The sequence below is a fragment of the Microcoleus sp. B4-D4 genome (genome assembly GCF_036705185.1).
Classification (GTDB): Bacteria; Cyanobacteriota; Cyanobacteriia; order Cyanobacteriales; family Microcoleaceae; genus Microcoleus.
Genome location: NZ_JAUBTX010000007.1, coordinates 60,739 through 243,241, shown reverse-complemented (window position 1 = coordinate 243,241; position 182,503 = coordinate 60,739). Strand labels below are relative to the sequence as shown.

At 44.3% G+C, this 182,503-nt stretch carries 170 protein-coding genes, 4 pseudogenes and 1 CRISPR repeat array; of the genes and pseudogenes, 98 read left to right on the top strand and 76 right to left on the bottom strand.

The window, feature by feature from the left end; genetic code table 11:
• The 10 genes from QUB13_RS09335 to QUB13_RS09290 form a co-directional block, all read left to right on the top strand.
• Positions 1 to 440 (top strand): HNH endonuclease (locus QUB13_RS09335; RefSeq protein ID WP_333380247.1); only part of this gene is annotated, 440 nt, incomplete at its 5' end.
• A 629-nt stretch (positions 441 to 1,069) separates the two neighbouring features.
• Complete coding sequence (gene ltrA, locus QUB13_RS09330; protein ID WP_333380246.1) at positions 1,070 to 2,644, top strand: group II intron reverse transcriptase/maturase; 1,575 nt, start codon at positions 1,070 to 1,072, stop codon at positions 2,642 to 2,644.
• A gap of 224 nt (positions 2,645 to 2,868) precedes the next feature.
• Positions 2,869 to 3,243, top strand: coding sequence for a transposase (locus QUB13_RS09325; RefSeq protein ID WP_333380245.1), 375 nt, complete (start codon positions 2,869 to 2,871; stop codon positions 3,241 to 3,243).
• Between the two features lie 135 nt (positions 3,244 to 3,378).
• Positions 3,379 to 3,669, top strand: a complete 291-nt coding sequence (locus QUB13_RS09320) for a hypothetical protein (RefSeq protein ID WP_333380244.1) — start codon at positions 3,379 to 3,381, stop codon at positions 3,667 to 3,669.
• A complete protein-coding gene (locus QUB13_RS09315) occupies positions 3,666 to 4,319 on the top strand; it encodes a Uma2 family endonuclease (RefSeq protein ID WP_333380243.1) in 654 nt (217 codons plus the stop codon). The genes QUB13_RS09320 and QUB13_RS09315 overlap by 4 nt, the downstream gene beginning before the upstream one ends.
• A 51-nt stretch (positions 4,320 to 4,370) precedes the next feature.
• Complete coding sequence (locus QUB13_RS09310; protein ID WP_333380242.1) at positions 4,371 to 4,742, top strand: hypothetical protein; 372 nt, start codon at positions 4,371 to 4,373, stop codon at positions 4,740 to 4,742.
• Between the two features lie 181 nt (positions 4,743 to 4,923).
• The gene (locus QUB13_RS09305; RefSeq protein WP_333380241.1) at positions 4,924 to 6,678 is read left to right on the top strand and encodes a hypothetical protein; all 1,755 of its coding nucleotides are present in this window, start codon (positions 4,924 to 4,926) and stop codon (positions 6,676 to 6,678) included.
• On the top strand, positions 6,671 to 7,183 hold the full coding sequence (locus QUB13_RS09300) for a hypothetical protein (RefSeq protein WP_333380240.1): 513 nt from the start codon (positions 6,671 to 6,673) through the stop codon (positions 7,181 to 7,183). Before QUB13_RS09305 ends, QUB13_RS09300 begins: the two co-directional genes overlap by 8 nt.
• A gap of 43 nt (positions 7,184 to 7,226) precedes the next feature.
• Positions 7,227 to 7,973: a mobilization protein MobD-like protein gene (locus QUB13_RS09295; RefSeq protein ID WP_333380238.1), complete on the top strand. Its 747-nt coding sequence runs from the start codon at positions 7,227 to 7,229 to the stop codon at positions 7,971 to 7,973.
• A gap of 426 nt (positions 7,974 to 8,399) precedes the next feature.
• Complete coding sequence (locus QUB13_RS09290) at positions 8,400 to 9,521, top strand: DUF6753 family protein (RefSeq protein ID WP_333380236.1); 1,122 nt, start codon at positions 8,400 to 8,402, stop codon at positions 9,519 to 9,521.
• 59 nt (positions 9,522 to 9,580) lie between these two features.
• Here the strand turns inward: QUB13_RS09290 and QUB13_RS09285 are convergent, their stop codons facing one another.
• Positions 9,581 to 11,014 (bottom strand): RNA-guided endonuclease InsQ/TnpB family protein, encoded by a 1,434-nt coding sequence (locus QUB13_RS09285; protein WP_333380235.1) that lies wholly within the window; start codon positions 11,012 to 11,014, stop codon positions 9,581 to 9,583.
• A gap of 279 nt (positions 11,015 to 11,293) precedes the next feature.
• Here QUB13_RS09285 and QUB13_RS09280 point away from each other — a divergent pair, with 279 nt between their 5' ends.
• Positions 11,294 to 11,719 carry a hypothetical protein gene (locus tag QUB13_RS09280; RefSeq protein ID WP_333380233.1) on the top strand — a complete coding sequence of 142 codons (426 nt, stop codon included), beginning with the start codon at positions 11,294 to 11,296 and terminating at the stop codon, positions 11,717 to 11,719.
• On the opposite strand, the gene QUB13_RS09275 is transcribed toward QUB13_RS09280, so the two are convergent.
• Complete coding sequence (locus QUB13_RS09275) at positions 11,661 to 12,890, bottom strand: hypothetical protein (RefSeq protein WP_333380231.1); 1,230 nt, start codon at positions 12,888 to 12,890, stop codon at positions 11,661 to 11,663. The genes QUB13_RS09280 and QUB13_RS09275 overlap by 59 nt on opposite strands.
• Positions 12,891 to 13,068: 178 nt before the next feature.
• Here QUB13_RS09275 and QUB13_RS09270 point away from each other — a divergent pair, with 178 nt between their 5' ends.
• Together QUB13_RS09270 and QUB13_RS09265 are read left to right on the top strand one after the other, a co-directional pair.
• Entirely contained in the window at positions 13,069 to 13,302 is a 234-nt protein-coding gene (locus QUB13_RS09270) for a hypothetical protein (protein WP_333281289.1), read from the top strand.
• 153 nt (positions 13,303 to 13,455) lie between these two features.
• Positions 13,456 to 14,079, top strand: coding sequence for a Uma2 family endonuclease (locus QUB13_RS09265; RefSeq protein WP_333380229.1), 624 nt, complete (start codon positions 13,456 to 13,458; stop codon positions 14,077 to 14,079).
• Between the two features lie 247 nt (positions 14,080 to 14,326).
• On the opposite strand, the gene QUB13_RS09260 is transcribed toward QUB13_RS09265, so the two are convergent.
• From QUB13_RS09260 to QUB13_RS09250, 3 genes are all read right to left on the bottom strand, one after another.
• A complete protein-coding gene (locus QUB13_RS09260) occupies positions 14,327 to 14,851 on the bottom strand; it encodes a hypothetical protein (RefSeq protein WP_333380228.1) in 525 nt (174 codons plus the stop codon).
• A 177-nt stretch (positions 14,852 to 15,028) separates the two neighbouring features.
• Complete coding sequence (locus QUB13_RS09255) at positions 15,029 to 15,388, bottom strand: hypothetical protein (protein WP_333380226.1); 360 nt, start codon at positions 15,386 to 15,388, stop codon at positions 15,029 to 15,031.
• 592 nt (positions 15,389 to 15,980) lie between these two features.
• On the bottom strand, positions 15,981 to 16,712 hold the full coding sequence (locus QUB13_RS09250; protein ID WP_333380224.1) for a hypothetical protein: 732 nt from the start codon (positions 16,710 to 16,712) through the stop codon (positions 15,981 to 15,983).
• A 163-nt stretch (positions 16,713 to 16,875) separates the two neighbouring features.
• Here QUB13_RS09250 and QUB13_RS09245 point away from each other — a divergent pair, with 163 nt between their 5' ends.
• A complete protein-coding gene (locus QUB13_RS09245; RefSeq protein WP_333380222.1) occupies positions 16,876 to 18,594 on the top strand; it encodes an ATP-binding protein in 1,719 nt (572 codons plus the stop codon).
• Positions 18,595 to 18,837: 243 nt separating this feature from the next.
• Here QUB13_RS09245 and QUB13_RS09240 read toward each other — a convergent pair whose 3' ends face one another.
• On the bottom strand, positions 18,838 to 19,140 hold the full coding sequence (locus tag QUB13_RS09240; RefSeq protein WP_333380221.1) for a hypothetical protein: 303 nt from the start codon (positions 19,138 to 19,140) through the stop codon (positions 18,838 to 18,840).
• Positions 19,141 to 19,308: 168 nt separating this feature from the next.
• Between QUB13_RS09240 and QUB13_RS09235 the strand changes: the two genes are divergently transcribed.
• From QUB13_RS09235 to QUB13_RS09225, 3 genes are read left to right on the top strand one after another with little or no spacing between them, the layout of a single operon-like run.
• Positions 19,309 to 20,205, top strand: a complete 897-nt coding sequence (locus QUB13_RS09235) for a Rieske 2Fe-2S domain-containing protein (RefSeq protein WP_333380219.1) — start codon at positions 19,309 to 19,311, stop codon at positions 20,203 to 20,205.
• Complete coding sequence (locus tag QUB13_RS09230; protein WP_333380218.1) at positions 20,183 to 20,404, top strand: hypothetical protein; 222 nt, start codon at positions 20,183 to 20,185, stop codon at positions 20,402 to 20,404. The genes QUB13_RS09235 and QUB13_RS09230 overlap by 23 nt, the downstream gene beginning before the upstream one ends.
• Positions 20,405 to 20,438: 34 nt before the next feature.
• Complete coding sequence (locus QUB13_RS09225; protein WP_333249255.1) at positions 20,439 to 21,875, top strand: NCS2 family permease; 1,437 nt, start codon at positions 20,439 to 20,441, stop codon at positions 21,873 to 21,875.
• 239 nt (positions 21,876 to 22,114) lie between these two features.
• Here the strand turns inward: QUB13_RS09225 and QUB13_RS09220 are convergent, their stop codons facing one another.
• Positions 22,115 to 23,929 (bottom strand): bifunctional 3'-5' exonuclease/DNA polymerase, encoded by a 1,815-nt coding sequence (locus QUB13_RS09220; RefSeq protein WP_333380217.1) that lies wholly within the window; start codon positions 23,927 to 23,929, stop codon positions 22,115 to 22,117.
• Positions 23,930 to 24,037: 108 nt separating this feature from the next.
• Between QUB13_RS09220 and QUB13_RS09215 the strand changes: the two genes are divergently transcribed.
• The 7 genes from QUB13_RS09215 (at position 24,038) to QUB13_RS09185 (ending at position 31,447) form a co-directional block, all read left to right on the top strand.
• Entirely contained in the window at positions 24,038 to 25,288 is a 1,251-nt protein-coding gene (locus QUB13_RS09215; RefSeq protein ID WP_333380215.1) for an RNA-guided endonuclease InsQ/TnpB family protein, read from the top strand.
• Positions 25,289 to 25,417: 129 nt separating this feature from the next.
• A complete protein-coding gene (locus tag QUB13_RS09210; RefSeq protein ID WP_333380214.1) occupies positions 25,418 to 26,089 on the top strand; it encodes a hypothetical protein in 672 nt (223 codons plus the stop codon).
• A gap of 447 nt (positions 26,090 to 26,536) precedes the next feature.
• Positions 26,537 to 26,791, top strand: coding sequence for a type II toxin-antitoxin system ParD family antitoxin (locus QUB13_RS09205; protein ID WP_333058483.1), 255 nt, complete (start codon positions 26,537 to 26,539; stop codon positions 26,789 to 26,791).
• On the top strand, positions 26,791 to 27,087 hold the full coding sequence (locus QUB13_RS09200) for a type II toxin-antitoxin system RelE/ParE family toxin (protein WP_333058482.1): 297 nt from the start codon (positions 26,791 to 26,793) through the stop codon (positions 27,085 to 27,087). Before QUB13_RS09205 ends, QUB13_RS09200 begins: the two co-directional genes overlap by 1 nt.
• Before the next feature lie 399 nt (positions 27,088 to 27,486).
• A complete protein-coding gene (locus QUB13_RS09195; RefSeq protein WP_333263986.1) occupies positions 27,487 to 27,708 on the top strand; it encodes a hypothetical protein in 222 nt (73 codons plus the stop codon).
• Positions 27,709 to 28,050: 342 nt separating this feature from the next.
• Complete coding sequence (locus tag QUB13_RS09190; protein WP_333380213.1) at positions 28,051 to 30,138, top strand: hypothetical protein; 2,088 nt, start codon at positions 28,051 to 28,053, stop codon at positions 30,136 to 30,138.
• A 670-nt stretch (positions 30,139 to 30,808) separates the two neighbouring features.
• Positions 30,809 to 31,447 carry a hypothetical protein gene (locus QUB13_RS09185; protein ID WP_333380211.1) on the top strand — a complete coding sequence of 213 codons (639 nt, stop codon included), beginning with the start codon at positions 30,809 to 30,811 and terminating at the stop codon, positions 31,445 to 31,447.
• A gap of 3 nt (positions 31,448 to 31,450) precedes the next feature.
• On the opposite strand, the gene QUB13_RS09180 is transcribed toward QUB13_RS09185, so the two are convergent.
• Positions 31,451 to 32,515 carry a DUF5895 domain-containing protein gene (locus QUB13_RS09180; RefSeq protein ID WP_333380210.1) on the bottom strand — a complete coding sequence of 355 codons (1,065 nt, stop codon included), beginning with the start codon at positions 32,513 to 32,515 and terminating at the stop codon, positions 31,451 to 31,453.
• Between the two features lie 102 nt (positions 32,516 to 32,617).
• Here QUB13_RS09180 and QUB13_RS09175 point away from each other — a divergent pair, with 102 nt between their 5' ends.
• Entirely contained in the window at positions 32,618 to 34,549 is a 1,932-nt protein-coding gene (locus QUB13_RS09175; RefSeq protein WP_333380208.1) for a type IV secretory system conjugative DNA transfer family protein, read from the top strand.
• Entirely contained in the window at positions 34,549 to 35,709 is a 1,161-nt protein-coding gene (locus QUB13_RS09170; RefSeq protein ID WP_333380207.1) for a hybrid sensor histidine kinase/response regulator, read from the top strand. Before QUB13_RS09175 ends, QUB13_RS09170 begins: the two co-directional genes overlap by 1 nt.
• A gap of 81 nt (positions 35,710 to 35,790) precedes the next feature.
• Here QUB13_RS09170 and QUB13_RS09165 read toward each other — a convergent pair whose 3' ends face one another.
• From QUB13_RS09165 to QUB13_RS09155, 3 genes are all read right to left on the bottom strand, one after another.
• Entirely contained in the window at positions 35,791 to 36,468 is a 678-nt protein-coding gene (locus QUB13_RS09165) for a response regulator transcription factor (protein WP_333380206.1), read from the bottom strand.
• Between the two features lie 158 nt (positions 36,469 to 36,626).
• Positions 36,627 to 37,322: a hypothetical protein gene (locus tag QUB13_RS09160; RefSeq protein ID WP_333380205.1), complete on the bottom strand. Its 696-nt coding sequence runs from the start codon at positions 37,320 to 37,322 to the stop codon at positions 36,627 to 36,629.
• 600 nt (positions 37,323 to 37,922) lie between these two features.
• Positions 37,923 to 38,225, bottom strand: a complete 303-nt coding sequence (locus QUB13_RS09155; RefSeq protein WP_106331799.1) for a hypothetical protein — start codon at positions 38,223 to 38,225, stop codon at positions 37,923 to 37,925.
• Positions 38,226 to 38,401: 176 nt separating this feature from the next.
• Here QUB13_RS09155 and QUB13_RS09150 point away from each other — a divergent pair, with 176 nt between their 5' ends.
• Entirely contained in the window at positions 38,402 to 38,728 is a 327-nt protein-coding gene (locus QUB13_RS09150) for a hypothetical protein (protein WP_333057834.1), read from the top strand.
• Positions 38,729 to 38,991: 263 nt separating this feature from the next.
• Positions 38,992 to 39,126, top strand: coding sequence for a hypothetical protein (locus tag QUB13_RS09145; RefSeq protein WP_333380202.1), 135 nt, complete (start codon positions 38,992 to 38,994; stop codon positions 39,124 to 39,126).
• Here the strand turns inward: QUB13_RS09145 and QUB13_RS09140 are convergent.
• The 5 genes from QUB13_RS09140 to QUB13_RS09120 all read right to left on the bottom strand — a co-directional run bounded on the left by QUB13_RS09140 (position 39,112) and on the right by QUB13_RS09120 (position 46,371).
• On the bottom strand, positions 39,112 to 40,293 hold the full coding sequence (locus QUB13_RS09140; RefSeq protein WP_333380201.1) for a hypothetical protein: 1,182 nt from the start codon (positions 40,291 to 40,293) through the stop codon (positions 39,112 to 39,114). The two genes, QUB13_RS09145 and QUB13_RS09140, sit on opposite strands and share 15 nt — an antisense overlap.
• A gap of 47 nt (positions 40,294 to 40,340) precedes the next feature.
• Positions 40,341 to 41,633 (bottom strand): RNA-guided endonuclease IscB, encoded by a 1,293-nt coding sequence (gene iscB / locus QUB13_RS09135; RefSeq protein WP_333380199.1) that lies wholly within the window; start codon positions 41,631 to 41,633, stop codon positions 40,341 to 40,343.
• 536 nt (positions 41,634 to 42,169) lie between these two features.
• Positions 42,170 to 44,794: a DEAD/DEAH box helicase gene (locus QUB13_RS09130; protein ID WP_333380198.1), complete on the bottom strand. Its 2,625-nt coding sequence runs from the start codon at positions 44,792 to 44,794 to the stop codon at positions 42,170 to 42,172.
• 600 nt (positions 44,795 to 45,394) lie between these two features.
• Entirely contained in the window at positions 45,395 to 45,928 is a 534-nt protein-coding gene (locus QUB13_RS09125) for a helix-turn-helix transcriptional regulator (RefSeq protein WP_333380197.1), read from the bottom strand.
• Complete coding sequence (locus QUB13_RS09120; RefSeq protein WP_333380196.1) at positions 45,925 to 46,371, bottom strand: DUF6932 family protein; 447 nt, start codon at positions 46,369 to 46,371, stop codon at positions 45,925 to 45,927. The genes QUB13_RS09125 and QUB13_RS09120 overlap by 4 nt, the downstream gene beginning before the upstream one ends.
• 269 nt (positions 46,372 to 46,640) lie before the next feature.
• Between QUB13_RS09120 and QUB13_RS09115 the strand changes: the two genes are divergently transcribed.
• Positions 46,641 to 46,838 carry an RHS repeat domain-containing protein gene (locus QUB13_RS09115; protein ID WP_333248940.1) on the top strand — a complete coding sequence of 66 codons (198 nt, stop codon included), beginning with the start codon at positions 46,641 to 46,643 and terminating at the stop codon, positions 46,836 to 46,838.
• Positions 46,839 to 47,088: 250 nt separating this feature from the next.
• On the opposite strand, the gene holA is transcribed toward QUB13_RS09115, so the two are convergent.
• From holA to QUB13_RS09080, 7 genes are all read right to left on the bottom strand, one after another.
• The gene (holA, locus tag QUB13_RS09110; RefSeq protein WP_333380195.1) at positions 47,089 to 48,045 is read right to left on the bottom strand and encodes a DNA polymerase III subunit delta; all 957 of its coding nucleotides are present in this window, start codon (positions 48,043 to 48,045) and stop codon (positions 47,089 to 47,091) included.
• Positions 48,042 to 49,457: a DNA polymerase III subunit gamma/tau gene (dnaX, locus tag QUB13_RS09105; protein WP_333380193.1), complete on the bottom strand. Its 1,416-nt coding sequence runs from the start codon at positions 49,455 to 49,457 to the stop codon at positions 48,042 to 48,044. The genes holA and dnaX overlap by 4 nt, the downstream gene beginning before the upstream one ends.
• 247 nt (positions 49,458 to 49,704) lie before the next feature.
• The gene (dnaN, locus tag QUB13_RS09100) at positions 49,705 to 51,102 is read right to left on the bottom strand and encodes a DNA polymerase III subunit beta (RefSeq protein ID WP_333380191.1); all 1,398 of its coding nucleotides are present in this window, start codon (positions 51,100 to 51,102) and stop codon (positions 49,705 to 49,707) included.
• 717 nt (positions 51,103 to 51,819) lie between these two features.
• Complete coding sequence (locus tag QUB13_RS09095; protein ID WP_333380189.1) at positions 51,820 to 53,247, bottom strand: ATP-dependent DNA helicase; 1,428 nt, start codon at positions 53,245 to 53,247, stop codon at positions 51,820 to 51,822.
• A gap of 268 nt (positions 53,248 to 53,515) precedes the next feature.
• Positions 53,516 to 53,896, bottom strand: coding sequence for a hypothetical protein (locus tag QUB13_RS09090; RefSeq protein ID WP_333380188.1), 381 nt, complete (start codon positions 53,894 to 53,896; stop codon positions 53,516 to 53,518).
• 86 nt (positions 53,897 to 53,982) lie between these two features.
• Positions 53,983 to 54,369: a hypothetical protein gene (locus tag QUB13_RS09085; protein ID WP_333380187.1), complete on the bottom strand. Its 387-nt coding sequence runs from the start codon at positions 54,367 to 54,369 to the stop codon at positions 53,983 to 53,985.
• A 214-nt stretch (positions 54,370 to 54,583) separates the two neighbouring features.
• Positions 54,584 to 55,819, bottom strand: coding sequence for a hypothetical protein (locus QUB13_RS09080; RefSeq protein ID WP_333380185.1), 1,236 nt, complete (start codon positions 55,817 to 55,819; stop codon positions 54,584 to 54,586).
• A 429-nt stretch (positions 55,820 to 56,248) separates the two neighbouring features.
• On the opposite strand from QUB13_RS09080, the pseudogene QUB13_RS09075 reads away from it, so the two are divergent.
• Both QUB13_RS09075 and QUB13_RS09070 read left to right on the top strand, forming a co-directional pair.
• Positions 56,249 to 57,518 (top strand): annotated as a pseudogene (locus tag QUB13_RS09075) (RNA-guided endonuclease InsQ/TnpB family protein).
• A 114-nt stretch (positions 57,519 to 57,632) separates the two neighbouring features.
• Positions 57,633 to 58,196, top strand: a complete 564-nt coding sequence (locus QUB13_RS09070) for a thermonuclease family protein (RefSeq protein ID WP_333380184.1) — start codon at positions 57,633 to 57,635, stop codon at positions 58,194 to 58,196.
• Between the two features lie 114 nt (positions 58,197 to 58,310).
• Here the strand turns inward: QUB13_RS09070 and QUB13_RS09065 are convergent, their stop codons facing one another.
• Positions 58,311 to 58,523 (bottom strand): hypothetical protein, encoded by a 213-nt coding sequence (locus QUB13_RS09065; RefSeq protein WP_333380182.1) that lies wholly within the window; start codon positions 58,521 to 58,523, stop codon positions 58,311 to 58,313.
• A 121-nt stretch (positions 58,524 to 58,644) separates the two neighbouring features.
• Here QUB13_RS09065 and QUB13_RS09060 point away from each other — a divergent pair, with 121 nt between their 5' ends.
• Positions 58,645 to 59,013 (top strand): DEAD/DEAH box helicase family protein, encoded by a 369-nt coding sequence (locus QUB13_RS09060; RefSeq protein ID WP_333380181.1) that lies wholly within the window; start codon positions 58,645 to 58,647, stop codon positions 59,011 to 59,013.
• Positions 59,014 to 59,111: 98 nt separating this feature from the next.
• Positions 59,112 to 59,558: a hypothetical protein gene (locus QUB13_RS09055; protein WP_333380179.1), complete on the top strand. Its 447-nt coding sequence runs from the start codon at positions 59,112 to 59,114 to the stop codon at positions 59,556 to 59,558.
• 265 nt (positions 59,559 to 59,823) lie between these two features.
• Here QUB13_RS09055 and QUB13_RS09050 read toward each other — a convergent pair whose 3' ends face one another.
• Positions 59,824 to 60,003 (bottom strand): hypothetical protein, encoded by a 180-nt coding sequence (locus tag QUB13_RS09050; RefSeq protein WP_333380178.1) that lies wholly within the window; start codon positions 60,001 to 60,003, stop codon positions 59,824 to 59,826.
• A 26-nt stretch (positions 60,004 to 60,029) separates the two neighbouring features.
• Entirely contained in the window at positions 60,030 to 60,665 is a 636-nt protein-coding gene (locus QUB13_RS09045; protein ID WP_333380176.1) for an adenylate/guanylate cyclase domain-containing protein, read from the bottom strand.
• Between the two features lie 135 nt (positions 60,666 to 60,800).
• Between QUB13_RS09045 and QUB13_RS09040 the strand changes: the two genes are divergently transcribed.
• Both QUB13_RS09040 and QUB13_RS09035 read left to right on the top strand, forming a co-directional pair.
• A complete protein-coding gene (locus tag QUB13_RS09040; protein WP_333380175.1) occupies positions 60,801 to 60,953 on the top strand; it encodes a helix-turn-helix domain-containing protein in 153 nt (50 codons plus the stop codon).
• A complete protein-coding gene (locus QUB13_RS09035) occupies positions 60,914 to 61,978 on the top strand; it encodes an RNA-guided endonuclease InsQ/TnpB family protein (RefSeq protein ID WP_333380173.1) in 1,065 nt (354 codons plus the stop codon). The genes QUB13_RS09040 and QUB13_RS09035 overlap by 40 nt, the downstream gene beginning before the upstream one ends.
• Before the next feature lie 344 nt (positions 61,979 to 62,322).
• Here QUB13_RS09035 and QUB13_RS09030 read toward each other — a convergent pair whose 3' ends face one another.
• The 10 genes and pseudogenes from QUB13_RS09030 to QUB13_RS08985 form a co-directional block, all read right to left on the bottom strand.
• Complete coding sequence (locus tag QUB13_RS09030) at positions 62,323 to 62,586, bottom strand: hypothetical protein (protein ID WP_333380172.1); 264 nt, start codon at positions 62,584 to 62,586, stop codon at positions 62,323 to 62,325.
• A gap of 496 nt (positions 62,587 to 63,082) precedes the next feature.
• A complete protein-coding gene (locus QUB13_RS09025) occupies positions 63,083 to 63,847 on the bottom strand; it encodes an FkbM family methyltransferase (protein WP_333380170.1) in 765 nt (254 codons plus the stop codon).
• An 805-nt stretch (positions 63,848 to 64,652) separates the two neighbouring features.
• Entirely contained in the window at positions 64,653 to 67,520 is a 2,868-nt protein-coding gene (locus QUB13_RS09020) for a CHAT domain-containing protein (protein WP_333380168.1), read from the bottom strand.
• A gap of 429 nt (positions 67,521 to 67,949) precedes the next feature.
• Positions 67,950 to 69,362, bottom strand: coding sequence for a leucine-rich repeat domain-containing protein (locus QUB13_RS09015; RefSeq protein ID WP_333380166.1), 1,413 nt, complete (start codon positions 69,360 to 69,362; stop codon positions 67,950 to 67,952).
• 589 nt (positions 69,363 to 69,951) lie between these two features.
• Positions 69,952 to 72,714, bottom strand: a complete 2,763-nt coding sequence (locus QUB13_RS09010; RefSeq protein WP_333380164.1) for a DUF3854 domain-containing protein — start codon at positions 72,712 to 72,714, stop codon at positions 69,952 to 69,954.
• A gap of 369 nt (positions 72,715 to 73,083) precedes the next feature.
• The gene (locus tag QUB13_RS09005; RefSeq protein ID WP_333380162.1) at positions 73,084 to 73,260 is read right to left on the bottom strand and encodes a hypothetical protein; all 177 of its coding nucleotides are present in this window, start codon (positions 73,258 to 73,260) and stop codon (positions 73,084 to 73,086) included.
• Positions 73,253 to 73,651 carry a hypothetical protein gene (locus QUB13_RS09000; protein WP_333380160.1) on the bottom strand — a complete coding sequence of 133 codons (399 nt, stop codon included), beginning with the start codon at positions 73,649 to 73,651 and terminating at the stop codon, positions 73,253 to 73,255. Before QUB13_RS09000 ends, QUB13_RS09005 begins: the two co-directional genes overlap by 8 nt.
• Before the next feature lie 5 nt (positions 73,652 to 73,656).
• Positions 73,657 to 74,311, bottom strand: a pseudogene (locus tag QUB13_RS08995) (Uma2 family endonuclease).
• Between the two features lie 31 nt (positions 74,312 to 74,342).
• A complete protein-coding gene (gene iscB, locus QUB13_RS08990; RefSeq protein ID WP_333380159.1) occupies positions 74,343 to 75,614 on the bottom strand; it encodes an RNA-guided endonuclease IscB in 1,272 nt (423 codons plus the stop codon).
• Between the two features lie 260 nt (positions 75,615 to 75,874).
• Positions 75,875 to 76,165 (bottom strand): hypothetical protein, encoded by a 291-nt coding sequence (locus QUB13_RS08985; protein ID WP_333380158.1) that lies wholly within the window; start codon positions 76,163 to 76,165, stop codon positions 75,875 to 75,877.
• A gap of 186 nt (positions 76,166 to 76,351) precedes the next feature.
• On the opposite strand from QUB13_RS08985, the gene QUB13_RS08980 reads away from it, so the two are divergent.
• The 8 genes from QUB13_RS08980 to QUB13_RS08945 all read left to right on the top strand — a co-directional run bounded on the left by QUB13_RS08980 (position 76,352) and on the right by QUB13_RS08945 (position 81,477).
• Complete coding sequence (locus QUB13_RS08980; RefSeq protein WP_333380156.1) at positions 76,352 to 76,681, top strand: hypothetical protein; 330 nt, start codon at positions 76,352 to 76,354, stop codon at positions 76,679 to 76,681.
• A gap of 160 nt (positions 76,682 to 76,841) precedes the next feature.
• Positions 76,842 to 77,405, top strand: a complete 564-nt coding sequence (locus QUB13_RS08975; protein ID WP_333380154.1) for a hypothetical protein — start codon at positions 76,842 to 76,844, stop codon at positions 77,403 to 77,405.
• Between the two features lie 168 nt (positions 77,406 to 77,573).
• A complete protein-coding gene (locus QUB13_RS08970) occupies positions 77,574 to 77,906 on the top strand; it encodes a hypothetical protein (RefSeq protein ID WP_333380153.1) in 333 nt (110 codons plus the stop codon).
• A 131-nt stretch (positions 77,907 to 78,037) separates the two neighbouring features.
• Positions 78,038 to 78,280 carry a hypothetical protein gene (locus tag QUB13_RS08965; protein WP_333380151.1) on the top strand — a complete coding sequence of 81 codons (243 nt, stop codon included), beginning with the start codon at positions 78,038 to 78,040 and terminating at the stop codon, positions 78,278 to 78,280.
• 34 nt (positions 78,281 to 78,314) lie between these two features.
• Positions 78,315 to 78,527, top strand: coding sequence for a hypothetical protein (locus tag QUB13_RS08960; RefSeq protein WP_333380149.1), 213 nt, complete (start codon positions 78,315 to 78,317; stop codon positions 78,525 to 78,527).
• 506 nt (positions 78,528 to 79,033) lie between these two features.
• A complete protein-coding gene (locus QUB13_RS08955) occupies positions 79,034 to 79,885 on the top strand; it encodes a 3'-5' exonuclease (protein WP_333380148.1) in 852 nt (283 codons plus the stop codon).
• A gap of 52 nt (positions 79,886 to 79,937) precedes the next feature.
• Positions 79,938 to 80,273, top strand: coding sequence for a hypothetical protein (locus QUB13_RS08950; RefSeq protein ID WP_333380147.1), 336 nt, complete (start codon positions 79,938 to 79,940; stop codon positions 80,271 to 80,273).
• Positions 80,242 to 81,477, top strand: coding sequence for a competence protein CoiA family protein (locus tag QUB13_RS08945; RefSeq protein WP_333380145.1), 1,236 nt, complete (start codon positions 80,242 to 80,244; stop codon positions 81,475 to 81,477). Before QUB13_RS08950 ends, QUB13_RS08945 begins: the two co-directional genes overlap by 32 nt.
• A gap of 177 nt (positions 81,478 to 81,654) precedes the next feature.
• Here QUB13_RS08945 and QUB13_RS08940 read toward each other — a convergent pair whose 3' ends face one another.
• Positions 81,655 to 81,981: an HNH endonuclease gene (locus tag QUB13_RS08940; protein ID WP_333380144.1), complete on the bottom strand. Its 327-nt coding sequence runs from the start codon at positions 81,979 to 81,981 to the stop codon at positions 81,655 to 81,657.
• Positions 81,982 to 82,105: 124 nt separating this feature from the next.
• Complete coding sequence (locus QUB13_RS08935) at positions 82,106 to 82,276, bottom strand: hypothetical protein (RefSeq protein WP_333380142.1); 171 nt, start codon at positions 82,274 to 82,276, stop codon at positions 82,106 to 82,108.
• A 265-nt stretch (positions 82,277 to 82,541) separates the two neighbouring features.
• Between QUB13_RS08935 and QUB13_RS08930 the strand changes: the two genes are divergently transcribed.
• On the top strand, positions 82,542 to 82,853 hold the full coding sequence (locus QUB13_RS08930) for a hypothetical protein (protein ID WP_333380141.1): 312 nt from the start codon (positions 82,542 to 82,544) through the stop codon (positions 82,851 to 82,853).
• A 226-nt stretch (positions 82,854 to 83,079) separates the two neighbouring features.
• Here QUB13_RS08930 and QUB13_RS08925 read toward each other — a convergent pair whose 3' ends face one another.
• The 3 genes from QUB13_RS08925 to QUB13_RS08915 all read right to left on the bottom strand — a co-directional run bounded on the left by QUB13_RS08925 (position 83,080) and on the right by QUB13_RS08915 (position 84,529).
• Entirely contained in the window at positions 83,080 to 83,673 is a 594-nt protein-coding gene (locus QUB13_RS08925) for a hypothetical protein (protein WP_333380140.1), read from the bottom strand.
• 225 nt (positions 83,674 to 83,898) lie between these two features.
• Positions 83,899 to 84,051 carry a hypothetical protein gene (locus QUB13_RS08920; protein WP_333380139.1) on the bottom strand — a complete coding sequence of 51 codons (153 nt, stop codon included), beginning with the start codon at positions 84,049 to 84,051 and terminating at the stop codon, positions 83,899 to 83,901.
• Complete coding sequence (locus tag QUB13_RS08915) at positions 84,038 to 84,529, bottom strand: hypothetical protein (RefSeq protein WP_333380138.1); 492 nt, start codon at positions 84,527 to 84,529, stop codon at positions 84,038 to 84,040. The genes QUB13_RS08920 and QUB13_RS08915 overlap by 14 nt, the downstream gene beginning before the upstream one ends.
• Positions 84,530 to 84,552: 23 nt before the next feature.
• Between QUB13_RS08915 and QUB13_RS08910 the strand changes: the two genes are divergently transcribed.
• Both QUB13_RS08910 and QUB13_RS08905 read left to right on the top strand, forming a co-directional pair.
• Positions 84,553 to 84,861, top strand: coding sequence for a nucleotidyltransferase family protein (locus QUB13_RS08910; protein ID WP_333092384.1), 309 nt, complete (start codon positions 84,553 to 84,555; stop codon positions 84,859 to 84,861).
• A complete protein-coding gene (locus tag QUB13_RS08905; protein ID WP_333380137.1) occupies positions 84,858 to 85,109 on the top strand; it encodes a HepT-like ribonuclease domain-containing protein in 252 nt (83 codons plus the stop codon). Before QUB13_RS08910 ends, QUB13_RS08905 begins: the two co-directional genes overlap by 4 nt.
• Positions 85,110 to 85,121: 12 nt before the next feature.
• On the opposite strand, the gene QUB13_RS08900 is transcribed toward QUB13_RS08905, so the two are convergent.
• Complete coding sequence (locus QUB13_RS08900) at positions 85,122 to 86,279, bottom strand: RNA-guided endonuclease InsQ/TnpB family protein (RefSeq protein WP_333092386.1); 1,158 nt, start codon at positions 86,277 to 86,279, stop codon at positions 85,122 to 85,124.
• A gap of 3 nt (positions 86,280 to 86,282) precedes the next feature.
• Between QUB13_RS08900 and QUB13_RS30425 the strand changes: the two genes are divergently transcribed.
• Positions 86,283 to 86,468, top strand: a complete 186-nt coding sequence (locus tag QUB13_RS30425) for a HepT-like ribonuclease domain-containing protein (RefSeq protein ID WP_442922150.1) — start codon at positions 86,283 to 86,285, stop codon at positions 86,466 to 86,468.
• A gap of 351 nt (positions 86,469 to 86,819) precedes the next feature.
• Positions 86,820 to 87,275, top strand: a complete 456-nt coding sequence (locus QUB13_RS08890) for a hypothetical protein (protein ID WP_333380135.1) — start codon at positions 86,820 to 86,822, stop codon at positions 87,273 to 87,275.
• 11 nt (positions 87,276 to 87,286) lie between these two features.
• Here the strand turns inward: QUB13_RS08890 and QUB13_RS08885 are convergent, their stop codons facing one another.
• The 5 genes from QUB13_RS08885 to QUB13_RS08865 form a co-directional block, all read right to left on the bottom strand.
• Positions 87,287 to 92,581 carry an AAA family ATPase gene (locus tag QUB13_RS08885; RefSeq protein ID WP_333380134.1) on the bottom strand — a complete coding sequence of 1,765 codons (5,295 nt, stop codon included), beginning with the start codon at positions 92,579 to 92,581 and terminating at the stop codon, positions 87,287 to 87,289.
• A 423-nt stretch (positions 92,582 to 93,004) separates the two neighbouring features.
• Positions 93,005 to 93,235 (bottom strand): hypothetical protein, encoded by a 231-nt coding sequence (locus QUB13_RS08880; RefSeq protein WP_333380133.1) that lies wholly within the window; start codon positions 93,233 to 93,235, stop codon positions 93,005 to 93,007.
• A 108-nt stretch (positions 93,236 to 93,343) separates the two neighbouring features.
• On the bottom strand, positions 93,344 to 93,529 hold the full coding sequence (locus QUB13_RS08875; RefSeq protein ID WP_333380132.1) for a hypothetical protein: 186 nt from the start codon (positions 93,527 to 93,529) through the stop codon (positions 93,344 to 93,346).
• A gap of 116 nt (positions 93,530 to 93,645) precedes the next feature.
• Positions 93,646 to 94,569 carry a GIY-YIG nuclease family protein gene (locus QUB13_RS08870; protein ID WP_333380131.1) on the bottom strand — a complete coding sequence of 308 codons (924 nt, stop codon included), beginning with the start codon at positions 94,567 to 94,569 and terminating at the stop codon, positions 93,646 to 93,648.
• 178 nt (positions 94,570 to 94,747) lie between these two features.
• Complete coding sequence (locus tag QUB13_RS08865) at positions 94,748 to 95,500, bottom strand: tyrosine-type recombinase/integrase (protein ID WP_333380129.1); 753 nt, start codon at positions 95,498 to 95,500, stop codon at positions 94,748 to 94,750.
• A gap of 363 nt (positions 95,501 to 95,863) precedes the next feature.
• On the opposite strand from QUB13_RS08865, the gene QUB13_RS08860 reads away from it, so the two are divergent.
• From QUB13_RS08860 to QUB13_RS08840, 5 genes are read left to right on the top strand one after another with little or no spacing between them, the layout of a single operon-like run.
• Entirely contained in the window at positions 95,864 to 97,402 is a 1,539-nt protein-coding gene (locus tag QUB13_RS08860) for a type I restriction-modification system subunit M (protein WP_333380127.1), read from the top strand.
• The gene (locus QUB13_RS08855) at positions 97,399 to 98,595 is read left to right on the top strand and encodes a restriction endonuclease subunit S (protein ID WP_333380125.1); all 1,197 of its coding nucleotides are present in this window, start codon (positions 97,399 to 97,401) and stop codon (positions 98,593 to 98,595) included. The genes QUB13_RS08860 and QUB13_RS08855 overlap by 4 nt, the downstream gene beginning before the upstream one ends.
• Position 98,596: 1 nt before the next feature.
• Complete coding sequence (locus tag QUB13_RS08850) at positions 98,597 to 99,910, top strand: AAA family ATPase (protein ID WP_333341976.1); 1,314 nt, start codon at positions 98,597 to 98,599, stop codon at positions 99,908 to 99,910.
• Positions 99,903 to 100,385 (top strand): type II toxin-antitoxin system VapC family toxin, encoded by a 483-nt coding sequence (locus QUB13_RS08845; RefSeq protein WP_333380124.1) that lies wholly within the window; start codon positions 99,903 to 99,905, stop codon positions 100,383 to 100,385. Before QUB13_RS08850 ends, QUB13_RS08845 begins: the two co-directional genes overlap by 8 nt.
• A gap of 4 nt (positions 100,386 to 100,389) precedes the next feature.
• The gene (locus QUB13_RS08840; RefSeq protein ID WP_333380123.1) at positions 100,390 to 103,818 is read left to right on the top strand and encodes a DEAD/DEAH box helicase family protein; all 3,429 of its coding nucleotides are present in this window, start codon (positions 100,390 to 100,392) and stop codon (positions 103,816 to 103,818) included.
• Between the two features lie 124 nt (positions 103,819 to 103,942).
• Here the strand turns inward: QUB13_RS08840 and QUB13_RS08835 are convergent, their stop codons facing one another.
• Together QUB13_RS08835 and QUB13_RS08830 are read right to left on the bottom strand one after the other, a co-directional pair.
• Complete coding sequence (locus tag QUB13_RS08835; protein WP_333380122.1) at positions 103,943 to 104,161, bottom strand: hypothetical protein; 219 nt, start codon at positions 104,159 to 104,161, stop codon at positions 103,943 to 103,945.
• Between the two features lie 296 nt (positions 104,162 to 104,457).
• Complete coding sequence (locus tag QUB13_RS08830) at positions 104,458 to 105,174, bottom strand: hypothetical protein (protein ID WP_333380121.1); 717 nt, start codon at positions 105,172 to 105,174, stop codon at positions 104,458 to 104,460.
• A gap of 431 nt (positions 105,175 to 105,605) precedes the next feature.
• Between QUB13_RS08830 and QUB13_RS08825 the strand changes: the two genes are divergently transcribed.
• Positions 105,606 to 106,241, top strand: a complete 636-nt coding sequence (locus tag QUB13_RS08825) for a hypothetical protein (RefSeq protein WP_333380120.1) — start codon at positions 105,606 to 105,608, stop codon at positions 106,239 to 106,241.
• A gap of 387 nt (positions 106,242 to 106,628) precedes the next feature.
• On the opposite strand, the gene QUB13_RS08820 is transcribed toward QUB13_RS08825, so the two are convergent.
• Entirely contained in the window at positions 106,629 to 107,189 is a 561-nt protein-coding gene (locus QUB13_RS08820) for a YHYH domain-containing protein (protein ID WP_333380118.1), read from the bottom strand.
• Positions 107,190 to 107,195: 6 nt separating this feature from the next.
• Positions 107,196 to 107,738: a WD40 repeat domain-containing protein gene (locus tag QUB13_RS08815; RefSeq protein WP_333380116.1), complete on the bottom strand. Its 543-nt coding sequence runs from the start codon at positions 107,736 to 107,738 to the stop codon at positions 107,196 to 107,198.
• A 398-nt stretch (positions 107,739 to 108,136) separates the two neighbouring features.
• Here QUB13_RS08815 and QUB13_RS08805 point away from each other — a divergent pair, with 398 nt between their 5' ends.
• The 8 genes from QUB13_RS08805 (at position 108,137) to cas2 (ending at position 113,708) form a co-directional block, all read left to right on the top strand.
• Complete coding sequence (locus QUB13_RS08805; RefSeq protein ID WP_333380113.1) at positions 108,137 to 108,709, top strand: LabA-like NYN domain-containing protein; 573 nt, start codon at positions 108,137 to 108,139, stop codon at positions 108,707 to 108,709.
• A 34-nt stretch (positions 108,710 to 108,743) separates the two neighbouring features.
• Positions 108,744 to 109,118, top strand: coding sequence for a hypothetical protein (locus QUB13_RS08800; protein ID WP_333380111.1), 375 nt, complete (start codon positions 108,744 to 108,746; stop codon positions 109,116 to 109,118).
• A gap of 44 nt (positions 109,119 to 109,162) precedes the next feature.
• The gene (locus tag QUB13_RS08795) at positions 109,163 to 109,369 is read left to right on the top strand and encodes a hypothetical protein (protein WP_333380110.1); all 207 of its coding nucleotides are present in this window, start codon (positions 109,163 to 109,165) and stop codon (positions 109,367 to 109,369) included.
• A gap of 2 nt (positions 109,370 to 109,371) precedes the next feature.
• On the top strand, positions 109,372 to 109,857 hold the full coding sequence (locus QUB13_RS08790; RefSeq protein ID WP_333380109.1) for an E2/UBC family protein: 486 nt from the start codon (positions 109,372 to 109,374) through the stop codon (positions 109,855 to 109,857).
• Between the two features lie 64 nt (positions 109,858 to 109,921).
• Positions 109,922 to 111,295, top strand: coding sequence for a HesA/MoeB/ThiF family protein (locus QUB13_RS08785; protein ID WP_333380107.1), 1,374 nt, complete (start codon positions 109,922 to 109,924; stop codon positions 111,293 to 111,295).
• A gap of 30 nt (positions 111,296 to 111,325) precedes the next feature.
• Positions 111,326 to 112,324, top strand: coding sequence for a group II intron reverse transcriptase/maturase (ltrA, locus tag QUB13_RS08780; RefSeq protein WP_333380105.1), 999 nt, complete (start codon positions 111,326 to 111,328; stop codon positions 112,322 to 112,324).
• Positions 112,324 to 113,421, top strand: coding sequence for a CRISPR-associated endonuclease Cas1 (gene cas1 / locus QUB13_RS08775; RefSeq protein ID WP_333380104.1), 1,098 nt, complete (start codon positions 112,324 to 112,326; stop codon positions 113,419 to 113,421). Before ltrA (QUB13_RS08780) ends, cas1 begins: the two co-directional genes overlap by 1 nt.
• Before the next feature lie 14 nt (positions 113,422 to 113,435).
• A complete protein-coding gene (gene cas2 / locus QUB13_RS08770) occupies positions 113,436 to 113,708 on the top strand; it encodes a CRISPR-associated endonuclease Cas2 (RefSeq protein ID WP_333380103.1) in 273 nt (90 codons plus the stop codon).
• Positions 113,709 to 113,977: 269 nt separating this feature from the next.
• Here the strand turns inward: cas2 and QUB13_RS08765 are convergent, their stop codons facing one another.
• Positions 113,978 to 114,775, bottom strand: coding sequence for a hypothetical protein (locus QUB13_RS08765; protein ID WP_333380102.1), 798 nt, complete (start codon positions 114,773 to 114,775; stop codon positions 113,978 to 113,980).
• A 45-nt stretch (positions 114,776 to 114,820) separates the two neighbouring features.
• On the bottom strand, positions 114,821 to 115,477 hold the full coding sequence (locus QUB13_RS08760) for a hypothetical protein (protein ID WP_333380100.1): 657 nt from the start codon (positions 115,475 to 115,477) through the stop codon (positions 114,821 to 114,823).
• Positions 115,478 to 115,702: 225 nt separating this feature from the next.
• Between QUB13_RS08760 and QUB13_RS08755 the strand changes: the two genes are divergently transcribed.
• On the top strand, positions 115,703 to 115,879 hold the full coding sequence (locus tag QUB13_RS08755; protein WP_333380098.1) for a hypothetical protein: 177 nt from the start codon (positions 115,703 to 115,705) through the stop codon (positions 115,877 to 115,879).
• A 23-nt stretch (positions 115,880 to 115,902) separates the two neighbouring features.
• Entirely contained in the window at positions 115,903 to 116,625 is a 723-nt protein-coding gene (locus QUB13_RS08750; protein ID WP_333380097.1) for a hypothetical protein, read from the top strand.
• A 124-nt stretch (positions 116,626 to 116,749) separates the two neighbouring features.
• Here the strand turns inward: QUB13_RS08750 and QUB13_RS08745 are convergent, their stop codons facing one another.
• A complete protein-coding gene (locus tag QUB13_RS08745) occupies positions 116,750 to 118,063 on the bottom strand; it encodes a hypothetical protein (protein WP_333380096.1) in 1,314 nt (437 codons plus the stop codon).
• A 114-nt stretch (positions 118,064 to 118,177) separates the two neighbouring features.
• On the opposite strand from QUB13_RS08745, the gene QUB13_RS08740 reads away from it, so the two are divergent.
• The 3 genes from QUB13_RS08740 (at position 118,178) to QUB13_RS08730 (ending at position 121,407) form a co-directional block, all read left to right on the top strand.
• Positions 118,178 to 119,641 carry a TIGR03985 family CRISPR-associated protein gene (locus QUB13_RS08740; RefSeq protein WP_333380095.1) on the top strand — a complete coding sequence of 488 codons (1,464 nt, stop codon included), beginning with the start codon at positions 118,178 to 118,180 and terminating at the stop codon, positions 119,639 to 119,641.
• A 31-nt stretch (positions 119,642 to 119,672) separates the two neighbouring features.
• The gene (locus QUB13_RS08735; RefSeq protein WP_333380094.1) at positions 119,673 to 120,248 is read left to right on the top strand and encodes an HD domain-containing protein; all 576 of its coding nucleotides are present in this window, start codon (positions 119,673 to 119,675) and stop codon (positions 120,246 to 120,248) included.
• A gap of 88 nt (positions 120,249 to 120,336) precedes the next feature.
• Entirely contained in the window at positions 120,337 to 121,407 is a 1,071-nt protein-coding gene (locus tag QUB13_RS08730) for an SAVED domain-containing protein (protein ID WP_333380093.1), read from the top strand.
• A 94-nt stretch (positions 121,408 to 121,501) separates the two neighbouring features.
• On the opposite strand, the gene cas6 is transcribed toward QUB13_RS08730, so the two are convergent.
• Positions 121,502 to 122,665: a CRISPR-associated endoribonuclease Cas6 gene (gene cas6, locus QUB13_RS08725; protein ID WP_333380092.1), complete on the bottom strand. Its 1,164-nt coding sequence runs from the start codon at positions 122,663 to 122,665 to the stop codon at positions 121,502 to 121,504.
• 546 nt (positions 122,666 to 123,211) lie between these two features.
• Positions 123,212 to 124,272: direct repeats of the CRISPR family, unit length 36 nt; unit sequence CTTTGGTTAATCACTTCCCCGCAAGGGGACGGAAAC.
• Between the two features lie 173 nt (positions 124,273 to 124,445).
• On the opposite strand from cas6, the gene QUB13_RS08720 reads away from it, so the two are divergent.
• The 5 genes from QUB13_RS08720 (at position 124,446) to QUB13_RS08700 (ending at position 133,328) form a co-directional block, all read left to right on the top strand.
• Entirely contained in the window at positions 124,446 to 126,224 is a 1,779-nt protein-coding gene (locus tag QUB13_RS08720) for a Cas10/Cmr2 second palm domain-containing protein (protein WP_333380091.1), read from the top strand.
• A 9-nt stretch (positions 126,225 to 126,233) separates the two neighbouring features.
• Positions 126,234 to 128,624: an RAMP superfamily CRISPR-associated protein gene (locus tag QUB13_RS08715; RefSeq protein ID WP_333380090.1), complete on the top strand. Its 2,391-nt coding sequence runs from the start codon at positions 126,234 to 126,236 to the stop codon at positions 128,622 to 128,624.
• 101 nt (positions 128,625 to 128,725) lie between these two features.
• Positions 128,726 to 130,366, top strand: coding sequence for an RAMP superfamily CRISPR-associated protein (locus QUB13_RS08710; protein WP_333380089.1), 1,641 nt, complete (start codon positions 128,726 to 128,728; stop codon positions 130,364 to 130,366).
• On the top strand, positions 130,363 to 131,022 hold the full coding sequence (gene csx19, locus QUB13_RS08705) for a type III-D CRISPR-associated protein Csx19 (protein WP_333380088.1): 660 nt from the start codon (positions 130,363 to 130,365) through the stop codon (positions 131,020 to 131,022). The genes QUB13_RS08710 and csx19 overlap by 4 nt, the downstream gene beginning before the upstream one ends.
• A gap of 5 nt (positions 131,023 to 131,027) precedes the next feature.
• On the top strand, positions 131,028 to 133,328 hold the full coding sequence (locus tag QUB13_RS08700; RefSeq protein WP_333380087.1) for a TIGR03986 family type III CRISPR-associated RAMP protein: 2,301 nt from the start codon (positions 131,028 to 131,030) through the stop codon (positions 133,326 to 133,328).
• Positions 133,329 to 133,547: 219 nt separating this feature from the next.
• Here the strand turns inward: QUB13_RS08700 and QUB13_RS08695 are convergent, their stop codons facing one another.
• On the bottom strand, positions 133,548 to 133,700 hold the full coding sequence (locus tag QUB13_RS08695) for a hypothetical protein (protein WP_333380086.1): 153 nt from the start codon (positions 133,698 to 133,700) through the stop codon (positions 133,548 to 133,550).
• A 22-nt stretch (positions 133,701 to 133,722) separates the two neighbouring features.
• Here QUB13_RS08695 and QUB13_RS08690 point away from each other — a divergent pair, with 22 nt between their 5' ends.
• The 6 genes from QUB13_RS08690 (at position 133,723) to QUB13_RS08665 (ending at position 139,320) form a co-directional block, all read left to right on the top strand.
• Positions 133,723 to 134,097: a hypothetical protein gene (locus tag QUB13_RS08690; protein WP_333380085.1), complete on the top strand. Its 375-nt coding sequence runs from the start codon at positions 133,723 to 133,725 to the stop codon at positions 134,095 to 134,097.
• Positions 134,098 to 134,099: 2 nt separating this feature from the next.
• Positions 134,100 to 135,989 (top strand): M48 family metallopeptidase, encoded by a 1,890-nt coding sequence (locus QUB13_RS08685; protein ID WP_333380084.1) that lies wholly within the window; start codon positions 134,100 to 134,102, stop codon positions 135,987 to 135,989.
• A 562-nt stretch (positions 135,990 to 136,551) separates the two neighbouring features.
• Positions 136,552 to 136,767, top strand: coding sequence for a hypothetical protein (locus QUB13_RS08680; RefSeq protein ID WP_333380251.1), 216 nt, complete (start codon positions 136,552 to 136,554; stop codon positions 136,765 to 136,767).
• A 153-nt stretch (positions 136,768 to 136,920) separates the two neighbouring features.
• Complete coding sequence (locus QUB13_RS08675) at positions 136,921 to 137,817, top strand: pirin family protein (protein ID WP_333380083.1); 897 nt, start codon at positions 136,921 to 136,923, stop codon at positions 137,815 to 137,817.
• 51 nt (positions 137,818 to 137,868) lie between these two features.
• Positions 137,869 to 138,738 carry an SDR family oxidoreductase gene (locus QUB13_RS08670; RefSeq protein ID WP_333380082.1) on the top strand — a complete coding sequence of 290 codons (870 nt, stop codon included), beginning with the start codon at positions 137,869 to 137,871 and terminating at the stop codon, positions 138,736 to 138,738.
• Positions 138,739 to 138,885: 147 nt separating this feature from the next.
• Positions 138,886 to 139,320 (top strand): nuclear transport factor 2 family protein, encoded by a 435-nt coding sequence (locus tag QUB13_RS08665; RefSeq protein WP_333380081.1) that lies wholly within the window; start codon positions 138,886 to 138,888, stop codon positions 139,318 to 139,320.
• 74 nt (positions 139,321 to 139,394) lie between these two features.
• On the opposite strand, the gene QUB13_RS08660 is transcribed toward QUB13_RS08665, so the two are convergent.
• Positions 139,395 to 142,352: a Tn3 family transposase gene (locus tag QUB13_RS08660; RefSeq protein WP_333380080.1), complete on the bottom strand. Its 2,958-nt coding sequence runs from the start codon at positions 142,350 to 142,352 to the stop codon at positions 139,395 to 139,397.
• 234 nt (positions 142,353 to 142,586) lie between these two features.
• Positions 142,587 to 143,057, bottom strand: a complete 471-nt coding sequence (locus QUB13_RS08655) for a helix-turn-helix transcriptional regulator (RefSeq protein WP_333380079.1) — start codon at positions 143,055 to 143,057, stop codon at positions 142,587 to 142,589.
• A 79-nt stretch (positions 143,058 to 143,136) separates the two neighbouring features.
• Here QUB13_RS08655 and QUB13_RS08650 point away from each other — a divergent pair, with 79 nt between their 5' ends.
• Positions 143,137 to 144,042, top strand: coding sequence for a tyrosine-type recombinase/integrase (locus QUB13_RS08650; protein ID WP_333380078.1), 906 nt, complete (start codon positions 143,137 to 143,139; stop codon positions 144,040 to 144,042).
• 268 nt (positions 144,043 to 144,310) lie between these two features.
• Here QUB13_RS08650 and QUB13_RS08645 read toward each other — a convergent pair whose 3' ends face one another.
• Positions 144,311 to 144,487, bottom strand: coding sequence for a hypothetical protein (locus QUB13_RS08645; protein WP_333380077.1), 177 nt, complete (start codon positions 144,485 to 144,487; stop codon positions 144,311 to 144,313).
• A gap of 65 nt (positions 144,488 to 144,552) precedes the next feature.
• Here QUB13_RS08645 and QUB13_RS08640 point away from each other — a divergent pair, with 65 nt between their 5' ends.
• The 5 genes from QUB13_RS08640 to QUB13_RS08620 all read left to right on the top strand — a co-directional run bounded on the left by QUB13_RS08640 (position 144,553) and on the right by QUB13_RS08620 (position 147,479).
• On the top strand, positions 144,553 to 144,744 hold the full coding sequence (locus QUB13_RS08640) for a ParA family protein (RefSeq protein WP_333380076.1): 192 nt from the start codon (positions 144,553 to 144,555) through the stop codon (positions 144,742 to 144,744).
• Between the two features lie 139 nt (positions 144,745 to 144,883).
• Positions 144,884 to 145,369: a hypothetical protein gene (locus tag QUB13_RS08635; RefSeq protein WP_333380075.1), complete on the top strand. Its 486-nt coding sequence runs from the start codon at positions 144,884 to 144,886 to the stop codon at positions 145,367 to 145,369.
• Positions 145,370 to 145,581: 212 nt separating this feature from the next.
• On the top strand, positions 145,582 to 146,172 hold the full coding sequence (locus tag QUB13_RS08630) for a ParA family protein (protein WP_333380074.1): 591 nt from the start codon (positions 145,582 to 145,584) through the stop codon (positions 146,170 to 146,172).
• A complete protein-coding gene (locus QUB13_RS08625; RefSeq protein WP_333042909.1) occupies positions 146,169 to 146,420 on the top strand; it encodes a CopG family transcriptional regulator in 252 nt (83 codons plus the stop codon). The genes QUB13_RS08630 and QUB13_RS08625 overlap by 4 nt, the downstream gene beginning before the upstream one ends.
• Positions 146,421 to 146,579: 159 nt before the next feature.
• Positions 146,580 to 147,479, top strand: coding sequence for a DNA/RNA non-specific endonuclease (locus tag QUB13_RS08620; RefSeq protein ID WP_333380073.1), 900 nt, complete (start codon positions 146,580 to 146,582; stop codon positions 147,477 to 147,479).
• Here QUB13_RS08620 and QUB13_RS08615 read toward each other — a convergent pair.
• Positions 147,476 to 147,871 carry a nuclease A inhibitor family protein gene (locus QUB13_RS08615; protein ID WP_333380072.1) on the bottom strand — a complete coding sequence of 132 codons (396 nt, stop codon included), beginning with the start codon at positions 147,869 to 147,871 and terminating at the stop codon, positions 147,476 to 147,478. The two genes, QUB13_RS08620 and QUB13_RS08615, sit on opposite strands and share 4 nt — an antisense overlap.
• A gap of 204 nt (positions 147,872 to 148,075) precedes the next feature.
• On the opposite strand from QUB13_RS08615, the gene QUB13_RS08610 reads away from it, so the two are divergent.
• From QUB13_RS08610 to QUB13_RS30420, 3 genes and pseudogenes are all read left to right on the top strand, one after another.
• Positions 148,076 to 148,219, top strand: a complete 144-nt coding sequence (locus tag QUB13_RS08610) for a hypothetical protein (protein WP_333380071.1) — start codon at positions 148,076 to 148,078, stop codon at positions 148,217 to 148,219.
• A 70-nt stretch (positions 148,220 to 148,289) separates the two neighbouring features.
• On the top strand, positions 148,290 to 148,655 hold the full coding sequence (locus tag QUB13_RS08605) for a hypothetical protein (RefSeq protein WP_333380070.1): 366 nt from the start codon (positions 148,290 to 148,292) through the stop codon (positions 148,653 to 148,655).
• Positions 148,656 to 148,684: 29 nt separating this feature from the next.
• Positions 148,685 to 148,789, top strand: a pseudogene (locus QUB13_RS30420) (hypothetical protein); the annotation flags it as partial.
• 137 nt (positions 148,790 to 148,926) lie between these two features.
• Here the strand turns inward: QUB13_RS30420 and QUB13_RS08600 are convergent.
• On the bottom strand, positions 148,927 to 149,316 hold the full coding sequence (locus QUB13_RS08600) for a hypothetical protein (RefSeq protein WP_333380069.1): 390 nt from the start codon (positions 149,314 to 149,316) through the stop codon (positions 148,927 to 148,929).
• Between the two features lie 46 nt (positions 149,317 to 149,362).
• Here QUB13_RS08600 and QUB13_RS08595 point away from each other — a divergent pair, with 46 nt between their 5' ends.
• Entirely contained in the window at positions 149,363 to 150,727 is a 1,365-nt protein-coding gene (locus QUB13_RS08595; RefSeq protein WP_333380068.1) for a pentapeptide repeat-containing protein, read from the top strand.
• A 200-nt stretch (positions 150,728 to 150,927) separates the two neighbouring features.
• Here QUB13_RS08595 and QUB13_RS08590 read toward each other — a convergent pair whose 3' ends face one another.
• The 10 genes from QUB13_RS08590 to QUB13_RS08545 all read right to left on the bottom strand — a co-directional run bounded on the left by QUB13_RS08590 (position 150,928) and on the right by QUB13_RS08545 (position 158,278).
• Positions 150,928 to 151,290 (bottom strand): hypothetical protein, encoded by a 363-nt coding sequence (locus QUB13_RS08590; protein ID WP_333380067.1) that lies wholly within the window; start codon positions 151,288 to 151,290, stop codon positions 150,928 to 150,930.
• A gap of 255 nt (positions 151,291 to 151,545) precedes the next feature.
• The gene (locus QUB13_RS08585; RefSeq protein WP_333380066.1) at positions 151,546 to 152,064 is read right to left on the bottom strand and encodes a hypothetical protein; all 519 of its coding nucleotides are present in this window, start codon (positions 152,062 to 152,064) and stop codon (positions 151,546 to 151,548) included.
• A 418-nt stretch (positions 152,065 to 152,482) separates the two neighbouring features.
• Entirely contained in the window at positions 152,483 to 153,160 is a 678-nt protein-coding gene (locus tag QUB13_RS08580) for a hypothetical protein (RefSeq protein WP_333380065.1), read from the bottom strand.
• A 516-nt stretch (positions 153,161 to 153,676) separates the two neighbouring features.
• A complete protein-coding gene (locus tag QUB13_RS08575; protein ID WP_333380250.1) occupies positions 153,677 to 154,582 on the bottom strand; it encodes a ThiF family adenylyltransferase in 906 nt (301 codons plus the stop codon).
• On the bottom strand, positions 154,548 to 155,186 hold the full coding sequence (locus QUB13_RS08570; protein WP_333380064.1) for a Mov34/MPN/PAD-1 family protein: 639 nt from the start codon (positions 155,184 to 155,186) through the stop codon (positions 154,548 to 154,550). The genes QUB13_RS08575 and QUB13_RS08570 overlap by 35 nt, the downstream gene beginning before the upstream one ends.
• Positions 155,187 to 155,230: 44 nt before the next feature.
• Entirely contained in the window at positions 155,231 to 155,938 is a 708-nt protein-coding gene (locus tag QUB13_RS08565; protein ID WP_333380063.1) for a hypothetical protein, read from the bottom strand.
• 66 nt (positions 155,939 to 156,004) lie between these two features.
• Positions 156,005 to 156,361 carry a DUF3768 domain-containing protein gene (locus QUB13_RS08560; RefSeq protein WP_194060237.1) on the bottom strand — a complete coding sequence of 119 codons (357 nt, stop codon included), beginning with the start codon at positions 156,359 to 156,361 and terminating at the stop codon, positions 156,005 to 156,007.
• 133 nt (positions 156,362 to 156,494) lie between these two features.
• Positions 156,495 to 157,292, bottom strand: a complete 798-nt coding sequence (locus QUB13_RS08555; RefSeq protein ID WP_333314185.1) for a hypothetical protein — start codon at positions 157,290 to 157,292, stop codon at positions 156,495 to 156,497.
• Positions 157,293 to 157,428: 136 nt separating this feature from the next.
• On the bottom strand, positions 157,429 to 157,797 hold the full coding sequence (locus tag QUB13_RS08550; RefSeq protein ID WP_333313959.1) for a hypothetical protein: 369 nt from the start codon (positions 157,795 to 157,797) through the stop codon (positions 157,429 to 157,431).
• A 10-nt stretch (positions 157,798 to 157,807) separates the two neighbouring features.
• Positions 157,808 to 158,278 (bottom strand): hypothetical protein, encoded by a 471-nt coding sequence (locus QUB13_RS08545; protein ID WP_333380062.1) that lies wholly within the window; start codon positions 158,276 to 158,278, stop codon positions 157,808 to 157,810.
• A 511-nt stretch (positions 158,279 to 158,789) separates the two neighbouring features.
• On the opposite strand from QUB13_RS08545, the gene QUB13_RS08540 reads away from it, so the two are divergent.
• Both QUB13_RS08540 and QUB13_RS08535 read left to right on the top strand, forming a co-directional pair.
• Entirely contained in the window at positions 158,790 to 159,407 is a 618-nt protein-coding gene (locus QUB13_RS08540; RefSeq protein ID WP_333380249.1) for an IS607 family transposase, read from the top strand.
• A gap of 9 nt (positions 159,408 to 159,416) precedes the next feature.
• Positions 159,417 to 160,496 carry an RNA-guided endonuclease InsQ/TnpB family protein gene (locus QUB13_RS08535; protein WP_333380061.1) on the top strand — a complete coding sequence of 360 codons (1,080 nt, stop codon included), beginning with the start codon at positions 159,417 to 159,419 and terminating at the stop codon, positions 160,494 to 160,496.
• Between the two features lie 843 nt (positions 160,497 to 161,339).
• On the opposite strand, the gene QUB13_RS08530 is transcribed toward QUB13_RS08535, so the two are convergent.
• Both QUB13_RS08530 and QUB13_RS08525 read right to left on the bottom strand, forming a co-directional pair.
• Positions 161,340 to 161,657, bottom strand: coding sequence for a helix-turn-helix domain-containing protein (locus tag QUB13_RS08530; RefSeq protein WP_333380060.1), 318 nt, complete (start codon positions 161,655 to 161,657; stop codon positions 161,340 to 161,342).
• Positions 161,626 to 161,976, bottom strand: coding sequence for a hypothetical protein (locus QUB13_RS08525; protein ID WP_333313952.1), 351 nt, complete (start codon positions 161,974 to 161,976; stop codon positions 161,626 to 161,628). Before QUB13_RS08525 ends, QUB13_RS08530 begins: the two co-directional genes overlap by 32 nt.
• 651 nt (positions 161,977 to 162,627) lie before the next feature.
• On the opposite strand from QUB13_RS08525, the gene QUB13_RS08520 reads away from it, so the two are divergent.
• The 4 genes from QUB13_RS08520 to QUB13_RS08505 all read left to right on the top strand — a co-directional run bounded on the left by QUB13_RS08520 (position 162,628) and on the right by QUB13_RS08505 (position 172,624).
• A complete protein-coding gene (locus tag QUB13_RS08520) occupies positions 162,628 to 163,203 on the top strand; it encodes a tyrosine-type recombinase/integrase (protein ID WP_333380059.1) in 576 nt (191 codons plus the stop codon).
• Between the two features lie 340 nt (positions 163,204 to 163,543).
• Entirely contained in the window at positions 163,544 to 166,834 is a 3,291-nt protein-coding gene (drmD, locus tag QUB13_RS08515) for a DISARM system SNF2-like helicase DrmD (protein ID WP_333380058.1), read from the top strand.
• A gap of 306 nt (positions 166,835 to 167,140) precedes the next feature.
• The gene (locus QUB13_RS08510; RefSeq protein ID WP_333380057.1) at positions 167,141 to 168,340 is read left to right on the top strand and encodes an RNA-guided endonuclease InsQ/TnpB family protein; all 1,200 of its coding nucleotides are present in this window, start codon (positions 167,141 to 167,143) and stop codon (positions 168,338 to 168,340) included.
• 78 nt (positions 168,341 to 168,418) lie between these two features.
• The gene (locus tag QUB13_RS08505) at positions 168,419 to 172,624 is read left to right on the top strand and encodes an Eco57I restriction-modification methylase domain-containing protein (RefSeq protein WP_333380056.1); all 4,206 of its coding nucleotides are present in this window, start codon (positions 168,419 to 168,421) and stop codon (positions 172,622 to 172,624) included.
• Between the two features lie 59 nt (positions 172,625 to 172,683).
• On the opposite strand, the gene QUB13_RS08500 is transcribed toward QUB13_RS08505, so the two are convergent.
• Complete coding sequence (locus QUB13_RS08500; protein ID WP_333380055.1) at positions 172,684 to 173,517, bottom strand: DUF3037 domain-containing protein; 834 nt, start codon at positions 173,515 to 173,517, stop codon at positions 172,684 to 172,686.
• Between the two features lie 209 nt (positions 173,518 to 173,726).
• On the opposite strand from QUB13_RS08500, the gene QUB13_RS08495 reads away from it, so the two are divergent.
• The 4 genes from QUB13_RS08495 (at position 173,727) to QUB13_RS08480 (ending at position 180,304) form a co-directional block, all read left to right on the top strand.
• On the top strand, positions 173,727 to 174,173 hold the full coding sequence (locus QUB13_RS08495; protein ID WP_333380054.1) for a XisH family protein: 447 nt from the start codon (positions 173,727 to 173,729) through the stop codon (positions 174,171 to 174,173).
• Entirely contained in the window at positions 174,161 to 174,496 is a 336-nt protein-coding gene (locus QUB13_RS08490; protein ID WP_333380053.1) for a XisI protein, read from the top strand. The genes QUB13_RS08495 and QUB13_RS08490 overlap by 13 nt, the downstream gene beginning before the upstream one ends.
• Before the next feature lie 311 nt (positions 174,497 to 174,807).
• Positions 174,808 to 178,218, top strand: a complete 3,411-nt coding sequence (drmA, locus tag QUB13_RS08485) for a DISARM system helicase DrmA (protein WP_333380052.1) — start codon at positions 174,808 to 174,810, stop codon at positions 178,216 to 178,218.
• 247 nt (positions 178,219 to 178,465) lie between these two features.
• Positions 178,466 to 180,304 carry a DUF1998 domain-containing protein gene (locus QUB13_RS08480; protein WP_333380051.1) on the top strand — a complete coding sequence of 613 codons (1,839 nt, stop codon included), beginning with the start codon at positions 178,466 to 178,468 and terminating at the stop codon, positions 180,302 to 180,304.
• Positions 180,305 to 180,358: 54 nt separating this feature from the next.
• Here the strand turns inward: QUB13_RS08480 and dnaB are convergent, their stop codons facing one another.
• Together dnaB and QUB13_RS08470 are read right to left on the bottom strand one after the other, a co-directional pair.
• Positions 180,359 to 181,714, bottom strand: coding sequence for a replicative DNA helicase (gene dnaB, locus QUB13_RS08475; protein WP_333380050.1), 1,356 nt, complete (start codon positions 181,712 to 181,714; stop codon positions 180,359 to 180,361).
• A 116-nt stretch (positions 181,715 to 181,830) separates the two neighbouring features.
• Positions 181,831 to 182,503 (bottom strand): annotated as a pseudogene (locus QUB13_RS08470) (hypothetical protein); the annotation flags it as partial.

Here is a 182,503-nt window from a genome sequence, read left to right as displayed (position 1 = left end):
TAAATCACAGAACATACACGGTATTTAACCAGGAAACCAAAAATACCAGAGAATCAAGCGTTAAGCTTGTTAAGAAGGCATTTCCAACAGTTCCTTACTCTGAAAACAAACACATCAACGTCAAAGGGGATAAATCGCCCTACGACGGAGATTTGACCTACTGGAGCGAACGCAATAGTAAGTTATACGATGATTTGACCTCTAAAGCCCTTAAAAAGCAAAGCCATTCATGCGGTCACTGTGGAATGAAGTTTATGAGCGACGAGCGAGTAAATCTACATCACATCGACGAGAATCATGATAACTGGAAACCTAAAAATCTTCTAGCAATGCACGAATCCTGTCATGACCACTTACACATGAGCAAAAGGGTCAATCCCCAAGAATATCGGGAGCTGGATGCACGGAAACGGGCACGTCCAGTTCGTGCGGTTCGTTGATTGAAACCAAAGTCTCATAAAACTTAGGAGGAAAATCGTCTCTACACCGCCTTGAGTGCAAACTCAGAAATATAGTAGAGATAACTTTAGTTTAGTGTGAGTGAGTCAAACTCAAATTTGACAAGTCTTACCCGCTAGGAATGGCGTGATGCCAAAACTGCCCACATGGATAGAGAACAAACTCTAAAAATGAAGCTGGGGACAGAACGAGAATAACAAACCTGAGATGGTAGCAACTCGTATAGGTAAGTAGTCAAGGTTAAACATTAGTTGAACTCTCGGAAAAAGCGTCTGAACGTGAACGACCGAAATCAAGGTCGAACAACGACACAACATAACACTTCAAGTGTGAAAATACCCGCATTATTTTGAACTGGATAAATGCAATTCTGGGAAATCGTGGGCGAAATGAGAGAACCTAAAACTACAAAACAACTAAACCGAGGAACGAATAAAACGGCTCTTTCAACCTTCAAGTTGAGAAAATTACTTCCTCAAATTGTGGACTCCTTAAATAAGGGTTAGCGGGTAGAGTTGGTAAGATGTACTCAAAAATTTAAGAAATCAGGACTCTTGGACAACTGGGTACGGTTTACATAGAAAATGTTCATTCAGGCGTAGAGAATGTTATGGCAACGGAGTTAAATCCAGTTGATAAATGGAAATCAATTCCTTGGCGCAAGCTGCGGAAAATTGTGTTTCGCCTACAAGTGAGAATATTCAAGGCTCAAAAGAACGGTAACGTGCTCCTAGTGCGTAAGCTTCAGAAACTTTTATTAAGCTCCCGAGCAGCGAAATTGCTTGCTATTCGGCAAGTGACACAGTTAAATACTGGACGGAAAACCGCAGGGGTGGACGGAAAGAAAGCCCTCGAACCTTCACAAAGACTGGCACTATTTGAAGTGTTAGTTAAGAACTGGAAGCAATGGAAACATCAGCCCCTAAAGCGAGTGTATATCCCCAAAGCAGACGGAACTAAAAGAGGACTAGGAATCCCGACCATTAGCGACAGAGCATATCAATGTCTCATCAAATATGCCTTGGAACCCGCAGCAGAAGCTACGTTCAACGCTCATTCTTATGGGTTTAGACCTAGCAGAAGCTGCCATGATATCCAGAGACAATTATTCAATAATCTAAACTCTAGCAGTAATGGGTTAGAAAAAAGAATTTTGGAATTGGATATTGAAAAATGTTTCGACAAGATTGACCACAAATTCTTAATGCAATCAGTCCAACTACCAAAGGCAGCAAAACAAGGGGTATTTCGGGCAATAAAAGCTGGAGTCAGAGGAGAATTTCCTTCATCAGAATCCGGTACGCCCCAAGGGGGAGTTTTCAGCCCATTACTAGCAAATATAGTCCTTCACGGATTAGAAAATGTTGGTCATGAGGTTAGATTAAAAATCAGAAATGGTGGCAGATACATAGACACTATTACTGGATTTCGTTATGCGGATGACGTTGTGTTTATTCTGAAACCAGAAGACGACCCTGAGCCCCTCCGAGGATACATTGATAAATTCTTGGAAACAAGAGGATTAAAAGTTAAAGAAGCCAAAACCAAAGTCGTACATAGTACAGATGGTTTCGACTTCCTTGGGTGGAACTTCTCAGTTAAGCCCAATGGTAAATTCATTTCAACACCCAGTCAAAAAGCTACAATTAGCATTAAGGCAAAAGTTAAAGAAGTGATAAAAGATAGTCGTTTCACTCTAGAGCATCGAATCAACAAGTGTGGTTCGGTGGTAAGAGGGTGGAGAAATTACCATAGATTCTGCGATATGAGTCAACACGACCTGTGGTCACTGCGCTATTGGTTATGGAAATTCATTCGGAAACAAGGAAGATACAACCGTTATCAAACCAATAAGGTTATAAAAAGAGCAATTCCTGCGGTTAGTTGGTCAGCCTGCAAGTTTGTCATTGTCAAGGGAGATATATCACCCTATGATGGCGATTTTGTTTACTGGTCAAAACGAGAGAATGCTCACTACGATGGGATAACGGCACGACTTCTCAAGAAACAGAATCACAAATGTACAGAATGTAATCTATCGTTCATGTCAGGTGATATTGCAGAACTACACCATATCGACGGCAACCATAACAATTGGAAACCTATAAATTTGGAAGTTCTACATCGTGAATGTCACCAGCATCAGACCGTTCATGGTCAGGTGAGAGTCCGAACAGCGGGTTAAACCCGACTTATTAGGTGTCAGACTAGGAGCCGGATGCAGTGAAAGCTGCACGTCCGCGTTCTGAAGGAGAGGTGTCCTGTGGTAACACAGGCATCGACTCTAATTAACTGAGAGGTGCTGGGGATAATACCCCACATCGACTCAAACTGATGCGTCGATGCAAGATTAAAAGTGACGAAAAAACCGGGAGGTTTCTGAAGAACGGGCAATCCAGAAAAAAGGGATTGAATCGCGCCATCTCTGATGCAGGTTGGGGTGATTTAGGATTAAAGATTGAGTATCTAGCTGCAAAGCAAGGAAAAATCGTAATCAAAGTTAATCCTAAGCACTCTAGCCAAGAATGCAGAAGTTGTGGGCACATCGACAAATCCAATAGAGATGGAGAAAAATTCATCTGTGTGGAATGTGGATATCACGAACACGCCGATATTGGTGCTGCAAAAACTATCAGAGACCGAGCTTTGAGAATGGTACGCGGGGACTCCGCGAAACCTGGTGTTGAACACCTAAACGCCCAAAAGATATCAGCACGCTCTACGAGCAAACGTGCTGAGTTTGGGAACCCTAGTAATAGGGATATTAAGAACGAAATTTCTTAAGAATCTCAATCGCTTCAGCGCTGAGAGTGTCAAGAGGAGTTCCTTGAGGCTTTGGCTGAAAATCGAGCTGAGCTAGAAGGGTTGAGGGTACCGGGTGATGATTTGTATTATTCGGAAGGTGAGGGGGAGTAAAACATGACCGAATCATTTAGAGCTATCCGTACCCCAGCTCAGATAGGCTCCCTCACAGTGGATGGCTTCATGTTGCCAGATGGCTCCTATCGGATGTCTCTGACTCAGACAGCGGGAAGTGTGGGAAAACCAGCTCGAAACACTTTCGATTTTTTACGCATTATATTTTTGCACTCGAATCGATCTAAAGCTTTGCTGGGAGAGACATATACGGATTACACCCCGGAGCGGAGGAGTCCGGTTTCGTGGCGATCGCAGTTCAAAACCAACAAGTCAGAGGAAACAGCAACATGAGCCAAACCCAAACAATCCCTCAAACCATCCCCCAAACAATCACGTTTGATGAGTTCGCAGCCTGGTATCCAGAGAACTCAGTCCGCCGCTACGAACTGCACAAAGGAGCAATTGTTGAAATGCCTTTAGGAACTGGCCCCCATTCCCGTGTTACAGGTTTTACCAGGGATGAAATCAGTGCAGAAATCAGGCGACTGAAATTGCCTTACTTTATCCCTGGTGACTGTCTGCTTAAACCCACTCGCGATGAGGCTGGTTATCAGCCCGATGTAATTGTCCTAGATCAAGCATCTCTGGCAAACGAACCGCGCTGGGAAAGGGAGTCCATCATCACGATGGGTTCTTCGGTGCGGCTTGCTGTAGAGGTAGTCAGTACGAATTGGCGGGATGATTATCATTTCAAATTTGCCGACTATGAAGAAATGGGCATCCCCGAATACTGGATTGTGGACTATCTCGGTTTGGGCGGTCGCAAGTTCATCGGCACTCCCAAACAACCCACGCTCACGGTTTGCCAGTTGGTTGACGGCGAGTATCAAATCAGCCTGTTTCGGGGAGATGACCGAGTTGAGTCGCTGGCTTTCCCGGAATTGAACTTGACTGCCGAGTTGATTTTTAGAGCCGGTCTGCCCTTAACCGAGCCGAGCTAGAAGGACTGGGGGGCGATCGGGCAAATAGGTTCCTTCATAGTTGATGGGTTCATGCTGCCAGATGGCGGCTATCGGATGTCTCTGACTCAGACAGCGGGAAGTGTGGGAAAACCAGCTCGAAGCACTTTCGATTTTTTGCGTTCAAAAGCTCTGAAACGGTTGTTCTCTGAGGCTGGAGGCACTTTCGATTTTTTGGCAGAAGACACCGTTGCAGCCATTTCAACAGATGCCTACGCAGTCGAACAGTTTTCGGTAGACTTTGGGGGTCAACTACTCAGCATCAAGCGGGATACCGCCGGAGATGTGGGCGATTATCTGAACTCCACCGCAATGGAGAAAACCTTTGCAGGATTTGGGCTTTGGTTTCACCGCTCGATACATCAGGGGATGCTGACAACCCACATTCCGCACTTCTTAACATAGTCAAAAATATGTTGACGAGAAAACGTCTAAATGCAGTCTGTCCCCGCCATTTAGAGAAAGCAGTCTGTCCCCGCCATTTAGAGGGGGCTATTTTAACTATCTTAAACCACCGAAATTGGTGAGGTCAAACTTAAATTGAAGCTAATACTATCATTTTATAACGTAATAAAAGCCAGCGATTATGAAGAAAAAACCCTCAATACCAGATGCGATTCTGGCTATAGATTTTGGCGGCTTATCTACTAGAGTTTTCTGCCAAAGCTCGCAAGCAGGCAGTAAAGCAAGCTCCTTTGTAATGGAATCGCAGGTGGGGCCAGTAAGCCAAGACATAGCCAATTGTTTCACCAAACCCAACCTTGCATCGGCATCTCCCGAAAATATTGCTTGGGTGGCAATTGGTAATGAATGCCGAGCCGTTGGCTACCTAGCAGCAGCGCAATTCAATGCTCACATCGGTTTAGCGGGACTAAAGTACAGTAGCGCTTTGTACAAAGCTCTAGCAGCTTTGTGGGTAGTGTCGCGGAAGTTAGATTTAGGCAATCAATTTAGCGCTGCGATCGCAGTTTTCTTGCCCCCAGGCGAATTTAATGACTCCAAGCAATTTTTTGAGCTATTAAATCAATACTCTGCTTCATTTGAAACACCCACCGGCAAGCTCTCCGTCACCCTGGACAAAACCCAAGCTTTGCAAGAAGGCGGTGGCATTGCTTTAATCCACAACAGCAATTTAGGTTCAGCCTTCAAGCAGCGGGTAACTGCCTTTGTGATGGTAGGATTTCGCAATGCCTCGGTAATAGTTTCGGCACGCGGTGCTGTCGGTAAGGGCAAAACTTCAGACTTAGGAATGGTAAAGTTGGTGGATCTAGTTCAAGAGCGAACCTCTAACTACGATGCTTCCCGTTTGGCTTTATCAATCGCTCAAGCGGGCGTAAGCTACAACCGACCTTATTTTTACCGAATTGCTCGAAATCGAGAGGACGCAGCAAAAGATCGAGAAGTTGACCAATTGATTGAAGCAGTCAAGCTGTCTCGCTTCGACTACGCTCGAATGTTATCTCATTGGATTAATGAAGTGCTGCCGCCAGATTTAGATGAAATTGTCTTTTGCGGGGGAACTTCTGAATATATGAAGCCCGAACTGCGAAATCAGTTTTCTCATTATTCGCTGTCTTGGCACGCAGGCATAACAGTACCAAAAACACTCGATCCTGATGGTTTAGGTTGCCGTATCGCTGATGTTTACGGACTATTTTCTTACTTCAAATCTCAGTTTGAGGCACTGGGAAAAAGGTCTGTTGCGGCAACTTCTCAGAGGAGAGAAGTTGCAGCTTCCACTTCAGGAGATGCTCCAGTCCCTCCGACTGATATACAGAGTGTTAAAGAATGTGCTGAACAATCTACCAAGCCAAAATCCGAGGAACCTACTAACCCAAAATCTGAACAATCTACCAAGCCAAAATCTGAGAAATTTACTAACCCAAAATCTGAACAATCTACCAAGCCAAAATCTGAGAAATTTACTAACCCAAAATCTGAACAGTCTACCAAGCCAAAATCCAAGGAATTTACTAACCTAAAATCTGAACAATCTACTCACCCAGAATCTGAACAGTCTACTCACCCAAAATCCGATCAACCTACTAAATCAAAAAATGAGCAACTTACCAACGCTAAATTCGAGCCATCAACTAGCCCCAAATTCAAGGAGTCTACTGAACAAAAGAGTGAAAATCTTGATGAAATCACAACGGAAAATCTTGCCCAAGAAAATGCTGACTCAAGTATCAAAGATAGCTGCCTAGATGATTCTAAGGAATTGAGTGATGACTCGAATAAAGAACCTTTATTAGAGGAATCTGAAGCAAACTTAGATGCAGCTCTCTTATTGGGTGGGCCCTACCGAGGTTCTGGAAAGAAGGTGAGGAATTATGCCTAAAAAACGCTACAAGCAATTTTGCTGGCGCTGTCAAGTTTTGCCAGATTCCGAAGACGCTATCTTGCTGTCTTACCTGCAAAATCATCCTTTTTTTAGTTTCAAGGAAACGATTTTACCTCTGATCAAAGCGCGGTGGCTGTTAGCAGCTTTACGCAACAGCGGTAGTCATTCTAGTACAGACTTAGAGTATTTGAGGCGAGAGAGCATTAATTTTTTGCTCAGGCAGATAGATGAGGTTTGCCGAGATGTGGGATTTAACTGTACCGAGTTAGGAGCAATTGCCCCTGGTATTTCTTCGGGTTTAATTCCTTTAGCTACTTTCTCTCACTTGTCGAATCCAGGTACATCTATTGCTACGGAATTAACTATCCCTGAGAGTTCAAATCCAGCAAGTTTGCCCGAAGAAAAAGAACCCGAGGATTTTTCGGGAGAACTAGAGTTTGAAAACAGCGCATTTAACTTAGCTGGTTTCGATCCAGCAATGGTTGGGCCTAGCTTTAGTTAAAAATTATTAAGTCTTGAATAGACATCCAGCAAGGAGGAATGAAATGACTAACATGATTCACTTGGTTGATGGCGAGAAAGGTGGCGTTGGCAAGTCGATGCTAACTCGGATTCTGGTTGAATTCAATCAAAAGTATGAACTGCTGTACACGTTAATTGATGGTGATTTTCAAAATCCTGACGTGCAGCAGCGCTATCCTGAGTACAATGCAAAAATCGTAGCTTTAGTTGAAGATGAAGAGAAGTTTTTCGATATCGATATTATTTTTGAAACAGCAGTAGAAACTCCTGTGATTGTCAATTTACCAGCTCGGGTTTACAGCATTATCAACAAATGGATTGACGAAGCTAATTTAACTTCTCCTGATTTTAAAGAGCAGTCAGGAGTTGATGTATGCAAGTGGTTTATTTGCGGGGGCACTACGGACAGTATTGAAATGTTTATTGACTCTTTCAACTACTTTGAAGGTCAGCTCAATCACATTTTTGTCCGCAATTTTGGAGTGTGCAAAGATTGGTCGCACGTACAAAGCCATAAGGAAATGAACAAGCTCATTAATAATTACCGAATTCCTGTCGTAGATTTGCCGGCTCTTAGTGCAAGAGAGCGCAAGTTTATTGATACGAAGCGGTTGTCATTTTCTCAAGCAATGAAACACTCTGAATTCTTCTTGATTAGTCAGCAGCGATTGCATACTTTTCTGGAAGACTGTTTCCGTCTCATAGAAGATGTAGGTTTGTTTAACAACGTACCCAATCGCAATAAAAAAGAAGTGATAGACACGAACTAAAAAATAATGAGGAAATAAATGCAGACAGAGAATGAGCAACGAAATTAGCAATAGTTTGTAAACTCTCAGTAGGCTGTAATTTCCAGAAAAGGATATCGTACTATAGAACCCATTTAATCTCTTTTTTTGAACAATAAAGCAGACAAATCATCCGTCTGGCATAACTTAATAGCCACAAGACGAGAAATCAGGTGGGGATGGCAACAAAAAAGCTGAAATTTATCTGTAATAAGGCTTGTGGCAACAGCAATAGATGTCAAATGGGTTCTATAGAATACGCGATGCTGAACAGCACAGGACTTACGCATGGCAACATAATTCTGTCTATTGACAAGTGTTACGAAGAATCTCAAACCCATAAAAAGCGTCGAGACTGCGTAAGTCTTACAGCATAAATATTAGGATTCTGATTAGGTAGGAGGTTAAATGTCCGATCGACTTTTAGAAAAACTTTCCGAAGTTGACTCTGAAGAGTTTGGCGAGATATTGGAAACGCCAAGGGAACAGGGCAGACTTAATAATGCCAAAAATAACTCCATACAATCCGCTGACAATTCGCAAAGTTTGCCCGATTCTCCAGATACAGCCCCAGAAGATGCAGTAGAAGAAAAGTTGAAATCAAATGGGAGTAAGCTAAATGAAGAGGAGTTTTGGGAACTCATAGACGATGATTCGAGGGAAAGAGAAGCTCTGAACCGAGATCCTTTATCGGCCCCTCCCATGTACGAGAGAGATACTGAGTCACTAATCAGCGAGGTACTCAAGGGAAAAGACTCCAAATTTCGCTCTCATGTCATTCAGACAGCTTACCGATATGGCCTCAATAAAAATGACCCGCTTTTTATCGTATTGCTGGCGACAGGTCAACTCGAACTGCTGTTAGAAAAAAAACCGCAAGAGATTGACCAGTTTTTCAAGAATTGGCAATCTCAATGGCAAGGTGATTTGAAAGATTCTCAAGCTGTCATCTCTCAAGAATTGGAACAAGTTCGCCAGCTTACTGAAAATTGGGAAAAAGAAAGCAGAGAGTTTTTAGAACGGCAGGGAAAAGCGGCTGTTAAGGTGCAACATCGCCACATTTCTAACTCAGTTTACACCCTAGTGCGACAAGCAGCTTTAGAGAAAGTTGCTCACGATATTTGGTCGGTAATTTTTGGGAGCGGGGTAGTGTTAGGGGCAATGGCGATCGGGGCTTTTATCGGGTTAGCTGTGCCCCGGTTCATTCCAGCGCCTGAACTCGACCCAAAAGGGCCACGCCAGCTCACTTTAGAACAAGCCGTAGCGCTCGAATGGGGGCTGAGCAAAGAGGGTCAGTTTGCTCGCAAGAACGCGGATACAATTCAGTGGGCAACAAGCAATGAAGGGAAATATGCTCGCCAACTTATGAGCTGGAATCAAGCTTTGTTGAGCGAGAAAGGTGACAAAAAATTGTGTGAAACTGAGATAAATCGATTGGGGGTGACGCTGACAGTAGAGGGTAAACCTGCACAAAAAGGATTTTGTACTTTGTGGATTCGCTCCCCTCAAGAACGAAAGTTTGTTCCTTGAGGGCAAATACTAAAGTCGCGAATGGGATGTAAATAAGTTAGCGTGAACTAACCTGACGGTCAACTGGGTACAGTTAGACCGCAGGCTTCTTTTTCCTTTTTTTCAAAGGCTTTTTTGAGTGACGGAGTTCCCCCGCCACTTTCGTAACTAAGACCAATCTTTCTAATAAGTTTGGCTGAGTTTTCATCTCGATCCAAAGACTCTCCACACTGACAAGAATGCCACCGTTCCGACAATTCTTTCGGAACTTTGTTGAGGCAGTTCCAGCAATGCTGGGAAGTTCCTATTGGAGAGACAAACAAAATGCTTTTACCCAATTTCCAGGCGACATATTTTAGGACGCTGGCGAATTGCCCATGAGCAGCATCAAGCATGGATTTATTCAAGCCACTTTTAGCTGACTGACCGTTCGGCAAATAAACCAAATTACCATTCTCAATATCAGTTTTAGGCTTGGCACGTCTAGTCAGATTTTTAACACTCAAATCTTCAACAACTAAAACATTACACTTGTCGAATAACTCATGTGCCGTTTTAAATTGAAAATTTAATCGGGATCTAGCCACGAACTGATGGAGTTTAGAAACCTTGTCCTTGATAATCTTCCAAGGCTTAGAACCCTTTATTCTACCAGCTAATTTCGCTTGAAGCCTTGCTAATTTTTCAGCCGACTTCCTCAAGAATCTAGGGTTTTCCACTCTTTCACCATTAGAAAGATAGACGTAATTAGTGATTCCCAAATCTATACCAACAGTATTTTCGACCGTCGGTTGAATTTCTGCAACCGTTACGGGAACCGTCTTATCTTCTAGCGTCAAGGAAATGTACCACCCATCCGCTTCTCTGATAACACTGCCCGTCTTAACTTTGAACCCTGTTGGTATTGAGCGATGGAACACCATCGGCACTTGACCTATCTTTGCTAGGTCAATACAAATTCTGTTTTGTTCATCCTTAACAATGTGTAAATTATCTAGTTGAGGGTATGTGAAAGACTTGTAGTAGTGAAGACCCTTGAACTTGGGCTTACCTCTACGATTGCCATTCTTGTCGGGCGTAGTAAAGTTTGAAAAAGAAGTTTCAACTCTGTTGACGACATCTTGCAAAACCTGAGAATCCAACACTTTGTAATCAGGAAACAGTTTTTTTGTGTTTTTTAGGTCAGCCAGTTGTATCGTCTGCCACTGTACAAATCCGCCTTCAATGTTCGAGAAAACATCACCTTTCCTAGTCAAAGGATTGCCTGATTTATCCTTTTTCCTGCCGTCTCTAGTTTGGACTCTCGTCAAAGGAATATTTTTATAAATCTCCTCAATTGGGACTATCGAAACAATCAAGGGGCAGGCATTGATGGGCGTTCTCGTGGCTTCCCACCATCTAAATCTTTCACCGAGTCGGTAGTTGTACTGTCGGCGACAAAGTTCTAAGTGAGTCACTATCGTCGTTAGTTGGGCTTTTGTGGGTTTGAGGCGGTATTTGTAAGTTAGTTGCATTTCTAAACTTCCTATTTTCGACCTTTGCATAGTATAATTTATGTACGTTTAAAATGCAACATCAAATTACTATTTTAGCACTGGAAAGAACATCGAAAATTAAGATACTCCCGAAGATTGATTCATAGTAGGCAAGTCTAATTGTCGGCTTCCGTTCCTCCATCCGACGAGCCTTTCATCACGCTCGGTAATTCCCAACGGGGTACTTCGCAGCGCTCAGATATGTCCCCTGTGAATATACCGAGGGACTTCCCGGCTGGTAGTTAACAGGAGAAATCTATGATTGCCAATTTGAACAATCAGCCGTTACCTGACCAAAATCAGAAGCAAGTGCAGTCGCAAATATCGGGTGTTTTAGTTGCACTAAACGACCCATTCGATGAGATGGTTTGGGATTACTGTTTGATGAGTCAAACATACCCAATATCGGAACAGATTAAGATTGTACTGAGTGCTTTCTGGGGACCGTTTGCTGCCAAAAATGCTAGCAAGTCTCCTGAGCGAGTGCGAGCAATAGCTTGTTATTCACTGCAACAATTAGCAGCTCAACAAAAATTGATTGAATCTGTGTTTGAATTGTCAACTGAATCAACTAAAATTTCCGAAGTTCTTGCTGTTGGCAAAAGCAACAATAGTTGTGAGGCACTCAATCAAGCTTGTCTCTGTTCTCAATCTGTTTTAAATACTGCAATTCGGTGGGAGTAAGAACCGTTGCTCTTTCTAACAAGTTCAGAATTTCGACTTCAAACGGATCTAGATTTCCTAATTGGTGAAGTCGGCCAGTGCGATCGCAAATTTCTTGAAGTCCCGGTTGATTTTCGAGCGGCCGGGCGGTGAGAGCTGAGTGTTTGAAGGTATGCAAGTGCATGGTAACGGTAGGGATGTGTCGCATCCACACGGTAGCTGTTTTCTCGCCCACTGACTGAATGCGCCCCAATCGGCCGTTAACGTCTTGGCGATCGGGCGCGTACACTTCCACCAAGGAACCAATTTTAAGCGTCAGGTGGTGGGCGATCTTAGGTTCGCCTTCAGGTTTTACTTTTTTGTCGCGCCCCTGTAAAGTTTTGGCAACCTGAGCCGGATTGCTGCGAGTGTCGTTTGCCAAAGCGATGACCTGCTTCTTGGTCAGCCCAGCAGAGCGATTCAGTATTTTCCACTTCACTTCGTCTCCTCCAATAAAACTGAGAGCATCCACAGCTCGAGTAAATTGGGCATCCCGGTAAATCGTTCTGGGGGAAGCTTTGAACCGTTCTCCTAACTCTCGTGCTGTTTTGTCTGTCAAGCTGCCATTTTGACAGCTTGCTCTATCTGGCGATATTTTGTCTGTCAAGTGGTTATTTTGACAGCTTGCCTCATCTGGCATTGTTTTGTCTGTCAAGCTGCCATTTTGACAGCTTGCTCTATCTGGCGATATTTTGTCTGTCAAACTGTCATTTTGACAGTTTGCCGAACGCTTGCCCCCGTGAGATTCCTTGGTCAGCTCGTACCAGGTGCCGCGCAGGTAGCTAACGGATTCTGGCGTCAAGCTGCGCCGTCCCAGTTGGTTGGCGATCGTCCAGACCTTGACTGCATTCCGACTGTCAAAAGACATCTCTACAATTTTGTATGGTATGCCGTGCGCGGTACAGATGGCGAACCTGTTGTGCCCGTCGATGAGAAGCTTTTCCTCGGCCCAGACTACTAACGGATCGCGGCATCCTTCCTCCAGAATGCTCGCTTGCAGGGCGGCTTTTTCGTCTTTACTCAGGGGAGGATTGAGAGATTGAAATTCGGGGTCGATTCGCAGTTGTTTCGCAGCACAGGAGGTACACCCTCCAATACCCCCCGGCAAAACAATTAACGCTTGCGGCTCCCGATCGTCTGCTTCTGATTGCATTTGACGCATTCCTGGCGAGTTTGTTGAATGCAAGGCTCGCCCGCGCTGACTCCTGTGCTCCGCAAGCGGCGAAGCGCGGGCAGAAATTTCCTTGAACTATTCAACACTAACATAGTTATCGTCGAGAATCCTCCAGAAAATGCGAAGATAGTTAAAAAAAGGAAATGCTATCGACGCTATGCCACCTAGGAAAGGAATCCATCCCCATCCCAACTCATTAGCCAACCTCAACCGCTCTGGGGGACAACCTCGCTATGAAGAACCCAAGAAGCAAAGAAATATCCAGGTTACGTCGGTAGGATGGGAAGGAATTCGCGCGATCGCCATTGAACGCGGATTGAGTCTCAACGAATTGATAGAACAGATTGGCAGGGGTCTGATTCCCCTTGACACTGGTGAAAAAAGTAACTAATCGCCAGATATGGAAAGGGAGGTTAGATAAAAAAACTTTCTATCAACTCGTTACTAAAAGTTTTATTAATAGTAATAACGGGGTTTTTATCGGTAACAATGTTAAAATTTGCGGAATCTTTCCGTGTAAATTTATCAGGAATAAATAAATATAATGGTTCAATCACCTCCAAAACTTATAACTGTTGATGAATTTATTACCAACTACGGCGACAGCGATTGTTACGAACTAATTGATGGTGAATTAACCCAAATGGAACCAACAGGGCCCCACGAACAAGTCTCCGGGTTTTTGGGACGAAAACTAAATGTAGAAATTGACCCCCTGGATTTACCCTACCTTATCCCTCCTCGCTGTCTCATCAAACTATTAGGAACAGCAACAGCCTTTCGCCCCGATGTGCTTGTATTAGACCAAACTCGACTAATTAATGAACCTTTGTGGCAACAAGAACCTGTAATTACATCAGGTTCCTCAATTAAACTGATTGCTGAAGTCGTTAGCACCAACTGGCAGAACGATTACGCTCGCAAAGTTGAAGATTATGCCCTGCTTGGAGTGCCTGAGTATTGGATTGTTGACTATTTGGGCATTGGTGGCAGAGAATATATTGGCAAACCCAAACAGCCGACAGTTACAATTTGTACGCTGCGAGAAGACGAGTATCAAAAACAGTTGTTTCAACAAAATGACGATCGGCTTATTTCATCAATCTTTCCCGACTTGCAATTAACCGCACAAAAAATCTTCGCTGCCGGCAGATATTCTGCTATGTAGCTTATATCCAGGTAACGTCGGTAGGATGGAGGAAATTCGTGCGGTGTGATCGCCATTGAACGAGGATTGAGCCTCAACGAATTGATCGAACAGATTGGCAGGGGTCTGATTCCCCTTGGCGGTGAAAAAAGTAACTAATCGCCCGATCTGGAAAGGGAGAGTTAGATCGAGAAAACTTTCTATCAACTCGTTACCAGAAGTTTTTTTGAAAAAGAACACTAATTTAGTCGTTGATTCTCCGAGCATTCTAACTAGCTCTCAAAATTTGCTTAATTAGGGAGACAACTTGCTGCGGTCGATGCTCAAAGTGCTTCTTGATTTGAAATTTTAACGAATCAGCAGGTACATCTTTTTTGTTAATTTTAAGGCGAATATGCTCACTTCGTGGGACAGTGGAATTGAGCGCTCGAATAACAGTGCGGCATTGTCGGAGAGTGAGGCTATCGACTTGAATGAAAGACCGATTCAATGTGCCGGTATCGAGTTGAATATTAGAAGCAAATTCGGCTTGAACTTGTAGCGAAGATGTGAGGCGCTGTTCTTCTGTGGGTTCTGGAGTTGCTGCACATTCTTCTGCAACAGCAGGAAAGGAAGCAATTTCATGGAGAAGAGGCACAAAATCTGGGGCAAGTTCTGCTGAGAGTTTTTCAGAAGGATTCATCCGCTTCGATGCTAACAGCGTAGCGATATAGTGAACAATTAAACCACCGTAACCAAAAATTACCACAGTTTCAATTGCGAGGGTGAGAAAATGCTGAATAGGTTGATACATGATTATAAATTGCAAGTGGAACATCTCTCAAACGCGCTCGCGTTTAATATCAAAACCTTACTAAAGTCTTCTGATAATGCGATCGCAAATATCGCAAAGGTAACTGGTGCGGTGGGTGGGCAAATAAAATCCTGCTTGGAGCAGGATTTTATCCCCTTTATCGGGGGTCGTCATTGATTACTTGACAAAATCATCAATCTCTTCATTATCGTCAGTTGCCTTTTTCTTATGAGAAGCTTTGACTGCCGATTCGATATAACGGAAGTGCAAGTCAATCACTGCTTGCTCAGATGAAAGCCAGTAAACGTTGCTCAAGATTTCTTCAAGCATCTCGTCAGCCGAGTAGCTTTCATATTGCTTGTTAAACCAAGTATTGAACGCTTCCCAGTCAAGAGCTTTACCTTTCTGCAACTGTCGTTGTTTGGCACGTCCCGTTAACTCGCGGGCAACGTGCAAAAACATCTCGAAGCGCTGTTCTTCAAGAGTTTCTGCAAATTGCTTCTGCATCGGAGTTGGAGCGGATTTGCGATTAGCCATGATTAACCCTCAAGCGTGTTTTTTCTTCACAACTAAAGCGACGACAGTCTGCTAATTACAATTAATTCAAAAAAATTAGTGGGTGGGTGGGTGGGTAAAATCCAATTCACAACCAAGGTCAAAATTTCCTTGATTGTGAATTTGTTGGGTCTGCTTCTCAGAGCGTCCTGATTCGGACGGTGACGACAATCATTACCCTGAAATGAAGGGGAAGGGGAAGGGGAAGGATAATTTTGGCTCTTCATTACTTAGTATGCTGATTTGCGCTCATATCGTTAGCTGGCAAGGGATTGAGCCTAAAATCTATTATTGTTAGATTTTTTAGCCATTTTTGGCTTTCCGGGCAATGGTTTGACGGTAAATAAGCCGAGATTAGCATACCAGGTAATGAAGACCCATAATTTTTTTAGTAATGACGCGATTTTACTAAAGTTTTTCTACCCTTGTCCCAAGTTTTTCTACCCTTTCCGTTCCTTCCCCTTCCCCCTCCCCCTCCCCTTGTTAAATGAATCGCAATTCGTGGAAAAAGCCTCGATAGAGGCAAAAAAATGCTCTGCTTTTTCAGCAGAGCTTTCTAATCAAACTTTAGCGATTATTCGTCGTCTTCCTCAAATTCCTCGTCTTCGTCTAGACTAAAATCATCCTCATCATCGTCATCATCGTCGTCATCCTCATCGTCATCGCCTTCGGAGTCTTCGTCCTCCTCATCAATTTCATCGAGTATGTCATCAATTTCATCATCATCATCAAGTTCGTCATCCTCATCGAGTTCTTCAGTATCTTCTTCAGAGGATTTAGCTAACTCATTGCGACGCTTTAAGCTTTGAGCATTGAACTCCATTAAATCGGCAATGGCAGCTTGCGGGTTGTCAGCAATTGTATCGTAAAGTTGGCTCATTGCTAAGGCAACAACTTCGACATCATACTTGAGTTCATCGGGCCGGCCAACTAGCTTGGGAAACACAGTATTGTTCCAATCTTGCCAGTCGAACTTTTTACCATTGCCATTGCCGTTGCGCTTGTTCAACTGAGCTTGAATATCCAATCCCAGTTTTTCGCGAATTGCGTGGCCAACCTTTGTCGAAATACGGCTATCGCGACGCTGAATTGTCACACCGTACTTCTTATGAATTGTATTGCGAATTTGTTTGACTAGCTCGACAGCAAGTTGCTCGGAGCTAAGGTTAGGTTGAGGTTTTGATTTGGCTCCATTGTTACTGCCGACTGTTTTACTGTTCTGCTTTTCGGGCGATTTAGATTTAGCAGGCACTGGTGACTGAGAGCGATTTGGAGTGGCTGCGGTTTGTTTTTTAGTTGTAGCCATGATTGACAATTTAACTTGCATAACATCAATTAATGAGTGCCGTTAGGCACAATTACCCCCTCCAGTTGAGGGGGCGTATTTCGCTCATTAGCAGGAAGTTAAATTTTAATTACGTTAGTTAAATTATTATGTTAAATCTCCTGTATTTAGTTGTATATAACGCATGAAAGTTTTCAATAATTTGTCTAATTTAAGAGTTATTCAAACTCCAATTGTGGCTATCGAATATTACAGTGCCGATCGCCAAACAATCTTGTCATCATTTCATCAGTACGCTAATGAGTGTTCTTTACCTGTTTATTATTGGAATCCCGGTTATGCAACTATTCAACAGGTGCAGTCAACTCTTCAACAAGTGCAGTCAACTCTTCAACAGGTGCAGTGTTTCGATAAACATCTCCCAATTTTAGGTTGTTATTCAGGCAGGACAAGCGTTTCAGATACTTTTCCTCAGATGTATAATAGTGAATGCGTCCTCTGCAAAACTGAGCTATCTGTCGAGAGTGATGTCCTGCAATTTCTGCTGGAAAATGACTGCCCCGGTATCTTTTTGTTAGAGGATATTTTGGAGTCAGGCAGTAGCGAACAGCCTCTTGTCCGCCGTTATTCTCAATTGGCTAACGCATTCTTTGAGCTGAAAGGGCGTTGGGCCAACCAATATTGGGTACTGCTGGGCGAGTACATCCAACTGCCATCAAAGCTAAGTCCATTAATTCCTCTGCTAAAATGTCCGTTACCCGATCGCTTTGAAGTCGAAGTTCTTGTAGATAAGTTTTGCGATCGCAATTGTTCCCTTGATTTTGGTTCAGATGCGGTAGCTGCTAAAAAACGGCTGGCTGTTTCTAGTCTAGGGCTGCCACAGGCTGAAATAGAATTAGTGTTAGATCGATCGCTCTCTGTGACCGCTTCAGTTGTCCAAATCGCACAGTTGGTATTGGAGCATAAAATATCGCAACTTCGAGACCAGGGGTTGGAGTTCATTGCTTCTCCAGACGTGCCTCATGCTGGCGGTTTAGATTTATTAGACGCTTATTTGAGCGAAGTCGTAAAGCTGTCAGAAGCTGATGCCAAGAAATATCACCTCAGACCTCCCAAAGGAATGCTGCTGTGGGGGCCGCCGGGGACGGGCAAAAGTTTGAGTGCAAAGCTAGCTGCTAAGAAGCTAGGTTATGCGCTTTTAGCAGCAAGTTGGGGCAATATTCTAGGTTCCTCTAATCCCGATCGCGCTCTCAGCAAAATGCTGGATACAGCCGATAATTTGGGCGGCTGCGTGTTGTTTTTTGACGATTTTGACAAGGGTTTTTCTGGCTGGGAATCAAATGCTGATGGCGGTGTAGCTAGACGGCTGTCGCAGAAATTGCTCACATGGATGCAGGAGCATGAAAGCCCCGTGTTAATGTTAGCTACTGTAAACCGCTTAGAAATGCTGCCGGCTGAACTTATCCGCAGATTTGACGACGGCGGAATCTGGTTTGTGGATTTGCCACACAGCGGCGCTCGCTATGAGATTTTCAATTTGCACTTAGCTAAGTATTTCCCAGAGCAGTTTGGGGAAGGAAAAGAGAATCTTTGGAGCGACAGAGAGTGGTATTCGCTACTATCTGATTATGCCGGAGCAACGAGTGCTGAAATTGCGATCGCAGTTAAACGCTGTGCCGAACGAGCTTATTGTGAAGCGCGACCTGGTAAAATTGAATTGACCGATCTGCGTTATCAGAGAACTCAATTTGTGCTATCGTCTGAGCGTTCTTCTGAAGATATCCAGGGGATTCGCAACAAAGCGTCCTTTGCTCGGCCTGCTTCTGGGGGCGATCAGTCTAAATTTGCGGCGGCAGAGCAAGAATTATTCGAGTATCAGCCACCTGCTTACGATAAAACTTGAGTGTATTATTCACAGCAATAGCATGGGTTTGTTGGTGAGCCAAAAAGTTTTGACTGTTGATAGAATTAGCGCAAAAGTTTTATGGCACTTTCTATAGCAGGACTTACGCCCAGCCTCTGAATAAGCCTGAAATAGCGGGCAATCCCCCCGTTTGTGGTGGTGGCGTTGCGTCCAGGACTGTCTGGGAAATAATAAGCCGTGCATTTGTTATTAACCAGATGCACGGCTTATTGTATAAGTAATCTAAGACTTAACTTGGACGCGGTAGCCGCAATTTTCAAGGCATAGTTTTACTCCCTGCCAAGTTAAACCTGTTTCTGGTTCAAGCGGTACAGTTAAAGCATTGGTTGTGTAGCCGCGCTCTCCCTCTTGCCTGATAACGCTATATTCAGCTTGGTGCAGCATGGCAATAGCGCATTTTGATAACTTGCCAACGATATTTGCCGCTTGGTTACTAACAGTGATAATTATCCCTCTTTTGTCACTCTGGGAAATTAAAAATGACCACCAAATTTTCAACTGTAGATATATTAAGGATTTGAGCATTTATTTTCTAACAGAATGGCTGAAATCAAGGTTTTTGGTAAAAGTCTTATGATATAACCATCCCAGATTATTTTCTGCCGAAACTGACAAAAGAGGGGTATGTAGTAAATCGTACAGAAGTAAGCTTTCTAATATCTTAAGCTTCAGCGGTATTTCGTATACAGGATTATGCACACTACACAAGAACGATCGTGCAATTCTGCGTTTGTATTGCCTCGAAACTGCACCTTTAGTGAAACTGATGGGAAAGCCCTTGCGCCGTTTTGGTATCCGATCGCGTTCTCGCATGAAGTCACGGATCGACCATTTGCTGCAAAGCTACTCGATGAACGTCTCGTGCTGTTTCGACATTCCGATAGCTCGATCGTTGCAGCACGGGATTTGTGTTTGCATCGCGGTGTTCCTCTGAGTTTGGGATGGGTTGAGAACGATGAACTCCAATGCAAATATCACAGCGTCGGCTACGACAAAAGCGGTCAATGCACCCGTATTCCCGCTCAACCGGATGTCGCAATTTCCGATCGGCTGAAATTGACGACTTACGCTGTCACCGAACGCTATGGTTTAGTGTGGGTAAGGCTCGTGGGTAAAGGTTCAGTGCATTTTCCATACTTTCAGGAATGGAACGATCCAGACTATATTCAGGTTCCATACTTTCATGAATGTAACGATCCAGACTATATTCAGGTTCTGCCAGCCAGCGTGGCTCACGAAGCTGCCGCAAGTCGTCAAGTCGAAGGCTTTCGGGATGCGAGTCATTTTACGTTTGTTCACACCGAATCCTTTGGCGAGGGCGAAAATCCAGAAGTGCCAGATTATCCCGCCCGGCGACTACCGCACGGGTTTCGCGCTGATGATGTCAGCACTGTGAGCAACTATCGGCACAATCTAAAACATCTGAGTCCGCCTGGGTTTAAGTGGCGTCGATTGTTTGAAGTGTGGCTGCCGTTCACAGCGAAGTTAAGCGTTACCTTTGGGAACGGGCAGTTACACATCCTGAATGCTGCCTGTCCGGTTTGGGCCCGCAAAACGCACTTGGGTAGTGCCCAGAGGCCGCAATTTTGACAAAGATGCACCGCGGAAAGACACGCTGGACTTTAACCATCAAGTGTTTGGCGAAGATAAGGACATTGTTGAAGAACAGTATCCCGAAGATTTACCTCGCGCGCTGCAAGATGAAGTCCACATTGCCGGGGATAAAAGCTCGATCGCCTATCGCAAAGGATTGGCGGCATTGCATCTAGGACGATCGTTTACCGCCTAACTCCTATCTCAATTAAATTTCGGAGATCCAAACCATGAGCGCTGATTTAGAATTTCAAAAACCAATTCCACCAAAGCAATCCTACACAGGTTGGCAAGCAGCACTGGCAGAGTTCTTTCAGTTTGATTTCTACAGAACCAATTTCAAAACAGAGACGATCGCGGGAATCACCACGTTCATGACGATGGGATATATCTTAGTCGTCAATCCGATTATTCTGTCAAACGCGATTTTTCTACAACAGCCCGGAGATTTGTTTTCGCAATTAGCTGTAGCAACCGCTGTGTCGTCGGCAATTGGAACCTTCTGCATGGCAATTTTAGCAAACTATCCGTTCGGGCTCGCGCCTGGAATGGGAACGAATGCCTTTTTCGCTTTCTCAGTTGTCATCGGACTGAAAATCGATTGGCGGTTAGCGCTGTCGTGCGTGTTTGTTCAGGGGTTAATTTTTATGCTTCTGACGCTGACGGATGTACGTAAGTTATTGATCGCGGCAATTCCAAAGTCGCTCAAGCACGCAACCGCAGGCGGGATTGGCTTGTTTATTGCCTACATCGGGATGTCAGGAGATGTTGCTAATGGAGGAGCCGGATTGATTGTAGCAAATCCAGCCACAAAAACGGCGTTTGGCAGTTTAGCAGAACCGAACACGCTACTGGCTGTGGCGGGTTTAGCGATGACAGCCGGATTGGTGGTGCGGGGCGTCAGAGGTGCGTTAGTATTTGGAATTTTTGGAACTGCAATTTGGGCTTGGCTGTTCAAAGTTTCACCCCCACCTCAAGGATTTTTTGCGCTACCAGAACTGCCAAAAGACATTTTTGGTCAAGCATTTCTGGGAATTGCTAATCTGAACTCCGAGAATTTTATTGACTGGATTGCAGTGCTGTTTGTGTTTCTGTTTGTGGATATTTTTGACACCATCGGGACGTTAACTGGTGTGGGAATGCGGGCAGGTTATATCGGCCCGGATGGCGAGTTGCCGCGTGCCAATAAAGCACTGATGGCAGATGCTATTGGCAACACAATCAGTCCGATATTTGGTACGTCGAGCGTGACGACTTATGTTGAATCAGTTGCAGGTGTTGCCGAAGGCGGTAGAACTGGATTTACTGCTTTAGTTATAGCTGGATTATTTGCGCTGTCGCTGTTTTTTATTCCGGTGTTTAAAGCGATTCCGGCTTTTGCAACAACGCCGACGTTGGTGATTGTGGGCGCGATGATGTTAGCCGAGCTCAAAGAAATTCCCTGGGATGATATGTCGGAAGTGATTCCAGCGTTTCTGACGATATTTCTGATTCCATTGACTTATTCGATCGCGGAAGGGTTGTCGATCGGATTTATTGCCTATCCGATTGTGAAAACCTGCCAAGGTAGAGCCAAGGAAGTGTCTGGGGGAACTTGGATCGTGGCGGGCATCTTCGTGATTCGGTTCATCTTTATGTCGCTGCGGTTTCATCATTCAGCAGCCTGAGCCGGCTCAGGCGAGAGCCAACTGCTAGGTTTGAATCACTTATAGCCTTTCTCACTAACATGAGGTACGCATAGGGCATGGGGCATAGGGCATAGGGCATAGGGCATAGGGCATAGGGCATAGGGCATAGGCATCGCACGCATACCTCACTTTTTTGAGAACCGCTATATATCAAGTTCGATCTCCCTGATATCTTGCAGCAATGTCAATCAGGGGATTTTTCGTGGGGTCGGGCGGGTTTATCCTCCCCAACTTTCCATCACCTTAATTTCTACCTCGCAAGGAATCGGAGAGAGAAACTTATTCCCGGCTCTCACCATACATTTTTTAAGCAAGGCTTTAACTGGCCTCACTTCTTCAAGAGGACACTCTATTAAAATTTCATCGTGAACGACACAAATCAGTTTACCACCAGTGCTGCTCAGAGGCAGAAAAAGTAGAGCAAGAGCGAGTTTAGTAATGTCAGCGCTCATCCCTTGAATAGGGTTATTTAGCATTTCGTTAAGCAGCGGTTTAGTATCTTTTGACCATAATCTCCTTCTGCCTAAGACAGTGCGACTTTCTCGAAGACCTCGGCTCCAGGCGCTCCGAACTTTGGCGTGAAATTGTTTGATACCTGTATAGGATTCAAAGAACTTCTTACGAAAGTGTGAAGCTTGTTGCAGCGTTAAAGTGACTCCATGCTCTGCTTGAGCCATATTCTTAAATTTCTGTGCTCCCATGCCATAAATTAAACCGAAGTTAATAATTTTACCGAGCTGTCTGTCTTCGAGAGTAATTTCCGATAAGGGTTTTGCCAGCACCAAAGAAGCGGTCAGAGAGTGCAAATCTTCACCTTGAGAGTAGGCTTTCACCATCGTGCGATCGCCCGAAACCTTCGCCATAATCCGCAGTTCAATCTGGCTGTAATCGGCTTTCAGCAGGACACAACCGGGTGCTACTTTAAAACACTGTCGGGTTTCCTTATCTCTGGGGATATTCGTTAAATTTGGCTCTCGACAACTAAACCGTCCTGACCTAGCACCAATCTGAAACCAATTGGGATGAATGCGCCCTGTAATCGGGTGAATGCGTTCAGGTAAAACCAAAGCAAAAGTATCGATACGAGCCGACAAACTGCGGTATTCTAACAGTGCTTGAATAACGGGATACTCGCCTTGCAAAGGAATTAAATGTTGAGAGTTGGTGGAAGTAACAGGAATGCCTTTTTCTTGCAAAGCGGCTAAGACTTGCTTGGGAGAGCGAGGATTAATTATATCCGTAAATTCGGGCAGCAGAGAGATTTGTTGGTGAGGGTTAGGTCGATGGAGTTGCGAATTAATTAGTTTTAAAAGAGAGTCGCGTTGATGACAGAGCTTCACTCCCAAAACTCTCCACTGTTCTCTATCTAAAAGCATTCCGTTGAGTTCCATAGAAGCCACCGCAGGCAGACAAGCAAACTCTAATAAAGCAGTTTTCCAAAGCTTAGAAGCTTTCAATTTTTGTTGCAAAGCAGCAGCCAGCGGGAGTAAAATTGCAGCATCGGTAGCAGCATATTGCAGTTGAGCGAGTGTTAAATTTCCCGACCAATCGCTAACTTGCTGCGTTTTGTCTAGCTTTAGTTTCAACAAATTCTCAGTGACAGCCTCTAGAGACAAATGGCATTTTAGTCCAGCCGTCAGCACTCGGTAAGCTAAATAGGTATCGAAAAAAGGTTTGGATGGTTCCAGTCCGGCAAAAGCGAGCATTTGCCATTCAAATTTGAGGTTGTGACCTACCTTCAGTGCAGGACTGGCTAGGAGCAAGCGTAATGGTTCGAGGGAACTCGGTTCAATTGCCCATAAATCTACAATGATTACTGGATGGTCAGGAATGGCAAGTTGTAACAATCTAATTTTGGCTTTGTAGGGGTCAAGCCCTGTTGTTTCGCAGTCTATACCGATGATTTTTGCTTGTTGGAATGGTTGAAGGGCTGTTTCAAGATTGAAAGCAGTATCGATCAATTGGTAAGGAGTTTTAAGTGTAACATTCAACTGAGCTATCTTAAGTTTATCGGAGGTCAAAAAAGTTGGCATAGCGGTTGATATTTTCTGTTTGTTTAGCGGATTAGGTTTCATAATTAGTTCCGTTCATAAAAATAGTGAAAGAATATCGATATATGTTAAAATAGTGGAATGTTAACCATGAATTACAGCTATCGAATCTATCCGAATATCAATCAAAAGCAAGCGCTGAAAGAGTGGATGGATATTTGTCGTGTTGCCTATAACTATGGGCTGCGGGAAATTAAGGACTGGTGCAATAGCCGGAAATGCCAGGTTGACAGATGCTCCATCAGTCATGAATACATCATGCCTGCTGAGTTAACCTTCCCTAACGAAGTAAAACAGCTTAATGCTTTGCCAAGTGCCAAAAAAGTATTTCCCCGATTGGGTGAAGTACCAAGCCAAGTGTTGCAGCAAGCGCTCAAGCAATTACACCGAGCATGGGAGGGATTTCAAAAAATTGGGCATGGCTTCCCTCGATTCAAGAAGTTTAGGCAATTCAAATCTTTGTTGTTTCCCCAGTTCAAGCAGAATCCTGTGACGGTCGTACATATTGCCTTACCAAAATTGGGGTTGATTCCAATTAACCTGCATCGCCCAATCCCACAGGGGTTTGTAGTAAAGCAAGTCCGAATAATTAATAAAGCGGATATTTGGTACGCTTCTATCAACATCCAATGTGATGTCAGTGTTCCCAATCCAATGCCACAAGGTCATCCGATTGGAGTAGATGTTGGGCTTGAAAAGTTTTTAGCAACCAGTGACGGGGTGATCGTAAAACCGCCCAAGTTCTTGAAAGTTATGCTCCGCAAGCTGAAATTGCTGCAACGCAGACTTACTCGGAAAAAGAAGCAGTCTAAAAATTACGAGAAACAGCGCATTAAAGTTGCTAGAATTCACCACGCAATTGATAATACCCGTAAAGATTTTCACTTCAAACAAGCTCATGCCCTTTGCGGGGCAGGTGATATGGTCTTCATGGAAGACTTGGATTACCGAATTATTGCCAAAGGGATGTTCGGGAAACAGATGCTTGATGCTGGATTTGGACAGTTCCGAACTATCACCAAATACGTGTGTTGGAAGCGTGGCAAATTCTTTGGTGAAGTGAGCGCCAGGGGGACTTCTCAGGAGTGTCCTGAGTGTGGTGCGGAGGTGAGAAAGGATTTGAGTGTTAGAGTTCATTGTTGTCCTAGTTGTGGATACACAACAGATCGAGATGTGGCTAGCAGTCAAGTCATCAGAAATAGAGGAATAACTCTGATTAGTACCGATGGACAGTCGGGAATCCAAAGCGCCTATGCAGACGGTTTGCCAGGGGTTGAGATGTCTCAATCTAGGTCAAAGTCGAAACCCCGTAAGGGAATAACTAGGAAATCTAAGAAGTGATTCTTAGAAGCTCCGTCCTTGGCTGTCGGAGAGATGTCACAGAAAGTTGAAAGTGGGGTTGCTAGACTGCGGTCCAGATCCTGAAGAACCCGACAATCTTAATTACTTTGAAACATTAAGGACAGACAGATGAGTAACTCAATTCCCTCCCAGCCCCAATCCACAATAGATGATACAACCAGTTATCCGCACTTGATGGAACTGATAGAAGCAGAAGATGCAGCTAATGGAGAAGTTGGCTGCGGTCGGAATTTGGGTAATAAACCTTCAGTTTATCTGAAAACCTGCGGTATCAATATCTCTGATGAAAAGCTAAGAAATTTGTTAAGGGAGTATTTAGGTCATTTATTGATGGAGCTAGATTTTGACTCAATCATTAACCAGGTGAGTCGTTTCGTAGAGTCATTAGTCGTGCAGGAACACACTCAATTAGAGCAGACAAGACCGACATTAATGCTCTTAGAATCAGTTTTTGAGCAAATTCCTGCGAAAGAACTCAAACAATGTATTGAGTCAGAATTGGGGGAGTTTTGTTCGGAAACTGCGATCGAGCAAATTGTTCAGTACACTGGTCAAGTGATTCACTATTCAATTCTCCAACCTCGACATAAGTGGCCCAAACCTATTTGGGTACTAAGTGCTCTTGAGAAGGTGTATATTGCTCAGGCATCTAGTTTAGATGCAGCAATTGCTCAAGTTAAAGGACAATATCCCGACGAAACCGGAGAGCTGCAAGTAATCAAAGTCGGAGGTGTTCTCGCACCAAACCAAGTGATTTGCTTGGACTTAATGAACAATTAATAAAAAATGCAGAATATGTCCGGTATTCTGAGTAACGCTGGAGTATGTCTTGTGCAGTTAGCAGTTTCATTGCACGATCACAAAAAGTTTTCAGCGATGCGAGCGCGATCGCGGTTGGAAAAATGAACTTGCTCAAAATATTGGGTACGATTGATCTCTCCAGGTCAACTGTAGGTAATCATTGTAAATTCGGATTAGTTGGAAACCCACTTGGGGCATGATTATACATCTCCATAAATTACAGATAAGTCTAAGCAGGATAAGGGTTTCAGATTCATTTTTGGAGATGTCTATTGGTTCATTTCGATCGATCGCGAGAGTTACTTGAGAAATTGCTCAACTCGCTTGTATACAAGAGCGAGTTTTTTAGTACAATAATAACAACGATTGCTATTCCCTGTTATTAAGGCGAAAATGGAATAGCCCAAATTACAGGAGGACTCAGGCATGAACGTGTCTTTGACACCAGAGTTAGAGCAGTATGTCCAGGAGAAAGTCTCAAGCGGACTGTATTATTCTGCTAGCGAGGTAATCCGTGAAGGGTTGCGCCTGTTGAAAGAACGGGAACAATTCCAGCAAACTCGCTTGCAGGAATTGCGGCAGGAAATTCAGCTAGGGCTAGACAGCGGTGAAGCAACTCCCTTGGATATGCCAGCAATCAAGGCAAAAGCGCGGCAGCGTCGGCGGAGGAAACCGCAGTAATGGCCACGATCGTTAAACGCCCGCGTGCTGAACTGGATTTGCTAGATATTTGGGACTACATCGCTGATGATAGTTTAGATCGGGCTGACGAGTTTTTAGATCGCGTTGAAGGAAAACTGCAAACCTTGGCACGTAATCCAGGATTGGGCAGAAGGCGTGAGGAACTGTTAGCTGGGTTGCACAGCTTTCCGATTGGGAACTATGTGGTGTTCTACCGGGAAATTGAAAATGGAATAGATGTAATTCGTGTTCTGCATGGTTCACGGGACATAGAAGACATTTTCAGTCGCGGCTAACTCCTTGTAATGCAAGTGCGTATTCAAGGCGTACTGCCTGCCAATAGAGAGAGTTTAATTGTGGAAGTGTTGCATAAATTTGAGTCAGAGATTGAATCAGGGGCATTAATTTTATTAGATGAAACGCGCTCTCGGGTTAGAATTCGGTTTCTTACACCGCGATTACTGACAAATCAGAGAATTTAGTGCGCGATCGCACTTTGTCACTTTCTTAAAAGACATTTTTCTCGACTTCGTAGAATAGCCCAGTGCTGAGAGCCGTTAGGTAACTTTCATAGAGCTGCCCCCTCCATGTGGAGGGGGTAATTTTTACTGAACAAAATCGCTCATAGGAATGAAGTTGCAGGAACTAGATGCGATTTAAATTGGAATTGTTCACCACATAAACTCATAAAAACCATGCATAATTCATCGATTGAACCTAATTCCGGCTATAACAACTCTGGTTACGAATCGACACCGGATTTGACTGTCGGTTACTCGTCATCTAAAGAAGTTCGTCAAGGTAATTTTGACAACGCTTACCAAGAAAATGTGTATGACTTGTCCAACCTAGCAGATACTCCTTGGACAGATTCAGCAGTCCGCCCGAATCCACAGCTTGAGCTGGAGCTTGATTAAAGAAAAAAGCGAAGATGGAGAAATGCAGTCCAGGACGCATCAACCTAAAAAACCCAGTTTCTCGTTCTCATCCTCAACCTAAAATGACGGAATTACATAGAAAAACCGGGTTTTTGGGTAATTCCTAAAATGGAGAGGAAAAGAGGGAGAAAGGTAGAGAGGGCGAGAGGGAGAGAGGGGGAGAGAGGGGGAGAGAGGGGGAGAGGGATTTAGCTGATGGGTAATTTCTGCAATACTGCTCTATTTTTCGTAATGTTTTAAAAACAGTTGAAAGTTTTTCCAAATTAGAAAGAATAGAGCAGTTTTTTTTGCCTAATTTTAGTTAACATCAATAGGATTCCCATGAACAGTCCAAAGCAGTTAAAAAAAATAAGCCAGGTAGGCTCGGCTTTAATAGCTGCCAGTACACTCTGCCTAATTTGTGCTTTCATCTGCATTACTTTCTTAAGCTTTCCATCAATTGCTAGCGCTAGTTCCTTACCTACTAAAATTTGGGAAAAAGAACAATCTAGAGTTTTGCTGCCAGATTGGAGCCAGATTACCTTTAGTTCCCTGCCCGCCGTTGCTAGTTCTGGAAGTTCTGGCGGTCGAAGCTGGCAAGCCGACACTACTGTTGACAACATCTTGAAGCTGGGTGACATTAACGATGTAAAACCTGAAATTCTGTCTTTGCAAGCAATTGAACAATTGGCATTAGGGGATATCAATTTAGAGAATATCAGCTTGTCAGCATTTCCCTTAGCGGGTAAGCAAACAGTCGGTCACTTGGCTGAAATTGTTCCGAATCTGGGCCAATTTCAATTGAGCGATGTTCCTCCAATTGCTTCTTTATCTTCTCAAATAGCCGGAGTGAACCCTAACATCAGCCAATTGCCAATTGGTCAAGCTGTAAAACAAGTACCGCAACTAGCGCAGGCAAAACTTAACCAAATTGACCTATCTGAGTTTGCGATCGCCCAAATCCCCAACCTTAATAGCGTAAATTTAGAACAGTTCTCTGGCTGGTCAGAGGAACTCATCAGCAATATTCCGCTGCTCAGTCAAGTCCCGCTTTCTAGTTTTCCGGTTCCTATTGCGTCCATTGGCAGCGCAGTTATGCGAATTGACATGATTTACAGTCGGTACGAGAGCAAGCGCAATAACACAATTTCCGGTTCTGATGTAGAAGGATTTGCGGTAGCGTGCGAGAAAGATTGCGCTTATATCGAACTCGACGATATGGAAAACGCCGGTCGCCGCGCCACAGGGCCACTAGAAGGCAAGCAGTGGATTAGTGGCAAATACCAGGAAGTGCGAGGCGGTTCTGGCTGTTTGAGCGGTTGGGAACCGACGGGCCGGCATCCTTTTGGGGAAGTCTTTAAAGTAGTGGTAATGGAACCGTCAGAAACCAGCGATACTGTTGACACGGCTCTGTACTTCAGGTTTAGTTTGCCATGCGGCAAATCGCCTTACATTATTGGCCCGGTTCCGTTTCTCAGTTACAGCGTTAATTCGCCTATGTTTGTCGGTCGATTGGAGGGCGGTTCTTCTAACAGTATTTCGCGTTCAAAAGGCGTGGTATCTGAAACAAAACCTTCAAAACCGCTGAGTTCAAATCAAGCTAAAAAAAACGCTTTGCCAGCTCAGCCTCTACCTGAATTCAAGCGAGAGTGCGCGCGCCCCGCAACTTACGTTAGCGGTGTGGATGTGGCTTCATTAGGGGAGGCGTTAGCAAAGCTTTCCGAAGGAATCGCCAATTTGGAAAGTGCAGGTAGTGGTGACTACGAAGCGATCGGTGAGATGGTTTGTACTGAAGGATCTCGCAACTGCGGGCGGGCGATCGGTCGCTATCAGTTGATGAGCTACCGGGAAGACGTGCAGCGTGCTGTCAGTTCAATTCCAGGGGGGGCTAACTTTCTCCTGAACGTCAACAAAGGCCAAAAACCTACAAGAGAGGAACTCTTCCAATATTTTCCTCCTGCTGTTCAGGATAAACTCTTGCAAAATTCTCTAGCTGAGAACTTAGTCAGCAGCCAACAGGAAATTGACCCTAAAACTGGGCAGGTGTTCAAGGGCGATCGCTTAATTGAGCGAGTAGCACAGAAACACTTTGGGGGTTCTGGCAGTAAAATTGATGCCAGCTATTCCAACATTTTAGGTGGCTACTCTCTCAAACAGTACGGGGAAAAAGTTCGAGAGGTTTATAACCACAATACCAGCGACAATTGCCAAGCTAATTCTGGTGACAGCAATGGCATCAGCAACTCGGTCGGCTCCGGCATTACTTTAAATGCTAGTTGGAGTATTAAGGTGGCGCTGTTCATTAGCTCTTTTTTGGTGGGAACGTGGTTTTTAATTCGACTGTTTCACAAGCGAAAGCAGCAAATTTTTCTGATGTTAATCGCTTTGGGGCTAGCTGTTACTCTTGGCACGGCTGTGCTCTCCCATTGAACAAAGGGAAAGGGGAAGTGGAAATGCAAGGTATTAACAAATATAGGACTTACGCAAGACAGCAAATTTTACAGTATTTGTGGCCAACTGCACCGAAGAGCACCTACAAACACCTTACAAATAGTGTCTCTGTGTTCACGAGTGAACTATAACACAATACGGTTCAAGTAAGAACAATCTGACTTCCTTTCACAAGTCTGTATATCCTAAAAATTCGTGAAATGGAATTCGTCTGAAAGGGCTAACCCAAGCGTATTGGACTATAACAACTTTTTCGCTAACAGGACGTTTTTAAGTGCTTAAAACATGAATTTTCTTACATTTCTGTTCTGATATCTATTCCGAAACATGAATTTTATTGCATTTCTGTTCTGACATCTATTCCGGTGGCATCGGAATGATTAAACCACAGAGGACGCAGAGGACGCAGAGAAAGAAAAGAGAGAGATTAATAATTCCGATATCAACGGATTTGATATGACTTGTTCCTAAGTTGTTCTCGCTCTAAATTGCATAGTCGTTTTATATTCCGATAAGGAAGTCATTAAAATTGACTGTAAATTTAAGACATACAACAGCTTACTTAAGCAAAAAAATCTCTCTTCTCGTGTCTTTTTCTTCCGCTTTATTGTCCTTTTTTCTCTGTTATTTTGTATAATTGGAGTAACAAATGGTTGAACAAAATCGAGTTAAGCAAAAAATAGCAGGCAGCCAAAAGATTGTCAATCCCCCGGTTTGGTTAAATCAACTTGGTTACTGGTTTCGCATTGGTTTGACAGTTTTTACCGCCCTGTCGCTATTATTGGGGACAGTTGCTTGCACGAATTCTAGTTCAGCAACAACCGCACCAGCTTCTTGGCAACAAGCTTTGCGAGTCACTCCAAAAGAAACTTTAACCCTAATCGTAAAGGAACACAGCAGCCTTCCAGAACTCAAAGTAGCGGCTGGGCAAAGTGCAGCGGCGGAAGCAATTAAGAGAATGCGAGTGTGGCAAGTTAAGGGCTCGGTGGGAGGGCTGAACCTTTATGATTTCAATAATTCCGCTCTGTGCGGCACAAAAGGCTGCCTTTATGTTGGCTACTTAATTCCTAATGATTCAAGTCAAATGCCAACAGAAGTATTTGCAGCTTATCTCGACCCCCATAAACCGCCGAAAACTCCTTTGTTTAAGGCTAACAGTTCCTCGCACGAGGGTTTGCCTTGTCTAGGAGTGAATCAGCTTTCCAAAGAAGGCCGCCGCCACCTTCTATTTTGCTACGACGGCCTTACCTATCAACTTGCTGACAGCCAGCTTTTCAAAGATGGTTAGTGTTTAGTAGGGGGCGGGTTCATCGAAGTCAAAATCTTCTTCTGAATCAACCTCAACTTCAACCTCAGCCGCCTCGGAAAATTCATCTAACTCCTCTAATTCTGAGTCTGTTCCTCCTTCAACTTGTGCAATTTTGCGAGGGGGCGACAATTTACCTCGATTTTTGCGGTTAGTTACGCTTTCTGGCAACGCCTGGACTTCAGGTTCGGCACCAGCGGCTATAGCTGGCAACCCGGCATCGCTAGCGTCAATGAACCCAGCAATGTTATTGTGCAGTCCCCAAATCAATTTCTTTTGTTGTTTTTGACCGAGAAATAGCTTGTGAAAATTAGCATCAGTTGGCTGAGTAATGCTGTGAGTTTTGCAGCAAAACGATTTATTTTTGCCTTCTCCTTCTTTGATAGCTCTAAATTCGACATTCAACACTCCCAAAGAGCGCCACTTGTCATTTTTACCGCTGTAATCTCTCCCAAAGCAATCAGCAAATGCCCGTTCTAAATTGCGGTAAAATTCTTCTCTAGCGCTCTTAAAGCTCCAGAGGGCTACATTCTTGAAGCGGACGACAATCGGTACCTGATGCAGGGGTTGGTTTTTGGGATTTAGAAAGATGAGAGCGTGTTCGGAACACACTTCCTGCGTCTTTTTATCGAGGGAATCGCGATATTCGTCGTAAAGCCCAATAAAACTACCTGCTAATTCTCCATTTTCTTCAATATCTTTGTAGCGGATGTACTCAGGCACAAAAGCTAATACCAACATTCTCGCTTTTGGGAGCAGTAAGCCTGTCACTTCTTCGCTGAGTTCGACCGTTGTCAATTCCTCAACATTAGGCATTACGTGCCATTCCGCTTTGACAAGCTGGTCGTTCGGGAGCAAAATACCTGCTGGGTTATCGTTAATCACGATTCCGTAGGGCAAAGAGGGCTTGCGAATTTGGTTGTATTCACCGTTTAATAGCTCCGGATCTATTTCGTAATAATCAGCACTCTTGTTCTTTTGCCTGTTGGAGTTTCCAGTAGAATTCTGTACTGTCTTACTTGGAGTTTTTGCGTTATTACTTCTTACCATTGTTTCCCTATTTTGTCATTGTCTCTCCCTAGAGGCGATAGCCGCTATCTAAAAGATTGAGTTTTTTTAGGTAACAAACAAAACTATTGACAAGCAACAAACATGAACAATTTGCAATATTTGCCTAAAATTAACAAAGTTACCTTGATACCAATGGCAGTTCAACCTCCTAAACGTTCGTTAACTAGCATAGATTTGGGCGGCTTGTTGGGTCAGTTTATGAAGCCAGAGGGACTGGCAATGTTAGGACTAATGGCTGGCTTACTTATTGCTTCCAAATTAGTTGGAAACGGGAAGGGTAAAATTACCTCCGGGCGGCTGTGCGGGACGGCTGAGAAATTGGCAGCCACAGGTTCTGCCCTCAAGCAAATGACAGAAAAAAAACGGCAGCCCGTTACTTTGTGGAGCGGTACGCCGACTTATTGGTTTAAAGGTTGTCAGGGATTGAGTGCTCGATTGCAAACGCTATTAGGTGCAAATCCGACGGTTTGGTTTCCCCACGCAGAACGCGGAACTTTAGTCATTGGTGCTCCGGGTTCTGGCAAAACATTCAGCGTCATTGACCGGATGGTTGAAAGTGCATTCCAGCAAGGTTTTCCTGCCATTATTTACGACAAAAAAGGAGACCAGATGAAAGTGCTTGCACCCCTTGCAGTGCGCTATGGCTACGATGTGCAAGTGTTTGCGCCAGGGGAAGCTTACAGCGGCACTATCAATCCTCTGGATTTTATGAGAGATGCACAAGATGCAGTAATGGCAGCAGAAATTGGACAAGTTATTGCTCGAAATGCTAGTCCGGGGGAGAGTAAAGGCAATGAGTTTTTTGAGAAAGCAGGCGAGTTGATGGCGAAGGGTTTAGTGCAGTTGGCAAAAAGCAGTCCTTACCCGGATTTAGCTTTTGTGTACGCAATTATTCAACTGCCAGATTTGGTCAAGCGCATCGACCACGCCGTCCACCGACCCGACGGTCATCCCCTCAAAATGGACAGGTGGATTGCCTCTAGTTTTTCGCAGTTATTAAGTTCAAAAGATGCTGAAAAAACAGTGGCGGGCATCAAGGCAACCGCAGAGGCAACCTACTCCAGTTTCATTCAAAAAGATTTGCTGCGGGCATTTATTGGTCGCAGCACTATTCCGGTTGCTTTAGAAGGCAAAAAGTGCATTATTTTCAAATTAGATGACCAAAGGCGCACTGTAGTGGGGCCGCTGTTAGCTGCTGCTATTCATTTATGTGTGGTGTCTAATTTGAGCCGGATACGTTCTGACCCATTTTTGTACTGCTTAGACGAGTTTCCTTCTCTCAAGTTTGACAGAATGGATCAGTGGGCTAACGAATATCGTTCTGCTGGCGGCGTGCCGATTGTTGGCATTCAATCGCTCAATCAACTCTATAATCTCTATGGGGATAAAAAAGGGGCGGCGATCGCCAGTGCTCTGTCAACTCACGTTCTCTTCAACCCCGGCGATTTTGAGACAGCCGAAAAATATTCTAAGCGGTACGGGGAAGTGGAAGTGCTGGTAAAAAATCGATCGACCGGCAGTTCGACGGGGCAGCAAACGAGCCGTTCTGTCAACTGGAGCGAACAGTTGCAAAAGAAACCGCTGATTAGCCCTGACGAAATTCTGAGGTTTCCTCAAGGCAAGTGCGTCATCACTTCACCGGCTTACGCAACGGGAACGGAAGCTTTATTTCCCTACCCTCTCAAGATTCCGGTGCGGCCCGGCGACATCAAGCGAGCCAAAGAGTCTGAAGAACTGTGGGACAGCAGCATCAGACAGCAGCTTGAAAAGCGGGCGAAAGCTTTGTCAGTAGAGCGGCAGACGGGTAAACTGCTCAATATAGATGAAGAGCTGGATCAGCGGATTCGATTCGCTTACCAATTGCTGCCACATCCGAACGATCCAGAAGAACCCGTGACTGTGGCTGATGTTAAGTCGCCAGTCAATGCTGCTGGTGCGAACAGCGCGGCTGAAAAAATAGCGGTTGACAATATTCGGAAAAAACTTAAAAATCTGTCATTTGGCGATCGATAATGGATAAAACTGAACAATTTTTGGCTGACATTTTGATTGTTGACGATATTCCAGCCAACATTCAACTGCTGTCTCAACTGCTAATTGAAAACGGTTACAAGGTCAGGAAGCTGATTAGTGGAGAGCGAGCTTTAAAAGCAGTAGAGTTGCAAGCGCCAGACTTGATTTTGCTCGACATAAAAATGCCCGGTATGGATGGCTATGAAGTCTGCCGTCAACTTAAAGCATCTGAAGCTACTTGTGATATCCCTATAATTTTCATCAGCGCTTTAGATGACGTATTTGACAAAGTAAAAGGGTTTGAGGCGGGCGGTGCTGACTACATTATAAAACCTTTTGAGCCTGTTGAAGTGTTAGCGCGGGTATCTGCCCAACTTAAAATGCAGCGCTTGCAGCAGCAACTTCGCTGCGCTAACGTGCAATTGGCTGCACAAAATGTTCAGCTAAGCCAGGAAATTCAAGAAAGACAGCAAGCAGAAGCTAATTTAAAAATGCTGTTGCACGCTGTTTCTCACGATTTGCGAACGCCTCTGTCGGGAATGTCGCTGCTGCTGCGAAGTCGTCTCAATGATGCTGCCAGTAACATTGCTATTGATAGGCGGACTGTGGAGGTTATGGTGCAAAGTTGTTCGCGCCAACTCCAGTTGATTGAGTCATTAACAGCAACACAACAGTTTGATATAAAAAGTGATTCTTTAGCAATCAAGCCGCTGTCACTGCCCGCTTTAGTCCAAAATATTCTTATTGAAAGATTACCAATTCTCAACCAGCATCGAGTCAAGGTAAAGCAGCTTTTTCCAGCAGATTTGCCTTTAGTCAATGCTGATGCTCAGCAGCTTTGGCGGGTTTTTGGCAATCTGATTGACAATGCTGTTAAATACAATCAATCTGGGTTTATTTTGACTGTAGAAGCTAAAAAGGAAGGTGACATGGTTCGCTGTACGGTTGCAGACAATGGGGCAGGAATTTCTCCTCAGCAATGTGCAAGATTATTCGAGCCTTATACGAGGGGAGTTGGAGTTAGTTTAAGGCAAGGGTTGGGATTGGGACTTTACATTTGCAGGCAAATTGTTGAGGCTCACGGCGGAGAGATTGGTGTTGATAGCGAATTGGGAAAAGGAGCGATATTTTGGTTGACATTGCCAAAGTTTGAAGAGTGACAAGATGTCATAATTTGCAGCGCGATGGCTACGCCTCAAAAACCACTTTTTTTAGAACAATTAGAAGCTGCATTCCAACGCCTAAACCATCCCCAAGCGCAGTGCTTTAACGGCGGCGTGGGTGCGATCGCTCGCTTCAAATTTAGCTATAATCATCTCTACATGACCTTTGGCGGTGTGGACGCTCATTCCTAGTTGAGCGGCGATTTGTTTATTGCTTTTACCCTCAACTAGCTGCTGCAAAACCTGCATTTCCCGTTGTGTCAGCTTGATGTCGTCATTCGCATAGCTTTCGGGCTGTGGCGTTTTGAGATTTTGCAGCACGCAGTCGGCAATTTTACGGTCCAGGTAGCTGCTACCTTCTTGCACAGTCGCAATCGCTAGTAGAAGTTGTTCTGCGTTAGTGCCTTTAACGCAGTAGCCGTGAGCGCCGCTTGACAAAGCAGCCATAACTTGAGTTGGATTGCTGTGGTGGGTGAGCATCAGGATGCGAGTATGCGGCAGTGCGGCTCTGATTTGCTGCGCGGCTGCTATACCGTCGATTCCGGGCAAGTCAATGTCCATCAGCACAATGTCTGGTTGGTGTTGCAGTGCGACACTGACGGCTTCGTTACCGTTAACAGCTTGGGCGACAACTGTTAAATGGGGTTGCTGATTGAGGATATGCTTTAGACCGAGCTGCATCATCGGGTCATCTTCAACTATCAGGATGGTTTTTAGTTGGCTTGTTTTTGGTTGGGTGGGGGTAATTGCAGTCACGGTTAAAATTCCTACTACATTTTATCCATTCTATATTGTTTTTCCTCATATTAAATAGTGTCATCCTCCTATCGAGAGAATAAAAGTATTAATGGGCGATTGCGTCGGGAATAGGTGGATATCTCTCGATAGGAGGATGACAATAAAATGTGAACGGATTATATCGACACTTCGTTGATTTCATCCAAATTGATTTCATCCAAATTGATTGCTGTTGCTACTTCCTTCGGTTGAGATGTTAGATAACCATTGAGCTTGATAACTGTTTGTTCTGTCTCTCGTTCAATGGTAGTCAAAAGCCAATTTTGAATTTTTCGGTGTTGCTTGCTGTCCCAAGCAAACTGAACTTTTTTTGCTGGTTGAGTCGGATGCAGTGCCAAAATAATTAGTTGCAGCTTGTGAGGCTCGATATCGAAGAATTCGGCAGCTACCCATAACTTAACTCGGTCTTGCCAAGTCAGTACAGGATGGCGAATCGCCCACTCAAATAGTCTGGGTGTTCCTTTGACTAAACCCACATTTGTACGGACTTGTATTACTTTGAATGGAGGAGAAGGGGAAGAGTTTTCTTCTGTCACTCCCCTTTTTGTTCGGTCTAGTTTTGTTTGAATTGGAATGTCAACAAACAGTTTTCGCTGCGGTAAAAATAGTGATGGCGATAGTTCTTTGAGCTGAAAAACCCACTGCTGGAACTGAGGGTGACTGTTGAGAATTGGCTCGACAGGTAATCCCATTAAATTTTGCTTGACAAGCAGTTGTAAGCGTTCTTGCAGATAGGAAGGAACAAGAGGTGGCTCTTGTAGTGGGCTAGTATGAATAGTTTGATTGAGGTCGGATAGAGTAAGGAGGTACATTGCTCAGAGCATAAAAGGCTGAGCAATAGCGGCGATCGCCACAGAAAAAGTCCGGGAGTGCGGAATGGGATTAAAAATTTATACCCCACATCCTTCACCCTCAACTGTTACAGAGCCTGAAGCAATGTTGAGAATATTCATACTTCGCGTTCAATTCGATAGTCTTTTAGCAAAAATACTCCTGTCAGGCGATCGCCTGACACGGCCTCCCCTTTTATTGTAGAAACATGGAGAAAAACTTACCAATTTTCTACTCGAAAGCCAGAGAAAATTTAGAGTTTTTATTTGCTTATAAAGAGAAAACTTTACCACCAACTAAAGTGTTCTTCAAGCAAGTTATTTCAACTAAATAAGTAGTATGCGCTTACAAGTAGATGGAAAAAAACGCAAAGTTTTAATCCCTTCTTCTGTGAGATTAGAGACGATTAGCTGTTTCCCAAGCACTCACCATCTGTAAATGGAAGCCCGACGAGATAACAATTGCTGAGTTGCGCTATCAAAGGACTCAGTTTGTGCTGTCTTCTGAACGGAGTTCTGAGGACATTCAAGCAATTCGCAATCAAGCATCATTTGCTTTACCAACATCAGGAACAGACCGGTCTAGATTTGCTGTGACCCCGCAGGAATTGTTTGAGTACCGTCCGCCCGCTTACGATCCAATTTGACGGCCGGTGGCGAGGTTTCTTCCAAAAACTGTGCCACAGATTTTATGACATCTGTTGCGGTTTTGGGTACGAGAACCAAATCTCCAGATGCCAGCATATCTAGTAGGGCACCGGGTTTTCCCTTGCCTCCGTACAAGTGACCCATAGAAGCTGCAAGCTTTTCAAGTTTTTCTGGTGTCTGTCGCGCAACTCGCGCTCGAAAAACAATGCCTGAAGGCGATCTCTGTTTCCGTCCCATGCTCGACCTTATATCTGTGCTACAGTTTTAACAAGCGGTAAGCCTATACTAAAAATTGTACAAGACACGAGGTTTGAGTGGAAACTTTAGCTCGCTTGTGCTCTATCAGTTTAGGGTGCAATGACTCGATATTTGCAGAGTATGCTATCGCTTTTGCCCCATAAATTTGACTGGTTATGCCCAAAAAGCGCAGTTGTTCCGTGAAAATTGCAACGCTGCACAGCGTGTTGCAGGATTGCTATCAACTTAAGCTGGAAGAGCTCAAGTACCTGAAGGATGCAATTGACGTGCTAATTGACGCTGAAGAGAAAAGGTTTTCGGAGTTGGAAGCCGACTCAGACTGGGAAGAAAAACGAGAAGAAAAAATGGCTGCTACTGGTGCGCGCGGTAGTACGGGATACATCGAATCCAAGACAATCAAAGGATGCGGCCCTTATGCCTACTTGAGATTTCGTAAAGGCGGCAAGCATCATTCGTTCTATCTGGGCAAGCTCAAGCCTTAAGTTTTTAGGGTGCATAGACATTGATAGATTAGTGGTTCTGGCGTTTATGCACCCTAAATTACTGGCGTTTAGGGTGCATAGACATTGATAAATTAGTGGTTCTGACGTTTATGCACCCTAAATTACCGGCGTTTAGGGTGCATAGACATTGATAAATTAGTGGTTCTGACGTTTATGCACCCTAAATTGGTTGTGTAGTCGCGCTCGCAACTGAGTGTCTGACGGCGCTTTCTTCGGCTTGTTGCTTTCCGAAATACGAACTCATGCGTGATAGCTTGCCAGCAATATCGGTAGCTTGGTTGCTAACAGTGAGAAAAACCTTAAATGCGATTTACTCAACTCTTCACCTGCACCGCAACCCTTGTTTGGCAAGTAGCATTGGACTAGAAATCGTCTAAATTAAACAGCGTAAATTGGTGAGGCGATGTCGTCATCTTTCTGGGTCGGCGTTTGCCCTTAACAACTTCTTGAACTACTGGATTTGAGTGAATTGATGTCTTCTCATTCAAGTCAATAACTTCTGAGCTTTCTCCTGAACTTATTTCATGTTCGACTGGACAATCAGTATGATTTTTAGCCTGAGACTCGACAGGCTCAAACCACTCATTGTACCAATAAGTGGCGTTCATTGATTGAGGTCGATCGCTACTTAAAGTATTGCCAAGGAGCAAATCAGTTTGACCCAACCACCAAATCGGAACAGCCAGCCAAGGTGAAAACAGATAAAACTGAAACAAAGCGCATTTTAACAGAGTAGGGTCTATATCTTGACCGATACCGCTCAGACAGTAATTCGACTGTGTTAACATTAAAGCACCCGTACCGCACGCAGGTTCATTGAAACTGGAAATTCGCTCTGTCTTATCACCACTGACCAACTTAGATATCAACTGACACAAAGCTAAGGGTGTCGGATAAAACCCTGAACTTTTTTGAGCAGTCTTTCCGCAAATTTGGGGTAGCAGCCGGCCCATGTAATCTTCAGGATACAGCATGAGAATTGACAGGTCAAACATCTGATAAAGACGCATGGATGCACCTTCACAGCCGGTGGGTTCTTTGGGTAACATTTTATAAGCTGGATGTCCGAATGCGAACAAAACCCAGTCCAAGAAAAACTCCAAATAGTCCCAAGCTGACCAAGTTTTCCATTCTCCATGTTGAGGAATGCAATTGAGGCTATTATCTAACATGGCTTCTGCGGTAGGAGAATGCTGCCATTCGATTTGGGGAATCGGTTCTGCTGGCAAAGTTTCCTCAATTACAAATTTGGGTAAGCTTTCGGGTTTTCTGTTCTCCAGAAGGGCTAGCATTGGCTCCATCTTCCACCGCATCCAGGCATGACTGGGGACAGCTTGACACAAAGCCCAATAATCCCACCTTCCCCACAAACATCGGTCTATTTGTGCGAGAATTGTTAAAAGCCAGCCCGGCTTTAAATCTCGTTTTAGGTTGGGGATTAAAGCTTGCTTTTTCTTTGGTTTATAGGGTTGATTTCTGAAATGTAACAGCATTGACTCTCTAGTTTTGGAGTCAATAATTGGCAAGACAAGCTTGTTTTTCATCAAAATAATGGGTAGAAACCCCGTCTTTTAAGAGGGCTTTACTTGAGTTAAAATTGGTATGAATATCCATCTTTCCTCTGAAGAGTCTGACAGTATTTATGGCTAATACCTTGTACCAATTCTTTTGCCGAAATATTGAAAGAGCCACTGCTGCGAACAGCCACTCGACCAATATATTGACCAACTTTCTTTCCCCTGGTTACTACTGCTTTAACAATGTCGCCAGTTTGAAAACCTTTGACAAATTTGTCACGAGGTACATAACGAGATGGAAAACCAAATTTATCAGTGCGGCACATTTGTCGAGTGCCGTGACCGTTGGCCTTGATTAACAATGGTTGAGTGGTTAACACAATTAATTTATCAACCTTGCCAACACAAGCAGCGTCAAAATAATGAGTTTTGGGCAACTCTAATCGAGTGCGATTGTATTTTGTCTGTCCGCCGGAACCCGTCGTAACAGGTAATCCCGTTAGCTTGAGTTGATTAAACAATGCCCAGCGGGTTGAGTTGACGGCGGTAGCATCTTTGAGTGGTTGTTTGACTTGTGCCATAATTTGCTTGAGCAAATCTGGCTTCTTTAAAAGGAAGTCGTTAATATCTTGAGTACCTTTCTTGAGATTACATTTTTCGCAAGCTAGACACAGATTAGAGATTCGATTGCTACCTCCTTTTGCCTTGGGATGAATGTGCTCTACCTGCAAAGGAATATTTTCTACCTTGCAGTAAGTACATTTTCTCTCCCATTTGTTGAGCAGATATTCTCTGATTTCGTACCCAAGTAATTCGCCTTGCTGATATTCGACCCCATAAATTTCAGGTTTCTCTAGTTGTTGAAGGTCGAATCGAACTAACTCCATCGCAATACTATTTACGGGTGCAAATTTGATGAATTTGTTGACCCAGGTCAGCGTAGTATCTACTCGATGTTTTAAGCTAGGAGCTAGCCAACCTTTCGGACGAATGCGATTTAGGAAACGCGCTTGACGGTAGCGGGTATGTCTAGCTCGACGACTTCTACGGATAGCACGACGAGAATCCAAGCTAGCTTTAATTGCTTGTCCTCTGTGATTTAGCTCACCTACGAAGATGATATTTTCACCTTTTAGTAGCGCAATTCCCGTAGTTTTACTACCGGGATCGAGTTTGATCTCGTAGCTTGCGGGGCGGAACGCCATCGACTGTTCAGTTGTATTGACAGCACGTTTAAGAATGATGGTAAATGGGTATCTACGGAAGACCGCAGCTTCGCCATTCGAGAGTAATCTTCTAGCCACGGCAGGATGAACGGGATGTAGTGGTTGTTTATTTGGATCCAGTACAAAGGTATAGTTTTGCATGAAATTCTCCCTTGCGGGGTAATGTTTGCTTCGCCAATATTTCAAGAGCTTGTTAAGCTAACAACACTGTTTCAGTGACCGTAAAACTGTTTAATTGTTAGCGACAGAGCAGAAGACTAGCACGCATCTAAGGGTGTCGTGACTCTCGAAATGTAGTCAGTTAAGACTGTGGCTGGTCAGAATGGCTTACTGGATTTCTCCGGCAAGCCTCATGCCTTTAGGCTGAGGTTCCTGACGAGTACAAGTCTGAAAAATGCACCCCTAAAAACCGCAGTAGCGGTTCGCACATTTTAAGAAGGGGAAGGGGACGATAAAGGACAGATTAAATTTTGCTTTTATTTATTAAACCAAATGTATAAGAGTGAGAGAGAAGCAAAAAAAAAATATTAGTTTTTGGAAAAGTATTTGCAACTAAATGTAAATGTTTAGAGGTAATAAAAGGGAAAACAGGTTATTGTTTTCCCTTCTACCCCCTTTTACCTCCCCAAATAATCAGCTTTTTCTATCCTTCCCCTTCTCCTTCCCCTTTCCCATTCTTAAAATGCTTCGCACAGCAGCAGCCCCACCTGCTTGAGTAAAGCTTTGTTACCATCAGGGCATCCCGACTGAATCAAACATTTAGGACAGCCAGAACTGCAAGAACAACTGCGGGCTAAATCAGCAGCCGCATGAGCTAATTGAGGGAGAGAACGAAAAATAGCTTCCGAGGTTCCCGAACCCCCTTCTGCTAAATCGTAAAAGAGTCCTACACAGTCATTTGCACCTCTCTTCTCTACCAGAAAATTCACATCATTAGCTGAAGCCAAAATAGTCAGAGGTAAAGCAGCTAAAATTTGATGACCGAAACTGTGAATAGCCAACAAATTCGCGGGGTACTCCCACAATTGCTGATATCCGGGAGGAATTGGCTGTTGAGACTGAAGCAATTCCTGGCGAGTAGCTGTTACTACCTGTTGCAGATAACATTCAACTGGGGAATTAAAACTAATTTGCAGTACAGGAGTCGCAAATTTGATTTCGTAAGGTTGCTCAAAGTTTACCTCATTAAGAACCGATGTTAGCTCAGCAGAGCGAGTTCTTTTGCCACAAACAGGACAGGCAGTACATTTTGGTAAATGCTCTCTGTAATTGACACACTTTCTATTGAGACAAGTTAACTCGTAATTGCGAGTTAATAATTGATAACCAGTGACGAGTTGGCTAATTTCTCCCCAAACCAGTTCCAGAATAGCTTGAGCTGGAATTGCCTTACTATCCCTTGAATTGGTTTGAACATTTCCTTCAACTGCTGGAATAACCAACGGGATTTCTTGAGGCAAACTCAAATTCTGCGCCATACTGGTATCAGTACGGCTAATCGCTATAGTAAACAGTCCAGTTTCAGGGATGTTTTGTAAAATAGCTTTGCCATTCAAGAGCGAGCGCGAAGTATAAGTCACCAAACAGCCGTCTGAGTTTTGCGTGCGGTAAATAGCACCAGGAAATACCTCTCGATAAGCAATCTCCGCACTGAGGAGTTCAATCTCTTCTTGAGTATCCGCATCCACCAGTTGTATCGTGCTAGAACCTGTTCCCCCTCGAAAGTTTACATCTTTATGCGGAAAGCCCTTGGCCCATAATTTATCCCGGCTTCTGTGAAGAACACCTTGCTCAATTAAAGCCGTTGCAATTTGAGGAGCGTTCTTGCCAAAGTAGTGCTTGAGCTTATTGACCCGAATGCCTGTTTCGACAGCCGCGCACATCAAATGTTTGGCAATATCTATGGGATAATTGGCATTAAAGCTCACCAATTCAGATTCGGCCGACAGCAATAATTCAGGGCGCTCGGCAAAATAGTTATCCAAAGGTGATTGTGCAATGGGAATGAAGACAATTAAACCGGAGTTTGTCCGACCGGCCCTGCCAGCCCTCTGCCTGAAAGCTTGCAAGCTTCCCGGCCATCCCCTAATAATAGCAAAGTCAAGTTGAGGCAAATCAATACCCGCTTCGAGAGCGCTAGTGCTGAGGATACACTTAACTGTTCCTGACTGCAAAGAGTTAATAATTTCCATGCGGCGCTCGCTTGTTAAACTGCCGTAGAAAATTGCTACTTGCGACTCAATTCCAGAGTTAGTTTGAGTTACAGCTTCTTGCTTAAAAGTTGCCCACAAGTTCTTAATTGCTTGTCTGCCGTTACCGAAGCAAATTCCGCTTTGCCCTTGCTGCAACAAAAACATAATGATGCGAGCAACATCGGAATTAGCATCATGAGTCGGTTTAGTAACAATTAATTGCCGTTCTGGAACACCAGCTCCGCTAGAGTTAATCCAAACTAACCGCTCGGGTTTATTGAGATTTCGCTTTCGACTTCTACCAGATAGTAACTTCGCTAATTGAACTGGATTGCCAACGGTAGCACTCAACATTAAGAATTGCAGTTTTTGAGAACAACCCCCGCGCTCGTCTACTGCCAATTTTAAGCGGCGAATTAAGCTAGCCATGTTAGCTCCGTAAACTCCGTTAAAAGTGTGAGCTTCATCTAGGACAATATAGCGGAGGCGACTTAAAAAATGCTGCCAAGGCTGACTCCAGTGAACGCCTTTTAGCGCATAGTGAATCAACTCTGGTGTTGCGCTGATTATGCTAGGATTTGCCGCCAATAATTGTTCTCTGGTTTGGGGAGGAGTATCCCCAGTTAGAAGAGCAAGGCGCGGGCGCGCAGGCTCAGGAATCAGGTGGAGCAAATCGGCAACTTTTTGACTTTGGTCGGCTGTTAAAGCTTTCAAGCCATAAATAGAGAGTGCAGTAAATTGATGTTGGAGAATGCCCTCTAAAATAGGCAAGTACGCACTTAAAGATTTGCCAGAAGCTGTTGCTGTGCTGAGGATGACATCTTTGCCCTGGCGCACGGCTTTGAGTGTTTTAATTTGGTGCGAATAAAGCTGTTGAATGCCTTGGCGGTGCAAAGCAGAAATTATTGAAGGTGGCAAGTCTTGAGGAATTTTGTACAGCTTAGGAGTTGTAGCAGTCGCGATTGTCTGATAAATAACCTCTTCGCCTAAAAATTCACACAAATCGGTTGTTGCAGTTGACTGCAAGTGGCTTGCTTCTGGGAAGTTATTTTGGTGAAAATCAGGTTTGGCTATTAGTTGGGAAAGAAGATTGATATAATTGGGAGGCATTGGTCACTCTAAGAATGAATCTTTTCTGTCTTACTACCGATAGGTAGAAGAAAGAACGAGAAAGGAAATTCCCAAAAAACCAACTGGGAGTAGGACTGATTTTGGTAGAAATTATGGGTTTTGGTTCAGGAACCAACAAAGCGGTAGACTTCCACCTCACTGCGCGATTACCCTGCCCCGTGAGACGCTAGCATTAACACAGTACACTTGCTATGTATATAGCGGTTCTCAAGCAAGTGAGGCGTCAACCGCCCATTAAACTGCTACGCATTTAAAGTGTCTATTGGGAATGAGGGGAAGAGAGGGAGAGGGGAAGAGAGTGCAGTTCTGAGTTGAAGGTTGGAATGTAGCAAAGAAGAGAGGGAGAGGGGGAGAAAGGGAGAGTGCGATTGTACTCTCAAAAACTGCTGCGATATCTAGACAATAACTCAATACGCTTGGGTTAACTGTTTTTGTCATTGCGAGCGTCTTCGCGTTAGCTTTCGCGATCCGTTCGCCGAAGGCGTTCGGTGAAGGGTAGGAAAGCAATCCCGTCTGTTTTTCACATTGTTTTACTGAACGGACTGTCTTAAATGAACCGTATTGGACAATAAATAATGACTATTTTTCGGCTCTCTGAGCTTTAAATTCTAACTGCTTTCGCTGTCGTTCTACAAACTCAGCCAGAGAACTTTTCCTCCCTTCCATCTCCTGAAAATCCACCACAAAACTAGCTGTTTTCAGCTCAACCGCTAAAGCTTCAGTAATATCGATAATTTCCACCCAACTCGCACATTGATAATCTGAGTCTTCGTATTGCTTAATTCGATTTTCTTCCAGCCCCAGTCTATCCGCAAGTTCTTTTTGAGTCATTTTCGCAGCAATTCGAGCTTTAATTAAGACTTTTGGTAGCTCTAAAATCGAATCTACTTCTATTTTGAGGTCTTGAGTGCGATCGCACCCCACCAATCTTTCATACTCAGCTATTTCTGCCCTAAAAGTATCCAGATGACTTTGGATAGATTCACGCATCACTAACCACCAAGGATCGTTCTTTTTCACATCTTCATCTTGGGCGTCATACTGGGCTAGCGTAGATTCACATCTTTTCGCTAACTCTTGGGTATACTCATATTGCTTTTTATTTCTAATCATGGCGACCACCTTACTAAATCTATAGCAATAATTCCTTTAGGATGCAGCTCTCTGTCCCGTTGAAATAATTCATAGGAAGTTAGATCGTAACTACCGACTGGCTGGTCGGACGGAAAGATTTCACCGCGATAAAGAGCTTTCTGTGCGGCTCTATCTGCATAATTTCTCAGTCGAGGAGCATGAGTTTTCAGATAATTCATATCAACCTCTTCTCTATCCCAACAAGCATCAAAATCTTGAGGAGCTAGTTTGCTAGTAATAAAACTACCATTGATGTAAATTGTTCTGCATCCTGCTGTCTTTAGCTGCTCCATTGCCATTTGCAATCCATCTATCATGCGAGTGCGAAGTGGTGTGATTCCAAAGCGATCTTTGAATTCTTCCCATTCGGCCCAATACACTCCTGGTGGCAAGTTGCCGTTCTCATCAAATTCGGGAATCATGCCCTCACACCTTTACATTTTAACACAAGTTTATTGTCGGTTTTTATAGCTATTGATTTCCTCAGCATACCTGAATATGCAGGCAAAAAGCCATCGCTATGAGTGATAATTAATAAGTTGTAACAGAAGCGACTGGTGCGATGCAGGGTTTTGAGTTAACTTTCAGGTCTAATTCGACACCGAATGTTCCGAATATTCCTACTCAATACGGTCAAATAGAAGTCGCCACAACTACATTTAGACTCAACGGTCAAACTCACACCTAAACGATGGAATACGACGAGGATTCGGAGGGCCTAATCGTCGCTATCAGAACCTCCCCAGGTAACAGTCAATCAGTAGTTTATGATGCCTTGGAACAGGTCAAATCGATGACAGATGTATTTGGCAACGTCACATCATACAGCTACGACTTGCACCAAGCATCTGGGCCAACAATACAACTCCACCTGCTGGGTCGGTTGTAACTCGCATTGACGAAATTACCTTACAGAAAAAATATGGTAAGCGGAAAGCGAGCAAAACTTTATTTAGTCCGCTCGATGTAAGCGACTCTCTTAGACTTTAGTTCCAGTAAAATTTGGCAACAAATCTGGACTTATTGTACATTATATGATGCCAAAAATGTTAAAAAAACTTTGATAAGTAATGAAATAACAGCTTTTTTAACAAGACCGTTAATGAAAGGCTACCGACTTAAATCGGCAGCCTTTCCTGTTATTTAAGGTGAGTGAGTTGACTAATTCTGAGCAAAGCAGGCAACATCGAGTCAGGCTTATCTCCTGTTTTGAGAGCGATTTCTAAATCAAACAAAATGGAGAGCGATCGACTTAAGAAGTTCGCAGATACTTCCTTAACCTCCTGCTTAAGAAAATACAGCCGTTTGGGGTTACTAATTCCGCACATACTAGCAATTTCGCTATCAGAACGTTGTTGGTCGGAATTGATAGTAGCTTTTACCCACAGCCAAGTTTTAAACTGAGTTTGGAGAGTGGCAAGAATTGCTAAAGGAAACTCTGCCCGAGATAGCAATTCATCAAGCACCTTAATTGCCGCCACTGCTTGACCTTTTAAAAGAGCTTCGGCAAGTTGAAAACAGTTGGCGGTGGTAGCTGGAACGAGGATTTTAGCAGCTTCTTTCGTAATGCGAGCGCCTGCTGCATAAATGGCTAATTTCTCTAGTTCACTGACTCTTCTAGCAGAATCGTTGCCAATCGCTACCGCTAGATAACTGACAGCATCTCTGGCAATTGAGAGATTCATCTGTTTAGCAGTAGCAGCGATCGCACTTTCAATCAAATCAGTACGCCAAGGAGGAATGAGAGTAAACTCCTTAAGTTTACCAAACTGCAACAAATACTTGACTACCTTGAGTCGCTTGTCAATAACAGCAGCAGTGAAGACTAAGTGCGTTGTGGCGGGTAATTGGGGCAAGATTTGCAGCAATTCTAGCCCCGTTTCTCCAAATTGCTTGAAATCGCAATTTTCAACGACAATAAGTTTGCTTCCACCGCCGAAAGGAACTGAAGCAGCAGCAGAGAGGGCTGCATCCAGGGAAGAAGCATCGAAGCGGTGGATGTTGAAATCTCGCCATAGAGGACGAGTTTGAGTCTTAAACTTTTCAACTTCTCGTTCAATTGCGTAGGTGTCATTCCCAATTAGGATGCTAATCATGCTGCTAACTCCTCCTGTTGTTTGACAGTGACAGTAATAGAGCGGCCTAAAGCTTTAGTAACGATCCGCTGCACGGATTCAAGGTGAGTCTGAAACTTGTTCGCGTATTTTCTTTCTACTGCTAACACGCATGAATCAGCCGAAAGTTCGGCAATTTGAGCGCGGTTTAATAGGCTGCGATTGCTGGGTTTCGCTGCTGCTACTACTTGCGCCCAAGTTGTCTCAAAGTCAGGAGAATCTGCCTCTATTTTTTGAGGAGTTTTATCAAATTTGTCAGGTCGATCAGATTGGGAAGTTGCCGACAATTGCATTTCCTTGGCCGCAGGTTTGCTTGACAGCATCAAGTTCAGCAGGCAGACTTCTAACCAGGTAGCAGCATTGGTGCTAGTTCTCAATTGAAATTCTGATTTTTGCAATTGTGTACAAGCGGCATCAATTGTTTCAAAATCAAGATGAAGAGCGATCGATCGCAGTTGTGAGTAGCCTACTGGCCCTGCAATTAAATTCTGGCAGTGCCGCGTTGATTTGACAATGAGCAAATCTCTCATTGCTGCTAGCAAGCTACTGAGAATGAGTTTGGGGGTTTTGCCACTGTCAATGAGCGTTCTGGCAGATTGCAGTACGCTCAAGGTATCGCCAGAATGAATGGCTTTGAGAAGGGCGATCGAGTCTTGCTCGCTGATACTGCCAGATACTTCTGCAACTTGAGTTAGGGTAATCTCTGAGTTTAGCAGTGAAAGCTGAGAAAGTAATTGCAGGGCATCTCTTAACCCCCCGTCACAGGTGCGAGCGATCGCCCGCATGGCCGAACTTGCGATCGCAATAGATTCAGCAGAGCTAATTTTGTGCAATTGTCCAACAATAGCATCAACTGACAAGGCTCGGAAGTTAAAAGTTTGGCAGCGGGAGATAATTGTCGGCAGAACTTTATGTGCTTCAGTCGTACAGAGAATAAACACCACATGAGCCGGAGGTTCTTCAAGGCATTTGAGGAGAGCATTTTGAGCGCTGGTACTGAGTTGGTGGCACTCATCTAAAATCCAGATGCGGTAAGGGCTCATCGCTGGCGCAAAGTTGCTGTGTTGTATTAATTCTCTGGCATCATCCACGCCATTGTGAGAGGCAGCATCGATTTCAGTTACGTCTAAGCTTGAACAGGAGTCAATAGTTTTGCAGCTTGAACATTCTCCGCAAGGAGTGGCGGTTGACTTTTTGCTATTCAAACAATTGAGGGATTTAGCAAGGATGCGAGCGGTTGAGGTTTTACCTGTTCCTCTGGGCCCGGTAAACAGGTAAGCTTGAGCAATTTTGTCGGAGGTGATGGCATTGGTCAAGGTTGTTTTGATGGTATCTTGACCCACTAATTCTTGCAGATTTTTTGGTCGGTATTTGAGGTGCAGTGGTTGGTACATTTTGAGTTGTTAGAATGCTTCTGCTAACTATTCCCCGATAGGGGAGCCGTGCCTGAAATTAAGCTCAGAGAACTTACGCATAAACTCTAAGCAATTGAAATCTGGAATCAGATGCCAAATTCTCGCAATAATCGGGCAATTTACACCTCGCTTACTTGCGGTTTTAGGAATCCTGTTTGATACAGTAATATGCTCAAAAATTGGGCAGGAGAGGGCATCAAATTTAGATCCCACTCCCACCTTTCAACTATTCTTGCGGAGCGACAATATATTCGCACTCTAAAGCCTCTGTACCTGACGCAGGCGTTCCAAACGGTGCAATCAGTAGGGGAGCGGTAGGAGTTGCCATTAACACCCGCAAATCAGAGCTGGAAATCGCTTTGGCTGTATCAATCAAATAGCGGATATCGCACTTGAGACGAAACTCACATCCCCATAGTTTGGCATCAACTATTTCAGTTCCTGAACTGAGAGTATTGTTGAGTGATGCTCGCACTTGTTGGGCATCTAAATCGAATTCTAAAATAGCTGTTAGGTGAGACTTGTCGCTGTGAGAAGCTAACCTCTCTAAGGCTTTTAAAAAGCTCAACCTCTCAACCACCACTTGATGGCTAAATTCAGGCCGATAGGGAGCGATAATTTGGTCGCAAACCGGATATTGCCCTTCAAGCAATTTCGCTGTTAACCGCCAACTTTTCCACTCGAATGCAACAAAACTACTAGGTTTATCCGGCAAACCTTCATAGTAAATCGTAACTTTGTCAGTGGAATTCAAAGAACGTTCCAATAACCGAAGTACCTTAGCAGAAACAGTGAAATCAACTATTTGACTGCTCAAAAGATGGGAGTTGCTGCTTTCGTTCAATCCTAAAACCATTGCTACCCGATGCCCATCCGTCGTCCAAACTCGCAGTTGATCGAGTCCTCTGTCTGCGTCGCGACTGAGTTGAAAATTACCTCCAGTTAAAATGCGTTTGTTTTCCTCAGAACTAACAGCAAATAAGCTAGCTTTGAGGACAGCAATTAACACGCTAGCAGGAAGCGTTACAAGTTTGTGTTGAACGCTGGGGATAGCCGGAAATTCGTCCGCAGTTAGCCCGCGAATGGCGTGTTTGCTCCTTGACGCACTCAGAGTAGCACTGACTGATGGAACGTCGCTTCCTTTAATAATTTCAGAAGAACTTTTTAAGGTGAGGCTACCGTTAGGAAATTTTCCCAGAATGTCAGCAAGTATGGGTGCGGGGAGGGTAAGCTTTCCAGATTGATTGACATTGGCATCAAAGCTCACTTGCATTCCAAATTCTAAGTTGTAAGCAGTTAGATGCAAATGTTGAGTTTCAGCATCAGCTTCAATCAAAATATTGCACAAAATAGGATGGCTGCTATTGCTGGGAATGATGCCTTTCAGAGATTGCACATAATCGTTGAATTCTCTTGAGTCGCAGACAACTTCAATAGCTGATGGGAGATGGGAAGGGGAAGGCAATATAGCCTCATTTGACAAGGTTTCTAGAGAAGGAGCATCGACGGCTGGAAGTGCTGCAAAATTTGTGCAAGTTTGCGAGGCTTCTACTTTTTGTGGAGAGATTGTTGAGGGTTCGCAAACGGAGGAAGTTTCAGTTGTTGGTTTGACTGATTTCTTCACAGTTTTTGCAGACTTATTGGTTGTTGCAGTCGAGGGTTTTTTCTTAACTGCTCTCTCCAATACTTCCTCTTTATGAGATGTTCTTGTGAGTCGAGATTTTACCATAATTAGTCTGTCTGGTGTCAAGGGTGCGATTGGCCGCTGCGGTAGCAGCATTTGTTACGCTGGCTGAGAAAGGACAAAGAGAAAGAGAAAAAGAAGGACAAGGAGAAAGAGAAGGACAAGGAGAAGGATAAGCATAAGGATAAGGACAAGGACAAGGACAAGGGAAAGAACCCAGGCTTAAAAGCATAGAATTGAAGCATGGACGTTTTGTATCAAAATCGGTGAGTATCGAGATAAATATTAATTTTTTGAGCGTTATTATCAACCCAAAACTAAAGTTATTTCTTCATATTTACCTTCTGCTTCTGCTTCCCCTTGCCTTTCCAGGTCTATTTCTTTTTATTTTGTAAATCCCGATGGAGAAGCTTTCAGAAAGTTGATTGTTACCGACTGTTTTCTACAAAAGTATGTGCCTGTTAGTTGAGGACTTTACCTGTTATAGCAATCGCCAAGACGGTTAGGACACTTCGACGGAGTTTATCCTGAGTTCTTCGACTACGCTCAGGATAAACTACATCGAAGGGCGAGCGTGCATCACATTGTTAATAGCTGAAACCATTGCTATTACTGCTTCTTCCTTCTTCCTTCTTCCTTTTGCTAGAGTTGAGGACTTTACCTCTTGGTTGAGAAGTTTACATTGTACTTGAGAAGTTTATTATTTGAGTACGAGTCATTTGGGGCAACAAATAATATCCGATATCGGCAGCGACTTGCACCGACATAATAAAGTCGATGGTACTCTTTAAGTTTCTGTTGACTGCTCAAATCTTTGCCGATTAACAATCTACTGAAAAGGTCGCTTCCGTCAATGCCAACTTCATCAAAAGTGCTGCCTTGCGAATTGTGAATTGTCAGAGCAAAGCAATTGTCAATTTCAGCAAACAAGTCATCTTTGAACCAGTAGTATTTTCTCCAAAGAAATCCATTGCGTTTGGCACTTTTGAGCTTTTCTTTAAGTTCAGCCTGGTAGCGCTTATTTTCGGACTCGTGCAGGACAAAGATTTGCCGAAATAAACCGTCATCAGTCACAATTTTTAGCAGCCAAACTCGATAGCCTCCGTGCTGGTTAATCTCAACTTCCTTGACGGTAAATTCTGTTGAAGTCGGCAAAATTACGGTTTTGCCGTCGGGTGCCATGACGGGTTTTTTGGTAATTAGCCTTTCTCCCGGTACAAATCTGGGTGCAGCTTGACCGTAGACTTGTTCTCTGATAAGCTGATTGTAGTATTTGACTCGTTTGTTAGTCCAGCACATAATTCTGAAGCAATCGGGATTTTGACCAAATTCTCGATCGATCGTTTTGACGGCATATTGCAGCAGCGTTTCTGATTTGACTTTGAATGCACCGTTTGACTTGTCTCCTTTTTTGTATTTAGAATGCGGCAAAAATATGTCGCTTTTGCTATTGACAAAAGAGCGGCATTCTGTTATGAAATCGAGCACTGGGCTTTCCCCTGCTTGCCTGACAACTTGGGTTAGTACAGCTTTATTGGTAATGCTAAAAGCAGGCGACTTTTTTTCTCCTACAGGATTGAGTTGAGCGGGGTCGCCCATTAAAATTAGCTTGCGGTGATTGAAGAATGTGCGTTCAAAATTGCGTTCTATCCATTTCCACAATTCGCTTCCAACCATCGAACATTCGTCGAGGAAGATGATATCGTAGAGGTGAAGGCTGCTGGAACTTGTCTGTGACAAGGCTTTTTCTTGTTCTTTTCTGACCAGGCCCAATCCTAAAAGTTGATGTATCGTCAGAAAATCTACTCCGAAAATGCCTTGAGACGCTGCCATTTTTCTGAGGATGCCGACTGCTTTGTTCGTAGGTGCTGTCAGGGCAATGCGTTTGCTTTGACTCAAGAGTTCTTGGATAATTTGGAAGACTATTGTGGATTTTCCAGTTCCTGCGTAGCCGCACAGCAAGAAGAATGACTCGGTAGTGGTTAGAAAGGTTCTCAATTTGTCGAGGGCTTGCTGCTGTTGCGGTTTGAGTGTGAAGGGAAATTGTTTAAATTCCTGCGGTCGTTCTAGTAAAGTTTGAATCATTAGTGTACAGTAATGCTAATTCGATCGCATCCTAATAAGCGCTAGCTTGAGGGGGAGTATGGAGGAACATTCAAATCAAAATTGACTTATAACAATAGTTCCTATTTTCAGGAAAAATGGCTAGAATGGTTAATTTTTCCTGAGTGGAACTTACCTAAAACTCTGATTATGTCATTAACAACAAAAGTTGTACGAAATATTGTTTAATTAAAAATCAGCTCTGAATTTTATGATAATTCTGAGCTGATTTTGCTGCTGTTGTTAGTTGTTAAACAATCACAACTTTGGTCTTTTTAACTCGTTTGATATTCACTGCTGTGCCAATGCTATGTCCATCCCAAATGGCTAATCCGTAGTCACAATGCGAACACATTTCGATGTCGCGAGCGCTATAGTTTCCGCTAATACCAACAACTGGATAACCAGAAGTATTTCTGGGTTTGCCATTGCCGCTAAACAAGGCATAGTAAACCAAAACTTTCTCGTAGTTCTTAGACCGCAAGTATTGCTGAACTAAGCTATCAACTCCAGGCGCATCACCGACTGTGACTTCAAACCCTAGTTCAATGATGCGATTGAGAGATGTATGAGCCTCTGATGGCAATTCCTGGATGGAACGACTGCCAGAAATCATTACTATTTTGTTCATGGTAAAATTCCTCAAATTTTTGGATAGCCAGTAAAAGACTCAAAGATTACTCCTTGAGTCTTTGTGAAAAATGCAATTGCTTCTTACTAACACACCAAGATATAAGCTGAAATCAAGCATTGAATGAAATTGCTTTTTCTGCCTTGACCTTCCCAACGAGAGCCGCGCACACCAACAATGTGATTGCATTGTTCAAGCCAAGCAACTCCACCATATTTTGCGATTGTTTTTAATAATCGTGGATGTTGTTGAAGTTTCGCAACAAGAATTTCTGTCATTATTGTCATATCTTGTTGCAAATGTCCAAATTTGTGATTTTGATAAGCAGCTTCAGCATCACGGAAAACCTTGCCATTGAACTCAACTGGGTAGTGATTCTTGAGGTTTCCTTTTCTAAAAGCTAACTCTGTGGGATTAGTTAATGCTGCCCCAATTCCGATGCTGCATCCAGACCAAATATTGATTTCTTTCATCTTGTTCATCTTCTAACTTTTAGCTCGTCAGCACTTTTAATTGAAGTGGTGTAGTAAACCCTGATTTTCTCGAATTGCTCCTTATTGTTGGTATTTATAAGTAGAAAAAATCAACATTCTTCGCCGCTAGGCGATTTATCTTCCGGATTTGTAACAGAGTTTTTAATCGCATTTACATTGGTTACAGAATAGCCAATTTTCTTCCCAATTCCCATCATTTTGGCATCTTTTCTAAATCAAGTTCAGCCACTTTTCGCAGAGCTTCTAAGCGCTTCTTTAAAGTTTTATGTCGGGGAGTTTCTACAACATACTCGTATTTAGAACCTGTATGTTGAAGTTCTGGAATTTGGCAATCAATTAGGTAGCTAAGGCGACCAACTAGCTTTTTAATAACTATTAGCCAAGCCTTAGCTAACGCTTTAGTACGGAAACCAATCCAAGCTTTAAAGTAAGAGCCGTCTTCGCTAACTTGGTAAGCAACATTGGGCGATAATTTAATAAGAGTTGGGATATGAGTAATGCCTAAACTTTTGAGTTCAGTCAAGCTGTAGCTTTGAATTTCTCCACTGTCCCATTGAATTTGAAATGGACGTAGTGCCTGAATATTCAAACTAATAAGTATTCCCCTTTGTTCCACTTGATTTCGGCGTTGTTCGAGGCAATCGCCCTCTCGAAAACCACTCCATCCATGTTTCTTAGCTAAATGTTTAAGGCAATATTCCCAGGCTTCTTCCCAAGCAATATCAAAGTCAAGAATGTGATAACTTTCTGTACTCAATTGTTTAGTCAATTTCTCTTTGATTTGGTGCTTTTGAATTGGTAGGACAATTTCTAAGAAATTGTCGGGGAGTTCAAAAAATAAATGGGTCTTAGCCCTAATTTTTAGGTCATTGAAAGACAAAAAGCGACTGGCTTCTAATTGTTCGGGTGTAAAAACATCTATGGCACAACTTGTCGGGTAGCCAGGGAACAAGTTGATGGGAAAGAGATAATAGTGGTCAAGAGTAAATATGAGAATGTGATGTTCAGTGAGCGATTCTACTTGGAAAGTAGTGGTGTTACTGAATTGTAGTTGTTGCGAATTAGCTAGTACAATTGTTGTGCAAGCGGGAAGTTCTCCAGTAGTTTTTTGAGGAATAAACAGAGGCACAAGGGATATTTTAAGCACCCGAATTTCATCTAAGGTATAATTCCAGGAAAAACTATCTTCGTTGTTACTAGCATCCCAAGTAATTATTACAGGTCTATCGGTTTGATGGAGGGCTGTTATCGTGCCGTAATGGTTGCCAGATTTGACGATATCGCCTACTTTAAAGGGAAGTTGAGCGAAAGGAGGCGGAGTGAGAAAAGGAAAAATTACCGCTACCACTTCTTTGACTTCACTGGGGGGAGCGTTGTCAGGTTTAGAGCAAGTATTTGAGAAGCCAATTAAAGTCGTGTTAGAGTCCATAACCTTTGAGAAGCTAATTGTTTTCAACTTCTCCCGTTAGGGGATATCTTCTCGCGCTTGATCCCTTAACTTTTTGTGGTTTAATATCAAATCCGAACGAGTTTGTGCTTTATTTCGGCTTAAATTTTTTTGAAGTCTTGCTAAGTACCTCCCCTGTTGTCTAATATTGCGATATGGAAAACTCAAGAGCAAAGATACCTACTCCCGAAAAAATTGCTGCTGCCATAGAGACAATTGACCATTTGACTGCTTGGCTACAAGAGTAATTCCTAGGACAACATTTCCTTAGACATTCCCGTCACAAGTCAGACAATTGGTGTATTGTAAAACTTTATTGAGTTTGTAGGCAATTATAGACAACAATGGTATCATATTGCTATGAGTGCGCCAAACAAGGAATAAGTACAACTCAAAAAATGGAAGTCTCAGATGCAGCTAGCAGAAAGGCATATCATTAAATCAACAGAACCTCGTTTCGCCGAAATTGACCAACTAGCCTTCAAATCCAAGAATCTGTACAATGCCGCTAACTATGTCATCCGTCAGAACTTTATTTACGGATGGGGTTATGTCGGTTACAACGAGATGAATCGATTGATGAAATCTCATGAATCATATAAGGCTTTACCCGCCAAAGTTAGTCAGCAAATTTTGATGGTGCTAGATAAGAATTGGAAGTCATTTTTTGAAGCTGTTAAAGCTTACAAAACCGACTCTTCTAAATTCACTGGTCGCCCAAAATTACCCAAGTACAAAGATAAACTTAAAGGGCGAAACCTTCTCGTCTACACAATTCAGGCGATTAGTAGCAAGCAGTTGAGAAGCGGAATAATTAAACTTTCCGGCACTGAACTCTCAATTAAAACTAAAATCAGCCCTGACAAAATTTGTCAAGTTAGGTTGGTTCCGAAATGCGATTCTTATGTAATTGAGGTGATTTATGATGAACCGGAGTCCACCATCAGCAACGCTAATTATATAGCTAGTATTGATTTAGGACTGGATAATTTAGTGGCGTTAACTTCAAATCAACCAGGATTTATCCCTTTGTTGATTAACGGGCGACCATTGAAATCAATTAACCAGTTCTATAACAAACGCTCTTCACGATTACAATCCCAGTTAAAGGCAAACCGCAAAGCTTCACCCCGGATTCAGCGCTTAACTCGCTGTCGCCATCAAAAAGTTGATAATTACTTGCATCATGCCAGTCGCCTGATTGTTGCGATTTTAAATACAAAACAAATTGGGACGCTAGTAATTGGCAAGAATGCACAGTGGAAAACTGAAATTGCTCTCGGTTCGCAAACCAACCAAAACTTTGTTAGTATTCCTCACTCTCGATTAATTGAAATGTTAGAATACAAAGCTCGACTGGTTGGAATCGAAGTAATTGTGCAGGAAGAATCCTACACATCCCGCTCCAGTTTTTTAGGTTTAGACCCAATTCCTGTTTATGGAAAAACCGAAAAAGAGCCTGTGTTTACAGGGGGGCGTATCAAGCGAGGTTTGTACAAAACATCAATTGGTCAATTAATCAATTCTGATATCAACGCTTCGTATAACATCCTCAGAAAAGCAATCCCAAATGCGTTCAGCACTCTTGATAGGGAGCTGCGTAGTTCAGCCGAGGCGGGTTAATCCGCTCAAAGTAAAAGTGAAGGGGGAGGGACTTGAAGCCTCCCATGTCTATAAATGACTATACTTTTGCCAGCTATTGATTAAAGATGCCAAATCCTTTAAAGATTGCCAGAATTGGATTGACCGACAATTGGCATATTCTGCAATAGAAAAAGCGTTTGGGAATCAATAAATGCATAAGTTCATCAACACTCTACCCCTGTTAGCCATCGCAGGTTTGATTTGGTTTCACTTCCACCAACCCGACAACGACAAACCCAAACTAGCCAAGCGCCCCAGTCAAACAGCATCCCTCCGCTGCCAAGTGGTTGATGGCTCAGTGTACGACGGCGATACCTTTCGCGTTAAGTGCGACGGTCGCGAACAAAAGATTCGACTGTGCGGCATTGATGCACCAGAAGCAAAACAACCGCTGGGTATCGAATCTAGGGATTACCTGCGTTCTTTGGTTGCCAAAGCTGCCAACAAAGTCATCGTTATCGAAATGGATCGGGATAAGTACGGTCGCACTGTAGCTGAAGTGCTCTTCGATACACCGAACGGCGAACAATCGGTGCAGGAGGAAATGCTCAAAGCGGGGATGGCTTATCACTACAAGCAATTCAGCGGCAACTGCCACAATGCTGATGTGTTCGACACCGCAGAGGATATCGGGCGATCGCAACAGCGGGGAGTGTGGCAGCTATCGGGAGGCGGTCAGCGTCCTTGGGATTATCGGAAGCAGAACAAGAGCTGATGTACGCCAATGTTGGGTATACACCAAAGTTATCGGGAGCGATCGAACAGGGCAGGAAATGTGGCTGTTTTCCAAGCGTGATAAACGACTGTGAAATTATCCTCAACCAAAGCGTTAATTGGGGTTGCGGAATTGTTGTTTTGCCCAATCCAACAGTTCGTCATAGCTAGAATAAGCGCACAGTATCCGTGACTTATCGCCTTTTTTCCTTACCGCAATTACTTTACCCTTTCTATCTTCATAACCCGGCTTCCCGGTCATATCTTCTAACTCTAGCTCAAAGAAAGCCAGCGCTTGAATGAATTGGGAAATCTTATTTTCTGGCATCAGGTTCTCCTCTTTTGATTATATTGCTTCATTATATCGCTTTACCAATCAGCAAAACGCAAATTATTCCGTTCGATAGTTTATACTGTAAATAGTTTAGAGCCTAATCTTAAGTTTAAATATGCAGCTTTCATCATACCAAGAAAAAATTATCGACTGGGTGAGAAATGGAGTAGGACACGGATGCTGCAATGCAGTTGCCGGAAGCGGGAAAAGTACCACACTGCGACTTGCTGCGAGCGCCCTAAAAGAATCTGGGATAAAACCTTCAGAAATTAAAGTTTGCGTGTTTGGCAAAGCTAACAGCCTTGATTTAATTGCTAAGTTCGGACAAGAGTGGAAAGGGTCGATTTCCACATTACATATAGCAATTATAAATGATTTACTTGCATTATACGCGAGCAAAATGCTTACACTACAAGGATTCTGGTCTCGCTCGATTTTGCAACTGATGCGAGGATTGCTATATATTAGTTTCCCTACTCCTTAAGAAATAGAAAAAGTAGTGGTAGGATGTTGAAGTTTAAATAACTTAAATAAAGAATTATAGTTTTTCAAGTAAGATAGCTGGTATTTAGGTTAACAAATATGAAACTCAAAAGAATTCCTGCAATTTCCGTTCTTACTTTCATGCTATCTACAGGAAATAAACGTCGTATTGCGAAGATTTTTTTGGTAGTGTTGGCGTTAAATGGTCACAATGTCTCTGCACGTCCTTTCCAAAATCGAGTAGCGCCCGCTCCAGAGCCTGTGAAGCCGAGGTGTACTCAAGTTGGTACCGAATCTCAGCCAAATCCACCTGTAGGTACTGGACCTGGGTGGTATCTTGGATTGGATACTAATATTGATCAAAGGATTCTCGGCGGTAAGATTCAAGCTTACAAAATTAAGTGGTCTAATGGCAGTTGGTCACCTTGGTACACACCAGGAGTGAATGATCTCGACTGGAAGATCAACCACGACGGAACACAGCGGCGCGTCTGGTCTTATTTTACCGATCACAATCATATTTACAAGATTTGTTACAACAGGTGAACCACTCCCCGTAATGCAATGACCTGGAAAATGGTGCGCTTCTAGAAACTTTGTCCCCATCTCCTGACCGCAATCGGCACTAAGGGAATTTTTGCCGCTCGGCTCCTGGGCACGATCTTGGGTTTACCAGCCATAAACCTGCCAACAAGTTTTTTACCGTCTCCTAAAGCAGCGCCTGGAGTGCTGGCAATCGCCTTCCAGTAACTTAAGCGCCATTTTCCTTACTTCCTTCTCTGACCAAGGGAGCTTTCTTTAAATTTTGACCTCAAGTTGGCAAGTCACAGTCGTTATTTCGAGATTTTAGGTCAAAAAAGGCGATCGGCTCAGGGTGCAGGGTAGGGAAGTGTAGGTTGTAGGGTGAGGTTAGGTATCTAAAACTTTCGTTATCCCGCACGACATGGCACAGGTTCCACAGTTTTTGGACAATATCAGTTGTTGGAATCATAAAGCAAGATTTTGGCTCGACAAAAATTAAGCATTCAATCCAATCAACTCATAAACCTTGAATGGGTTTCCTTCAGGTTTCAGTTGGGTCGAGTCTCTTTCTCTCACTTGAACGCACTCCACACAACTTTCATACGTCTTTTGACCAATCAAAATGTCGCAGGCATATTGCTGCGTTTGTTGACTCAAATGATTAGCCACATTGACCCCATGCCCCACGACAGTGAACTCCATTCGTTGAGGGGAACCAACATTACCGCAGAAAACACGAGCTGTATTGATGCCGATTCCTATCCTCAGCGGATGTTGCTCTTCTGGGAACCAGGAACTGTTGATTTCTGGTAGTCGCTCTCGCATTGCCAATGCCGCTTTAATTGCCATCAGCGCATGGTTTTCTAAGGGCAGTGGTGAATTAAAAACTGCCATAATCGTCGAATCAATGTATTTGTCTACTGTGCCTTGATGATCGAAAATGGTTCCCACCATCACTTCAAAATAGTGGTGAAACAGCTCGACGCGAGTTTCTACTTCCATTTGCACAGTTAAGCGCTCAGCTCCGTAAAGATTTGCAAACAAAATAGAAACTTCTTTCTCTCCATCATTGGGGAGAAAGCTTTTCAGTTTTTCCAGTAATTCATCAAACTCATCAGATTTATTCGGCATATTAACCAAGGGTACGTTTTATCAAAGAAATGGGTTTAAAACCCCGTCGTTCTAGGACGGCTTTAATTCCTTCTGAATTTTCCCGACCGTGTTAAAATAGTATGGCATACTAAAGTAGTAAAACAGCTAAAAATAATGAAAGCAAGGTTCCAATACAGATTCTATCCAACCGATAGACAACGCCATAGTTTGGCTCAGTTGTTTGGTTGTGTAAGAGTTGTTTGGAACGATGCTTTGGCTGTTAGCAGATGTGGCAAATATCCTGGAACACTCTATCCAAGTCTCTAACTATATCTAAAAAGACAGAAGAAAGAGCATGGTTGAACGATGTTTCGTCCGTGCCGCTGCAACAATCCCTCAAACAGTTAGAGGTTGCTTACAAAAACTATTTTGATTTCCTAAAAGGGAAGAGAAAAGGCAAGAAAGTGGGTCAACCCAAATTCAAAAAAAAGACTAACAGTCAGTCTGCAACTTTTGCTAAAACAGGTTTCTCTATCAAAGGTGAGTCCGTGTATCTGGCAAAAATTGGAAATGTTAGCCCTATTTGGTCTAGGGAGTTACCATCAGAGCCTAGCTCTGTAACTGTACTAAAGGACTGTGCTAATCGCTATTTCTTGAGCTTTGTAGTAGAAGTTAAGCCCGTTCAAATTGATGCTAAAAACCCAAGTGTCGGAATTGATTTAGGGATTAAAACTTTTGCTGTGATGAGTAATGGGGAGAAAGCTAAAAGTCCAGACTATAAAGTGTTAGATCGGAAAATTCGTAAACTCCAAAAAAAGCTAGCTCGGCAATCTAAAGACTCGAAACGCAGAAATAGAACTCGGATTCAGATAGCCAAACTGCACAATCAAATTGCAGACACCCGTAAAGATTTCTTGCACAAGCTGTCAACCCAAATTATTAGTGAAAACCAAACTATCGTTTTGGAAGACTTAAATGTGTCTGGAATGGTCAAAAACCGCAAACTTGCTAGAGCTATTAGTCTTCAAGGATGGAGAGAATTCCGAACTTTGTGCGAGGCAAAGTCTGAGAAATTTGGTCGAGACTTTAGAGTAATTAGTCGCTGGGAGCCTACCAGTCAAATTTGCTCGGATTGCGGCTTTAAGTGGGGAAGACTGGATTTAAAAATCAGATCGGTTCAGTGTTTGAATTGTGGCACTGAACACGAACGCGATGAGAACGCTGCAAAAAATATAAACAAAGTCGGGATAGGGCATTGCCACGACTCTAAACGGACACAGAGACAGAGTAAGACGACTTCGGTTGCGTCAGTCAGTGAAGTGTCAAGAATCACCGCACTTTTAGGGCGGTGAGTATGTCAAGAACGATCAAGATATGAGCATATCCTGAGCCTGAGCCTGATGTAGCTAAGGTCATTAAATAGTTTCAAGCGCGTGACACACGACTTTGGATGTCCTTACGGACGGCAGTGCGGAGGTTTTCCAACGGGCTTCTAGATAGTTTTCACTTCGACAAAGACTTAACAGCCCGTCGGAAAAATCCCGCTAGGGTTTAGGCGAGCACAGATAATTTCCCACTTACTCCAAAACCTTGTTTTAGGCGAGCATAACTCTTTTTCCCAGCCTAGGACTTGGAAGTGCCGTGGCTAGGTCAACATATGGATGGTTCAGTCATTTTCATTTAATTGCTGATATAGTTACTCAAATGCTTTTCCAACAAGTCCATCTTTAGAAGAATTAGGCGGAAACTCGTTGGATAAATCTTGAAGAAGGTTATTAAAAGCTTCCTCATCTAAACTACCTTTTTCTACAAGAATAGTATTACCAGAGAGGTATAGCTCTAAATCCCAATCTTTCCTATCCCGCACCGCTGGCCCTAAATAGGTAGGTATACGCTTCCAAGCTACTACCTGATTAAGGTCTAACCCAAAATCTTCGTCATACTGTACTTTATTAGACATCTAATGTTCCTGAGAGTTGAATATATTTCTCTTCCATTCTAGAATATTGAAAAAAATTTGGGTTTCTGGCTAGTAGTTCCCTACATCTTCATCAAGACAAATCCTTTGCTGACCCAGAGCCTAAAAGTGCTACGGCTAGACGGAAATGTCAAATTTCCCCATTTATACTTACAGAAGTGGTACACTTACGGCAGGATAAAACCCAAGAGTTAAACCCTCCAGAGAGGTAGTTTTACATTTACCCTTAGCAGTCTAATAATAGAGGGTCAGTGTGTATGATAGAGTTTATATAAAAAGCTATTTCTGCAACAGAACCTTCGCGCCTACCTTAACGGATCAATATCCGTTTGATGCTCAAAAGCGCAAAACCGGGATGCTCCCAATTCCGATTAGCTTATTTAAACCATCGATAGCATTAGTATGTTAGTCAATGTAAAATTTAGTAACAATATTTAACACCTCTAAAAAATTTGGTATTAAATTGAATTATTATTTCTTAACGAGACGCATAAAGATTATAGATGTTTGAACCCTTGAATACTTCTTCTTGGTCGATAGCAATGATATTAAAACCATTTTGAGAGAGTAAAGATTTGATAACGTTTAGCCTATTATCTATATTATGGATTTCGACAACAAGCTGCTGAACTTTCAACCAATCTTCTGTTGTAAAGCCATGCATGACATCCAATTCTGCTTTTTCAACGTCAATTTTTAGAAGATCAATTTTTGAGATATTATTTTCTCGAATCACTTCACTTGCTTTTCGCAACTGACATTGCACAAGAGTATTTTGAAAGAATAAATCTAGCTTGGGTTTGAATTTTTCTTGGGCTGGTTCTGGCAAATTTTTTAAAATAGTTTCCTGAAAATCTATTTGTTCTTGTTGAGTATATGGATAACCAGTTGACATCGCGGTGGCATAGGGATGGTAAGCAAAAGTGACAGTTGCATTTTCCTGTCCTAATCCAAATGGAAATGCCTTTAAATGTTCTGCATTTATATGCTGAAAATTCTTATTCAAAGCCTCATAAAGAAGTGGTATTGGTTCAAAAGCATAGATATGAATACCACTGTAATGTTGTGTAATCCAAAATGAGAACAGCCCAATATTTGCTCCCACATCAAATACGATAGAGTTCTCCTCTAAATGGACATCATATTTAAAATATTGCTCAACTTGATTATATACAATTGGAACTTCTTCAGGATTAACGCAATAGATTTCCCTTTCCTTTAAAGTTGTTACCTTTAGCTCCATAATATACTTGACTCTTGTTTTTGTTAAATTAGTTCAATTCTTATATAGGGTAAACCAGCTTCGGCTATACTATTACTTTTGTTACAATTCTTAGCAGTTTTACGTGCTGCAATCGGGAGAATCCCGGTTTTGTAAAAGTGCTATCCAGAGAGGATAATAGGTAAAGCGTCAACAGAAGGGTGAACTGCATTTGTAGGAGGAGTGGCTATGACCTCTGAACAGAAGGAGCGTTTAAAAGCTTGTGCTGCTGAGATTGCCGAGATTATAAATAATGCAGGAAGACCCCAGAATAAAAGATGTAAATAAAGGCTACTTAAATCGTAAACATTCCTCAACATAACTTTATCAAGAAACTATCGTTTTAAAACCTTGTTATAGGCGGGGATACTCAATTTTCCCTACCTAGGGCTTGGAAGTGCGACGGCTCCGTCAGGATAAGGATATCAAATTTCCCCTTTTAAAGCTGAAAACTGTTACAGCTCTATCAGCCTTTCATAAATGCTTGTTCAAACTTGCGATCGCGCCTCTTCAAGATTCCACCGTTTCTTGCCAATATAGTTGTATTCCTTCTTTGAAAACTTTGTGGGCAGCCTCGTTGCTATTAGGTTGTGGTGTTTGTATGGTTTTGCTAACGGACAGGGCTGCTGCCACTGGCTGACTTAGATGAACCAAAAGTGCACTCGACATATCAGCCAAAACCCATTGAGTACAATCGAACACAGCCACCCCTTTTGTATTTTTTTCAATTTTAGTCAATAGCCCGCTTAGTGTTAAGGCAGAAAGAAATAATATTATGTCCGCTATATTATTTCCACTCTCCCTGAAGGGTAAAAGCAGCCCAATAATAGGGAGATTTCCATTTTTCTTGCTGCATCATTTCGATCTGTGCTGCTCTCAAAGCTGCCGAAGGTGTTAACTTTTGTTGAAGCATTTTATGATAAAATTTTTGCATTAACACAGCAGTTCCTTCATCATCTACACTCCACAAACTCACCGCCACCCGCTGCGCCCCCGCATACATAAAACCCCTCGTCAATCCCACCATTCCTTCGCCTTTAACATTCTGTCCCATGCCCGACTGGCAAGCACTTAAAACCACTAAATTTGCCGCCAGTTTCAAGTTGAAAATATCCGTGAGGCGCAAAAAACCATTGACAAGATTGCCCTTGTCATCTACCATCGACATCAGAATTCCTGACAGTTCGGGATTTTGGCTGTTGGCAAGGCCGTGGGTGGCAAAGTGAACGATTTGATAATTGGCTAAATTTCCATCGGTAGCAGTAGTACGGCTGGCATCAAAATCAAATATTTGACGGCTAGAAGCTGAGGGGAATAAGCTGGATATTGTTTGGGCTTCTTGGCGGGTAAATGGTAGGCGTTCGGGCGGCCATTGCCGATTAGAAGCACGAAGCGATCGACTTAAACCGATATTATTTAATGCTAGCTTTTCGGTAGTTTCCGGGGTAAGTTTTCCTTTGAGTCTATCATCATCGGGACTGAAAACCGGATCGGCTAAAATTGCTAAAGTTTGGCTTGGTGGTTTTCTATCTCCGTAATTTTGCCGGAGAATGGCGAGAGTTGAGGCAGAAGGCAGAGTAATAATTTCATGTTCGATAATTAAGGGAACATTGGTATTTTGTCCGACGGTAGGGGAAATAATTAAAGCTTGAAAAGGGGTATAGTGCAGCACGCCATCGGGAACAATTAATAAGCGTTTATTGCCTAATTGGGCTGCTGCGGGTTGTAAAATTACTTGAGCCAGATTTGCACTTGCTTGGGCAACTTGTAGGGGAATATTTCTCTGAATTGGGCTAGTTACTGCGTCTCGGAAATTGCGGGCTGCTGTTTCAATGTCAACCTGTTTTGGCAATTCATAGCTAGTTAGTCCTGTTGATGTCACAACCCACAAATAACTGCGGTCTTTGCCGAGGGAATACTGCAATAAAATAGTGTTTTCATCGAGAATTTGTTTCTGAATTTCTGGCAGTGTTAAAGGTTGGGGTTGAGTGAGGGCAGCGTAGCGGGGGCTGGCAGTACGAATCTTTGTTTGGAGTTGCTCATATTGTTCCAAAAGTACGAGGCGCTGTTTGTCGATTTCAGCGATTTTAGTTTGATTGGGGTTGGGGGTGCTGATTGTTTCGATGCGCTGCTTTTCAATGGCATTGAGTTGCTGTTGCACGCTCTTTTCTTGTTGCAGTAAGTCGGCGGAAATGCCTTCGCGAATGTTGGCGTTACTTTCTTGGAGAAGGTCGAGGAGGCTGCGGGCTCTCGAACGTTCGCTGGCTTCTAAGGCTTTGGTGTCATAACCGGATTTAGGATTAGTTTTATGCAGTTGCATTAACAAATCGATGTAGAATTCGTAGTAGTCTTGGACTGTGGCAAAGTATGAGGTGCGGAGTTCTGGGCTGGTTATTTTGAGGCGGAGGCTTTCGATGATTTTGAGAGAGGATTCAATGTCGGTGAGGGCTTCGGAGAGATTGTTTTGGTCACGTTTGACAGACGCTATGCTGTAAAGGGTGCTAGCTTCCCCACGGCGATCGCCTACTGCCCGACTCAGGGGCAGCGACTGGCTGTAATACTCTAGCGCTTTCTGTTGTTCTCCCAATAGTGAGTAGACACTGCCGATGTTGTTGAGGGTGGTAGCTTCCCCGCTGCGATCGCCTACTGCCCGACTCAGGGGCAGCGACTGGCTGTAATACTCTAGCGCCTTCTGTTTTTCTCCCAATTCAAAGTAGACAGCGCCGATGTTGTTGAGGGTGAGGGCTTCCCCGCTGCGATTGCTGGTTGCCCGACTCAGGGGCAGGGACTGGCTGTAATACTCTAGCGCCTTCTGTTGTTCTCCCAATGCTGAGTACATTAAGCCGATGTTGTTGAGGGTGTAACCTTCCCCACGGCGATCGCCTAGTGCCCGTCTCAGGGGAAGTGATTGGCTAAAATACTCTAGCGCTTTCTGTTTTTCTCCGAAATTAACGTAGATGCTGCCGATGCTGTTGAGAGTGGTAGCTTCCTCGCTGCGATTGCTGGTTGCCCGAAACAGGGGAAGCGACTGGCTGTAATACTCTAGCGCTTTCTGTTGTTCTCCCAATGCTGAGTAGATATTGCCGATGCTGGTGAGGGTGACAGCTTCCCCGCTGCGATTTCCCACTTCTTGATACAGCTTTAATGCTTCTTCCAACTTGACGATCGCACTTTTTTTTGAGTCCGCTGTTCCTTGTTGGTAAAGTTTCTCTGCCTCTTCAAATACTTTTTTAGCAGATTCATTACTGTTAACTTGTGCTGCTTGTACGACTTTACCAACAGGCACGGCTGCTGCAACTGGCTGGCTTAATGGACAGCGAATGTAGCGAGTGAAGCCGTCACGCCCCTCAACATCAATTGTATTGTTGTTAACTATACGATAACTTCGGTCGCCGACTAGGGGACTATTGGGCCGATAAGTACCTGGCACAAAGCACCCCCCAGAACCACAAAACGAAATTGAGTAGAGACCTTCCCCTGCAGGAGCAATTGCTAACCCAAAGTCATCTGAGCAATCGCCACTTTTCCAGAAACCAGCAAGTGGATGTGATTGCGAAGGAACAGCCAGTTTCTCCGCGTTGCGATTTGGGTCATGGCGAGAAATAAAGCGAGTTTGTGCGATAGGTGATGTTGGGGCTGGCGTTGGAGTTTGCATATTTGAGGAGACTGCCAAGCACAATAGACACGCTGTCCATAGAGTTTGTTTCATAATTCGTTGAGTATGGCACGCAGGCAAGCTGTGCGCGACGGGCTAACTAAAGGTGTACTTGTAACCTACCCAACATTGGGCGGTTGTACATCCCCGCATCCAATAAATGAGGAAACCAACAATAAATAACACGTTCTAGGCGGGGATATCCAATTTTCCCGCCTAGGGCTTGAAAGTGGTGTGGCTCAGTTGCCTTACGGAATGAGAAAACGTAAGACATAGACGTAAGACACAATTAGTCGGTGTGCAGTTAATACCATTTCCATAAACGGACCAGTGCTGCTTTGAGGAAAAACTGAGGAAAAAAAACTATTTTTATAAACGGATAGGCAGGGAAACTCAATTTTCCTTACCTAGGATTTATAACCGTTGTAGCTAACCACTTTTGTATTTGGTGAGAAAAGTTTCATAATGTTTGCTGAGAGTGTTTTGATTTGGTGCTGTTTTTTGATCCTGTGGTAAAGTCAGTTTCCGATCAGCCAAATCTTGGTAACAGGTGCCGACAAGTTCAGGGGCAATCACAATTTCCTTGGTATCTGGTCGAATTGATAGTAGATGCAAATCGAAGAGAGTGTGTATGTCGGCTCTGAGCGGTAAACCATTGGTTAAATGATTGGTTTGAGTACCTTGATATGGAATTATATGGGCTGCTTCGATAGCTGACTCTACATCACAATCAGTTATTGGACATCGACCACCGTAAGCAATTAACAACTTACGCCGAAATCCAGCCTGTCCCTGTCGCTGCACAATAGAAGCAGTTATCCGTCGTCTGGCATCTTGAAGAGTTTCGGCGTCAAAGTATCCCTCATGTTCAATTTTCTGGCGCTCAGCATCTAGCTCAGGTAGCACTGGATTGCGGGTGTGGAAATAAAAGTCAAGAATGGTTCGCAAATCACCACAACCTTCCAAGTCTTGACCGTACCCCAGAATTTGTGGAGGAATCGGCATCGGATTACCTCGCAAATCTAAGTGTTCCAAATTCTTCATGCTGCGAATCGCCTTCGGGATTTCAGCAATCTGATTATTAGGGAGGCCAAGCTCTTTCAGATTCGACAATTTCCCGATCACTTCTGGGATAGTGGTAATTTGATTGTCACCAAGAAAAAGCCCTGTCAAACTCGACATTTGCCCGAGCGCATCTGGGATGGAGGTAATTTTATTGTAACCGAGCTGAAGCTGTGTTAGGTTCAACAGTTGCCCGAGCGCATCTGGGATGGAAGTAATTCTATTGTCACTGAGATCAAGTCGTGTCAGGTGCGTACACTTGACAATTTCCGGTGGCAATTCTTTCAGGCTCAGCCCCGATAAATCCAGTTCCGTCAATTTTTCCTCGGCTGCTTCGCCAATTCGTCGAGTTGCTTCCTCTCGCGTCAGGCTCTCTGTATTATTAGACTGTGAATATGAAGCATCTTGAAATGTCCGTAATAACCTCAACAAATCCAATTGAAGGAGTCTTTGACTGATACTCCCGACTATTTGTGTTTCTCCTGAAATTACGCTTCGTCGTAAATCAATAAGTAATGGAATAAGAGGTGTTAAACTTTCCCTCTTTGGTGAACCGAAGCGAGCAAATACACTAAGCCAATCCCACTGATCTTTACGCAAACAGCGATTGAACATTCCCTTAAGCTCGCTGATTTTGTCCGGCTCGATCTCTTCTATAGTCGCGTTTCCCTCAAGAAAATCTATCATTGACTGCACGGTATAGTTGTAGCGCCCTTGCATTGTTACTGAAATTGGAGCCCTTCCAAATTCCCATTTGGGATTTTTTTTTCTTGTGTCCATAAATTTATACTCTATTAACGGGACTTAAGCAAACGGTAAGCAGCTAATTCAGGCTACAGAAGCCTTCAGAGAGTTTAAGAAGTCTATTGAGACTGGCTAGCGGTTTGTTGAGGATAAGTTCGCATAGTTACATATAAGTTACATACAGCAATATGTAACTCATGTATGAGGGTAGACGAATAATTTTAATGCTCTTCTGCAACCTGCGGAAAATTCAAGGTTCAGAAATTGAGCCAGATTTGCCCCTTCTCCAACTATTGGGTCAGGATATCGGCATATCCTGACCCAGGGCTTAACAGTGCTAAGGCGAGGCGGGGAAAACCAATATTGCGGATATACACCCAACTCCGACAGATATCTTGGTCTTAGGTTAAGGTTGAGTTTTGCTTTTCTTCCAAAGTTTAACTAGCCGTCTGAAATCCTCATTTTCATCGTCTGTCAGCCTCGCTTTAATCGCTTCCTTAACTCCCAATTCATGCACTTGGCAATAGACATCATTGGCTGCTGCGGGGTCATTGTCCGCGATTGCTTGGAGTGCACGCTCGACCAGTTCTAGTTCGTTTTGGTTGAGATTTGATTCAGCAGCGGATTATGAAACTAAATAACGCCCGTCAAGGTTGAGTTGTTTTTTTGATTGACCAAGAATTACCACTTCGCGGTCAAGCTCAATTCGACACAGCCCATCGCTCCACACCTCAACTACGGTGGCTCCCTCGCCTCTGTACTCCTGGGCACCGGGATACTGGGCAGAAACTTTCACTCGATCGCCTATGAACCAATTCACCCTCGCTGCGATCGGCACTTCCACCTCACCCGCACCAGTTTCGACCTCACCCGCACCAGTTCCCGCACCAATGGAGCAGGTAGAATCCTTGATTTCTGAGGCTTCCGCACCACCCGCACCACTTTCAACAGGTTTTACTGTTTTTGCGGTGAAATTTTCGAGACATACATTGTGATTATCAGTCTCCAAACCAACATCCTCTTCTAATTTTTTTTGATTTTGCTCAGAATCAGAAAAACTGGTGCGGGTGGTGCGGAGGTCTTGATTTGTAAGGGTTTCTTGGTGCGGGTAGTAGTGCGGAACTGGTGCGGAACTGGTGCGGGTATCGTTAAATCCGATGCCCGACAGTGCGGCGACAGACCGTTTTGAGGTGGCGTTGTATAGCGTGGTACGGGTTGCTTTTGGGAATAGTTGTTGAATTCTAGCGAGTGCTTGATTGATTCCTTTGACGTTGCTGTCGCCCCTACGTGGTTGGTCAAGCCACACTGCTTTAACTTTGTCGCTGCTCGTAGTTTCGTATACCAGCGTTCCGTTGTCTTGATACCACGTCTCTAGCTGTGTCCAGATATCGCTAGCGGTAAGGGTGTCGTCGGGTGAGTAGTTAAGTCCGGTGTCCTGCGAGAACTGGAACAGGTGAGAATTCTCTGCCTGAATCGCCGCCATAGCAGCCTCGGTTGCTGCGTAGTCGATGCCATCAGACATCAGCGCTACCAAAGCATCAAGGACTTTGTTTAAGAAAGCTGGCAACACTTCTGCTTTCAGAAAGTCGGGGTCATATTTGAATCGCGGGTCGGCTTCAATCTCCCCCCGCGTTGGGTCAGCTTTGATTTTGAATGTCTTGTCAAAGCTCAAAACCCCGTACCGAGACTTGATGGCTTCCAAGCTTCCCTGCATATTGGGCGTGTCGTTGCAGTTAAAGACAGCGATCGCTTTAGGGGTAAAGTCTTCTTCGTCTTTTCCTTTGCCTTCGCGAGACAGCGTATCGCCAGTAATAAAGGCTTTGAGGCTTTGAATCTTGTCTAGTCGCGCTGTTTGGGCATTTTCGGAGGCCCAGTTGACTCGACTGTTGGCAGTACGGGCTAAGGGGAACTTCCGACCCTCATCGTAGGATGCAAAGTCAGAAAGCGTGGCAGCAGTCATGCCAATCCGTCCGTACATCAAGCTGACAATCTCCCTGAGCGTATCTTTCCCGTTGGAGCCGTAGCCTTTGAGGAGCAGCGCTCGTACCATGCGGCCTTTGTATTTGCGGACTGTTTCTAGGTCTAGACTGGCGGCGATAGTTTTGAGGAAAATGTCTCGCTGCGGGGCGCTGAGAACTTCCATCAGTCGATCGCAATCCTCGGTAGGAGCCTCTGGGTTGTAGGTGGCGATTGGCTTGTAGGTATAGCGAAAGTCAGGGGTATGGTCTACCAGTTCCCATCTAGGCGTCGGGGCTAGTCTTACAGCAGCAGCCTCCCAGTGCAGTTGCAAGACACCGTTAGTGCAGTTCAAGCCGGGGGGATTGAACGAGTCAGAGTTGACCTCTAGCCGCATCTTTGCCCATTCCAGTACCTGTTTAGCTGAGGCTGGATTAGCGAATGGGAATGTTAGCCCTTTCCTTTCTTTGAAGACCGAGAAGCTGTTGCAATAGGAGGCAATGCGCGGGCGCTGCTCGGAGTCGGGCGAGTATTCGTAGTGGGTTCCAGTCCAGAAGTAGAGTTTGTTGTCGGCACATATCCAAGGTTTATCGCCAAACAGGAACTCTAGCGCTTGTTGGTTGAATTCTTGTTTTAAGTCGGGGCCATCGCCGTCAGTAGTTTTTGATTCCCAATCCTCAAAGCTGACCGACTTTACCAGCATCCGCCTGAACTCTTCTATTCCTTTTTTCTGAATGAAATCATCCATTCCTTTGGTTTCTCCCTCAGTCCCAACGTCCCAAACTCCTGTAATACTGTAGACCGGGACGCTGAATTTTAGAAGTTGGCTGCCGAGTTTCCGCTGTTCCCAGTTGACGTTTGGGTTGGTGGCGGCGTCGGCATCGAAGGCAAAGATAAACCCGAAGCCGGCACGGGCGTACTTTTCTAAAGTTTCGACCAAGTAGCGCTTGCCTTGAATGTCTCCTTTTTTAGAGGTAAGACCCATTGAAACGCCCAGCAGTGCAATAGTTGGGATGCCGTTAGCGCACCCGGCGATTCCTTTGAACGGGCCTTCGGTGAGGACAATGCACGGATGGTCGTTGATGCGGTAGCAGTGCTGCTTGAGATTTTCGGTATCCCAGTAGTTTTTGTCGGTGGGGTGCTGGGGCAAGAATGCGTCGTATTCACCAACGGGCGTCCGATATTTGGGCGCTTTCTTGCAGCTTTCTGATTTCCAAGGCTTGTCCGGTCTGAATTGGAATTGTGTGGTGTTGCCCACAAATAGGATGCCGCCAGACTTCGCGGTATAACCCAAGTAAAATGATGCCTCCTCCGCAGATACGGTTCGGCAGTTGGCGTAACTCCAACTGTTTAAAAGTCCCCGGCTCTCAATGTGGCTTTTGTGTTTGGGGGAAAGATAAGCGGTAGATTCAATTTGCTGTACAACATTCATAAAATGCCTCTCTCGCTACTCATAGCGGTGCTAACTGGTTTTTTTTACAAAAACCCGCTAAATGTAGAAGAGACGACCCTGCTTTCACTACCGTGAGATTTACTGAGAGTGCAAATTTTGCGGTAATCGCAGATTTAGACTATGATTGGCTTAAGAATTTTATTTTTTGTTGGTCCGTCTCTTCTAACAGATAGCGGACTCTTTTTTTTTGGTCTGGTCTGGTCGCTGCGGGCTTTTCTGTTGTTTTGAAAAGCCCTAATTCCATGATTTTATAGACACCTCCCAAATTTTAAACTGCAACGGTTGCTTAGATTGGTGACTGGCAAGGAATTTGGGAATCGAAAAATTCCAATTTTGGCGATCGCTTTCTTAGCCTTGTTCATCCTGTGCCCTCGGGATTCTCCAAGGATCGATGCCGTACTCTCGAAGTAGCCACTGGTAGTGGTCATGCTCTATCCTAATCTCGTCCTCAACCCAAAACGCCTCTCTGATATCCTGTTCGAGCCGCCGGACGCGATCGCTGAGCAATTCGTTTCGTTCAGCCAAGCGTGCGGGTAATGCCGAAAGCTTCGTCAAACCGCCGTTCGAGAGATTCGGTAATCAGTCCCATGCTCATAGTTAAAGCAGCTTTGTTCCCCCGGTGAGCTTGCCACAGCGAGTAAGCGCTGGCAATTTCTGGAGGGACGGACAGAAACCGACTTTGCTCCCGACTACCGGGTTCAGACTCGATTTCGATTTCTTTGCGCTCAAAAATCGTACTCATGTAACCTTCACCCAGCAAGCTTTCGCCGGCGTTTGAGCGTAAAAAATCGGACACGTTGCGCCGTTTGAGAGTCCGCTGCTTCGGCGACTTGGGTTTGGCTGCGTCCGATACGAGCCGTCTGGCACCATGAACCCATCGACTGTAAGGGAACCTATTTGCCCGATCGCCCCCCAATCCTTCTAGCTCGGCTCGGTTAAGGGCAGACCGGCTCTAAAAATCAACTCGGCAGTCAAGTTCAACTCTGGGAAAGCCAGCGACTCAACTCGGTCATCTCCCCGAAACAGGCTGATTTGATACTCGCCGTCAACCAACTGGCAAACCGTGAGCGTGGGTTGTTTGGGAGTGCCGATGAACTTGCGGCCGCCCAAACCGAGATAGTCCACAATCCAGTATTCGGGGATGCCCATTTCTTCATAGTCGGCAAATTTGAAATGATAATCATCCCGCCAATTCGTACTGACTACCTCTACAGCCAGCCGCACCGAAGAACCCATCGTGATGATGGATGGACTCCCTATCCCAGCGCGGTTCGTTTGCCAGAGATGCTTGCTCTAGGACAATTACATCGGGCTGATAACCAGCCTCATCGCGAGTGGGTTTAAGCAGGCAGTCACCGGGGATGGAGTAGGGTAATTCGCGTTGGTCAATTTCAACTCCTACTTTTAAGCTGATAAAACCTGTAACACCGGAATGGCGGCCAGTTCCTAAAGGCATTTCAACAATTACTCCATTGTGCAGTTCGTAGCGGCGAATAGAGTTCTCTGGATACCAGGCTGCGAACTCATCAAACGTGATTGTTTGGGGGTAAGAAACTGTAACATAATTGTTAGACATATGTGTATATTACTTACTGTTTGGGTAGGTATTAAGGGTAGTCGTATCCGTCCTTTTGATGAATGGATGTTAAGTAGTCCAACTTGATAGACCTCCGTTTTTTGTCAATAACCAATTCTCCGTAACCATGTGACATTGGGCAGACTCGTGCGGTAAAAGTACCTTTGTACTTGCCTTTTGGAACATCAGCGCGAACTATATCGCCCGTACAGAATCCCAGAATTGGACGCAACGGGCGATGTTTTTGCGGATAGCCAAACTTGTTTGTTTGACATCGCTGCCGACCACCAAAACCTGTTGCTTTTACTTTGATAATCTTGGTAGTAACAAGTTTTATAGTTTCAACGGAGCCGACGCAGGCAGCATCAATCCAATGAGATTTTGGTAAGTCAAATCGCATCCGATTGAACTTTGTTTGACCGCCTGTTCCAGTGCTAACAGGTAATCCAAAAGACTTCAAAGTATTGAACAATGCCCACCGAGTTGAGTTAACTGATGCCGCATCCTTTAAGGGAGTTTTGGCTTGTTTCAAAACGCGGTTCAACAGCTCTGACTTACCTTTTAGAAAGTCTTTGATATCTTTATTTCCCTTGCATTGATTGCACTTGTGACAAGCCAAGCACAGATTGGATATACGGTCTGAACCACCTTTGGACTTTGGTTCGATATGTTCAATTTCAAGCGGAACATCCTTGACACCACAGTAAGCGCATTGACGATTCCATTTCTCCAATAAGTATTCGCGACATTCGTAACCTTTCAAAGTTCCGGCACGGTATTCAATCCCAGAGATTTCTGGATTCTGGACTGCCTGGGTGTCGAACTTAACCAGTTCTTGAACAATTGAACTAATTGAAGCAAACTTTTGAATTCGTTTGACCCAGGTTTGGGTTGTCAAGACGCGATGCTTCAAAGATGGTGCTAACCAACCATTTGGACGCTTGCGGTTCAGGAATCGAGCTTGGCGATAACGAGTATTGCGATTCCTCCGTCCTCTACGCACTGCTTTACGTGCTAAGAGCGCGTTTTTGATTTGTTGACCTCTATGTTGCAATTCCATCCCCCAAATGACATTCCCTTGGTTGGTTACTAGCGCAATACCAGTAAACTTTGAGCCTGGGTCAATTTTAAGTGTCAGAGGATAAACGTTGGGATTGTCAATAACTCGTTTGAGTATTAAAGTGAACGGATATCGCCGAAACACTGCTGCGGTGCCTGCATCCAACAACTTTCTAGCTTGTTTTGGATGTACTGGATTTAGCGGTGTTTGGTTGCTGTCAATTAGAAAGACGTAGTTTGACATATTCTGTCAGCCTGATTGCTCAGTAATGTTTGCCTCGACAATGATTTAAGAGCTTGCGAGTGACTGCCACACGCGGATTTATAAACCGTTAATCCGTGGCTTAATGACAATCAACAGAGCAACAAACTGGCGTTCATTTGTTGGTGTTATGACTCAAAAATCGTAGCTACCGAAATAGCTGAGTCTGCACGCTCGGTAGAGTTATCAGTAAATGTCTAACTCTGGGTAGGTTTTGCCGAGCGGGATTGTTTGGGTTTGGCTCATGTTGCTGTTTCCTCTGACTTGTTGGTTTTGAACTGCGATCGCCACGAAACCGGACTCCTCCGCTCCGGGGTGTAATCCGTATATGTCTCTCCCAGCAAAGCTTTAGATCGATTCGAGTGCAAAAATGTAATGCGTAAAAAATCGAAAGTGCTTCGAGCTGGTTTTCCCACACTTCCCGCTGTCTGAGTCAGAGACATCCGATAGGAGCCATCTGGCAACATGAACCCATCGACTGTGAGAGAACCTATTTGTACCGAGGCGCGGGTGGCTCTAACTGATTCGGTCATATTTTCTCCTGTGTTAGACCTTTACCGCTCCGCTTGCTGCTTGTCGCGGACTTTCTGTGCTGTTGCGGGCTTTGTCAACAACACTACTACCGAGTTTTCAGCATTCGTTACATGATATTATCGTGTAAACTCAAGCGATTCGATCTCTATAAGATACCATAATATATATGGTAAACGAGGTAGTTTATGTTTGCACTAAAAAGACGTTCTATAGATAAATTTGTAAAACCTGTGAAAGCACGAGAGTTTTGTAGGCAGTGGTTTGATGCCGATGCCCAGATGGAAGCTACGAGGGGCTATAGAGCCGAGTGCGTTCGCTTGTTGAGCCGCATCCTGGCGGTGCAAACAGAGACTATTTCGAGTAAATGGGGAAGCGGCATCGATTTCGAGAAAATGCCCGAACAGTACGAAAGAACGCTAGCTTATGCCAATTCTCTCCGTTCCATCCTCGACGCGGCGGGCAATAATCCCGAACTCTCCAGCATCATTGCCGAGCGGCTCAAACAATCCCATTAGTAATTCACCGGAAAGTAATACCAGATAGTATACGGTAAAATCCTTGACTGACCACAACGCAGGTTTTAGTGTTGGAATGACGCCCTGGTGCAGTGGTGCAAACACTTTTCCCAGGACTTCTCCCATTCGCTGATAACACCAGCTACCAAGGAGCAACCTTATGTTCGCAGATTACGGGCAGCCATCGCAATCCGCCCGACCAAGCTTTGTAGAAATACCCAATCCCCGCGTCACCACCGCAATGGGACGCATGGAAGTGACCAACGTTCACTCTGAAACCGTCACCGGTTGTCTGTTGGATGACCAAGACAATTTGCTCAAGGAAGACGGACAACCGATTTATGTGTGCGTCCGCAAATCAGAGATTTTTTGTGCCATCGAAAGAGCCAACGTGATGAGTTGGTGGGAACTGGAGGAGCAAGCGATTACGGGACACACAACGCCCCGAAAATATTCCCTCGAATCCTTGATTAATCGCTTGGACGGACTCAACTTGGATGAGCTTTACGCTGTCCGAACCTTCGTCAGTTTGGAAGCCGACCCGTTTCAAGCATATTCCGGTAGCGTCAACAACGACTTATCCCACTTGCAGGCTTGGTTCCCGACAGTGCGAGTTCTCGATCGTGCCGAACAAAACCAACTAGCAAGCGCACTGTGCTGGCGAATAGCTAGCAACTCCAACGCACCGACAGCACCTACACCGGGTGACGAAAGGAACGATTAATTCTTGAGTTGATAGAAAATGTCGTCTCAAATTTCTCTTTGATTCCGGTGAATGGGTTGAGTTTTTTTATTGAACAATGATGCAACCTAGAACTAATCACGCCAAGAAAGAATATCTGGAACATCTCCCATGCGACTAATCCCCTCAAACGAGTAAAAGGCTTCAATTATGATTACAAACTTTGGTATTGGGTCGAAAACGACACCAAGCTTCACGCCGCAATTGTTTTATTTGCAAAATCTGGATTTTGTGCCTAGTCCAGACGATACTTTACCGTCGGTCATTCCTGGTATAAACAGTTTGCCAGCTCAATCTGATGGCTGCGAACGGATAAGGGTGATGGTTTTTGGATCGAGTTACGGGGTTGCTTACACGATTCGCTGGCTTTACGGGCTACAGTTCGCTCAAATCAGCGAGTGGAGTTTGCTTATGCCTGCTCCAAGTGAGGGTGAATTTATGAGCATTGTTACTAAGCGAATCCCATTGAGTCCAATTAACTAATTGGCATGAAATTTGGTAACAACTTGGTAACAATTTTGTAACAACTTCTTCGGCGGCGCTGGCGATAGTTTAATCTGTTGTATCAAAAGCGATCGCCAGTTTCTTCTATCAAGACATCAGTGAGGTATGCTATGACCAACGGCAACGGACTAAACGGCGATACGCCTAACGGTGACAAGCCCCAACCAGATGCCATACAAAAGTTAACAGAATACGTTGAATCTGTAGAGATTTCTCTGGAAATCCAGGAAGATAAAACAGACGTTATTGAAGACCAGGTGGCAAGTCTTAGCGAACAGATAACCGAGTTAAAACAAGAAATAAAAGAGATGTATGGAGATGAAGAGGACTGGGAACGTATGTCAAAGACTTGAGGGGCTTATCGCACGCCGTCAAGCTAAAAACCGATTGCAACGTTCCAAACTGGAGCGAACCAAGCGTTTGCGAGATGAAGCTGCTTTGAGTAGAGTTTTTAGAAAGTCACCTTTGCTTGACTTCGTTGATGATTTGGTACACCGTCCGCCTAACCAGGAACAAATGCGCCAGCTCAAGGAACTACTTCTAGAAGAACAGAAGGCGATCGCTCAACTGATTACCCTAATTGACCAACACCTAGATTGAAGCTGAGGTAATGCTTAAAAGATGTTATAAGGCGGTCAATAGATACGCCTTTTCATCTTTTTTAGAGCGCTAACCTGAAAGTTATTCAAACTTTTAAACCAAATTCTACAGTATTTTAATACTTTGAACTGATTGATTTATTGCACCTAACTGAGAATAGAACAGCTCAATAGTTAACGAAACAAAAGTAATTTATCAGGTGACAGGTAAGAGCGGTGAACCTTAAACCTTGGTGCGACATGATATTATAAACAGTTAGTTTTCTAAAAAGAGAGCCGAAGTAAGAGGAATGGTGAAGCGGAATTAGTTATTTTAATGTGCAGACAGTAACGCTTGTTTGATAAAATAATTAGATTGTCGTTTAGTTTTGCAGTGGGCGACCATCCCCCAATCTGGGGATTTCCTATTTTGATTATCCTCGTTATAAAAGCAGGTGGCGTAGGCTTTACAATACCGTAAATCGAGCTATATTTTGAATATGTTCTTTTGATATCGAGCTGTCAAACATGGAACTAACCAAATATAGTTGGTGGGGTGAATCTAACGAACCACCACCGCACCTGAAAACTAAAAAGCAACTGGGTGAACTGGGTTTATCGCCTCTGAAACCTTCAGGCGTTATCCCAACCCGAAAATACGACGTACTCCTCTACGATATCCACAATCCTGAATGCTGCCGACCCAAAAGAAAGCCATCTCCCAAGCAGTTAGAAACCCTGGCTGCCAACCGTCTCAAAGCTCAAATCAAGCGTGATTATCAAGAATGGTATCGGGAAGTAGGTTTTATAGAAAGAGATAGGGTAAGGGCTGTGCTGTGGGCAAGGGAGCAATTAAGCCAGGATGATTGGGTGATTCTGGATACTGAAACGACGGACTTATACGATGCTGAGATTGTAGAGATAGCAATTATCGATCGCACTAAAGAAACCTTACTCGATACCCTCATCAAACCCTCAATTCCCATCCCCGCAGAAGTAACAGAGATTCACGGGATAACCGATGAAATGGTAGCGACTGCTCCAAGTTTTCCCACAGTCTATCCCCGCATTGTTGAAGTCCTTAAAGATAAACGGATTTTGATATACAATGCCGAATTCGATATTAAAATATTGGCTTATTGTTGCAGGCTTCACAATCTACCCGTACTGCAATTATCCAAGCGCTCTGAATGTCTCATGGAATGGGTAGCGCAATGGGCCGGAAACTGGAGCTATTATCACAAAGATTATCGATATTTCCCCCTGCCTAGTGGCAACCACAGAGCATTAGGAGATTGCACGGCTGCTTTTGAGTTAATTAAGAAGATGGCAGCGGATTCGGATGAGATGAATTGTCCCGTACCGATTCCAGATCGCTAATCCACAAGTCAATTGCACCGCGCTCTTTGGGATACAGAGCCAACTGCCGGCTTTGAAAAAGTTTAAGATCGTCGAGCAATTGGAGTTAGTAAGGGGAGAGTATGACCTTGCCATCACCCGGTTCGGTCAACATTTCTATTGCTCCAACTGGAAAAAATATCGCGAGCTTGACCCGGCTGTGGATGCTCCAGAGCAAATTCAGGAAGGCCCCGCCGTCCCGGCGCGACTCTTCCTAATCCCCCGCCGGGACGGGTTTACTGTTTATCCTTTTTTTGATACAGTCAACATAACTCCCAAGCATTATCGTCGCGATCGAACCCACCGACCAGCGCGTATCAAAAAAAGGATGCTCCCCAATGTGGCTCAGGTACGGCGTCGCTCCAGATAAAACCTTAGTGTCGATCGAAGACGTGCCCCGCGGCAAGACTCAGTTAAGGTGTCCGTACTGCGGCGGTGAGTTGGCCGCGAAAAAGGGGCAGCGTAAGGAACACCACTTCGCGCATACTAATGAAAGCTGCCGTGAAGTAGCAGAGCGTAGCGATCGCCTCATCCCGACATTACCTTTGTACGATGACTTCAATATATGGCTGACGGGCAAAGAGCTCCAACAACTCAAAACCATTTGGAATCGGTATGGATCTAAGAATAAAGGTATCCCCAACAGAGAAGTCGATCCAATTTTTATTGAAGAAAATTTGTTAGAGGAAAACGAATACCGCCTCTTAGGAAAATATCAATTTACCAAGTTAGGGAAAATACCTGTTGGTGCATTATCTTTGATGCTGTTTAACCAAGTGCAAGAGCCACTATTATTGGAAAAGCATCAGCAGCTAGAAGAAAATGCTGAAATTGCTTATCAAGAGCGGGAATCCAACCTTCACGAATGCCTTTCAGACCTGCAAATATATCGAGCCGGATTCAAGAAAATTTTATTAAATACTCTCTACTACCTTCAAATTGACGCTGGTGGAGAAACCATTTACAAAATCGGCGTGACAGGCCGAGAAATAGAAGAGCGAGTAGCTGAAATCAAAAACGAGCTAGCGAAATATTTTCAACATTTTACAGTTAAGGTGTTGGGAATTTGGGCGCACCGAGGGAACGTAGAAAAATATTTTAAGCATAGATATGCTGGTGATAATTTCACTGTCGGCAGCTTAACTGAGTATTACAAGTTTCATAATCCGAAAAATGCCACTGCTGCCTTGCGCGATTTGCGACGGATGAAAGAAAAGGAATTATCGGAAATTGAGGTAGATATCCTAGCAGGAAGGCCCAGCAGTATTGAGCGGATAATCGAACAAGAAGAACGTGCAGATCGGCGCTCAAACGCAATCAAAAAAGGCATGGAACGTGCTATTTTTTGGGGGCAAAATGTTGGCAGACCGTCGTATGCTGAATCGACAGAGCATTTTTTGGAAAAACCTTCATCGCAACGAGCAATTGCAGCAATAAATGAGGGATTGTCGTTGCGTCAGGCGGCTGAAAAAGCTGGCGTGTCAGTAAATACGGTTCGCAAAGTAAAAGCTATTTTGGATTTGAAATCGGAGATTTCTCAAGCGGTGCATAACGCCCCGAAAAATACATCCTGATAACTGGGGAGCAATCGGGGACTCCAGCCAGCATCGCTAAATTTGCCTCAATTTTTGTGTCGATCTAATTTTTGGGTACTCGGTTGCGACCCTCCGAGTATTTTTCCAGTTCGTCATGCACCATTAGTTTTATCGGCAAGTTCGTGCATCCAAAACAGATTAATTTACCACCGGCACTCAGCAGTTGACAATCTCCCAATCCATTGCATCATCGGGGAACAGGGATAACTGCCCCGGTGATACGTTAGACTGACCGCGATTATGATACGAAAGGTGGCAAGCAGTACAAAGTGCAACTAAGTTTTCCGGGCGATTGTCCTCTGGTATCCGATTTCGGTGATGTACGGTCAAAGTTACCTTCAAGCGTTCAGATTTGGTTAAACCACTTTTAGTACCGGGTTGCAGGCATTGTTGGTTGCACTTTGTACAGCGCCACAGAGCGCTTGTTTTGACTAACAATGCGATGGATTGCCAGTTATCGGGATATCTCCTAGGTTTTGCCATAGCTTGTTTCTCAGAATACAGCGATCGCTTTGTTCGAGAGTCAGAATGTCGCCATTAAGTTGAGAGTGCTGCAAATCCTCTAAAGATACCGCTGCAATAGGTTTGTTGATTGGCTTGAATCCATTCAGCAGTTTCCATGTATCAAGGGTGCAGAGGCCTGAAGTCGAACCATATTTGCGTTGAACATATTGATGTTTGCCTCTTGCAGTTCAAATGGTGCAAGGTTGCTGTTGGCTAGGATGTCGGTATAGTCGGTGTCTAGCAAATCTAGTTGTTCGATGGGTGAGTCGGTCATTTTGTTAGGTTTCAATTTCTCAACGCTTCCCTTACCATCATTTTACGCTCATGCCAGCGATCGCTATCCAGAACTGGGAAATCAAAGAACATGGGCTCTAGGAAAACCGACGATAAAAACTAACGCACCCAGTCATCGAACTTCTGGTTTTTTGAGTTTGTGACTCCAGGGCTGACCGTCGCGGACTAGGAAACTTGAGAAGCAACCGCCACACAACTTTTGTTAAGCTTGCTAGATTGGGGAAGTAGTCTAAAAAATCAACCTTATGGATTTCATCACTTTCTTGCAGAACATCCTCAGCAGCATTCTCAACCTCTTGAACTTGGTGCTGTTTGTTCGATTGACGATCGCCTGTTGCTGGGGAATGTACGAGGGTTGGACGATCGGTGAAGCAACTGTTGGCAAAATATTGTTACTAACCACGATCGCTGCAATCATGTTTCGCTTGTGGCAATCCTGGCCGCAGGAGTGGGTTTGGTTCGCTGTGCTGCCTCAATGCGCTTTTGTGGTGTTTGTTGGGGGCTTGGTCGGCTGCATACTCAAGTGGGGTGTCGAACGAGCGTTTGTTCGCAACTGAGGATTTAAGGATACTGCTAGACCATCTCGCCCCTTTCTCTTGGCAATTAAGCCGGAATGAAGGGAGCCGGATTGACAAGATCATCATCAATTTTCACTCGACTCAAAGACCGTTCGCGAAAATCGACATCCAATTCCGAAATTCCAAACAATATCTCAATCAAGAAGTGATAGTGAATGTATTGCTCCAAAGTATGCCTGTTATATAAGGATTTCTGTTTTAGTCGTCAGTCATCAGTCATTGGTATCTTTCCACCAAGTACCGCAGCCGTTGAGAGCCATTTTTGGAATGCAGCATCGCCTCCCATCACTGCATCAGTTGGTTGCGGTCGAGACAAGCTCAGTTTTTCTAATTCAATTTTCGGGATTTCCTTATCCCTAATTGGTAAATTGATATATTTTGCACATAATTGCGCGTATTCAACAGTACGATCGCCTTTTTGCCACCATTTTATTAATCGATTAGCATAACGCGCTCTTTCCTCACAGCAAACTATCTCAAATTTACCTTTGACCCAGCCCGGTAAATTCTCTTCATCGTCTTCATTGTGGTAGCTATATATAGCTTGGTTGTCAGTATTGCCAACTTTACATATAAAAAAACTAATCTGACAACCATAATAGCTGTGATACATAGTTCTGAAGACGGTAAATAAATCGCCTTCTTGTAGCTCGCGCTTTTCTTCTTTTATTATTTCTTCTGTTGGTTTCCATTTCTGCTTGGGTTTTTTAGATATGTAATCTCTTGGTTGAAAAGAGAATGTATTGCTAAATCGGTGTCCGTTGTGTTTGTGGTATTGTCTAAATTGAACTTCAATCATGTTTAAATTCCTACTAATTTCAAAATTGTCCCGAACGCGATCTGTTTCCTCATTAAATTTAATTCACTTCAGTCCAAGAAACCACCGCTCGAAAATCTAGCTATTTCTTCAATCTCTTTTTGCTGTAAGACCTGAGTACCTTCGACCTATGAGTAAAGGAGGGAATCCTAGCAAAATCTCGTCAGAATTCTGTTATAGCTCACGATCTGAGTAAGTTAGGAAAAATTAGTCAGTTATTATGGAGCTGTTGGCGAACCCTTTTCCTTCTTCCTTAACTGACAGCAGCAGAGCAAATTTCCCCAACTCAATTCCCATCGCCCTGCAACCAATAAAACTAACGATCGCCCCGCTGCAAGCCGTCACCTTAAACCGAATCATCGATCCACCCGCACTCCGAACAATCCCAATGCACCGGCGGCGTTTCATATTGGGGGAACGGGAGCTCACAGTGGGGACACCGACCAGTAAACAGCGGGTGGGTATCCAGCAGGTCTAACTGTTGCTCTGGTGTCCACCGCTGCCTCGGTTGCAAGATGAGTTCGCCGTTGTAGTAGCTTGCCCCTTCGGGTTCCCACAGTTCCTCCGGTTCGGCGTTGGGGTTCTCTCGAAAGTCAAGGCAAGTATTGGTGTTAGGGCCTCTGGGATGGACTGCACAGACGAGGTGTGGGTTGCGGCCGTAGAGGAGACAGCGATCGCATTCGGGAAGTTTGGGCATGGCGGGTCTGTGGGGTTTTGGTCTGGGTTTAGTTTCTCGCAAATCGGTGTTGGTGGCGATCGCAAATGGCGTTGTGTAGCGAGAGTGGGCGTTACTGGATTTCTGAAAGTGCCAGACTAGAAATAGCGATGAGGGCACCATTTTAAGGTGTTGAGGAGGGCTTGATGGAAAAAACAGGATTAGGCATTCAAGAATTACTGTATTGCGAGCGATCGCAAATTCTAGCAATTGCCCAAAAGCACGGAGCCTACAATGTGCGCGTATTCGGTTCGGTAGCGCGGGGCGAAGCGACACAAGAAAGCGATATTGATTTGTTAGTGGATTACGATTTAGAGAAAATTACGCCTTGGTTTCCAGGTGGGCTATTGCTCGATTTGGAACAACTACTCAATCGTAAGGTTGATATCGCCACAGTAGATATGTTGAAAGAACGCATTCGGGAGCGCGTTTTGCAGGAAGCTGTACCACTATGAGGCGAGAAGCGGAACGGCTGCAAGATATATTAGATGCAATAGCTGCAATTGAACGATATGCAAGCCTTGGCAGGCAGGAATTTGACAACCAAGAATTGATTCAGATTTGGATTGTTCATCACCTGCAAATTATTGGAGAAGCAACAAATGCGTTATCGTCCGAGCTAACTAGCCGATATTCGTCCGTGCCTTGGGCGCAAATTGTAGCGTTTAGAAATCTGGTAGTGCGTAAGCTTACTCCGCCCTAGAAGGGCGAAGCTTTAGCCACAGAACTGAGATATCGGAAACAAAGGCATTTGCCCCTGCAATTGACAACTCAGTCCCGGACTTTCGGGACTGCTTACAAACGAAGCCCCCAAAGCAGCAATATTCAAAGCAGCATTTAAATCAGCATCATGTTCAAACCCACAATGTCCACACTTAAAAACCTTACCATTCCGATAGGATTTACCCTTGATTGGGTGAATATGTCCGCATCGGGAACAGGTTTGACTTGTGTAGGCGGGTGGAACAAATACAAGTAATACACCAGCAATATTCGCCTTGTACCCCACAAACAACCGCAATTGGTAAAACGCCCAATTGTTAGTCCTACGGCGTTCTGTTTTGCTTCTAGGTTTCTCGTTGAGATTATCTCTAATCCCCGTCAAATCCTCAAAAGCCAACGCTGCACCCAGTTGTTTTGCACTACTGATAAGTTGCCTAGAAATATTGTGATTCAACCACTTCTGAAAACGATGTTCTTTGCCAAAAAGCCTTCTCATCAGGCGACGAGCCGAACGAGTGCGTTTGCTTTGAATATTCGCTCTGACCTTACTGTAACGGTCACGAACCGATTGAATCTGCTTGCCACTCCAAGTTTCACCTGTGGAAGTGGTAGCTATATCTCGCCTGCCCAAATCCACCCCAATTACTTTTGGGGTTTTACCAGTGGATTCAGTGGGCAGATAAACACAGATATTGATGTAGTAGTCGCCCCTTCTCGTTTTGTTGAGTGTAGCCGCAGTTGGAGATTGCCCTTTAAGCAATGCCAATTGATAGTTACCAATACTCAACTTGAACTTAACTCGACCACACATCAAGGTAACGCCAACAGTTTGCAACTCTTCAATGTATTGAAAAGTCCGCACATCCAAGCTAATCGATGTTGGTTTGAACCGATGGATCTGCTTAACTGCTTTGGCGTTACCAATCACGCGACGAATTGCTTGACACACATGGTTTGCCTTCAAACCCGTAGCCTCGCGCACAGGCTTATAAACCTTGTGGTGAAGCTTTGTTGTATTCCAACAATCCTCGCTTCTTGCTACCTCCAATATCTGATTACAAGCATCGGCAAATCCCTGCAAAGTGCGGTCAATTTCACACCGTAACTCTACAGTAACTGGAAGCTTACATTTAACAGATATTGTCTGCATTAGATTGAGTTAATTACTCATCCCATTATATCATGTAAAGCCGTCGTAGAACGGCGGGGTTTCAGACCCAGAGGACTTGATGAATATTTCCGAGTTTCGCTAAACCTAGTTTGGGCGATCGTACAAAATAATTTACCTCCGCTGAAGGTAACAGTAGAACAGATTTTACAAGAGTTGCTAGATACGTGAGTTCAGCAGCGTTTCTGGCAGCAGCGTTTCTGGCAGCGTTTCTGGCAGCAGCGTTTTTCCCCAGAATTTCTGATGACCGTAAAAGCGCCCCGTGGTCTAATGCAGTCCAAGCATCTTTATTCGCCACAGAATGAGGTGGAACGCATGAGTGAGGGACTTCAAAACCCCTGGACGATCGATTGGGTATTCTGCTCGTCGTGCTCTCTCCTGCATTTACTGGAAGCCTGCCTTGTAAGCGTTGCTGAATTCACTGCGGGTTCAGGGCAGTTGTAGGTGGTTTTTTGATCGGCTTTCCCAAATAAAGAATACCGAGACAAGCTGACTATCTTGGTAGGGTGCGTGGATACGGCAGTGGGGAGAGCGACTATTAACCAGGTTCTTGAGTTTAACCAATTTTACAGCCGTTCTGAAATTCCCCGCGTGTGGTATCTGGATTGCGGAAATCATGCAGCAGCCGGACAAATTTTGCTGGGCAGTTCTTTGGAAACTGACCCGGAGTTCTATAATTTTGGGGGGCTGGGATGTGCAAGGTTGCCGTCTCCGATGCTCCAGGCTCCTGACCTTTTGAAACCGAAACCAGAAGAGTTGACAAATAACTTGTCTTGTGCTGAGATGGCAGTGCTGAACTTGCAGAGCGAAAGCGTGAATGTTCGGGTGGCGGCTGAGGCGGCGGATTATCTGTATCGGATGGTTGCGGGGAATCTCAAACGGTTTGCTACCTATTTTGATTTGGAGAGTGGGACGGCGCGATCGGTTTATGTTACTCAGCAGTCGGTGTGCGCGGTGTTGAATACTTGTAAAAACTAAAACTTAGCATATTACTTCTGGCATCGCTCAAAATAGGTCTGTGTAACTACGTCGCCCGGATTCTGGCGCAAACAGTCTGCAAATAACTTCGATGCCCCTGCTAATTTACCTTGATTGTAAAGCGATAAAGCCTCTGTAAAGGTTGGTAGCGTAGCTAACTTCCCTTCTTTTATTTCTGGTAGATCGGCATCAAAAACTTCATAAACAGTCACCAGTTGCGATTTTCCCTTAACTCTCACCGTGTCGATGGTGCGAATTGCATAGTCAACCGGATTGCTCAACCGCGAGTAAGTCTGTTCGGTAATTAGTAGCGATACTCCATAATTTTTTGTCAAACTTTCAACGCGCGATGCTAAATTTACGGCATCGCTAATCACCGTACCATCCATACGATTTTGCCCGCCTACCGTGCCAAGCATCAGGCTGCCAGTGTTAATACCTATGCCATTCTGAATCAGCGCGTAGCCAGACTTAGCACGATGTTGATTATACTCAACTAATCGATTCAGCATGGAAATGCCTGCTTTCACTGCATTATCAGCTTCACCGCTAAACAAAGCCATAATCGCATCGCCAATGTATTTGTCAATAAACCCTGAATTTTCTGTGATGGCTGGTTCCATGCAGCTCAGGTAAGAGTTGATAAACTTAAAATTGTCCTCCGGTGTCATTCTTTCCGAAAGCGTCGTGAAATCGCGAATGTCGGAAAATAGTACCGACATTTCCAACTGTACTTGATCGCCTAATTTCACATCAACAATACTCGATTTTTCTAAAAATTGCAGAAATTGGCCAGGAACAAAGCGCTCGTATGCTTGATTCAGTTCTGCCATATTTTTGTAGAGTTGAGCGTTTTCTAGAGAAATTGCAGCTTGAGCAGATAACAGATTAATGATTTCCTGTCTTTCTACGGTAAAAGCTCCGGTTGTTAAATTATTTTCTAAATAAACGATACTAATTAACTTGCCTTGATTAATTAAAGGAACACATAAAATTGATTTTACCGGAATTTTTTTAATATAACTATCGTTAGTAAATTGACCCTCTTGAGTCGCATTATTTAGCACAACGCTTTCTTGAGTTCGGGCGACATAATTAACAACGGATTCTGAGATAGTTTGACAATTTGCAATAGAAATAGAATGCAAGATCGTGATTTGTTCACTCTCAATCGTTCCTTCTACTTCAATCCATAGTTGTCCCTGACGCCGTACAATCAAGTAACCCCGTTGCGCTCCTGCATTCTCAATCAAAATTTTCATTAAATTAGACAGTAATTTGTCCAGCTCAATTTCGCCCGAAATTGCCTGGGAAGCTTTCATCACTGTAGTGATATCGAGGCTGTACCTCGATCCAGTGGTTGTGGCTGCTGTGGTTAGTTTATTATTTGAAATAGCCCCTTGACTAGCTGTGAATAAGTGGGGATATTGCTGCTCTAAATGTTTGACTTTCGCTACTGCACCCCAGAGCTGATAACAGTAGCGAGCTTCCTGCATATAGGCTTTGGCTGTTAATTCTTTGCTTTTGAACAGATTAAACTTGGCGGCTAGTTCGTAGGCAAGGGCGGCTTCGTGGATATATCGATTTTCTTTTGCTAAAGAGATGGCGCGATCGTAATATTCCATAGCCAATTCATATTTATCTTGAACCCGACAAAGCTCTGCTTCTACAAGCCAATATTTATGCGAGTGATTTATCGGAGCATAATGCATCCATTTACGCATCTTTTTTTGATGGCAATGTACCTTATGGAAAAGGCGCTTTCGTTCGGATAGGGAAGCATTATTAGCCTCTGCCAGAAGCGCCAAAGACTTATAAAAGTAGAAGTGAGTAATAAATAGGGAGCCTGTAGATGCATTAAAAAATTGTTCGGCTGCTTTAGCATTAATTATTGCTTGTGCTGGCTCACAAAAAAAGAAAGAAAGCATCAACTTAATGAAGTACCACAAAAAAAGTGCTAAGCGGTCATTTTGCTCTAAAAAATTCGTTATTATTATACGCTCGTCATAACTTTTGTCTAGCAAATAAGAGGGTTTTACTGACCAGTCAAGCAGTTTCAGTATTACTTGATGATGATTGGCCAGTCCGTCAACGATCCTTTTTTGCCCCATTGGAAAAATAAACTGAGTATAAGCCCCTATCTCTGACTCCAGTTGTGCTAATTCTTTTCCCTTAAGAAAAGCATGATAGCAGTAATAGTAAATTGAATAACTAGCATATTCCAAATCTCCCGTTTGCAGCCCCATTGCGTAAGCTTCCTTCAGTGGAATTAAGGTTTCTTCTATATCTTCTACCCAATGTTTTATAAAACTATGCACTGTAAATTCAGTTTTAGCCTTCACTTCTCGATCATTGAGTGAAGCGAGTAAATTCAGGGCAAGTTGACCAAATTCGTAGCCCAACTCAATCTCGCCCAGCACGCTTAAGAGAATCAACGCATAACAACTATAAGCAAAAGCAGATTCAGAAGTATTCCCCCACTTAATAGATAAGCAAATTTGTTTAAACGCGATCAGCGAAAATAGGAGAGGTGCAGCAGAATAGGTAGTGGCTGAGATTTTAGATAAAATACGCATTGCTGCTTTAAAAAAAGGATTAGTCATTGCTGGCAGATGAATTAAACTAGGAATTGCTCTATTTCCGATAGCGATTTTTGTCTGCATCAGTGCCAACGAAAAATTGAATATATTGGGCTGTTTAGGCAATCTTACTCCGAGTAAATTCAGAACCTCTAAGGCTACTGTAATTGCTTTATCCAACTGACTTTGAACCGCATATGCTTGAATTCTTACCTCATAAACTTTAACTTTATGTAAGACTATTCTTGCTTGTGAAATTACTCTCTCAGCTAATCTTTCCATGAGAGCCAAATCCGCATTAAGATATGCGGATTCAGCAGCTTCTTCATAGAGTGAAATAGTTAGATGATACTGTTGCTGCCAACTATCGGTTGCCAATAGTTCTATCCCGATTTGCAAATAATTTAAAGCTGGCTGATAAGCCGCAGATAGTTTCGCCTTCTTGCCGACAATCAGATTTAACTCAGCTAGTTCATCTTTTTCTGACTGTGCGGTAATTAACGAGTTGCCCAAATTTAATTGATTAACAATGTCAAATATTTTTTCTTCTCGATTGTCTGGGCAAGTATTCTTCAGCAAAAGTTGCCCGATGTGCCGGTGTACTGCTGCCTTGGTGTCGTCTGGAATGAGGGAATAAGCGGCTTGCTGAATTCTATCATGGGCAAATTTGTATTCTGGCAATGGGGAATTGGGCAAGAGGAATTTGGAATTGGAGAATTCTGTGTAGGCAATCGCTAGTTCCACATCTCCCATATTGCCAACACTCAATACTAAACTTTCGGCTACGGCTGCTTGTAACTCCTTGACTGTTTCTCCCAAAGATTGAGAGCAAATTAAACCTAGCGTTTTCAGGTCAAACTGATTGCCGATACAAGCAGCTAACTTTAACATTTCTTGTGTTTTCTTTGGTAGTTTCTGAATCTTACCTGCCATCAGTTCGACCACGTTATCAGTAAAACTTTTCGCTTGAATTAGCTCTAAATTCCACTGCCAGCTTAATTCTTGAAAGTTAAATTCTAATACCCCTTCCGTATAAAGTGATTTGAGAAACTCATTTAAAAAGAAAGGATTGCCGCCGGTTTTAAGCTGAACTAATTCAGCGAGAGGTTTTACTTTTTCTGGAGAACTATTTAAAGCATTGCTAATGAGTTGAATAACTGTCAGCAAGTCTAAGGGTGACAGGAAAATCCGATTAATAATTGCCCCAGTTTTGGTAATTTCATCTAAGGTAAGCATTAATGGATGTGCGGTGGAAACCTCATTGTCACGATATGCACCTATTAAAAATAATCCAGTTGACGCGCCGCTCATCAGCAGTTGTATTAGTTTTAAAGATGCCTTATCTGCCCACTGCAAATCGTCGATAAATATTGCTAAAGGATGTTCGGGTTTGGTAAATACTTTGATAAAATTTTGAAAGACTAAATTAAAGCGATTTTGGGATTCATTAGAACCCAGTTCTGGCACGGCCGGCTGTTTGCCAATAATTAATTCTACTTCAGGAATTGCTTCTACAATTACTTGCCCGTTGTTCCCCAAACCTGCTTGAAGTTTCTCTCGCCACTGGTTGAGTTTTGTTTCAGTTTCGCTTAAGAGTTGCTTGATTAATTCTCGAAATGCGGCAGCGATCGCACTATAAGGAATGTTGCGCTGATACTGGTCAAATTTCCCTGAAATAAAATAACCCCGCTTCTCGGTAATTGGTTTGTAGAGTTCCTGCACCAAAGCTGTTTTACCAATGCCGGAATATCCAGCAATCAGGATCATTTCACTTTGGGATGTAACGCGATCGAACGCAGTTAGTAAAGTTTCAATTTCTCGCTCTCTGCCGTAAAGTTTCTGCGGTAGTTGAAATTTATTGGAAATATCTTGTTGAGCTATAGAAAAATGTGATATACCATTACGGTTTAATCGATCGAAGCATTCTTGTAAATCTGCTTTGATTCCAAAAGCACTTTGATATCGATCTTCAGTAGTTTTTGCCATTAATTTCCTTACAATATCTGCAATAACTAGGGGAATTTCTGAATTTAACAATGATGGTGATAATGGCTGTTTAGCAATGTGACAGTGTACCAATTCCAGCGCGTCACTTGTCTCGAAAGGCAGTTTTCTCGTTAGGAGTTCGTAAAAGGTGATGCCAAGGGAATAAAAGTCAGTGCGGTAATCCAAACTGCGGTTCATTCGTCCCGTTTGTTCGGGCGACATATAGGCGATAGTTCCTTCTAAAACGTTGGGATTTTTGATAGTTGGGTTTTCTCTCGTCAATTTAGTAGAAATGCCGAAATCGATGATTTTTAGCTGTCCGGTAGCTGGATGGTAAACGATATTCGAGGGGTTAATGTCTTTGTGGATGATGTTGGCGGCGTGAATTTGACCTAATGTATCAGTTGTAGCTATGGCAATTTTCAGAAATTCCTCCAGAGTAAAAGAACGCTGCTGCATCCAAACTTTCAATGACTCCCCGCCAAAGTCTTCCAAAAACATAACGAGGGTATTTTGATATTTCTGCAAGTCATAGACTTTAACAATGTTTGTCAGATTAAGGGACTTAGTAATTTCATATTCAGTGCGGTAATGACTGAGTTCTTGGGGAGTGGGATAATCTTCTTTAAGAACTTTGAGAATAATCGGTTGATTATCTTCTTCTCGGATAGCTCGATAAATGAGGGAGTTAGCACTTTCGTAAATGAGAGCTATAACTGAAACGCCGGTCAGGTTGAGCATATAAATAGATGGTTTGAGAATTTTGAAAGGGAAGATAGGGTTAAATTAACCCAAGTGCAGATGCTATTTAACTGAATCAAGTATAATCATTTATTCCACCATAATTAATCTAATAACAATAAACGTAATTGCTCAACTACCCCCCTTTCCTGAAACTGCCTCAAGCGAGACAGTTTCAGATTGTGAATTTTCAGCAAAAAGCTTCTTCTTCAATAAAATCAACGAGAGAATGAGGGTTGCAGTGATCGAAACGGAAAAATGAAATAATTGTGTTAAAACTTTGCAATACTTGCCTACAAAGGGTTTCAGAGATTTTATTTTTGTCCGTAGGGGGTTGAGCAATTACCAATAAACTTTAAAGGGCAGCTACCGTCGTCCTATCGAACCAAACACCTCATGCCTCTGCTATGTGTCCCCCTACGCCTAGACCCTATCGATATATGTAGGGTCAGCCTGAATTCGCTCATCGAAGTCCATATTCTCCCATTCTGCAATAACCCTCCCCGGCCTGTCCATCAAATCCGCCGGAGCGCTACTGGGACGCACGAATGGGTATTTATCCTCATCTTCAGGAGCGATCGCCAATTCCACCAGCTCAGTATCCTCTTCTTCAAACGAAACCGGACTACCGATCGCATCAACTTTTAGATTCATTTCAATCACCTCAAAAACACTTCCAACGGTCAACACTTAACCAAGTTTCAACCTGTTAACGCTTAGATAGTCCCGCCATACCTTTTCAACAATTCCTACTCTAACACTTCAAATATTAGGAGAAATCAACTCATAGTCGCCACAATTGCCACCGAAGAAAAACTCAAAATACCCGTTTTCGATGCAGCTTATACCGATACCAAAGGTTGCAATATAGGCAAGTTCTTCAACAATCCAAAAAGCCGGGTCACTTGATTTTGCAAGCAATGTTTGAGCCAGAGGAACTGAAGTCATTAACGATCGTCAAACTTGACAAGTCCAGTCCTGATTCTCGCCAATTACGCGCCAGCATCCACGAAGAAAGAAAATGGCATCAAGTTGCCTAACAAATCTTACCAGCACAAGACGGGTTATTTGATTTCGGGGAAGTAGCGCAAGCTGAAAACATCCACCTCAACCTCACTCAACACTTTGGCTTCCATCCCGTACAAATCATTCAGCACCGCCTTGACATTGGGAAACGTAAAATACTCCGTCAGCGTGCCAATGCGGTAATTAAACGCTTTGTACCGGTGTTTGAAGTACAGTTCCACATTCCCCCGGTGTTCCCATAATCCCAGCAAATTAACAACCACATCCGAGTAATGCGCTTTCACATCCCGCTGCACCTCGGCGATGCGTTCCTCAATCGATCGAGTTGTCACCCCAATTTTATAGAAGCAGTTCCCGTCAGCTTTGACCTCCAGAAAGTAGAGCGAGTTCACCAAAATCCGACGAAGTTGTACTCTATAAATCAGCAAATCAGCCCGCCGTTCTTCTAAGCAGGATAACCCCGCAGCTTCAGCAATCTCTACAGAGCCTTCCAAAGAAGCCAGCTCCGACAGCAGCAGCGGTTCCTGGACTTTATTGAACAGCGCCAGGGGAAGCGCGCCGACGGGGATTTTACCCAAGTCGGTAAAGTGATAAGTGCCATCGCCCTCTGATTCCAACAATCCTTTCAACTGCCACCGAAAGTTTACCAAGTCTTTGGGAATAGCATAATCCTGTGCGCCGTACTCTTTCCACAGCACTTTCAACTGTTCCAATTCCTCACCCTTGAGTTTGATGTTGAAATGCTCGTAGAGAGGCAGCGAGGGAAATGCTTTGGTTTTAATCCGCTGTGAGACTGGTTTGCAAGTTTCGTCAGTGTGCGCGAAGTGATGCTCTTTCACGTTCCCCTTTTTTGCTGTCAATCCGCCACCGCAGTAGAGACAAGTTAGGTTAGTTTTTCCGCGCACAACCTCATCAATGCCCGTCAGTTCGCCGCTGAGAGCAACACCAAATTTTAGCCACATTGTCTGTCAATTCTCCTTTGAGCCGGTTCTGTAGATGCACCTGCTCCACACGATCGAGAATGGTAACAAATCTAGGGGGTGAGAACTTCTGCCTTGGGAAAGAAAGCGATCGGCACTCCATGCTCTTGATGCGTGACTTTAATCCTTGCATCCCAAATCTAAAATCTAAAATTGCCCGTCACCAATCAGGAATTTCTTCAGGCTCCGAGTCTGATAGGCCTTGTGACAGTTGCTCTCTCGCTAACGGCACAGCAGGCAATTCATCCTCTACAGGGGGAAATACAGATTTCCCCGTGTAGGACAGCATGGAAAGACTTGCGATCGCTCCTTTGACTTGATCCGGCTTCACCTCTAAGTAGCGCTGCAACTGTTCGAGGTTACTGTGACCGCTGATTTCTTGAATAATCCGCAGCGGAATTCCGGCGTTGCTCATTTGGGTGAGGGCGGTGCGACGGAAGCTGTGGGTGGAGGCTCCTTCGATGCCGGCGCGATCGAACGCTTCTCTCAAAATCTGATCCGCTGAGTTGGTGTGCAGATGCTTCCAATGGTGGCAGCCGTGGCGGCCTGGGAATAAGTAAGTCTGACCCGCGTTGGGTTTCCAAGATGTCAAGAGCGATCGCAAATCCTCGATCACCGGAATCGTGCGGGTTTGGAGTTTCCCCTTGGTGTTGGCTTTGCGGAAGTTGATTGTAGGTCGGACTGTACCTCTGGCAGTGTAAATATCGATGACTTCCAGGGAACAAGCTTCGGCAATTCGACAAGCGGTGTAGAGACAAACGCCGAACAGCGTGCGATCGCGTGAGGTTTGCAAACCTTTGTTGAACAAAAGCTCGATTTCCTGTTGCGTGAGTATTTTGGCTTGGCCGTGCCGTTCTATCTTCATCTTGGTAAACTCGACCCAATACCACAGAGTTTGCCGCAAATACTGCATTGCTGCATCGGTCGGGGGGATTTCTTAACGTGGTAGTCTGGGCGATGGCGATCGGTTAGCGGAGAGCGCTCGATCATCTCCGTACCAAGCGTGTGGTGGTTTGAGAGTTTGTCTAATGCGGTTGAGTGATGATGAGACAAGTGCGGGTGAGCGATCGTAAATTCCTCTGGCGGTCAGTTTTAGTCTGAACTTTCCCCTGCAAATATTACTTGCATAGACGAGCGAAGCATTCGATCACAAAGATTTTAATGAAGTATAAGCAGCAGATAGATTTTGGCTGCATATCTCCAGCAAAACCATATCCAAGCTAAACTGATAATCGCCCTAATTTTTAGAATTATCTATGGGACAAGAAAGCGCAATATGATATCTGGGGAAATCAAAAGTCAAATAGATAAAATCTGGGATGCCTTCTGGTCCGGTGGTATCTCCAATCCCCTTGAAGTTATCGAGCAGATTACTTATCTGCTGTTTCTGCGTCGTCTCGACGATTTACAGACTCTGGAAGAAAACAAAGCTAATCGGCTCAAGCGCCCAATGGAACGCCGGATTTTCCCAGAAGGGGAAGATATCAAAAAACGCTCCTACGATGATTTGCGTTGGTCGAGGTTCAAGAATTTTGCACCGAAGGAGATGTTTGAGGTCGTCAACGATCATGTTTTCCCTTTCCTGCGGACTTTGGGGGGGGATGGTTCGACTTACGCGCACCACATGAAGGATGCCCGCTTCACAATTCCGACACCCGCCCTGCTTTCTAAAGTGGTGGATTTGCTGGATGGTGTACCGATGGAAGACAGGGACACTAAAGGCGACCTTTACGAATATATGTTGGGCAAGATTGCCTCCGCTGGACAAAACGGACAGTTTCGCACACCGCGCCACGTTATTCAGTTGATGGTGGAACTGACTGCACCCAGCCCAGGCGATGTGATTTGCGATCCAGCGAGTGGGACTTGCGGCTTTCTGGTGGCTGCTAATGAATATTTGCGATCGCATCACCCGGAAATTCTGCGCGATACCAAGATGAAGCAACATTTCCACCATGAGATGTTTCACGGGTTTGATTTTGACAATACCATGCTGCGGATTGGCAGTATGAATATGCTGTTGCATGGGGTAGAAAACCCCGATGTGCGCTATCAGGATTCGCTGGCACAGGAACATTCTGGTGATGAAGAATCTTATACCCTTGTCCTCGCTAATCCGCCTTTTGCTGGTTCATTGGACTATGAGAACACTGCTAAAGATTTGCAGGCGATCGTCAAAACTAAGAAAACTGAATTGCTATTTCTGGCTCTGTTTTTAAGATTGTTGAAACCAGGGGGACGGGCAGCAGTAATTGTGCCGGAGGGGGTGCTTTTTGGTTCTTCTAAGGCTCATAAGGAATTGCGACGCTTGTTGGTGGAAGAACAGAAGCTTGATGCTGTGATATCTCTGCCTGGTGGTGTATTTAAGCCTTATGCGGGTGTTTCTACGGCGATTTTACTATTTACTAAAACTAACTCAGGTGGAACTGATTCTGTTTGGTTCTACAATGTGAATGCTGATGGGTGGAGTTTGGACGATAAAAGAGCGCCTTTGCTTTCTGAAGATAAATTAGGTGCTGTGCTTGCTACGGAGCTAACAGCAGAGGAACATACTAAGAATAATCTGCCGGATGTGTTGAGTCGTTGGCAACTGCGAAATACAACGGAACGAGAGCGATCGCGCACGGCTCAAAGTTTCTGTGTACCCAAGGCTGATATTGCTTCTCAGGGGTATGACCTCAGTCTGAATCGTTACAAGGAAGTGGTGCATGAAGAGGTGGAACATCGCGCACCCAAAGACATCCTTGCTGATTTGGCAAGGTTAGAAGTAGAAATTCAGCAGGGGATGGAGAAATTGGAGGGGATGCTGGAATGAGTCAGTGGAAAACAGTTGCGTTGGCAGAGGTTGCGGAATTTGTTCGTGGTATTAACTTTAAACCCGATGATGTAGTTCCAGTAGGGGTACTAGGATCGGTTGTATGTATGCGTACAAAAAATGTGCAAACTGAACTCGATCTCTCTGATGTCTGGGCTGTAAATAAATCTTTCGTGAAACGCGAAAATCAATTTCTTCAAGTGGGTGACGTTCTTGTTTCTAGCGCAAACAGTTGGAACCTTGTTGGAAAATGCTGCTGGATTCCCGATCTTCCTTGGCGCGCTAGTTTTGGGGGCTTTGTGACTGTTCTGCGTCCCGATCAGGGAAAAGTTGAGCCACGTTTTCTATATCGCTGGTTTTCTTCTAATCGAGTACAAGCTTTATTAAGGAGTTTTGGTCAGAAAACAACGAATATCTCAAACCTAAATATTGATCGCTGTCTGAAGCTTAAAATTCCTTTACCTCCCTTAGAAGAACAGAAGCGAATTGCAGAGATACTCGATCGCGCCGAAGAACTCAGGTCTAAACGTCGGGAAGCGATCGCACAACTCGACACCCTCACCCAAGCCATCTTCATAGAAATGTTCGGCGATCCAGTTACGAATCCGAAGGGGTGGACAGTTTCAAAGCTTGGGGATATTGCAGAAAAGATTACTGATGGAGAACATCAAACGCCTAAAAGAACATTAGAGGGCATCAAATTGTTATCGGCTCGCAATGTACAAAATGGCTACATTGACGTTAGAGATGTTGATTATGTCAGTATTGAAGAGTATGAACGAATAATGAAGCGATGTAACCCTGTAAGAGGTGACATACTACTTTCTTGCTCTGGGACAATTGGGCGTGTAACAACTGTTGACACTGATGAGCCTTTCTCGCTTGTTCGTAGCGTTGCCTTATTAAAGCTGAAGCATGATTTAATAAATTCTAAATTTCTTGAGTATTTTCTAAGAACACCTGCTTTACACGCGAAAATGCAACAGAGAGCGAATGCTTCGAGTCAAGCCAATCTATTTCAAAACCAGATTCGTGAACTACCTGCTTTTATTCCTCCTCTCACGCTCCAAAAAGAATTTGCCGATCGCATCGAAGCCGTAGAAAAACTCAAAGTCGCACACCGCGCCTCACTGTCAGAACTCGATGCCCTCTTCGCCTCCCTCCAACATCGTGCATTCCGAGGAGAATTATGACATGAACGCCATGCTAACCGAATTTACCCTCGCCAACTTCAAAAGTTACAGTACAAGCCGATTGCCCCTTGGATCGCTAACCGTACTAATCGGAGCCAATGCCGCAGGCAAAAGTAACGCCCTTGAAGGTTTGCGCTTTCTGTCATGGCTGGCACAAGGACAAAAACTTTCCAGTATTCAATATGCCGTGAATAGTGCAGAGCGCGTTGTACGCGGTCGAGTAAATGATTTGTGCCATCGGGGAGAGTCAAATTTTACCATTGGTTGCCGTTTAGACTACCCAGATTGGAACCAACTCGATATAACCCTGAATGTGCGTGACGGAGAACTCCACATCAGTAATGAGCGAATCGTTGGCTCGACAAGTCAAGTCCCGCTATATGACCTAGATCAGCCTTCTCAAGGAGTAGGGACTGATGTTGGTGTGGCATATAACAACTTTACAAAAGGGAAGAACAAACCACGAGTAACGTGCAGCGATCAGATGGCTATATTCGTGCAATTAGACACCCCTGCCCATTTTGATGCAAAGTACCCCAAATCCCAAAAAATAATTCCTGAAACCGTCCGCGAATATCAAAAAGTCTTACAAAATATCCTATTTTTAGATCCCGTCCCCGCCAGAATGCGCGAGTACAGTTTCAAATCTGATAAGCGATTACAAGAAGATGGTACTAATCTTTCCAGCGTTTTGTATCGCTTGTGGGAGAACCAAGCCGAAAATCGCGAGGCAATTCTCAACTTTATTCAGAGTCTACCAGAACAAGCTATAGATGGGCTAGATTTCCTTTTCGGCCCACGGGATGAAGTCATGGTGCAACTAGCAGAAACATTTGGCAATACCCGCCGCTATTGTGAGGCTGCATTATTATCCGATGGCACTTTACGGGTGTTAGCGATCGCGGCTGCTATGCTATCAGCTACCGAAGGCAGTTTAGTAGTCATTGAGGAAATCGACAACGGCGTTCATCCCAACCGCGCCAAGCATTTACTCGCCAGCATCCGAGATATTGCCGAACGTCGTAAATTGCGAGTGCTGCTATCGACTCATAACCCCGCGTTAATGGATGCCTTACCCGATGAGGCGATCGGCGATGTAGTGTTTTGTTACCGCAATCCAGAGTCAGGAGATAGCCGCCTGGTACGGCTTGGAGAAATGTATGATTTTCCAAGTCTGATATCTCAGGGGCCGCTCGGTCAACTGGTAACTGCTGGGATAGTCGATCGATTCGTCAAATCGCCACACACCCCTGAAGACAGAAAACAGCAAGCGATGGCATGGCTATCTCGGTTGCAGGAATACGGCAATGAGTAGTATTTGCTTGATTGATACGAGCATCTTCCTCGAAATACTCAACGTTCCCAACTATAATCAGCATAGAGAATCAGTTCTCGAAGATTTTAGAACCTATTCTCTAGCTGGCTGTACTTTTCTGTTGCCAATGGCAACCATACTCGAAACAGGTAACCACATTGCCCAAAACGGGGACGGCACAATGCGAAGAAAAACCGCCATACGTTTTGTTAAAGAAGTTAAAGAAGCCTTCACAGGCGTAGCGCCCTGGAGGCCTACTACATTCCCAAGTACAGCAGAGATACTGGAGTGGATTGACCAGTTCCCTGATGAAGCTGGCAAAAACAAAGCTCCTAATAAACAAGAAGGAACAAGTTTCGGCGATCTCAGCATCATTCAGGAATTTCATAAGTCCTGTAATATCTTCTCAATGAGTGAAGTTTTTATCTGGTCACTAGACAAGGATTTACAGAACTATCGCCAAATGCCTAGATAAATATATGAGCCAGTTTACCTTCCTCCAAGCTGAATTCTCTACGATTTATAAATCCGCCAACAAAGCAGTTGATGCAGTACATCCAGACCCTCGCACCGCCTGCTTTTATGCCCGTCGAGCCTTGGAGTTAACCGTAAATTGGTTATATAAGTACGATAATTCTCTAGAACTGCCTTATCAAGATAGCCTAAGCAGTTTAATTCACGAGCCTACTTTTAAAAACTTAGTAGGTGAAGCAATCTTTAACAAAGCAAGAGTCATTATCAAACTAGGAAATCAGGCCGTACACAGTACCAGACCTATCCCTGTGAATGATGCTATAAATGCTGTACGGGAGTTGTTTCATGTTACATATTGGTTAGCACACACCTATGGACGCAGTAGCAAACCAAATGCGGGGCTTACCTTCAACTCTGACGCATTGCCCAAGACTGCACCAGTTCCTAAACAAACCATTGAACAACTTCAGAAACTAGAAACTCAACTACGCGATCGCGATGAAAAGCTCTCAACACTTCTAGCAGACAAAAATGCACTTGATGAAGAACTGAAACAACTACGGGCAGAATTGGCAGCAGTCAAGAAAGCCAGTGTCATCCAGCCAGATACCCACGATTATTCTGAAGCACAAACCCGCGATATTTTTATAGACCTTTTGTTAAAAGAAGCCGGATGGAACTTAGATCAACAACGCGATCGCGAGTTTCCAGTTACAGGGATGCCCAATTCATCAGGTCAAGGTTTTGTGGATTACGTCCTCTGGGGCGATGATGGTAAACCTTTGGCAGTCGTAGAAGCCAAGCGCACCCGAAACGACCCCCGCATCGGGCAACAACAGGCTAAGCTATATGCTGATTGCCTAGAAAACCAATTTAATCAGCGTCCAGTTATTTTCTACTCTAACGGTTACGAGCATTGGCTGTGGGATGATACTAACTACCCACCGCGACAGGTGCAAGGATTTTATAAAAAAACTGAATTACAATTACTTATACAGCGCCGAGCTACCCGTAAATCTTTAGCAGCAGGCACAATTAACCCTAGCATTGCCGAACGCTATTATCAAACTCGTGCCATCCGTCACATTACCGAAGCCTTAGAGACTGATAAAGACCGCAAAGCCCTGATAGTCATGGCGACTGGTGCAGGCAAAACCAGAACCGCGATCGCTTTGGTCGATCTGCTGATGCGTTGTAACTGGGCGAAACGGGTTCTATTTCTAGCGGATCGTGTAGCTTTGGTAAATCAGGCAATCAATGTATTTAAGAAACATCTCCCCGATGCCGCGCCAGTAAACTTAGTCACAGAAAAAGATACTGAAGGACGGGTATTTGCTTGCACCTATCCCACCATGATGGGATTAATTAATGATACCCGCGACGGTCAGCGTCGTTTTGGCGTAGGACATTTTGACCTAATTATTATTGATGAAGCTCACCGATCTGTTTTTCAGAAATACCGCACAATTTTCAACTACTTTGATTCTGTTCTGCTAGGGCTAACCGCTACACCAAAGGATGAAATTGACCGCAACACTTACGGACTTTTTGACTTAGAAAATGGCGTACCTACCGATGCTTACTCGCTTGAAGATGCCGTAAAGGATGGTTATCTAGTCCCACTTAAAGCAGTATCAGTGCCGCTTAAGTTCCAGCGACAAGGCATTAATTATGGTGAACTCTCTGAATCCGAAAGAGAAGAATGGGATGCGCTTGAATGGGATGACGAAGGTAATGCCCCTGAGCGCGTAGAAGCAGAAGCAGTCAACAAGTGGTTATTCAATAAAGATACCGTGGATAAGGTGCTAGAGCATCTGATGACGAGGGGGTTAAAGGTTGCTGGGGGCGATCGTCTCGGCAAAACCATTATTTTCGCTAAAAACCAAGATCATGCAGAATTTATTGCTGAGCGGTTCAACGCCAATTACCCACACTTTAAAGGTGAGTTTGCCCGCGTCATTACCTTCAAAACCTCCTATGCTCAAAGCCTGATTGATAACTTTTCCCAAAAAGATAAAGAACCTCATATCGCAATCTCAGTGGATATGCTCGACACTGGGATTGACGTGCCAGAGGTAGTTAATCTGGTGCTGTTCAAAATTGTTCGCTCCAAAACTAAGTTCTGGCAGATGATAGGACGAGGTACGAGGCTATGTCCTGACCTATTTGGACTAGGGCAAGATAAAGAATTTTTTTACCTGTTTGATTATTGCCAAAATTTAGAGTATTTTCAACAAAACTCAGCGACTGTTAATGCACCAATAACTAAATCATTGGGTCAGCAACTGTTTACCGCTCGATTAGAATTAATCGGAGAGTTAGATAAAAGAATACCGGAAAATCAACCCATTAATTCAACACAACTGAGCAAGCTTCAAGAGTATCAAGCTGCCTCTAAAGAACCCAAGACCGATGCAGAATTGCGCCAGGAACTAGCCAATTTGCTCAATACCGAAGTTGCGGCTATGAATCCTGAAAACTTCATAGTGCGACCTAAACAACGATTCGTAGAGAAATATGCTAATTCCGCAGCATGGGCATCGCTATCGATCGATGATTTTCTTGAACTTAGTCAAGAAATAGCTGGTTTGCCTTCCCAATTGGAAACAGAAACAGAAGAAATAAAAAGATTTGATGTTCTGATGCTGAAGTTACAATTAGCAATCCTGCGCTCTGACTCTACGTTTAAGCGTTTACAAGAACAGGTGAAGTCACTTGCAGGACTGCTAGAGGAGAAATCTGCCATTCCCTTCGTGCAAGAACAGTTATCGCTCATTCAGAATGTACAAACCGATGAGTGGTGGCAAGATGTGACATTACCCATGCTGGAGGTGTTACGCAAACGCCTGCGGGGGTTAATAAAGTTGATTGAGAAACAAAAACGCCAACCTATTTACACCGACTTTGAGGATGTAATGGGGGATGAGATAATAGTAGAGTTGCCGGGTTTTACAGCATTAGATAACTTTGAGAAGTTCCGTGCTAAAGCTAGGGCTTTTTTGCGATCGCATCAAGATCATGTGGTCATCTTTAAGCTACGAACTAACAAACAGCTCACTCCATCCGATCTATCTGAGTTAGAGAAGATATTGCTAGAAAACAAATTAGGTGTAGAGGAGGATATAGACCGTGCAAAAGAAGAATCGCACGGGTTAGGCTTGTTCGTCCGTTCCTTAGTAGGACTCGATCGGGAGGTAGCCAAACAGGAACTAGCGAGGTTTATATCTGGTAAAAATCTTAACTCCAATCAGATTGAATTTGTGAGTATGATTGTGAATCACCTAACCGAACATGGCGCAATGGATGCAGCAATCCTTTATGAATCCCCATTTACCGACATTACGCCACAGGGGCCAGACGGATTATTTACCTCGACTCAGGTAGATGAATTATTTTCTATTCTTGAAGAAGTTTCTACACGGGCTGCTGCATAACGCACAGCAGTAAAACCTGGGGCGTTACAAATAATCAGGGCTGAAGCACAATCGTGATTGCAGTGAACCCTGGCTTTGGTGCTGAGGAACGCGGGAGTGGCATTTTTCCCCCGCCCTTGGGTGTTTAAACCGAAGACAGCCAGCGTTCTTCTTGCCGGTACCGAGAAGAACCGTTGTTGCTAAAAGTAACAAAAACCGGATTTTTAGTATCCCATTCTAAAAAAGTATACGTCCAAGTTGACCCAGACCAAGTAACCTCATCTACTTCATAAATCTGTCGCGACCCTTGGGAGTTGTAGATGCCAACTCTCTGCCCTTTCTGGAATTTTGCGCTTTGTTGCATCGAACGAACTTGTCGGTTAGGTATGAAATCGGTACGTCTCTAATCGCAATTGCCGGGGAACGCTAAAAAACTATCGGCTCCAGGTCGGATTAACTGGTGCGATAGTCCAGCCGCCGACCTCCGGCATCGCTTGCGATTTATTCTGAATCCTTCAAAAACAAAGAAAATACAACAGTCTCGAAAAATTGCGCCTTTCAGATCCGTTGTATTTTATTATCTCGATGGTATCCCGATCGCAGTTGAAAGTCAATACCTCGCCGACAAAGATGCAAATCCCCTAATTCTCCGAACAGGGTTTAAGCTAGTTTGCTGAGTCCGGCTATCGCAATCTGTGCCAAATCGTTGGTCAGTCTAAGAAATCCGTTCTTGAGCCCCCAGTCATGGATCTTAGTTGGCAGTAAGAATCCGTGAGCCGAAGCATTTCTCAGAGCTTTCGCCAGTTTGTATGCCTCACACCAGGAATCTACAGATTGGGATTGAACCAGCCACCGATCGATCGCTTTCCGATCTCCTGAAGTTACTCCCAGGAATTCGGCTAATGCCCCCTCTTCCTTATCCAGCCATTTTTCAAGCTTTGGTTTACCTCTAGGCGGCTCTATTGGTTCGTAGTCGGACAGGACGCATTTTTCCAGAAATCTTTCATACATCCCCTTCTCAACCTGCCTGTTCCACTTGTCCATCATTAAAGCTTTAGATGCAAGCTCAAAACCGCTGTAGGCGATTACCAGCCTCCACTGATGTCCCCGCAGCTTATCCTTGACGCTGCGGGTTTCGCTTTGACCGATGGCAGGATTTTGCCATTCGATCGCTGCTTGAACTAAACCCTTTCCTCTAGATAAAGCTTTAATAACTCGGTCGATATGTTCTGGGCTGTTGCCATGTTGGGAATTAAAATAGGAAAGTTTTTTCTGGATGCAATCGCATTTAGCTGCATCGGTCAACCAAGATTTCTCTGGTTCCAAGACATTCCAAACATCTTTCCATGCCCCATTCAAGTCTTCCGAAACGTTCATATCACATTTTTATGTTTATCTGTACCTGGTAAGCCTCTTAGGATATCTTGAACTATTTTCATTATCCATGCCTATGTTTTTAGAAATCGTAGAATTCTGGTGTTAGTATTTCGCTCGAAGGAAGTTTGAGGGTGAATTTTCCTGATGGGGGCGATCGATGCGTTCGGCCCAACCCGTTAAGTCTGCAACCCTAAGATTGTGAAAACCTGTGACAGGGTGGGTGTACCATTAAATCTAGGCGGGGAAACTTAAATTTTTCATCTATGACTTGGAACCGCTACAGATCCATCAGGATAATCTAATTTCCCCATCTACGACTCGAAACTGCTACGGCAAGGTCAGGATATAATAAATAACTTGTTGCGCTAGCAGGTTTTTTGGGCTGGTAACTGGTTGATAAAGGAAAAAAAGCAACAGCGAAGGTTGGTAAAATGGATGAAGTCGTCAAGAAAGTAGCTGCTTTGGGTTTACCAGGTATCATCCTGGTAGTGACGATGGCTGCTACAGGTTTAACAGGAGCGGCTGCAATCACAGCAGCTCTAGCATTTCTAGGTGGCCCGGCTGGAATGCTCGGAGGCATTGCCGTACTAGGTTTGACGGGATTGATTGCAGATGCCTTAACAAAAGTAGGGTTAGAGGACTTGCTGACAGCAATTTATTGCCAAAGGCGCTTGTCCGAACCGCACGGGAAACTTTTGGAGGAGATTGAGCAATTATCCCTGTTTGATGGCGATATCAAAGAAAGGCTCAAGCAAACTGTGACAGATGGATGTGGTTGTTCAGCAGCCAGCGCTGCAAACATTTCAGATGTTACTAGGGAGGCTCGCGCCATTTTAGAAGCTGTTTCAGGAATGACACCAGCACACCACAGGGATTTTAACAGTTCCAATCCGATTATCAGACTTAGGGATGGAACAGCGGTTAGGGCTTGGAAAAACCCCCTCGGCGTTGACCACATTTTTTTAGCCGATCGTGATGGCAAAATGATTTACGGTGGCTTCGTAGGCTGGATTCACAGCGAGGGTTTGAATCAAGCTATTTCGCAGATGAGAAGCAACTTGACTTGACATATCACTCGGACAAGAATGGCGATCGCCTTTGGCTGTCAGGAAACTGAACAAAAATCAACTTAAACCAAGAAAAATCAGAATAAGTCAAGCAAAATCAACCTAAACCAAATTAAAGCGCCGATCGCCTCGTGTCGATCGCTCTGATGCCTTGCGTATTTGGCACGGTTGGCACGGCTCCCAAAATGCACACTAGACGGGATTAGACGGGGTTTTGGGGTGATTGGATGGTGAGGACTGGCACGGCTGGCACGGTGGGAGCGATCGCAGGGTGTGGCTAGCTTTTGTGTTTCAAGTGTTGAGATGTAAATGGTTGATGTTTCTAAAAAGCTGGCACTTACATAAAACCCGCCCCAGTCACAGTGCAACGGGTTTAAAGGGTTTATATTAATTGCGCGATTCTTGGATATAGCGAGAAACATTACCAATCGCGTCGATGGCGTACTGGTTTCCCAAATTAAACGCTAAGGCTCGTTTGAAATTGACTAACGCAGTTTGGTAGTCTTTCTGTTTCATTCCTGCGTATCCCAAATTCATACAGGTTTTTAAATCTGGACAAGAACCGGGTATCGCCATCACGTAAGGCTCAACAACGTTTATTCTGGTAAATGCTTGAATATCCTTTGGTTTGAGGAGTAAGGCTTGCTGGAAATAGTTGAGCGCCTGAGCAGGATTCGACTTAAGTTGCGTTTCCCCCCGACTCATGCAGTCGTTGAACGTCAGACAAACGCCTTCCGAACCTCCGCCACTGGGTGAACTCGATCCAGAACCGGAAGAACCTGACCCAGAACCCGAATTGTGACAATGGTATCCGCTTGTGCGACTGGTATGACATCCGTTGGCATCAGTGCGACCTGGAGTTGCCCAGCTACTGTCCGCGATCGAGACAGCCGATAAAGCTAAAAAAGCAGCAGCCAGGGCTTTGGATACCTTGCGATTAATTTTCATGGGGTTTCATTCTGGTTGGGTATTGTAGTCAAATAAGCCGTAGATGCAGCAGAATCGAGAGGAAGTTGCGATCGCGTTACAGGTGACGCGGTGGTTTGGCTTTGGAAATAACTGTTGGAGCGTTCCAGTATTATGTTTTTTGATGTCGGACCATAAAAACTCATAAGTTGCTGAAACTATATCAATTGTGCCTCGCCAACGATCGCGTAAGAAATTTAAGTTAGTGGCTCTATCCCTTCTAGCCGTAAGAAATCTACTCCATTGGACGCAACGGTGCAGCAAAATAAGGCTGAAAGTAGCGATCGCCTCCCCACTTTCTAAATCCGCAGAAATAGCCCTTTGCTCGTCCCAGATAATTGCGATCGCATTGTAGGCAGTATGACCCGTCAAGGTTTTAAGTTCTGTACCAGTTGTCAAATTCCACAACTTTAGCGTGTTATCCACCGCTCCAGAGATAGCTATCCGCCCCTCCGGGGTAACTGCTACTGCGATAACTTTATCAGATGATCCGTAAAGGTATTCAGTGCGATGGTGCTGGTTAAATCCCACAGCTTTAGTGTTTGGTCGGACGAGACAGAAATTGCTTTAAGTCCATCCGGCGTGATGGCAACTGCCCAGACATCGCCCGAATGGCTGCCGAGCGTTTTAAGCTCGCTAAGTGCGCGATCGACCCGACGACACCGCTCAGAAGCCTCACTTACTGCATTGCTGCATTGGTTTGGGGGATTTCTTAATGCAGTTGGGAGTCATCGATGTTTAATGAGAAAAAAGGAACGATCGCACGCCAATCCGCCCAGTGCAGAAACTCACAGGTTTGGTAGAGAAGTTGGAAAGGAACAAGCGCAGTTCCACTCCATGAAGCAATATGGAGAAGGAAATCCCTGCTTCCAATGGTGAATTGTAATGAGAGACAAGTAAATACTTTCATTCTTTCTTCAATTCAACTTATGGCAACATCTCGGCGGGTATTGATTTTTGCAGATAGCGATAACACCGTTATTGCAGCTCAAAGCTTTAATAGAAAGTTAGATTGGCTGAAAATACGCGACTATCTAGCCGACCCCTCAGAAGGCAGAGAAATCATTGAAATGGTCATCTATGTGGGGTTGCCTCCAGACAGAGAAAGATTTGAAGAACAACGAAAAACCAAAGAAAAATTTATCTATTGGGCGAGAAGCAACGGGTTTTTGGTCGTTACTAGAGAAGGCAAAGCTAAAGGGGACGAGTACGAAAGCAATGTCGATATCGTCATGGCAATGGATGCCGTTGAATTGGCTTTAGAAATGCGCCCCGATATCGTTGTCTTAGTGACCGGAGATTCTGACTTTGCCTATCTCGCAGAAAAGCTCCGAAGGCGAGGGATGCGGGTCGAAGTTGCATCCGTAGAACAATCTTTGGGAAACGAACTAAAAAATGCTGCTAATAGCACTGTTGATTTGATTGAAATATTTGATAGTTTTGAACAGCAAAATAACGGTCAGAACTATTATAGAATCGGCAACACCAATCTGTTTGATTGATTCAGTTATTTAGCTCCAATAAGTGGTGTTTAAAATGAGAGTTGCACTCACTAAAATCAATACAGACCAGCCCAGACAAACAATCAATGGCAAATTAGTGGTGGGAGAAACGGATAGGCTAGAGGACGTTAATTCCCAACTCACAGATTTAAGTCAACAGCTAGAATATTTAGGAACTGACATAATTGCTGCTGAACAGCGAGATAGAAAAGAGTACATCAATCAGTTGAAAGTGCTGAAATTGTCAGTACAACGAATGGAACAGGTTTACTGTAAATTGCTATTCGCAAGTCTGGCAACTGTAGCACTTTTAACCATTTGCTGTTTGTGGATGGGTATAACTCGTCAACCAAACTCCAACAAATCTCAACACAATAGCGCAGCAGTTGCTTTTACTTTCCTACCATAGCTCGCGCACTTGATTGAATTTACCCAGCACTAAGGAAGATATAAATGAGAGCAATTATCAATGGTAAATTAGTAGATTTGCCCGTCGGTGCAACCGTTGAAGAGCTGAGAGCCCGATTACCTGAAATTGGCAACGACGATGTGATGGAAGAAGGCTTTGGAGGAACAAAACCCTTAAAAGAGACTGATGCTCTCAAAGAAGGTTCCAAAGTTTGGACTGTTCCTAAAATTGTAAAAGGTCAGGAGAATTAATCATGGCGATTGCAATTAGTCCTGGCATCTCAGGATTTCAGCCAGCAGCGCGAATCATTGCAGAACTCAAAGTATTGGAAAAAGTAGCTAAAAATGCGGTAGTGGGATGCAAAACGATTGGCGGCATTCAATATACAGCAGTTCTAGTAAAAGGAATGCCCTTGTCTTCCCAAAAGTTTACAGTATCAAACACCGACGTACTGTTCTTGTTACCGCCCGAATACCCCAGTCTTCCCCCCATTGGCTGCTATCTAAACTACCCTTGGAACACCGTAGGACAGGGAGACCATCACTTTACCAGACAGAGTTATTACGGCGCGCCTTTTTTAAGCGAAGAAGGATGGTATTGGTACTGCGTGGGATTGGGCGGTGGGTTTAATCGAGAAAGATGGCTCAATTCTTGGCGACCTCATAACAATCCTGAAAGCGGACACAATCTCGCTACGTTGTTTGTTACCGTGCGTCATGCTGTCAATAGCGAGGATTAACTATGAGACTCAAATATGAGGATTAACTGTCATTTACGATCGCACTTTTTCCCCAACAAAAGACATGAATAATTCGCACCAATTTCCCCAAAATTCTCTTCACGTTTCTCCCGCCACCTGGAATAGTTTTCGCCAAGCTATGCTGAGTGCGCGAAAGTCTAATGAAGAGGTTATCGGTTTTTTATTCTGCCAGCGCCATCAAATTTCTAAGCGTCAAATTCGGTATTTCCCCAAAGTTTGGGTGGTGCCGGCTCCCGATTGCTACGAACATCAATCTGCTTCGGGATTAGTCCTCAAAGAAGAATTTCACCTCTACTTGCTAGAGAATTACCTGAGCCAAGGCAAATTAGATGTCGTTCACGTTCACACCCATGCAGGTCAAGAAACCCCTTGCTTTTCCGGTGTAGACGATCGGTGCGAATCAGAATACGCTCGCTTTCTCAGCTCTAATTTTCCAGAGAAACATCGGTTGATTTCGGGCGTATTTGACGAATCGATGGAACAATCGGAGTTCCGCATTTGGAATAAAAAAGGAAATTCTTTTGAGGCAGTTAATTTCTATCCATCCTGGTTTGAAATCGCACAAAAGCAAAACTGTCTGCCAGAATCAGATTTGATGTTTGCCCGCCAAAAAGTGTTTGGAGAAGTTTTTGGGCGGCAGTTGAGCGAACTCACCGTTACTTTAATTGGCTGCGGGGGAATCGGGGCCGTTTTTGCCGAACAGCTAGGGCGTTTGGGTGTCAAAAAATGGCTGTTAATTGACCCAGACCGTCTCGAAATTGTTAACCTCAACCGAATGCCGGGAGCGACGCGGCAAATGGCAGACCAACAGTGGCACAAGGTCGAATATGTCAAACAACTGATTAAAAAGATTTACGATACAGGTTCCTGCGTCAAAACCGTACCCAATTCTATTGAAGACAAAACCGCGCAACGAGAAATAGTCGCTTCCGATTTAATCGTGGTGGCTACGGACAATCACCGCTCTCGACAAGTTGCTCAAGAATTAGCCCTGAAATATATGCGGCCTCTCGTTTGCCTCGGTACTCACATCGATATCCAACCCGATGGGGTTCCTCGAATGTACTGCCGCGTTACTGTTCCCCCGCTGGGAGGTGGCTGGTGTTTGATGTGCGGCAACATCATCAACTTGCAAAGAGCTGCACTAGAATCCGCCCCCGTTGAAATTGAAAATCTTGCCTCGCAAGCAGGTTATTTGGAAGGGGTTAACGACCCGGCTGTATTTTGGTTGAACAGCATTTGTGCGAGTACGGCAGTTGGAGTTATTCAGGGAATGCTTGGCGGCTTTTTAAACGTCGAACACGGTTTGGATTGGATTTACCAATTCCCTCAGTGTCAGTGGCAGCACGCCAATACTGACTACTTGACAACCCCCGGTTGCTATTTTTGCAGTTCGGACGATCGTGATTTAGCTTAACCAACACAAAGTCAAGGAGACAGCACAATTATGTTAAGACAATCTTCCCCTAATTTCAACAACAGCGAAGAAATTTTATCAACATCCCTTGTTGCAGAATTCCTCAGCATTGAGAACTTCTGCCAAGCTTGGAAAAAAGTAGCAGCCAATCAAGGTGCTGCTGGCATTGACAAAGAAACTATTGATGATTTCCAGCAAAATTTTAATTTCAACCTCTTTCAACTGCGAGAATCTGTTGCTAACAGCACGTATCAAGCCCATCCCTGCAAACAAGTTTTAATCCCTAAAAATCAAGGCAGTTGGCGAGAACTAAAAATCCCAGCAGTCAGAGATAGAATTGTTCAACAAGCTTTATTGAATGTTCTCGCTCCCGTTTGGGAAAGTAAGTTTTCTTGCTGTAGTTTTGCCTATCGTCCTAACCTTTCTTACTTGGATGCTGTGGAAGCCGTGGCTCGCTGGCGGGACTTGGGTTATGGTTGGGTATTGGATGCAGACATCGCTCAGTATTTTGATAATATTGACCACCAGCGGTTGCTCGGGGAGGTTAGGAAGGAAATCGACAGTCCGGGTATTCTCTGTTTGATTAAATCTTGGATTGCGGTTGGATTAGTGACCCCAGACGGAGTTAGGAGAACTGAAAAAGGTATTCCTCAAGGCTCTGTAATTTCACCGATGCTTGCTAACATCTATCTGGATGAGTTCGACAAATCTTTATCGAATTCCGGTCTTCAGTTAGTCCGCTACGCCGATGATTTTGTAGTATTGGCTCGTACTAAAGAGCAGATTGTTCGCGCTTACTCTGATGTGGAACGGCTGCTCAATTGTATCGGGTTAGCGCTGCATCCTGATAAAACTCAAATTACTAATTTTGACCGAGGATTCCGCTTTTTAGGTCACGGTTTTTTGGAAACGGCTATCTTTCCTTTGGAATCGCCTAAAGCTCTAGGAAAATCAGGAGTTAAAGAGAGCAAAGCTAGTAAAAAAAAAGGCTCGCGCTCCCCATCCAAGGCAAAGAGAAAGCAGAGGTAGTGTCCATATCCCCTTCAATAGCTCCAACTTGTTTAGAAAATGTTGAATCTGAAAGAAAGCAAAAAGCTTCTAAAAATACTTGGAACAAAGACATGGCAACTCTTTATTTGATCGAGCAAGGAACAGCGGTTTATAAGGAAAATTTGCGGTTTGTGATTTGGGTTGACGATGAGCCGAGGAAGGAAATTCCGATTCGCGAGGTAGAGCGGATTTTGGTGTTTGGAAATATTCAAGTTTCGACTCAGGCTATTCATGCTTGCCTGCAAGAACAAATTTTGATATTGTTTTTGAATTTATCCGGTTACTATAAGGGTCATCTCTGGAATTGGGAATCCAGCCATCAGGGTAATGAATTGGTGCAAATTGAGAAGCGTCAAAATGCGGCGTTTCAATTTCAAGTCTCTCAAGCGATCGTGCGGGGGAAGTTGCTGAACTCTAAGCAGTTGTTGTTAAGGTTAAATCGCAAGCGCAAAGTAGCGGAGGTAGCCAGAGCGATCGCGGGTATTAGCTCGGATATCGAGGCTCTTGCTACCGTTAATAATGTGGATAGTTTGCGAGGTTATGAAGGCATTGGTGCAGCCCGATATTTTCCGGCTTTTGGCAAGCTGATTGCGAATCCTAGCTTTAGTTTTTCGCTGCGGCACCGCCAACCTCCTACCGATCCGGTCAATTCTTTACTGAGTTTTGGCTACACTCTGTTATTCAATAATGTTCTGAGCCTGATAGTGGCTGAGGGGCTATCTCCTTATTTTGCTAATTTCCACTATGGAGAAGACAAAAAGCCTTATCTCGCTTTTGACTTAATGGAGGAATTTCGCTCGCCGATTGTGGATAGTTTTGTATTAAAACTGATCAATAACTCGATTTTTAAGCTGACTGATTTTGAAAGGATTGTCAGTACGGGAGGAATTTATTTATGTTCTGGGGCGCGGCGTTTGTTTATCGAGCAGTTTGAAAGGCGGATGAACGAACAGATTTCTCATCCCGACATACAATCTCCGGTTTCTTATCGAGAAGTAATTCAATTGCAAGTGCGGCGCTACAAGCGCAGTTTGGTGCACGGAACTCCATATCAGCCTTTTCTGAGAACAGTATAGCTGTAGCTGGTTTCATGGTTGTTGTAATGTATGACATTCCTGATGACAAAAGGCGGGTGAAGCTGTCTAATTTTCTGGAGGGCTACGGGCGCAGAATTCAGTGGTCGGTTTTTGAGTGTTTTATTAGCTTGGATGAGATGCGCCAACTGCACCAGAAGGTAAAACAACTGGTGAAGCCAGAGGAGGATGATGTTCGTTTCTACTGGATATCGACTGAAGCTGCGTCGATGGTTTTAACGATCGGTAGCTCCAAGCCAGAACCGCCCCCAAAGTATTATGTAATCTAGGTTAGAGCTAATATTGATGGGTAGGTTTGGTACTGGCTGCCTGCATCGACGCACCGAACCAAAGCTTTGTTACTGAATCGGGGAGGTTTTTGTTTGGCTAGATGGAAACTGCTTGGGAGCAGCTTGAACAACCCTACTGGTTGGGTTAAATCGAATTAGTTAAACCAATTAAAAAACCACCTCAAAGGGCGGTTTTGATTTTATATCTAGTATTTTTTTATTAATTAATACCGATCGCCAAAAATTCAACAACTATCAGGAAATTACCCTCATCTCTGACGGCGCAAGCGATCGATCGCCACCAGCAAAGCCGTAGAACCGATGTAGGTAGTGCCAAAACTCCAAGCAAAGCTAATAGTACCGACAAACGCACCGTGTAAAGGAGTGGGCGGTTCTAAAACCAGAGTTGCTTCAGAGCCAGAAGAGTGTGAATCGCCGTTCAAACCCTGTGAATTCAGAGTGCTAACATCCGCAGTTGCAAACAGCAATTGTCCCAGCGCCATATAGTACAGCAAACCTTGAGCGATAAAAGCTAAAAAACGACCGCTGCGAGACATCCACTGACGGCTCCCCGCGAGATGTTTTTTATGGTCTAAATAAGCATCGCTGAGAGAAGTTCCCTCCAAAATACCCGAACCCATTAAAGCAACAGCTTCGGTTATCGGAATTTGAGTCCCCAACATCGGAACCGCAATACCCGCACCTCCACTGAGCAAATACAGCAACAAATTGCTGGAAATGTAGGTAGAAACCAAACTAGCAACATAAAATGTACCCAATACCGCCACCGCTGCGTAATTAAACAAGTCTGGCTGATTGACTGCAATTTCTTCTTTTTTATCTGTTTTCAACGTTTGGGTAGCGTTCGCTATGAAACCATCATTGAGTTCGGCCCACTCAGGTGCTAAACTCGGTTGACAGGATTGTTGTGTTGCATTTTGACCGTTGCTCAATCTTGTAGCTGCATTACCGCGAATTCTGTTGCTACCTAACATTTGATTAGCATCAGTGCCTGGTGTTTGCCGTTGACGACCATTTCTGATGGGACGTTTTCTCTGAGATTTCATATTTGTTTGAAACAAAAATGTTGATAAATTTCACACTGATTGGGATTAAGAGCCTGCTACAGGACAGAGCTGGCGATTAACTAAACTCGGCTTAAGTAGGGTGAGTTTATTAGCATAAATTTGAGGTACATAAATAGAACCCGGTTCGATCTGATTCATGACACCAGCTAAATTCTGAGGGAGAATATTCCCTGACAAACCTCGGTCAATTCCCCGAAAAGGGTGAGCAAAACCTTGATTCGTCAATCGAGCATTAAAAGGTTCAATTTTTCCCCAGCGCGATTCCCTTTCTTCTAAAACAGGTTGCAGAGTGATGCCTCTTTGCCAATCAGCAGCAGGCAACGTTACAAACAATATAACTTTTTGCTGCTGCGCGTTGTAGTGAAGGCGGTGCATGGGGGAAGCATCCAAACGCCCCGGTTGAACCTGCATTACCGTTTGCTTTTGGGCAATTGACCATTTTCCCCCGCTATCTTGTCGTACCCAAAAGAAACGGATAGAGGAATCATTGACGGGCAGCAATACTACAGCGCGACCTTGCAGAGAATTATTGAGTCGAGCCACGGGTAAATTTAGCTGTAGGGATTTGGAATTCAGTTGCGGTTGCAGGTTGTCTCCCAGATTGAAGGATTGGCAGCGAGGAGAAGTTGCAACGGTTGTCGTTGAACTCGCAGCATAGGAATGTACCGATGGTGCTGACACGAGTGTTTGACAAGCGGTTAACAAGTTGATAGAACAGAGAAGAAATATTGAATGCGGTCTGCCTTTCATCTTATTTTTTGGGAAGAGTGGGAGTGTCAGGAACTTTCAAAAGCTTGATTGATGCAAAGTTAATCGCATTGAGGAAAGGGAGATTTCCTGGAATGCGAAAAGCAGTTTTATGGAAGGAGGTAGAATACAGAGCTGTAGGGTGCGTTAAAATATAAGATGCGCGACAGCAGCACTAGACTTTTCAATGATTTTGTCCAAGCTTTTGCCGGATTAGAAGCGCACACACTAGAAAAAATAAGAAAAATAGCTTTTTGTGGAAGGCGCTTTTTCCATGCCCGGGATAAAGTAATGCTAAATCCGGGTAAACTGTTAAAGCCGGATATTAAAATCTAAAGTTCCAAAAGGTACTCTGTCCCATGAAAAAAAACTTTGACCAAGTTGCGGGTGTTTTCTTTAGCCCTGAGACATTATTTCCGTTTATCATCGGTGCAATTTTTTTAGCAGTTTTAGGTAATTCTGTCAGTCAGATTTTATCTAACATTTTTGGTGATTCGGTGGAAGCGTCTTTCCGTATTGCGCTGGGATCTGTGTTGATTTTTGGGTCGATGGTATGGGTACTTCAGAAGAAATTGGAGAAACAATTACAATCGCCTCCACTGAATCTCGACAAACAGCCGCCTGTTAAACATCGGGGATTGATTCTTTTGGTAAGCAGGCCGGAACCGTGCAAAGCTGCGATAGAGTTTCATTCTCCGGTGTTGGAACGCTGCTGGTTGATTTGTTCTCAAAGCACTCTATCCACAGCTAAGGAACTCAAACAGGAGTTGACGCAACTGCAAATTGCTGACCCGATTGTCGTGAATGACGTTTACGATCCGATTGAGTTTTTTCGAGCGGTTAAGCGTATTTATGGCAATTTGCCTCAAGGTTGGAACGGGGAAGATGTGATTTCAGATTTTACGGGAATGACGGTTTTAGGAAGTGTAGGAATGGTGTTAGCTTGTCGGTCGCTGGGAAATCAATTGCAATACACTCCGGCTGAATTTAAGGAGGGGAAACCGAGTGGGCGTTCTTTGATGCCGATCGAAATTGTTCTGAAACCGCAGTCAAATAACAGAGGGACGCAAACTAATTCATAGCAATTTATTAATGTTACCGGAAATTAGGAGACCGCGAGTGCCTTAGTCCCTACAATGTTATTTTGGATAGGGAAACGGCATTGCCGTCTCCTCATTATTCCGGTGTAAGCGGAATTGATATAAATTATTGCTGTTGACTAATTGTTAAGTTGATCAGTAATTTGGCTAAGGCTTGCACGATCGGGCGACTAGAAGCATCTTCTTCACGACTTAAGTGGTGAACGCTACCTGTCAATATGGGAGATTCGCTAGTAATTGTGTCTGCCTTTCCGTCCCAATCGCTGTAAATAATTGCAATAAAAGGCAGAGGTTTTTTCAATTCTTTTTTGCAGAACTCTTGCCAATCAGTGACATCTTGCTCAGTTCTTGCCAGCATCACGGCATGAGTTGCTTGCGACATAATAATTCGATTCTCATCGGTGGGAATTTTACCGCCCACATCAAACAGCAGCAGAGAATTCTTAATTACAGAAATATCTCGAGCTTTGGCTTGTGCGAATTTAAAAGTAAACTTAGCCTTGTATTCTTCTTTGAGCGAGTCGGCTAAGTCAGGATATTTTTGAGCAGTTTCACAGAACCAAGAACCGTCTCCATCGGGACAACCTGAAATTACATAAAAATCTTCCGGGGTCTCTGGGAGTTTCAAGATGGCTGTTTTCAAAGCTTCTCGCAATACAGTTTTTCCTGTATTCGGAGGCCCGCACAATACTACTTTTTGTGCAGGCTCTGGAATGTACTGGATATCTACTGTTTCCCCGACTTGGTAATTTTTAGTATGACTGACAGTCACGACATATTTATCAAGTCCCCTCTCTCCCAATCTGGGGTCAAAAACTGCCACGCCACCGTAAAGATGTGCAACTTTATTTGCGATCGCAAAACTTGCTAAAACTGTAGCACGTCCCTTAATTTGTAATATTTGTTTGCCCCCCGGCAGTTGTCCAGACTCGATTAAGTTTGCTAATTGTGCTGTAGCGTCCCGTACAATTCGATCGCCGTCTACCTGCACGGCATTATTGATTTTCGCAATCAAAACATCATCTTCCCAGTAAATCAAAAAAGAGGGGGAAGCATCGGGAGGAGAAGGAACTTGTTGCACTTCACCCGTAGCACTCGCAATGCGACTGCCGACAGGATACTCAGCAGCGGTGCTGATAGCGACGATGTAAGCATTTAGTCTAGTATCGGAAATGGCGATCGCCCGGTACAAATGAGCCAGATGATGAGCAATAACATAACTCACCAGCAGTGAAATACGCCCGTCAATTTTCAGCAAATCACCGCCTCGAAATTCCCCAGCAGCCTCCATCTCCCGCAAGCGCGCCGCCGCATCCCGCACGATTTCGTCGCCGTCGGCGGGAATTGGCGTCCCGTCAGCATTTTTGCCAAAGTCTACTTTGAGGATGTCTCCTTCCAAGTGTATCTGATAAGTTTTCATCGTTGTCATCTCCCTGTATCGACTGTTTCAATTTGCCACAGTTGTGGAAAGGGAGGTTTCCATGTTTGATTAATGTAGAGAAATAACACGGAATTTCGTTCTACATACGCCTCTATGTCTGACACAACCTTCGACTTTTCGCCTGCGGTAGAACTGTTACAGTTGCTAGCGCGGGGTTCTTTGAGGCAGAATTTGCCCAAAGCAGTGCGGCTGTGGGTGATTTTGCGATCGCACTACGGCGGCGAAACAGATCCGCTAAAGCTGCAACTGGGCGAAACCTTCACTTACAGCAACTGGAGTCAAAAATTCTTTACCGAAACCGACCGATATCACAAGGATTACACAATTCCCCCCAATCACGACCCGCAGTGTCCCTGCGCTCAAACAATTTCTCACTGGCTGTTCGATTCCGACTTGGGAGTTGACAAAGAAGAATGGCAGCAATCTTTTCTCAAGCTGTACCCGATGCCGGAACAGGATTTAGAACGCCTGCTGTCTGCCGGAATTATTCCTGAAACCAAGAAAGGCAGCAATCAGAAATGCCTGCCTGAAGGTCGTCTGTTTGCCGTTACCAGTAAAAATCTCCAATATGACTTTAACGCGCTGGTAGAAATGGGTTGGTTGCGAGTGCAAAAAGTGCCGCAGGGTAACAGCGCGCGGCTGAAAACTCTGTACAGTCGCGTCAAAGAACTTCCCAACCCCGCTATCTACTCCGAGACTGCTAGTTCTCATTTAGAAGGAGTCGGCGTCGGTAACGTGATTTTGAACGACCTCGCCGATTTCTTTGACGACTTCGGGCGCTCCATCAACGGCGAACAGCGATTTTTTTTAGATATTGAATATATAGTTCGCCGCCAATTATCGCAGCAAATCAATGGAATTAGAAAGGAATTGAAAGAAATTTGGCATCAAAGTCAAATTTCTCCCATAAAAATCACCTATGCCAGTGCCAGAAATTTTCAAAGACATCAAGACGAAGGAGAACAATACATTGTATATCCCGTCTGCATTTATTACTCGCACCGCGCTCCTTACTTATTCGCCTTCGGTCAAAATCCCGGAGATGAATCAAAAATAGATTGGTATGATTATCGCCTAGATCGAATTCAAAGCTTGCAAAAGTTAAAATGGGATGAAGTCGATATTGCAGGTTTCTCTCCGAAAACCTGCCAGTCCAAAACGCCGAAACAAATAGAACAATTTAGAGCAGAGGCTTGGGGTTTTGATTTCTACAAACCGCACGAAGTCCTGCTGATAAGGTTCGAGCGCTATTTTCACTCGCGCTACATAGAAGGAACGGAAAGAGAGGAAATATTCAAACAAATTCCTTACAAACTAGCACAAAGTCTCATCAATAATAGCAATAGCCAAGCTGAGGAAAAACAAGTAATTTTAGCGGCTTTTAAGGCTCGTTCCCCGTCAGATATTTACTGCCGGGTTAATTACCGCGTCGGCGATTACAATGCAATCATGCGCTTGAGAGCTTGGGGCCCTGAAGTAGAAGTATTCCTGCCGGGGCATTTGCGAAAAATCATGGCTGACGATATCGAAACAACTCGAAGTTTCTACCGCAAGTAACTTAAATGCACATCTATTACATCAAATCAAAATGACTGAAAAATCAAAACTTTCAACGCGCTTTGAACAAGCTTTAGTCTACGCAACTCAACTCCACGCCAACCAAGTCAGAAAAGGGGGCGACATTCCCTACGTAAGTCACCTGTTGAGCGTAGCAGCCTTAGTATTGGAAGATGGCGGCGATGAAGATGAAGCAATTGCAGGACTTTTACACGATGCTGTCGAAGATAGCGGCAGCGCCGAAATTCGGGAAGCTATTCTGGTACAATTTGGAGAACGGGTTGCCAGCATAGTTGACGGGTGCACGGAATCTTGTACGATACCAAAACCGCCTTGGCGCGATCGCAAATTGCGGTATATCGAGCAAATGCGCCGCGCTTCTCCATCTGTGCTGCGGGTGTCGATGGCGGACAAACTGCACAATGCGCGATCGATTTTAGCCGATCGCGATCGAGAAGGCGAAGCAGTTTGGGATAAATTTAAGGGTGGAAAAGCAGGCACTTTGTGGTTTTACCGCAGTTTGCTGGAAATTTATCAACAGGGGGGTTATAACTTCTTGGTATCCGAAATCGAGCGCACAGTCGAGCGATTGGAAAGCTTGAAATAGTTATGATTCAGCTTGGATAGCACTAGGGAAGACCCCCTTTCCAGGTGTATGGCAAAATTCAGACAAACAAATAAGAGTCTCGATAAGAATGTCTAACCTAGTTCGTTCGAGTTTACATTATCCAGTTGCTATCATCCAAACCGTAAAAGAGATAGCAGCCATCGCCCTGGCCAATCCTAGAGAAACTGCGATCGAAACCTCTTGGACAGCGATGGCGGGTTTTCTGGCAGGAATTGCTCCTTTATTGTTTCCTGATTACAATTTAATTATTTTTAGCGTGGTGATAGCTATTTTTTTGATAGGAATAGCCGTGGAAGCCAGGAAGTACAAAATCTACACCGAAGATGCGCTACCCATTCCGGTAGTTATCAACATTGCTAATCCAGCCAATTCCCTCGATGCCCTCAATTCTTTATTTAACCTGATTCAATCGCAGACTCAATATAGCAATTACCGCAATAATATCAATAAATACTTGAGCATTACCGAAAGCGATTTAGTGTACAAATATGACGGAGATATTTTCGATACCGATCGACTCAAAGATTTCTTGAAAATTACCAAGCACGACTTAGAACGACTCAAACGCAAAACACCGCAAAATTCCATTTTCTACTTAGTTTATATTGGGCCAATCAGTACCTCTTTTTTGATTGGTTCTATGTTAGCTAGAGAAGGAATGCAGCTATTTCAAAGAATTCAGGATAACAACAGCTATAAGTGCGTGATGGAGGTCAAGGATCGGGAATTAAAAGAAGATACGCCGAAGTTTGAAAAATTTGATGTTACTTATCAATGCAGCGAACCTCGCCAGCCGAATGTCACAATTGCGATCGATGCAGCGGGGCATAAAGTCAAACTTAGCGACCCTAATATTACCAATTATGGAGACTTGATTATTTTGCAAAACAAAACAGGCAATACGATCGGCTACGAAGAAGATTGGACTCAATACTGCCGAGAAATCTTCAAAGTGTTGAATCAAGTCCAGCAAGAGTACAAGGAAATTAAGTTAGTTTACTCGATGCCAGTAAGTTTGGCGATTGCGGTGGGGATGACGACTCAACATTTTTGGAGTATTCTGTTGACGAATTACGATGGCAAAACGGGAGGCTACAAAGATTTAATCAAAATGAATGAAGTTATTTATCACAATTAAATTACTGGAAAAAATATTAACATGAATCAAGAACGCTACGTTGCTCTTACCTTTATCCCCGTTCAGGGATTTATCGAATTAATTTATCTCTAATTTAGAACGTCATAGCTACCTCTTCCACTTCCCCATTAGCTTTCAAAGAACGCCGCGCCAATTTGACATAGGTTTTGACAGTTTCGTAGGGCATTTCTAAGTCGATGGCGATCGCGCTTAGTGACTCTCCGATTTCCCGTCTTGCGAGAATTGTAGCCCAAGTTTCCGCAATCTCTTGGGCGCGAGTTCCACCTGTGCGCCGTCGCTTTGCCATGAATGCCTCGGTCAATTCTGCAATTCGAGATGCTAATAAATTTTGCCTTGGGGAAACTGGCAAAATGTCACTCAGGAGCCAACCTATTCTAGTTTGCCCTAAGCCAAAGGTGGTTTTGTGACCAGTTCCGCAGTAAGGGGCTAGTTGTGCTAAAGCATAGAAGTATTGCCCGAAATCAGAATTTTCATTTACTTTTTTGGATAATCCTAATTCTATGGCTCCTGTAAATCCTGTAACAGAGCCTTTTTTGCCGGCGATGACTTTGGCGGACTCTAATTTGTGGCGGTGAATAATGACTGTTTCTTCAATCCAATTTAAAAATTGATCTTGAGGAATTTTGATTTCTGAAAAATCGTTCCACCGACGCAGGTAGCTATGAAAAAGATTTTTGGGAACGGGTAAGGGAAAGTGATGTTGCTTGCTGCGAAAACTGGTTGGGGTGAGAAAGGTTAATTGAATTGTGGAGGTGCGAGAGAGTAAGGTAGTTAGCAATTGTTTATAGGTAGTAGAAGGTAAAGCTACCTGACAAGAAATGATGCGTAAGGGAGCATTTCGTATGTCTACAACGGCGGGCAGGTTTTGCAACCATTTACTCGCCCATTGAGCAACTGGTTGGGAAAGGATATTAATATACCAGCTATAGGTTTTGTCAGCTTGCAGTTGTAGGTCTTTTCCAACAGCCAGCAATTCTCCTTCTAATCCTGAAATAGTAAAGGCTTTTTCTGATTGCTCGTCATGGAGAGAGCGGGATAATTCAGGGTTAGTTTGTTGAACTTGAGCGAGAAACCAGGCGTGTAAGCCAATGGTGTACTCAGCGTAAAGGTAGTCATTGCTGTACGGGGCTAGTTCAATGACTAGCCCGACTAATTCTGTCTCCGCAGGCCAAGTGAGAGCAGCGGAAGGAGGGTTTTGAGATGGTTGGCGCTTTTTTTGGGTGGGTAGTCTTGCCATAGAGCAATTTTACAGCATACCTACGATGCTCAGGGCTAGGGGCTAGGGAAGAAGGGAATTAGAAAACATGAAAGGATCCTCTTGAATTTGAATGGAACGATGCTCAGGGCTAGGAGCTAGGGAAGAAGGGAATAGTATCAATGGTTTCAGTAATTCAGATCGTAGGCCTTGACAAAGGCTTTTTCCTTTCTGTATGCTAAGGCCTACAGTCTAAAAAATTAACGATTTCACTTCGGAACCTTGAAAATTACATAGTTTTGGTCGCTCGCTTGAGGTTTATTTCCTGACCTCAAGGCAAAAACCGCACTGCTTCCCGCAATCGCTGAAAGCCTCATTCTTGCGTTAACAAACCAGAATCGACGCACCTCCCGCGATCGCTAAAAGCCTTATTTTTTGGTGGAGGTGCGTCGATTGCTCTCCCAGTAAGAGTTTTAGGTTTTTCCCAGGTAAGCTTATTGAAGATGCCCCCCCTTTATTGACAGGTAAATTTTACTGCGTCGATTTGGCGGCTGAAACGCTTTCTGGATAAGGTGTTGTAGCAGAACTCTTTGGTTAATCACTTCCCCGCAAGGGGACGGAAACAAGAGATAAACTATTTGCCTTAACTTTGCTTGGAGCAAAAACTTTGGTTAATCACTTCCCCGCAAGGGGACGGAAACTAATGTTGGCTTTACAAGCCTTATTAGAGATTTCCCTTTGGTTAATCACTTCCCCGCAAGGGGACGGAAACATTTTCATTGTGAGACACTAGTAAGTGCTTTTCTGCTTTGGTTAATCACTTCCCCGCAAGGGGACGGAAACGATTAGATACGATATGCTGACATCTTTATCAGCCTGGCTTTGGTTAATCACTTCCCCGCAAGGGGACGGAAACTTGATTACGAGCCTCCCGGCTCAGTCAATGGCTAAAACTTTGGTTAATCACTTCCCCGCAAGGGGACGGAAACATTCCAGTCGCACCGTTTAAAGCTTGTGTGTAACCAGAACCGCTTTGGTTAATCACTTCCCCGCAAGGGGACGGAAACACCAGATCACCTGGCTGAAATGTAATTATATCTTTGGTTAATCACTTCCCCGCAAGGGGACGGAAACTCTCATTACGTTAGAGCCACACCAGTTCCAACCTTTTCCTTTGGTTAATCACTTCCCCGCAAGGGGACGGAAACTTCAGTATCACAGTGTTCGGAAATAATTTGCCAGTTGCTTTGGTTAATCACTTCCCCGCAAGGGGACGGAAACATTTCAATGCTCATTTTTTCTCTCAACAAAATTTACCTCTTTGGTTAATCACTTCCCCGCAAGGGGACGGAAACATTTTGAGAAATGGCTTTTGAAACAATAATTTCTGACTTTGGTTAATCACTTCCCCGCAAGGGGACGGAAACGATGTACCTTCTTGTACGTCAGAGCGTACACCACCAGCTTTGGTTAATCACTTCCCCGCAAGGGGACGGAAACGTGGTTTGTATTGTAACCGTAACTCCGGAAAAACCTGACTTTGGTTAATCACTTCCCCGCAAGGGGACGGAAACAACCGGAGTGAAGCTAACTTGAATAGGTTGCAAAACCAACTTTGGTTAATCACTTCCCCGCAAGGGGACGGAAACTTGAGCTCATTATCAACTAAGCTATCGGTGACTGAAATAATTTGTTATATCAATTTAGCCCATCAGTAAGCGATTAGGAGTATCATAACTATCAGTAATTACTTTGGCTCTCGCTTGAGCGAGTACCCGAGACAATGCAGAGTAAAGTGCCCAATTTTTAAGGACACAGCAAAATGTACTTAGTCCTCATAGAAACTTCTGGAAATCAAAACTACATTTTTTCGACCAACCGATTGCGAGAAAATGTAGGTGCTTCCGAGTTAACTTGCCGCGCCGGAACACAGTGGGTACTAGAAGCAGTTAAAGAAGTCGGTGGTACTGACCTTTGGAATTCCCACAGCCAGCAGTTTGACAACCAGCAGTTGCGAAATAACCTGCTAAACCAACCTGAACTTGAAAATACCAATGAAAAGGTAAAAGTTGAAGTCATCATCGCCACATCAGGGAAAGCACTGCTGTTGACAAAAAACAAGGACATTGCTAAAGAGATTATTAAAAAAGTAACAACTAGAGCGTTGAAAGAAGCCCCGGGTTTAGATATTTGCGGCGTGTATGAAAAATTTAATTGGGATACGCAACTATTAAGTGATATTAACAAACAACTCCATAAAAAATTTGAGGGAGTGCGATCGCGTCGTCCGGGGCAAAACACGCGCTTTATGAGGCTACCTGTCGTTGACGATTGCAATAGCAGCGGACTACCAGCTTCTCAACTGGGGCAAGTAGGGGATCGCTTAGTTCCCCTATCACTCACCAGCCTAAACAAAAGAGATCCACATTTATCCCAAGAGTCCTTTAAAAGAGTAGAAACTATTTTACAGATCGGGGAACAGAACCCTATTAATTTATCTTTTAACCTGGAAAAATTAGAGGATAAATTTAAGGAAATAGAGTGGTTAGCAGTTATTCACGCAGACGGCAACGGTTTAGGAGAAATTATCCTCAATTTTCACGATCAACTAGAAAAAAATAGCACAATTCCTAACAAAAATCGAGAGTACATCACCAAGTTCCGCCAATTTTCTATAGCTCTCGATCTCTGCACCGAACAAGCTTTCAGAACAGCACTGAAAAACACATTTATTACAGAAGAAATTAAGGAAAAAAATCAGAAAGTTTTATTACCCATTATACCCTTAGTTTTAGGAGGTGACGATTTAACTGTCATTTGTGAAGGCAAGAAAGCGCTCCAGTTTACCTATGAATTTCTCAAAGCCTTTGAGGAGGAAACCAAGTCTGAAGAAATTCAAGCAGGAATCATCCCCCAAATAGCAAAAAAAGCTTTAGGTTGCCCGCGCCTGTCAGCTTGTGCCGGCATTGCCATCATCAAACCCCACTTTCCTTTTTCAGCAGCCTATCAGTTAGCAGAAGAGTTGATGCAATCCGCTAAACAAATTAAGAAAAAACTGCAAAGGAGAGATAAAAAAACGCCTTGGCCTTGTTCCGCGATCGATTTTCATATCCTCTATGATACCAGCGGCGTAGACCTTAAATTAATTCGCGACAAATTGACGTGCGACCGCAATCAAAACAGCGAAACAAGGCTGCACGCGCGACCCTATATTATCACTGAACTAGAATCAGAACAACATGAACTGGACAATCCAGAGTCAAGTTTAGAGTGGGCACAAAAACACTCCTGGGAAAAATTGCAGAAGCGAGTGCAAGCTTTAAATGCAGAAGAAGATGGAAAGCGCCTATTGCCAAATACTAAAATTCACGACTTGCGCTCCGGCTTATTTTTAGGTAAAGAGAAAGCCGATGCGCGGTTACAATTGATCTGCGATCGCTATGAAAGTGCAGGATTAAACATTGCTACAGAGTTACTAGCCAACGATCTGCCTCCGTCTTTATTTTGGTCAGAAACCGAATTAAAAGACAACCAAGAAAAAACAATTCAAGTGACAGGCTTCCTCGATGCGTTAGACGCTGTTGATTTTTTAAAAAAGTAAGGAGAATTCGTGGCAGAATATCAGATAACTATTAAAATGGAAAGTGACTGGCACATTGGTTCGGGAACGGGGCAGCCAGGAAATATTGACCGCTTAGTGAAACGGGACGCAGCCGATTTGCCCTTTATTCCTGCTAAAACTTTAACGGGTATTTGGCGCGATGCTTGCGAACAAGTAGCGTGGAGTTTGGATGGGGGAGGCACAAATAATGATTGGCAAAAGTGGGTTGATTATTTATTCGGGGAGCAGCCAGCACTCCCACAAGAAGACGGTAATTCACCGCTACCAGAACACATAGAACAGCCAATTGCCGCCGCTCTTTCCGTGCGGAAAGCTGAATTACCGAAATCTTTACGAAACGCTTTAACAGGGAAGGAAATACTCAAAGAAGCTCTGACTTTCATTAAACCAGGAATCAGCATTGACCCGGCCACTGGCTGTACTAGAACTGATTTCTTGCGTTTTGAAGAAGTAGTGCGCTCTGGTAGTTTACTAAATGCTACTTGTACATTAGATGAGAGCAAATTAAACCCCGAACAATTGCTTTTAGCCCAGGCATTACTAGCAGCCGGAGCCGCTTTTGTAGAGCGGTTGGGAGCAAAGCGGCGGCGCGGAGTGGGGCGCTGTAAAATCACTTTAGAAGGTCAGATGGATTCAGCTATAAAGTGGTTGGAAAATTTTATTGAACAAAAGCAGAAATTACCAAAAACGCCAGAGATACAGGTTGATAATTTCCAAATTTCCATGCAATCTGTTCAAACTCACAATGATTGGTATTATGTTGATTTAGTTTTGCAGTTACAATTGCCGTTGCTGGTTCACAAGCGTACCGTGGGCAACGTAGTAGAAACATTGGATTACTTGCCCGGAACTCATCTTTTGCCCATTCTCAGTAAAGAATTGCGACAGTCAAATCCCAATATAGGGGAAGCGATATCTCAGGGAAATCTATTAGTAACTCATGCTTTTTTGGAAGTAGAAGGGGTTAGAGGAAGACCTGTTCCTCTGGGACTATTTTCGGAAAAGTTGAATAAGGATAAATTCTACAATTTACTGCAAGTTTCTCCATCTGATAAGCCACAGATTAAGGGTTCTCGCAGCGGATATGTGGGCGCGAGCGATGAGTTCGTTAAGTTAGGTATCAAAACAGTTAATAAAGAAGTTGCCACTCACAACACCGTTGATGACAAAGTACAGCGGCCGACAGAAAGAGTAGGTGGTGTTTATAGTTATGAAGCTCTTTCACCAGGCACTAAACTCCGATCTCAATTGCGAGTGCGGGGAGACTTAGCTAAAAATTTAGATTGGTTGCAATCGTTAAATAGAACTTACCGCATCGGTCGCGCTAATAAAGATGATTATGGTTTGGTAGAGTTGAAAGTAGATGGTGAGTTAACATCTTGTTCTAAGGAAAAAAACAATGTAGAAAAAACTAAACCTCTGATAGTCTGGCTGTTATCAGATGTTTTACTGCGGGATAAATGGCTGCGACCTACTGCTAGTTTAACAGATTTCAAAGAATTGTTAGAGAAAGAATTAAAAGTTGATTTGAAAGAACGCGATACATCTGAATCTGATAAACTATCAGTAATAGCTAGACAAAACCGCACAGATGATAAACTATCAGTAATAGCCAGACAAAACCGCACGGAATCCTGGCACAATAAATGGGGCTTACCGCGCCCGTCATTGGTGGGATTAGCTGCCGGAACTTGCATTGTTTATGAAGTTAGTGGAGGTAAATTAGATTCACAAATTTTAGGAGCTTTGGAAGCATCTGGCATTGGAGAACGTCGCGCTGAAGGTTACGGTCAACTTTGCTTTAATGACTCTTTGCTGATGCAAAATGAATTTACCATTGCCTCTGAAAAATTACCGGATAAGGCAGATTCTAAAAGTCCGACAATCTCCGATAAGGATGCAGCTTTTGAGTATGCCCAACTCATTGAAGAACAGGCATGGCGAAAAGCGATTGAAAATAAAGCTTTGGAATTAGCTGCAAAGAAAGAGAATCGGGAAAAAATACTTGGCTTGAAAATAGAAGAAAAAAATAGTCAGAAAAAGAGTAAGCCTTCTTTATCTCAATTGGGTGCTTTGCGGTCGGTATTGGCAAAATTGCAGAAGCCAAATGATGAGGGAGTTATTAAGTGGATTGAAGCAGTAGAAAAGGAAAAAGTTGAAAATCGCAAGGATAAATGGGGTGAGAGCCTTGAATTAATCAAAGAATTAGTGACAAACTCCTCAAAGGTTTGGCAGCATTTTAACTTGAATTCATCTGACTTGACGATCACTCAAAGTGGAGATGAAACAATCAAAAGTCAACTGTGGGTTTACGCGGTGCAGGTGCTAATAGATGCTTGCATTCGCGCTCACAAACGGGAGGTGGAAAACTCAAATTAGGAAGTCTTTATCTAGTCAAAAAAACGGTTAATAATCAAGAAAATTAGCGTTCAAAATGTGTTATCTTAGAAAAAGGCAGTACCTAACTAGGTATCAAAAACATGACTAGGGCAATTAAAAAAAGATTCAGAGTGTATGCCGAGTTAGAAGCAACCAGTCCCATTCACGCTGGCGGCATGGGCAATAATGCTTTAGTTGATTTACCGTTGGCTGTCAACGGTCAGGGGCGCTATTATATTCCTGGCACGAGTTTAGCTGGAGCGCTGCGTAACTGGATGTGGGAAAATTTAGGTCAAGTGCTGACGGAAAATCTCTGGGGGTCAATTCTCAAATCGGGAGATGATAAAAAAGGCTCGGCAAGTTTTATTTTAGTAGAAGATTCGGTGCTGCCAGAAAATGCAATCGCAGAAATTCGAGATGGAGTTGGCATCGATCGCCATCGAGGTGCAGCAGCGGATAAAATTAAATTCGATCGTGCTATCATTCCTCGCGGAACAGTCTTTCCCCTAGAATTGACAGTGGAAATTCCAGCGTTAGGGAAACCAGAAGAAACCGAAGCGAAAGCAGCATTGGACGCTTTAATAGCAGCCTTAAACTCAGAAGAGATTCGTCTCGGGGCTGCTAAAAGTCGGGGGTTAGGTCGAGTTAAAATTAAAGAAAAAGCCAAACTCCTTGAAGAAAAGCTTGATAGTGCAGCCGACATTTTAAAGGTTATAAAGCAACAAGTAGAAAAACATTCGAGTCACCAATTTGGGCGGGATTATTGCTTACCTCAAAACCTAAACTACCTGCCTAAATTAATTTTTGATATTGCGTGGCAGCCAAAAGACCCAGTGATGGTAAAAGCAGAAGCAGACGGATTAGCCGTGAATATTCTACCTTTGACAAGTAGTATTGATGGCTTTCTCGCTTTGACATTGCCGGGAAGTTCTCTGAAAGGAGCGCTGCGCTTTCAAGCGGAAAGAATTGTCAGAACCTTGGGAGTAAGGGAAAAAATACCAGTAACAAATCAGGACAATTCTAGCAGCGAAGATTCAACTTCTGAGTCTCAAATTAACCCGGCGAAACAGCAGTTTTTTAGTCGCCTAGAATTGCCACTGATTGTCACTTTATTCGGTACTGGTAAAAGTGCTGAAAATAACGGCAAGTTCAGTAAAGAACCAATGCCGGGATTGAGTGCGTTAGTAGTAGAAGATTGTTATGGCAATCTCGGCATAAAGAGCGAACAATGGCAAGCGATCGCCCAAGCTACAAATAGCGAAGAACTGCAAAATGCTCTCAAGGCTCTCACTGAAGCGGGATTGAGCGAAACACAACAAGCTTACCACGTTGCCGTCGATCGCTGGACGGGCGGCGCTGCGAAATCCATGCTTTACAGCGCCTTAGAACCGTTTGGGGTGGAATGGCAACCCCTGCGTCTGACGCTAAACCTCAACCGCATTCCCGAAAATGAGCGATTGTGCGCGATCGCCCTTCTCCTGCTGACGCTGCGCGACTTATCTGAGGGGCGCATTCCCTTGGGATATGGCGTTAACCGGGGCATGGGGGCGCTCGCTGTTACCCAAATCTCCATACAAGGAAAGGGATTAGATGGCATTCAGCCACCGATCCTGCAAGCGTTAGAGCGGGGTGTTAACTATACGGGGACAAACATTGCTGACTTGGGCGAAGGTTTATTGCAGGAAATCGATCGCGATTGGGGTGCTTGGATAGTTTGCAATAGTAAGGAGGTGCCGGCATGACATCGCTGTATGCTTGGAGGAAAGATGAAGTCGCAAACGACAGGAATTCGGTACCTGACCGCAGTGCTAATCTCGTGACATCGCTGTATGCTTGGAGGAAAGATGAAGTCGAGTTAATGGGGGCGATCGATGATTGTGCTGAGGCGTTACAAGGCGCGATCGGATTATTTTACAGCCTTCCTTGGTGTCGATTTGGTCAACTGATAAAACAACAAGTGGACAATACTACAACCGTGCGCGACTTTGAAGGAGATATGCAACTCAATTTAGTCTTCGAGGCGCGGATTTTTAACGCCAATGCTGAATTGCGCTGGCTGAAATCTGGAAGCACGGGTGCGGCAGTCATATTATCAGAAAGTGAAACTTTACCAGGGTTAGACTGGTCACTCGCTCTCGATGCGATGAAGAATTTAGAACCTTTAGATACCATCAGTTATTTACTGTGGGGCGAAGGAACTAATATTCAGTTAAACAACGAATGGAGTTGTTTGACGGCTGCTCGCATTGGAAAATTATACGTTCCTATTTCGGGAGTTAAACCCAAGCACAGAGTGCAACTTGTCGCCAAAGAATATAAGGGTAAAGTTGACTGCTATGGGAATATGGCAGTTGTAGAAGAAAGACTAATCGAACTCAAATCTTATCGCGGAGAATAAGTCTAATGGCAAACCAGAACTATTCCGGTAAAGCTTGGGAACGCGGCAATAAATCGCAAGGTTCTCCAGATAAAGCCGTAGAAAGACCGTCCCAAACGTCCTCCAGTTCAGGGACTCAAAAAAAAGTCAGCGCTCAACCAAAGCAATCTTCACAACCTAAAAATATACCAGGGGATTTTCACAACCCCTATAATTTTATACCGACTCTGCCGCGCCCCAACTATGCGGACTTAGGAGACAGAGAACCTATTGGACATGACGGCTACCGCGAGGGTTATTGGAGCGGAAAAATCACTTGTACTTTAACTACGATTACACCCCTGTTAATTCCTGATGCAGCTAAGGTTGAGGAAAGGGTAAAGAATCATAAAGTTTACCCTTTGCGTTGTGTTAATGGCAAACCTTATTTGCCACCAACCTCGATAAAAGGGATGCTGAGAAATGCCTATGAAGCTATCACTAATTCTCGGTTTGGAGTATTTGAGGAACATGGCGATCGCCTACCTTATCGGATGCCAGCTAATATCGGTTTAGAAATGGTACCAGCGCGGATTGAAAAAAATAGTAATGAACAATTAGTTATTCGCTTATATCCTGGTACATCTCAAATTGATAATGATGGTAAACCAAGCGGCATGGTTAAGGTTATGTATGCCGCTTGGCTGCCAACGTACAATAAAAATGACAAAAATGTATCTCCATTTGCGGTTAAATATGAAGTCAGTAATGCGCTACCGTCTCACGGTGAAAAAGTAACAGTTTGGCTAGAACAATATCAAAAAATAAAAAAAGATGGCAGGATAATCTTTACACACTGGCGAGTCAGGAAAATAGTTCGTTACGATGATTCTAATTCTATTGGTACACAACCCACACCAAAACAATCGAATGGCGGTAACTATCAACCAACAGGCAAACCGATGATTAAAGCTACCGGATTCGTCTGCGTTACCAATAAAAATATTGATGGCAAGCACGACGAGCGAGTATTTTTCACCGTTAATAACAATTTTTTAGAAGTTGATTTGACATCCCAGTTAAGAGAAAACTGGTCAAAATTAATTATTGATTATCAGGAAATCCACGCTGAAGAAATTAGACAGGGTTTGCCATGCTCACCTGCACTTAATCATTCGCATTGGTCGCGTCATATTATTGGCGGTGAACCAGAAAGGAATTTATCTGAGGGAACGTTTTGTTATGCTCATGTCAGAATGAGGGGGAATCAGTACGAAGTCAAAGATTTATATCCAGTAATGATTCCCAGAGATTTTTATGAATTGAATCCAGCTAGTTTATTGCCAGAAGAACTAAAACCTGCTACTAGCCTCCAAGACTTATCACCAGCAGACAGGGTATTTGGATGGGTTAACCAACAGGGATCTGGTGCTTATAAAGGTCAGCTTAGAATTAGTGGCGTACACTATACAAGGTGTTGGCGGGGGGAGGAAAATAATATTCAAGAATTTTCACCAGAGGGGTTGCCTTTACAAATTCTCGGACAGCCAAAACCGCAACAAGCGCGATTTTATATTGCTCAAGACGAACAGGGAACCCCTCTAAGACGAGGTGAGAATAAAGAAGCAGGATATAGTGAAAATCAACACTTGCGCGGTCGCAAAGTTTATCCTCACCATCGAGGAACAGGAGAGAGGGGCGACTGGAACAGTCCAATGGAAGATAGGACGAAGCGCAAAGGTTTTCGCCAAGAATACCGCCGACCTAAATTGAACGGTGAAGAACAGAGGGATGACCAAAACCGTTCAATAAAAGCTTGGGTGAACCCTCAAGTTGAATTTCAATTTGAAGTAGATGTTGTCAATTTGTCAGAAGTAGAATTAGGTGCGCTATTGTGGTTGCTGAATCTACCAAAGTATCAGAACGCTACTAACTTATTTCATCGTTTAGGAGGTGGGAAACCTTTAGGTTTGGGCAGCGTTAAAATTCAAATTACTGAAACTGATTTGAGAACGGGGCAAGACTGGCGTAAGTTCTACGAGTCGCTGAAAAAAGAGGAAAAACCAGAACAAAGTCAAGCTTTAGGTTGTGTTAAAAAGTTTAAGGAGACTGTTAAAACAGCCTATGAAAAAGCTAACTTTGAGGATGTCTCTTTTGTAGCAGCATTCCTGAAATCTGCTCAAGGCTTTGACGATGATAAACCCATTCACTATCCCAGGTTGCAACAAAACCCCGAGCCCAATGGAGAGAATTTTAGATGGTTTACAGAGAATGAAAGCACTACAGGCTTCAAACTATCTCTACCACTTCTGGTAGAAGATCAAGGTTTGCCTTATGTTCCTAATTGACCAGATTCGCAGCAGCGATGTTAGACTTTCCTCGGAGATGAGGGACTGAACTCCCTACTACAGGAACAGTGGGATTTACCCTTGATCGCCATTTAGGTAGTCCTGCATAGCCATGAAAATTTAGGGTTTTAATTGCTATGCAGGACTACCGCGCTCACCACCCTGCAAGTACAGCGATCGCACAATATCAAGAGAATCCTTACCCCTACGCCTCCTTTTTCAACCCATCCTCCAACAGCACCCGCACCAAGAGTCCACTTTCTTGCGCCCCGTCTTAGCAGCCAGCATCGACAGCTTGCAGTGCAGAGTTTCAGACATATCCACAGTAAACCTGACCGTCGCTTCTTTATCGGGTGCTTGCAGTTTGCTCATCAGGCTAGGCTCTTTTGATTAGATGGGTACAGGGTCTGGTGCAAATGCTTCCGTCTGCGGTGGTGTGACAGTGAGCAATGCAGCTTCCAGTGTTGACGGTGTTGGTGGTGTTTCCCCTATTAGTGATGCTGTGAGTGTTGTTGCTAGCGATACAAGGAATGGTGGTGCTTGCACACCTGTTTTTATGTGTGTTAGCTTAAACTGTCAGTGTCAATACTCCTGCTTCTTGCCACCTCTACATCAGACGCCTGACGCTGCGATCGCCGATTCTCAGCTTCTGTGCCGCTACTTTTCGCCGTTCTCAGAGGCAGAGCCACCCTTGGGGTGGCTGCGGTCTGTTAATTTGTTACTCGACATATGGCATTTTATATACAGACAAGCAATGTGGAGAAATTAGTGGTGTTGTGGAATAGCGAGCGTTACGAAACACTTATTCAGAAAATAGAAGCCCGTGCCAATCGCCATCCAGCAGTCTATCGCCTGCAAATTATGATGCTGGCTGGGCTGGGATACGTTTATCTTTTTATCATTTTGGCAGGCTCAATTAGTCTATTAGTGGGTTTATTATGGCTAATCGTAAGGACTGGAAAGATAGGGAAGGGTAGTATTCAACTAATAGGTTTGTTGATTTTTCTTTTAGCTGTTATTCTGAAATCGCTTTGGATCGAGTTTCCACCTCCTAATGGAATCAGATTGGAGCGAGCGCAATTTCCTCAGTTGTTTGAACTTATTGATGACCTTACCTGTAAGCTAAAAGTTCCAACTCTGCATCACGTTCTGTTAACCGATCAGTTCAATGCATCTGTCTGTCAAGTTCCACGATGGAGCATTTTAGGTGGTTTTGAAAGCTATCTCATCCTGGGATTACCTTTTATGCAAGCGATTTCGCCCCATCAATTTCGGGCTGTTCTCGCCCATGAATTTGGGCATTTATCTGGCAATCATTCTCGGTTTGCTGGTTGGATTTACAGGGTACGCCAATCCTGGATAAATGTTTTAGACGGTTTACAAAATGGCGGTAATCATGGCTCAACATGGTTGTTTAAACCTTTTTTTAACTGGTACGCACCGTTTTTTTATGCTTATTCCTTTGTGTTAGCACGGTTGAATGAATATGAGGCAGATCGCTGTGCCGCTCAACAAACAAGTCCGCAGCAAGCTGCCGAAGCACTCTTGAACGTAAAACTGCAAAGCCAAAAACTACATTATTACTGGGAAGATGTTTACGAACAGGTTGAGCATCAGATTGAAGCGCCCACAAGGGTATATTCTCAACTGCTGTCTCATTTAAAAACACCTATTGAATCAAACAATTATCAATCTTGGCTGGAAACCGCTTTCGACGAAAAGACAAACTTCGCAGATACCCATCCCTGTTTGCACGATCGCCTCGCTGCACTCGGCTACTCTTCCAATTTCCCCAAACAAATACTACTACCCAAACCTGTGGCTCTCAGTGCTGCTGAAAAATTGCTGGGCAGATACTTGGAAAAGTACACAGCGCAATTCGACCAAAATTGGAAGATAGCTTCAGAAACTCCCTGGAGACAGCGATATGCCTATATTCAAGAAACTCGACAGGCAGCTAAGCAACTTATGCAGAAATCTGAAGCGACACCGCTGACGACCGATGAAGTATGGAAATTAGCCTGTTACACCAATGAGTTAGATGGTTCTCAAGCAGCTTTGCCCTACTTTGAAGCAGTAATCAAGCTTAACGATAGCCATGCTCCGGCTAATCGAGTTTATGGAGCTTTGCTGCTAGCTGAGGGGAATCTTGCTGGTATTCAATTTCTCGAAAAAGCTGCCACTCTCGATCCAAGAACTGCTCCTAATTGCTACGCAACGATCTACAGCGAGCTAGGCTCGCAAGGCAAAACAGAAGAGGCGAAAGTTTTCTTGTCTAAGTGGAAAAAGTCTAGCCGCATTGCTAAAACCATAGAACAAAAACGAGGTACTATTAGCCCTAGAAATCGTTTTGAGCCGCATGGACTAGGAGAAGAAGTTGTCAGTCACCTACGCCAACAACTAGCTCAACATCACAAGATAAAAGAAGCGTACCTGGTTCAAAAAATTGTCGAAGAATTGCCTGGTGTACCAACATATTTCCTAGTAATTTTGTACAAATTCTCTTTCAATGAGTTACAAGGGGAACACTCTATTGTTAAAGTTGAGGAGAAGCTGGCTAGCGAAATTGATTTTTTGGCAGGAGAGTATTTTTTAACAGTCCGCACTTCTGTAATAGGCAAACTCCGTAAGATTCCTGGTTCAAACATTTACAGGCGTTAGTTTTAGTAAATTGAAAAACATCAATTAAAATCATCATAAAAAAATCGTCCGCGATTACTGTAAAGCGCAGCTCTGTCTGTGACCTTAAAGAAAAACTTTTTCGCAACAGTGAACTTTTTCTTTAAACTTTTTAATTCTCGAATTTGCTGGTTGTATGCCAAATCCTATAAGTAGTCAGACATAAATAGGGCTTGCTGAAAAAGTGTAAGTAGTGGAAAAACGAGGCTACACAACTTGAAAAATCGTAGGTTTATTGCTAAATTCCCAAATTTAGCCAGAGATGAACAACGAAAGTGCAAGGGTTTTGAGCATCTATAATCCTATAACTTGCACTTGTTCGAGCTTCAAAAGCTTGAACCCCTTATCTGGTAGGCTTTCTACTTTTCTTCAGCAAGCCCTAGTTGCTCCGCAGTTCCACTGGGTTATTGTGACTTCCATCACTTGTAACGCGGACGCGGCTTACCCAAGACCTTCGGTATTATCACTGAGGAAATAGCAGCACCATCACTTGCTCTTAAGGGAAACCAGGAGATGATTGAGGTGTCGAGTTCAAAACAATCCCATGTCTCCACTCAACCTTCTCCCCGGCGCTATCAACGAAATCATCGCCACTGTCACCGATACTCACCGCCTCACTAAAGCTGACCGCTACGGCATGATGGCTGCCATCCTCGATGAGTCCACCAGCGAAGAAGAACGCGGCTCGCTCGACCGCCTGATCCGCTCCTTGGTCAAAGGTCGGATTCAAGTCACTGACGAACTCTCCATTGTCTCGTAACCAGAAAGCTGCTTGAGAACTCGACACTCTACAACGGCTTTCCGTTGGGAAAGTTTAAACAATTGAAATACTCACCGATACAACTTTCTAGGGATAGCTTTTTCTATAATGCACTCTTGACACAGGCTTAGCATTCGCAACTTCACCAACATCATGACGGATAGCATCCAGCATCTCATCGAGCCGCACATTCAAGATTTGGGTGGATTCCAAGCCCGCCGCCTGCTTCCCTCAGACGTTCTAACGCTGGTTGGCCCCTTTATCTTTTTTGACCATCTCGGCCCTGCGGTGTTTCCACCAGGTAAGGGTGTCGATGTCAGGCCGCACCCGCACATCAACTTGGCAACCGTCACCTACCTGTTTGAAGGGGTTTTGCTGCACCGCGATAGTGTCGGCAGCGTTCAAGAAATCCGTCCCGGTGCGGTGAACTGGATGACGGCAGGGCGAGGTATTGTTCACTCGGAACGCACGCCAGACGACGATCGCAACAAAGAAGCCATCCTGCACGGCATCCAAACTTGGATAGCACTTCCCGACGAATACGAAGAAACAGAACCTTGGTTTCGGCACCATCCAGCTTCTGAGCTTCCTGTTTGGGAGGATGCAGGAGTTTCCTTCACCCTGATTGCGGGTGAGGCTTACGGTCGCATTTCCCCAGTTCAAACATTTTCACCCATGATTTATCTGGACGTGCAACTGACTCCAGGCTCGCAATTTACCTTACCGGGCAATTACAGCGAACAGGCGGTTTACAGCGTAACAGAGGGGCTTGCGATCGATGGAGTGCCTTTAGAACAGCATCGGTTGGCGGTTCTAACTTCAGGTATATCGGCAAACATTTCTGCTTCAGGCACGGCTCGCTGTATTGTGATTGGCGGCGAACCAGTTGGTGAGCGGCATAAGTGGTGGAATTTTGTTTCGAGTCGCTACTCGCGCATTGAACAAGCCAAACTCGATTGGAGAGAGGGAAGGTTTGCTCAGGTTCCTCAAGAGACAGAATTTATCCCGCTGCCAGAAGAGCTGCCGAATCAAAGGGAACAGCCGTTGTGAAACACGCATTAAGTTTTGCAGTGGCATAGCTGAGAGTTCTCGAATTCGTTTTTGAGCAAACTCCTACAGCTTTCTATCCAAGCATTTGAAGCTTCTACCGGGGCAAATCCAATTTTCCAGGAGCTGTTCGGACGGCTCTTTCAAACTCAACAAGCACAGGGTTCATCCAAAATGAAAAAACTAGAAGGAAAAGTCGCTCTCGTTACGGGCGGTACTAGCGGCATTGGTCTTGCCACTGCTAAGCGCTTTGTCGCCGAAGGTGCCTATGTCTTCATTACAGGTCGTCGTCAAACTGAACTCGATGCTGCCGTGAAAGAGATTGGTGAAAAAGTCACTGGTGTTCAGAGCGATGTCTCTAATCTGGCAGACCTCGATCGCCTGTTCGCCACAATCGAGCAAGAGCAAGGTCGCCTAGATGTGCTCTTCGCCAATGCTGGCGGTGGAGAACTCGCCCCACTCGGGTCGATCACCGAAGAACACTTTGACAAAACGTTCAACACTAACGTCAAAGGTCTGTTGTTCACCGTGCAGAAGGCACTGCCTCTGTTACTAGAAGGCGCTTCCATCATTCTGAATGCCTCGACTACTTCTACCGTAGGTACTCCAGCCTTCAGCGTGTACAGCGCCACCAAAGCCGCCGTGCGATCGTTTGCCCGTAATTGGATTCTCGACCTCAAAGAGCGCCAGATCCGGGTGAACGCCATTAGTCCTGGCGTAGTTCCTACTCCTGGTTACGATCGCTTGGGGCTGAGCGAGGAACAGGTGCAGGAATTCATAGACAGCCAAGCCAGCGCTATCCCCCTGGGAAGAGTAGGAACGCCCGATGAGATTGCCAAAGCTGTAGTCTTTCTCGCCTGTGACGACAGCAGCTTTGTTAACGGCATCGAGCTGTTTGTTGATGGCGGTATGGCACAGATTTGAAGCGCCCTAAAAGTGGCCGGTAATCTTCCAAGTGGGCTATGTACAGTCCACTTTGGACTCAACTCAAAATACTCAATGAGGGAGGGAGAAATAAACCAGAGTAAAGCGCCCCTTTTAGGTGGAAATTAGCTCATAGAAACACTTGAAATGCTATTTATTTTACGCTACCGCACTATGAAAAACCCCGAAAATCCTCGACTGCCCCTGCCGCCTTTTGATAATGAATCCGCCATCCAAAAAGTCCGAATCGCAGAAGATGCTTGGAACACACGTAACCCCGAACAAGTATCGCTCGCTTACACGTTGGATAGCGTTTGGCGCAACCGCTCAGAATTTCTATCTGGCCGTGATGCGATCGTACAGTTCTTGACCCGTAAGTGGCTTAAAGAATTGGACTACCGTCTTATCAAAGAGCTTTGGGCTTTTCGGGACAATCGAATTGCTGTCCGGTTTGCTTACGAATGGCATGATGATGCCGGCAACTGGTTCCGTTCTTACGGTAATGAAAATTGGGAGTTCGACGAACACGGATTCATGCGGTGGCGTATTGCCAGCATTAACGACCTGCCAATTGGGGTATAGCCGAGATACGGGCAAAATAGGACACGACGTAAAGTTTTGTAACAAAACCCCGAACCGAGGCGCTCGTTATTGGATCAAAACGTCAGCACCATCTCCTCGTCCAACGCCTGTGGCACAGCATCCAAATCAATCAGATAATCCCCAAACCGCTTGATATGACTCGTCAAATAAGGACTTAAAGCCGCCACATCATTTCGCACCACCAAATAACCCTCACGCTTAAGCTGGCGCAACACATCCGTCAAATCAACCGCATTGTGAAACACCACCGCATTCGCAATCAAATCGTTGTACTTAATAATCTTCTCCTGTTCCTCCGGGTCATTATTAGCAATCACCCCCTCACCCCCAAAGAAAAACCACTTAGAAAAACCGTGATAAGCTTCCACCTTATTCGTAACCGCCGTAATCTGCTGCCGCAACTGCATATCCGAAATATATCGCAACAAAAACACCGTTCTCACCACCCGTCCCAATTCCTGAAAAGCTTGATATAAACGATTCTTTCGACTATAATTACCTAACTTACGCAACAAAATAGACGATGAAATATTTCCAGTTTGAATCGACAGAACAACCCGTAAAAGGTCGTTCCAGTGATTCGCAATTCGCGACCAATCGATAGAATCTTTGAAAAGCGAATCAATATGTTGATAAACTGCTGACTTACTAGGACGGTAAAAAATTAAATCCTGCCAGTTGCGAATTCTGGGCATTAACTGAATCCCCAACAAATAAGACAAAGCAAACACAGGCGTTGATTGACCCTGCGTATCAGCATGAATTATTTCAGGTTGAATATCCGACTGATTCTTTAACAATCCATCAATAATATAAACCGCTTCCCAAGTCCCACAAGGAATAAAATGACTAAACAAAGCCACATAACTATCAGCCACATGGTGATAAGCAATCCCTCCATAACCCCCATAGCGAATGTGATACTCAGACAGCAAATTTTGTTCGTACAAATCATACTTCGTCCCATCTGCCGCCGCCGCGCTACCATCACCCCATAACTTCGGCAGATTCAAAACATTGTAACGGTTAATCACATCAGTCAGAGCAGCATTTAGTTTCTCGGCACTCACATGACGGCGGTTAACAAAAGATAGCACCCTTGGCGTAACTATCCCCCGCATATGACGTGCAGCCTGAGTAGGACCGAGATTGCATCCGTAAGTAAAAGTAGTTAGAAGATAGCGTTCCGTTGCCCGTTCCAACTTGGGGTCAGAACCAGAAATTGGACCAAAATGTCGGGTAAAATTTGTCCAGTAATCAACATTTCTGAGAACATCAATTAAATTTCGTTCTGGCATTCGTTCAGCAATAGCCGATTCCAAAGCCTTCACAGAAGAACTTACTTCACTACTTTTCGGTCGCTTTAATACAGGTTCTCCCAATTCATTAATCACAACCGCCCGATTATCTGGAGCACCTGCATCTACTGAATTAGCTGTATCCATCAGCCAAGATTGCAATTGTTCTACAAAACCACTAGCTGTGTTAGAAAAACCAAGATTTTGACAATATTCTGTAACCATTGGTTGACATTCCTCCCAACTAAGAAGTTGTTCGCGATAATCAGCATAATCGGCCGAACCAAATACGCAGACATCCCCTGACCTTAATTCAGTCGCTAAATAAGAAAAAACACAAACCTCAAAGTGGCGGCGAATCATTTGAGTAGGTTGTTCAACTCGTCCCAGAATTAAACGCTGCCACTGTATAGAAGCAAATGAAAGGTCTACTGTTGCTGGCAACCACTCCCCTCGACGATGAGCATTTGATAGTAAAAAGTCTAAAGCTTTAATTAAAATCTCATCCTGACTGGTTGAAGAAAACTTTAAAGCGTTGATTAACCGAAAGAATCCGCTGCGGTGACTCTTGTAAAATCGCCAGATTAAAGGCAGATAGTTATTCCCACTGTAAGCATTAACAGCTTCGCATTCATTCAAAAGTTGTTGCACTCCCCCTGCTGGAGTAAAAACATTTTGAACCTGTGCAATTACTTCAGTATCGGTAGGTTTATCTACAAATACTTGCAGCACATTCGTGAGAACACCTACTAACTTTTCTGTAGTCTCCAGATGTTTCTGTCTCAATCTCTCAAGCTCTTCTTTAGCTTTGTTGTGAATTATCCGCATTCGCTTAAGAAACATGGAGACTAAATTATCTCTCGCTTGGACTTGTGCGGAATAAATCAAACATAACAGAAGTGTAATTCGCTTGTTCTGCCCAATATCTTTCACTTCAGCAGCATCTAAAGCTTTGGCTTCGCCTGCAAAATGTTGGATTTTAGCCTCTGTGATGGATTCTAAGTAAGGTTTGACTTCTCCAAATGAATCCAGCCAAATTAGATGTGTTAGCAAATCATTCAGGTGATTGCGAGTTGGACGTTTGGGTAACTGTTTGAGGTCATTATAAGGACTGCGACGTTCTACTGGATGGCTATCGAGCAAGTTATCCAAACGCTGAATATACTCCTGACTTAATCGGCTTAATACTAGCGAAAAAAGTTTTTGATTGACCAGATTCCTGACTCGACGTACTAAGCGGTCTAAGGTATTAAATCCGGGCAACTCGTAGCGTTGATGAATTAATTCATCAATTGCCACATTAATTAAGTCAGCCGGATTATCCATCACGCTTGCCGATTTATACACGGTTGTGACTGCTAAGTGTCGGGCCGACTGGTTAAAATGGGTGACATTGAGATACTCGCGAATTGCTGTACGATGCCGATACATCGTCCGGGATTGTTCGTATCCGACACAGATGTTTTCTGGTAGACTGAGGCTGCTACGAATATGATTGGCAAGACTTTTAGGAATATCTGTAAGTTTGGGGAAATAGCCCAGTCGTTGGAAGGTTTTGAGTAAAACCATCAAGTTCAGAAAATGAACTTGACCTTGCGTGGTAGATAATCCAAAAGCAATTTCAGCCGGAGTGGGTGTGTAAACTTCACGTAGTTCTTTGGGAGTGAAGTAGCGTTTAAATCTAGGGTAAGCAGTACGTTCTATGGAAGCCAATTTTATAATCTCTCGCGTCGGTTACTATTGAGATATTGCACCATTTGTAACAAGTCTGAAAAAACTGGTTTTTTAGAGGTTAATGCAACGCAAAATCAAGGATTCTGGCGGTTATTGAGAATGGTGCAATATAGCCTTGATCACAAAGATGAGGTAGACGAGATTCTCTGAATATCGAGACTTTCACGCCTTATTACATACCTCGCGTACCTGAGAAAGGCTATATCTCAGTTACTACTTTCTTTTTTGGGTGGCAGCTTTGTAAGCAGTTCCACAATGGGGACAGAACTTGTGTTTGAAAGAAGTCAGCGGTTCCCCACAGAAGGTGCAATTCGCGCGCAGTTGAGTCCCGCACAACAGACAATACTTCGCCCGGTACAGCGTCCAGACTGATTCGGGTTCAGTTCCGGGTGTCCAGCATTGCGGACAAAATTTGCGGGTTTCTATGGACGATACTGGTTTACCGGAACAGATAGCCTCTAAATACTCGATAGGAATGGATAGCGCAGCAGCTAGACCTGTTTGGGTTTTTTGATTGAGTCTGCCAGTCTTACCTCGTTCCAGTTTGCCCAAGCTTTGCAGGTGAATCCCGGCAGCCGTCGCTAATTGCTGCTGGCTGATACTCGCGCTGATTCGCAGTCTTCTGATGTAGCCATCTAGTGTTTCACCTGGTTGGGGCGCTTTGTCTGGGTCAAGAGTGTACATAAAAATATGTTTTTGTCCGGATATTTAGTTTACATAAAGAACAGCTAGAAATATCAAGATTTTTTAGTAAACAAGTCCGGTGACGATTACTTTAGCAAGACTAGCTACGGAATTTTTAGAGCGTCGGGGGCTTTCTCAAAGTACGCAGCGCTCCTATGAGTTTACTTTGATGCCGCTGTTGGCTCAGTATGGTCGATGGCCGATTGAGATTATCAGCCGTCAGGTGTTGTCAGAGTATCTGGAGGGTTTAACACATCTGTCAATTACAACCCATCACCGCCATCAGGCTATTATCCAAGCTCTGTTTAATTTTGCGGTGGAGCAGGGTTATTTGACGGTAAATCCGATTGCCCTGCTCAAACGGCGTAAGCCTGACGCAGATAAAGGAGAGCATGATACAGACCAAGTTGTTCGCTATTTGAGTGAGGGGCAACTTGTGGTGTTGTATGAGCTCATGGCAGATGATACTCGTCTGGACGCTATTGTTCGGTTGCTGCACCGCACGGGGGCTAGGATTGGTGAGCTTCTGGCGTTGGATTTGGAGCAGGTAGATTTAGTTGCCCGCAAGTTTCAGGTGGTGGGTAAGGGTAACAAGCGCCGCTGGTGTTTTTATAGTGAGGATGCTGCCATCGCTTTGAACAAATACATCAGGTATGGGCGAGATGCTGGTATACAAGCATTGTTTACGGCACAACACCCTTTTACAGGACGGGTCACGCGCCTATCTTACCGTCGTGTTCAGAAGTGTTGGAGTGACAAGATTGCCTCAATCTCTGCTCTTAAAGGGATTCGGCTTCACGACTTGCGGCATACTTTTGCGACTGAAAGGGTTGGGTTGATGGCACTTGAGGAGTTACGAGCTCTAATGGGTCATCAGAATATTCAGACTACATTGCGGTATCAAAAAGTAACTTCGCTTAGGGCTGAAGAAGTTGCACATAAGGCTTTGAATATTTTGACTGATTTAGAAACAAGTTCTAGATAAGTTGTTGTTGCAATAACACTATATAAAAACATACTTTTAGTTTAACTTTTACGTTGGTAAATAGAGTAGTATTACTACTCTGCCCTCGCTGACTGAGTGTTGGCAGCTTCTGTAGGCGGAAGGGACATTGAAAAGCGGCATTGTTATAAAACTTTACGTCGTGTCCTATTTTGCCCGTATCTCGGCTATACCCCAATTCAGGAGAGCGAGCGCAAATACCACTGGATATTGGGGCATCGTCCCGACGATCATCCCGGATTGTCTGACCTCAATCTTTGAGGAACCGGATCACGGTCAATAATTCTAACGGTACTGAATAGAGACGGGCTACTTCTTTGAAAGTGGAAACGTACTGGAGATTTGAGAAGAGGATGCGATCGCTCTGGCTGCACTCCTGAGCGTAGAGAATATGGATGGCTTTTTGGAAACTCAAACCTTTAAACATTCAATCATCTAGACATTCAGATGTTTAGCCTGTAAAATCTAGTTAATGAACTCAGCACTAAACTTATGATTGTGACAGTCGCCTCATTCAAGGGCGGAGTCGGCAAGACCACTACGGCGTTACATTTGGCGGTTTACTTGCAAACTAAAGCACCCACGCTGTTGGTAGATGGCGACCTCAATCGTAGTGCGTTGGATTGGACAGCGCGGGGTTCCTTGCCGTTCCAAATAGTAGATATGACGGATGACAACCGTTAAAACCCATACTAAGAATTGATTGTGCTATAGTAGCACACACAGGCATACCTTAGAAAAAATAGCGTCGCTTACAGTATGCCTTTAAAGCACAGTAACGGCATACTCCGGTCAGCATCTTTTCCATCCCGAACTAGAGCCAATGGCAACCAAGAACATCAGAATTGTGGGCTATTTGCCGCCCGACTACCACCAAAAGTTGCGCGACTACATGGTAGAGCAGTCTCTAACGGAAAGTGCCGCGCTCGCCAAAATCATCAAGCAATTCTTTGAAGCAGTCCCAGCGCTCTCGGCCGAAACGGTAGCTTCCGAAACCAGGGAAACTTTCGCCCAACTGCGAGCGGAAATTGCCGATTTACATGGGCGAGTCGCAGCTTTGGAAACAGCAGGAATTCAACGCCAATTCAATAAAACTTCTCCCAAAAACTTTGGAGCAGAACAGCCCCAAATAACACTGCGCCCCCTGAAAGCTGCTGACCTAGCAAAACGGTTGGGAGTAAGTGCCGAAACTATTGAAACTGCTGCTGCTAAAGGCAGCAGTTCCTTTGTTGAATGGAGCAAACGGCGAGATCCTGGTTCAAGAGCATGGCACAAAAAGGGCAACTTTTACCATCCGAATCCAAATTGAGGTAGAACGATGTAGCTGCTTTGATTTGTGGGAAGATCCACCGCCTCTCATCACCCGCAACCGAGCGCTACGTTGTTATCGTTAATTAGCCGAGGCAACCCGACTCATAACTGGCAAGATACAGCATCATTTGAAACATTCAACCATTCAAACGTCTAGACATTTAGATGATTAAAGGATAAAGTTGAGTTAATCAACGTATCGATAAACCTATGATCGTGACAATCGCCTCATTCAAGGGCGGAGTCGGCAAGACAACTACAGCACTGCACTTAGCAGCTTATCTGCAAACCAAAGCGCCTACGCTTTTGGTAGATGGCGACCTTAATCGCAGTGCCTTAGATTGGGGTGCTCGTGGTTCCCTCCCGTTCAAAGTCGTGGATGAAAAACAAGGCGTGCGATATGCCAGGGATTACGAACATATTGTCATCGACACACCTGCACGACCAGACCCCGATGAACTCAAAACTGTAGCAGAAGGGTGTGACTTGCTGATTTTGCCGAGTTCTCCCGATGCGATGGCCCTCACCGCGATGCTGCAAATGGTGGAAGCTCTGCATTCCCTAAAATCGAATTACCGCATTTTGCTCACCCTCATCCCACCCGCTCCGAGTAAAGTCGGGATTGAGTCTCGGAGAACGATCGAGAAAGCCCAGTTGCCGATATTTAAAGCTGAAGTCAGGCGGCTGGCAGTATTTCAAAAAGCAGCGCTCGCCGGGGTTCCCGTAAGTGCTGTCAAAGATGCCTACGCCAAAGCTGCCTGGGGTTGTTATGCCGCTGTCGGCAAGGAGATATTGCCATGAGCCGCTTTGATGATTTGTTAAAGGCGAAGAAACTCAAACCAGGCGAACCCGACCTCGAACCTGCACCAACTCCGGCGTTACCCAAAAGCAAAGACCCCAACTTTGTCCGCGCTACTGTTTACCTGCCCAAACAAATGCACCGCGACCTCAAATCTGCTGCCGCACAATCAGGTGAAGAAATCAGCGAGCTTGTCGAAAAGTCCGTTGCTCAATACCTCCAGCAGCTTAGTGCTAATACAAACATTTAAACATTTAAACATTTGAATATTTGAATATTTGAATGTTGCGAACTTTTTCTCTTATGTGTAGCAGTTACCTTTCCCGTCAATCGCTGCATTCTTGAGTTCGTGTACTGTTGGGTGCATATGTTGTAAGCTGGCACTAGACTCGTAAGGGAGCGGTGCAGCATGAAGAAAATATGGCAATTGGGGGCGATCGCTCTGATTTTGGGGATGATGGCTGGCTGCAATCTAACATCAGCCCCGCCATCTTCACTGCCGCGAGTTTCTCCTAAACCAAGAGTGCAGAAACCCACAACGCAGCAACCCGTTAGTCAAAACCCTGTAGCTTCGGCCACCAACAACCCCAACTTGCTGCTGGGCAATCCCAGCAATGCAGCTTCCAGTTTTGCGAACGCAAACAACTATTTAATGGTGAAGCCGCAATACGTGATGAGCTACAACAACAAAACTAAGACCGCTAACTGGGTTTCATGGCAACTTAATAAATCTTGGATGGGAGCAGCCGATCGCCAAGACAACTTCCGCCCAGACGGTGCCCTGCCGGATGCTTGGTACAAAGTCCGCCCCAACGATTACAGCGGAAGCGGCTACGACCGAGGACACGTTGCACCCAGTGCTGACAGAACTCGCAACGAAGCCGATAACACCGCTACTTTCCTGATGACTAACATGATGCCCCAAGTCCCGGAGCTCAACAGGGGCGTGTGGGGCGATTTGGAAGAGTATTGTCGGGAATTGGTGGCACAGGGCAAGGAACTTTACATCGTAGCCGGGCCCGTGGGAAGGAAGGGCAGCATCGGTAAAAAGGAGAAAATTACAGTACCCACAAAGACTTGGAAAGTTATCGCGGTGCTCGACAGACAGGGCTTGGGGTTGCAGGGAATCACTAACAATACCAGGACGATCGCTGTCATCATGCCCAACGATGCGAGCGTCAAAGGCCAAGGATGGAAAAGCTTTCGAGTTTCGGTAAAGCAAGTAGAGCGGGAGACTGGGCTGAATTTTCTCTCGAATGTGCCGCCCCAGACTCAGCAAGTCCTTGAAAGCAAAGCGGACAGTGATTAGGTTTCTACCAGTTTCGTTGACAGCCCCGCCCAATCGCCATTTTGAGTCACCCCGACGATGTAGACATCAATTTCAATGCTGCCCACTCGGTAAACCTGCAACTGGGATAGGTTCTGCTTCAACACGCTCACCAAGTTCTGGAACCGCTGCACAGTTTCCCGTTCCTCTGCATCGTGCCAATCCTCTTCTTGAGTAGCGATCGCAAAGAACTCGTCAACCGTCCGCAGTTCTACGGGAGCGTCGGGTGGATGTTCGGTAAGTTGCAAGAGTTTTGGCGGGGTGAGTTCTCCCTGTGCCGGCCAATGAATGACCTCAAAGGGAGCATCGGTTTCGCTGAGGAAGAGCAAGCCCTCAGAAGCTTGTTTGAGTTGGTCGGAAATGGAGTCGGTCATGGCGGCTGTTGGTTAGCTGAAAATAAGGCAACTTAGAACTTTTAGGGATGGTTCAGAATTGGGGCGAACGCATCCATCAACGCTGGCTGAATAATCTTTCCCAAGTGTAAAGCATCGTTGCCTGTACGTTTTAGTGTCCCAGCAATTATAGAACCGTCCTGATGCCGCAACCAGGCTCTAGTAAGTGAGTAGAAGTGGTCAAGCTTGGATGTATGCTGGAGTTTTACCAGACAGTTGCCGAAGCACGATGATGCGATGGCTCAGGTGGCGTTTGACGAGCTAGCGCGAGCGGATAGCCTCAAAAAAAGTGAAATTCGTCAGTTCGCTTACCAATTGCGAGTGAAGTAACTTCAGGGCTGATAAAGCATCTGATTTACTCCTATTATTCTTTTAGATAAAAATTAGAGGAGCTAGCAGTATGACAGCAAAGATTTTATGTCCGGGATGGGACAATCTCTCTAAGGAGCAAAAAGAGCTTGCAACAGAATGGATTAAGTCACTCATCAGCTTCAGAATAACTATGGTTCAATTATCTGATTCTCTTTTCGACGAGTCTTCAGATAACTCCTTAAATCCGATAGATGATGCCATCAAAAACTTTCAGTTTGAAGTGGTAGACTCTTCAAGTACGTCGGAAGGAATTAATATTCAAAGAATTATTCCACCAGGAGTATTTGATATACCAGATCGCCCCATTGACAGTCTTCCTCAATTAATATGCCTATTTAATTGCTTGAGAAAAGGTCATTCTGACTGTGACAAAAGGTGTAGTAAAGTAGGCTGATAATTCAGTAGCTTATCATTATTTAAAAAATGCAACGATCGCATTATGAAGGCTTGGCAGGAACCTGTTTTGATTTTGCTGTTTTACAAGGAATAGATTTTACAAGGGTAAACCTTGAAAAATCAAAGTTCCATAAGGTTAATTTTGGAATTAAAGTGAGCTGGCAAGTTTCCTTGCTTTGTACGACACTACTGTTAGCTAGCTTAGCTGGTTGTTTCCTAGGAGCAGGGAGCTTACTAGCAACTGGATTGTTGACGAAATCTTCATTACCTTATGGGGTTTCAGTTTTACTCTCTTTAAGTATCACATTATTTAGTAGTATACAAAAAAACTTTGTTCTAGGAACTATTATAGGTATAGGAGCCTTGCTGCCACTTCTATTATTATCGATCGCTCTGCCTTCACCAACGAATACACTCGACCTGAGCGTTCCTTTTTTTTTAGGGTCTAGCGCTGTAGTTTTAGTTTCATTGAGCATAGAAATTGCCACCTTATCGCTAATTTTATTGGGAGTTTCACTAAATTCTATTGCTATAGCTACGGTAAGTACATTTAGCCCGATGGTCGCAGTAACTATTATAACTGCACCCATAACCCAAATAATACCGATCGTAATTGTAACTATTGCAATTTCCTGCCATCTTAGCTGGAAAGCACTCACTTGCAGTCCCGGCTTTCGATGGAGGTTGCAAGCAGTAATAGCAATAGTGACACAAGGAGGAAATTGCTTTAAGGAAGCCAACTTAACTGATGCAAACTTTACTGGAGCAACGCTTAAATTTTGCGACTTCCGAGAAGCTAATCTTACTCGCACTCGCTTCTATAAAGTAAAAGCACTGGAGTATGCTCGTCTAGACAATACCTACCTTGCCAATCCCCAAATTAGGCAACTGGTTATCACGCTCAACGGACAGGCTCAAAACTTTGATGGCTTGAATTTGGAAGGGGTGAACCTGCAAGGGGCAAATCTGCAAGGTGCCAGTTTTATTGGAACAAACCTCAACAGCGCTAATTTGCGGAATGCTGATTTGTCCAAAGCCATCCTGAAGCAAGCACAACTCGACGGTACAGATATGACGGGAGCAATTCTCACGGAAGCTTGTATCGAAGATTGGGGGATAACAGGTAGCACCAACCTAGAGGACGTGCAATGCGACTATGTATTCATGCGTCTTGAAACCAAAGATAATCCCAACCGATTGCGGAAACCGGATAACTGGGGAGAAACCTTTGCTGAGGGAGAGTTTGCAGATTTCATCAAGCCTTACGTGGATACTCTAGATTTGTACCACAGTCAGGATATTGACCCCCGCGCCATCTCCATTGCACTTAAAAACTTATCAGCCAACCATCCAGAGCAAGAGCTACGGTTTGTGGCGATCGAACGGCGGGGCAACAATGGCTTGAATCTCCGGTTTACCACTGCACCGGGAGCCGATAAATCAGAGTTAAGCCACGAGTATTTTACAGATTACGCTCGAATCCACAAGGAATTGCCGCTTGCCGTTCAGTTAAAACTGGTCGCACAAGACTCTGCAATTCGTACACTTAAAGATACGATTGAGCAGTTTATTCAAACAGGTACGCATCAATCTAAGATTCACGCAGAAACAATTCAAATCGTTCAAGGAGAATTAATCGTGACTCAGAATAAGGGAATCAACATTCATTCAGACGGTGGCAGCATTGGCGACATCAGCGGGTTAGTTGGCGGTGATGGAGTTGTTAATTTGGGCATGATTAGCGGCAACGTGACCAACACTCTCAATCAATTGCCCAATTCCTTGAAAACCGATGAACCCAACATCAAAGAACTTTTAACACAACTCCAACAAGCGATCGAAAACGACTCCAACCTACCTGACCCCGACAAAGCCGATTTATTAGAGCAGGTGCAAGCTTTGGCAGAAGCTAAGCAAACAGAGGAACCTGCTAAAAAAGAAGGGCTTACACGAAAAGCGAGGAAGATGTTTGAGGCAACATTGAGCAGTTTACCCCAGACTGCTAGCATTGTAGAAGCGTGCAGCAAGTTATTGCCAATGATATTGAAGGCATTAGGGTTGCCTGCGTAGCGTTGCACTATTTGCAGGCATAGTGCAAGATACCCCTATCCGACTGATTGGTATTTAGGATATGCACCCCGATGATGCGATTCAACAGAGCGCTGAAAGGCTGCTGATTCAAGTACAATCAAGGGCTTTGAAGTTGCGATAACTGGTCGTGCCCCGGTAAAATGCTGGGGCTTTCTTGTTTTTATCACTGTCAATCGCCCTCAATCTCCGTCAACTTCCATCTCTAACTGATACAACCGCAAACTGGGATGTTCGCCAATCAATTTCCAGCAATATCCCTCAACAATTGGAGTGGGTCGCACTCCTTGGCGGTACAGAAAGATTGGTTCGTGTCGCATCAAGGCGGTGAATATCTCCCGTTGCCTATCCTGCCCATCATCCCAAATCAGATGAGATTTACCGAAGTATCCCACATCCCTGAAACTAGCGAACAACAATTCCATGAGAGCTTGCTGCTGTTCCTGAGTGAGCGAGGATTGACCGTAGGTATCGATTTGGGGTGATTGGGATTTTGGTTTGAGCGATGCAATGAGGGCGATGGCGAGGTTGAGGTACTTTTTCATGAGTAGATGGAGATGCGTCTGCTTTTTATTATGCAATCACACAGCGACTTGGAAAAAATCTGGCACCAACTCAATCTCTACTAAGCGTTGGATTTACAGAAATTAAGTGTGGTGCATCGATTTTGGTGAGTAACATCTACAACTTTTGCCTCCGGTGAGCTGTTTGAGAACCCAACTTTAAAAATAGGTTTTACGATCGCACCGCAATTGGGGCTATTTACACTTTATGCCCTAACAGCCTTGGCGGTTGCTACACTATCGCCTTGGTATTGTAAATCTTAGCCCGTTAGTAATTTGGCGAATGTTTTCCTTGTTCGCAGACAACATGAGGTGATTGTAGTTTCCCCCATTCAGGCGAATCGGTGTGGGATAGCGGACAATGAGCGTTGCCATTCTTTCCAGCGTCCGATCTTGGTCAGAGGAAGGCAAAATTAAACACGCTGGGCGGCCCTGGATTTGTAACCTCTGCATCCGGGGACGAGTACCATAGGGATTGAGTTTATGATTCATTACACTCTTACAAACATTCTGAATCGTTGACCGTGGCGGTGACGACAACCCCATTATCTGGAAGAATCCATCAGCACCGCTAAAGCGTTCTTCATAGCCCTTGGTAGGTCGCCAATTGCTGGGATAGCTCAAGCTAACACCATACGCCGAATTCTTGTATTGCTTTGTACTGGAAGCAGGTTTACGTGAAACTTGATTTTGACTAACTGATGGGGAAAGCTGGCTGCTACTGCTACCAGGAGAGAGTATTCCTGTTAGCGGCACGAAGGTTAGAAGTCCTAGGCTACACAAGAGTGAATATCGATAAACAATGTTTTTCATGGATTTTCTCGAAATACTCTAGAGGCTTATGTAAACAGCTAGAAATCCGGTTTTTTTCAAGGATTGTTTAGTAATTCAACAATCTCTGTGAATTGGAACAATCTCGAACTGTTACTGATACCTTTCGCTCGCATTTACCTATATCCGGTTAAAATGAGGATGGGAGCCTTAGAAATTCGGTTTGCTAAGATTTAAGATACGGAAACAGCACGGATACAATCTGCCTGGCAGCATTGCTACCAACCTCTACTACATTTACGCTTATTAACCGGGATTTTGTCTCTTTCTTACTTCTCCAGTTCGCAGGGTCAAATAATACTTTTTTGAGTAACTTGCTATCAGGTGAGGAATCCCAGCAGTTTCACTTACCAAATGGCTGTCCCCAATATTGCCAGCATTCTTTATTAAAAGGCGACTTCCACTTGTAGATAAGCTCGGACTCTAGTTGCAGCCGCTTTTTTCGATTGCTCGGCGCTCCGTACCAAAATGCTATGGCTACACTCACATCTAGGGAATAACGCCGATGCAGTTCGATGTAGTTGCCGACGTAGTTGTAGCAATAGTGGTTCGCCCAGCGCTGTTTCGGTGTTTGCTGCGTTTCTCCCACGTAAAGAACCAAGCGGAATGCGTTGTCGATGACAAAATAGAGGCAAGTACGATCGCCCCAATCCGGTTTCTCACAAAATGAGAGATTGTGCAATTGCAGGGCAAACGGGTCTATGCTGTTGGAGTCACAAGGATTTACTGCTAGCTCGAATAGACTTCCCTGTCGCGGTTGTGGCGCACTTTCAGATTGTTGGTGTTCAAAAATGCGTTGTTTCCAAGAATACAAAGCCTCGGAACTCATCGTTAGTTGAGGAGATTTAGCGGAGCTGGGTTTGGGTTGCGGAAAAAGTTCGAGTTGCTGCACAGATTTTAAGATTGTTGGACGATCGCTGCTGGAAAGTGTAAGCTCAATAGAATTCTGCCAAACGCCACGCTCACGGTAAGTAAGTCGGCGCTTTAAAACGCAACTATGTAAACGATGTAAAGTGTTCAAATGCTCTCTACTGGCTGACTTAAGCCTATTTACATACTGTTACATTATTCGGTTTAATCCCGCCTACCTACTTAGAAATTACTACCTGGACTAATAGGGTGGAGAATTATAACCGCCATTAATAGCTAGGAGTCGAGCGACTGCTGTAAACCAAGTCAGGGAATAAATGTTTAGCCGACTGTCAAGCTTTATCAGACAACAACAGTTTAGCCGATTGCTTCATCGCGAGTCCGACAACAGCAATTTACGCGACTGTCAAGGCTGGTATAACGGCTACTATGTTGCCAATTTTCTCATACTCCTTATTTGATTTTTTATTCAATTTAGATAACGGCAACCTATAACTTTCCATTCGGACGTTCGGTAAGCGGGGTTCCCGTCGGACTTCGGCGTGAGGCTTCGACCATGAGCTTAGCCGAATTGTGGCTCGATTGAGCGCAAGCCGAATGTCGCTCAGTCGAGCCGCATAGTTCACGGCGAAGCCTTCCTTTCCCCTCCCCAAATAATCAGCTTTTTCTACCCTTCCCCTTCCTCTTCCCTTCCTTTTTCCACCCTTCCCCTTCCCCCTCCCCCTCTTGCAAACCTTTTAAGAGATGAAAAACTGATAAATTCCGAGCGCATAGAACCCGATTTAAGGTTAAGGAAAGTGGCAAACCTGCGCAAGTCATTCGTCAAAGTGAGACGGAATAAATAGTCAGCAATAATGGAGGCTATCCCCTGATTAATTGTGAGACTCTGAGCGTTAATAGTGGCTAACTCAGCACAAGATAAATAGGTATTTGCCAGTTCTTCAGGCTGGGATTCTCTCAAATTGGGGCACTGCCAAATAGGAGAGGGTAACGCTCCCATAATGCCTGTTTTCTCAAATTGATCTAGGTGAGTAATTAACCCCTCACCACAATTATGACTACCTAGTAGAATTTGACCGCTATCAAAGTTATTGCCAGCATCAAGATACCAGATTCTTGGAATATCAGAGTGGCGGTTACTTTCTAGTGTTTTGCCGAGGGAACGACGAGCCGCACTATTGTCAACGCAGCCAGTGATAATTACCAAATCATTCCAGTATGATTTTACCAATTTGGGGTCAAAATAGTCAGGAATTGCACTAATTTCTAGCCCCCAGGTAAGATTGTAACGCAAAGCAAGAGTAGCGGCTTTATTCAATCCGAGTTCAGATTGACAAAATCTCTGCCTTCCCAAGTTTTTCTCTTCAACAATGTCAGGGTCAACAAAGGCAACATTGACATTTTTACCACGTTGTTTGAAAACGTAAGCTAATCGTGCTAAACTTTCAGCTACATAAGAGCCAGTGCCCCCACAGCCAACGAGCCACAAGTGTAGGTGAGAGTAATCTTTGAGGAGGAGAGGGGTAGAATTGGCGTACTCAAAGTCGAGGTTTAAGGGAGTTTTGGTAAGCATCGGTGATAAAATATGGCTCTTCAAATACAGAACTAGCTTTAATTAAGCTATAGTGTCCGAAAATTCCGATTCTGACTAAAATCTCAGGATTTAAAGTATTAACTTTACCCAAGACTGCATAGAGTCTAAACCCGCGCTCGTCAGCATCATCTGTGCTACTAAAGAAAGCAGGCATTTCTCCGTGAGAGTGGCATTCAATTAAGGCAGTTGAGCAGGATAAATTATCAAGAGGTTGGCAGCTTGTTCGTGTAGTTGTTTGGAGTGGAATTGTCAGTTGCCATTGATTGCAGCTGTCAAGGGATAGGTGAAATAAAATCTCTGTGAGATTCCCACTATTATCTTTGCTAAATGCAGATTTTGTACACATAGAAAGGAGTAATTCTAATGGTACTGAACGAGTGTCAAGGTGCAAGTACGGTTCTATAGATGGCAACCCTTTGATAGTATTGGGCGCTGAATTTGCAACAGGAATCATTGCCTCTAGTCCGGGGCGAACTGAACGCACAAACACGCCGTTAGAAGCTGTAACGTATTCGCAGAATACTCCAGTAGCAATGGGAGGCAAGGGAATAGAGGCATGAATGTGGTTAAAAAGTTTTAGCATTAACTTAAACTTGGCGGTTGAAAGAAAAATGTTGAGTGCAATCCCTAGATAGGGTTAGCAATCAATAAAAGGTGTTCTATTAAAGAGTTAATTGACTGGTTGCACCTGCTTTCAACTAAATCTTTAACAGGATAGGAACGCCTTTTTTTCAAGGCTAAACTTTTCAGATGTTCTCTGACATCTTGGGGAAACTTTCGGCTTTTTTGGCTGGATAAGTCAGCATTGAAAGGAGTAGTGATGAAAGTTTGCCAAGCAATATCAATGGTTTGAGTTGAAGCAACCGGGGGAGTATTTTGTCCCCAGCAAATTAAACCGTTTGGGTGGATATTTGGTAAGGGAGTATGGTAAGCTTTCGCCTCTGGGTTGAAGGTGGCGACATCAGTTGCCCATACCCAATATTGAGTGTTCTGTCCTACCAATACCAAAGCGGTTAGCGGAATAGTAATCGGTTCAATATCATCAAAGTGGAGGTTATATTGAGCAGGATGTATGAATTTTACTACCCAATTTCCTTGAGAATTAGTTCCCCACCTTATGACTCCTGGAGGCATCCAACCTGTATCAATTGGATCGTGAGAAAATGCAGTTCTCAAACTGACAGAGGAGAGTAGTTTGTAGTGTTCCTTTGTCCCTTCTCGATAATGGAACAGGTATTGTTCTTTGATGAACAGTAATTCAGCATCAATTTCTGTTAGCTGTCGGGGAGCTATTTGCAGAATTTCACGGAAGGCTTCTCCTGACAAATGTTGCATAATAGCTTAAAATTGATAGAGGTTATAGAGCTAACCCGATAGGTAAGGTTAGCTCCTACTTGAAAATTAGTATTCATTCGATTTCATTAGGGTAGCAACTCTCCAAGTTTTATCCGAGTTTTCTGGGCATTCTGAACTCACTTCTTGGTTGTCCAGCCAAGCTTTTCTGTCAAAATAATCGATTTTGAAAAAGTAGTTTTTGCTATCCAGTTGAATGGCAAAAAAATCTCGTTCTCCGTAGGGGTCGTTGCCCGATTCAAAACTGTTAAAATCTCTTACTAATTGCAGTAATTTTTGTTGGTATTCAGGAGGAAGAGCTTTTACAGTTTGAGTGATCCGAATTTCACCAATTTTGGTATTTCCTTGACGCAACTGGTCATTGAGACGTGCAATTCTTTCGGTTGTTGTTAGAGTTTCAGTCATGGTTAAGACCTCAATTTCCAACAGCTACAACCGCACTAGCGGTTGCTGCTTCACAATGAATACGCTTAAGCGGGGAGCTCAGCATTTTTAGACTTGAGAGTTTCAATCGTAATTATTTGGATTCATAGGTAATTCAAATTGACAAAGTGCTCTTGTTCCAGAGTTCAAGAATTTGCTGAAAACGTCGAGGGCGGTCAGTAGCAAGCCAGTCGATAACCTGTTGAGCTTGGGTTATTACTTCTTTAGCACTTTGCCATTGCGCTGATAAAGATATCAAGTTTTCGACTGTCCATTCTCTAAATTGATACTCGTCTTGAGCGCAGCCGTCTAGCCAAATATTACCTGTTGAATAATTGAGGAAACTTAGTACAATTGGCACTGATTTTATGGGAAAGTCAGCCAGAGAGCAAAGCTCTTGGAATTGCAGATAATTGATACGATCGGGTGGTAAAACGTGAGAAAATAAAACGTTAAATTCCTCTTCATACCAATCTTGTGCGTCATTTTCAGTTAGCCAATCTAGTCCTTTAGAAGTTAGAGGCAGCAAGATTTGCCACTCAGGGGCTAATGACTCAATATCATAATCTTCATAGCTCAACCAATCTAACCCCCAAGGCTCTATCAGGAGTTCGTCGAGGCGTTCTTCTTGGGCTATTTCTAATTGCCAGGGGCTGATAGGGATAAGTTCTGTTTCGTCAAGCCGACTGAAAAATTCTAATTCGCGGGGGCTATGAATGTCAGGACTATCAGAGTAAATAGAACTGGTACTGGTGGTAAATTCAGTTGGAAAAAAGTGTTGGTAAAGGTTTAGTATTTGAATACTATTAAGCGTTTGCTGGAGAAATTCAATCGCTTCAATTGGCTTGGTTACTGGGTAGGAGTGTCGCAAACCAGCGATGGCTTGCGACACAGACAAAATGGTTGCAGGCATTAAAAATTCAGGGGAATTTGGGGATGTGCAATAGCTGGCGCAAGTTGCAGTTGTTTGAGAGTTGCTTTAAATCGCTGTAGTTCTTGTTCACCTCTCGCTATTGCTTGAGAGATTTCTTGAGTGCGACTTGCTAAGGTTAGCGGAGTAACATAACCGTTGATAGATTCACATTGGAGAGCCCAAGTGAGTTGGACAGCTTGATTCGGTTCTTCTGGTGCTGCCATAAGTGAGGAGAGTGGGGAATGGGGGGGAGGATTTGATGAGTTTTTATCTGGCATTGAAATACGCAATTTTTATGCAGTACGGATAGTTTTTTTTGCGACTCTTCTACACCTTTTGTCTTGGCTTGTTTGATGATTTTAATGGGTTGACCTGCTTTTCTTTCAATCGTAGCTTCGCTTAATTCCGGGAAGTAAGGAAGCAGGACTTCGAGTAACTTTTCATCATTTGAAGTAATTTCGTTGGGCAGTTCAATTTGTCTGCCTTCGTATTCTATTAGACTCATTTTTACCTCTTTAAAACAAGGAAATTTGGACTCCGATTTCACCCTTATTGACGGGTGAATCAGTAGGGTGTTGAGGGATTGGTTTAGCTTTCTTGCGGGGTGGACGTAAAGAAGAGCGAATTTGAGCACTCACTTTTCGGTTAGGTAAATTGGAGGCTAACCGCTGGAGCAATTCTTGTAAAGCACTTGGCCAAGCTCCAATTGAGTTCTCTCTAACTTGTGTTAATAGTGGTAAGTCGTCGTGGCTCGTTGCTGTAATTTCTACGATTCGCCCTTCTGGATGCCCATCGTCTGGTCGCATAACAATGTGGATTTTGACTGTACAAAAATTGAATTCATAAGGTTCTGATTCTCCTTCATCAAGTAAGTCAGGACTCTGTGAAGTGTTCTCAGTTTTGTTGATGGTTTCACCCACTTTTTGAGTAGCTGAAAGTGGAATATCCTCTCCAGTTAGTTCGGAATTTGGTTCTATTTGGGTCATGGCTGGATTCGCAGTACAAGCAAGTGCAGCTTATTCTCAAAAATTGCCGCGATCGCGGCCTTGCTTTTAACGATCTATTTTTTGTAAAGTTTTAACGGTAAGCGTGTTTCCCAAGAAATTTCTTAATTAATTCCCATTAATTATCTGTCCGACAAGATGCGGTCGCACTTGTCTCTATTGATTCTTTGATTGTAATTGCTCAACCCCCTTGACAAGAAGACGAGATAGACATTAGATAAAGGAATGGAAAAACTACCCGACAATCAAGCAACTATTGAACGAGGCAAAAGAAGCCTTGATAGTAGAGCTATGGCAAGAAATCCAAAAACTCAGCGCAACATTAGCCACCTACGAACCTTGCGCCAGAGCCATCTCCCAAAAAAACTCTTCAAAATTCCGAAGTATTGATAGAGCTAGTACCTAGATAGCAAATAAGTAGACAGAATGGTACACTTATCGACAAAACTACGGTGTACCATTTTGTTTAAACTCGCGCGTTTTTGCAAAAAAACTGGGATTGTCAGTAAAAACACTCCAGCGTTGGGATGTCTCAGGGAAGCTACCGGCCAAGCGCACCCTATCAGGTCATCGGTTTTACACAGAAGACGATCTCTTGATAGCTAACGGATTGAAGCCCATAGAGGCCAAACGAAAAATCGTAGTTTACTGTCGAGTTTCATCCAGCGGGCAAAAGCCAGAACTCAAAAACCAGATGCTAGCAATGGAAGCCTTCTGCCTAGGTCGAGGGCTAAGCGTTGATGACTGGATATCGGAAATTGGCGGTGGACTAAACTTTAAGAGAAAAAAGTTTCTAGCAATTATGCTGTCAATGCTTAAGGGTGAAATATCAACAATCGTAATTGCACACAAAGATAGGATGTGCAGATTTGCCTTTGAATTCATCCAAGAACTTGCCGTATCAGTCGGATGTGAAATTATAGTCGCCAACCAAGAATCACTGTCTCCTCAACATGAATTAGTAGAAGACCTGATGGCAATAATTCACTGTTTCTCCTGTCGGTTATACGGTCTACGAAATTACTCCAAGGAAATCAAAGAAAATTTAAAAAAGGCTATTGACAAACCAGTACAGGACGTGGCAGAGTTAAACAAAGAAATCCAGTGTTGAGGTCGAACAATGCTTCTATCCATCAAAACAAAGTTAAAGCTAAACAAAAGTAAATCAACAGTTATGAGTAAACACGCTGGCATAGCGAGATTTACTTATAATTGGGGACTGGCTACTTGGAGCAGCCTTTATAAAGATGGATTGAAGCCCAACAAATACTTGCTCAAAAAATTCTTTAACAATCATGTAAAACCTGAATTTACGTGGATAAAGGAGGCGGAAATCTGTCAAAAGATAACCCAATACGCCTTTGACAATCTTGGAGATGCGTTTGCTAAATTTTTCTCAAAAAAAGGTGGATATCCCAGGTTTAAGAAGAAAGGGCATCACGACTCTTTCACGATTGACGCTAGCGGTAAGCCTATCCCTGTGGGCGGTACATCTATAAAGCTGCCGACAATTGGCTGGGTAGAAACTCACGAAGGGTTGCCTCATACAACTTGCAAGTCAATCACCATCTCGCGCACTGCCGATAGTTGGTTTATCGCATTTGCCTACGAACAACATCATGAACCTACAGTCAAAAGTCATGACGTTGTAGGAGTTGACCTGGGTGTTAAAGAGTTGGCTACGCTTTCAACTGGCGTAGTATTTCCGAACCCAAAGCACTATAAAGCGCATCTCGCAAAACTTAAGAGATTGTCAAGAGTCTTAGCGAGAAAGGTGAAAGGTTCCAATAATAGATGTAAAGCCAAAATTGAACTAGCAAAGCATCATGCAAAAATAGCAAACCGAGCGAAAAAATACTCTACATCAAATCACTACTTACTTATGCAAAAACCACGCAACGATAGTAGTAGAAGATTTGAATGTCTGTGGAATGCTAAAGAATCACAAACTTGCGGTATGGTAATAGCTGATTGTGGATTCCATGAATTCAAGCGCCAGTTAGAATACAAAGCTAAAAAGTTTGGCTGCGAGATCGTCGTTGCCGACCGCTGGTTCCCATCAAGCAAGACCTGTTCAAATTGCGGACTAATCCAAGGTATGCCGTTAAAAGAAAGGACTTATAACTGTGAAAGTTGCGGTCATTCGATAGACAGGGATTTGAATGCAGCAATAAATTTATCACGGTTGGCTAAACCGTGAAAGCTTACTGAGGGATAGCCGCTCCCATGCCCCCGATGAAGTAAGAAGCAAATGTCTAGACTTGTCTAGTATTTGTATAGCAGAAGGAATATCTATTGCGCTCGCAAGCTATATTACTATTAGCCACATCTACGATTGCACAGCTATCAATCAGAGCATATTTACTTATGCAATTGTAACTATCCGTACAAATGCGATCGCTTTAGAGCGTAAATCAACACTATGATAAAAAGTTGTAGTTAGTAGAGAATCAGTAAAATATATAAAAAATTCTCCCAGCTATCAGTAGGTTCTGTCGCTGGGAGAAATCGCTGGAAAGTCGGTTTATTCAACTAACGCAGGTATCTTGATTAATTCGATTTCAAACCTTCGCTGCATTCGCCGTTATTCTTTAGGCACAGTAGGCTTTGGTTGGATGTCAAAAATAATCACAAATGTGCGGGTTTTCACTAACCGCTGCAAAACCCGTAGATGATCGTCTGCATCGTTTCTCTTACGAAATCGTGCCACAATAACACGCTGACAATTAGGAAGCAGGCTAATGATACACCACGGGTGCAATTTTTCAGAGTAGGTCATTTTAGTACCTCAGCAGTAAAAGTAACAGATTGTGCTCTTGTTTCATTGCTTGCCAAGACAGTAATTGAATAATCTTGTCAAAGACAGGTCACGGTGACATTGATATTTGACGAGGTTTGTGCTATAACCAGCTCAAATTATTTTTTGATGCTGAAAAAGCTTGGTGTATGGCAGCCACCAAAACTGTTTGAACAAGTCAGCAGTATATGATTGCGACAACGTATACAGTCGTTGCCCTAAACAGTCTTTCCGTTATACGCGCCATTAATCCAGGCTATTCTCTTCGCAAGGCGGACACAGGAAAGCCACCAATCCCTCTGGAATTTCCTCAAAATGCTCCAGCAGAAAATCCATTAAAGCCAAATGACGCAAATCGACAGCAGTAGGAAATCGGCGATTTTCCCCCTTTCTAAACCAACCCCGCACTGTAGAATCAGAACGAGAACAAATAAAAGCAATTTCCTCATAACTCACTCCCCACTTTGCATAAAACTGCCTCGGTGTCATTTGCAATTGGCATTCACTGTAAACTGCAATCAAATTGCGTTCTCTATCTGTCAAAGTCTGCTGCTTTTTTATCATCCTCAAACTTCTCCAAATCTTCTTCCCAGGCAGTATCAAACTGACACCACTTTGCACTTTTGGAATCAGGAGTAAGGCAAATGATGTAGCACCACATCCAACAACGCTGACGCTGTTCGTAGTTGTAAAATTTGCCTATAACCATTCCTCTGTCACCTTCTTCGCCAACATCAGTCCAGCGCACCATCTCGCCACACTCAAAGCGCGGGGGATGAATTTTGGCAAAATTTGCAGGCAACTCAGTTGAAGGTGGTATATCCTTCAACTGTTTTAGTGGCAGGCCCGAAATCAAATCTCGCTTTCCTTTTGAGATTGACATGAGTTCTTAACTGTGCATCGACTGCAACTGATTTGTTTTGATAGGTTTTCAGATCAATTTCTTGATAAAGAAATTGCAGCGCGACATCTCCTTAAATCAATCAATTGGAATCTATATTTGAGCGACTATTTTCAAAGTCAAACTCTGACTAGGCTATGATTTTTTTGAGACCCCGCCCAATCGCGTTGATGTCAAGTCCGGTTGCAGCAGACTTGTATAGTAAAGGTGTAGTTGCTTTCGTCAGCGAGGTGCGATGATCGACAAACGTCTCCAAATCGAACCACACCGGGAAGTAGAAGGACTATTGGAGAATATTGATGATTTGTTCTTCAGAATATAACCAGCCAGCAAAAAAGGTTGCAGGTAGAATCAAACAATAGTATAATTAGATTAGTTACTAATAATTTTCTTGGTGGCGCGGTGTTATGACAGCCCTTGAACCTGTTACCTTCAGAGACCTCATCGACGCGATCGCTACCTTGCCGATTATCAACTTTCCCGAGAATTCGAGTCAGTTGAATAGCAATAAGCGGGAAGTGAGTTGCAACAAGCGCCTCCGATTGTCCAGAAAGCGATTGAGCCGGATTTGGTTGGCCATCAAAGAATAGAAGCCAGTTAGCCTACTTGACGTAAACTCCCTTTCGTCCAATAATGAAGGAATTTACTCTAAGAGGCGGCGCCGTGAAGGTTCTTGGGAATGGGCGCGCTAAGATTTTGACGCCCGCAGAAATTGACCGACTGTTTGACCGGGGTTTTATTACAGCAAGGGACAGGCTTTTGTTTGCTGTAACTTTTTACTGCGCCTGCCGCATTTCAGAGGCGTTAGCTTTAACAACTCACGACATTGTTGGGGGGTCAGTCACGTTGCGGAAAGCGACGACAAAGGGGAAATCAGCAACGCGAACGCTGCCGCTCCATCCTATGCTGGGTAAGTATTTAAAGGCTTACAATCCAGATGTGGGTTTTTTGTTTCCGGGGCGAGACAATACGAAGCCTTTGACGCGCTCTTTTGCAGATTTGATTTTTAAAGAAGCTTGCAAGCGGGTAAGAATTAAGGGAGCTTCCACACATTCCATGAGGCGGACAGCACTCACGAACTTGAGCAATGCGGGGGTGCCGCTGCGGGTGATTATGGAGATTTCAGGACACAAAAATTTGTCGAGTCTCCAGCGCTATTTGGAGGTACAGCCGGAACAGCTTGTCAAGGCGATCGCGCTTTTGAAGTGAGCCGTTCAACAGTGAAATTATTTAGTCCTAGACGCACGCTTCCACATTATGTCATTCGCTCGCCCAGCGCGCGAAGAATCTCAAACCTTTACAAAACCGCCCGCTTAGTGCGTCCAAGACTGTTAGTTTGGCGGGCGAACGGGAGCCAATTTTTATTCCTACCCCCAGATGGGGACTTTCCGTACAAAGGGTTGCGCTTCTTTGATGTTGAAGATGCCCCCCCTGACTTGTTTATGAGCCAGAAGTATTGACCCAATTAAACCAGCAAGCGAGCTGGGGATAGCCGAAAAATATCATTAAAAATATTTACAGAAAAAACGATCGCAAGTACAGTAGCAAAATGCAACTAAAAACTGGGCAAATTGTCAGGGTGCGATCGCGCCAATACCTCGTCGAAGAAGTCGCACCCAAATTCTCCGAGGATACAGACACCTTAGTGCGACTGTCGTGCTTAGAAGATGATGCCTTGGGAGAAAGCCTCGAAGTCCTGTGGGAACGAGAAGTTGACGCCATAGCGATCGGCAATAACTCTTGGGATTCCGTCGCGAAGCGGGGCTTCGACAATCCTAAACTCTTCTCAGCTTACCTGCACACCCTGCGCTGGAACTGCGTTACTTCAACCGAACCCAAGCTATTTCAATCTCCCTACCGAGCAGGCATCGAAGTTAAAGCTTACCAGTTAGAACCCCTCCGCAAAGCCTTACTCATGCCGAGAGTTGGGTTATTTATTGCCGACGACGTAGGCTTGGGCAAAACGATCGAGGCGGGACTGATTTTGCGGGAAATGCTGATCCGCCAGAAAGTGCGACGGGTGGTGATTTCTTGCCCCCCTACTGTCGTGCGACAGTGGCAAGAAGAAATGGAAAGCCGCTTCGGGCTCAGTTTCATAATTTGCGATCGCTCCTTTGTGGCCACCTGCAGGCGCGATCGCGGGTACGGTATCAACCCCTGGACAACTCACACCCGCTTCATCATCTCCCATGCTTTGCTCAGAGATGAAACCTACACCGGCCCACTGCGAGATTGGTTGGGCGAATTTGCAGCCGCATCGATGCTGATTTTAGATGAAGCGCACAATGCCGCCCCTGCCAGCGGTGCTAAATATGCTGTTGATTCCCAGCTAACTCGCACAGTGCGAGATTTAGCGCCTCGTTTTGAACATAAGTTATTTCTCTCAGCAACGCCTCACAACGGCCATTCTAATAGTTTTGCAGCGTTGTTAGAAATTTTAGATCCGCAGCGGTTTTGCCGGGGTGTCCCCGTGCGCGATCGCAAATTACTCGACTCGGTAATGGTGCGCCGTCTCAAGCGAGACTTGCGGGAAATTGGCGATGATTTTCCGAGAAGGGAAGTGATTGCGATCTCGATCGACAACCTGCCTGAAACTGCACCCGAACTCCAACTTTCGCGCTTGCTGCAACACTATCGAGAATTGCGAGAAGAGCGATTGCAAGGTGAATCTCGCAGCAACCAAGCAGCGGCGATGTTAGTAATTACCAATTTGCAAAAGCGCTTGCTGTCATCTATCGAAGCCTTTACTCGCACGTTGAAAGTTCACCGAGTAGCTTTAGAAAAGCAAGTTTCTAAACAGCCAATTTTGCGGTTAGAACGCTTACAACTGCTGTCTGAATCGGCGGGAGGTGATGATGAGCGGGCGGAACTGCCAGAGGAAGAAGTGCAGGCAGAAGAAGACGCGCAAATGGCAGCGGCAACTGCTAATAGTTTATCACAAATTACCCAGCGAGAACAAGAAATTTTGTCAGAAATGGCGGAAATTGCCAATGCTGCTCGTTATCAACCTGACCCGAGAATTATTAAGTTAATTGACTGGATTAGAGAAAATCTGTGTCCTGATTTAGGGCAGCCAAATGCTCAATGGTTAGAGCGGCGCGTCCTAATTTTCACAGAATATACAGATACCAAACGTTACTTAGAAGAACAATTGCGATCTGCCTTTGCCAATTCTCACTTAGAACACCAACGAATCGGCGTTTTTCATGGTGGCATTGGCGAGGAACGGCGCGAGGCTATTAAACAGGCATTTAACAGCGACCCAGCCAGCAATCCCCTTCGGATTCTGATTGCCACAGATGCAGCACGAGAAGGGATAAACTTACAAAATTATTGTGCTGATTTATTCCATTTTGACATACCTTGGAATCCCAGTCGCATGGAACAACGCAACGGTCGCATTGATAGGAAGCTTCAGCGTTCGCCTGTTGTTAATTGCCATTATTTTGTATTGCCGCAGCGAATTGAAGATCGAGTTTTAGAGGTTTTAATTCAGAAGACAAAAACCATTCAATCAGAGTTGGGAACTTTGACACCTGTTGTCGAAAAAAGTATGTCTCGTTTGCTGCATAATGGGATTATTCACAAAGAACTGGGAAAAATTACTCAATCCCTTGAACAAATATCTGTAAGGTGCGTCAGTCCTAATTCAAGTACGCAGTTAGAAACATTTAATACTGACGCACCCTACACAATAAACTCAGAAACAATTAATCCTAACACATCCACCGCCATTGGCGAAGAATTAGAAGAAATTCGCCTTCGCAAACAAGACCTCATTAAACAGATTTCCGAACTCCAAGAAATGCTCAAGAAATCGCGGGATTGGTTAGGTTTAGATGACCGCCATTTCCGGGATGCAATCTCAGCTTCATTGGAAATTTTAGGTGCACAGCAACTCAAGCCCATTGACGTAATCGCAGCAAACCACAATCCAGAAACAGCGAAATGGGAAATCCCTGCACTTAACCAACGAGTCGGGGCAGATCCAACTTGGACAGTGACGCTGGATACCTTGAGAAAACCTCGCCAAAGAAGTCAACAACTGTGGGATTGGCGTAGGGAATCTCCCATCCGACCAGTGCTTTTTCGTGACCCTGGTTCTCTGGATGGCGAAGTGGTACACTTGCATTTAGAACACAAAATTGTGCAGCGATTATTGGGACGATTTTTAGCCCAAGGATTTCTGCATGATGAATTAACTCGCGCTTGTATTTGTCTCACCGATGACCCGATTCCTAAAGTTATTGCCTTGGGGAGATTGTCACTTTATGGAGAAGGTGCTACCCGACTTCATGATGAAGTAATTGCCGTTGCTGCGGAGTGGACAGATCCGGCAAATAGGGGGCGGAAAAAACTGAAGCCTTTGGGAGAGGGAGAGAAAGAAAATGTATTGGAGTTGCTAGAAAATTCTTTGGCAAATCCGCGATTGCGAGAGGTTTCTGAAGGGGTAAAAATTCGCCTAAAGGAAAGTGCGTCTCAGGATGTTGAGGAGTTAATTCCGAACCTGGAAAGTCGGGCAGAAGTATTAGCCCAAAGGGCAAAGCGGAAGTTAAATGAGCGCGGTTTGAAAGAAGCAACTGAGATGAAGAAAATTTTAGAACAGCAGCAACAGCGCATTTTAGCACGGCAACAAGAAACTCAAGCGGTTCAGTTATCTCTTTTTCCAGAAGAGGAACAGCGACAAGTGGATGCTGATAGGCGTTATTGGCAGAAACGTCTGCAAGGTTTGTCTGAGGAATTAGTGAAAGAACCGGCTCGAATTGAAGCGATTTATCAGGTAAAAGCGGTGCGAATTGAACCAGTAGGGTTAATGTATTTATATCCGGTGTCGGGTTGAGTCTGGGTAGGGTGCGTTAGGCGGTTATTCATAGTTAGAATTGGGTATTTAAAAGCTGACGCACCTTACAATCTAGTCTGGGTAGGGTGCGTCAGGCGGTTATTCATAGTTATAGTTGGGTATTTAAAAGCTGACGCACCCTACAATCTAGTCTGGGTAGTATTTTAAAGCTGACGCACCTTACCAAAAAATTGGGTCTAAAGCCCCGTCCTTCTAGGACGGCTTTAATTTCCACTTATTGCAAATAATTGTTAAATATACGTATTTTGTAACTAAAAGCTTTCGCAAAAGTGATAAGATTTTGTCATGATAGTTCTAGAGTTTAAGTTGAAAGGCAAAGCCGAGCAATATCGGGTCATCGACGAGATGATCAGAACAGCTCAATTTGTCCGAAACAAAACTCTTAGATATTGGATAGACAATTCCAGAGTTAAGCTAATTGATCTGTACAAACAATGCGCCATTATGGCAAAAGAGTTTGAATGGGCAGGCAAGCTTAACTCAATGGCACGTCAGGCTTCTGCCGAACGTGCCATTTTTGCTATCCAACGTTTTTTCGCTAATTGCAAAGCAAAAACACCAGGCAAAAAAGGCTACCCAAAGTTTAAGAAAAATACTCGCTCTGTCGAATACAAAACATCAGGATGGCTACTTTCTGCCGACAAAAGATGTTTGACATTTAAGGACGGCTTTGCTGCTGGAAAGTTCAAATTAGTCGGTACTCGGGATTTGCATTTCTATGCACCAGATGAGATTAAGCGAATCAGAGTTGTGCGTCGTGCCGACGGATACTACGCACAACTTTGCATCAATGTGGAGCGAAAAGAGGAACTTATTCCGACTGGTAAAGCTATTGGAATAGACGTGGGATTGAACCATTTCTATACCGATAGCGATGGCGAAACAGTCGCGAACCCTCGCCACCTCCGAAAAAGTGAAAAAGCTTTGAAGAGATTGCAAAAGCGAGTTTCTCGAAAGAAGAAAGGCTCTGGCAATCGAAAAAAAGCGATCAACAAGTTAGGAAGAAAGCACCTGAAGGTTAGTCGGCAGCGTAAAGACTTCGCGATAAAGACGGCGTTATGCGCGGTAAAATCTAGCGATTTTGTAGCCTATGAAGACCTTCAAGTACCGAATATGGTCAAAAACCATAAACTTGCTAAGTCGATTAGCGATGCAGCGTGGTCACAATTTGGTCAATGGTTAGAGTATTTTGGAAATGTGTACGGCAAAACAGTAATTGCTGTTCCACCTCAATACACCTCGCAAGATTGTTCAAGTTGTGGCAATACTGTCAAGAAAACGCTATCAACCAGAACCCATATTTGCAATTGCGGTGCGACGTTAGATCGTGACTACAACGCAGCTCGCAATATTTTGGTTAAAGGGTTGAAGCAAGCAGGAATTAATTTGAATTTAAATACGGTGGGGCACACCGAAATCAACGCTTGGGGACAGACCGATCTCTACTCTTTGATGGCAGCATCAACGAGCAAATCGACTGATTGATCCAAGAATCCCCGCGCCTTCAAGGCCGGGGAGTGTCAAAATTATACAATTTAGGAAAAGCTAAAGTCAGGAGGAACAATGGCACAAGATCCAGAATTAATCAGACATAAAGAATGGTTGGGATTCTTGCAACCAGTGGGACTTGTTGTGTCGCCTCCCGCCTTAGTAAAATTTCAGTGCGTGCCGAATCGCAATATCGTTGAATTGCAGCAAGCTTTCCAAGAAATTAGTACCACAAATAGCGAGGAAAGTCAAGCATTAATTTCAGATTTTCCCGCCTTTGTTACCGAGATTTTGGGGTGGGAACCCTATGATTTAGTGGCAGAAATTGCTCCCGAATTCACGGTGCCACTTCCTGACTACGGCGAGACTTTAAAACCAACTTATACAGTTCTAGATCCAGAAGCAGTTCGCCCCTGTATATTAGTCCAAATTATAGAAAATAATCGCCCTTTTGATGAATTAGATTTAGAATCAGAAAAAGCAGGTCAGTGGAATGCTTCGCCACAAGCAAAATTTGAACGCTTATTGCGCGAAACGAGCGTTAACGTGGGGTTATTGTGCAACGGTTCGCTATTGCGCTTGGTTTATGCGCCGCGTGGCGAATCGTCGGGGTATTTGACGTTTCCGGTGGGGGCGATGTGCGAAGTTGCCGGCCGCCCAATTTTAAGTGCGATGGTAATGCTGTTAGGTTCGGATCGCATTTTTGTTGCGCCGCCGGAACGCCGTTTGCCAGCTTTGTTGCAGGAAAGCCGCAAATATCAAAGTGAAGTTTCGACAAAATTAGCCGAACAGGTTTTAGATGCCCTCTGGGAATTATTGCGGGGATTTCAGACAGCGGATGAGGCGAGTAATGGTAAGTTATTGAGTGAAATTGCTCAAACAGAACCGCAGCATATTTATGGGGGATTGATTACAACTTTAATGCGGTTAGTGTTTTTGTTGTACGCCGAAGATGAGGGGTTGATGCCGCAAGATTCGGTGTATGCGCGGAATTATGCGGTGACGGGACTGTATGAACGGTTGCAAATTGATGCGGGAAATTATCCCGATACGATGGATCAGCGGTATGGCGCTTGGGCGTGGTTATTGAGTTTGTTTGGGTTGGTTTATGAGGGCGGCGGTCATTTACCTCAGTATTTACCGGCCCGTCACGGTCAGTTATTTGACCCGGATGAATACCCGTTTTTACTAGGTAAAAAAGTAGGGTTCGTCGCCACCGAAAATCTCAGTAAAATGTCAAAAACTGAACAAGCGACGCACCAAACAAACTCAGTAGGGTGCGTCGCCGCCGAAAATCCCGGTGAGATGTCAAAAACTGAACAAACGACGCACCAAACAACTCAAACAGCCACGCACGAAACAAACTTAGAAACAGCAACGCATCTTACAGAAGTGCCGCGTATTTCCGATGGGGTGATTTTTCGCGTATTAAATCGGTTGTTGATTTTGGACGGAGACAGACTTTCTTACCGTGCTCTAGATGTCGAACAAATTGGTTCGGTTTACGAAGCGGTGATGGGTTACGAAGTCGAACGGGCCCAGAGTCCATCTATAGGAGTGTGGAGTAAACCTAAAAGTTCAAAAGTCTCAGTTACGGTTGTGGTTAGCGTCGAGGAAATTCTCAAAACTAAGGCAAATGACCGCGCTAAATTTTTAAAAGAAGTGGCGGGATGCGAAATTACTGGTAATTCTCTCAAAGAGTTAAAGGAAGCGAAAATCGCCGATGATATAGTCGCGGCGTTAGGGCGGAAAGTATCAGCGCAAACTCCCACTTTAATGCCTGTGGGTTCTCTTTATTTGCAACCGGGCGAAGAACGGCGGCGCAGCGGTTCCCACTATACACCCCGTGCGATGACGGAACCAATTGTTAAGGAAACTCTCAGACCGATTTTAGCAGCATTGGGAGGAGATGCCACGCCAGAACACATTTTAGAGTTAAAAGTTTGCGATTTGGCGATGGGTTCGGGGGCGTTTTTGGTGGAAACTTGCCGACAGTTAGCGGAGAGGTTAGTGGAAGCTTGGAACAAACACAATGCTTTGCCGGAAATTCCCCTAGATGAATATCCTTTGTTGTTTGCGCGGCGGTTGGTAGCGCAGCGGTGTTTGTATGGGGTGGATAAAAATCCGTTTGCAACTAATTTGGCGAAGCTGTCGCTATGGTTGGTGACTTTGGCGAAAGAACATTCGTTTACTTTTTTAGATCATGCCTTGAAATGTGGCGATTCTTTGGTGGGGTTGACCTATGAGGATATTAAGAATTTTAACTGGATTCCGCAAAAAAGTGAATCAGAATATGGGCCTTTGTTTGCTGACAAAATTGCTAAAGATATAAATCAAGCTAAATTCTATCGGGATGAAATAATTAATTTAGGAGATGAAGAGGAAAACAGGAAGATAGCTAGTTATCAAAAAGCTGAACAAATATTGAAAAATCCACGTTTGACGGGGGATTTAGTAATTTCTTGTTTTTTTGCAGAAGATAAAGATAAAGCCCGGAAAGAAAAGCGGGATGCTTTGCGATTAAAGGTTGATGTGTGGCAAAAAGGATTGATTGAAGATTCAGATTTGATAAGTATTAGCCAAGATTTGCGAACTAGAAAAAAGCCAATTATGCCGTTTAATTGGGAGATTGAATTTCCAGAGGTGTTTGCTCGGAAAAATCCTGGTTTTGATGCGATTATTGGAAATCCACCGTTTGCTGGTAAGAATACAGCAATTAATGCTACCGCGCCCGGATATATGGATTGGTTAAAGGTAATTCATCCCGAATCGCACGGAAATGCTGATATAGTAGCGCACTTTTTTAGACGAGGGTTTACGATTCTGCGAAAAGGTGGTTGTTTTGGTTTAATTGCGACAAATACCATTGCCCAAGGTGACACGCGCAGCACTGGTTTAAGATATATCTGTCAGAATGGTGGCACAATTTACAATGCAACAAAGCGGTTTAAGTGGATTGGTTCTGCCGCAGTTGTAGTCAGTATTGTCAACGTCCAAAAAGTAGATACAGTAAGGTGCGTCGCTACAGATATTCTTGATTTATCTCGAATATCTCCCGCAGCGACGCACCCTACGCAACTCGCGACGACGCACCCTATACTCGACGGGCGACAAGTTCCGCTAATTTCTGCATTTTTGTTTCATGCGGGGGGTAATGAAAATCCTCAAACTTTATTAGCAAATGCTGATAAAAGTTTTATAGGTAGCTATGTGCTAGGTATGGGGTTTACATTTGATGATACCAACCCCGATGCTACAACCATTACAGAAATGCACCGTTTAATCGAACAAAATCCTAAAAATGCCGACCGCATTTTTCCTTATATCGGCGGTGAAGAGGTTAATTCGAGTCCGACTCATGCCCATAATCGCTATGTGATTAATTTTGGGGAGATGAGTGAGGCTGAGGCGCGGGAATATCCAGATTTGATGAGGATTGTAGAAGAAAAGGTTAAGCCTGCAAGATTAAAGCAAAATCGAGAAATTCGGGCGCGTTATTGGTGGCGTTTTGGAGAAACTACACCAGCTTTGTTTAAAGCGATCGCCAAGTGCGATCGTGTGTTAGTTGTTTCCCGTGTTGGTCAGCATGGATCATTTGCTTTTTTACCCAGAAACATAGTTTTTTCTGAAGGTTTAGTCGTTTTTGTAGATGAACGCAATTCATTTTTCTGCATTCTACAATCCCGCATCCATGAAATTTGGGCAAGATTTTTCAGTTCATCCATGAAAGATGACCTTCGCTACACACCCACAGACTGCTTTGAAACCTTCCCCTTCCCCTCAAACTGGGAAACCAACCCGGAATTAGAAGAAATAGGCAAAACCTACTACGAATATCGCGCTGAATTAATGATACGCAACAACCAGGGACTCACCGAAACCTACAACCGCTTCCACAACCCGGACGAACGCCACCCGGATATAATAAAACTGCGACAATTACATCAAGAATGCGATCAAATTGTATTAAACGCCTACGGGTGGACAGACATCGCCACCGACTGCGAATTCATCCTTGACTACGAGGAAGAAGAGGAAGAAAGCGAAGGAATTAGCAAACGCCAGAAGAAAAAACCTTGGCGGTATAAATGGCCAGAAGAAATCCACGATGAAGTATTAGCGAGATTGCTGGAATTGAATCTGAAACGCTATCAAGAGGAAATTCTGGGAGGGAAAGCGGCTGAGGGGAAAGCGAAAGGAGGTAAAAAGACATCATCTAAATCTCGCAAAAAAGTTTCAGATAAGCCGCCTCGTATCCTTGGTTTTCCTGATAGTCTGTAGGGTGCGTCAGACGAAGATTTATCGCTAATAGCAAAGAATTGATGAGTGACGCACCCTACTCACACCATTGCAACTAACTTATCAATAGTCTGAGATGCCCAAGGTTGTACTTCATTTTCTTGCAAAACTTCCGCCCCCAAATCCCTGTAAGTTGAGATAGTTGTTTGATACAATTTGTTTAGTTTTTCATAATCCTGCCACTCTTGTTTTGGGGGAAGTGCAACAATTCCTATGGGCAATTTAGGATCAGATTCTTTGACATCTGAAATCATCCAAGAAATAGAATCTTGGAGACTTTCAGGAATGTGAACCTCAAAGGATATTCCGTGCGCCGCAAAGTAAGGTTGACCGTTAGCAACAACCGCATCAAACTTGTGTTCTTTATGACTTCCTTTTACAGGAAAATCATTTTTTAGCATTTCTTTTAAAGCAGGTTTATCATCATAGGATCTAAGAGTTGTTCTAATTATAGAAGTTGTAATTCTCGCAGCATCTTGGCGATTTCGCTTAGTTTTTGTAGGAACTACATTAACCAGGTAAGTCTGCGCGATATCTTCTAATAAACTCTCGACATTATCTAAAGAGCCGTGAGGTTCTGTGAATTGAATACTGTTAATCCAACCCCGTGCAATTTTTTTTAATCGCTCATGTTTAGGAGTGCCATCTGGCTCATCTCCGGGGAAAAGCAAACCCTCACTGGCGGCGAAGTTCATTCGTTTCGCAAAGTCTCTGAGAAAATGAATATCTTCACGCCCAAAAGCCTGCACTCGACTCCAATTATTCAAAAATTGTACGCGCACATCATTGTCATCAAAAGCAACAACACCAATATTAATCCGTTCATCAGTGATGGGATTGGGGACGTATTGAACGATACTATATCTGCTTGCCATTGCTTTTGCCTCCCTCTATGCAAATCTCATCTGTGATAAAATTGCAATTATCACACAAATAGGAGTTTAGTTCAGCTTGGGGCGCTTGTCATAACACATTATCTCCTGCTTTGTCAAGTAGTTAATAAAAAATGACATATTCGCCAAACCAAATTTACGCATAATTACATCAACTCAGCAAAAGCGAACCGAGACAATTTGAGGAAAGAATGCCGGCAAGAGATACAATCCATAATATCGTTAAAGAAGCGCTGATAAAAGATGGTTGGGAAATCACTAACGACCCCTATGTAATTTCTTACGGAGAGCGATTTCTCTTTGTAGACTTGGCAGCGGCAGCGTCCGAAGTGAATAACAAAATAGAAGGGCGTTTTATTGGCGCAAAGCGAGATAATACTCGCGTCGCCATTGAAATTAAAGAATTTCGAGGAGCGTCACCTATTGCCGATCTGGAACAATCTATTGGTCAATATATACTCTATCGGTTATTGCTAGGCCAAGTTGACCCTGAACGGATAATTTATTTAGCCGTTCCCACTAGGGCTTATAACGGCATTTTCAGCGAACCTATTGGCGAACTCGCCATTACAGAAATACCCTTAAATTTGGTAGTAATCGATTTAGAAAAAATAGAGGTTCAACAATGGATAACTTAACGGATAATGCAACCACATACCGAGAAATTGTCAAACAGGTAATCGGGAAATATGCCCAATTAAAGCCTTCTCACGGAGAGATCCGACTTGATCCCGTGTTTGACGAAACTCACGATCGCTACGCCTTGATGCAAGTTGGTTGGGATCGGGGGCGGCGAATCAGAGGAAACCTCATTTATATCACGTTGGAAGCTGGTAAAATCTACATTGAATATGACGGTATGGAATGCGGCATTACCCAAGATTTAATTGAGGAAGGCATTCCTCAAAACGATATCATCTTAGCTTTTCTGTCACCCGATCGAGCCCTTGTTGCCGCATAAAACAATGCCCGTGATGCTAACTTATAATCCCCTTGGGTGCGTCAGGGAGAAAATTATCGCTGTTAGTATGGGCGGGGCGGGTTTATATAATTTGTCGATACTTATCACATATCTCGGCGAAGCCGCCCCTACAAGATTTATGGTGATATAATTGGGGATTAAACTAATTTCGATATGACAACTCCCGCAACAGTAAATTGTGGCGGGGATGGGGCGGGTTTATGAGATTGTTGGTGGGTTTCATAGAGTGTTAGTGAACCCGCCCCTACAAGATTTATGGTGATACAATTGGGAATTAAACTAATTTTGATATGACAACCCCCGCCGAAGTTCGCCAACACCTAATCGACGCTTTACAACTCGACCTGATCGGCCCTATCCCCGACGACGAAGCCCACGCCGCAGAAATCATCAACCAGCCCCCTTCCCGCTGGTATCTCAGCGGTTTTCTCGTACCCTACGGGGCCGGCCTCGAACAACCTAGCGACGACACCAGCAATGACGAACTCGACGAACTCAGTCGCCCCAGTTCCGGCGACGACGAAAACCCCCCGGAAAAATCCTCCGCCCGCAGAGCATTTTTTCCCTCTTCAATGGGGCTGAGTTTCCTGGTTCCCAAAGAAGCAACTCACTTCCGGGCGATCGCATCTTGGGGCGACTACTCGCCCATTCCCACAGAAGAGGAAAAAGCAGAAACCAAACTGCAAAGTCTCGTCTCCGGTGATTGGCTGCGGAAACCTCAACAGGTAGAAGTAGATGTTCCCATCAAAAGCACCACCGCGCCCTACACCTTGGACATTCCCGACAGTGGCGGCTTAAAACTCGTTATTTCCGTTCGCCCCGTCTTGTCCCAGATTAAGTTACCCCCCGGTACCCGTTCCGTCTCCGCTTTCCTTGTCAACTACCGCACTCTCACCACCGACGACTCCTTGCGAGATACCACTTACATCTTCCAAGCAACTTTAACTATTCACACCCCCTACCCCCTCGTCCCCCGCCCGAATTTGCGGGGACAAACCGATGATGATTGGGATGAAAAGGTGGCAGACTTGCAGTATCGGGAAGACTGCGAATTTGCTGTTGGCCACAACATTTCGGCGATCGCCCTCGTCCACTCCGACTCGATTTGCAATGAAATTCGCACCGCCTGGATACCCACCGCTGACGTAGAAAAAGTCATCGCGGCCGTTGTACCCGGAACTGAACTGGAAATGGAAGCGATCGCGGAGGCACCCAGTCCCGCAGCTTTGCGGTCAATGTTAGAGCCAATGGTAACAGCTTACGGCGATTGGATTGCAGACCAGCGGCACAAATTCCCCCTCGATCTCAACCGAGCTCAAATTGCCCAAAAGTTGCTCAACCGCGCCCAAGTCGCGCGCGATCGCATCGCTGCGGGCCTCGACGCTATGAATGACCCCGAAGTGTTCGAGGCCTTTAGAATTGCCAATTTCGCGATCGCCAGATCCATCCGTCAACGCGCCACCCATGACAGTGAGAAAACCCCCGCAGAAATCCACGCCCCCAAATGGCGGCCGTTTCAGCTAGCATTCCTGCTGATGAACTTAGCTGGAATTGCCGACCCAGAAATGGGCGATCGGGAAATCGTAGATTTGCTATTTTTCCCCACCGGCGGCGGCAAAACCGAAGCATATTTAGGGTTAGCCGCATTTACTTTAGTTCTGCGACGGTTGCGAAATTCAGGGCTTAGCGGGGCCGGGGTTAGTGTCTTAATGCGCTACACTTTACGACTGTTAACCTTAGACCAACTGAGTCGCGCGGCCACTCTGATCTGCGCTTTAGAATTAGAACGGCAAAACGATGTTCAAAAACTAGGCACTTGGCCTTTTGAAATCGGGTTGTGGGTCGGACAAGCAGCCACGCCAAACCGCATGGGACGCAAAGGGGACAACAACCCAGAAAGTGCCCGTACCCGCACCATTGCCTATCAAAACGACGATCGTAGTAAACCCTCACCCATTCCCTTAGAAAACTGCCCTTGGTGCGGTGAAAAATTCACCCGCAACTCCTTTACCTTATTCCCCAACGCAGACAATCCCACGGATTTAAGAATTCTCTGCACCAACCGTAAACGCCTTGCCAATGGCCAACCGCAATGTACTTTTAAAGGAAATAATCCCTTGCCCATTGTTGCGGTTGATGACCCCATCTATCGCCGTGTCCCCTGCTTTATCATCGCCACAGTCGATAAATTTGCCAACCTACCTTGGGTCGGAGAAACTGGGGCATTATTCGGAAAAGTCGATCGCTATGATGACAACGGATTTTACGGGCCGGCTACTATTGGCATCGGTCGCACACTAGAAAAACCTCTCCTACCACCCGATTTAATTATACAAGATGAATTGCACCTAATTTCCGGGCCGTTAGGCACAATGGTCGGACTTTATGAAACGGCTATTGACGCCTTATCAGCTATTGACAAAAATGGCAAAAAAATCTATCCTAAAATAGTTGCTTCAACTGCAACCGTGCGACGAGCAACAAAACAAATTCGCGCCTTATTTGGTCGCACCGAAGTCGATGTTTTTCCGCCTCCTGGCCCAGACCGCCGCGATTCATTCTTCGCCAAAACTGTCCCCGCCACGGAACAAAATCCCCGCACTTATATCGGCATTGCCGCTCAAGGTCGCAGCTTAAAAGTCATCTTGCTGCGGACTTATTTAGCTGTATTAGGGGCGGCTCAAAAACATTGGGATGCCAACGGCGGCGCGAGGAATAAAAATAATCCGGCTGACTCTTACATGACCTTATTGGGTTATTTTAACTCCCTGCGAGAACTGGGGGGAAGTCGGCGCATTGTTGAAGATGAAGTCAAATCTAGATTGTTAGGATATAGCCAGAGAAAACGGGAAAATGAGCAGTCAGGATGTTTTGCTAACCGCCGAATTAACGATGAACCTTTAGAATTAACTTCTCGCGTTAGCACTAGCGAAGTTTCGGAAGCAAAGCGCTGTTTAGCCTTAGCTTTTTCAGACGCACACCGGGTAGACGCTGCACTAGCAACTAATATGATTTCTGTGGGTTTAGATATCACTCGCCTGGGATTAATGGTCGTATTAGGACAGCCAAAAACAGCCGCCGAGTACATTCAAGCAACCTCGCGAGTAGGGCGAGACGAACAGCGGCCGGGATTAGTGGTAACATTATTAAATGTACACAGACCGCGCGATCGCTCTCACTACGAACGTTTCGGCGCGTGGCACAACACTTTTTACCGAGCCGTCGAAGCAACCAGCGTCACGCCTTTTTCCCCCCGCGCCATTGACCGAGGAATTGCTGCGATTACCGTTGCTTTAGCGCGTCTAGGCAATCCAGAAATGACCGCACCTTTAAATGCAATTAAAATTATAGAACAGCGCTCAAATTTAGATTTTGTTGCTGATATCATTGCCCAGCGTTCTGAAATTCACGACCAAGACCGAGACGCCGAAGAAACAGAAGAATTACGTCTGAAACTAAAAGGTCGAGTCAAAGATTTGCTGGACACTTGGCAACAGATTGCTGCGGAAAAAGGTAGTTTGCAATATCAGCAAGAAGTGGGAGTTGCACCGCCTTTATTATTTGACCCCCTTGACCCAGACTTGCAGAGGCAACCGCAACCCGCTAAAAAGTTTAAAGCACAACGTAGTTTGAGAGATGTGGAACCTGTTGTCAATTTGTGGGTGAAAAATCCAGATGGGTTCGAGATTGATGAGGATTAATTCGCGCACGGTGCGTCAGATTGAGCATCAAGATTAACTCACTTAGGGTGCGTCCGAAAAAAAGATTATTTAATTGCGAGCAAATTTCTCTCTGACGCAGCCTACAAATAAACTCAGTAGGGTGCATCAAAAAAAAAGATTATTTGCCGAGCGGAAGATTTCTCCCTGACGCACCCTACTAAGTAACTAATTGCGAACAAATTTCCGGCTGACGTACCCTACCAACTACAAACTAACTAAAATCAATATGAAAATCCCATCAGGACAAATTCGCCAAAGTCAAATTTTAACCACCTTCGGGCCGGGGGCAATGGTCGATTTGCCCAACTATTCGATTATTATTGGCGGGTTAAACCACTGGCGGGGCGATAAATCGCGCATCCACGAAGAGCGCCTGGAAGAGCGAGTTGCCGAAATTCTCGGCCTGGCCCGCGTTGCCCTGTACGCTCCCCCTGTAGATGAACAAGACCCCAGTGCCCCTCGCACAGGCATCACCGCCTTCACATTTCCCACTTGGTTTGTAGCGCAAGAGGATAGCACTTGGAAAGCTTTCAACGGCAAAGAATACCGCACCAGACCTTTAATTCGTTGGGGGAGTTTAGTTAAGGGAAAATATCTGAATGCTGAGAGGAAGAAAAGGCCTGTTGTTCCGGTGCGCTTCGTGCAAGCTTGCGCCAACGGACATATCAGCGATATCAATTGGAATGCTTTTGCCCACAACAATTTGGACGCTATATGCCGAGGACAATTGTGGCTTGATGAAAGCGGTTCTGGCAATGATTTCGCTGAAATCTTCGTCCGCTGCGAAGCTTGCAAAGCCCGTCGCCCCCTTTCTGATGCTACTGTCCCGTATTCTAAAGTGCTCGGCAGGTGCTTGGGAGAGCGCCCTTGGCTCGGCCCTGTGGCAAAAGAACCCTGCCTTTCTAGAGAGGGCGATCGCCCGTTGTATAATCGACTGTTAGTGCGATCGGCGAGTAATGCTTATTTTGCTCAAGTGCTTAGCGTGATTTCTCTGCCGGACACCGACGCCAAACTCAGGGAAGCTGTCAATCAAGTTTATGAAGATTTCCTGCAATATGCTGAAGATTTAAATGATATCAGAAAAGAGCGAAAAAAACAAAAAGTTCTTAATGCTTTAGAAGGTTTAAGCAACGAAGCGGTTTGGGCAGAAATACAGCGAAGAAAGGCAGGATTTTCTAATACAAAAAAGAGCATTAAGCAAGTGGAAATTGAAACTTTACTTGCTAGTCCTGATGAAGTTGGGGAAGATGTGTCCGAAGGAGATTTTTACGCCCGCGCTCGCAAGCTAGAGGGGCTAAATCCTCTCGCAACAGCTCGCATTGAACGCATTATTCTAGTGCATCGGCTCCGAGAAGTCGTGGCGCAAGTCGGATTTACTCGTTTTGAAGCAGCTATGCCGGATATTGAGGGTGAATTAGATATTAACGTGCGACGGGCAGCTCTTGACATCGATCCGACGTGGGTACCGGCGATTGAAAATAGGGGTGAAGGAGTATTTATCGCCTTTAAAAAAGAGGCAATTGACCAATGGCTGAAGCAAAAAGCTGTTCGAGAAAGAGGAGAAGAGTTGCATAGGGGTTTCCAGAAATGGTGTAACACTAGAGGGATTCCGCAGGACAAAGCCAAGTTTCCGGGATTGCCTTATATTATGTTGCACTCCCTCTCTCACTTATTAATTACTGCTGTTTCTCTGGAATGTGGCTACGCGGCTAGTGCCATCCGGGAACGCATTTATGCTGGGGATTCCGGCTACGGTATTTTGCTCTATACCGGCACCTCTGGTAATGATGGAACTTTGGGGGGACTGGTGCAAATTGGCAAGTGCATTGAATTACTGTTAATCAGCGCATTGGAGTTAGGAAGGCTTTGCTCTAACGATCCAGTGTGTGCTCAACACGAACCGGAAAATGATGCCGAAGACCGTTTCTTACATGGGGCTGCTTGTCATGGGTGTTTGCTGATTGCTGAGACTTCTTGCGAACGGCGCAACGATTTTCTCGATCGGGCTTTGGTCGTAAACACAGTTAGTGGTAACAGTGCTGCTTTTTTCCCCGATGAATTGTGATCTCTAAGGAATACAGGCAACGGAAATTTCCCCCGTGGGAAATTCCGTTTAATATTACCGGAGTTTATAGATATTCCGAAACCGACAGCATTCAGCATCAAACAGCAACTTAACCGTTCCCGTTCCGCTATTACGCCCTTTCAATCCAATAATTTCAGCCGTTCCCCCATCAGGAGAATCCCGATTGTAATAATCGTCCCTGTAAACTCCAAGCACAACATCCGCATCCTGTTCAATTCCACCAGAACCACGCAAATCCGATAAACTTGGACGCTTGTTCGTGCGAGTCTCTACCCCCCGATTGAGCTGAGAAAGCAGCACAACCGGCGTGTCAACCTCGCGAGCCAAAATCTTCATCTGCCGCGTAATTTCGCTAATTTTATTGACAACATTTTCATCCGCCGAATTCACCATTAATTGCAAGTAATCAACAATTACCAAACCCAAAGGGCCGCGCTCACAAACAAACTCCCTAACTCTGGAACGAATCTCCAAGGGAGACGGTTCCAAACTTTCGTCTATCCAAAAATCAGCATCGCTAACTTTCCCTAAAGCCGAAGCTAGCACTTCGTACTTACCAGCTAGGTTAACTTTCCTGATATCTTTCACCGACACCCCACTCTCAAGTGCCATTAGTCGCGCTGCTAAGTCCCGACCTGGCATTTCCATCGAAAACATCAAAACTCGACCGTTCGTGGGAAGGGAAGCAATGTTGTAGCCAAGGGCACAAGCCAAAGCTGTTTTGCCGCTGCCGGGGCGACCTCCTATGACAATCAATTCGCCTCGGTAAAAGCCCCCTCCCAATAGGTCGTCGAGGTCGTAAAACCCTGTGCTGATTCCAGGAAAGTAGTTAGCAGTCTCCAAGCGCTCTTCCTCAATTTCATCTAGATATCGCCAAAGCTCTTGGCAGTATTCCGAGAGAGGCCGAATAGCTTTTTTTCGCTCTTCTTTGTACTTATTGAGGGCAAAAATCTTTTCCTCAGCTTTATTTAGTATCGCATCCAATTCGGTGGAAGTCTCGTAGCCAAGCTGCACGATGTCATTGCCAACTTTGATGAGTTCGCGCCGGACAAACTTGTCCACGACTAGCAAAGCATATTGGTCGATATTGACGGCTGAAACAGTTCGGTGTACCAGCATTACCAGTTTGGTTTGACCCCCTACTACTTCCAGCAAGTTGTGGTCGTCGAGGAAGGTGGTGATGTTCATCAAATCTGTGGGCTGCTCCTTAGAGTGCAGCGCTAAAGCTGCCCGATAAATGTGTTGGTGGACTGTAATTGCCAACGCTTCGGGTCGCAGAATATTTGCGATTCGTTTAATGGCGATTGGGTCAATCAGAATTCCGCCTAGAATTGCTTCCTCTGCATCAATGTTGCTCGGCATAATTTTGTCAACAAAACTGACTGCCATGTCTGGTATTCTCCTTTAATCTGGTTGTTAATTGAACTGTACTAAAAGTTGTCTAAAGGATTAGATGCTGTCTATATGGGTTAAATAATCACTGTTTTCACAGCTAAGCTAAATAGCTAAGTAGTAGATAATTTGTTGAAAATTTGTTTTACGTGCTGAGGAAATCGCTGCATCCACTGCAAGTAAATTTGCTGCTGAATACCTAGCGCTGCGAAAGCTTTTTCGCCTAGTTCCTGGAACTGTTCGCATAACTTTCGGTGAGTTTTTAATGGCATATACTGAGGGTCAATATAATCCTCAGTTATTCTTGTTGTCTGTGCAGAAGGAGAATCTTTTGGAGTTGGAGAAGAGCCTGTTGAAGCTGGAGACGAAACAACATTTGTTGGGTTCGAGTTTTGAAAACCGTTAGTTTTTTCCCACCAACGACCGCGTAAACAATCAACGACCCACCCTGAAGGGTTGGATATTTGCTTTGTTTGGCTTCGGACTTGCAGCAAGTTTATGGCGGCTTGGATTTCGTTTAAGCTGTACTGGAGGACGCAAACTCTCAATTCGGGATTCATCCCTCCTGTGGCTTGCATAACTATCTCGACAATCTGAGTCGCATCGGGGTTTGTAATTGCAACCGCTTCGGAATTGGCAATTGCAACTACTTCGGCAATTTTAGTCGTTTCGGAATTGACAATTGCAACCGCTTCGATAATTTCAGTTACATCGGGGTTTGTAATTGCAACCGCTTCGGAATTGGCAATTGCAACTACTTCGGCAATTTTAGTCGTTTCGGAATTG

Bases quoted from the DNA above. Each gene is read 5' to 3' on its own strand.
- QUB13_RS08755 (WP_333380098.1), top strand. From the start codon at position 115,703: ATGCGCGACAGCAGCACTAGACTTTTCAATGATTTTGTCCAAGCTTTT.
- QUB13_RS08535 (WP_333380061.1), top strand. From the start codon at position 159,417: ATGCTTCTATCCATCAAAACAAAGTTAAAGCTAAACAAAAGTAAATCA.
- dnaB (WP_333380050.1), bottom strand. From the start codon at position 181,714: ATGGCAGTCAGTTTTGTTGACAAAATTATGCCGAGCAACATTGATGCA.
- QUB13_RS08800 (WP_333380111.1), top strand. From the start codon at position 108,744: ATGAGAGTTGCACTCACTAAAATCAATACAGACCAGCCCAGACAAACA.
- QUB13_RS08820 (WP_333380118.1), bottom strand. From the start codon at position 107,189: ATGAAAATTAATCGCAAGGTATCCAAAGCCCTGGCTGCTGCTTTTTTA.
- QUB13_RS09200 (WP_333058482.1), top strand. From the start codon at position 26,791: ATGGCCACGATCGTTAAACGCCCGCGTGCTGAACTGGATTTGCTAGAT.
- QUB13_RS08480 (WP_333380051.1), top strand. From the start codon at position 178,466: ATGAAAATCCCATCAGGACAAATTCGCCAAAGTCAAATTTTAACCACC.
- QUB13_RS09130 (WP_333380198.1), bottom strand. From the start codon at position 44,794: ATGCCTCCCAATTATATCAATCTTCTTTCCCAACTAATAGCCAAACCT.
- QUB13_RS08905 (WP_333380137.1), top strand. From the start codon at position 84,858: ATGAGGCGAGAAGCGGAACGGCTGCAAGATATATTAGATGCAATAGCT.
- QUB13_RS08630 (WP_333380074.1), top strand. From the start codon at position 145,582: ATGATCGTGACAATCGCCTCATTCAAGGGCGGAGTCGGCAAGACAACT.
- QUB13_RS08750 (WP_333380097.1), top strand. From the start codon at position 115,903: ATGAAAAAAAACTTTGACCAAGTTGCGGGTGTTTTCTTTAGCCCTGAG.
- QUB13_RS08875 (WP_333380132.1), bottom strand. From the start codon at position 93,529: ATGACTTCAGTTCCTCTGGCTCAAACATTGCTTGCAAAATCAAGTGAC.
- QUB13_RS08970 (WP_333380153.1), top strand. From the start codon at position 77,574: ATGATTACAAACTTTGGTATTGGGTCGAAAACGACACCAAGCTTCACG.
- QUB13_RS08640 (WP_333380076.1), top strand. From the start codon at position 144,553: ATGATTGTGACAGTCGCCTCATTCAAGGGCGGAGTCGGCAAGACCACT.
- QUB13_RS08530 (WP_333380060.1), bottom strand. From the start codon at position 161,657: ATGATAAAAAAGCAGCAGACTTTGACAGATAGAGAACGCAATTTGATT.
- QUB13_RS09310 (WP_333380242.1), top strand. From the start codon at position 4,371: ATGCTGCCAGATGGCGGCTATCGGATGTCTCTGACTCAGACAGCGGGA.
- QUB13_RS09315 (WP_333380243.1), top strand. From the start codon at position 3,666: ATGAGCCAAACCCAAACAATCCCTCAAACCATCCCCCAAACAATCACG.
- QUB13_RS08910 (WP_333092384.1), top strand. From the start codon at position 84,553: ATGGAAAAAACAGGATTAGGCATTCAAGAATTACTGTATTGCGAGCGA.
- QUB13_RS09030 (WP_333380172.1), bottom strand. From the start codon at position 62,586: ATGTCTAATAAAGTACAGTATGACGAAGATTTTGGGTTAGACCTTAAT.
- QUB13_RS09050 (WP_333380178.1), bottom strand. From the start codon at position 60,003: ATGATTCCAACAACTGATATTGTCCAAAAACTGTGGAACCTGTGCCAT.
- QUB13_RS09025 (WP_333380170.1), bottom strand. From the start codon at position 63,847: ATGGAGCTAAAGGTAACAACTTTAAAGGAAAGGGAAATCTATTGCGTT.
- QUB13_RS08975 (WP_333380154.1), top strand. From the start codon at position 76,842: ATGTTCGCAGATTACGGGCAGCCATCGCAATCCGCCCGACCAAGCTTT.
- QUB13_RS08545 (WP_333380062.1), bottom strand. From the start codon at position 158,278: ATGACCCAAATAGAACCAAATTCCGAACTAACTGGAGAGGATATTCCA.
- QUB13_RS09215 (WP_333380215.1), top strand. From the start codon at position 24,038: ATGAATTACAGCTATCGAATCTATCCGAATATCAATCAAAAGCAAGCG.
- QUB13_RS09150 (WP_333057834.1), top strand. From the start codon at position 38,402: ATGCCCAAAAAGCGCAGTTGTTCCGTGAAAATTGCAACGCTGCACAGC.
- QUB13_RS09240 (WP_333380221.1), bottom strand. From the start codon at position 19,140: ATGCTCAAATCCTTAATATATCTACAGTTGAAAATTTGGTGGTCATTT.
- QUB13_RS09175 (WP_333380208.1), top strand. From the start codon at position 32,618: ATGAACAATTTGCAATATTTGCCTAAAATTAACAAAGTTACCTTGATA.
- QUB13_RS08935 (WP_333380142.1), bottom strand. From the start codon at position 82,276: ATGACCGACTCACCCATCGAACAACTAGATTTGCTAGACACCGACTAT.
- QUB13_RS08680 (WP_333380251.1), top strand. From the start codon at position 136,552: ATGTCTCCACTCAACCTTCTCCCCGGCGCTATCAACGAAATCATCGCC.
- QUB13_RS08625 (WP_333042909.1), top strand. From the start codon at position 146,169: ATGAGCCGCTTTGATGATTTGTTAAAGGCGAAGAAACTCAAACCAGGC.
- QUB13_RS08835 (WP_333380122.1), bottom strand. From the start codon at position 104,161: ATGCAACAAAGCGCAAAATTCCAGAAAGGGCAGAGAGTTGGCATCTAC.
- QUB13_RS08785 (WP_333380107.1), top strand. From the start codon at position 109,922: ATGAATAATTCGCACCAATTTCCCCAAAATTCTCTTCACGTTTCTCCC.
- QUB13_RS08505 (WP_333380056.1), top strand. From the start codon at position 168,419: ATGGCACAAGATCCAGAATTAATCAGACATAAAGAATGGTTGGGATTC.
- QUB13_RS08620 (WP_333380073.1), top strand. From the start codon at position 146,580: ATGAAGAAAATATGGCAATTGGGGGCGATCGCTCTGATTTTGGGGATG.
- QUB13_RS08605 (WP_333380070.1), top strand. From the start codon at position 148,290: ATGACAGCAAAGATTTTATGTCCGGGATGGGACAATCTCTCTAAGGAG.
- QUB13_RS08550 (WP_333313959.1), bottom strand. From the start codon at position 157,797: ATGAGTCTAATAGAATACGAAGGCAGACAAATTGAACTGCCCAACGAA.
- QUB13_RS08490 (WP_333380053.1), top strand. From the start codon at position 174,161: ATGGATAACTTAACGGATAATGCAACCACATACCGAGAAATTGTCAAA.
- ltrA (WP_333380105.1), top strand. From the start codon at position 111,326: ATGTTAAGACAATCTTCCCCTAATTTCAACAACAGCGAAGAAATTTTA.
- QUB13_RS09095 (WP_333380189.1), bottom strand. From the start codon at position 53,247: ATGATTCAAACTTTACTAGAACGACCGCAGGAATTTAAACAATTTCCC.
- QUB13_RS08645 (WP_333380077.1), bottom strand. From the start codon at position 144,487: ATGTTTAAAGGTTTGAGTTTCCAAAAAGCCATCCATATTCTCTACGCT.
- QUB13_RS09250 (WP_333380224.1), bottom strand. From the start codon at position 16,712: ATGGCTACAACTAAAAAACAAACCGCAGCCACTCCAAATCGCTCTCAG.
- QUB13_RS08830 (WP_333380121.1), bottom strand. From the start codon at position 105,174: ATGAACGTTTCGGAAGACTTGAATGGGGCATGGAAAGATGTTTGGAAT.
- QUB13_RS09010 (WP_333380164.1), bottom strand. From the start codon at position 72,714: ATGAATGTTGTACAGCAAATTGAATCTACCGCTTATCTTTCCCCCAAA.
- QUB13_RS09035 (WP_333380173.1), top strand. From the start codon at position 60,914: ATGTGGCAAATATCCTGGAACACTCTATCCAAGTCTCTAACTATATCT.
- QUB13_RS09275 (WP_333380231.1), bottom strand. From the start codon at position 12,890: ATGCAATCAGAAGCAGACGATCGGGAGCCGCAAGCGTTAATTGTTTTG.
- QUB13_RS09305 (WP_333380241.1), top strand. From the start codon at position 4,924: ATGAAGAAAAAACCCTCAATACCAGATGCGATTCTGGCTATAGATTTT.
- QUB13_RS09055 (WP_333380179.1), top strand. From the start codon at position 59,112: ATGAAACTCAAAAGAATTCCTGCAATTTCCGTTCTTACTTTCATGCTA.
- QUB13_RS08675 (WP_333380083.1), top strand. From the start codon at position 136,921: ATGACGGATAGCATCCAGCATCTCATCGAGCCGCACATTCAAGATTTG.
- csx19 (WP_333380088.1), top strand. From the start codon at position 130,363: ATGACATCGCTGTATGCTTGGAGGAAAGATGAAGTCGCAAACGACAGG.
- QUB13_RS09290 (WP_333380236.1), top strand. From the start codon at position 8,400: ATGTCCGATCGACTTTTAGAAAAACTTTCCGAAGTTGACTCTGAAGAG.
- QUB13_RS08695 (WP_333380086.1), bottom strand. From the start codon at position 133,700: ATGAGCAAACTGCAAGCACCCGATAAAGAAGCGACGGTCAGGTTTACT.
- QUB13_RS09180 (WP_333380210.1), bottom strand. From the start codon at position 32,515: ATGGTAAGAAGTAATAACGCAAAAACTCCAAGTAAGACAGTACAGAAT.
- QUB13_RS09140 (WP_333380201.1), bottom strand. From the start codon at position 40,293: ATGAAAAACAAGCTTGTCTTGCCAATTATTGACTCCAAAACTAGAGAG.
- QUB13_RS08655 (WP_333380079.1), bottom strand. From the start codon at position 143,057: ATGTACACTCTTGACCCAGACAAAGCGCCCCAACCAGGTGAAACACTA.
- QUB13_RS08825 (WP_333380120.1), top strand. From the start codon at position 105,606: ATGGATGAAGTCGTCAAGAAAGTAGCTGCTTTGGGTTTACCAGGTATC.
- QUB13_RS09270 (WP_333281289.1), top strand. From the start codon at position 13,069: ATGCCACCTAGGAAAGGAATCCATCCCCATCCCAACTCATTAGCCAAC.
- QUB13_RS09045 (WP_333380176.1), bottom strand. From the start codon at position 60,665: ATGCCGAATAAATCTGATGAGTTTGATGAATTACTGGAAAAACTGAAA.
- QUB13_RS08740 (WP_333380095.1), top strand. From the start codon at position 118,178: ATGTCTGACACAACCTTCGACTTTTCGCCTGCGGTAGAACTGTTACAG.
- QUB13_RS09090 (WP_333380188.1), bottom strand. From the start codon at position 53,896: ATGAACAAAATAGTAATGATTTCTGGCAGTCGTTCCATCCAGGAATTG.
- QUB13_RS09080 (WP_333380185.1), bottom strand. From the start codon at position 55,819: ATGGACTCTAACACGACTTTAATTGGCTTCTCAAATACTTGCTCTAAA.
- QUB13_RS08565 (WP_333380063.1), bottom strand. From the start codon at position 155,938: ATGCAACATTTGTCAGGAGAAGCCTTCCGTGAAATTCTGCAAATAGCT.
- QUB13_RS09190 (WP_333380213.1), top strand. From the start codon at position 28,051: ATGAACAGTCCAAAGCAGTTAAAAAAAATAAGCCAGGTAGGCTCGGCT.
- iscB (WP_333380199.1), bottom strand. From the start codon at position 41,633: ATGCAAAACTATACCTTTGTACTGGATCCAAATAAACAACCACTACAT.
- QUB13_RS08510 (WP_333380057.1), top strand. From the start codon at position 167,141: ATGATAGTTCTAGAGTTTAAGTTGAAAGGCAAAGCCGAGCAATATCGG.
- QUB13_RS09160 (WP_333380205.1), bottom strand. From the start codon at position 37,322: ATGTACCTCCTTACTCTATCCGACCTCAATCAAACTATTCATACTAGC.
- QUB13_RS08710 (WP_333380089.1), top strand. From the start codon at position 128,726: ATGACTAGGGCAATTAAAAAAAGATTCAGAGTGTATGCCGAGTTAGAA.
- QUB13_RS08865 (WP_333380129.1), bottom strand. From the start codon at position 95,500: ATGCAGTATTTGCGGCAAACTCTGTGGTATTGGGTCGAGTTTACCAAG.
- QUB13_RS08845 (WP_333380124.1), top strand. From the start codon at position 99,903: ATGAGTAGTATTTGCTTGATTGATACGAGCATCTTCCTCGAAATACTC.
- QUB13_RS09285 (WP_333380235.1), bottom strand. From the start codon at position 11,014: ATGCAACTAACTTACAAATACCGCCTCAAACCCACAAAAGCCCAACTA.
- QUB13_RS08520 (WP_333380059.1), top strand. From the start codon at position 162,628: ATGAAGGAATTTACTCTAAGAGGCGGCGCCGTGAAGGTTCTTGGGAAT.
- QUB13_RS08790 (WP_333380109.1), top strand. From the start codon at position 109,372: ATGGCGATTGCAATTAGTCCTGGCATCTCAGGATTTCAGCCAGCAGCG.
- QUB13_RS09125 (WP_333380197.1), bottom strand. From the start codon at position 45,928: ATGATTAGAAATAAAAAGCAATATGAGTATACCCAAGAGTTAGCGAAA.
- QUB13_RS08840 (WP_333380123.1), top strand. From the start codon at position 100,390: ATGAGCCAGTTTACCTTCCTCCAAGCTGAATTCTCTACGATTTATAAA.
- holA (WP_333380195.1), bottom strand. From the start codon at position 48,045: ATGATTAGCATCCTAATTGGGAATGACACCTACGCAATTGAACGAGAA.
- QUB13_RS09015 (WP_333380166.1), bottom strand. From the start codon at position 69,362: ATGGACACAAGAAAAAAAAATCCCAAATGGGAATTTGGAAGGGCTCCA.
- QUB13_RS08885 (WP_333380134.1), bottom strand. From the start codon at position 92,581: ATGCTCAACCTGACCGGCGTTTCAGTTATAGCTCTCATTTACGAAAGT.
- QUB13_RS08720 (WP_333380091.1), top strand. From the start codon at position 124,446: ATGTACTTAGTCCTCATAGAAACTTCTGGAAATCAAAACTACATTTTT.
- drmD (WP_333380058.1), top strand. From the start codon at position 163,544: ATGCAACTAAAAACTGGGCAAATTGTCAGGGTGCGATCGCGCCAATAC.
- QUB13_RS09295 (WP_333380238.1), top strand. From the start codon at position 7,227: ATGACTAACATGATTCACTTGGTTGATGGCGAGAAAGGTGGCGTTGGC.
- QUB13_RS08925 (WP_333380140.1), bottom strand. From the start codon at position 83,673: ATGATTGAAGTTCAATTTAGACAATACCACAAACACAACGGACACCGA.
- QUB13_RS09170 (WP_333380207.1), top strand. From the start codon at position 34,549: ATGGATAAAACTGAACAATTTTTGGCTGACATTTTGATTGTTGACGAT.
- QUB13_RS08495 (WP_333380054.1), top strand. From the start codon at position 173,727: ATGCCGGCAAGAGATACAATCCATAATATCGTTAAAGAAGCGCTGATA.
- QUB13_RS08915 (WP_333380138.1), bottom strand. From the start codon at position 84,529: ATGGTGCCCTCATCGCTATTTCTAGTCTGGCACTTTCAGAAATCCAGT.
- QUB13_RS09210 (WP_333380214.1), top strand. From the start codon at position 25,418: ATGAGTAACTCAATTCCCTCCCAGCCCCAATCCACAATAGATGATACA.
- QUB13_RS09185 (WP_333380211.1), top strand. From the start codon at position 30,809: ATGGTTGAACAAAATCGAGTTAAGCAAAAAATAGCAGGCAGCCAAAAG.
- cas6 (WP_333380092.1), bottom strand. From the start codon at position 122,665: ATGGCAAGACTACCCACCCAAAAAAAGCGCCAACCATCTCAAAACCCT.
- QUB13_RS09225 (WP_333249255.1), top strand. From the start codon at position 20,439: ATGAGCGCTGATTTAGAATTTCAAAAACCAATTCCACCAAAGCAATCC.
- QUB13_RS09020 (WP_333380168.1), bottom strand. From the start codon at position 67,520: ATGCAAACTCCAACGCCAGCCCCAACATCACCTATCGCACAAACTCGC.
- QUB13_RS08985 (WP_333380158.1), bottom strand. From the start codon at position 76,165: ATGACCGAATCAGTTAGAGCCACCCGCGCCTCGGTACAAATAGGTTCT.
- QUB13_RS09220 (WP_333380217.1), bottom strand. From the start codon at position 23,929: ATGCCAACTTTTTTGACCTCCGATAAACTTAAGATAGCTCAGTTGAAT.
- iscB (WP_333380159.1), bottom strand. From the start codon at position 75,614: ATGTCAAACTACGTCTTTCTAATTGACAGCAACCAAACACCGCTAAAT.
- QUB13_RS09085 (WP_333380187.1), bottom strand. From the start codon at position 54,369: ATGAAAGAAATCAATATTTGGTCTGGATGCAGCATCGGAATTGGGGCA.
- QUB13_RS09120 (WP_333380196.1), bottom strand. From the start codon at position 46,371: ATGATTCCCGAATTTGATGAGAACGGCAACTTGCCACCAGGAGTGTAT.
- QUB13_RS08745 (WP_333380096.1), bottom strand. From the start codon at position 118,063: ATGAAAACTTATCAGATACACTTGGAAGGAGACATCCTCAAAGTAGAC.
- QUB13_RS08735 (WP_333380094.1), top strand. From the start codon at position 119,673: ATGACTGAAAAATCAAAACTTTCAACGCGCTTTGAACAAGCTTTAGTC.
- QUB13_RS09040 (WP_333380175.1), top strand. From the start codon at position 60,801: ATGAAAGCAAGGTTCCAATACAGATTCTATCCAACCGATAGACAACGC.
- ltrA (WP_333380246.1), top strand. From the start codon at position 1,070: ATGGCAACGGAGTTAAATCCAGTTGATAAATGGAAATCAATTCCTTGG.
- QUB13_RS08945 (WP_333380145.1), top strand. From the start codon at position 80,242: ATGTGGCTCAGGTACGGCGTCGCTCCAGATAAAACCTTAGTGTCGATC.
- QUB13_RS08900 (WP_333092386.1), bottom strand. From the start codon at position 86,279: ATGCAGACAATATCTGTTAAATGTAAGCTTCCAGTTACTGTAGAGTTA.
- QUB13_RS08560 (WP_194060237.1), bottom strand. From the start codon at position 156,361: ATGACTGAAACTCTAACAACAACCGAAAGAATTGCACGTCTCAATGAC.
- QUB13_RS09070 (WP_333380184.1), top strand. From the start codon at position 57,633: ATGCATAAGTTCATCAACACTCTACCCCTGTTAGCCATCGCAGGTTTG.
- QUB13_RS09145 (WP_333380202.1), top strand. From the start codon at position 38,992: ATGCGTGATAGCTTGCCAGCAATATCGGTAGCTTGGTTGCTAACAGTG.
- QUB13_RS09065 (WP_333380182.1), bottom strand. From the start codon at position 58,523: ATGCCAGAAAATAAGATTTCCCAATTCATTCAAGCGCTGGCTTTCTTT.
- QUB13_RS09155 (WP_106331799.1), bottom strand. From the start codon at position 38,225: ATGGGACGGAAACAGAGATCGCCTTCAGGCATTGTTTTTCGAGCGCGA.
- QUB13_RS08795 (WP_333380110.1), top strand. From the start codon at position 109,163: ATGAGAGCAATTATCAATGGTAAATTAGTAGATTTGCCCGTCGGTGCA.
- drmA (WP_333380052.1), top strand. From the start codon at position 174,808: ATGACAACCCCCGCCGAAGTTCGCCAACACCTAATCGACGCTTTACAA.
- QUB13_RS09265 (WP_333380229.1), top strand. From the start codon at position 13,456: ATGGTTCAATCACCTCCAAAACTTATAACTGTTGATGAATTTATTACC.
- QUB13_RS08940 (WP_333380144.1), bottom strand. From the start codon at position 81,981: ATGGCAAAACCTAGGAGATATCCCGATAACTGGCAATCCATCGCATTG.
- QUB13_RS08855 (WP_333380125.1), top strand. From the start codon at position 97,399: ATGAGTCAGTGGAAAACAGTTGCGTTGGCAGAGGTTGCGGAATTTGTT.
- cas2 (WP_333380103.1), top strand. From the start codon at position 113,436: ATGGTTGTTGTAATGTATGACATTCCTGATGACAAAAGGCGGGTGAAG.
- QUB13_RS08930 (WP_333380141.1), top strand. From the start codon at position 82,542: ATGGATTTCATCACTTTCTTGCAGAACATCCTCAGCAGCATTCTCAAC.
- QUB13_RS09060 (WP_333380181.1), top strand. From the start codon at position 58,645: ATGCAGCTTTCATCATACCAAGAAAAAATTATCGACTGGGTGAGAAAT.
- QUB13_RS08920 (WP_333380139.1), bottom strand. From the start codon at position 84,051: ATGATTCGGTTTAAGGTGACGGCTTGCAGCGGGGCGATCGTTAGTTTT.
- QUB13_RS08665 (WP_333380081.1), top strand. From the start codon at position 138,886: ATGCTATTTATTTTACGCTACCGCACTATGAAAAACCCCGAAAATCCT.
- QUB13_RS09195 (WP_333263986.1), top strand. From the start codon at position 27,487: ATGCATAATTCATCGATTGAACCTAATTCCGGCTATAACAACTCTGGT.
- QUB13_RS08860 (WP_333380127.1), top strand. From the start codon at position 95,864: ATGATATCTGGGGAAATCAAAAGTCAAATAGATAAAATCTGGGATGCC.
- QUB13_RS08570 (WP_333380064.1), bottom strand. From the start codon at position 155,186: ATGCTAAAACTTTTTAACCACATTCATGCCTCTATTCCCTTGCCTCCC.
- QUB13_RS08615 (WP_333380072.1), bottom strand. From the start codon at position 147,871: ATGACCGACTCCATTTCCGACCAACTCAAACAAGCTTCTGAGGGCTTG.
- QUB13_RS08765 (WP_333380102.1), bottom strand. From the start codon at position 114,775: ATGAAATCTCAGAGAAAACGTCCCATCAGAAATGGTCGTCAACGGCAA.
- QUB13_RS09260 (WP_333380228.1), bottom strand. From the start codon at position 14,851: ATGTATCAACCTATTCAGCATTTTCTCACCCTCGCAATTGAAACTGTG.
- QUB13_RS08965 (WP_333380151.1), top strand. From the start codon at position 78,038: ATGACCAACGGCAACGGACTAAACGGCGATACGCCTAACGGTGACAAG.
- QUB13_RS09300 (WP_333380240.1), top strand. From the start codon at position 6,671: ATGCCTAAAAAACGCTACAAGCAATTTTGCTGGCGCTGTCAAGTTTTG.
- QUB13_RS09320 (WP_333380244.1), top strand. From the start codon at position 3,379: ATGACCGAATCATTTAGAGCTATCCGTACCCCAGCTCAGATAGGCTCC.
- QUB13_RS08500 (WP_333380055.1), bottom strand. From the start codon at position 173,517: ATGGCAAGCAGATATAGTATCGTTCAATACGTCCCCAATCCCATCACT.
- QUB13_RS08525 (WP_333313952.1), bottom strand. From the start codon at position 161,976: ATGTCAATCTCAAAAGGAAAGCGAGATTTGATTTCGGGCCTGCCACTA.
- QUB13_RS08730 (WP_333380093.1), top strand. From the start codon at position 120,337: ATGTCTAACCTAGTTCGTTCGAGTTTACATTATCCAGTTGCTATCATC.
- QUB13_RS08590 (WP_333380067.1), bottom strand. From the start codon at position 151,290: ATGAAAAAGTACCTCAACCTCGCCATCGCCCTCATTGCATCGCTCAAA.
- QUB13_RS08700 (WP_333380087.1), top strand. From the start codon at position 131,028: ATGGCAAACCAGAACTATTCCGGTAAAGCTTGGGAACGCGGCAATAAA.
- QUB13_RS08805 (WP_333380113.1), top strand. From the start codon at position 108,137: ATGGCAACATCTCGGCGGGTATTGATTTTTGCAGATAGCGATAACACC.
- QUB13_RS08850 (WP_333341976.1), top strand. From the start codon at position 98,597: ATGAACGCCATGCTAACCGAATTTACCCTCGCCAACTTCAAAAGTTAC.
- QUB13_RS09245 (WP_333380222.1), top strand. From the start codon at position 16,876: ATGAAAGTTTTCAATAATTTGTCTAATTTAAGAGTTATTCAAACTCCA.
- QUB13_RS08555 (WP_333314185.1), bottom strand. From the start codon at position 157,292: ATGCCTGCAACCATTTTGTCTGTGTCGCAAGCCATCGCTGGTTTGCGA.
- QUB13_RS08690 (WP_333380085.1), top strand. From the start codon at position 133,723: ATGGGTACAGGGTCTGGTGCAAATGCTTCCGTCTGCGGTGGTGTGACA.
- QUB13_RS08635 (WP_333380075.1), top strand. From the start codon at position 144,884: ATGGCAACCAAGAACATCAGAATTGTGGGCTATTTGCCGCCCGACTAC.
- QUB13_RS08575 (WP_333380250.1), bottom strand. From the start codon at position 154,582: ATGCTTACCAAAACTCCCTTAAACCTCGACTTTGAGTACGCCAATTCT.
- QUB13_RS08870 (WP_333380131.1), bottom strand. From the start codon at position 94,569: ATGTGGCTAAAATTTGGTGTTGCTCTCAGCGGCGAACTGACGGGCATT.
- QUB13_RS09280 (WP_333380233.1), top strand. From the start codon at position 11,294: ATGATTGCCAATTTGAACAATCAGCCGTTACCTGACCAAAATCAGAAG.
- QUB13_RS08955 (WP_333380148.1), top strand. From the start codon at position 79,034: ATGGAACTAACCAAATATAGTTGGTGGGGTGAATCTAACGAACCACCA.
- QUB13_RS09115 (WP_333248940.1), top strand. From the start codon at position 46,641: ATGGAATACGACGAGGATTCGGAGGGCCTAATCGTCGCTATCAGAACC.
- QUB13_RS09235 (WP_333380219.1), top strand. From the start codon at position 19,309: ATGCACACTACACAAGAACGATCGTGCAATTCTGCGTTTGTATTGCCT.
- QUB13_RS09205 (WP_333058483.1), top strand. From the start codon at position 26,537: ATGAACGTGTCTTTGACACCAGAGTTAGAGCAGTATGTCCAGGAGAAA.
- QUB13_RS09255 (WP_333380226.1), bottom strand. From the start codon at position 15,388: ATGGCTAATCGCAAATCCGCTCCAACTCCGATGCAGAAGCAATTTGCA.
- QUB13_RS08980 (WP_333380156.1), top strand. From the start codon at position 76,352: ATGTTTGCACTAAAAAGACGTTCTATAGATAAATTTGTAAAACCTGTG.
- dnaX (WP_333380193.1), bottom strand. From the start codon at position 49,457: ATGTACCAACCACTGCACCTCAAATACCGACCAAAAAATCTGCAAGAA.
- QUB13_RS08880 (WP_333380133.1), bottom strand. From the start codon at position 93,235: ATGAATCTAAAAGTTGATGCGATCGGTAGTCCGGTTTCGTTTGAAGAA.